Here is a 230,686-nt window from a genome sequence, read left to right as displayed (position 1 = left end):
TGTAGGATTAATCTGTGACCATACTGAATTAAGCGCGTAATTCAATATCATGAGACATGTAAGCGTTTAAAGATGTAGCACTTTGGATATTAATAACAGTTCCACCCATAAGATTGCTTCCGCTTTTGGTATAAGTATGAAGCTATCCCAAATGCTATTAAAAATATGATCCCTGCTACAAAATCAAATCCAAATTCTGCCTTGTCTAAGCTGAATTTTACAAATGGTATAGGAATAGCAAGATTAAGTATAATTTCTACTCCCTCATATATTACTGATATTATTGAGTTAGTCATTACCTCAATATTATCTCCATAGGTGGTGGAATTCAGGGATTTTATTGCATATAGAAGTACACAAAGCACTCCACGTATCCAGATAAAATTTAGAAAAAAGTATTTTGTGTCTGAGCACAATCTTTTTTCATAATCAAACATAGTTGTATTCTTAGAATTATACTCCATATGTATTTTTTGTATGAAGCTCTTTTAGATATTTTATCTCCCAAGCTCCTTAATCCTTTTTGGCCGCTGGATGAGGTAGTAAAGAAATGCTCCTATAATGTAGGTAAAAACAATAACTATTACCCATATCAGCCGTGTATTCCCTTCATCGGTTTCTTTTTTTAGGCAGTCGGCCAGAGTCCAGACCCAGAGGGCCAGAGAGACCAGGTACATGAGTCCGAAGCCGAGGAAGACAATGACTAAATTGAGGGGGATATTCTCGAACATTTTTCGGCGTCCTTTATTTGAATAAATATTTTATTTTTTTTATATTTTCGTTTTTTCCTCATGTTCCGCTTTAGTTCCCATGTGTTGAGGGATAGATTGTCATCCCACTTTTGTGCAGGATGGCTCCACCGGTATCTTCTATCGTGACATCCAGTTCGTATTCGGAACCCTTCTCTCTCGGAAATTCGAGCACGATTGGGTCTGATGCCGTAACTCCTTCGTAAAGCTTTTTATCTGCACTTTCCTGAGTGTTCCCGTCCTGCTTGAATTCGTAAGTCATGTAACAGTCAAGGGTTGCATTCGGGTCTCTCGGGATATAGCTGAATACGAAGTGGTTTTCATAGTTTTCGGATTCGCTTACGAATGCATCGAGGGGTTCGTCTCCCCAAACAGTTACTTCCTGCTCAGCATACCCGCCGTCATGGTAAGAATTAAAAGAGACATAATTAATACCTACCAGGATTATTCCTGCGGAGATTATTATTAGAAAGAGAGCTATGAGCACTTTTGTAAGGTTATTCATATTAAGCCTCTGTGTTTCTTTGTGTTTCTATTTGCAATTCTTTGTGTTAAAAACATAAAAGTTTGCCTAAAATTACGAACTATTTTGAACTTATTGCAGGTTCAAAGTCTTCTTCCCGTGTTAAGTCCTGAGGCTTTTTTCAAAGATCCGCAACCTGAAGGTGAGCAAAAACACGAAATAAATGATCAGGGCTGCGATCAAAAAGGAAGTTCCTGCGAGCATTTCGTATAAAAGCCCTCCCAGGATTAGCCCTGTTATGCTGGCAAGGCTTCCGAAACTGCTTGCAAAACCCTGTACGGTTCCCTGGTACTGTCTTCCTGCAAGTTTTGAAATCATGGAGAGGAAGGAGGGCCACATGAGCCCGTCTCCCAGGGCAAAAAACCCGGCTGCAAGATAGGTCAGGAAGAGGTTTCCGGGAATCAGCAGCATAAAGTTCGTGCCCAGCATCAGGCTTCCGAAGATTATGAGGGTGGCGTCGGAATACCTTTTCGAAGCCCTGGAAAGCACAGGTCCCTGCACAAACACAAGCAGAGCGCTGAGGACCGTAAAGTATATTCCCATTTCCGCAATGTCCCAGTCCAGGACTGTAATTGCGTGCAGGGGAAATGCTGTGTAGAAGAGGTTGAACCCGAGAAAGATCAGGAAGTAAAGCCCCATCATGTAGGGGATGTGAGGAAGCCTGAGGACTTCCCTGAATCCCGGTTTTTTAATTTTCCGGGCGGTGCCGCATTCCTTTATCTGATATCCGAAGGCCTTTCTTACGCTTTTTGTTCTCTCGCTCTTCGGTTCCCCCGGGCCGGCAAGGGAACATTCCCTGGATTCCGGGACGTAGAAGACTATCAGCAGGGTCCCGATAATGGAAATGATTACGGCTCCAAGCACCGGCATTATTTCCCCATACATTGTAACGCTCAAAAGCCCTGCAAGGGCGGGCCCTACGATGAAGCCCAGATTGCTGGAAATGGACATTTTCCCGAAGTTCCGGTTCCGGTCCTTTTCTTCGGTTACGTCTGCAAGGTAGGCATTGGCAACAGAGACGTTTCCCCCGGTAAGCCCGTCAAAAGCCCTGGCAAGAAAAAGCACTGCAAGGGGCAGGGTTAAGACAAAAGCCCCCAGAATCTCCGAATCCACTTCCAGAAGAGTGGTAAGCGGCAAAAAGAGGGCGGCGAGGAAGATTATCCAGGACAGCAGGGTTCCCACCTGGCTCAAAAGCAGGACTTTTTTCCTCCCGTAGATGTCGGACCACCTGCCAAGGATCGGAGCCCCGATCAGCTGGAAGGCAGGGTACATTGAGCTGACAAGTCCGTAAATGAAGGCGTTTCCCCCGAGCCTTTCAACGAGGAATACAAGGAAGGGCAAAACGATGCTGAACCCCAGTGTCCCTATGAAGTTGACCGTCAGGAGAGGGAGTAGGGATACTTTTTCCCCGGTAGGGGTTTTCGGAATGCCTTCAGGGTCCTTCTCTATGTTTTCCTCTAAAGTGTTCTCCAAGACCTTTTCCTGCGTGTCCTCAGGAATCTTCCCCTTTTCCCCCTTCATCAGCTAATATTTCTCGTTTTCCCCAGATAACAGTTTACCTGAAAGGCAATTTGCCCGGAAGGTAATTCACTCCTTGATCCTCAGGACACTTCGTTGGATCATTTTTTTCATCAGATCCGGGGAGTCTCTTTCAGGTTAAATTTTTAGATTTTCCGAATCCCCCTCTTCAGTTATCTGGCTATACTTTTTGATTATCCGAATCCCCTTCTCCAGTCATTGGGGTGCATTTTTTAGTCATCTGAATACCCTTCTTCAGTCACTGGGATACACTTTTTGATCATTTGAATGCCCTCTTTCAGTCACTGGGATATACTTTTTAGTTATTCAAATGTCCTTTTTGGAAAAGGCCGGTCGCAGGTGACCGGTGAGAGTGCCGGTACCTGAAAAGCAAGTCAAAAAAGGGTTTCAAGGGTTAATTGAAGGATAGATTACGGATTTTTTGTCTGTATCAAAAAAGAAAAATTTGCCTGCTATAAGGGGCAGGCGAGTTTTATTTGAAGTTTGGTTTGACGTTTGATTTGAACTTTGTTTTTAGGATTGGAGTCTGTCTTCAGATCCTGCAGACTTCGCTCTTCCTGAGCCAGTCGAGGTCGGACTGGTAGAGCAGCCGCAGGTCCTTGAGTCCCAGTTTCAGCATGGCTACCCTGCTGACCCCGAGCCCCCAGGCAAGGACGGGTTCCTTGATCCCGAAGGGTTCTGTGACTTCTTTCCTGAAGACACCGGCGCCTCCGAGTTCCACCCAGCCGAGGCCGTCCACGTAGACTTCGGGTTCGACACTGGGTTCGGTGTAGGGGAAGTAGCCGGGGCGGAAGCGGACTTCTTCGAAGCCCATCCTGTGGTAGAATTCGGCAAGCAGGCCCAGGAGGTCGGCAAAGGACATGTCTTTGTCCATGACCACGCCTTCGAGCTGTTCGAACTCGGGGGTATGGGTTGGGTCGATGGTCTCCCTGCGGTAGGCCCGGTCAATGCAGAAGGCTTTCACGGGAGGTTCGGGGTTGTCTGCCAGGTACTTGATGGTGACTGCGGTCGTGTGGGTCCTGAGCACGTTCTTTTTTGGAAGTTCCCTGTCCCATTTTCCCTTCCAGCCGCAGGAGTCGATGTCCCCTCCGCATTCGTGCATTTCCCCTACCTTGTCGGCATATTCGGAAGGGAGTGGGGTCTTGCTGCCCAGGTGGAAGGTGTCCTGCATGTCCCGGGCGGGGTGGTCCTGAGGCTGGAAGAGGGCATCGAAGTTCCAGAAGGAGCTCTGGATTACATCTCCCTTGATCTCGGTAAAGCCCATTTCCAGGAAGATCTGCCGCATCTGCTCGATAAGGCGGCGGTAGGGGTGGACCTTGGCCCCGTAGAGGGGTTTTGGTTTTATGTCAAGCCTGTAAGGTCTGAATTTCTTGCCTTTCCAGGCCCCGCTCTTGAGTAAGTCGGATGTGATCTGGGCGATTTCCTCTTCCAGGACAAGGCCTTCTGCCGCAAGGGCAGTGCCGGCATCCGTGATTGCAACGGTCCGGAACTTTTCTTCGTGCTTTGTGACGATTTTCCTCTTGAGAAGGTCCTTTACTACCTTTGCGTCGGCTGAAAGTTCCTCAAGGGTCTTTGCTTCGCCTCCGAAGGCGGCAAGGATGGCTTCGTCCTTTCCGGCAGGGGCTTTCCCTGAAGGGACCATTACGCCTTCTTCGATCTTTGCCCAGCCTTTCCTAACAAGCCAGCCTGTTGCGATTCCCACCATTTTCGGGGAAAAGCGGCTCTTTAACTCGTCAAGGGGGGTCGGGCTTTTGAGGGAGTCGACTATCTGGCGTTCCGGAAGCCCGGTTTCGACGTAAGTCTCTCCTTCCCCGGTAAGGGCATAGCGCTCGAGCACTTTTTCGGAAACGGATGCAAGTCCCTTTTCCTCGAGCAGGAAGGCCGCCTGCATTGCTGCATCTACCTGCAGCCCTGATTTTTCTTCCAGTTCCCCGGGAGCAGCGGACCCGAGTTCCTGGAGGGCGAGTAAGACCTTCTTCTCGTTGATTGTGAGATTGTCCTGGGCACTCATGTTTTGATCACATCCTGATATAATCTTGAATAAATCCTGAGTAAATCTTTAGTTTAAATCTTTATAGTCAAGGACCCGAATTCCTTCACAAATCTCAAGTGAAAGTTTAACCACAGAAAGCACGGAAAACACGGAATAAAGGAAATAGGGGCACAATTCTTCCGTGTTTTCTGTGTCTTCCGTGGTTATAAAGTAAGTGTAAATATTTACGTCCGGGACCATAGTTTAAATCCTTAGTTTAAATCCTGATATGTATAGTATAATCCAGTAGTTTTATTTTTTGTACATTATCCCGTACTCATCGAGCTGTTCCCGGGCAAGTTCCCGCTTTTCCTGGTGCTCTTTGAGGAAGTCGTGCATGAGTTCGGAAGCCAGCTGTTTACAAGAGCCGCACATCCGCTCCCCTGAGAGGCATTCTTCCCTGATCTCCAGCAGCTCTTTGTCGTCTTCGAGCAGGTGGAAGAGCATCAGTTCGAAGACCGAGCACTCGTCGGGTTTCCCGCCCAGTTTCTTCTGCTCTTCAAGGGTTACGCAGCCGCCGGTTTTTGCCCGCTTGACTTTCTTTGCCCCATCCTTCGGGGCGTCCGTGAGGGCGATGTGACTCTCCGGGATGCTGCTCGACATCTTCCCGCCCTGCAGCCCGCTCATGAAACGGTGGTAGGTGGAAGCTGGGGGTATAAAGGCATAGCCTCCGAATTCCAGGGCTACGTTCCGAACGATTTCCTCAAGCCCTGCCCGGTTGGAAAATTCGAGCACATCAACGTGCGCTTCATAGAGTTTAACCTTTCCAGGGATGCGTTTCTTTAGCTCTTTCAGAGCTTCTTTTGAAGCGGCTTTTCCCCGGACGCTCAGGTACGGCCTGCCGGTCTTACTGTCTTCCCGCTCCTCAATCCTGAACATGTTCATCTTGCCTGCCAGGCCCCTGGTTAGCCTGAGGTGGGGGTCCTGGTCCGGGCCCACGGGTACGACCACGGGTTTAGGGCCTCCAAACTCTTCGAGCTCGGGCTGGAGGATGTCTGCAGCCTGGGTTGCCACGCTGAGCATGTGGGAGAGGTTTGTTTCCCCTGAAAAACCGTAGATAGCGCTCAGTTCCGAAAAATTGACCTTTGAGCCGAGTTCGAATGCCAGGTCCTTGACACTTTCGCACCCGGACTGGAAGTAGATAAGGCCGTCAGGCTTGAATCCGAGGGCGATCAGGCTCAGGATATATTCTTCGACCCCTATATCCCTGCACTTCTGCCAGGAAAAACCGCGCACGGAATACGCTTCCCTGTCCGCGATCCCGACAAAGGCATCTGCGCCCTGTTCCTGGTGCCAGACTATCTGGTCCATGACCATCTTGTGTCCCAGGTGGACCTTGCCCGAGGGCATAAAGCCGTCCATGACCGAAAATGGGGCACCTGTCCGCATAGCCTGTGCAATCTGTTCGTAGTCGCGGTGCCCGAAGATGACTTTTCTCCGCATATACATGTGCGGGGAAGGGATTTCCGGAAGCACGGTCTCGAAGGGGGAAATCCCGAATTCTTCGAATAACTTGGAATAGTCAGTAATGTCGTTTGAACTCCAGGGGTCAAGTTTCGTATCCATAAAGTCCCTCAGTGGATGCTGGTTTCCTGAATCAGTTGCCTCAGGGCAGCCAGCTTTTTCTTGCTGAATCTTAATTAGTTTATTTCTTCTGAATTTCAATTAGGATGTAAATTCATGTTTCAATTGAAACGCTCTTTAAAAATACCTGCTCATATGTAAATGTTTATCTCCGGATAACCTGGCACCGGAATACACATTGGAAACGAAGCTCCTGCCTCAAGGAAGGAAAATCCATATGAAACCGGTAAATTCTGATAAATTCGGATGAAACCGGTAAATTCTGATAAATTCGGATGAAACCGGTAAATTCTGATAAATTCGGATGAAACCGGTAAATTCTGATAAATTCGGATGAACCCGGTAAAGTCGGAGGGCATCGGGAGCACAAAGACTCTTTTAAAAAAAGGATGGTCGGGCAGTCCCCGAAAACGTTTAACGCCTGTAAACTTTTTCAAACTCATAAGGAAGCTTTGCTCCGGCAGGGATCCTGTCAACAAATTCCAGGAATTCCGGGTCGTGCATGGGGCTTAAGTTCTTTTGCCTCTGGAAATAAGGGTAGCTCCTGATCCTCTGCCAGATGTCTTTCAAAGGTTCTTCTTTGACGTTTCCGAACTTAAATGGAGGGTACGGACTCGGCTTTACATCTCCGTCTGCAGTGACATGCATCCAGCGCCTGCCTGCCATGGCACCCAGCATTTGCCCCTCAAAGTAGGTGTTTGCAAACATCCGGGGACCTTTCGGGCTGGCATTGATCCGCTCGTACATCTCAAGGATGGCTCTCCTGTTCTCGTCGGAAACAAGGGGTTTTTCTCCTGCATTTTCTCCGGCTTTTGGCATGGCTTCCCAGACCGAGAATTCCTGCACCCCGAGTTCCGATGCAAGGGCATAGAGGGCCGGAAGCTCCTGCATGTTTGAGGGAGAAGCGTGCGTTGTCATGGCGACCATGAGTTCGGTGTCAAGAGCCGTTTTGATGGCCGATACTGCCCTTTCGTACGCCCCACTGGCTTTCCTGGTAGCGTCGTGTTTTGCCGGGTCCGTGGAGTAGACCCCAACCATCAGGGCATGGAGTCCGGCATCTTTCAGGTGGCGGGCGGTTTCTTTTGAAAAGTCTGTTCCCCAGGTGGAACTATTCACGATTGCGCGTTTTTTGTCCACGTACTCGATAAGCTCGAAGACCTCCTCCCTGAGCAGGGGGTCGTTTTCCGTAAACGTGATGATGAACGTGCCAAGGTCAAGGGCTTCGTCGATCACTCTTTTGAGGGTTCCGATATCCAGTTCGTCCTCATTAGTTCCCGGGGAATACCTTGCACTGTTCTGGCGGGTCAGCTCGATGGAAACGGTTTCCGGGATGTATTTCCCGATAGCGATCTGCATCTCGGCATAGAGCAGCCTTTTGAACGCAGGGCCAGGAATCGGGGGCAGCCAGGCTGAGGCGATTACGTGGTCTTCCCTGACAAGAGCGGGCTTTTCCTCTCGCAGGCGGGAGTTGATTTTCTTGAGGATAGGGGAACATGCGGCTTTCAGGGTCCCGCTGGCAGTAAGTTCCAGGAAATCTCCTCTGAGAGGGTTCTTTGCATGTTGAAGGTTGACCCGGAGCCCGGGGACCGAGAGGATTTCAATGGATTTTCCATTGGCAGGAATTTCCACTCCACTAATTTCCTCTGTGTTGTTTTTCTCAGGAGTCATTTTTAATCACAAATCCTGATCTGGCAGGCCTGGTGTTTTTCTCCTACCGGATATTTTGTGTAGAATCTGAAATTTGTGTAGAATCTGAAATCAATCTCGTTAAAATCAATCTCGTTAAAATCAATCTCGTTAAAATCAATCTCTTTTAAAAATAAAATTAAGATGCTTAAGTCTAATCCCCGGATTTAAAAACCAGCCGGATTTCAAGAATCTAAAAAGAAGTTTTTGCGAGAACTTTCCGTAGTCCGGTTGCCCGGAAATCTCTTTCCCGAAAGTTCCCGTAAAGAAATGCTAAACCTCAAGCCCTCTCGGAGAAGGCGAGGTTTCCGCTGATTTTCTTGATCTTTACCTTGACCACATCGCCTTTTGAGGCACCGGGTACGAAAATTGTGTACCTGTCCACCTTTGCGATCCCGTCGCCTTTGGAACCCACTGCATCGATCCTGAATTCGTAGACTCCCCCTTCCTCGATTGCTTCCCTTACTTCGGTCTGGGTAATCTTTCTCTTTTTGACAGGCCTGTGGGCACCGCATGCGGAACACTTCAGGATGAGTACCCGGTCCACCCGGACGAGCTGGGTGTCAGGACGTCCGCATTCCGAGCACATGACGTACTCGTCCACGTAAGCCTGGATGTTATCCGCAAGCTGGGTCCTTGTGAACCTGCCCTGGAAGACTGCACGGGAGCCTTCGATCTTTCCTGCGGTTCCCAGTTCCCTTGTAAGGTATTTCATAAGGTGGTCAGGGTCCCGGTTCAGGATATCGGCAATGTTTCCAAAGTTGTCCAGGATCGTGGCTTTACCTTCGGAAAAGGTTCTAGGTTCGGGGATTACGAATCGAGCGTCGGTGGTCTCGATATCCGGTAACTTGGCAATCGCACGGTCCAGGAGCTCTTCGTAATCATACATGTTTATACTTCCTTATCTGTTTGCAGTTTTCAACTGCTCCTTCGGTCATTTGAAATTCCATTTTCGGGTGCTTTATAACCTGAAATCCACTTACTGGATCAGTTCGGCGCCCTTGTCGACGACGATCCTGACAGGAGTCGGAAGTTTCTGGCCTGCATGCCAGAGTGCGTCTTTTGCGGCCTCGAAGTTTTCCTTCTCCACAGCCACGGTGAAGATCTTCTGCATGGAACTTACCCTTGCTGCGGTCCCGACGTTCTTCCCGTATGCTCCACGCATTCCACTGGACACACGGTCAGCACCAGCGCCTGTTGCCTGCTTGTTTTCCCTGAGTACTTCGTGGGGGTAAACCCGGAGCTTCATGTAGTAACCCAGCCTTCCGACTGCTGAGACCAGGTGCCTGTTTGCAGTGATACGGGCTGCTTCAAGAGCAGTGTGCCTGATCTGGCATTTCTCTTCTGAGACCAGGGAAATCCTTACCGGGAAATCGGTGTTTGACTTGTTTCCCATGTCGTAGTGAATAACCTGACTTCCGGGGACACCGCCCATGTACTTTCTTCTGGTAAAGGAGCGCTGCTTTACGTTCCTGTACATACTTGCTGGCTTTCTTACCATTAGCTTAAATCTCCTGAAAGATGATGATTTTGATTGTAATTGATTCTAATTTTAATTGATTTTGATTGTAATTTTTTGCAACGGAATAGTTTGCAATTGCTACAATTAGGATTATTTGTATAATGCCTGCAAAGAACCGTCCGGCGTAGAGTGCGCACATATGGGATGCGCATACAGGCATGGAGAGATGTGCATATAGAGATACTTGCCTGTATTTACATTTATCTGTAACCGGTTCTCCGCCCGGTCATGTCAGAAAGTTTCCTTTTCGCCCTTTGTTTTCCCGGGCCCTACGGGGGTTCCGGACCTGACATTTGCCCCTGAATTTTTATATATTCCGGGCTTAGGTGACTTACTCCCTAGTACTTAGGGGTTTATAAGTTTTATTGATGTTTCCGGGTATTTCTTAAAAAATCCTGCAAGTAACCCGAAACAGCCCGAGAGCATCATGCTCCCGAAAGGTGCTGCAAAATGCAGCTTTTCCAGAATCTCAGGCCGGATTTCTTTTTCGGGAAGTTTTTCGAGCATTCCCCGCTTCGGCCCCGTAACCACGACCGAACGGACGCTGGAAAAGCCCGTGGCTTCCTTTATGTACGCTCCGTGCCCCCCATCTTCAAAGACCTCGTCAAAACCAAGGCTCCCATCGGCAAGCCTGATTATGTAATCCTGCAATTTTTCAGGGTTCATGCGGGAACTGTGGTGTTCGAAGAGGGCAGTAATCCTGTTCTCAAGCACGAGGGCTCCGAGAGTGTGTCCGTTTCCGATGTTCACCACAATTGAGGGCTGCCTGGCTACAGGGTCCGTGAGTGCCCCAAAAATCGCTGCAGGCCCGGTGTCCATGAATACAGCCTTAATTTCCGGGGCACCCTCTGCTCTCAGGGTTGTTTTCAAGAGGGAGTCAGCCTGGGCTTTCATGCGGGTGAAGGCCGGTGGGATTTCCTCTGCCATGTACACGAAGCACTCAAGTTCCCCTCCCTTCTCGATGAATTCCCTGAACAGTTCAAAGCGGTACACCCTGTTACTTTTATCAGGGGCGTTCCCGTGGTCCTGCACTGCCACTGCGAGTTTTTCCGGAACCGTAACCCCAAAGCCTGACAGGGCTTTCGAGACCGCTTCAGGGTCAAAATCCCGCATGACGATTTCTACAGCACTCCCGGAGGCGGTGAGTTCTTTTGCCTCCTCTTCGGAAACTATCCGGACCCCGAAAGCTTTCACTTTCTCAAGGTTGTCGTGGATCGTCAGGGCAGCCCTCTCTGTTGCATATACCAGAAAACCTGCCTGCAGGTGAGCCTTTACAGCCCTTCCCGAAGGCCCTCCGCCCATGATGGTCCCGGTAAATACTATGTCCTTTCCGGTTTGCGTTGCTTCCATAACTTTTTCCGCAATGACCTGTGTCGGGGAGGGCATGACCATGAGCAGGCTGTTTTCCATCTCTTTTTCGGAATCGAAAAGCAGGATGTCCTGCGTTCCCGTTCCTATGTCCGCTGCAAGTATACGCATACCTGAGCAATGGGGCTGATAAATTATTAAAGTATAGGGCGCATAAGCGGGATAAACCGGAAAATGGGACGATTTGCTGCACTGTAAAGAATCTGGATTAAAAAATTTGAATTGAAAATTCGGATTAATGGATTTACTAGAAACAGTTTGAATATGGAGGCTTGGATTCGAATGAAAGGATCAACACCCGAAATTCACAAAAGAGATACAGGAAAGTCTTATTCTTTCGCAATAATCACGATTTCGACTTCAAGAGCTGAAAAATTCGGAAACGTTGGGTCTCCTGAAGAGGCTGAGGACCTCTCCGGGAAGGCAATGTATGACCTCCTCAGTGCGAGTGGCCATGCCGTGGCTTTCTACAGGCTTGTCCCCGATGAGGAACACGCGATCTCAGGAGCCGTAAACTCCGCCCTTTCCAGCCCTGTAGACATCGTGATCACCAGCGGGGGTACGGGCCTGACCTCAGGAGACGTGACAATCGAATCCATCTCACCTCTTTTCGAAAAGGATATCCCTGGTTTCGGGGAACTTTTCAGGTACAAAAGTCTCGAAGAGATCGGGACTGCAGTTATCCTTACCCGGGCCTCTGCAGGGGTTATCCGGGGAAAAGCGGTATTCTGCCTCCCGGGTTCTCCCAATGCCGTGAAACTGGCTCTCTCAGGGATCATTGTCCCGGAAGCCGGACATATTGTCAGGCATGTGGGAGAATAATTCTTCCGCCCTTTCTTTCTCCTCCTTTTCTTCTTCCTTTTCTTCTTCCTTTTCTTCTTCCTTTTCTTCTTCCTTTTCTTCTTCCTTTTCTTCTTCCTTTTCTTCTTCCTTTTTCCCTTCTTTCTTTTTTTCGTGTCAGCAGCTTACAAAAATATGGTCCGCTATTTCCCTGTCCACGGCGTACCGGGTCTGGTCTACTTCAAAGAGGAAAGAGGGCGTGCGCCGGAGCAGGGTTACGGGCATTCCGGGCAGGACTCCCATTGCCATCAGTTTTTGCAAAATTCCCGGGTTTTTCGTTTCCAGGTGGGAGATTTTGCCTCTTTTTGCAGGTTCCATTGAGGAGAGAGGGGTGTTTCCGGTTTTCATCCTGAAACTTTCCACGGGGGAAATAAGTGCACTTTTAGTTTTCATTTGAACAGGCTCCTTATGAGTTTTATTACCTTTGTTTCTTTGACAAGCTCATACCCGCAGCTGGGGCAGCACTGCTTGTTGCAGCTGTGAAGTTTCCCGCAGCCGGTACATTTCGTTTCTCTGGCTTTTGAAAACTTGTAACCGCAGAGGGGGCAGTTCACAGGACCACCCCCAGGGCACCTAGCATGTTGCTTACAATAAAGCCGACAAGGAAAGCCGAAGGGAAGATGAAGCCCGAGATTGCAAGGGCGGTTTTCAGCCCCCTTTCTTTTACGGTCATCATGAACTGGGCAATGCAGGGCATGAAGAGGGTCAGGGTGACTGCCGCCACCACAAGCTGCACGCCTGTTAGTAATCCCGAATCATGCATCCCGTAGAGCCCGGCTGCCCCGAAATCCCGCCTGAAAAAGCCGAAAAGGAAGACCGTTGCTGCGTCAGCGGGCAGGCCGATCCATTGTGTGGGATATTCCATGGCTTTCAGGGCAAGTTCAAAGAGCCCTGTAAGCCTGCCGATCCAGATCAGGACGCTTGCCAGGACAAACAGGGGCAGGACTTCCAGGAAGTACCAGTGCATCCTGGAGTAGGTCTTCACGGCTATGCTAGATAGCCTGGGCCTCCTGAGAGGGGGGAGCTCGAGGATGAAAGTGGGATTTCTGCCAGGCAGGACTTTTGCAGCTAGGTAACCTATGAAGAGAAACTCCAGAATGATCACGCCTGCCCAGATCAGCAGTCCTTTTGGGTTTCCGGAGAGGATTGAGAGGATGATCCCGAGCTGGGCCGAGCAGGGGATTGCCAGGGCGAGCAGGACGGTTGAAATTAGTTTCTCCCTTCTGGTTTCCAGGGTCCGCGTGACCATCGTGGCCATGGTGGAACAGCCAAAGCCCAGGACCATTGGGATCACCGCCCTTCCACTGAGCCCTATTTTCTTGAACATGCCGTCCACGAGGAGGGCCAGCCGCGGGAGGTATCCCGTGTCTTCAATAATTGAAAACACAAGGAAAAAAGCCCCCACGATCGGAAGGATGAGGGCAATAGCATAGGTCACTGCCTGGGTAATGATTCCGTATTCCCCCACAAAGAGGTCCTGCAGCAGCGGGTAGGGCACAAGTGCGGTGAACTGGGCGCTTACCCAGGGGTTTATGTGGGCACCAAATACCGTATTTTCCAGGAAGTCAACCACGGTTCCGGCCGCAAAGACCCCGACGAAACGGTAGAACCCGAAGTACAGGATCAGGAAAAGTACCGGGATGCCCAGGACCGGGTGGGTGAGTATGCTGTCAATGTTCTCGGCAAGAGCGATTTTTTTTGCCCCGACCTTTGCTTTCCTTGCCGCAACTTCGGACTTTTCTTTCCTTCTGCCCGGGCCTTCTGTCTCCTCTGAATCTGTATAAGGCATAACCTGTTCCACGATCTCGTTTACGTAGGCCTGGCGCTTCAGGGTGATCAGGTATGCAAGGGGGGAATCTGCCTGCTTTGAGGCTTCTCCTGCTATGGACCTGAGTCCGCAAGAACTCCTGTTTTCACATCCGCAGCTGCCATTTTCCTCTTTTTCGCTCACTTTTTCAAGGGCTGTAAGGTCTTCCTGGAGCAGCAGGAGGGCGAAGGCTCGTTTTGAGATCCCGGGATCCCCTTCCTCTTCCAGTCTTTTTTCAATTTCCTCAAGGTATGGGTCAATGTTTTTTCCGTACTCTATTTTCGGCACGTTTTCGGAAGATTTGAAATCCGCAATTTCGGTTTTAAGCTCCTCAATGCCTCTCCCTTCACTGGAGACCGTGCCGATCACGGGGACTCCGAGTATCCGGCTGAGTTTTGTCCTGTCAATTTCAATCCCCCTATCTTCTGCCTCATCCATCATGTTCAGGACCAGGATCAGGGGGAGCCCGGCTTCGAGAAGCTGCACTGTCAAGGGAAGCATGCGCCTTAGGTTTCGGGCGTCCACCACATGGAGGCATACATAGGGTTTTTCCCCTAAGAGCATCCGCTGCGAGACTCGCTCTTCTTCGCTTATGGGATGCAGGGAATACATTCCAGGGGTATCGATAATTTCATACTCCCCGTTTCCTATCCCCCCCTTCCCCCGGGTGATTTCCACGGATGTGCCAGGGTAGTTGGAGACCACGGCGTAACTTTCGGAAAGGGAGTTGAAGAGGCTACTTTTTCCCACGTTCGGGTTTCCGACCAGGACGATTTTCGGGAGTGCGTTTCCCGGTTCACATCCTGCGTTCCGGCAGCAGCAATCTTTTTTAGGACATATCAATGGTAGTTTCATGATTCTCCTTCATTATTTAGGTCAGCCTAACTTTTGTTCCTATTCGGATTTAGGGCAACCTAATATTTAAGATTGGCGCTGTTAATAATATCTATTAAAAACTTGAAAAAACAGTCTCAATTGCAGGGAACATGGCTCTCAGGATAGTTCCATTAATATGTCTAAAAAAGAATCATCCGGCTACTCTACATCTCTCAGATTTTCTTACATGTTTTCTTACAGGGTTTTGACCTCGCTTGCAATTTCCATATAATATCTGAAGAGTTCCTCTCCCCATTTTATGGCACCGGGTTCAAAGCTTATTATGTACTGGCGGTCGAATCTTCCGCTTTCGTTGAACAGTCCCAGGATCATTATTTTGTCCGATACTGCAATTAATGCGGGGCTTTCGATCTCATTTTTGTCATATTTAAAAACTCTGGCGTGTCCCGTTTTCAGAAATTCTTCCACCTCTTTTTTGAAATCCTCTGCAAATCTTGAGTGCACGGATTCGTTCAGGACAACGGAGAGTTCAATCCCTTTTTCGGTGAGGTCCTTGAAAAAAGAAGGAAGTTGGGGGTGGAAATAGGAAAGGAACATGTAGAGGCTGTTTGAGTTTGAAACTTGCTTCACGAATTCGGGGTTCAGTTCAAAAGCATGACTCAGGTCGGGTTCGATCAGGGAGTAGTTCCCTATCTCATTAATTCTTCTCAAGAGATGAGCCGGGATTGGGGCGAGCTTTCTATCTGTCCAGAATTCTTCATTCTTTTCGAACACATTAAGAGTATTCAGGAGAGGCTGCATCTTTTCGACGATAATCTCACCCACATTTGTAAGGTGGTAAATCCCCTCTTCCTGAATTACCAGGTTCTGCTCCTTCAATTTCTTTATCTGGGGGAGCAGGGATGTCCTGGGTACATCCGGAAGCTCTTTCAGGATTTCATCAATATTTCTGGGTCCCTCTTTCAAGAGTAGCAGAAATGCTTTTCTTTTCTCGGAAAATAAGATCAGATCAAGTAGACCGGGGTTCATTTCAGGTCGCCAGCAGGGTTTTCGAGCTTATTTTAAGTTTTTAGTGGATTTAAAATAGGCGTTTGCATGCCGGGGTTCCTGCATGCACTATCTATTTTACAGATATTTAATGTATATCATAAAGATTTCGAAATCTTTTGAAACAAGTTTCTCTTGAGGTGGCCTGGGCAATGTTCCGGAAACGTATGTAAACTGGCATATATATGATGTAGATGCGATGTATAGTCACGAGCGTAATTAATGCTACAAAAAACGATTTGTAATAAAGCAATTTATGTCGCATCAAATGAAGGCGTGACTATATATTGGCCAGTGTTAGGTAACATTAGGCAAATCTCCTGAAAATGTATGTAAGCTGCCATATGTGCCGCGTACAATGTGCCAGGATGTCAGTCATCTGAAAAAATGTCGGCTATCCAAGTTTTGAGTGGGACGATGGGTGGGATGTGAGTGGGATGTGAATGGGATGACTTAAGCCCGTTTTTTATCTCTTTTTGTTTTTTATTTCTTTTCACATCTTTTTATATTGACTCAAGTTTGTCGGATATTTTTGCGTAATATGAAAAAAGGTCTTTTCCCCACTGCAGGGCTTCAGGTTTGGAATTTATTATATACTGGCGGTCAAATCTGCTGTTCCTGTCAAATAACCCGAGAAACATTACTTTGTCCGAAGCAGCTATTGCCGCAGGGGTCTCAATTTCTTCGTCATTAAAAAGGAAGATACTTGTGTTTTCTTTTTCCAGTATTTGTGCGGTTTCGTCCCGGAAATCTTTTTCAAGTCTTTCAAGGATCGGTTTGTTTATGATAAGGGAAAGTTCAATGTCCTTTTTTGCAAGGTTCAGGAAAAATTCTGGAATCTGAGGATGGAAGAATGAAAAAAACATAACAGCTCGGTTTGAATTTGAGATATTCTCTACAAATTCCGGGATTAGTTCGAAGGCATGCCCCAGATCGGGTTCAATCAGTCGATAGTCTCCAATTTCTTCTATTCTATTTAAAAAGGGATAAGGGATGGTATCAAGTCTTCTTCTCATCCAGAATTCCGTATCTTTTTCGAATACTCTGACGGTATTCAGGAGAGGGTGGATCTTTTCAACAATTATTTTTCCCTGCAGGGAAAGGGAGTATTTGTTTTCTTCCTGTACTATCAGGTTCTGTTCTTTCAGTTTTTTTATCTGGGGGAGCAATGATGTCCGTCTGACCTCTATTTTTTCAAGAGCTTCGTCGACGCTTTTTGGGCCTTCTTTCAACAGGAGAAGAAATTCCGTTCTTTTGTCTGACAGGAAAATGAGATCAAGAAGCCAGGATTTCATATTTTCTCCTCCTCCTCCAGAGTATCATATACTGATTCAGTACAAACTATACACAAACAATATACACAAACACTATACACAAACACTATACACTAAGTCTACACTAATATATAATCTTGAATATGTTTGATAAATGTTTCTAATATGTTCTACTGTAAAACTGTTCTCCATTATCCGAAACCTCTGAATGAGTTCCTGTTCAAATGATCCGGGGTTCAATAAACCATCGGGTTTATCGGGAAAACGTTGATATAGAGGCTGAGATGAGAACAGAGAAAATCTCTGAGTTGAGGGCAGAATGAACTCAGAGTAACAGTAATTCTTTTCATCATTAATAACTGAGAGGAAGGGCAATGGAGAAAGACAAGCTATACAAACTGAAATCAGAGGCCAGCAAACTTTCCCCGATTATCAATATCGGAAAGAACGGAGTGACCGACTCTGTAGTCGAGGAACTGAAGAAACACATAAAGGCTAACAGACTTGTGAAAGTAAAAGTGCTCAAAAGTGCGGAATCCGAAAAAGACCTTAAAGACATAGCTGAAGAACTGGCGGAGCGCAGCCATTCCACGCTGATTGAGGTGCGCGGCAGGACTGTTGTGCTTTACAGGTAACTATCCCGAAAATGAGTTCGGGGCAGTGCAGGCGGCAGCAAGTTAATGGCCGTAAGCCCGAAAGTATGAAATCTGGCGATATGATGAGGTTTTGTAGACCCTGATGGTTTTGTAGGCCCTGATGGTTTTGTAGTCCCTTATTCAGGGTTTTGTATTTTCCGGGTAGACCCTTCTTATGTTGTTTGTGCGGAGAGCCCCGTTCATACGCCTAAAAAATAATTTTCATCTTTAAAAAAAAGAATAAGGTTTTTGTGTAGAATTAACACTTATAGGTTAGGACCCTCAAATCCGGGTTGTCTTTGATGCAACATTATTATATAATTTATTCAATGTTGTGTAAGTGTTTGTGCTGCAAGAGCGGTTTAAATTGTATAAATTATCTGGCACATTAAACCCGGTTAAGTTCACAATATTTAAGATAGGTGCCCAAACTTTAAGTTGGGTGCAGCAACAATGCATACTGTGATTAACGTACACTGTGATTAACGTACACTGTGATTAACGTACACTGTGATTAACGTACACTGTGATTAACGTACACTGTGATTAATGTACACTGTGACACCATATAATTGTGATAACACAAGTTTGATTGACACACAATCGATTAATATAACCGGATAAAGCACATTAAAACGCGTCAAATCCTTTTAAACGGTTGGGCGGGGGTTTTTCTGCTTTCCTTTTATTTTCAGCTGTTCCGGGGCAGAGTGCACCCCCACGCATCCGGAGTGAGTATTATGCTTGAAGACGAGTATCAACTTGACTTTTTCAAAAATAATGGGTTCGTTCGGAAACAGTGTTCCAAATGTGGGGCATTCTTCTGGACGCGCGACCTTGACCGCGAGACATGCGGAGATGCGCCCTGCGATCCTTATTCCTTTATCGGAACCCCGGCTTTTTCCAGGGAATTCAATGTCGCAGAGATGCGCGAGTATTACCTCTCCTTCTTCGAATCCCAGGAGCACACCCGGGTTGAACGCTATCCGGTGGTTGCTCGCTGGAGAGACGATATCTACCTGACCATTGCATCCATTGCCGATTTCCAGCCCTTCGTCACTTCAGGGCAGGTCCCTCCTCCTGCAAATCCCCTCACGATTTCCCAGCCCTGTATCCGCTTAAACGACCTGGACTCGGTGGGCAGGAGCGGGCGCCACCTTACAACCTTTGAAATGATGGCGCACCATGCCTTCAACCGCACGGGTAATGAGATTTACTGGAAGGACAGGACTCTGGAACTCTGTGACGAGCTCCTGAGCTCTCTCAAGGTCGACCCCTTTGCCGTTACCTATAAGGAAGAACCCTGGGCAGGCGGAGGAAACGCCGGGCCCTGTGTGGAAGTAATCGTGCACGGGCTCGAGCTTGCAACCCTGGTGTTCATGAACCTGAAGGTCGATAAGAATGGGGACATCCCGATAAAGGGCGAGAACTACTCCAAGATGGACAACTACATCGTGGACACCGGATACGGGCTTGAGCGTTTTGTTTGGGCGTCCAAAGGTTCTCCGACCATCTATGATGCAATTTTCCCCGAAATCGTAACCGAACTCATGGGTCTTGCAGGAATCGAACACGAACTCAACGATCCGGAATATGCAAACATTCTTGCCCAGAACGCAAGGCTTGCAGGCCTCATGGATGTGAGCGAAAAGTCAAACCTGATGGCACTCAGGAAACAGGTGGCTTCAAACATCGGGATGACCGTGGACAAGCTTGCGACCATCATGGAGCCCGTGGAGAAGGTCTACTCGATCGCGGACCATACCCGCTGCCTGACCTTCATGCTCGGGGACGGAGTCATCCCCTCGAACGTCAAGGGTGGATACCTTGCCCGCCTGGTCCTCAGAAGGACGCTGCGCATGATGAAGGACCTGGACGTCAGGACCCCGCTGTCCGAAATTGTGGACATGCACATCAAGAACATGCCCGAGTACCCCGAGTTCAGGGATAACTTCCCGGTCATCCAGGACATCCTTGAGTCAGAAGAAGAAAAGTTCAACAGTACCATGGAAAGGGGCCGCAGGATCATCCAGAAATCTGCAGGCCATTTCAAGAAGAGCGGAGAAAAGATCCCCCTGTCCCAGTTAACCGAACTCTATGATTCCCATGGGATACCCCCTGAGATGGCAAAGGAAGTCGCATCCGATCTTGGGGTGGGCGTGGAGTTCCCGGACAACTTCTATTCCATTATCGGTGAGCTTCACAACAAGGCGGAAGAAAAGGTAGTGGAAGAAAATCCCTTTGCTGAGCGGCTCAAGCACCTCCCGATGACCAAGCGCCTCTTCTACGACGAGCCTACCCGTATGGAGTTCGAGGCTGTTGTTCTGGATGTTTTTGACAACCATCTCGTGCTGGACAGCACTTTCTTCTATGCGGAAGGTGGAGGACAGCCTTATGATACCGGAACCATCACAGATGGAGATACCGTGTACAAAGTGGTGGACGTTCAGGTCTTCAACGGCGTCATTGTCCATACCGTGGAAAAGCCCGACGAAGGAATTGATATCGGCAAAGGCGACATGATAGTGGGTGAAGTGGACGAAGAGCGGAGGATGACCCTTGCAAGGCACCACACCGCAACCCACATTGTGAACGATGCTGCAAGGAAAGTCCTCGGGAACCACATCTGGCAGGCAGGAGCCCAGAAGTTCGAAGACCATTCCAGGCTTGACCTTTCCCACTACAAGCACATCTCTCCCGAAGAACTGAGGGAGATCGAACTCCTGGCCAACCGGACGGTCATGGAAAATAAGCGTGTGGTCACCGAGTGGATGGCCAGGACAGACGCTGAACAGGAATACGGCTTCGGGCTCTACCAGGGTGGCGTTCCCCCAGGAGAGAAGATCAGGGTCGTAAAAGTGGGGGACGACGTGGAAGCTTGCGCCGGGACCCACTGCCTCACTACGGGTGTTATCGGACCCATCAAGATCCTGAAGACCGAGCGCATCCAGGACGGGGTCGAGAGACTTGAATTCGCAGCAGGAACAGCAGCTGTCCGGGCCATGCAGAAGATGGAGTCCCTCCTGGTCGATTCCGCAAAGACCCTGAGCATCCCGCCAGACCACCTCCCTGCCAGTGTTGATCGCTTCTTCGGGGAATGGAAGTCCCTCCAGAAAGAAAACGAGCGGCTCAAGGAAGAACTTGCCCGTGCCCGGGTCTACCAGATGCTCGGAACTGCGAGCGAGGTTGCAGGGCTCAGGGTAGTTGCAAAAGCAATCCCGGGCGCCGATTCCAAAGAGCTCCAGAAAATCGCAACCGAGTTCCTGAAAAACGAAGACGTTGTCACCATCCTTGTAAGCGACGCCTCAGGTGTGAAAATCGTCGCATCCGCCGGCAAGAAAGCTGTCGAATGCGGAGTCAGCGCAGGCACCCTGGTTCGTGAGATGTCAAAAGTTGTCGGTGGCGGCGGCGGTGGAAAGCCGGACCTTGCCATGGGCGGCGGGACTGACCCGACCAGGATCGAAGATGCCCTTGTCCGCGGGCTTGAGCTCGTAAAAGAAGCCTGTGGTGAATAAGCCTTATAAATGAATCGAATGAATAAGTCTAATAAGGCTTGATTAGCAGAGTAAAATAGTAAAGAAAAGATGGATGCCGGGTTTTATAATTCCCGGTTTTTTCTATCTTTTTCGTTTTTCCCTTTCTGATTTTTGGCTTTTTAAGTCCTGAGCTGCTTTTTTCAGTCCTTAAAGAGCACTTCGCAGAGGATTGCAATGCCATCTTTTACAAAGAGGTGGATGGTCTTTTTCCCTTCAAGCCCTTTTTCGACCTCATTTCGGACTTCCCAGTAGTCTTCGGGCTTTACCCCTACCCTCAGGACCACTGACCCGACATTCCGGTCTTTCAGGAACTTATTGATTTCCAGGGGTTCAAAGGGGCAGGTCTTCAGTACAAGGTAGTGGTTTTTTATCATGGACTGTTTGACGAAGGCATCTGCTGTCAGTAAAATCCTTTTTTTGTCTACCTTGAAGATATCAAAACTTCCTGAAAATGGTCCCGAGAGTTCGATCATGGAGTCCACAAGTTCGGGGAGCAGTCCGGCGGCTGTTACGGAAGGTTCCGGCTCGTAAGCGTAGAGTTTCATCCGGTCGCTTTCCCGCAGCTTCGAAAGTGGGCATTCTTTTGGCACGAGCCCTTCGCCTGCCGGCAGGGCTACTGCCAGCCTGTCGAACTGCTTTAACCCTCCGAAGTAGAGGGTCAGGCGGTTGAGCTGGCCGTCCAGGGAGATATATTCTTTTTCGCAGTCAAAGGGAATCTTTTCAGGCGGCATCTGGGGCGGAGCTTCGAAGGCAAAGTTTTTAGTCTTCTCCCCGTAAGCTTCAAGCACGTTCGGAATCCCCGGCTCGATGCTTGAGACTTTTCTCTCCTCTTCTTCTGGAGGACGGAAGGGGTCCGAAAACACGATATCGACTTTCGGGATCTGTGCGACGACTTCCGGGTCCAGGGCGTCTCCGCAGATGAACTTCACGTTGTCGAGCCCGTACATCTCGCAGTTCTGTTTTGCGTACTCGATTTTCTCCGGGTCGATTTCCACCGCATACACAAACTCGCACTGCTGTGCAAAAAACACAGTCTGCCCTCCGATCCCGCAGCTGATGTCAGCCAGGGTCCTGCATTTCAGGCGCTGCGCCCTGTACCGAGCAATCGGTTCCGGGGTCGCGAAGCGCAGACTTTCCTTGTCCCCGTGCAGGGGCTTTTCAAACTGCTTTTTCCGTGCCACGTCAATCACGGGATACTAGGAGGTTTCTGGGATTTAAAGGCAACTGAAAACTGAGGAGAGGAAATATCTAAAATTTGATAAAAGGTGCTCTCTGCCTGTAAATCGGGCTGCATTTGTAGATGATTTGGGGGGCAGCTATTTTTTTGTTCAGCCAGCTATTGACCGGAACAACCGGAATGCCGTTCCAAACGGAGCTTTCTCCGAGCGGAGCGAGGCTCGATCCCGGAATAAAATGAAAAAAGACAGATTCAAAAAAATGTACCCGTTTCAATCCTCGTTTTTCCTCAATAAAAGTCTTTTATGCCTTAAATCTGAAAATCAGCTCAAATTATTTCCACTGCCTGCAGGGTCATAAGCTCTTTTCCCACAATCTCCCGCAATTTCGGGATAAGGGGCCTGAGTTTTTCCTCTTCGTCAACTGTTTCAATAACAAGCGGGATCTCGTTACTCAGCGCTAGCACTTTCAATGAGCGGATCTTCCCGTCCGTTCCATACCCTTCGATTCCCCGGAGCAGGGTTGCGCCCTTTATGCCGGAGTCGCGCAAAAACTCAAGGACCGTTTTATGGACGGATTTTCCGTGGTAGGTTGAGCTGTCTTTCAGGTAGATTCGGAGAATTGCGGATTTCATAATTAATGCCTCTCAAGTGGTGACTCCTGCATGAAAATTAACTAATTTTCATTAAGTGTTGGAAATTCTCTGATATAACCTGATCGAAATCCGAACAGAACCTGGATCAAGAAAAATAAAATGAAAAATAAGAACCAAGAAAAAGAAAAAAGGCCGGAAGAATCTTCCGCCTGGGTTTGAGTAATATAAAAATATTGAAGGGTTTGAAATCACCCTTCTCTCACGAGCCTTGCTATGTCGTCCCCGACGTCGGAGGTGCCGTTGCTGCCGCCCATGTCGTAGGTCCTGACCTTAGCGTTCAGGATGTTTTGCTGGATTGCGCCTACGATGCTGTCTGCGGCTTCTTTTTCTCCGAGCTGTTCGATGAGCATGGCGCCCGCCCAGATGGTGGCAATCGGGTTGACCTTGTTCATACCCTTGTACTTGGGGGCTGAGCCGTGGATGGGCTCGAACATGCTTGTGCCCTGGGGGTTGATGTTTCCGCCGGGGGCAAGACCGAGGCCGCCCTGGATCATTGCTCCGAGGTCGGTTATGATGTCTCCGAACATGTTTGGGGTTACGACCACGTCGAACCATTCGGGGTTTTTCACAAACCACATGGTGATTGCGTCCACGAAGTTGAAGTCCGTGGTAATATCGGGGTGTTTCGAGGCAACTGCTTCGAATTCCTCGCGCCAGAAGCCGTAGATATCGGAAAGGACGTTTGCCTTGTCAACGGAAGAGACGTGTTTCCTGCTCTTTTCTGCGAGGTCAAAGGCGTATTCCATGACCCTCTGGGTGCCTTCCTTTGAGATCAGGCCTATCTGGTACCCGATTTCCTCGCTGTCGGTCTCGATATCCAGCCCGAATTTTGCGGAGTAGAGAGTCCTTTTCACTTCAAGGAGGTCCTTGCTCTCGCCTTTTTTGGCTCTTCCGCCGATGCCGATGTAGAAGTCCTCGGTGTTTTCCCTGACCACAGTGAAGTCGATATCTTTTGCGGTCTTGTCCTTGAGCGGGGTCCAGACTCCTTCAAGGAGTTTCACCGGGCGCAGGTTGATGTACTGGTCGAAGTAAAAGCGCGCAGTTAATAAGATCCCCTTTTCAAGAACTCCCGGGGCAATCCTCGGGTCTCCGATGGATCCCAGGTAAATGGCAGGATAGCCGGATAATTCCTTTAAGGTGTCTTCCGAAATTAGTTCTCCTGTCTCCAGGTAGTGATCTGCCCCATGGGGGTAGTCGATCCATTCTACATCAAAGCCGAATTTTTCGCCTGCGACATCAACAACTTTCTTGCCTTCGGCGATGATTTCTGGGCCTATCCCGTCTCCGGAAAGGACCGGAATCTTATACTGCGTCATGTTTGTACTCCTTTCGAATTTGCTGGCAAATTTGCCTTATTGTTAAGAGATGTTGGCCGTGAACAGGTCTTTTGAACAGGTTTTTTCTGATAGTTTTTGTCCCTACCGTTTTTTCCTGAACAATTTTTCCTGGACAGCTCCTCTCTAATTAGCGTTTTGAGACCAGGTCCCGGGAATATTCAACAAGCCCTCCTTTGTCCACTATTTTGCGGACAAAATCCGGGAGGGGCGTTGCCTGGTAGGTCTCACCTTTCGTTTTGTTTTCAATGACCCCTGTTGCAAGGTCCACTTCCAGTTCGTCCCCGTCGTCAATCCTGTCCGTATCCGGGCATTCAAGGACCGGGATCCCGATGTTTATCGAGTTCCTGAAAAAGATCCGGGCAAAGGACTTTGCGATCACACAGGACACCTTTGAGCCCCGCAGGGCAAGGGGCGCGTGTTCACGGGAGGACCCGCAGCCGAAGTTGCTTCCTCCGACTACGATGTCGTTTTCATGCACGTTTTTTGCAAACTCGGGGCGGACACCTTCAAAGGTGTACTTCGCGAGTTCCTCGGGGGTATTGAAGATCAAGTAGCGACCCGGAATTATTGCGTCCGTGTCCACGTCATCTCCGAATTTCCAGGCTCTTCCTTTCATGGCATCACCGATTTGGTTTCTGAAATTAAAAGCTGCAATTCACCGGGCCATAGGCCGCTCTGATGAATATGATTGTAGTTTCATGTCATCTGCACTCTGTCATCTGCACAGTTTTTTATTATATTGGGAGTTATGTGTTTACAGCTCGTGATCCAGTTCCATACTTATGGATAGCATGGTAATGATATCTAATATTTAAATTATTTTATGGCGGAGTATAAAAGTGGTTTACAATATGCCCCCATTTTTTCCGTAATATGCATTAAAATAAGCGTTTATTGATCTCCTTATCGCTCTTATGTTCTCATATTGTTGTTTCTTCTCTTTTTTCTGCCTTCACTCCGGGCATCAGGGCGCTTGGCTCTCCCCCTCCGTGCCAGCTCCGCCGGGGGCGCATCCGGACCAGGTGTACGGATTCGGAATGGTCGTCCACGATCAGGGCAGCTCCCCTCTCACTTCCCATTTTCTTTATATGTCCCCTGATACCCTCCTGCATGTAGAGGGGGCGTGCGGCTTCCAGGGCAATGATGTCGTCACTTGCAGTGAGGCGGTGGCAGATCAAAAGGTCGCTTTGTGATATCACATCCGTATGCAGGCCTGAAGGCCTCTGGGTGGCGAGGATCAGGGACAACCCCGGCTGCCTCCCCTGCCTCAGACACCTGTTGATCAGTACTTCCGAAGCAAGGGTTTCAGTTCCCGCGGGCAGGAAGATATGGGCTTCGTCTATGAAGAGCCAGACCATGGGAAACTCCTCTCCTTCTACTTCACCTTCTACTTCACCTTCTGCTTCACCTTCTACTTCACCTTCTGCTTCACCTTCTACTTCAATTTCTTCTCTTTTTCCTTCTGCCCCTTCTTTGCCTCCCTCTCTTCCTGCCTTCTCTTTCTCTTTTCCGGTTTTTTCTTCCTCCCTTCCTCCTCCCATGAGCCTCTTTTCATATGCCCGCCTGGCCTCAAGCCTTTTTGCATAGAGCCTGCCTGCAAGAATGGAAACCACGGCTGCACAGACATTCTCATTTTCAAGGGTGCTTACGTCAAGGACAGAGGTCTTTCCACCGCTTACGAGTTCCGACAGCCGGGTCCCTTCCTTTTCGAATACTCCCCAGGAATCAACGGCTCTGAAATAGTTTTCTGCGGCTCCCTTGGAGACAGAATCCGAACGCTCGTCCCGGAGTACTTCTGTAATTATGTCTTTGAAAGAGTACGCTTCATTCTTCTCTTTAAGAGATTCTATTGCTCTTACAACCAGCACTCCCAGGGACGAAACCTCATCTACGTTAAATAACCTGCACCACTGGCCTCCTGAAAGTCCGGAGATCGAGATTGAAAATGGCGTGACCTTTATGCCCCGTTTCTCGTATTCTTCCGCTTTTCCTGCAGGTACGAAGACCTCTGCCTCAATTCCGGAAGGCTCAAGGTTCCATTGTTTGAGTTTCCCGGCTTCAAACGTGTTCTGGTTTCTTATTGTCCAGAAAATTCCCATGGTATCAATAACCAGGGATGCCAGGTTTTTTGCAAGGGCGGGAGGTAGAAGGGCGAGTTCTTCCAGTATGCAGCCCATAGTATAGGACTTCCCGTATCCTCTTTTCCCGCAGATCAGGACTGCATGGGGTCTCAGGGCATCAAGGAATACGGGTGCTCCTTTGGAGCGGTCAAGAGCCAGGTAGTTCCCGAGGAACAGCAGTCCCTCCCCCCTGTTATCCTCATTTCCAAGTACGCGGTATTTTCCGAAACCTGTTTTTACAAATGAAGACCCGATAATTTTTCCCTCCTTTCGTCATTCATTAATATTACCATAATCCTCACTGCCTAAAATAATTTTTCTAATTACCTAAATTATGCAATAAGATGTTTTATTTTTCCTGAAAGGACCTTATAGGCTTTACCACTAAATTTTATTTATGGGTCTACTCTTCAGGTATTCTTTCATCCCTCCTCCGGGAATAGAAACGTTTATTTAGTTGTGAAAAACTATACGGTAATGTATAGTATAGCACACTGGTCTACTGCATGTCTATTTTCTTGTGGAGCCTTCTGGTTTTTCCAAAACTCCTTTAAAAAACATAAACTCCATACCAGTTTGGCTCCTTGAAGAATTTCAAAATTTACCCCCCGGTGAACACAATTGGATACTTCCCAGAAATCCTCATTATTAGATTTGCTTTTAAGGTCCGATAAAAGAAAGGGTATAATGCTCTTTCTGAAGGATGGCTCTAAAAGTATCGATGAAATTACCAAATTGCTTGATTCTCCTTCGGCTTCGGTCCTTCCGCAGATCAAAAAATTGAAGGATAACAGGCTGGTTCTGCAGGACGGAAAGTACTACAGCCTTTCCAAAATAGGAGTCATTGTTACTGAAAAAATGAGCCCTCTGGTGGGAATCCTTGAAGTTTTTGAAGATAATCCCGACTACTGGATCAATCAGGAACTGAGCGGGATTCCTCCATTCCTGCTCCCGAGGCTCGGAGAACTGAGTCCCTACAAAGTGATTGAACCCGAACTGCACAGGATATTCGAGCCTCCTGAGGAGTTTTTAGATTCCCTCATGAAGTCCAGGGATGTCATGCGTTTTACCTCTTATTTCCAGCCCTCCTTTGCCGAAATTCACGCGGAACTCCTGATGAAAAAAACTAATATCTCCATCATAGTTACCGAAAATTTCTTCGAAAGGGTTGTAAATGATTACCCTGAAGAACTTGAAAATTTCCTGTTCCCGGAAAATTCCAGACTCTTTGTCTACAAAGGGAGCTCCTCCCTGGCCTCGGTTACGGTAACCGAGAGGTTTATGGCAATTACCCTGACCGATAAAAAAGGCAGACCTGACCAGAGATTCCTTATAAGTTCCGAGAAAAACGCAATTGAATGGGGGAAGGAACTTTGTACGTATTACAGGGACCTGTCTGAAGAAATCCAGAAAGAAGACGCTGCCCGTTTCCTCTCCGGTAGTGAGAAATAACAGGCTGGAAAAAGGAAATTAACAGGCTGGAAAAGGAAAATTAGAGGTTAAAATAACCTCTGAATTTTCAGGCTAAAATCTTGGTAAATACGGTTGGTGTTTTTAAGGTTCGGAGTTTTTAAGGTTCGGAGTTTTGTCCTCAGGAAATTATTTTATCAAGTTTTCCTGCTTCTGCTGCCAGTTTTATTTCCCGGGCGATCCTTCTTCCCGTGGACATGTCTTCCTCGATCAGGTCCGAGTACGGGGAGCCGGTAACATAAAGGTTTGTCCCTGCTACAATCCTGGCCGAGATTTCGAATACCTTGATTTCCAGTTCGTCGGTGAAGACGGTTTCAAGGCAGAAGGCGCCGATCATCCCGCCGAAGAGGCCCAGGGACTCTTCCACTACTCTTTCCCCAAGGGAAAAGATAAGGGGCAGGAGTGATTCCCTTGCTACGAGGGGGACGTTTCCGGTGACAACGTAGGTTGGCCTGATGCCTGATTCGACAAGTTCCCGGGGGGAGCCGAGCCTGAAAATTTCGTCAGCGTTGGATTCCACTCTCCGGTCCATGCTAAGGAGTTCAAGGCTTCCCTCGCTCAAAGTGTATCCCTCGTCCCGGATGGGGGAGTAGAAGTAGTGCAGGTAGTAACGGGTTCCGGTTATGAATTCCTGGATGGTATATTTCTGGGTACGGTCCACGAGTTCCTCAAACTCTTCATAGGTCTTTGCAATGAAAAACCCTTTGCCTCCCTTTGCTCCGTGGTACTTAACCATCACAGGCCCGTTGATTTCTCTTGGGTCATCGATTTTTCCGGGCATGTGAATGCCAGCTCCGAGCAGCCATTCCCTTTCCATGTCCCGGTCCGACTCCCATTCAAGGACAGCCCTGTTTCCAAAGGTTGGGACTGCCATTTCCGCAAAACTCTCAGTACCGAGATAGGCGACAAAGGAACCGTGAGGGATTATAATGACATTTTTTTCCCGGAGTTCTTCTACTTTGTTCATTATGTCTTCATAACTATCTACAATAAGGTACTCATCAGGTTTTGCCTTCGGGAAAGCCTCATAGAATTTTGGGGGCTTGCCCACGCAGATCCCGAGGGTTCTGAAGCCTTCCTTCCTTGCTCCATCAAAGATCTGAAGGCTCGAGTGAGAACAGACGGTTGCAATTGTAATGTTTTCCATATCGTAGTTTTTAAGAAATTCGAGAACCTGCTGTTTTGTGATCATGATCATTACCACGGAAAATTTAGATTAGAATATATGATGTTATATTTAAGTTTAAGGTCTGGATTCTATATATAAATATAGTAATAAATGTATAATAAAAAGTAATAACTAAAATTTATCAATTAAGTGCTTGCAAAGTAGACTTGCAGGATATGATAGAAAACACCTTTCATAAAATATCTTTCATAAAATACCTTGCACAAAACACCTGGGCGTAAAGCCCTACAAAACTACTATGCCCTACACAAAATCCCTTACAAAAATCACCTCTCAAAAAACATAACCTCTCACAAAGTATAACAATATCAATCTTTTAATTTAGGACGTAAACATGAAAGAGCTGGAAGATAGAAACGGGTTTCCGGAAGTTGAAGGGCACCTTAATGGACCAGGGTTCCCGGATGGCGAGGAGATTCGGGAAAGCGGAGACAGGGTGATGGTGCTCCCCGTAAACGAAGATTCAAGAAAGATTACCCAAACCCTCTCCAACGAAACATCGCTGAAGGTCCTTGAACTGCTCGGAAAAAAGAGCCTGTCTGCGACCGATATTGCGGAGGAGCTGAAAATTCCTCTGACTACGGTGAAGTATAACCTTGACTCCCTTGTGGACTCCGACCTCATCAAGGTCAAGCAGATCAAATGGAGCCGAAAGGGTCGTCAGGTTAAGATCTACGAGGCGATGGAAAAACTTATTATCCTGGTCCCTTCCAGAAATCCTGTTGATAAAATTTCCATCATAAACCTGCTGCAGCAGTACATAGGAGTAATTGCAGCGGCGTTTTTTGCGGCCGCAGGAATCGAATACCTCTCAGCGTACCTCAAAGCAAGAAAGGTCTTCCAGGCCACCGCTCCTCTAAGGTTGGGGGTAATGGAAGACGGCAATGCCCCTGTTCCGGCAGCCGTGATAGCTAACGATACTTCCGGAGGAGATGTCGGGGAAGCCGGAGAACCCGGGTTAATGGATGTGGGAATCGAATCCTTTTCTGAAGAAGAGGCAGCTCCACAGAATGAAGCTCAGAGTGAGGCGCCGGATGTAGCTCCGAAGGAAGCAAACGAAGCTTTTACAGGCGAATCCCCGGAAGAAGAACCCGTTGATGAAGAGGTCATGGAAGAGTCTCTGAAAGAAGAGTTTGCTTCCGAAGACGCCCCGGTTGATGACGCCTCTGAAGACGTAATGGATGACGCCCCTGTTGAAGATGTGGCTACTGAAGAAACGATGGAAGCGGAGTACGTCGAAGAAGCTCCTGTAGAAGAACCCGTTGATGAAGGGGTCATGGAAGACGCTTCCGTCGAAGAAGCCGCTGAAGGTATGGACGTTCCCGACACGGACAGCATGGACGGGATAGAGGGGCTGGATGGAATGGGTGGTATGGACGATCTGCCTCCTGTTCCCCCTGAAGGAATTACCCATCTCGGGGGTATCCACGGGCTTTACGATACGCTTTCTTTGCATCCGGGGGTCTGGTTCCTTCTTGGCTGCCTCTTCGTTGTGTGCTTGATGATCGTACGAGAAGTCTATTATAAGAAAAAGACCAAGTAATCAATGATTGGTATGAGAGTTGCTTTAAAACTTGCATACATAGGCACCGAGTTCCACGGCTCCCAGATCCAACCCAATGTTGACACCGTGGAAGGGGAGATCTTCAAAGCTCTCCGGAATCTCCAAATCATCGAAGGTCCCAAATCTGCCAATTACACATGTGCGGGCAGGACCGACGCAGGAGTCCATGCTCTTGAACAGGTCGTTGCTTTTGATACCGATAAGCCTAACCTTGCAATCCCAAGAGTCATCAATTCCGAACTTCCCCCCTCTGTCTGGACCTGGGCTCATGCGGAAGTTTCCCCCTCCTTTGACGCCAGGCGGGATGCAGTTTCCAGGCGCTACCGCTACGTGATGAGTGGGGAAGAATACGACATCTCAAAGATGAGGGAGGCTTCAAAGCTCCTTCTGGGGACCCACGATTTTGCGAACTTTTCCAAAGCTGACGGGGACAAGAGTACGGTCCGTACCATGGAGCGTATTGAAGTGCGGGTTGACGGGGAGCTTACAAAAATCGATGTAACCGGTAATGCCTTTCTCTGGAACATGGTCCGGAAAATCGTAACCGCCCTTACCATGATTGGAAACGGGGTCAGGGATGAGGACTGGCTGCTCCAGATGCTCAATCCCGAAATCTACGAAGAAGGAATCGAACCTGCTCCTGCACACGGGTTGACCCTCATGGAAATCAAATATCCTTTCCACCTAGAGTGGGCAGAGGACAGCTACTCCATCCGTAGGGCAAACGAACAGAACTACAAGAATATCCTCAGGCACAGGGTAATGGCTGAAGTGATCGAGGAACTTATTTTCAAGGAATAAATTCCTTATTTCCAGGAAATAAATTTCTGATTTCAGGAAATAAATTCCTGATTTCAGGAATAAGGGTTGCTTATAGAGGACAGCTTACATCCCTATCTTTCTTATTCCCTTTACCCACGTTCTCTGCCTTAAGTCAAACTTTTTTCTATTATTAATCTTTTTGAAAAATCGTAATTGTCCGGGTGAGGCTTCGGTGCACTCTCTGGGCATGGATTTCAAGCACCCTGAGGCCTGCCTTTTCCCCGTATTCGAACGCTGCCTTGTCCGAGACCACAATGGCGATTCCTCCGGGCTTCAGGACACGGTAAATTTCCGAAAGGGCGCCGGCATAAAGTACTTCCAGGGACTCTGCAAGGATGGCTGCCGAACGTCCGTAGGGAGGGTCGGTGACGACTGCGTTCACGGATTCGGCTTTCAGGGGGATCCTGCATGCGTCTCCTTCCATCAGGGCATAATCCGTTTCGAAGGCTTCCAGGTTCATCCTTGCTCCCTGGACGAGTTTTTCCTGGGCGTCGATTCCAATTACCCTGGATCCCAGGAGTCCGGCTTCCACAAGGATGCCTGCGGTGCCGCAGAAGGGGTCAAGGAAGAGCTCTCCGGGAAGTGTCCGGGAAAGGTTTACAAGGGCGCGGGCGACCCTGGGCATAAGGACACCGGGGTGAAAAAAGGGCTTGTTCTGGGGGTTCCTGGCTTCGTAAGCGCTTCTGTTCACGGACGATATAAGTGCTCCGAACACGGTTTTCTCGCTCAGGATAAGCCGGAATTCGATATCCGGGTTGTTGAGGTTTGCCCGGAATCCTTTCCGGTAAATACAACCTCCGATCTTCTTTTCCAGGGGTTCGCCAGGGAAGTCCACATGGTGTTTAATCCTCTTTGCCCGGACTACGAAGTTTTGTCCTTCCCGGATAAAAGCGGCTGGTTTGAAGGCTTCGGCAAGTTCCAGGATTGCTTCCGGCCTGCTTTCTGAAATCCCTATCACTTTCAGTATGTGGTGGGTCATTGCAAGCCTTTCCGTCATCTTACTCTTGAGAGTCTTTTCAAGCTCTGTTTCTTCGCCAGTTATGTCCACAACAAGGCACTGGTCCATCAGAGAATGTACTCTGTATTCCAGCCCTTCGATTTCAAGGCAGGCAAGGACTTCGGCAGCGGGCAGTTTTTCGTGTTCACCTGAGAGTTCGAAAGCGTATAACATGGATTAACCGGGGTTAGGTTGATGAATATAGTTAGGAATAGGATTGAAACGGGTACGTTCTGAACGTAAAAGTCATTCGGAATCGGTTAAGCTGGATACTGTTGAATTGCTGGACGTAGTATGGAATAATGCTGGCAGATTAGGAAAATATTTGCCGAAAGAATACGGCGGGTTCAAAAGGATACTTTCGATTTAAAACATTTTCTCCAGGGCTTCCCTGCCTGTCATGCCGGGTTCTACCCCAAGTTCCCTTGCTTTTGGCGTTGCTTCGACAACTTTTGCTTTCAGCATGTCCTCGAAACTCTGTACACCCTTTACCTTTGCTGCGGTATCTCCAAGGGCTTCTGCGGCATTGATGTCAAGGTACCCGCACATCAGGAATCCCTTCTCTGCGCTGAGGACCAGCAGGGGATATTTCTGCATTTTAAAACAGAGGCCAAGGGCACATCCTTTTTCAAGCTTAACCTGTTCTATGAGCATGTTTTCCAGAATACGTTTCAAGCCTGATTAAACTTTTGGGCTCAGGCAAAGTCGCCCGAGAAAGTTTTCAAAAAATCCTGCAGCTGCCCGGGTTTCTTCAGGTTTCGGTTCTTCAATTGAGAGGGTTTCATTTTCCATCACTTCGCCCCCGGTTAAAACCTCCGGCAGGGCTGCCGTCTCATAACTTTTGTTTTCCGAAAACCAGAGGGTAATTTCCCCCTCGGGGCCAAAGCTGCCTTTCAGGATCTGGCGGCTGTCTTCAAATTCCTCGTTTTTATCTTCCAGGCCTTCTGTCCTGTTTACATCATATCCGGGAGGCAGGAATATGGTCACTTCCGAGCCAGGGGTACCAAGAAACCAGATGCTGGTTTGAGTATTGGTCTTGTTGCCTATCTCATTGCTTGTTTCAGTACCTATCTCGTTGCCTGTTTCAGTACCCATTTCATTGCCTATTTCGTTGCCGCTCTCAGTGCTGGCTTCCCTTTCTTCCTCTTTCTTTACTTCTTCCTCTACTCCTTCTTCAAAGCTATAGGTGACCCTGGCGGTGTTTGTGATGGTTGCACTCTTGAATGCCGTGCCCAGGGCTTCGTCAGAGAGCCAGAACTCCACGTCCCGGACTTTTACCGTCTCTGAAGAACCTTTGAGCTTAACATCGGGCTTCTTTTCAATGGATTTTTCCAGCCTGTCCCGGAGCTCAAGCTCCATGTTTCTGATTTCCCATGCGTTTACGAAGCTGTCGTTGTTACCGGTTTCCCTGTCTATAAGTTCCCTGAAGAAAATAGCCTCCCTGTCCGTGATGCATTCCTCATAGTCCCAGCTCATCCCGCCGTTTTCCAGGGTGATTTTATTGCTGGATACGAAAGAGGCAGTGCAGGGGCCTGAAAGAAGGGTTACGGAGAGGACAGCTGCTATAAAGAAGGTTGAAAGGAGGTGCTGTAATTTCAAGGTGCTCAACTCTTTTCTTTTGTTTATTTTTTCAACCTTTACCTTTTATTTAATTTCCTTCCAAGTCCTTTCAGTTTATTTTGTTGTGACCTCACAGCCGTCCGAGCTTACGATTAGCGTGTGTTCGGCCTGGGCTACCATTCCTCCTCCGCTTTCCAGAAGGACGGGGTAGCCGTGGAGGATTCTTGCTTTTTCTAGCTGGATGAGTACAAATTCCAGCTTGTCGGATTCAAGCCAGCGTTTTGCAAAGGGTAGGGTCCTGTACTCTTCAACCTGTTTCAGGACTTTTCGAACTGCAGGCATACGGACCGGTTTTTTCTGGATAAGGCTGTAAATCTCGGTATAGGAACCGTCGTGGACTGCGCCTGCCCCGTCTGTTGCGAAAGGCTCGATAGCAAGCACGTCTCCTTCTTTAAGGACTGTGCCTCCTTCAACGTGTTTGTTCGGGACGGATGGATCAGCGTGCGCTTCATACTGAGAAAGCCCGTGTCCCGTAAGGTTGAGGATGGGGCTCAGGTCATAGCTCCTGATGGCGTTCTCGATTGCGGCCCCGATTTCTCCTGTGTTGACTCCCGGCCTGACAGTATCGATGGCTGCCTGGAGCCCGGTTTCTGCGGCTTTCACGATGTCCGGGTTCCCTGAGAGGTCCACCGTAATTGCAGAGTCTGCAATGTACCCGTCTACATGGACTCCGAGGTCCAGCTTTACCATATCTTTCCCGAAGACGTCCGTGTCCCCCACTTTCGGGGTTGCGTGGGCCGCCTCTTCGTTTCTTGAGATGTTGCAGGGAAAAGCCGGTTTTCCTCCAAGTTCAATGGTTTTGTTTTCTACAAACTCCGCAACTTCAAGCAGGCTGCCTCCTACCTTTATCATATCTGCGGCTTCGGCCCGAACCTTGCTAAGGATTCTTCCCGCTTCCCTGTATTTTTCAAGGATATCTTCCCTGTTTTGCACGTTATCGGTCATGCTAACTCCATACCAAATAGATTGAATAATAATTGATAAGACTGAAATCGTTTAACTCATTAATGTTGAATTTGGTCAACTCATAATGTTGAATTTGGTCAACTCATAATGTTGAATTTGGTCAGCTAAAATTTGGTCAAATTGAATATTACAAAATTGAGTCCTACTTAATAAATATATAATGGCTATAATTATGCCTTATATAGATAATTAGCAGGGTTATAATACAAAGTTCTTTTCTAATTTTGTCAGGTTCTCACAACCATTTTTGGTCACAAGTACCATGTCTTCGAGCCGGATTCCTCCGATTCCCGGATAGTACAGCCCGGGTTCGACGGTGATTACATTTCCCTCTTCAAGCACGGCACTGTTTTCTCCTACTCCAGGCAGTTCGTGGATATCGAGCCCGACTCCGTGCCCTGTGGAATGGGTGAAGCCTACCTTTGCCCCGCTTCTGTAGGTGTCGTAGCCCCGTTCTTCCAGCACGTCACAGACTGCATTGTGGACATCAGCCGCCGACACTCCGGCTTTTACCATTCCCAGCCCTTTCTCCTGGGCTGCAAGCACGGCTTCATATATGGCTTTCAGCTCTTCCGAAGCTTCTCCCCTGAGCACGGTGCGCGTCATGTCTGCAAAATAACGTTTTTTCTTGCTTCTGGGAAAAATGTCCAGGATGATTGGGGCATTTGCCCTGAGTGGTCCGGCGGTGGTCCCATGGGGGTTTGAAGTGTCTTCTCCGCAGGAGACGATGGTCTCTTCCGCCTCGCAGCCAAAGTCCAGCAGGGCGTGGTCTATCGCAGAGAGCACTTTCTCTCCTGTAAGCTCCTTTCCCTCGTGGTAGAGGATTCCGTCTTTCTCCTGTGCACCCCTGATGAGTTCTATGGCAGCCTCCATTGCCTTCTCTCCGGCTCTCTGGGCATACTTTACGGCTTCCACTTCATCGGGCCTTTTCTGGCTTCTCATCTTCCTGAAGGGGCTCTTTACCGGGACTATGGAGAAGCCTGCTTCGGCAAGGAAGTTCGAGTAAAAAACAGGGAAATCATAGGGTACTGCGATTTTTTTTGCTCCTGCTTCCGAGATAAGTTCGGAAAGGCAGGCAGCATAAGCCAGGGCTCCATCTTTTTTCTCCTTGATTTTTTCCATGTATCCGAAGTCCTGCAAAGTCCGGATTTCGGGGATCCTTGACTCAAGTTCGGCTCTCCCGCGTTCCATCTCCGAAATAAAAAGGATCTCTTTTCCCTCTCCGGTCTGCAGGTACCCGAAAGCGTCCGATGCCAGGAAACGGGTTGCGTAGTAGATGTCTGCGGAATGGATGTCTCCCGTCATAAGGTATGCGTCTGCTCCGGAATTTTCAAGGATATCTTTAATGCTGAATTCTGGTTCTGACATGGCAGGTAATTCTGGCGTTTGTGGATAAAGTTGTTATTGTCAGGTCCGGAATTTCGGTTCGTAAAATCCTAGCTCGTAATAAAGAGAATAAAGTTCTTCTAGCATGGAAAAATAGCGGGTAAGGGAGGCTTCCATCTCTTCCGAAAACCTGAGAATGCACACGTATTTTCTTCTTTCCCGTTCTCTTACCCATACCTTACCTTCAGATCGGGCATATCCCCTGTCGCTTAGAAGTTCCGCAGCGCAGCCAAGCAGCATGCGAATACATGTGGTCAATTGTTTGCGAGTTTTTTCTTTCTTAAATTCCAGGTAGTCGGAAGCTATGCCTGGGTGGAAGAGTTCGTTTCTGTGTATCCAGTATTCATCGCAGTTGAGGGATTCTTCGACAATCGAGGGTATGCGGGCTATTTGTTCTACAGGGTCGGGTTCTTGTTCTCCGCTTATTTCCTGCTTCGGTTTTTCTTCCCGGTGCTTTTTTTCTCCTAGGTTTTCTTTTTTATACTCAATTTCATTTTTGGAAACTTCAGTCCTCTCTACTTCCCTCCGTATCCATTCGGAGGTGAAATTTCTGGCGGCTTCGATAAAGGTTCGGGTTTCCAGTTCTATTTTTTCTCTGGTTTGCTTTATCTGCCGGGTCAGGTTGTTGATTCTTTCCCTGCTCTCATCCGGAGTCCCGGAGCCTGCCTCCATTTTTTTCTGTCCTCCTTCCGGTCTTCTGCCTGTTACTTTCACGTCTCTCAAAATTACATCTTTTTGTATTACATCGTTTTTGAGGAAAAAAGTCATGTCTTCAAAAGTTCGTAGGTGGGGTTTGTGGGTAGGATTATGGATTGGGGGCCGGATTGAGGCCCGGATCGGGACCTGGCTTGAGACTTGAATTGAGGTTCTGGATGATTAAAGTACAAGACATATCTCTTCTTGGCTAAAAATAGCGAGTTTAATTTAAAACAGTACGTCTCATTTAAAATAGTACGTCTCATTTAAAATGGAAAACAGTAAGCATCAGTTGCTTTTTATTTTAAAAGTATCGGTTGCGAAAAAAAATGAGCGCCCGGACCGGGATTCGAACCCGAGTCGGAGCCTCGACAGGGCTCCATGATAGGCCTCTACACTATCCGGACACTCCGATTATTCTAGTCATTTTTGCCCGCGTTGCGAGCAATCCATAAATGTCATTCCGGTATATAAAGATTCCCGTTAACGGTTTTCTTTTATAGGGGATGTTATGGATTTTAGTCCCGCCTCCCAGACTCGAACCGGGGACATCGCGGTGCCTGCGCGGAAATGTGCGATTTCACTCGCATTGGCCGAACTACAGCCGCGCACTCTACCACTGAGTTAAGGCGGGACGATGGATGCGTATCCAGTGCTGCAAAGCACTGCACTGCCTTAATGCACCATCTCCATATATGACAATGGTATTTATGGTTTTCGCTACGGGGGGTTTTCAGGAGCTTCTCTTTATAACATTTTTTATATATATCATACATACTTTTCTATATTACAGAGACTATAAGATGATTAATACAGAATTTTACCCAGTACGCAAGGGGGTACATGGAAAATGGTGGCCCAGATATTTACAGAATCTAACAATAATGACACAGTTACTGTCCGCTTCGGAGAAACCTTTTTGATCAAACTTCGGGATGAGCCTGCAGAACATCTTTACAGCAAGGAGAATGAACATTCTGCTCATACCGTTTGGGAAATGCAGGCAGGCAGGGGCCTCAAACTGCTCACGGACCAGTTTATCCCGGATATCCCTGATACGACGACGGTGCCCGGAGTTCATGAGTGGGAATACGAGGCCGTAGAAACAGGGTCCTGGAAAGTCGAGGGGAAGTATACTATTTATCGCTTCGGGGGCGAAAAAAAGTACAGGTTAAATGTAGAAGTTGTCTGAATGCTCCGGAAAAGTCCCGTAACCTCATGATCCCTGTTAAAAAAAGGCTGGTTGTTAAGGATTTTATGTAAAGCCAGAGCTATGATTTAACCCGGGATAAAATCAGGTCGAAAGTAACGCAAACTAATAAAAAATTAGTAAAGAACCCGAAGGTTCTCTCATTCTTTTTCTATTTTTCTCAGAAAGTATCCAGTTCTCCTTTTACAACCATATCGGTGATTTTTGTCACGTTTGAAAGCCAGTCGTCCATGACAGCTTCGGCTTCGGCTTTAACCTTGGAGAAGGAACTGCCGTCTTCGGGGATGATCTGGGCACTTGCTACCAGGGGCTGGTCTATGGGCTTTCCGATCTGGGAGAGCAGCCTGATGTAAATGTCATGCACCTCCGGGACCTCTTTTACAATGTCCTTTGCCATCTGGGTTGAGAGGAGGTTGTAGATCTTTCCTATGTGGTTGATCGGGTTCTTCCCGCTGGTGGCTTCCATGCTCATAGGCCTGTTCGGGGTGATCAGCCCATTGCAGCGGTTTCCGCGACCTACCGAGCCGTCGTCTCCCATCTCAGCCGAGGTCCCGGTGACGGTAAGGAAAACACTTCCCGTTTTCAGGTCGTCGGCGGTGTTGATCTGGACTTCTACGTTTCTTTCCGTATAGCGGCTGGAGACGTCTTCCAAATAGGTCTTCATTTCTTCTTTTATGTTTATATAGTGGTCCAGGTCGTCTACGTGCCTTCCTACCATGCCGCAGCAGGTGGTAAGGGTGATATCGTCTCCGTCCCTGAGACCCATGACCTTGATATCTTCCCCAATACCGGGGATTTTGGGTTTCAGGTCGGTAATGAGCTGCCTTTCGGCGTTGTAGACGATGTTCTCAAGTTCTGAAAACGGAGCATGCCCTACCCCGAAGGAAGTGTCGTTTGCAACCGGAACTCTGTCTCGGCGGAAAACATCCCTGAGGTCCGAAGACCCTGTCCCTAGTTTGCAGTCCAGAATTACATCCTTTTCCTGGTCAAGGTTAACGACTGTGTTTCTCAGGTAATCCCGGGCAGCTTTGAGAGCCACGGATTCCGTGGCAAGTTCGACGCCTTCAAACTCTTTTGTGGCCCTGCCAACAAGGAGAATGTAGATGGGCTGCAGAATTTCTCCTCCGCCAAATTTGGGGTGGGATCTTCCTGCTACGATCTGGGTTTCATCAGTATTGTGGTGGAGCACAACCCCGCACTTTTCTATGTACTCCTTGCATAAGGCGCGGCTGACGGCTTCCGCCAGCCCGTCCGAGATGCTGTCTGGGTGCCCTATCCCTTTGCGTTCTACAAGCTCTATCTGTTGTTTTTCTACAGGGGTTTGTATGAGCTGTTCTACTCTGATATTTCGGGCCATTTGAATCCTCTTTTTTGGAATAATTACTGTATCGTCAGTAGTTGGATCGTTATCGGTTTCATGATGTTATCAGCGCCTGGTGGTTCCAGCGCCGATTATATATTTTAAAATACTATAGTATAACTTTGATAATATTATATTTATGAATCATGTGTCTGTTTCTATTAAATTACTCCCGCTATATAATTGTTACCGTATCTTCATTACCGGGGGTAATATCTCTTTTTGAAAACAGGTTCAATAACCATCTTTTAAAAAATAAAATTTCTGTGTGGGATATAGTGTGGGCTATACCATCTTCCTACCCCTTCTTTCTTCTCTCCTCTTTTCTCTTTTTATTTACCCCTTCCTTCCTCTATCTTTTTGCCTCCTTCTTTTCTCTTTTTCCTCTCCTCCTTTCTCTTTTTCTTCTCTTTCTCTCTTCCTTCCTCTCACTTTTGGGGCCAGCTTATTTTCAGGAAACTCCACCGTGAAATCTATATTATAAAAGAATGTTTTGGATAAACGTTTTATACGGATGAGCATAACCTGTGTAACAATTCCCAGTAGAGTACATCCGAGTACTACCAGAGGACATAGCAGATGATTCGCATTGCAATACCCAATAAGGGTCGCCTTCACGATCCCACCATCTCGATTTTCAGTGATGCGGGGCTTCCCATCAGTGGGGGAGCTAGCCGGAAACTTTTCGCAAAAACCATAGATCCCGAAATCAGCATTCTTTTCGCAAGGGCCGCAGATATCCCCGAGTACGTACAGGACGGGGCCGCAGACGTCGGAATCACAGGCATGGACCTGATTACGGAATGCGGGGCTGACGTCGAGGCCCTGCTTGACCTTAAATTCGGAAGGGCAACCCTGGTCCTGGCCGTGCCCGAAGATTCGGAGGTCGAAAAACCCGAAGACCTGGAGGGCAAAAAAGTCGCAACCGAGTTCCCGGGCATTACGGCCCAGTATTTTGAAAAGCTCGGTATAAACGTCGAGGTCATAAAGGTCAGCGGAGCCTGTGAAATGACTCCTCATGTCGGGATTGCCGATGCCATCGTGGACATCTCAAGTTCCGGGACCACCCTCATGATCAACCGCTTGAAGGTAATTGACAAGGCCTTTTCTTCCTCCGTCTACCTGATTGCAAACAAGGAGAGCCTCAGGACAAAGGAAAAGATTCTGGACATCAAGACCGCACTTGAAAGCGTTCTCAACGCAAAGGAAAAGCGCTACCTTATGATGAACGTTCCCGAAAATTCCCTTGAAGCCGTAAAACAGGTCCTTCCCGGGATGTCGGGCCCCACGGTCATGAAGGTTGAATCCAGCAAGTCTCAGGAAGAGCCAATCCTTGCCGTACATGCCGTTGTGGACGCGGACCTTATCTTCACCATCGTAAACAAGTTGAAAAAGGTCGGAGCAAGGGACGTCCTTGTGGTGCCCATTGAAAGGATCATGCCCTGAAAGGCCTGGAGTTTTCAGGCTTAAATTCCCAATTTATCTTGCAATTTATCTTGAAATTTATCTTGAAGAGGTGGAATGCCGTGACTTTTGAAGTAATCCCCGCCGTGGACATGAAAGGCGGAAAATGTGTGCAGCTGGTGCAGGGAGTCCCGGGAAGCGAGATCGTATCCCTGGACGACCCCCTGGCAGTTGCCCTGGAATGGGTCGGGCAGGGGGCAAAGACCCTGCACCTTGTGGACCTGGACGGGGCGATTGAAGGGGAGCGCAAGAATGCCTCTATTATAGAAAAGATCGTAGATGCCTGTCGGGAAAATGGGGTCCGCATCCAGGTCGGTGGAGGGATCCGGAGTTTTGACGACGCGGCAGCCCTTCTCAAACTCGGGGTTTACAGGGTTATCCTCGGAACCGCAGCTATCCGGGACCCCGGACTTGTGAAACAGCTTTCCGATGCTTTCGGGGTTGAACACATAAACGTTGCCCTGGACGCAAAGAACGGAAAAATCTCGATCAAAGGCTGGACCGAGGAATCCGAACATACTCCCGTGGACATGGGCAGGAAGTTCGAAGACCTGGGAGCAGGCAGCCTGCTTTTCACGAACATCGATTCCGAAGGCCTGATGCAGGGCGTAAATCCCCTTCCCACAAAGGAACTTGTAGATTCCGTCAGCATCCCCGTGATCGCTTCCGGTGGGGTCAGTTCCCTTGCCGACCTGAAGGTCCTGAAGCAGACCGGGGCCGCAGGGGTTGTTGTCGGAAGTGCCCTTTACACCGGCAGGTTTACCCTTGAAGAAGCAATCGAGGCGGCAAAGGACTGATCAGTTGCTTGATTTCTTGATTTCTTGATTTCTTGATTTCTTGATTTCTTGATCTCCAATGAAATGCCGCAACTCTGATACCGCAACTTCCCCGGGCGCCCGGGGCAAAGTATTTAAGAAATTTAAAAGAGAATGAGTGCTATATGAGGACTGCCAGAATTTCCCGCAAAACAAAGGAAACCGATATCCAGCTTGAGCTCGACCTGGATGGGTCGGGGCTTGCTGAGGTTAGTACGGGTATCGGGTTTTTTGACCACATGCTGACTTCCTTTGCAAGACACTCGGGCATCGACCTTAAACTGCACGCCGAAGGCGACCTCCATGTGGACGAGCACCACCTGGTAGAGGATACGGCTATAGTCCTCGGTAAGGCTCTTTCCGATGCCCTGGGGGACATGGCCGGGATTGCCCGCTTCGGGGAAGCCAGGATCCCAATGGACGAAGCCCTTGCAGAAGTCGCCCTGGACGTAGGGGGGCGCAGCTACCTTGTCCTGAAAGCCGAATTTGAAAGCCCTAAGGTTGGACGGTTAGGCACCCAGCTGGTAAAGCATTTCTTCGAGACCCTGGCTTCCAATGCAAAAATCACCGTACATGCCAGCGTCTACGGAGAAAACGACCACCACAAAATCGAAGCTCTCTTCAAAGCCTTTGCCTATGCCCTTAAAAGGGCCGTAAAAATCGAAGGTGAGAGCATAAAGAGCACGAAAGGCGTGCTCTGAGCCTAGTTGCGCCAGCAGAGTTGCGCCAGCAGAGTTGCGCCAGCAGAGTTGCGGCTCTGCAGTGCGCTGTCCTTTTCGGTCGCTTCGCTCCCTCAAGAGGACTTTTTTCCATTTGATTCTGTTTTTGTTAGATTAACAATCCAGCTTAAACCTTTACCCGCCATTCTCCGGCAAAAACCAGCATGGATTCTTTTCTGAGTTGGCCTACAAGCCCCATATTTGCTTTTTTTGCAGCCTCAACTCCCGAATCAAAGGGCATCGCTTTTGTAACTACAAGGGGGATGCCTGCCCTTATAGCTTTCATTAACATATACGCAGGCTGCCTGCCCGTGGAAAGAAGGTACATCTCCGTGAGTGGAAGCTTGTTCAGGAGGGCATGCCCTATCGCTTTGTCAACGGCGTTGTGCCTCCCAACATCCACGACCTGAAAAATTAGTTTTCCGTTCCGGTCTACGAGGGCTGCAAGGTGCGTCCCCCTGGTGACTTTGTAGGTTTCGGACGTAAGGTATTCCATCCCTGCAAAGATTGCTTTTGTTCCGAAAACCGCTTGCGAACTAACAACCGGGTCTTTCTTACTTTCCGGCTGCCTTATTTCGGGGTTGAAAGTCTTTATTTCTACCCTGTTTCCCTCAACCGTGATTTCGGCTGTATCCTCGAAAGTAAGGATCCCTTCGGAGATCATGTGTCCTGCCGCAAGCTCCTTGAAATGGGCGGGTGAGGTGAGAAGAGTTGTAAAATGCTTCCCGTTTAAAAAAAGTTTCACAGGGCATTCCCTTGCGAGCAATACCTCTGTATTTTCTGCCCTGCCGTCAGGATAGATTCTCTTTGCAGGGTAAGGAGTGGTGTATTTTTCAGGCATATGGATCTTTTTTCCTGTATCCTCTGTATATGGGCGTAAAAATGCGTCCATATGCCTTTTTCTTTTCCGTCAGTTCAGGCGTATTGCGAGGTAATCGATATGGAGAGTTCCTTGATTCTTACTTGCAGTCTTGACTGTAAGTATAAAATTTAAGTCTGAAAGAGAGTTGGATGATGGAGGTATGGAAAAAGTTTCCTCGTATAAACTCCAGTTTTCTCTTGGTATTATTGTTTTTGAATTCCCTCCAGTGAATCCCATCTCCAACGTTGGCAGCTCACTGTCACTCTTTTCATATCGATAGATCATTCTTACGGTTGCTGAAGTCGGAGCAGATTCAAAGGAGGTATTGTTGTGGAACCCGAAGTTCAAATCTAGGTCTTGATTTTTATATTGCAGATTATGAATGAAGTCATTGGTGGGGTTATATGGGTTCAGTTCTTCACCTGGGGAGTTTCCTGAAGACAATACAACGGTAGAGTCATAGTCCTGAAGAAGTAGTGTATCTATAGTTATGGGATTTCCTTTATAATTGCCTGAAGCTTTTTCAAAGAAGTACCATTCACCAATATATCCTCCTGGTGTAGTTCCTCCAGTCAGGACTCCTCCTGCAAGTTCCGCACAGAGTTCGGTTTTGTTGAAGTAGATGTTGTAGGGATTGCTTGCAGGGAGGAATGAGAGGCGCACGTAGTCATCTGTGGAGTCGATAGTGTAATCAATGCCATATTCAAGTTCTTTTTTTGTCGTACTGTTTAGGTAAGTGGTCCAAGAATCCGTATTGTTTAGGTAAGTAGTCCAGGCATCAGTATACTGGGTGTAAATGGTCAGATTGAAAGAGTCTATGGACTCGTTCGCTTCAGTAGTGTACACGTCACTGTTGAGGTAAGCGCAGGATCTATTTCCGGTAAGACGCAGTGCAGTGAAGGTGTTAGCGGATATGGATGCAGGTTCTCCACTAAGGTTGATGGCATTGATGGTAACTGTGTAATTACTCATATCTTCTTTTATATTGAACAGGGGCATGCGCTTCATCTGGGAATTCTCGCCCTGGGCAAGGATGAGGGCTCCGTTCTCGTACCTGAAAACCTGGTTGGGGTATTGCCTGTTTTCTGAATAATAGGTTATGCCCCCACACTCGACTGTGTAAGGGGCATGATTGCCAAAAGTTATATCCATTCTACATTCTTCGGTGTTTACTGTGAGCTTACCGTTAGATTTTGAGGGTTCGAATACAGGGATCTCTCCTCCTCCCATGCCGAAAGGAACCGTTGCTGAAAGCCCATATGGATAATTGATATCCGAATCCATGAACCGGGTGAATATATCTCCCCTGGTCTTTACTTCCTCCATATCGCTCCATGCATCATAACTATATTCTCTTTCCGCGTCAATTTTCCATTCCGGGACGTAGTTTAGTTTGACTACGGAGATTATAGTGAATGCAAGCCCCAAAAGCAGCACAGCTGCAATTGCGGTAAAGGCTGCGGATTCGGATTTGAATAGGCTTTTCTGAGCCACTTCTTTTCTTTTTGCTTTCTGGTTCATGATCTCAGCTTAGATTCCTATTCCCGTTTCTGCCCTTACTCTTGTCTTGCTCACATAGAGCCTGTTCAGGCTCTTTCCACTCGACACTGAGGGGAAGGTTAAACTCACGTTGTTTCCGTTTTTGGTAAGTGTAGCATCGTCATCTTTTATCCTTGCATCTTCCATTGTTTCCTTGAGGTACAGGTACCAGGCATCAGGATAGTCAGTATTAATCGTTAAAGTGAAGGCGCTTACGTTGTCGTGATCATCGCTGTCATAAAGGGGTACAAACTTCTCGCCAGTGAGGCGGAGAGAGCATCCCGTGTTCGAGGATATAACGTCGGCGGGGGTATATACACTCTTAGTAATCTCCGCGGCGTGTATGGAAACATCGTAGTCATTTGCATGTACTTTGGAGAAGCGAATCGAAGGGTAGAGCATCATAGAAGACTGTTCCCCCTGGGAAAGGATCAGCGCTCCTCCTTCATAAATAAAGTTCTGGTCCACATAGTACCTGTTTTGTGAAGCGTAACTTACAGTGCCATAGTGGATTACTGTGCTGTTAGGATTCGTTTCGTTCGAGACTGTAGTTATCTTCATTGTACGTTCTAGATTGTTTGCGACCGAAAGAGTCCCGCTGGACTTTATGGTCCCGATAAGCGGGACATCTCCTCCCCCCATATGGAAAGGTACGTTCATAGTAATAGTATTCGAGGAATCAGGGTCTGATGCCATGACTATGGTCATTAAGTCTATTTTTGATTTGAGTTCTGTCATGTCCCCCCAGACATCATTCATGTGGGAATATTCCGCATCGTTCTTCCATTCCGGGACGTAACCAAGCCTTACCACCGAAAGTACCATAACAATGATCGCAAGCAGCAAAACCGCCCCCACAACGGTTGATGATGCAGATTCCGATCGGAGGAAAAAGGGCTTGCTTACCTGTGAACTTTTTGGATTATTTTCTTTCATATGTCTTCAAACTCCCTGATTCGGATGCCCTTCTTCATGAATCAATACTCCAGGTGGATCCCTATAAAATCAATCCAGCCCTCTTTCTCAGCTTGATCATCCGCATTCGGTGTGGTTGATATCTTTACTTCGATATTTTCCAGGTCCGTGGCATTTTTGATATACTGAGTTATGTCGAATTCTTTTTCTACAAACTCACTGGTGATGGAGTCGTTTTCCTTTTTGGGAAGCTCCTCCACGAATTCCGGAGCATTATTGATTTCCAGTTCCAGTTTCGCACTCTGGTCGTGTATTCTATAAACGATTTTCAGGATAACTCTGGAAAATGATATGTCGTCCGAAATGCCCAGCTCTTCCAAACTGCCAAAAGTAAAACTTTCATATATAGTTACATTTTTTGGAAAATCATTGTCTGTAAAGTGTCCATCGCCGATTTGGTGAACCACTTCCGGATCCCACCAATCGTCCTCGTAACTATCATATACACTTCCATACGGATAAGGGGTTATCCAATCGGGCAGGTCTCCGAAATCTCTCCAGAGTACTGTCTTCTGAATCACCTGGCTGGACGCAGTGTGGACGAAATAGAGATCGATGGCATCTGCATCTGCAAGATTAACTTTGCTGCTGGTGTCGATTACAATGCAATCCCTGAGCGCAAAGACATCGTCAGAGGAGTTTGTACCATTGGGATCATAGACTTCGAAACCAGGGTCAGACATATCGAATTCTACTTGCTGCCCGTCAACATCGAGCATTATCTTGATGTATTTAAGGTCGATTTCCTCTCCCCCACTGTGGAATATCTGCACGGTGCCTTCTGATCTGTCGATGTTTTCCTGCAGGTTAGTGTGCGGCGTATTAGGAGGGTTCATTTCTCCTCCCTCTGAAAATACGGCAAGCGATATTGCAGAAAAGGCGAGTACCACTATCGCTATCATGAGCACTGCCCCTATTATCTCCGAAACTGCCAGGCAGTCCTGAGTCAGCTTCCTGTGCTTTTTGTTCCCCTCCACTAAACAATCACCCTCTGAAAAATTATTCCCCGACTTTTTACATTGTTTTTTATAGAATATTAATTTGACTGTTAAATGGTCTCTTTTAATAACAAGGAATTTTTAATGCATTTTCCTTAAAATTTATTCCCTCATAATTATTATTTAATGGAGCGTCTGTAGCAATGAATTAAGATACACACTTATATTATTATTTATAGGTTATTATCTTTGCTATTAAATAATCTATTAAAAATAGTATGGAATTTTTAATAATCCTCTTCCTCTCCTTAGAGTATTGCCTTATGGACTACCTGGCTGGACTTTGTGTACACGAAGTAGAGGCTGGCATTATTTGAGATGTTCACATTGCTGCTGCTGGTGTTGATTTCTATGTAATCACCTAGCGTGAAGACGTCATCAGAGAAAAGATTGTTGCCCTGGGGGTCAGAAACTTTGACATTAGGGTCAGACATATTAAATTCTGCTTGCCGCCCGTCAGCGTCGTTGATTGTTATCTTGATGTACTTGATATCGATTGCTTCTCCCCCACTGTGGAATATCTCAATTATATCGCCCCCGTAATCTACGTTCTCCTGCAGATCGGTACGCGGCGTATGCGGGGGGTTTATGGCTCCCCCGTCTGAGAATACGGCAAGCGATATTGAAGAAAAGGCAAGTACAACTATTGCAACCATCAAGACCTGCCCTATCAATTCCGAAACTGCCCGACAGTCCTCAGTCAGTTTCCTGCGGTTTTTTTTCCCCTCCACTGAACAGTCACCTTCTATAAATTTGTCCTTCCACTTCTTATAATGTTGTTAATCAAATATTAATCTGACCGTAAAAGAAATTTCGGGAGATTTATTTATTTCAATATGTCTTACAAAAAATATATCTATGTTGAATGCTAAATAACGTTTGGGAGTTTGCAGCAAAAGTATATATATAAATGACAAACAACATAAAGTGCAGTTACTTAAAAATATAATTGTGCAGTATTTAAATTCGCTTGTTAATGCGAATTCCGGCTTGGGGCCTGTTGCAAAATAGCCGATTTAATTTATCATTCGTTGTAACTTCGATTGAGGGTCAAGATCATAAAAATCAACACTTTCAATCGAAGATTTACTTCGGTTAGCTTGCGACGACTCCTTACTGTCTGAAATGCATTAACGGCAGGAGGGATATATATGGACTTAAAGAACATTTTCAAGAAAGACGACGCAGTGTCCCCGGTTATCGGTGTCGTTTTGATGGTGGCAATCACCGTCATCCTCGCCGCCGCAATCGGTTCATCCGTTTTCGGCCAGGGACCTTCAGAATCCGCACCGCAGGCGAACATTGATATAATCATGATTAACGAGAGTGCTGTAAAGCTTGAGCACCTTGGTGGAGACACCATTATCATGAATGACTCTGCTGTGACAAGGGTCATGTTTGCAACGGATACAGACTCTTACGCAATTGATGTAGAAACTCAGGTTGAAGCTGCTGAGGCGTATTTCGACGTTGGAGACACGCTAACTATAGAACTTATTGATAATTCTTCTGGAACTCCGGATACACTTGAGATGGATAGCGGACAGTTTGCTACCGTCAAGATTGTGGACGAAAAGACCAAGCAGCTTGTCGCTGACAAGGAACTGAGGTTCTAAGCACAATATCAAGCACCTTTACAGGTGCTTTTTATCTTTCTTTTTTGTTGATTTGTTTTCTTTATTTTGAGTTTCTCCTCTTTTCCGGTTCATACGCCTGTGTGTTCATTAAGTGGCTGGTATTTTTTTAGGGTTTTTGGGGACTTTGGTGCTTTTTTCACTTATGGCGGCATGCAAGGGCCGGGCGCGTCGGAGGCACGTGAGAATTCGGTATGAACCCTGCCTCCAAGGTATTTCAGTATAACCGCGACCAATTGATGAGGGGCAACCTGACCCTATGGTTTGGGTAATTTGCAGGCATTCCAAAATCAGCGTTGTCTCCTGAATAACCTTCCCCGGTAAGTTGGAGGAGTGGTACCCAAAAGCTTCTGCTATATTATACAAAATATAGAAAAGTAAGATGAATAAAATATTTTTCATGGTTTAATGGCTTAATAAATAAAATATTTTCACCATCAAACCGTGCTTGAGTCGATTTTAATTAGATCAAAGAAATAATTCTCATTAAATTTATTCACTTCTTCTAATTAATATTTTTATTAATGTTTTCGTTTTATTGAAGCCCGGTTTCTATTTTTATCACGGCTTCATCGATGTCGACTGCCAGAAGCTTGCCCACCGGGTGGAGGGAAAAAGTCACCGTGTAGGTACTGTTGCTGAGTGTGTAGTCCGCGCTTTGAAGGGCGATCTCACTGGCTGAATTTTCAAAGAACTCCTCCCAGGCCTCTTTGTTTTCCGTATATATTGTGAGGTTTACCGAGGTGATCCTGTTGGTTGAGTTTGTATCGTCGGCTTCGTTGTGCATATTGTAGAAGTCTTCGGAAGTCAGCCTGATGTCTTCAACGGTATTGCTGGACAGGACTCCGCGTTCTCCTTCCAGGGTTACTGCCCTTACTGTGATGTTGACGAAACCATTTTCTTTTTCGAGCACAATTCCCGGGGTAAGTTTCATCGTGGATCTGTCTTCCTGGGCGACGATAAGAGCCCCGTTTTCATAACAGTACGTCTCTTCCACGTAATGGAGGTTTGCAGGGCGGTATGAAACTGTGCCTGTGTAAAAAAGTCGAGTACCGGTACTGTATGGTTCGGATTGGTTTTTGTTTATGAGTACCGTGAGGCCGGAGATGTCGTTATTGACAGCAAGGGTTCCTCCTGTTGTAGTGCTTCTTATGAAGGGGACCTCGCTTCCTCCTACCTGGATAGGACTACTCATGACGATCCTGGCATCGTTGTTGATTACGAGTCCTGCAGTCAGGATGTCTACGTTTGACTTGAACCTGGACATGTCCTGCCAGACATCGGACATGTGGGCGTACTCAGCGTCTTCTTTCCAGACAGGCATGTAGTTTATCTGGACTGTCGTCATAAAGGCAACCAGGACGCCGATAAGCAGGGCTGCGGCAACGGCAGTGGACACCCCGGATTCGGACCTGTAAATGGCGGAGATTGGTTTAAAGCCCCTATTTTTCATGTTTCTTCCTTCCGGCTTCATTTTACTGTTTTAACTTACCTTTAATGCGATATAATCAACGTTCAGGGTTTTTCCGGCACTTTCCGGGGTTGATTCGGCTACCAGCTGGACCGTTAAATTCTCTAAGTCATAAGTATTGTTTATGTAGGTCGAGAGATCGATGGTCTTAGGGGCAAATGAGGTTTGTTCCTCGAGAGTTTCTTCATGCCAGGTTCCGCTGAGGGGATATGCATCCCATATTCTAAGTTTTATATTTTTAAACGAGTTGTCCTTTGTCCTGTATACGATTTTTAAATCCACATCCGTAACGTTGCCTCCTCGATCGATTCCCCAGATGGTTGAGGGTGCGGTAAAATTAAATTCTTCATGTCTGTAGTTGTTTAAATTCTGAGGGGGATAATAGGTAGTGTAAAGGTTGTCGCTTTCTTCATACACATGATAGGGCGTTGCAATACCTCCAGTAGAGGTATCTTCTACCTCGCCCTGAGGAGGAACCCAATCGGAACTTCCAGTTTCTTCCAAAGAAACTGTTAAGTATTGGATTGTCTGCCTGGTGGAAGTATCAATCAGGAATACCCTGATTTCGTTATCATTCGTAATGTTTACTCCCCATTCGTTGTACGTATCAATAGCTATAGTATCCCCCAGTTGCCAGCTGCTACTGTTCCCCAGATTTGTATAAATCTCGGATGACGGGTAAACATACCTTTCTCCGTTGATGTTTGCTACGATCTCAATGGCTTCGGTTTCGAGAAACTCTCCCCCGCTGTGTTTCAGGTAGATCATATTGCTATCTGTATCCATCCATTCTTTTACCTGGGTGTGGGGGATGTCAGTAGCTCCGTCATATGTGGATATGAATATGGCAATAAAACTGACAAGAAGGACTGCTATACTCGTCAGGAGGACTTCTCCCATAACTTCCGAAACGGCACAGCGGTTTTTTAGGAGTTTTTTTACATCAAACAAACCGATTCCTCTCTTAAATATTTTTAATCCCCAGTATCTCTTTTTCCTTTTCCCGAAAAGGGAGATCAAAACCTTCCTTTTTCATAATTCTTTATAAGTTTCACTCTACCCACAACCCCAAATAATCGATATTTATTTCTTTGTTTTCGGAATTTGCATGTGTTGCAGATTCAAGCCTGATCTTGAAATTTGCGAGGTCTTCGGTGGTGTTTACGTATTCTGTGAGGTTTATGTGTGCGGTATAAAAGTGATTTTTCTCTGGAAGAGTTTGTTCGTGAGATATCCAGATATCAGGGTCATCCAGATCATAAAATTTAAATATTATTTTCAGGAGGGAGTTGTCGTTTGTCCTATAGACTATCTTGAGAGTTACATTTGAGAGGCTGTCTCCAGGCCTATACCCGTACATGCAGGGATTGACCCCAAAATCAAATTCTTCATATATGCTCGAGTTTACATATTCATAAGGGGGCTCATATACAGTCCAATCTGAGTCATTTTCCCTCTGGACATCTGCGAGAGTCGCTGATCCCCCTGAAGTATCGGTTACCCCTCCCATTGGGGTAATCCATCCTATTTCATATGGAGTCTTTCGATAATCTGTCGTAAACTTCACTCTCTGGATTAACTCTTTCGTGGGGGTGTCAATGATATAGAAGTCTATTTGATCGTAGTCCTTGAGATTGAGGCCCCATTCGCTGCTCGCATTGATAACCAGAACTTCTCCAAGTTCCCAGTGGCTTTTGTTTCCAAGGTCCTCGCATATTTCGGAGGATGTATGGACATACCTTTTCCCATTGATATTGGCCACTATTTCCAGTTCGTCGGTCCTTATCGCTTCCCCGGAGCAGTGCTTGATGTAGATGGTCTCAGTCGAGGTGTCCATCCACTCCTGCAGGCTGGCATGGGGGAAGTCGTCCGGGCCTCCCCGGGAAAATACGAACGCTCCCTCGACGCTGAGCATGATGACTACAATGCCTATGAGGAGCGCCACCCCCATTGTTTCCGATACTGCCCGGTCATTTTTCATGATACTTTTTCCTTCAGGCACCTGATCTCCCCTTTTCACTGCCTCAGACAAAGAATGTGAACAGCAGATACGTGGCTATCATCATGCTGACGCTGTACTTCAGGCCCATGTATGCCGAGCCGTGCCCCATCTTCCCTGCAACAAGTCCCGAAGTGAATCCCTGGACCAGGGCCGAGTGGAACATGAGCATCGTGTACTCTTCGATATTGAAGAAGCTGTTTCCAACCCCTCCGTACCCGCCTCCGTTGGCCGAATTTTTAAACGAGGCGCTTTCGGGGAAGAAGTACACGCTCAGGATGTAGACGATGAATAGGAAGACAAAGAAAGCCACGTAGATGGTGAAAATGTAGATCACCATTTCCGATGAGCGTTCTTTCTTCAGTCTTTCCTCGCTCTTGACCTGTTCCGAAGTGATGTAAAGTACGTTTTTCAGGTCGCTTGTGGACTCATTCGCCTTTATCAGGGTATGGAGAATCCGCGTTGATACGGCGGTCCTGATACTATTTTCAAGTTTCATCAGGGCTCTTGAAGTGGAAGTTCCCCAGGAGATGTCTTCCTTCAGTTTTTTAAGCTCTTTGCTCAGGATCCCCATTTTGGAGTTTGCCATGATTTTCAGGGAATTGGAAAGCAGGATCCCCGAGTCGTTCATGCTGGAAAGGCTCCTCAGGAAATCGGGCATCCTCTCGTCAATCTTCCGTATCCTCCAGGCCCTGATTTCGTAAAAAATAATGAAGGGAATCAGGGCGACGGAAAGGAAAATGACGATGTAATCATCAAGCCCGGTGAACAGTTCAATGCTGTTGCTGCTGATGTGGGCAAAGTTGGGGTTCCAGTGGAAGCCTAAATCCATATTCGGAATTGTACTCGGGAGGCGGGCAAGATAGAATAACCCCAGAGGGATTCCGAAAAGGAAAGTGTATCTTGGCTCGTCCCGGATAGACCTGTAAGGGTTGAATATGATTTCCCTTATATTGAAGAGCTGTCTGTATAGGCGGAACTTTTTCTTTCGCTCTACCTCTTCCTCTTCACTCAGGCCGGAGTCGATCTCGGGAATGTCGGAAAGGTTCAGGGAAAAGCCGGAAACCTTGGCTTTTTCAGGGTTCAGCCCAAGTTCTCCTATGGTGTCCAGGAGCACAAGGAAAAGCATGCTCGACAGGGGGATTATCACGTAAATGAGCATGTAGAGGATCTGAGCTGAAGCCGGCCGGAAGAATTGAAGCACGACAAGGGTTGTCATTATGAAAAGGGGGCCTGCTACCAGCACTGTCACATAAACTTCAGCCAGGACGTCAAGCCTCTTTAACAGGTTCCGGTTTGCCAGTTCAGCCATATCCTGGTATTGTTCGGCCTTGTTTTTGATGTATTCCGTCACGCTCCCGCTGCTTGAAACAAGGATCAACCCTTCTACAAAATCCTTGAAGCGTTCTGAAGGGGTCCGTTCCTTGGCATCTTTAAGGGCGGTTATGAAATCTTTGCCCAGGTAGTCCATGTCCCTCACGATATAGGATATTTCCTCGGCACTTGCCCCGAATATATGGGTATAGGAGCTCAAAGACCTGAATACGTCAAAGAGAGACATGCCCCCTTTTGTCAGGGCATAAATATAGGTTACTGCCGGGAGCATGGATTTTTCGATACAGGCATTGCGGATATCCGCCTGAAGATAGGGGTAGATGTATGCAAGGCCGAAGATGAACAGGAACCCTAGCAAAAAGAAAACGATGGCGCTTAAAAATGCTAGGAGGTACAGGTGGTCACCCGCAAAGCCAACTCGCACGGAGTCCGCAAAGAGACTGAGGCGTGCCCCGGGGTCTGCAAATGTCTTAAGACCCAGCCATAGCCCGAAAAACCCTCCGATGAAACCTGAGAGCAGTGAATAAAATAAAGTCGAAGCCAGGTACTGGTCCACGGGCGTGGAAATGTGCGATTGGCGTATCTTTACCCTGAGCACTTTGAAGCTCTCTTTATTTTTATAAAGATAATCCCCGAAAGCCCGGTACGCTAGCTCGTCCACAGGTGTAAAAGTCATATGCTCCCCCCTTCAACTCACCATAGTTTCGATCATATCCTTCAGGTTGTCATTTTCTATGTATTCCATGACCATCTTCGGATAGCTCTGATATGCCTGCACCACCAGGGACACCTGGATGTAATCCCTCATGTCCTTCTCGTACATGTAGGTCAGGATTTTCATCCTGTTTTCGATTTCCTGCCGCAGTCGGCTGGTATCCCAGCCCCGCACATGCATGATGTCCTGAAGGAGGTAAGAGTCCCCTACCTTGGCAAAGCAATCCCCTGAAGGTTCCCAGTTGAAAAGTTCGTTTATGCTCAGGTCTTCGGTTTCCGGGTCCACGTTAAGGACTTCCACGAGGCTCCGGCTCCTCCTCACTCTTTCCTCTTCTATGTATACCTGCTCCTGGATACAGAGCACGTCCAGGGACTGCAGCATAAGGTGGGGCACGTTGATTGGTTCGTGGGTAAGCCTGTTTATGACGGTCTGGACGTCTCCTGCGTGCATGGTCGAACTGGTCGCGTGTCCCGTAGACATCGCCTGGAATAAAGTAAGGGCTTCATTGCCTCTCACTTCACCCACTATGATATAATCCGGGCGCTGCCTGAGGGAAGCCCTCAAAAGGTCGTACATGGAAACTTCGCCGGTACTGTCGGAGGTGAAGCTTTCTCTTGAGATTCCGGAAATCCAGTTGTTGTGGTAGAGTAAAAGTTCCCTGGTGTCTTCGATGGAAACGATCTTTGCGGTGGAAGGCATGAAAAGGGAGGTCGCGTTAAGCATTGAAGTCTTCCCTGAAGCAGTTCCGCCTGCAAAAAGAATGTTATAGCCGTTTTCAATAACAAGCCAGAGATAGATTAGCATTTCCAGGTCACATGTCTTGAAATTGAGCAGGTCGATAGGAGTGATAGGGTCTTTCCTGAACTTACGGATGGTAAAGGTACTCCCTCGGGGTGTGATCTCCCTGCCGAGCATTGCCTGGAGCCTTGACCCGTCAAGGATTGTCGCGTCCACGATAGGCTGGCTCACGGAGATGTGCTTGTTATTCAGCTGGCACATCTTGATTACCAGAGAATCAAGCTCTTCTTCTTCAAAGGAAATGTTGCTTTCGATGTTAAAATACCTGTTGTGGTAAATGTAAACGGGAACCCCCACCCCGTCACATGAGATGTCTTCAATATAAGGGTCATAAAGAAGAGGATTGATTTTTTCGTAACCAAGCAGGTTCCTTCGAAGGTAATACATAATCCTGTAAAGGGTTGATGTTGAAAGTTCGGCCCTGTAGCGTTCAAGCAGGTAAAGAGTTCTGTCAATCAGGAGCGTTTCTTTTTCGAATCTGGAAGTGGTGGGGTTCAGGACCAGGATGTCTTGGAAGTCTTCATAGATCCGTTCTAGCAGTTCTTTTTCGAACTTTGTCAGGGCAGGTTCAACCAGCTTGTAATACCTGGTTCTCTTATCTTCAAGAATTGATATAAACGCATAAGGCTCCTGAATCCAGTACCTTTCTACTTCCTTTAATCCCTCGGGCACTTCAAACGAAATGAGTGGGCCATCTATTTCAGGTTTGTAATCCGGAAGGGTACGCAGAGGTTTTTCAAAAAGGCTTTTTGCCTTTTCCATTATTTCCGCAATAAATTCATTATTTTCAATCAACTCGGAAATAAAGCCATATTTTCCTGATATTTTTTTACCGCTTCCCTTATTTGCGGCTTCGGTTGCTCCCCCCAAATCTGGAATGTTCTCTTCCAGTTCCTGGGTAGTTCCCCCTAAATCCGGTGTTGTTTCCTCCAATCCCTGGATAGTCTCCCCTAACTCCAGCGTTGTTTCCTCTAATCCCTGGGTAGTCTCCCCTAACTCCAGCGTTGTTTCCTCTAATCCCTGAGTAGTTCCCCCTAATTCCAATGTTATTTCTTCTGACTCCTGAGCAGTTTCCTCTAACTCCTGAGTTGTTTCCTCTAACTCCTGAGTTGTTTCCTCTAACTCCTGAGTTGTTTCCTCTAACTCCTGAGCAGTCTCCCCTAACTCCTGAGTTGTTTCCTCTAACTCCTGAGCAGTTTCCCCTGGCTCCGGAGTTGTCTCCCCTAGCTCCAGAGTTGTTTCTTCCAGCTCCTGAGTTGTTTCCCCTAGCTCTGGAGTTGTTTCCTCCAAATCTTGAGCTATTTCTTGCGAATCTCGAGGCATCTCCATCAAATTATATAGAGATTAACATCTTATAAAAACTTTCTATCACTCTGTCCGATTTTATCTCATTTTTATCCTTTTTTTCTTTGTTAATATCTATATATTTTTATCCTTCTCGCCACCTATTGCGCATGTTGTCGATTAAATATTTCTGTTACCAATTTAATGTTTATTCTTTTTCTGAATTAATATTGAAATAGATAATATCTGGACATATATCTTCATAAATATTTAATACCAAAACTGCTTCATAACCGGCTGCGGAACCTAAAATAAATCAAAAAAGTTTGAAACATCCGGGTTCCGGGCTTTATTTTACCCTGATCCCGGACGAGGTCAGCTCAAACTGGACGTTTTCAAGGGAGAGCTCTGTGGCGCGCATCTTTGTTACCGAAAGGTAGCGTGAAAATTTTCCACTTATGCCATCTTCCCTGAGTTTCAGTTCGATTTTCCCGAATACCAGGTAGTCTGCAAAACCCTTAAGCTGCTGATGGGCACGGTCGTCTATGAGGAAAAGGGATGTGCACCCGTGTTCTGCTAGGATTCTGTAGATAGGGTCGAACTTTTTGAAAGGGTCTCCTCCAACACAGCCCTGCGTACTTGTGAATGCCCCAAGGCTGTCCTGAACAACAACTTCAACATCTTTTGAGAGGGTTTTTATTTGTGATATCCTGTCTTTTTCCCTGATTTCAAGCCCTTTTCCCAGACGCGAAGAAGAAATTGTTTCCCGGATGCGGTTCTCAAAAACATTTTCTACCACAAGTGTCCCTGAATCTATAAAGGGTTCAAGGTCCATTCCCAGGTCTTTTGACTGCAGGACCAGGTCTTCCAGAAGTCCTCTGGTCAGGATCAAAAGTCCTTTCTTTCCGGCGCTGCAGTTACTGTACAAAAAATGTATCCCGATGATTGTTTTTCCGGAACCTGTGGGTCCTGTGATAAGGATTCCTTTTCCTTCAGGGTACCCGCCTCCCAGAAGAGGGTCTAACCCTCTGATTCCGCTTGTTATTCGCTCCATGTTTCGTGCTCCGAAGCTTGATTTTTTATAAAATCTTTTATATTGCCTTATCAGGGGACCCCTGAACTTTTAGCCCCGGGGTAGTTGACTTTTTGCTCCAATGTGTATGGAACTTCTATACAAATTTCCTATATTAACTATAGCCTGTATCCCGGAGTAGCAGGGATTCAGTCCACGGTTGAAAGGGACTCAGCCAACTAGGGCTTTGAGTTCGTTGACCGCGTTTACCAGGATGTCTACTTCTTCTTCGGTATTGTACAGTGCAAAGGATGCCCTTACCGTACTATCCACTTCCAGAAAGCGGACGCTGGGGATTGCGCAGTGATGGCCGCTTCGGACGCAGATTTTCCTGCTCTGGTCCAGGATCAGGGCAACGTCATGGGCGTGCAGCCCACGGACGTTGAAGGGCACGACCCCAGCCCTATTTTCGGGGCCGTAAACCTCCACATGTTCAAGTTCGGAAAGCCTCTTTGCCGTCTCCCGCGCAAGCGTAATTTCCTGCTTTTCTATTTCGGGAACTCCGATTTCCTTTACATATTCAACTGCCCTTCCAAGCCCGATTACGCCGGGGATGTTTGGGGTTCCGGCTTCAAAACAGGCCGGGGAAGGTTCCAGGACAAAAGAGAGCCCGCTTACTTCCGAGACAGCCCCACCTCCAACGGAGGCACTTTCGAGCTCATCCGGCTCCTTTATATACAGGACCCCCGTGCCCTGGGGACCGAGGAGGCCCTTATGGCCTGCGGTCGCAAAAAAGTCGCAGCCAAGCGCGGAGAGATCAACTGGCATGTGTCCTGCGGACTGGGCGCCGTCAATCAGGATCTTTATGCCATGCCGGTGGGCAATTTTCGTAATCCTTTCCACGTCCTGGACGGAGCCAAAGACGTTTGAGACCTGGGTTACCGCAATAAGCTTCGTCCTGTCGGTGATGGCAGCTTCTATGACAGCCGGATCGATCCTGCCTTCCCTGTCAGGGTGCACGACCGTTATGTTTACCCCGAACTTTTGCAGGCGCAGCCAGGGCAGAAGGTTGGAATGGTGCTCTATCAGGGTTGTGATGATGTGGTCTCCTGCTTCCCAGGGGTAACTGTTTGCCACGAGGTTGATCCCTTCAGTGGTGTTTTTTGTAAAAACGGTCTTTGAGGGTTCGCTGTTCAGGAAGCGGGCTACCGTTTCCCTCGCGTCTTCATAGTGGTTTGTGGTCTCGCGGGCCAGGCGGTGGGCTCCCCTCCCGTGGTTGCCTGCGTATCTATAGAAGAATTCGTTCATGGCTTCAACCGCAGGTACCGGGGTCTGCGTGGTCGCCGTGCTATCGAGGTACACGACTTCTTTTAAAACAGGGAAATCTTTGCGAACCGCATATACATCGTACATGCTTTTTTCTAGGTAAGATTAAATAAAAAAAGTTTGTGCAGGTTTATTTTCCCTGCATCCCGCCTATCATAAAGCGGTAAAGGTCTAATTCATCTGTGTCCAGGCTGTCAGTACAGCCTTTTACAACAGTATGGTAACTGCTGTTCATACAATTTTCTTTTCTATATTCTTTGCGTTTTCTATATTCCGGATTTAATTCACTCATTAAATCCCTCCTGTCTCTTCAATGTTACACGCCAGGCTCGAAGGGTCAAAATTCCATTTGTTTCTGAAAAGAATATTTTACTCATTCCTGAAACGAAAACCCCACACGAACATGGCAAACTTCATTTCTGTTTCCCACAGTGCAGTATTACTTGGTCATAATAATATATAATAATTCCGGAAAAATTTTGAATGACCAGCCCAGAAAGGTTTCTGGAACTTATTTTTTCGTCTCCAGGTTTGCCATAAGCCCGGAGAGGTTAGCCGGAATCGCTCCGATTGCCGTGCAGGTTTCAAGGGAGAGCCCCTTACAGGTTATGTCCAGGTGGTACTTCCCTCTCCCGAAAAGCTCTTTTGGAAGCCCTTTTCTCCCGAGCCCCACAAGGAAAAGAAATGACCTGTTCCGGAGCGCTTCTTCGGCAATCTGCACAGGCATGATCTGTTTTTTCGGGTCGGGTTTCGAAGTGGTTATAACGATTTCCCCGAACTGGGCCTGGAACCCTTTCTTTGGCAGGTCGAAGACCGAGAGGTGGTTGGTCTCGTAAAGGGTCTTAAGGTAACTTCCTGACTCCCCGATTGTGGTCTTGTCCATAACGAAAGCTACCAGCTCTTCGGCTGTCATTTTGAAAGGAAAGTCAAAAAGGGCCAGGTGAAAGCCAAAAGCATGGCAGATGGGTGCGGCTCTTGCGATTGCACGGTAGTGAGCGTCAAGGACCTTGATCTTGTCATAAGTATTTACGATTCCGAGGGTGAGCATAAGATGCCTCATTGGGCTTTTTCGTAAAATAATGTTTCGTTAAAAGCCGCCGCCATTTCTCAATTATTCATTTCTCAATTATTTATTTACGAATTATTATTGCTCGGGTTTACCTGCAGCCCCTTACTCCCGGTTTTTTCGGTATTTCAGGGCGTGCTGGGTGCAGCTCTCGAAATGTTCGCAGCTTTCGCAGTCTTCCCATAGCCGGAGTTTTTCGGAATCCGGAATTCTCACAAAACCGATTTTTTCAAAAAAGGCCGGAGCAGTAGTCCTTACGTAGAGTTCGGTATCCTTTCCCACTGATGTTGAAATAAGGTGGTTCACAAGCCTGCTGCCTATTCCCTTCCCCCGGAAGTTAGGGTGGATCGCAATGGAATGGATTTCAAGAAACCCTTTTTCGGAAAAACCGCTTCGGATAAGGGCAGCACAGCCCAGAACTTTCCCTTCCCCCTCCGCAAGCACGAAATCTTCTGCTTTAAGTTCTTCCATATCCAGAAAATAAGTTGATAGAAGCCTCTGAATTGTCGGGAGGTCGGATATCTCGGCTTTTCGTATATATATTGATGTCATCTCCTATCAATTGGACTTTCAAATCCCACTTAAAGGCGTAGACATATGCTTATAATATATGAATAGTTCTTGTGTCCAATTTAAGGCCTTTTCGTCCTGACTAATTAGTTCCCGATCATCCCACACACCTTCTTCGGTGGCAAATCCGATTAATATCAGGTCATCAGTGATAAAGAGTGCTGGAGGTTTTGTTTTTTCATCAAGAATTCTTATTTCTAGATTTGGAGAGTTGATAAGTTTTGTTAAATCTTCTCGAAATTCCTTTTTTATTCTTTTAACGACTTTCGGTGTGGCAAGCAATATGGTTTTGGTTCCATTTTTCGTTATGTTCAGTGTTTCTCTTATGACGTTGGGGTGAAAGTAGGGTAACAACATAAAATAGTGGTTGGTTTTTACCAGATGAGGATAAAATGGTGGTGGTATTTCTAAGACATTATTAATATTGTATTCGTACAAATAATTATTTTTCAAATCACCAATTTTTTCATACATTTGTGGAGGCAATGAATATAACGTACGTTTCTCCCAATAATCCTTATCCTTTTCCAGTAGTATGTTAATATCGACAATCTTCAGCATTTTGTCAATTAATAATTCCCCAATATTTGATAATTGAAATACTCCATCATTTTCGATTATGATTTTTTGTTTTTCCAATTGCTTTATCTGAGGTACAATTAAACGTGAAGATACATTAAATGTGGATTTAATCTCATCAATATCTTTTGGACCATCTTTTAAAAGGTGAATAAGTTTTCGTCTTTTTTCTGACAACCATATGGTATTGAGTAGATCATTTTTCATTATACATTTGTTGGGATGGGCATTTATTAAATACCTAACGTATAATTGAAACAACTCTGCGAAAAAAATTGAAATTTTAGCTTGATTTTTGGATATAAAATATGTAAGCTATGACTGAATTAGGATTTTTTCACTATTAACAAAAGCATGTGATCCCTGACAAAGCATGTGACCCCTGACAAAAACATGTGACACATGATATTGCTATTCTATTCATGTCAAAGGAATACAGCGATTGAAATAGAAGTATAATTTTTCCTATATATTAGTTGATACATATTCTTAACTGTAGTAGGGTTAACACCGATTGATATCGAATTTTTTAAGTATGGTATCTATTCGGGTTTTTACTAACAAAGGCTTCTCGTTGTTTTGTGCGTGTATTCATATCAAAAACCAACATGGCCTTGGATTAAAAATCGTCTTACCCACGGAGAATGGTGAAGAGCCAAAACCCAGGGTTTAGAGACATGACAAAAGAAGAAGGTGTTGATTGTCATCATGCTGAACAACGCATAGATGACGAAGGAGTGTAAAAAATGAGCTACTCTAACCATAAAGAGAAAATGCTTGCTGCACTAAATTTTGAGCCAGTGGAGAGTGTTCCTATCTGTGGACCATTCCAAGGGTACTGGGCCCTCGAATACTCTAACGTGTCCGTTCAGAAGTCTTTCGACAATCCTGCTCTCGCTGCAGAGGCTCAGCTTAAAGTGTTGGAAAAGTGCGATTTTGATGCTTTAGAGGTGTTATGGGACTGGCAAACTCCCTTACCGGCACTTGGATGTGAGGTAAACATAACTGATGTGGGTGGACCAAGCACCAGGACACACGTCGTTTCCGATGCCTCTTCACTTGAGGCTCTTGAGATCCCGGATCCTAGTCAGGATAAGAGGCTAAAAAGTGGTATTGAGACTGCAGCCAAATTGATTGATGTTATCGGAGAGGAGCGGTACACTTACTACGACCTAATGGCTCCATTTACTTTGGCCGGGGAGCTGCGTGGCGTTGAGGTAATGATGCTTGATCTGTACACAGATCCTGACTTTGTCAAAGAACTCCTCTCTTTTTCGACTGAGACTTTAAAAGTATATAATAAGTACCTGATGGACTCACTCGATGTTGATGGGGTGTTTATGTGTGACCCTACCGCGTCAGGTAATCTCATATCAAAAGCAACGTTTGAAACTTATTCCCAGCCGTATATGACAGACCTTTCGGGTACTCTCAAAGCGGCTGGAAGAGATGTGATGATACACATTTGCGGGGATGTGTCAGATCGAGTCGGGAGTATAGTTGAAATCCCTCATGATGTTTTATCCGTCGATTTACCAGTTGGCCTAGCTGCAGCCCGAAAAGTGATGGGTGAAAAAGTTACACTTTTAGGTAATCTCGATGTGGCAAACACACTTTTCAATGGAACTCCTGATGATGTACGTGCTCAAATAAGAACCTGTATCGAGTCAACAGGTGGTGTGGGACACATTCTTGCAGGAGGTTGTGACATTGCACCTGGAACACCGATGGAGAACGTCGAGATATGGAAAGATAATACTAATGTCTAAAATTCGTGAACAAAATCAACTAAAAAAAAGGGTGAAACAAGAATGGCCGCAAGAGATGAAATCCTGAACAGCCTGGCAGAAGCCGTAGTTAAAGGTGATGCTAGTAAATGTGTGGAGCTTGCAAACAAAGCTCTGGAGAACAACGTCGATGCTTATGATGCAGTCATCAATGGCTGTGCTAATGGGATGAGCATTGTCAGCGACAAATACGAAAAGAGAGAAATGTTTGTCCCGGAAATCCTGCTCGCCGCAAGGGCGATGCAAGGGGCCGTGGAAATCTTCAAGCCGCACATTAAAGCCGATGAAATCAAGGAATCGGGGAGAGTAGCCATCGGAGTTGTCCTTGGAGACATCCATGACATCGGCAAAAACCTCGTAAAACTCTTACTTGAAACCGCGGGTTTGACTGTTTTCGATCTGGGAAAAGACGTCCTTCCCGAAGATTTCCAGGATAAAATCAAAGAGGAACACGTCGACCTTGTAGCCCTTTCAGCCCTCATGACAACAAGCATGATGGAAATGAAAGAAGACGTCAAGCTTTTCAAAGAAGAATTCCCCGGTATCAAGATTATGGTCGGAGGAGCCCCTGTCTCCCAGGAGTTCTGTGACAACATCGGAGCAGATGGGTATGCTGACAATGCTTCCGAGGCCATAAGGGTAGCTCAGAGACTGCTTTCCGAGTAAGGTAGGAAGGCTAGCAATGAACGATAAAGAACGCTTTCTTGCATCATTGAAACTGGAAGAAGTCGACAGGGTCTCGGCAGCCTGCCCCCTGCAGACCGCAACCGTTGAAATGATGGAAGAGTCCGGGGCTGCCTGGCCCGAAGCCCACCGCGACCCGGAAAAGATGGCAACTCTGGCCCTTGCGGCAAACAGGCTTGCCGGGATCGAAAGTGCAAGAGTGCCTTTCGACCTCTGTGTGGAAGCCGAAACCGTGGGTTCCCAGGTCAGCGAAGGGAGGCTTGACTCCCAGCCCTCCATCCGGAGGGCGGCTTTCCGGAAAATAGAAGCCTTTGAGGATGCCGTATGCCCGGAACCGCTTGCGGACGGCAGGATGGCAACTGTTGTGGAAGCCGTCAGGATCCTTGCGGAAACGGATGAGACCGTGCCCGTAATTGCAGGAATCGTCGGTCCTTTCACCCTCGCCGGACAGGTCAGGGGTGTCGAAACCCTCCTCATGGACTTCTTCGACAATCCGGATTTCGTCAAGTCCCTTCTGAAGTATTCCACGGAGGTCCTGAAAACCTACGGTAAAGCCCTTGTTGAAAACGGAGCAGATGCCGTGGTCATCATCGACCCTTCCGCGGGGAGCGAACTCCTGGGAACAGCGCACTACAGGGAAATGGCTTTTCCCTACTGCAAGGAGCTTGTGGAAAGCCTGGGTGTCCCGAGCATCCTCCACATCTGTGGAGACTCGAAACCCATCCTGGAGATGATGGCGGAAACCGGAGTAAGCGGGATCAGCCTGGATCACCTGGTGGACGTGGGTGAAGCCAGGGAAGTCCTGGGAGGCAAAACAGCAATCATCGGGAACATAAACCCTGCGGACACCCTCTTCCTGGGCACCCCCGAAACTGTGAAAGAAGAGTCCCTGGAATGCATCCGGAAAGGGGCAAACGTCCTGGCTCCCGGCTGCGGGATCCCGACCCGAGCAAGCCTGGAAAACATAAAAGCAATGGTAGAAGCAGCCAGGGAAAGCGCAAATCAGTAAAAACGATAAAAAGGAAAATTTCCGGAGTATGAGTCCGTTAAGTGCATAGCGGCAGAAAAGGGGCAAAAACTCCGGGGAAAACCCAATTGTGTGTGGCAAACCCTATTCGACGGAGGAGCAAAGGTAGTATTCCTGGTTGTGGGACTTCCCCTCAACTGACAGGTTCAAGACCTGGGTTAAGGCAGTAGCCACTTGTTCCTCCGAAACCCCCCGAACCGGTTTACAATCATTGAGTGTAAAAATATACTCTAAAAAAACGAGTACATACCTAACATTTAAAAAAAATAACGAGATATTCGTGGGCTTCTGGTCTTCTGGTCTTCAGAAACTCGTCCTCACGACCCAAAAATGGAGTATTGTTAAAAAAGGATGTGATCAAGTATGGTTGAAAAAAAAGAAGGCGTTGATTGGCAGCATGCCGAACAATGTTCTAAAGTGATTTGTGAGGCCAGCAACCTTGAGAGATCAATTGATTGGAAACAGGGTCTTGCAATTGCTTTGGGTGTTCCTCTTGCGATATTGCCCTCAATAGGTTATTTATCAAGTTATTTGTGGTCCGCTGCGATACTCGTATGGGGTCTGTCAGTACTTCAGGGCTTTGCGCAAAACACTGCATTTGGAGAACTGGCTACAGCTTTTCCAAATGCATCCGGATTGCCGGGTTTTGCACAAAACATTTTCAAAACACGAAACCATAAAGGAAGGTATGACAAGGGTAAATTTATTGGTGGGTTTAGTGCTTGGAGTTATTGGTTTGGATGGGCTCCAGCAATGTCCATATTCGCCCTGGTGGCTTCTAGTTATCTTTATAGTTTGTTTCCCTCAATTTCAAATACTTTTAGTGAAATGCAAGTTGCATATATTACTTGTATAACAATATTCTCTCTGCTTATGGTTATTAATCTTAGGGGACTTTCCAGCGGAGCAACACTCGGGTATATACTTGCAGTTTTGTCTCTTGGGCCTCTTATTATTATAACACTTTCACCATTTGCAACAGGTGATTTCAACATAACAAATATCACTTCTGAATGGTTTCCAACGGATTGGGCATGGGACCTTCATCACATATTGATCTTATTCGGCTTGTTTGCGATGGCTGAATGGAGTGCATGTGCATGGGAAACAGCTGCGATCTATGGTCCTGAGTACAAGAACCCCGGTAGCGATGTACCAAAAGCACTTTTCGCCTGCGGTGGAGTCTGTCTTCTGTCATTTGTACTAATCCAGGCATCAGTAACTGGAACCATTGGTGTAAGTCAGACGATTGCAGAATCATTTACTCCACTGTTGCCCGTTGCTCAGATGACATTTGGAGCTACAGGAGCAGTAGTTGCAATATTCATGCTCATTACAGCAATGATTTTGTTGATACAGACTATTTACCTTGGTTCTTCAAGATCACTGCATTCAATGGCGATCGAAGGGAACTTTCCTCGTGTATTTAGCAAAGTAAATGGTAACGGAGCTCCATATGTTGCCATGGCGTTCATTGCTGTGATAAATCTTGGATTTGTATCTCTTGGAACACCTGTAGCGATTCTTGCTGCATCAGCAATTGGATATATTGCTGCACAGGGTATCAGCCTCTTTGCTTATGTGAAAGCAAAGAACGACCCAGAGCTTGCAAGACTTGAAAGACCATTCAAAGCACCAACTGGCTGGAAGCATGTTGCATTGATATTCGGTTTGATAAATATACCGTTCTTCATTATAGGTATCATCTATTTGAACAGTATTGAAATCGGATGGGCATCGACTCTTGTTGGTTTTGGAGTGCTGGCAGTTTATGTACCAATTTGGTTCTATTCACAGGGCCAGTCTGGTAGCTCAGAGGAAAATATAGCCGTTGATTCAAATATACCCATTGATTCTTGAACAAGAGGTAAGAATCAAAAATAGACTGGGCCCCTATTTGTATTGTATTAGGGGCCTTTTTTTAAATGAAATTATCCCAAAAGCATGAACAAATAAATGCGAGAATAAAAGCAATAACGAATTAAGAAACGAATTCAAAAAAAATACATCACGCTGATGACAATGCCTTAATCCCTCGCTCGATGGGCATTGTTATCATATATCCCCCATGAAGTGGGTCATACCTGCAACGCCTTCCCCCGGAAGTACACGTTTGCCTTTTTAATGTGTCCTCCCGGGGAGAGGACAATTTATATCCACAAAATCCACAAAAATACCTTCAGAAGGTTGGATCAACCCGGTTTCACCATTTTACCGGGGAAATGCCAGCCCTAAATTCGAAAAAAAATACATCACGCTGATGACAATGCCTTAACCCCTCTCTCGATAGACATTGTTATCATATCTCCCCCAAGAAGTGAGTCATACCTGCAACGCCTTGCCCCGGGAAGTACACATTTGCCATTTTAATGTGTCTTCCCGTGGAGAGGACAGTTTATATCCACAAAATCCACAAAAATACCTCCAGAAGGTTGGTTCAACCCGGTTTCGCCATTTTACCGGGGAAACACCGGCCCGAAAAACGATCTAAAAAACACCGGGGCCCAAAGCATATAACCTCCAGGCTTCACATGGGACACCCGGAACCTGGAAGATTCAGGAAAAATGCCTTCCCTAAACCGGTTTGCCATTTACCGGGGAATGGGAACTGCATCAAAAATTCTGAAAACCTTTTTGTACCGGCGTTGCTCTTTCGCTTCAATTCTCCAGGTGGTCAGGGCACTGCAGGAACAAAAAAATTGGATACAAAAAATTGTGATTATGGGAGCAATTATTATATTACATCAAGTTTTGGGATGAGCTTATTGAAAAAATTACTATGAATTAGGTAAAACAAGATTGCCAAAAACTAACTTAAATAGTGCTTATATGTTCGGAACATTTTTCATAATAAGAGAATAGTTCCGTTGCCCACTCTAAAGCATATATATCAGAACCTAAAAGTTCCTGATAATCATATTTACCTTTTTGATTGAAAAAAATTACTAAAGCTTTAAAATCTGTAATTACAATCTGGGGAATCACTTTGTTTTCATTAAATACGAAAAGATTCAAATTTTTTGATCCCAATAACAGCTTTAACTTATCTTGAAATTCGTTGAGCATTTTATCATAAATATACTTTGTTAAAATAAGGGTTATGTGAATCCCACGTTTTGAATACTCTGTTAAAATATCAATTGATTCGGGATAAAATAAAACTAAACAAAGTTTTATTTCTTCTGAGAAGGCAATCTCTTTCTCCGACTCATTGATAACTTCTTTTAAAGGTTCAAACATATGGTCTGGGTGAGGAACAACCACGCTACAACCTTTCATTTTACCAATGTTTCCAGCTAAATATTCAGGAATTGGACTTAAATCACGACTGATCCAATACTCAGGATTCTTGCCAAATGTTTCTGCAAGTTCAACCAAAGGAAGTGTATTTTCACAGATAACCCTACCTACTTTTGATAAGCTATATTTTTTGTCATGACAAATTATAAGTTCTTCTTCCATTAGTTTTTTTATCGGCTCTTTCAGTAAAACCCATTCAACTTTAAGTAGTCGTTTAAGGTCCTCTGAAGTTTTATCCTCATAAAATAAAGATTCGACAATTTCACGTCTTTTTTTAGAAAGGAGTAAAGAATCAATTAGAGTCATTTTTTCATTATCTGCTTGGCATCTCATATATCCCTTATATATATACAATAACTCTGTTATTTTAACATTTTTATATTATCCAAAAAAAGTTTTAATGAATAATGAAACTCTCCATTGTAAAAGAGGAAAAACTTACCCATCTTGTTTATTCTTTGAGAAACTGCATTTTTCTTGATTTGGATCATAGAAACAATATCCATTTACTGTGAACCTTTCTTATCCTTCTTTTTCCTCTTTCTTTACCTCCCCTCGTCCTTCTCCCTCTCCTTCTTTAGCTTTTTTTCGGAGAAAAGGTTCATCCATGCTCCCGCTTCGGAAGCCTTCAAGGTCGAGGGTCACGTAGTCGAAACCGGTATCCTTCAGGTTTTCAGAAATCTGCACACTATGGTGCAGGATTTCAGGGAAATCTTCCGGCGGGACTTCAATCCGTGCCATATTGGAGTGCATGCGAACCCGAAACTGAGTGAAGCCCAGGGAGAAGAGATATTCTTCGGCTTCCTCAATTTTCAGGAGAGCTTCTGCCGTTATAGGCTGGCCGTAAGGAAAGCGGGTTGCAAGGCAGGCCATGGAAGGTCTGTGGGCTGCCGAAAGGGAATAGATTGAGGCGATTTCCCTTATTTCATCTTTTGTAATATTGAATTCCACGAAAGGTGTAAATACTTTATCTCCTGCTTCCCGGATTGCCCTGTAGCCAGGGCGGTTTTCTCCCTTGATTTCCGAAGCATTTGTCCCCTCAAGCACGACTTTGTATCCGCTTTCTTCCCCAAGTTCTACCAGGGTTTCCAGCAGGTATTTTTTACAGAAATAGCACCTGTTGATTGAATTTGCGGTAAAATAAGGAGTGTTCAGGTGGGAAAAGGGAAGTACCCTGTGAGGAATCCCTATTTCACAGGCTGTTTCGACGGCAGTTTCGAGCTGCCTCTTTGGAAAGAGCGGAGAGTCAAGGGTCACGGCAAGAGCCCTGTTCCCCAGCACTTCATGTGCAAGGGCTGCAAGAACTGTACTGTCCACACCCCCGGAAAAGGCAATAATTGCGCTTTCTCTGGCTTTGATTGCCTTCTTTATCTTTTCGATCTTCTCAATGACCATTGGTTACACCATTAGTTCACGGATTTTGACTAATAAGATATATGTATTTGCCACCCTTAAGAAATGTATTCTCGATTATAGACAGAAATACCAACAAAATAATTAGCCGACACAAAAAGGGTTTGCCGGCAGATCACCTGGAGATGGAGACCTTACATGGCATTATTCGGAACAAACGGTGTACGTGGTACCGCCAATGAATACATAACCCCTGAAATGGCAGTCAATGTGGCGCGGAGCCTGGGGACTTATATGGGCTCGAAGGGTACGGTTGCTATAGGGAGTGATACCCGGATTTCGGGCCAGATGCTCAAGTCCGCCGCAATCGCCGGGGCTCTTTCTACGGGTCTTAGCGTCATTGACGTGGGAATGGCTCCTACCCCTTCCATCCAGTACTATGTCCGTGATTTTGCCGATGCCGGGATCGTGATTACGGCTTCCCATAACCCGCGGGAGGATAACGGGATCAAACTGATTGCCGGAGACGGTTCGGAATTCCCACGGGATGGGGAAAGGGATATTGAGAAAATCTACTTTTCAGGGGAATATTCCACCGTTTCCTGGGAAAAGACGGGGAACTTCAAAACTGATCCGGGGGTGAATGAATATTACCTCCGGAACGTCATCCGCTCCGTGGACGCCGAAGCTATCCGGAAGCGCAGGTTCAGGGTTGTAGTGGACACGGGCTGCGGGGCAGGTGCCCTTACTCTCCCCTTCCTGCTCAAAGAACTTGGCTGTGAAGTGCTGACCCTGGGCGCCCAGGTTGACGGGACTTTTCCTTGGAGGAACCCCGAGCCCACCCCTGACGCCCTGACAGAGCTTTCCGCACTTGTGAAGAAGACCGGGGCAGATTTTGGGGCAGCTCATGACGGGGACGCTGACCGTATAGTCTTCATGGATGAAAACGGGGATTTTGTCAACGAGGAAGTCTTGCTTTCAATGATGGCGAAGTACGTACTCGAACAGAAAAAGGGGCCTATTGTTACCCCTGTTAGCTCTTCCCAGCGCATGGCCGATGTTGCGGCGGAAGCAGGGGTCGAACTACACTGGACTGCAGTAGGATCCATCAACGTTGCCCGCAAGATGATGGAAGTAAATGCGGTTTTCGGGGGAGAGGGCAATGGTGGGCTAATTTTCCCTGAGCACCAGTACTGCCGGGACGGGGCCATGGCCTGTGCAAAACTCCTTGAAATTATGGTAGGGGGGAAGAAGCTGTCCGAACTTACGAAGACCGTGCCGGAATACTTCAATGCAAAGACGAAAGTACCAGTTGGGGACCTTCAAGCTACCCTGGAAAAGGTGAAAACCGAAGTTGCAGGCAGCGGGGTCAAAATGGATACCATCGACGGAGTCAAGCTCTATTATGAAGACGGTTGGGTCCTGATCCGGCCTTCGGGCACCGAACCTATTTTCCGAATCTTTGCGGAAGCAAAGACCGAAGCAAGGGCTGAAGAACTGATGAACCTGGGTCTGGAGCTTGTGCAAAAGGCTGAAGAAAGCTGAATTTTTCTCCTCTTCTCTTTCTCTCCCTTCTTTTCTTTCTTCCACCTCTCAATCCTTTATCTCAGCAGGTGGAAAGGCCCCCTCCTCGACTTTGAAGGAAACAGGGATGGGTAGTTCACTTGGAGCGTATGAGGCTTAACTTTTTTATCAAAGAATAAAATGTGTAAAGTATGAACATCCCTGCTGCGGCAAACCAGGCAAATTTGGCATAATTGACGCCTGCAATCCAGAGCAAGAGGGTGATTACCATGATGGCTAAAAGAGCTATTCTAATGGCTAATTCCATTTCGTATCCCCCTACTTTTGTATGGGCTCAAAACCTTATGAGGGTTCCGATAACCTCTTCCTCGTTTTCATTTTTCTCGGATATTTTTTGACTTTCTATTTCTTTCTGCAGGAAATCAGATGATTGTGGGTCATGTTTAATCTTGGATTCTCTTCTTTGTATCATTTAGTATGTATTATTTTCATATAAATAACAATAAATTATAAATACATTGAACACTTTATTACTTATTGGGACTAGGTGTCCATACAGATCAAGTATGCCGGTATGAGCGCCTCCTAAATTAAAAATGAATCAGAAAGCTCAACAGGTCATATGGTCGAAAGGACATACCTGAAAATACAAGATCAGAGGACAGACCTAATTAGCGAATAGACATCATTAGCGAACAGATGCCTATTAAAACGCCATTAAAAACTACAGGATCAAAGACGAACTTTGGTCATAAAGGAAATAGCTGGTAAAAACGGTAAGTTAAAGTCGGAAAATAAACCTGGAACGAAATAAGACCTGAAAAAGAAGCATTTACTCAAACACATAGCCTAAAAAGAATAGGGATTAGACCGCAAAGCCGGCTTTTAAATGAGCACCTGCCGGCACTCACTCTAATCTCTTCTCAATCTTATCTATTCAACTTTCCCTATATTGTTTCTCCTGCTTTACTTCCCTTCCTTTCCCCTCAAATCCCCTTTCCCTAATCTTCCTTTAACTCCTCTTCCATCTTTGCATCTTCTTCCTTGAGGAAGATGTGTTTTACAGTCCAGTTTACCACATATTTTTATTTTTTTGATCTAAATTCCGATAATTATGGTTTTTCTCTCAGTGTTTCTCCCAGTACCCGGTTAATTTTCCATGGAGGGCAAGTTTCCCGAGCTCGCGCCGGACTTTGTCGCTGATTTCGGTGGGGGTAACGGATGCGTACGGGGTTCCGGGCAGAGGGGTAAGGTAATGGGCCCGGACAGTGCCTCCTTTTTTGCAGATCCAGCGGACAAGGTCCAGGCTTTTTTCCTGGTCTTCCTCGGTTTCGGTGGGAAAGCCGAAGATAAAGTCTACTGCAGGGACTATTTCGTGTTCCAGGCAGCATTCTACGGCACTGATGCTGTCTTCTACGGTATGCCCTCTTCGGATTTCTTTTAAGATACGCTCGCTTCCCGACTGGGCTCCCAGGCTCAGGCTCTGGTTTGCGCAGTATTCGCGGACAAGTTCCACGGACATGTCGTTCACAAATTCTGGGCGCACCTCGGAAGGAAAAGTCCCGAAATAAATCTTTTTCCCGGGCATTTCGTGCAGGGTCGAAAGCAGTTTCTCAACCTTATCCAGCCTGGGGTGGATCCCGTCACTCCCGTAAGCAAAGGCATTGGAAGCTATGAATCTGAGGTCATCGTAGTGCCTGGCATTCCGGACTATAGTGTCAATGCTCCGGTGCCTGACTTCCCTCCCGAAAAGCCTCGGAGTCTGGCAGTATTTGCAGCCCCAGGGGCAGCCCCGGCTGATCTCGATCGGGGCTCGGAGTTTCTTCGGGTTAAAGCAGGGGTAATTGTCCAGGTTTACGTGGGGCCTTTCCGGGGTTTTGACGATTTTCCCGGTTCCGGGGTCTTTGTATGCTATTCCCCGGACCTTTTCCTGGTCTCCTTTTTCCCGTAGGGCCTTTACCAGTTCGGGAAGGGTCTCTTCTCCTTCCCCGAGCACAACATAGTCAAAATATTCCAGGGTTTCTTCGGGAGCCCCAGAGGGGTGAGGGCCTCCTGCAATGAAGATGGAGTTTGTACCTGCATTTTTTACTTCTTTGAATACATTTGCTGCCTGACGTGTGGTAAAACTGTAGATCATGATCCCTTTTCGGGGCATGTCAGTAAAACCTGCTCCCGGCAGCAGGGGGGAGAGAACTGCAAAGCTGTATGAATTTTTCTTGCTATAGCGGAAATTCACGTCCATTACTTTCACCTTTTTTACAGGGCTTTCAAAGGAAAGGGTGGGCATCATAGGGAAGTTTTAGAAAAACAAGTAAATTCAAGGCTGTCAAGCAAATCGGTTGAGAGTTTTATATCCTGAACAAACCTGTGAAGAACGAATACTCATAGCACGGTAAAAAGTGCTATGGGACTTTTTCTACGCTAATGGAAATTATCTGATTACCCTTGAAATTAGATGAGGGATATGGTCAATAGGTAAATTGCTCATCTTGTGTCGTCATCACCTTTTTCTTTTGTACCAAATAATTTCCGAGATTTGTGGAAAATACTGCAATCATGCAACAAAAGATAGCAATGGAATAACCCAACGGCATATCATTCATCGCGCAAATAAGCATATTTACAGCTGAGATCAGTACTGCTACCGATGATATGACGCAAGCGATTCCAACAAGTTCGGCACTTTTTTTCATCCTGCCTCATCCTTTTACAAAATATAATATTTACTCGTCCTGTCCATATTTCAAATTCACAGGGGAATATAAATTTTTCCTGCGTAACAGTATACCATAACACTTTACTTGCGTAAAGTGAAATATCATGAATTTTTCAGCCACTTATGGGCTGTTCGCGCTTCACACACTCCCAAACAAAGTATTGTATAGGCAGCTTAATTATGGTGCATAGAACTTCAGCCCATAAATTTGAACGGAACCAGGGTAAAGCAGAGCATCCCCATAATAAAGGTTATGACCCCTATCAGGATACGTTTTTTGTCAAGTTCCACTTTGTCGTGGAGGGGAGATGGATGTCCTGCGGCTGCAAAGAGCGAAAGGAATAGCGCCCAGAAGATCCAGATTAACCCGTCCTCCTTCAGCCAGTAACTTACATAAAGCCCTGTGCTTAGAAGAACAAAGGGCATGGCTGTTGAGACGTAGGCTGCCTTTTTCCCGAGCATCGCCCTGAGCACGTGCCCGCCGTCGAGTTGCCCTGCAGGGAGCAGGTTCATGAGGGTTACGAACATCCCCACCCAGCCTGCAAAGGCCACAGGGTGCAGGCTATCTCCGCTTACGCCCAGAAGCTTCTGGATGATTATGAAAAGCGGGGGCAGGCCCAGGTCAATCATAAGGACGTTTGGCAGTGGGTCTACCCTGGGGACCTCCATGGAGAGTCCTATGACAGTAACCGCGATGGAGACCAGAAGCCCCACTATGGGTCCTGCTATCCCCACATCAAAGAGGGCTTTCCGGCTGGGGATGGGACCCCTGTACTTAATGACCGCACCCATCGTGCCGATGAAAGTGGGAAATGGGATGAAATAAGGAAGAGAGGTTTTCATCCCATGGTACTTGGCTGCCGCATAGTGTGCCATCTCATGGGAGCCGAGCACAGCCATTATGGCAAGGGTGAAGGGAAGGCCTCGGATAAATTCCAGGGGTTCGTTTCCAAGGTCTACCCCGAACATTACGGCTCCTGAAATCATGGTGGTAAAAATCGTCGCAACAAGGAGGGCAAGGTTCACCCAGGGTTTTTTCCGGGCAGTCTTTTCAGGGGCGATAACCAGGACATGTTCTCCAAGTTCGTATTTCAGGGAAAACTCAAGCTTCCGCTGCTGGAGGGGGGTCCAGAGTTCCTGTGTAATGTGTTCAGCGTCGGTTTTCGGGGTCCCGTAGAAATAGAGGGCTTCTCCTGAATTCTGGATCTCGTATACTTCAAAGACCCTGATAATGAAAGGGTATATGCGTGAAACTATTTCTTCGGCGTCGAAATTTTGCTTGTGCTTCCGGCGGTTTTTATCTGCCTGGTTCATTGTGAGTCTCTTATATGTAAGTTTGAAGCTTTTTTCCGGTTTGCTGGTTTCAAGCTTGAATATAATGCTTCATTTGACTTTAATTTTCAGTTTGAAATTTTTATTCAAGGGTTTCCACGTACCCGCCGCTTCCGTCCACGCGGACCACGTCCCCATCTTTTAAGACTTCGTAGGGGTTCTTTTCCAGCATGTCCACAAGAGGGATTTCCGAAATTATTGCGCCCACGGCTACAATGGGTTCGGTTTCGAGGTTGATGATCGCAACAGGGGCAGCCCCGTTTTTCTTTAGCTGGTACATAACGTAAGAACCCACGGTTGAACCTTTCCCGTGGGGAAAGACAAGGACTTTTCCCCTGATGGATTTTCCTGCAAGGGCGTGGCCTTCTTCAACAATAATCCCTGTCTGAGGGTCCACACTGCCCAGGAAAGATATCGGGTCCCTTGAAAGCAGCACTTCTCCTTCCGCAGAGCCCCGGGCAATCGTCCGGCCTTTCAGTTTAATGGGAACCACCTTCCTTTTTCTCTTTTTTAGGCCTTTCATTTTCCCATTTTTCCTCTTCCATTTCCCATTTTTCCTCTTCCATTTCCTTTTTGTCTTTTTTCTCCTTTCCTCCAAGAGCTTCTTCTATGCAGGCTTCCATACTCCCGTAAACCGCTTCAGCCCCGCACATCCCAGGCACGTAAGCAAAGGCTTTCCCTGAGTTTACCATGACGCAGGAATACCTGTTGGTTGCGGGGGAGACCACCATGCATGTGTCGCAGACCACTTTTGCCCCGCTCTTTTCAATGGTTTCCATGTATTCGGGGAAGCGGTTTGCAAGTTCCCTGGAAGTAAAGACCCAGATCTCTTTCGAAACGGTTTTTCCTTTCAAAAGTCCAGCTGCTTCTTCGAGTTCTGCCGCCGAGCAGTGAGGGCAGCCGATTGTGATAAGTTCTGGTTCTTTCCCGGCACCGCAGCGGCTCTCGTAAACTTCGTCAAGCTGACTTTTTTCGATTATGATTTTTTCCTCCGGGGGTTCGAAGTCCTGCCTGCAGGCATCGGGGGTAACTCCTTCCACGTGGTAAAGAGCAACTGCCCCCGACGCTGCCATTGCCGCTCCGAGGGCTTTTAGTTCGTCGGTTTTCGGGGTATTTTGCAGGTGCAGGAGGGGAACCCTGCTCCCTACGAGTTTTCCGGCCACATAGCCCAGTGCCCCGTAATCGGACCTATTCAGGGAACAGTCCACTGTAATCGAAACTGTCGGAACCCTGTTCTCATCCAGGTGGAACCCGTAGTTTGCGGTCTTTCCGAGGAGGGCCGCCGAAAGGGCTGAGGGTCCCCCTTCCCGGTTAGTCTGCGCCCCGAGCACGGAGTTTGCATATGAAACAGCCGAAGATTCGCTCCAGGCCAGGTGGTCGCCGTAGCTTACCGAGAAGCCTTCGAGGGTATAGGGGGTGCAGGTGCACTCACAGCTGACCCCGAGTTTTTCGTAAGCCTTAACGATTGCCTTTTGCTTTTCCGCAAAGTCGGGGGAGATGTCGAGTCTGTCCCACCTCTCAAGGTCCATTCCGGCAGGGTTCAGGATCGAGGGAACTTTCACTTTTCCTTCAAGGTCCGATATCCATTCCAGCCCGGCATCCCCTATTGTCTTGTAGGAAACTCCGGCTATCTGGGCGCTCTTGATGGGAATCAGTCTGTCCGCGCCGTAGATATCTCCCAGGGCTGTCAGGATTTCCAGGGCTTTTCGGAGGGTTTCCCCGGCTTCTCCGTTAAGGATCCGTTCTTCTTCTTTCGTAAGGTGCATGGGAATTCACTTATCTGTTATCTGTAATCTGAGTCTTTTTTTAAAGGTTGGATTGAAGATTATTCTCCGGGGATCACTGCCCTTTCGAAATTCTCTTTTTCAATCAGGACCTTCGTGGCATCGATCCCTACTTTGGTTGTCGTCCCGTCCGGGGCTCCCCGCGGGTCCAGGGAACTGCCGCGGACGTTGGTGATGGTCAGTATGTCAATGTCCCCTTTGACCCGCGTGGCTATTGCGAATTCCACATCGTTCGGGTCAAAGATGTTGATGTCCTCGTCTACCACGACGACGTGCTTGAGGCTGGTGTGGGCGGCAAAGGCAGCCATGATGGCATTTTTCCCGTCGCCTTCGGTCTGCTTTTCGATTTGCACCACGGCATGGAGGTAGCAGCAGCCTCCTTCGGTAAGCACCACGTTTTTGACAGTGGTTACTTCTCCTACTGCCCTGTAAATCCGGGGTTCGTAGGGCACACCCATCATAAGAAGGTGTTCCGGCCCTGCGGGGAGGATCCCGTGGTAGACGGGGTCTTTCCTGTGGATGACTCGAGTGATGCGGATTACCGGCTCCTTCCGGACAAGGTCGTAGGTCCCGGTGATGTCCACGAAGGGGCCTTCGTCTACCCTTTCCACAGGGTCGATGTAGCCTTCGAGTACGATTTCGGAGTGAGGGGCCTTTACCCCGTTTTCGCATTCAAATAGTTCTACGGCCTCTCCTTTCAGAGCCGAGGCGTACTCAAACTCCTTTCCAACGGGCACCCTTGTGGATGTAGCGTAAATGATTGCAGGGTCACAGCCAAGCACGATTGCAACAGGCAGGGGTTCACCTTTTTCCATGGCTTTCTTATGCAGGAGATAGGTATGCCTTGGTGGGACAAGACGGGCTGCTAGTTTGTCTTTTCCTGCCAGCATGAGCCGGTGGATAGAAGCGTTTATGCTGCCTTCATATTCGGAAACAACTATTCCTGCTGTGATGTAAGGGGCACCGTCTTTTTCAAAATGGGTGAGAATGGGAAGTTTTGTCAGGTCCACTTCCTCTTCCACAACTTCAAGGGTAGGGGAGTCGGATACGAGTTTTACCTCTCCTTCGGGGGACACTTCCGAAAGTTTCCGGATGATCTCTTCTTTAGGAACCCCCAGCATGGAAGCCAGTTCTTCTCTTGATCCCAGGAGGTTCATAATGACTTTCGAGCCTGAAATGTCGTGGAAAAGAATGGGGGCTTTTGTTTGCTTTGCAATTCTCGAAGCTTCAAATTCGGGAGAAACGGGATGTTGAATTTCTACCAGTTTTCCTCTCGTTTTCAACTGGTCGATGAAATCTCTAAAAATCATGGGTATCTGGCTATCAAAAAGCTGTTAGATGATAAAAAGATTATCCGGCTTTTACATTTTTTGGGCATATAGAATATGTGGGAGCCAGATAGATAGATACCTTTCAGCTACGTATAGGACACGAGCTGGATCTGATGGTTGTGGAACTTGAAAAGGAGCCGGGTAGATAGATACCTTTCAGCTACGTATGGAACCGGGGCTAGGTAGATCGGGAAAAGTTAGGTTTACTGGAAAGCAGAAAAAGGCATTTTTAAATTAAGATCCGAAACAAGGGCACAGTCAGATCAGAAAAAAGGTGTAAATAAGCATGAGCAGGGATTTTTTTCTCCCTGCGCCACGGAATTTATCTGTGATTTTTGTTTGTGATTTGCTTCAAAGCTCGTCCAGCATGAAGGCACGGGGCCTGATAATTCTCTTCTTGGAATACTGGTCAAAGCAGTGAGCGATCCAGCCTGAAACCCTACCGATGGCAAAAATCGAGGTTGCAAGGTGCGGGGGGATTTCCAGGTACTTGTATATAACTCCCGAATAGAAGTCAACGTTCGGGTAGATGGGTTTTCCTTTCTTTTCTACGAGTTCGCGAAGGACCGTTTTTTCAAGCTCTTCTGCAGTCTCGTACCATATCATGTCCCCATTTGTTTCTGCCAGTTGCTTTGCAAGTTCCTTGAAAAGTATACCCCTGGGGTCATAAGTTTTGTAGACCCTATGCCCGAAGCCCATTATTTTTTCTTTATTTTCAATCTTCTTGAGGACGAATTCCTCTGCGTTTTCAGGGCTGGAAACTTCCTCAAGCATGTCCATGACTTTCAGCCTGGCCCCTCCGTGCAGTGGGCCCTTGAGAGTGCAGAGCCCGGAAACAATTGCAGAGTAAAGGTCCGAGCAGGTGGATGCCGTGATTCTTGAAGAAAATGTGGAAGCGTTAAGCTCGTGCTCTGCACTGAGGATAAAGTCCTTTTCCATAACTTCAGCTTCCAGCTCCGTAGGCTGACTACCCCTGAGCATGTAAAGGAAATTTGCTCCGTGGGAAAGGGCCGGGTCCGGAGATATCGGGTCTTTCCCGTTTGATATCCTGTGATATGCTGCAACTATGGTCGGGATCCCGGATATTAAACGTATGGCTTTTTTCGTATTCCCCTCCAGGGACTCGTCTTCCAGATCCGGATCAAATTGCGACATATAAGAAACTATTGTCCGCAGTGCTTCCATCGAATCGATATTGAGGTTGCACATACGGATTATGTCAATTACTCCCCCTTCTATTTCCCGCTCTCCCCTCAGGCGGGCTGAAAAATCGGCAAGCTCCTCTTCATTGGGGAGTTCGCCCTGGATAAGCAGATAGGAAACGGCATCGTAGGGTAGACCAACTAACTTGTTGATGTCTATTTCCCTGTATTTCAGAATGCCCTCCAACCCGTCTATGAAACATATGCTCTTACTCATTTTATACCTCACAGTTTGCCTAGAGTATTCCAAAAAATTTTACAACTGGGGAATCCTCTGCTTATACGCAAAAAGCGTATGGGGAAAGGACCTCTTTCATCAAGGCCCAAAAATTAGGATAATAATGCACTTCTATTATTGACGAATAAGTATATTAAATTTGTTGAATACTGCACTCAACTATATAACTAAAATCTTTGTGTTGGCCCTCTTTCTTTTGGTTGTCCGGGTTTTTGCTTCCTAAATGAAAGGGGATTTACCCTGAGATCTTTCATGAGACTTTCGGTTTTTTGGTCTACGTTTTTAATGAAAAGTGTTAATTCTGCAAAATTACTCTATATTAATACAAATAATGTGTATGTTTATCTCAAATGGACTATAAATTGATGCACGTTGATTACATATTTTCACTACATGCCCTTAAATTCACAAATATTGATTTATAAATTGATAAAAGTGGATAATCCGAGGATTTCCACTTCTGCGTTTACTTTTTGATCACCATATCTCTCAGGAACTTATGCAAAATCCCTCCGTTCCTGTAATATTCCAGCTCCACGATCGAATCCAGCCTCACAATTACCTTAAAGTCGGTTTCTCCTCCTCTCTCGTCCCTGACTCTTACGGTAAGTTCCCCTCTGGGCTCCATGTTTCCTATTCCCAGGATATCGTATGTCTCCCTGCCCGTGAGCCCGAAGCTGTCAGCGTTCTCGCCTTCTTTGAACTGAAGGGGAAGAACTCCCATGCCCACCAGGTTGCTCCGGTGGATGCGCTCGTAAGACTCCGCAAGCACGGCTTTTACCCCCAGGAGGAAAGTGCCTTTGGCGGCCCAGTCCCGCGAACTGCCTGTCCCGTATTCCCTGCCCGCGATTACAATAAGGGGGATCCTGTTCTCCGCATACAGCATTGCAGCATCGTATATCGCCATCTCCTCGGGCAGTTCCGGCGGGACAGTCTCTTCGTGGAGGTGATAGTCAGTCCAGCCTCCTTCCCGGTCCACCAGCCTGTTCCTGAGCCGTATGTTCCCGAAAGTCCCGCGCATCATCACCTCGTGGTTGCCCCTGCGGGAGCCGTAGGAATTGAAATCCGCAGGGTCGACCCCCCAGGAAAGCAGGTACTTGCCCGCAGGCCCTTCTTCCGGAATTGCACCTGCAGGGGAAATGTGGTCCGTGGTGATGCTGTCCCCGAAAAGGCCCAGGACCCTTGCGTCCCTGATGTCCCCGGGTACCTGTGGGGTTAGGGGGAAGTCCACAAAATAAGGCGGTTCCTGGATGTAGGTGGATTTCTCGTTCCAGACGTAAAGGGTGCCTTCGGGGACTTCCAGTTCTTTCCAGAGTTCGGTGCCCTCCATGACTCCCGAATACTCTTTTTCGAACATTGACGGTTTAATCGTATGCTTTATGACCTCTCTTATCTCCTCTTCTCCGGGCCAGATGTCCTTGAGGTAAACAGGTTGTCCGTTTGGGTCATACGCCAGGGGTTCGGTTTCCAGGTCGATGTTCACAGTTCCAGCTATTGCATAGGCAAGCACAAGGGGTGGGGAAGCCAGGTAATTGGCTTTGATAAGGGGATTGATCCTGCCTTCAAAGTTCCTGTTCCCGCTGAGGACTGCCGCTACGGTCAGGTCCTTTTCTTCAACTTCCTTTGCAATGTATTCGGGCAGAGGGCCGCTGTTTCCTATGCAGGTCGTGCAGCCGTAGCCCACCTGGTGGAAACCGAGGGCTTCCAGGTAAGGCAGGAGCCCGGCTGCTCCCAGGTATTCCGTGACTACCCTGGACCCGGGGGAGAGGCTTGTTTTGACATAGGGTTTTACGTTCAGGCCCCTCTCCACAGCTTTTTTTGCAAGCAGTCCGGCTCCTATGAGGACCGAGGGGTTCGAGGTGTTAGTGCAGGAAGTAATAGCTGCAATAACCACGGAGCCGTGAGTGACTTTGAGTTCCTTCTTTGCATACCTCTCATAATCTGCCCTGTCGTGCCTGACTTTCTCTCCCTCCAGCCGGTCCCCGCCTTCCCCGCTCCAGCGCTGGTACGCAGAGTCCCGGGAAAGCTCAATCCCGGCTTCTTTCTTCCGGGCAAAAGCCTTCCGCATGGTCTCGTGGAAATTATCGGGCATCTCGCCGAGGAAGATCCTGTCCTGCGGTCTTTTCGGACCTGCAATGCAGGGCTTGACCGTGCTCATGTCCAGTTCCAGGTTGCTGCTGAAGACGGGTTCGGGTTTGTGGATCGAGTAGAGAAGGTCCTGGGCTTCAAGGTATTTTTGCACAAGGTCTAGCTGTTCTTCGCTTCTGCCGGTCCTCCGGAGGTAGTCCAGGGTTTCGGCATCCGGGGGGAAGATCCCCAGGGTTGCCCCGTATTCGGGGGCCATGTTGGAAAGCGTTGCTCTGTCCGGAAGACTGAGGGAGCTCAGGCCGGGCCCGTAAAATTCCACGAATTTGCCCACAACCCCGTGTTCCCTGAGCATCCTGGTAATGGTCAGGACAAGGTCGGTTGCCGTGACCCCCGGTTCCAGTTTTCCGTAGAGCTTGAAACCCACCACTTCCGGGACTTGCATGTAATAGGGCTGCCCGAGCATCACGGCTTCGGCTTCTATGCCTCCCACACCCCATCCAAGTACCCCTATCCCGTTGATCATGGTGGTGTGGGAATCGGTCCCAACCAGGGTGTCCGGGAATGCGAAAAGTTCCCCCTCCTTTTCTTTCAGGTGCACCAGGGGGGCCAGGTACTCGAGGTTCACCTGATGGATGATCCCTCTTCCCGGGGGAACCACCCTGAAGTTATCAAAGGCTTCCTGGGCCCAGCGCAGGACCGAATACCGTTCCCTGTTGCGCTCAAACTCCTTTTCTTCGTTTTCTTTCAGGGAGTATGCCGTCCCGTAGTAATCCACCTGCACGGAGTGGTCAATGACAAGGTCTGCAGGGATAACCGGGTTTATCTCCCCCGGATTGCCTCCCAGGCGCTGCGTGGCCGAGCGGAGTGCTGCAAGGTCCACCACGGCAGGGACGCCTGTAAAATCCTGCAAGACAACCCTGGAAGGGATGAAAGGGATATCTCTTCTAGGGATGTTTTCTGGGTCCCAGCGGGCCAGGGCTTCCACGTCTTCTATTGTTATGACGTGCCTGTCAGTGTCCGCATGCCGTAGCAGGGACTCCAGCAAAATCCTGATTGAATAGGGGAGCAGGGAAATCTCTTCGAAATCCTGTTCTTCCAGTTTGTTCAGGCGGTAAATCGTCGCTTCTCCGGAAGCAGTTTCAATACTGTCTCGTACACCAAAGGGATCTGGACCTTCTCTCATTTCTTTTCCTCCAGCAAAAGTGTAAACTTGAAGTAAAATGAACTTAAAAAATGTTAACTTTTGTGTTTATTTTCTTGCTAAGTGCAGCCTGGCGAGTTCAGGCTTTGAGGGTTTTTGCAGGTTTAACATATTTTGCCCGCGGACGAATAACCCTGTTGTCGGAGTACTGTTCCATGCAGTGGGCAATCCAGCCAGATATCCTGCCTGCAGCAAAGACCGCGGTTGCAAGCCGGGGAGGGATTTCAAGGTATTTGTACACAACTCCTGAATAGAAATCCACGTTCGGGTAGAGCGGTTTTCCTCTCTTTCCCATAAACTCCGCGAAGAGTGTGTTTTCTATGTTTTCTGCGGTCCTGTACCACTGAGTTTCGCCTTTTGATTCCGCAAGCTGTTTTGCCAGTACTTTAAATATTATGGTCCGCGGGTCCTGGGTCATGTAGACTCTGTGCCCGAAGCCCATTATTTTCTCTTTATTTGCAATCTTCTCCAGCACGTATGCTTCTGCAGCTTCAGGAGCCGGGATTTCGTCAAGCATGTTCATGACCTCCATCCTTGCTCCTCCGTGCAGGGGGCCTTTCAGGGTGCAGACCCCGGTGATTATGGCCGAGTACAGGTCAGAGCAGGTGGAAGCCGTGATTCTTGAAGCAAAACTGGATGCGTTGAGTTCGTGCTCCGCACTGAGGATGAAATCCTTTTCCATGGCTTCAGTCTCGATCTCTGTCGGCTTGCTCCCGCGCAGCATGTAGAGGAAATTTGCCCCATGGGAAAGTGTCGGGTCTGGAGAAACCGGGTCTTCCCCCTTTAATATCCTGCTGAAAGCCGCAACAATCGTGGGGAATTTTGCTATCAGGTTTGTGGCTTTTCGCAGGTTCGCTTCCTCGGAATTGTCGTTGAGGTCCGGGTCGCAGTGGGACATGTAGGAAATGGTTGTACGCAGGGCATCCATGGCTTCTATATTGAAGTTGCAGGCCCGGACGACGTTCTGGACGTATTCTCCTAGTTCCCTTTTTTCATTCAGCGTGGCAGAATAAACGGCAAGTTCATTATCATCCGGCAATTTGCCCCGGATGAGCAGATAGGATACGGCATCATATGGTAGGTAAACCAGATCGTTGATATCGAATCCCCTATACCTCAAAACACCTTCATGCCCGTCTATGGAACTGACACCCGTTTCAAGGACGACTACGTTTTCAAGTCCACTCTTCACTTCCTCCACTCAGAAACCCCCGCTAATGATGTTATGGAAAATGATAGTATAACAATTATATAATGCCGAGTATAATAATATTGGGTTATAATATCAGTATTAATGATACTGGTTCTGGACTATCCGGGTTTCTTCGTATTGTGTAATTTGGACCTGCGTGAAGCAGGCAGGATAAAGCAGTCCGCTGAAAAAAAAGGTGGCTTAAAATAAATCGTCGTTTCAGTGCTTTGAAGGTTTTTTCTGTCTCATTGATTTGAATATGGATAGAAAGAAATTTTAAATTTCGAGTCATAGTTCTAAAATAACACTTGATAGTAGGATAGACATAATGGAATTATCACTGGAATTGCCTCGTGACCAGAATAGCTGAAATCAAACCGTTCTGTATATGCTTAAAACAATATAATGAGTGTGGATCTCTTGCTCAAAAACAAAGGGGATATACTTGACAGGCTTTCGCATGCCGGGTACAGAGTCAAAAGAAAATATAAAAAAAGAAATACCTCCTCAAGCGATGCTTTTATAGGAAATATTCAGGTCATTGACGCCGATTTTGTTGAGGTGAAAAAAGAGCTTCCTGATGAGCTGCTCCTGGGAACCGGAAAAGGTAAGCGCGAATCTGCTGGTGGTGAATCTGCCGATAGTAAGTCTGCTGATGGTGAGTCTGTGGAAAACCTGGTTGAATACCTGAAAGCCTGCTCAAACGAAGAACTCTCCGATGTCTTTGAAGAACTTCTCCGAATAATGGAACGCAAAGGTGCAGGAAGCGAGTGCCCGAAGGGTGCAGGGACAGGGCCGCGCGGAGACAAAAAGGAAAGGATGGGGGAAATCTCAAAAAACGTTTTTGAAAATTTGTCCCGGATAGCCTCAAGGGAAGGTTCCCGGATAAAAAAAGTTTCGAAGAGTGCAACTTCAAAAGCTTCCAGACTGGCATATGAGAATAAGGATTCCGTAAAGGAAGTTTCCGAGAAGATTTACTGCAGGTTGAGATATTCCAGCCCCGAGGAACGCAAAATGATCCTGATGTTCCTGCTGCAGGTTATAGTCCTCAAAAAGCCGGCTCTTGGTAAAAATCCTGCCTTCCTGCTCCTGCTGCAGAGCCTGAGTAACTCTATCCTGAGCAGGGAAGAGGTTGAGAAACTTGTAAAAGGCATAAGCAAGTTATTAAAGCGCAGGGCTTGACCCGGCTTCATTGACAGTAACTCCCCATTCATCTATCATAATTTCATTTTTGGAAATCGCACTGATACTAGCGTTTTCACCTGTAAACCGGTGCTCCGATTGCTTTTACAAACCTGGCCGGGCTTTCCCACACCCCCCAGTTTTCAGTATTCCGGATGATGTATGTGTGGTCCGAGACCTGTTCAAGCCCGCCTTCGTTGTTGTTTCCGATGATTAGGGAAAAGATGCGGGCATTTCGTTCTTTTTTTATTTCGTTCCATTCCCGGATCAGGGGCTGTTCCGAAAGTTCGGAGTAGCCGTCGGTTAGGAAGAGGAGGTCTGCTCCCCTGAAGGTGTTTTCCTCTTTCATGACTTTCAGGCCGGACCTGAGTGCGGTATTGAAGTCCGTGCCGCCTCCGAAGGTATGGCGGAGGAAGTCCAGGAACTCTGCTCCCATTCTCTTTTTGTTTGTCATTTCGATTTCGAAGCTCTGCCACTTTGAAGCAAAGAGGATTACCTTTACGTCCCTGCCTTCTTTGAGCATCCTCCTGGTCACTGCAAGGACGACGGTTTTGGCTAGGATCTCGGGACTTCCGCGCATAGAGGCTGAAGTGTCTACCAGGGCAACGACAGGTCCCCTCCTCTTTTTCCCTGCAGCGTCGGAGTTCCAGTTTTTCCCCCTTAGCTGGTAGGTCAGGAGTTTTCCCTCGAACATATCAGCATAGAACTTGCGCTTCAGGAGGGGGTTTTTGAGTTTTACGGCTTCTACAGGGAGCATGGTCTGGATTTCGTTTGAAAAGGTGACCGCATGAACCTCACTTTTGCTGTGGGGAGAGAGGATAAGTTTTTTTGATCCGTATTCGAGCTCGATCCTTCCCACCTGCTCCAGGATTTTCCTGAGGTCGGAACTCTTTCTAAGGAGGGAGGCGTATTTTTCGAGGTTTCCGAAATATTCCCTGTGGAGGGCTTGCAGGGAGTCGCTCCACATCCTGCCTGGAAAGAGCATGGAAAGCATCTCCAGAATTTCCAGGTGGTCTTCAAGGGTTGAAATAAACTCCTCAAGCGGGACAGCTATCCTTTCTTCAACAACGATGTCCAATGCCTGCCCCGTTTTTTCATTTTCCATGAACTTTCGGGTCATGGATTCCAGATTTTCGCTCCCCGGGCTTTCCCTGTATTTCGGGTTTTGCCGAATGTTCCGTTCGTCCCAGGTGGAGCAGGTTTCTTCGATCAGGGCTTTCAGGACTTTCAGGGCTTTTTCCAGGTTTTTTTGAAGACTTTTTGTAATTTCTTCCTCGATTTCCTCATAGTCCCCTATAAGGGTGAAAATCCCCTCAAGGAGGGTTTTCAGGACAAGAAGTCCGGCCATATGATTACTGCCTGCAAGGGCTTTGAGGTCTTCCCATGCCTGGAAGTTTCTCATGCTCAGAAGAAGGGGGTAAAACACCCCGAACTTTTCCATAAAGCGTTTTTCGTCCTTTATTTCGTACTCTTTCCCTGAAAAAATCTCGTAAACAAGGACCTCTGCAATGTCTTCCCTGAGGGGACGGGGGACCTGTCTCGGTGTTGAAAGGAATCCTCTCAGTTCGGTGTTCAGGACTTTTGCGGGGTTGAAGTCCCGTTCAAATTTGAAGGAGGATTCCGATTTGAAAAAGGATTCCGAGCTGGAAAGCTTTGAGTAAATTCTCCCTCTGTTTCCTGTTTCCTGCATGGCTTTCACTTCTTCCCGGACTTTCCTGACAGGCAAGGTTCAGGCTGCTTCTCCCACAGTTTCCAGTTCGATGTCAAAGACCTTCGGCTTTTCCAGGACTGCCCTGATTTCTTTCAGGTGGTTTGCGATTTCATAGATGTCCGTATTCTTGGAGCGGTATTTCATCAGGATTTCCCTGCTGTCCTGGGCTGAGACCCAGATGTTCTCTTCCAGGGTTTCTTCCAGAGCCCGCTCCTCTGCCTGTACCTGCCGCCTGAAATAATCAAGCCTTTCTTCCAGGTTCTCGTACTCTTTCTCATACAGTTTCTTTTCCCCGTAGTCCAGGCTGAGTTTGAACTCAAATGCATATTTCCTGCGCAGGAGCTCCACTACCGAGTCGAAGTTCAGGGAACTGTTAAGGTTGTTATAATCAAGCCCCACCCCGTATGTATGGTTCGGGAATTCGAGATAGTGATTTAGGAAGTCAAGGGTACTGGAAAATGTGAGGCTCTTCTGGCTTTTCATCCCGGTAAATCTGGAATGCCTTGCGGTGCTGGCTGCTTTTTTCTCCTCTTCGTAACACTTGGTGCAGGACACGAGGTCCGGAAGTTCCTGTTTCAGGCAGCCGTAAATGGCGCTTTTCAGGTCGAGCACGTCCTGCTTCAGTTTCCCGGTATCCGTGCCTCCCGAGACCACCTTGTCCAGGATCAGTTTCCTTATCGTTTCTTTTTGTTCGGGCAGGTCCCAGAGCATGTGCTGGAGCAGGACTACAGTCATCCTGCTGACACTCTGGTGTCCGTTCGCGGCAGAGGCGACCCTGAGAACGTTTACGATATTCTTCCAGCGCCTGTCCGAGATGAAGATGTTAGAGTTTTTCAGTTCTCGCCTGAGCCCTTTGATTATCGTCCTGACCTCGGGATCAACGGGCAGGTGCCTGGATTTTTTCCGGATTTCCTTTATGTCCCCTACTGCCAGTTTTGTCGAGGGGGAGAAGTCTTCCGTGTTTTCAAAAATCAGGTCTTCCAGGTTTTCATCATGCTGGATGTAGTCAACACTGTACCTGAAGAGGAAACGGTCGTAAAGAGCCTCGAGACTTTCGTCCTCTTCGGGTAGTTCGTTGGATGCTCCAAATACTGAAAAGAGTGGTACGTCCAGGACCACCTTGCCGTTGTGGTACTTGCGTTCATTAAGGATAGTGAGCAGACTGTTCAAAATGGAGCTGTTTGCCTTGAAAATCTCATCCAGAAGTGCAATGTGGACTGTGGGGAGGTAGCCATCGACATTCCGGCTGAACTCGTCCCTTTCGAGCGCCTTCAGGGAAAGGGGACCGAAAACTTCTTCAGGAGTGGAAAAACGAGTCAGAAGGTAGTGGAAGAAATTTCCTCCCACAATCGTCTCGCAAATTTTGTTGGCAAGCAGGGTCTTTGCAGTCCCTGGCGGCCCCAGGAGTAATACGTGCTCCCCCGAAAGCAGAGCCAGCAGGGATCCATTTATTTCGGCATCCCGTTCCTTGAAATACGTTGAGAATTCCTGTTTAATGTCAAGGATTGTGTTTTTCAAATCAGAAACCTTCATAATACTTTGTTTTGAATATCCCGTTTTTGGCTTTAGGGAAAGGTGTTGAAGTTGGGGATTTTTGAAGTCCCCTGTCAAAACTGATTTTGATATTAAGATTGGATTTAATATTGAACTCAAAGTTGATATTGAAATTAAGCCGACGTTGAAACACCCACAGGTTACGTAAGCACGAAAGTAACCAACCTGGATATCTGATATTGAAACTGATCTGATATTGAATCCAATCCGATGCTTGAATGTGAAGTTAGCATTGGTTTTTATGTGATACTCATGTTATCGGTACGGCTTGAGCCTGAAATTGGTTTTGATGCTTGAGTATGAAACTGGTTTAATGCTTAAGCATGAACCTGGAAAGGGCTTGAAGTTGGATTCTACCTTTTTTATGAGCCTGACCTTAATTAATTTTTCCAAAAAAATGTTTAGATTTTTCATATCTTCGACAGTTCCGGTTCTTTTGCAGTCCCTATGTAATATTTTTTAACTTCCTCTTTATTTTTATTGACCTCCCAATATTTCACTTTCAATATTCCCTCACCACTTTTCAATTGCTTCCTCTCAATGTTCCAATTGCTTCCTCTCAATGTTCCAATCTCAATGCTCCCTTCCATACTTCCTTTTCTGCCGAAGAATCTATGAGGAAAGCTATCAATGATTATGTGAAAAAGGTCCTGAACCGGGATGAATTTCATATCTCGTAAAAGGCAGGTAAAAATCAATCTTAAAGGTGGCTTTACATGGATGATTTTGAACGTGAAAAATACAGCCGGCAGATTCTCCTTTTCGGGGAAGAGGGTCAGGAAAAGCTGAAAAATGCAAAGGTGTTCATTGCCGGGGTAGGCGGGCTCGGATCTCCGGTTTCCACATATCTGGCAATTTCAGGGATTGGTAAAATAATAATTGCGGACTTTGACTGCGTGGAAGCAAGTAACCTGAACAGGCAGTTCCTTCATCATGAGAAGGACATCGGCAGGGAGAAGGTAGAATCCGCAAAGGAAAAGCTCCTGGCTATGAACCCTGGAGTCGAAATAGAGGTCATAAGAGAAAAGCTAACCGAAGAAAACGCAGATTCAACGGTTCCTGGTTGCGACCTTATCATAGATGCCCTTGATAACTTTGAGGCAAGGCATATTCTGAACAGGCTTGCGGTTAAAAGAAAGATCCCTCTCATCCATGGAGCAATTTCCGGGTATACGGGGCAGGCGACGACAATAATCCCTGGAAAAACCCCCTGCCTTTACTGCATTTTCCCCGGGGTTTCCGGAAAGGAGATCTTCCCTGCGGTCGGGACAACTCCCGGAATAATAGGTTCGATTCAGGCGAATGAAGCTATTAAGTATATAACCGGCCAGGGCAAGCTCCTCGAAGGGCGTCTTTTGATGTGGGACGGTCTCTTCTGTTCTTTAACCGAGATCAAGCTTGCAAAAAGGAATAATTGTCCGGTCTGCGGGGGACTGATGGGCGAAATTCCGGAAAGTGATATTGGGTGAAGATACTATCGTAAGGCAAATAATCGATATTGGATTATTAAGTGATATTTGATTCTAAACTGGTTTGGTGAAGGACTAATACTGGATAATGAACTGATCTCAAGTAAATAAATGATGTTGGGGAGGTCTTCTAAATTCTTTTTTTGGCATGTTAACTAATTTTATATATTGTGGTCGATATATCTCCTAGGGGGTATGTTGGATGAAGCCGAATGCTTGGAAAGTTGGGCAGAAAAGTGATTCCCAAAGAGACAATCCCGGTTTGAATGTTCAGGATTATTATGGCATCGTTCCGGCAAGTTCCTCTGTTTCCTGTTCTTTTCCCCCGGGAGTTCCCTACCTTGACCTCAGTATTTTCCGGGAGTCAGGGGTAAAATCTCTCATAAAAAAACGCAGTAAAGATATGTACCGGTTGCTGCAGGATGTCCGTTTTGATGGAAAGTACTACCGGGTAAAATGTGTAAAATCCGCCGGATGGGTGTGTTGCTGGGACCTGGCAGTTAGGGTCGAGTTTTTCGGAAAAATGCAGGGGGTTACCATTTATCCGAAGCGCAAAGTGCTCAAAGCCGAAAAAAGGATTGTGTACAAATCCCTTATCCTGGTGAATCCTTACGAACTCTGGGAAGAAGAACTGGTCAGCAAGTTCTGGAATATCCAGGAACGGCTTGAGTACCTTATCGCCAGAATCCTCTTTCACGAATGCATTCACGTCATGATTGCTCTCGGGAAAATCCTGCCGGCAGGTTTTGGGGAAACGGACATTTTTCTTGAATTCAGGAAGGTACTGGAAACCGCAAACTCGGAAAAACTGGGGGTAGAACGCCGGGAAGTCCAGTTCCGTCTCTGGAACCTCGCCGTGTTTGGCTCTTCGGACGAGGATAATGGGGAAGAACTGTTCATGCGTGTCCTGGAAATTTATGAATTTCTTCTCAATGAAAAATACAGCACCCAGAAAACCGGTAAAGCGTTTGGCTGCCCTCTGGGCAATAAAAAAGTAGCCAGAAAATATTCCTGGATGGCAGCTGTGAAGGCAGGAGGCAGTCGTCAGGTTGAAAAAAATGTCTGGGAAACTGAGTCCCGAAGACTTCGCAGGGCTCTGATTACGTTGTTTGATGCGATTGATAGGGAATCTAGGTCTGAACGGAAAAAGCTCCCGGAAATAAAGCCGCAGAAAAACAAAGATTGAAAAAAATTGAAAACTATAGAGGTTGACAGGAAGAATAACTGAAATTAAAATGAGCATGTCTGATACGAATAAAATAAGAATGAAAGAAGCCGGAAGGCTTCAAACAAAAAGCAAATACAAGCCCCGTGCGAGATTCGAACTCGCGACCTAGTGATTACAAGTCACTCGCTCTACCGGGCTGAGCCAACGAGGCACGATGAAAGCGCTTGCAGACTTATCTAAATACAATACTCACAGATAAATCTTATGGCAGATTTTCGCTGCTCTGTCCCCAGTATTTTCTACTCTTAGCTTTTCCTTATTTTCTGTTTTTTTGTTTTCCCAGCTTCTTTTCCTTTTCCTGCCTTTTTTCTTTTCCTTTTCCTGCCTTTTTTCTTTTATTTTTTCCCTGTTTCTTTTAAGGTTTCTATCTCATAGGGTTGGGTGCGGCGCATAAAACTTATGGCACTCTTCCGCTATACTTTGCCTAAGATGTGGAAGGAAATCGCAAAATACGGACGCAAGTTGGTGGAACACGGGCTTGTAGAGTCCCATTTCGGGAACATCAGTGTCAGGGCGGGAGACCGGATGATTATTACCAGGAGTGGATCTGCCCTTGATGAGATTACGGAAGACAGTGTTGTAGAGGTTGGGATCGAGGAGACCTCTTCCCTGGACCTGATAGCGTCCTCGGAGACGGTGGTGCACCGGGAGATTTATCGGAGGACTCCTGCCCTTGCAATTATTCACGCCCACTGCCCTTATGCGGTGGTGGAGTCCCTGCTGGCGGGAGCAGGCGGGGCAATAGAGCCTGTAGACAGCGAGGGACAGTACTTTCTGGGAGAAATCCCTGTGGTTAAGGGAGGTATCGGAAGCAGGGAGCTTGCGGAAAACACGGCGGAAGCGCTTTCAAAGCACAGGGGTCTTGTGGTCTACAGTCATGGGACTTTTGCTGTGGGAAGAGTCCTCAGTGAGGCTTACGTCGTGACCACGCAGCTTGAGCATTCGTGTAAGGTGAAGTATCTCTATGAACTTGCAGTGGATAAGCCCGGGAATTGCAGGTCCAGGGGATAAAAAAAGTACACTTATCTGTACTTATTTACACTCGTCTACGTCGTCTACGTCGTCGATATCTCGTGCCTCCCTCGCCTATACTTTTCTGTACAATGTTTGCTTGTGTTGTTTATATAAAGTGTACATTCTTCTGGATGTAAACGTAAGTATAAATATAACAAGATAGGTAAAGACAGAAACATCACATGTCAAAACTATCCAGATCGGCATACGAAATAGGAAAGTTGCGTATTTTTTCCTGTGGCAGCTTTCCATCACGGATATTAAAAAATAAAAAAGATTTCTGAGTACCATGACGTTCGATGCACTGAGACCCTTCGCCTCAAAAGTTATTGAACCGCTGGCAGACCTTTTCATCCGGAAGGGTATCTCTCCTGATGTGGTTTCCATAGCTTCCCTTATCTGTGCCTTTATTGCGGGGCTCTGCTTTTACTACTCCCCGGCAGCCCGGGGTCTCGTCCTTCTGGCGGGTATCTTCGTTGTGCTGAATTCTGTCCTGGACGCCCTGGACGGGGCGGTTGCTCGGAAGTCAAATAAGGCCACTGCCAGGGGAGATTTCCTGGATCATGTTATCGACCGCTATTCGGATGTCTTTATTATCTGCAGCATCTTTTTTGCAGGTTACGTACCCTGGCAGATCGGGGTTGCGGCAATCGTGGGTGTGCTGCTGACAAGCTACCTGGGGACCCAGGCTCAGGCCCTTTCTCTTGGAAGGTACTACGGAGGGATCATGGGCAGGGCTGACCGTCTGGTGGTTATCATACTCTCTGCCTTTGTAAATTTTGCCTACCCGGCTACCATCGCTGGCTTTTCTATCCTGGGCTGGGCCGTTACCCTGATTGCATTGACCAGTCACATCACGGCTTTTCAGAGGATACATTACATCTGGAACAGGCTGTAAACTAAGGTCTCTTTTCAGTTCTTCCGGAAACTTTTCCGGGAATGGATATTTCCACCCTGAGTAAAAACAGGCTCATGAGGCGGATAAACTTAATGTAACACAAAACCCAATACAGGACTATGCCGCCTCAACCTGAGCAGTACGAATACCTTGAACATACGGCAGATGCGAAATTCAGGGCGTATGGAAAAACCCTGGAAGAAGTCTTTGAAAATGCCGCTCTTGCCATGTTCAACGTGATGATTGACACTAAAAAGGTTCTTGTAGAGACCTCGCTGGAAGTTTCCCTCAAATCCCCGGGCCTGGATACCCTGCTTATTGACTGGCTTTCCGAACTTCTTTTTCTCTTTGAAGTGGAGGAAACCATCTTCGGAGAATTCAGGGTAGAGGAGATCAGGGAAGAGGAAGGCGAATACTCTCTGAAAGCCCGGGCATTGGGGGATAAATGGAACCTTGAAATCCATCCCTTCGAAACCGAGATCAAGGCGGTTACCTACAACCAGCTCGAACTTGAAAAGACGCCTGGGGGTTGGGTGGCTCAGGTGGTTGTGGACCTTTAACTGGCGGCTTTTTAAGGTTCCAGAGGCTTGATAATACCTTCTCCGGTTCATGGATGAATGAAGCCCCTGATAATCCTGGATTGTCCACTTTTCTACCCACTTTTTTGTCCACTTTTTTGTTCACTTTTTTGTTCACTTTTTTGTTCACTTTTTTGTTCACTTTTTTGTTCAGGTTTCTTTCATACAGCACCATATTCATATTTTCCTTATGTAAATCATTATCATTACGTCTTAGAATCATTGTATTAAGGAACAAACCATTGACCTGAGAATTATTGTACGGAAAATGCCCTTATGAATGACTGTACTACAAAATCATTGTCTCATGGAATTTTGAATTTCAGGTTAAAATCATTGTCTCATGGATTATTGGACTATGGAACCTAAGCTCCTAGGCCCCTTTGAGAAATCTGTCCTGGGAGCTGGTTGCAGGCAGTCCGGGTGTGGGTAGAAGAATTCCAGAGACGCAAGTCCGGGGAAGCATAATTATAAAAGCCAGAGGAGAGGTGGATTATAAATATGAAAGCAAATGAGGAGACAGGATCGGAATATGGAGGATTGGAGAGCGCGGGTTCGCAAAGTGAAGGGACAGAAAGTGCAGGCCCGGAAAGTATGCTTACGAGTGTGAGGGGCATGGTCCGGAAGCTTTCCGAAAACAGCTGGGAAATCCCTGTCGGGCACACTCCCGGAATGCAAGTCCCGGGGCGCCTTTTTGTGTCCGAAAAACTGCTTGCAAGCATCGATCCGGGCACAATTGACCAGATTGCAAATGTGTCAACTCTTCCTGGAATTCAGAAATATTCTATGGCTATGCCGGATGCTCACCTGGGATACGGCTTTGCCATCGGCGGGGTCGCGGCCTTTGATAGTGAAGAGGGGATTATCAGTCCCGGTGGAGTGGGCTTTGACATTAACTGCGGAGTCCGTTTGATAAAGACGAACCTGCAAAAGGAGGAGGTGGTCCCTCATATTAAGGAGCTTACGGACGGCCTTTTCAGAAACGTCCCCTCCGGAGTCGGGTCAAAAAGCCGGATCAGGGCTTCTGATAAAGAGCTGGATGATGCTTTCCTGCATGGGGCAAAGTGGGCTGTGGAATCAGGGTACGGTGTGGAAGCCGACACCGAGCACTGTGAAGGGAACGGGTTCCTTGAAGGGGCAGATCCCGTATATGTTAGCGATAAAGCCCGGAAGCGAGGGAAACCCCAGTTCGGTACTCTGGGAAGTGGGAACCATTTCCTGGAAGTTCAGTATGTGGACGAGATTTATGATCAGGGGGTGGCTTCGGCTTTCGGGCTTGAGGAAGGGCAGGTCACTGTCATGGTTCACTGCGGGTCCAGAGGTGCCGGGCACCAGATTTGCACGGACCACCTTCAGACCTTGTCCCAGGCTGTGAAGAAGTACGGCATACAGATCCCTGATAAGCAGCTTGCCTGCGCCCCTGCGCAGTCAAAGGAAGCTCAGTCCTACTTCAAGGCAATGCTCTGTGCCGCAAATTATGCCTGGGCGAACCGGCAGGTTATCACTCACTGGACAAGGGAAACTTTTGAACAGGTTTTTGGCAGGGACTCCGATGAGCTTGGGATGGACCTTCTCTACGATGTTGCCCATAACGTGGCAAAACTCGAGGAGCATCTTATCGAAGGCAGGAAAAAGGAAGTGTATGTGCACAGGAAAGGAGCTACCCGGGCCTTTCCTCCTGGTCATCCGGAGGTCCCTGCAGCGTTTAGGGATGTCGGGCAGCCTGTTTTGATCCCTGGTAGTATGGGGACTGCTTCCTACATTCTCTGCGGTACGAAAGAGGCTATGGATATCTCTTTTGGAAGCGCTTGTCACGGGGCTGGCAGGGTCATGAGCCGGGCGCACGCCAAGAAGGAATTCAGGGGAGAGAGCATAAAGGAGAAACTTGAAGCCATGGGGATTACGGTAAGGGCCACACACCCGTCCGTTATTGCAGAAGAAGCCCCCGACGTTTACAAGTCGAGTAGTGAGGTGGTAAATGTAGTGCATGAACTCGGGATTGCCCGGAAGGTTGCACGTGTTCTGCCTCTCGGGGTGGCAAAAGGCTAATCCCTCTCCTATGCAGTAATCCTTTGGACTGATCTGGTCTTAAAGGTGGTTTTTTTAAATATAGGTTTTTGGGGGGGGACTTCCTGCTTCGGGCGAAGTTTCCCTTTTTTGGGATCGTTTTTTGGGTTTAAGATAATTTTCTGGATTTTTTTGGGTTTAAGATAATTTTTGGGAGTCATAACCATTGATAGGTCCGGATTCTTCGTTGAACCTGAACACTATCATGCTGGCATAAGATGCAGGTTCAAAAGGAATGCCTTTTTCTTTGAATATGTTGGAGAAATATTCCACAAGGTTGGAGATTACCTTTTCATTTTTAAAGTCGTGGAAGATCGTCACGGATTCCTTCCCGGGTTCCAGGTAGAGTTCTATGTTCTTGACAAGCTGGGTTGCCAGGTACATTCTTTTGAATGCAATAAGCAGGTCGGGTAGGGTCATTTCGTTTAAGGACTGTTTGCACAGGCGTTCCAGGATTTTAGTGGGGTTCGGAGCATCCCCTGCGGCAAAGGTTTCAAACTGGTTCCTGTGCAGGGTCACGAGGTTATATCTTTCCACGTTGTAGGTGTACATGAGCTGTGTCCAGAACTCGGTATTGTCGTCGAGCTCTTTGCACACGATATCAAGGTACCCGAAGTGCTTCCTGATCCCGGGCATGGTTTCACTCGGGGAAACAGATAGGTTCTTTTTGAAAGAGATCTGGGTAGAATTAGCTCTCCGGAAAATGTGTTCTACATCGAGTTGCACCCATTTTGCCAGGAAATGGGCCACAAGCTGGGCAAAAAATTCCCGGTTGTTTACCGTGGAGTTTGAAAAAATGACAAGGGCGGAATCAGGGTTATTGATGTTTTCACATTTGATTGAAGTCCTGATGGGCCATTGGTAGCTCCGGGCAGCCCGGTTGAGATACCCTTCAAGTTCTTTCATATTCTGAACTTCAAAAGGATTTATCAGTTCATTTACCAGTTCTTCTTCCGTAAGCCTGCCTTTGGTGTACCTAAAGAGCCATTCGAGCATTGTCTTGTTTATAACAATATTTTCTCCACTCTGGATTGTGTCGTTTATCTCTTCTCTCGACGGAGCTTCTTTCAAAAATTTGATTGCCTCGTCAATGCTGTTATGATATATAAGCGCAGTATCGGCAACCGCAATTGTATCCCTTATTGCAGCACTCAGGTTCCCGTCATTGGCGTCCAGAAGTGGCTGTAATTTTTTAAGATATTTGTCATCAAGGGATATATTTTTTCGAATCAGCATTTTACCACCCAACACAATAATGCAGCTTTTGGTTCTCTATAAATCAATATGTAGTGTTTTGATACCTTATGTTGCGGTCCACAACTAATGTCCTGAACGAATCAGCGTTAGCTTTTAATTAATTCGATCCGGACACTGGATTTAAAGAACCAATTGTTCCAAAATATATTTACAAAATACTAAAAATCTTTTGCTTTTTCCCTCTAATATTGATGAAGTATTATTGAATATTAAATCTTTCTATTTAGTGCTATTTTTTGAGAACTTTTATCAAAAGGCATTATTGATAAAATTGGTCCTAATGTAGCCTGCGTTTTTACTGCAAAGGCCAAATCTCCTTCTCTTCCTTCCATTTTGTAGTAAGCTGGAATATTAATTCTTGTGACTTCTGTACTATCAAAATCTTCGAAGATATTATTAGTGACACTTGAAAAAATATTTGATATCAAATTCACAATTTACTATTTATGTGTGTTATGATAGTCTATCTCTTGTGAATAAATGCAAAATTGGGATGTGAATTGGGGTTCGCATTCCAGTTGAATGAAGTGGACGTGGGGTCTGAATGAATGGGGTTGTAAGGAGTGTGAACATACGTTTGCATACCTTTGCAGAAGTGGGGTATAGGTTTCTTCCCTTCTCTAAGTGTGCCTCAATTCTTTGTTGTTCGTAAAGTTCCTCGGACAATGGAGCTTGGCCCTCTACGTAAACAGCGGGTTTGGGAGTGGATTCGCACAATTCCTGGCCGGATGCTGGCGATTTTCCGGTCAGCACTCGGTCAGGTTACACATTACCTTAAATTGTCCCTGCTCTGCTGTTTTCAAATACGTCTCTATACTCTCCGGGAAAAGCGGGTTTCAAAAATTGATCGTTCTTCTTCTTCTTCTTCTTCTTCTTCTTCTTCTTTTTTGAATTTTCATAATTTTTTGAATTTTAATTTTTATAAAACATTTATACTTTTATTATCCTTCTCTTATCAACCAATTTCTAATGCTTTCTATATGTTCGTCTCAAACTTTGTGAATAAAGAGGGATATTGACATACAGAAACTGGAAATTCACAAATGATAACATAAAGATGTTCACGCCAGAATTCCACACAAAATGTATCGTAAGAATTCCACACAAAATGTATCGTAAGAATTCCACACAAAATGTATCGTAAGAATTCTACACAACATAGTAACAGAATTATAAAATAAACTTAAAAAGACTTATATTCGGCAGGTCGACATAATAATTTAGACATATTTCATGATGCCGTTTTTGAATTAATAATCTCTAACTGAAATCATTTGATAACGTTTACATATCTTGGAATCTCGGTCCATATATAACTAAGAGTATGTGTATGGAATCTACAGACATTGGATGTAATTTCTGAAATAAGGCGAAAAACGGCATCGTGAAAAATTATTCAGAATATGCAAGCCACCTGCCGAAAGCAAGAAAAGAGGTAAAAACAGAAGAAAAAGCAAAGGGAACATGTCCTCTTTGCTTTCCGGATGTTTTCATCCGTTTTTAAGATCATTTTTTTGAATTTATGTTAGCTGGTTGACCGGGTGGTTCTCCACAGCGATCTCGACGTCGAGTTCTTTTGCGGTTTCTCCGAGCATGATGTCGACCATTGCGACAGCCGGGAAGACCTTTTCGACATTCTCGATCGGACCGTAGAGGAGGTAGTCAGAACCTGCGATCTGGGCTACCAGGTTGGTCCCGATGTCAGAGGGCATGTAGATTGACTTCGGGTCAGGCTGAGTCTTCTTGAACTTCCTGAGCCAGTCCCATGCGGATGCCATGTTGTGGTATCCACCGCCTACAGGCAGGCCGAGCTTACCCTTGATGGTCGGGACTGAGCGGATTGTTGCGCCTGAGCCTGCACCGAGAGGCATTGCTGCTACGTCGATCAGGGGGGACGTGATCCCACATTCCTTGGCTATCTGGAGCATACCCTTGTCCTGTCCGGAACCACCGACTTCAAGGATGTCGAGTTTACCTTTGACGGTCGGGTCGGTTGCGTTGAAGGCCAGCACGATGGCAGCTTCCACATCGCTCTCCGTGAGAACGTCAATTTCGTCCTGTTCGATACTGGCGTTGATGGAGTTGTGGATTGCCCTGTCAGCTACACCGATTTCGGTACAGTACTGGGCAGCGGCTGCACGAACTTCTCCTGCTGAAGAGTCGATCAGGAAGGGGGTCTTGTCATCGATTCCGATGAACCAATCGATGTACTTCCTGATAGATTCAGGGGTTTCTCCCACAATCTGGTTCACGTAGGGGTTTCCTGTAGCGTCACTCAGTTCTACCTGGGTGTTCCACAGGGTTTCTGCTGCTGCTACGTCGAATAGTCCCTTGTCCTCGTCGGTCACAATCTTGTGCCTTGCGTAGAACATGGTACTGACTAACACGGTCGGGTACTCACCCGGCTGCCCGCCGAACTTGACTCCGCCAATTTCGAATACTTCCTGTTTCTTGTCAAACTTGAACATTTTGATCCCTCACTTATAAGAACATTGATGATACCGAGACATAGATCAGGAAGAGAAGCAGTCCGATCACTGCACCGTAAAGGATTCCAATGTCTCTTCCTACTTTCTTTCCTATTCTCTGCGCAACTTCACTGTTGACGAACTCGACTTTTTCATCGATCAGGTCAAGCCTCTTCAATACTTCACTAAACTCATCTGGATCTACAAATGCGGCTGGTGCTTTTCCATCCATATTATTCACCTCTTTAAAGACCCCAGATGATTAATGGGAGTATGATTACCATCACCAGTGAAAAGAGGAATCCAAGTGCGAAGCCGATAAGTCCGGTAGACATGACCCCGGAGTCCAGCTTCTGGTTCCTCGCAATCAACTGCGCTCTGTACCGGATGCTCTCAACAGTAGCATCGATTGCACCCATCTGGGGGTTAAGCACCATTGGGACGCCTTGTCCTTCTTCTGCCATTTTCATTACCTCCCGAGAAGTAATAACCCAAGCAGGGATATGGTCACAGTCAGTCCGATCATGGCACCTTCAACCTTGCCTGCGTGAATCCCTGAGTGGAACTTGTTCAGGTTTCCGATGTCAAGCATCCGGGCTTCAATACCCTTCAACCGGCTGCGGATTGTTGCGATTTCTCCCGAGACCGGTCTAACGACACCAACATCTTCTTCGCCTTCGCCTTCCTCGCTGATCTCAACGACCAGGGGTTCGGCATCGAAGGCTCCTGGGTCCTTTGAAACGAGTTCCTTTACTTTGGCAGTGATGACACCCATATCTTCGGTGTTCAGCAGTTCGACGGTCTCGACCTGTGCCTGGAAACGTTCAACTGCTTCAGGATTCAGGTTTTCGACATACGGAATGGCTCCGATTGCGCCTACGATCCTGTTTTCCTTCACACCGTTTTCGTGAAGGCTGAGCGCTGCCTGTCCTGTAATGTGCCCTTTAACTTCTGCTCCTGTTACGACCAGGTATCTGATGTTAGGGTTTGAAATTACGTGGGCAACGACCTTTTCTATACCAAGGTTCTCGGTTTTACAGGATCCTGTAATTGCTGCTCCGGCATCGAGTACCGGCTTGCCTGGAAGGTGTGATGCGCAGGTGATTACTGCAACACAGCCTTGCACGTCGCCGACTTCGTATTCACCTTTCAGGATTGGCCATCCCGGGGCTGGATCTCTTTTATCTACCATTTTAGATCACCCCTCCCATCAGGCTGTATATATATATGATCAATGCCAGCAGTCCGCTAAAAGCCAGGCCCACGATAAGTCCATAGAAGGAGTTCCCGTAGATTCCGGCCAGGTAAGAGGTGTTCTCACGTCCGGGCCAGGTGTTCAGGAGCGGCATGCTGGGTGATAGGGAGTTCACAAGGTCCCCTGAAATTGCTTCCAGTTTGTCCAGCCTCTCTAAAACCGGCTCCATGGAATACATAAGTGAGTCTGACCTTTCTTCTGCCACAAGGGCGGTGTCGGGGTCCAGAACCAGGTGTACTTCGGGGGCTATACGAATCATGCTCATTGTAGTTCCTCCTCACTGGGCAGAAGGCCGGTTCCAATCACTGCGTATGCGTCTCTCTTGACGAATCCGTAGTACTTGTTGAATGCCAGGTACCAGATAATGAGCCCCACAAGAATTGTGACAAAGGCAGGTCCAAGACCTTCGTTGATTGAGGATGCGAGACCTGCAATGATCATTGCGAGGGCTCCCTTCTCAACACCAACTATAAGGGTACGGTCCTGCTTTTCGTCGGGTCCGAGGTTTGCGTTGAAGGGGTGAAGGATTCCCATACCGCCGATGATGAAGATCATTGCGATAAATCCGGTTGAGACTACAGTATCAAGTACTGCTCCGTATTCGAAGGTTCCGGCAATGACGGTGCTAAGCCCGATGATTGCCAGGGTTCCTGCACCTGCAATTTCAACCATTGCCCGTTCCATAATCGGGATTCCCATTCCTATTACCTTGTTAGCAAGCACACCGATTATAGCACCGATGACTGCTGCTGAGATAAAGGATACGATTGGGCCTGCAATGCCGCCTATCGAAAGTCCGAAGAGGGCAGTGACAATACCCATGCCAAGGGAGATCATACCGATGGACGGAACCCCTGTACCAAGCCCGTAGCTTGCAACACGGCGGACCGCGTCAGCTCCCCAGACGATGGCACAGATTGCCGCGATGCCTCCAAAGAAGGAGAATGTTGCGGGCAGGAAGTGCGCCAGGTAAATTCCTATGAGTCCGCCTGCGGCACCGATTCCTATAATTGTGTTTGGAGGTAAGCCGCCTTTAGCTTCTCCTCCGTCTCCACCTGCAGACATTTTAGAGACCTCCAAGCTGTGAAATTGCGATTACTGCCACTAGTGCGCAGAAAATCGTTGCGACAAAGGATGAAATTACCGCTTTCGGCCACTTCTTCCACTTCGGGTCATGGAATCCTTCGATGGTACCTCCAATGTTGTATGAGGGGATCACAGCATTCACGAAGAAGATACCTACTGCGAAAATTGCCACAAGTCCGATCATGTTTGCATCGACTTCGGCGACTCCCATGCCGACCTTCAGAAGGGCGTAGTAGACGAGGGATCCACCAAAGCCACCAAGAGCTCCACCGATAACTCCACTAACAAAAGAGACTGTTGGGAGTCCGTGTCCTTCAGTTCCCTGGGACACATAAAGGTCCTGGCGGTCATGGGTTATGGGGTCTACTTTGACCTTTGCGGAAGAAGGCACACAGCCTACACCGTATACATAAACCCAGGTTCCCACTATCATGGTAACTGAGATCATGATCATGGCACCAACTGTGCCAGAGGCGAGAATCAGGGGAAGGTTGTCGACTACTTGCATCATGTACCCGGCACTGATAAGCCCGGTAAGTCCTGCCCCGGCTGCCAACTGCACTGTACCGGTTCCAATACCGGTTGCCTGGGCCATAGCTGCAGGCGCACCGCCCACAGGCACAAAGTGGACACTCCAGGAAATCAGCACACCGCCGATAACGACCAGGAACATCCATAAGAAGTTTGCTGCGAGGTCAATCATGCTGCTGCCTCCTCTTCAGACTTGTCTTCCTTGTAAGGTCCGTAGTTGTTGCGGGCAGCAACTTCAATTTTCCTGTTCCAGATAATTAAGATAAAGACAATGATAATCCCTGCAACAGCAGAGAGCCATCCCTGTGCGATGCTTACTGCGGGATCAAAAACAGTTGTTACCCAGCTGCCCAGGAAAACGGTCATACCAAAAGCGATACCTGTTACAGGTCCACCGAATTTTGCACAGAACCATGAGTTGTCGTACCCGTTTCTGAGCCCGGATTCTGCAAACCTTACAATGTTACCGGAGTTCGAAGCGTTCAGACCTGAACCGAATTCGAACTGCTGGAATTCACGCTCTGCGCCGTAGTGGACGTCACCGGTGGACGACCCTATTGCACCTATCGTGATTCCCCAGATAAAGGCTAGCAGGGGCAGAGGGAAGGGGTGTCCGAGGACAACGTTCATCATGTACGAAATGATCAGGACACAGAACGTCGTTATGAACGCATATGCCATGATTACAGGGGTGTGGCTCCGGATCATGTCCAGGTATACCGGCTGCTTGAAACGGCTCTGACTGGCAGCCCTGCCCATTGTAGAGGTCATGGCGTAAGTGCCGTGGACACATGCTGCAATGAGGGCACCGATAACCAGTGCAAAGAGCGGAGACAGATTGAATTCACCCATTAATACTGCCGCGCCGGTTGCACCAATTGCACACATTAGTGCGTTTGATGGTGGTTCACCAGAAACAGCTTTGTTATAAATTCGATGCGGAAACATCATTTGGGGAGCTAACTGGACCTGCGAGTTCGGGTTACTCTGGGACCCTACATCGGATTCGAGGTCTTCTGAGGCACCTGCAATGGTTGCAGCTACGCCCATAAGTGCCAGTACTCCCATGCCTATGAGTGGTTCCATTCATTTTCCTCCTTTACTTTTATTAACATGTTAATAAGTTGGATTCAAAAAAACGCTGTACTTTTTTTTGGAATCGTTGGCCATATCATTGCAAAGAAAAATGATGATGACTAGCGTTATTTTTGGGATTAGAGAGAATCATTCATAAACCTTTCGAAATATGTAGGCATTTAAAATATTATTATAGGATTATATAATATACAATCATTTTTATATGATGTATGTAGCAGGAAAAGTGCACTAAATGCTAAATATATATAAAAAAACATATTATACTCCTTTCAATATCATATAAAGATTGCGATATTGATATGGGCCAATCCATTTTTTTAATCCAAGTTATATAATTCTCATTTTTATTTAAAACAGTTTCTTCCGAGCTTTTATTTTTTATATATTCATTCCTTATAATTATTTTCAACTTTATATTTTTTCTTAGACTTTTATGCTTACTGTGCGTCCAGATCAAATGTATTTACCACATGCCATACTATCCAATATATGTTGCATTGTTGATATATATTTCTCAAGATTTCCCCTGTAAATATATATACTTTTTTTTAAATATATCTATAAATTATTTTAATCTGTTTACGGGGTAACACTTTATTATATATAAATACGTTGCCAGTGGTAAATTTTTGCAAGTAGACCTTTTTGTATGTTTTTCTTGTGGTTATTTTATGTTTTTTCTGTGACTTTTCCATGGGACTGCCCTGTTGCCCGGGTGGAATCGCGCGGCATTTTGTAATCTTTTTATGTTTAGTTGGAACCCCTCCGGAGTCTTCACTCTCAAATGTCCGGGTCAGGGCCGGGCAAAAATATTATTATATTTTATTTTCCTTCTTTTTCTGTGATTCTCGGAGCCTCATCCTTTGCAGCTACCCCTGCTGAACTAAAGGGAAATGTGAATTCAATAGAACTGTATATCCCTAAGCTCGGGGTTTATTCCGGCAGGAAGCTGGAAAATGAAAAGTTGAACCTGATACTTGACGAGCTATCAGTATACGAATTTGCAAGCACCATTCATGCTCCTTATTTTGCGCCGGACCCTAACTATCCCGGGTCCCTCCAGGTAGATACTGCCTGCATGGGAAAACGGGAGTTTTCCCTCATGGATGGGTCCATAGCCCTTGCAAACCGGATCGGGGCCGGGGTTGTTGTACTGCATCCGGGGAGGATCGGACAGGACCGGGAAAAGGCTTTTTCTTCAATGGTTGAAAACCTCAAGGTGCTCGCTTCCACTGCCGAGGACCAGGGGGTCATGCTGGGGCTGGAAAATAAGGAAGGTACTGACCCTTACAACCTCTGTTGCAAAGCCGAAGAACTTGCACGTGCGGTTGAGGCCGTAAATTCCGGGTCCCTGAAAGCGACGTTCGATATAGGGCACGCAAACCTTACCTGTGGGGGGGACCCTGAAAAACTCCTGAGTTTTGTGGAAACCCTGAAAGAACATATCGTCCACCTCCACGTACATGATAATGGGGGCCAGTGGACGGAAACGTATGATGGGGATGAGCACATGGCTCCCGGAAACGGCTGTGTAGACTTCTCCGTGCTGAACCTGCTTTCCGGGTATAAAGGTGTCTACAACTTTGAAGTTTTTTCAATGGAAGACGTCCTTCAGGGAAAAAAGACTCTGGAAAATATCCTGAAGCTCTGAATTGCCTTTCCGGAATAAGATAGGGATCCCGATTTTAACAGATATATACTATTATAAAATAAGTTAAGAGAAAATAAGTTAAGAGAAAATAAGTTAAGAGAAAATAAGTTAAGAGAAAATAAGTTAAAAGAAAATAAGTTAAGAGAAAATAAGTTAAGAGAAAATAAGTTAAGAGAAAATAAGTTAAGAGAAAATAAGTTAAGAGAAAATAAGTTAAGAGAAAATAAGTTAAGAGAAAATACAAGTTGTGAATAAAATAGGTTAAGAGCCGATTGCGGCTCTTTTTTCAGGTGCCTTAATAGAAGTCCAGGGAGACTCCTTTCTGGCCCATAACGTTTTTCAATTCTTCATAAGCCGTAAACAGCTCTTTTTTCTGCCTGCCCACGGTCTCAAGTCTGGGCTCGGCTTTGAGCCAGATGTCCCTGTCGCCGCTGCCCCTTGTTACTGTAACACAGGAGAGCATATCCCCGTGGGTCAGCCTGTATACCGAGTCCTGTCCTGTAGGAGTGACCCAGGCTGGAGATACGGATTTCAGCTTTTCAACGAGTTCGTGCCAGCTGAGGGTGTCAGAGACCCGGAGGTTCAACTGAAGATGGGAGCGTTCACCTGTGACTTTTTCTTCGACGTTCCCGAGGAAGGAGCTGTATACAGGATCCATTTCATTGATTTCCCTGGCTTCGTAGCGAGCAAGGGACTGGGCTTCCTCCTCGAAGAAGGGGGCGAGGTTGACTCTGCTTGAGGGTTTTGTCATCAAAGAAACTCCGAAGAAAGCGACAGCGCTCAATGACATGCCCAGAATGACTCCGTGGCTCATAAGGGCCGGGTGGATGCCTTCAAGATAGGTGGCTGCCATGGGTGGGGCTTCCATTGTGTAGTCAAGGAGTACAAGCCCTATTTGAGACACTCCTCCGACTACCATGGATACTAGAGCGCCTTGCCTTGTTGCTCTCTTCCAGTAAAGCCCTCCCATGAGGGGGAAGAAGTAAGAAGCGCTGGCAATGAAGGTTGCGATGTGAATTGCTTCGATGATGCCCTGTATGTAGAAAGTGCCCGCACACGCCCCAAGCACGATTATGAGCACGCTAATACGGTTTACGACCAGCATCTCCTTCATGGTGGCATCCGGTTTTATGTACCTCTGGTAGATGTCCCGGGAAAGGTTGGAGCCGCCGGAGGTTGCGAAAGTGTCGGCATTGGACATGGCAGCAGCGGTAAGTCCGATCGCGCTGAGGGTGATCAGGAGGGGAGATGCGGCAAATCGTTCGTTAATGAAGGTTAGAAGGGCAGGTTCGGCAAGTGCCATGCCTGCAGGAAAGCCCATAGCTGCGATTTCGGGGTATATGGCATTGAGTGCGATTGCAATCACCGCACAGGACCCGAAGACCACCAGGATCATGAAAGCTCCCAGGATCATTCCCGTACGTGCAGATTTTTCATCCCTTGCAGCCCAGACCTTTTGCCAGGGGTCCTGCTCGGAAATCCATCCCGGAATGATGGCCAGGATATAAATAAGGACCAGCGGCAGCCCGATTGAGAAGGGATTCCACCAGCCGTCAGGCACGTTTCCGAGAAGTTCGGAGTTGCTTATTGCAGTGGTCCCCAGGCCTCCGTCGGCCACCGTACCCACGGCGGCAAAAGCCATTGCTATGGTAAAGATCGCAAGGATAGTAAACTGGATTACATCTGTCCAGACAACGGCCGAAAGTCCTCCCAGGGTGACATAAATCGAAACAACAACAGCGATTAAAGCCACGGCATATATTTTGTCAAGCCCGTAGAATATCTGCAGGACCATAGCAAGTCCCTGGACATCAGCTACGGCAAAAAGGATCATAACAACTGCAATGACCAGGGCGATAGGCATCCTGATCGAACTTCCATAACGCTGTTCTAGGAGTTCGGGCTGGGTGATTGCGGGGAGATTTTTTATCTTACCCACAAGCAATGCAATTAGCAGGAGAGCAATGATGTTCGGGGCCACAAAACCCCAGATCGAGCCCATCCCCAGCAGCATGTAAAAACCAATGACTGCAAGAATCCCACCTGCGGTGATCCAGGATGCAGCTGCTGAAAACCCGACTCCTGTGGGCCCTATTCGGCGCCCAGCGAGCCAAAAGTCAGTAACGGATTTCTGTTTTTTATTGAAGTACCAGCCAATGCTCACAAGTCCTGCTAAATAGACCGTGAGCAGCGCCAAGAAGATCTGATAACTGTCCATAATGACACCTTCAAAATAAAAACCTAATGTATGTGGTTATTGTGTATAGTTGTGTGTATAGTTGCTATGTGCTTGTGTGCTTATATGAAAGTCCACAAATGTACACTTTTTAATAGTCTGTGATATATACACTTTAATATTATCTTTATGTAACTTTCTATGTAAGTGAACTTTTACTTATATCATCTTATTTATTTATTCCTTTTTGTCTCCCGTTCCCATTTTTTTGTTTATTTTTCAAGCAAATTTGCGTTTTTCTTCTTTTTTCGTTCGTTTTTATCCGACCTTTTCGTTTTCCTTCTGTCTGTCATAAGTTTCCGGTAGCATTTGGGGTATTCTGCAGGAGGTTCCGTTATATCTGCGCAAAAAGTTTATTAACCGTTGTATTCATGATGACATATCAATGTCATCCAGAAGAGATATCTACAAATTACTGGTAATTTTTACAGTCCTTTCTGTTACTTTTTTTGGACTTGGCTGTGTTGATTCCTCCTCCGACGAAGCCGGTGGGGCAGAGGTAAACGGTACAGGCGCAGGTCCTGCTGAAGAATCCTCCATCCTTAAAGTTTTCCATGCCGGAAGCCTGGGAGTGCCTTTCGAGGAACTTGAACAGGAGTTTGAAGCACAAAATCCGGGCGTGGATGTCCAGAGGGAAGCTGCAGGTAGCGCAAAATGTGTCCGAAAAATCACCGAACTCGGGAAAAACGCCGATATCCTGGCATCAGCTGACTACAACCTGATCCCTACGATGATGATGCCCGAGTATGCAGACTGGTATGCAGCCTTTGCCAAGAACCAGATCGTTATCGCTTACACGAATGATAGTAAGTATAGTGATGAGATAAATGCTGACAACTGGTATGAAATTCTCAGGAGACCGGATGTACGCTACGGTTTTTCCAACCCTAACGATGACCCCTGCGGGTACAGGACCCAGATGGTAACCCAGCTTGCGGAACTCCAATATGAGGATGACCAGATCTATGATGACCTTATCATTGATTTGACAGGAATGACCGTTACTGAGGAAAACGGTATTTATACCGTACATGTCCCCGAATCCGAAGCAATCGATCCAGATACCTCTAAGATCATGCTCCGGAGCATGGAAGTGGAACTTTCTTCAGCCCTGGAAATGGGGGAGATTGATTACTTCTACATCTACCGGAGTGTTGCTGTCCAGCACGGTTTCAACTTTGTTGAACTTCCTGAAGAAATCGACCTTAGTTCTATTGAATACGCGGACAACTACGGCAAAGTGCAGGTTGAAAGGGCTAGCGGGGAAATCGCCACTGGTGCCCCTATAGTATACGGAGTCACAATTCCGACGAATGCCGAGAACCCTGAGCTTGCAACTGAATTCGTTGAACTTCTGCTCGAAGAGACCGGACAGCAGATCTTTATCGAGAATGGTCAGCCTCCGATCGTGCCCGCAGTTGCCGGCGGAAAAGAAGCCATGCCTCCTGCTCTCCAGGCACTCGTAGAATAAAGACGAATTGTTGTGTGAATGTATATTTGCGTCTGCATGTTTGTGTACGCACTTTGTGTATGAACGTTTACATACGCATGTTTGTGTGAATGCATATAATAATGCAATTCATTGAAAAACGGGGAAACCCATAACAAGCAAAACGACAGTAAAAAGGATGAATATGAAACCCGTAGCCAGGAAGTCTAAAAAACTCGAGCCTTTGATTTCCGTTTTTTCCTTTTTACTGCTTGTTCTTTTCCTTTTTATTTCCGTTACCCTTGCAAACATGATCATTGGCCAGTTACTGAACGATTTTCCTGGCCTGGTCAGAACTGCAAAAAACAGTTCGGTTATGAGCTCAATTTTTCTCTCTCTTTATGCAGGTTTTCTTGCTACTCTTATAGCCCTCTTTCTCGGGGCTCCCACGGGCTACATCCTGGCAAGGTTTGATTTCCCGGGAAAACGCCTTGTTGAGAGTATCATCGATGTTCCTGTTGTAGTCCCGCATACGGTTGCCGGGATTGCGCTCCTGACGGTTTTCGGATCCCGCGGGCTTATAGGCGGCCCGCTCGAACCTTATGTCCAGTTTAGGGATGCTCTTCCAGGCATAGTGGTTGCAATGCTTTTCGTGTCCGTGCCCTACCTTGCCAATTCCGCAAGGGAAGGCTTCAAAAGTGTTAACCCAAGGCTTGAAAAAGCGGCCCGTTCTCTGGGTGCTCCTCTCTGGAAAGCCTTTTTCCTTGTAACTCTTCCCCTCTCGGCCAGGCACCTTCTTGTGGGAGCTATCATGACCTGGGCCAGGGCTATCAGTGAGTTCGGGGCTGTTGTAATCATCGCCTACTATCCGATGATAGGACCAACCCTGATCTACGAGCGCTACATATCATATGGGCTTTCGGCATCAAGGCCAATTGCAGTTCTCCTGATCCTTATAACCCTCACAATCTTTATAGTAATCAGAATACTTTCTGCAGGCTGGAGCATATATGATAGAGATTAAAGCCCTTTCCCGAAAATGGAAAACTTTTGCCCTGGATTCTCTGGACCTAACTATCCGGGACGGAGAGTATTTCGTAATCCTCGGGCCCACAGGTTCCGGAAAAACCTTACTCCTTGAACTTATAGCAGGTTTCCACCGCCCGGATTCTGGAAAAATCCTGATCAATGGAAAGGACGTTACGGACTTATCTCCGGAAAAACGCAACCTGGCTTTTGTGTACCAGGACTATTCCCTTTTTCCCCACATGACCGTTAAAAAGAACATCGAATTCGGGCTGAAGATGAAAAAACTCAAAGCTCCCGAAAAGTTAATGGAAATTTCGGAATACCTTAATATTTCCCACCTGCTGGAAAGGCATCCTCTAAACCTTTCTGGTGGGGAACAGCAGCGGGTGTCCCTTGCCCGGGCTCTCGTTACAGATCCTGAAATCCTCATGCTGGACGAGCCCTTGAGTGCCCTTGATCCGAGGACACAGGATAGTGCCCGGGAGATGCTTTTGAATGTGCACCGGAAGGGTAAGCTGACCGTGCTCCACATTACCCACGACCAGACCGAAGCCCGGATCATGGCAGATAAGGTTGCGGTGGTTATGGACGGAAAGCTTGTACAGGTGGGTACGCCGGAAGAAGTCTTTGAAAAACCTGCAAACGACGTGATCGCTGATTTCGTAGGTTTCGAGAATGTCCTGAAAGGCAGGGTACTTTCCTGTGAAGAGGGCCTCCTCCGGATCGAAGCCGAAGGAACGGTGCTTGAAGCTGCCGGGGAGGTGGAGGTCGGGAACATGGTACATGTCGGCCTGAGGCCGGAAAACATAGTTTTAAGTAAGACCTTCACACAATCCAGCATCAGGAACTCACTGAAAGGCATGGTGATAGAGGTTCAGAGCCTGGGCGCACTTGTGCGGGTGCGGATGGATTGCGGGCTCCTCCTGAACGCACTGGTAACCCGGCAGTCTGCCGAAGAAATGGAGCTAGCTCCCGGGGTGCCTGTTTATGCCCAGTTCAAAGCTTCTTCTATCCATGTGCTCCGATGAGGTGGAAATTTATGAAAGCGAAAACAAAGCTCTGGTTTACAGAAGACGGAAAGCCCGTAATGGGGGCCGGGAAAGCCAGTTTGCTCAAAGCTATTGACGAGGAAAGGTCTCTCCGGAAAGCCTGCGAGAAACTGGGGATCTCCTATAAACATGCCTGGCTCATGTTGAAAAAAATGAACGAAAGGCTCGGAGATCCCGCAGTAGTCACGGTGCGGGGGGGGAAAAACCAGGGGACCTTCCTTACGGAAGTGGGTCGAAAAATGTTGGCCGAATATGAAACCAGTAGGCAACTTATCAAAGAGGCTGTGGGAGACGAAACCGCCTGGGAAAACGTTGGCTTTAAAATCTCAGCCCGGAACAGGCTTCCAGGAAAGGTCCTTGAAGTCGAGAAAGGCGGTCTGGTCTCGAAGATTACGATTGAAATTGAACCTTCAATCCTTACCTCAGTTGTCACCGAAGAGGCCGTGGAGCAACTCGACATAAAGCCCGGAGACCGGATATATGCTGTTATTAAGTCCACGGAAGTAATGGTTGCAAAGAGGCCGGAGCCTGAGTGTTCTGAAGAAAATAAACCTGAAGATAAGAAATTGAAAGTTAATAAATCGAAAGAAAAGAAGCCTGAAAAAAAGAATTAAGAAAATAATCCTTTTTTAATACCCGGTAAATAAACCGTTTTACCTTTCTTCTTCCCTCACATCTATCTTATTTTCGTTAATCTGTTCATTCAATCAGATCGATCAATCGTTTTACCCCATTAGATAAATCAATCAGGTCCGGATGAAGCAGAAGAAGATGTGTTACAAAAAAGTGTAACCATTCCTGGTTGAGTTTAATCCTCAAGCGGTATGGTTACGTCGGGTTTTTTAGATCTGGCTTTTTGAGCCTTTTCCTTTTGAGCCTTTTCCTTTTGAGCCTTTTCCGTTCCAGGTCTTACCTTTCATCAGGTCTTACCTTTATTCCTGCTGTTTCTTCCTGTATAGGACGAAACAGGCTGCAAGGGCTATGAAACCTATTCCTGCACCAATCTGGTATCCAGGGAGGCTTTTTTCTGCGGACAGGACTTCCGTGTTGATCTTGACACTGTCCGAGATCTGGTCATGTCCGTCGGTGTCTTCGTAAAGGATCTCGCTATTAAGGGAGTAAGGCTTGGGGTTTGCGTCTTCGTCCACGTCCATGTCAAAGACGGCAACTGAGCTTTCTCCCGGGTTCAGGGTTCCCAGGTAGGCCTGGTCGTCCGTGGTACTGAAAGGGTCACCTGCGCTGACTCTTACGGTGGCATCCTTTGCAGGTTCTTCTCCTGTATTTTTATAGGTGACGTAGAGCATACCGCCTTCGTCGGGGTAGAGGTTCCCTTCCACTTCCGTTACTTCAAAGTAGGGCTCTTTTTTGACCTTTACTTCCAGGGTCTGGGTCTGGGTAGTGTTTTCGTACCAGATCCCAACCTCGTGGTTTGTTACCAGGCCCGTAGTTGTGTCAATATCATCTCCACCTACCTGCACATTATTCTGGTATTTGTACGAAAGATCGAGTGTTAATGGATACGTTCCGGCAGGTGCATTCTTACTGATTTCGATGGTGAATTTTGTGGGGCTTGAGCTGTCCTTTCCCTGTTTGAGAGTTCCTGCTTCCTGGGACCCGGATTTTACCTTGATGTTCGGGTCGTCGGACGTAAGGGTAGCAAGGATTCCAATCGCAGTCACGGTCTGGGCTTCATACTGCATCTCAGTTTTCTGGAGTACAGTTTCTTTTCCATCATCAGCTTCATCTTCGGACTTGAAGCCGGAAATTGCACCCTTGTTCATCATCTCGATGCTAAGGGTCACTGTGTCCCCTCTGGAAAACTCGTTGTCCCCGAGAAGGGTGGCGCTGAGGTCCGGACCTCCGTAGACGGTGTAGTAATTGTTACTGATGTCAAAATTTTCTGGTATGGCTGCCTGTGCTGGCAGGGCTGCAAGGCCCAGGATCAGAAGGGTAGTGACTGCAGCAAAAATTCCTTTTTTATTCATTATCATCACCTGATGAATTCTCATTATTTTGATTCCTTTTCCGGTGCATGTTTATGATCTGGTATAGAGCGATAAGGATTATCAGTACGATTGCTATGCCCGTTATGCTGATTTTTTTCTCGGACGCTTCCAGGGGCACATTTACTTTCAGGTTTTCTGAAAAGGAGGTTTCTCCTTCTTCGTCAATGTACTTTATTTCACTGTCAATCCCGTATTTTTTCACAACTGCATCCTGGTCTGCTGAAATTTTAAACAGGGCGGTCTTGCTTTCTCCGGGCCCGATGTCCCCGAGTCTGATTATGGACTTCCCCGTGCTCAGGGGGCTCATGACTATGATACGGGCCATAGCATCTTCTGCTGTGATTTCCCTGGTGTTTGTGTAGGTTACCTCAACGACTTGTGTTTCTCCCTGTTTAAGGTTCCCGGAAACTTCCGTCACCTCAAATTTCGGTTCGCTCTCAATAGAGATTGGTAAGCTGATGACTGTGTTTTTTGTTTTATATTCTCGTGTGAATTCCGTATTGGTCAGGCCAAGGTTAATTACTTCAGGAGTTGCTGTCCTTACATTTACCTGGTACTCGTAGCTCACGGGCAGGAGGAGTTCGTAGTTTCCTGCAGGCGTGTCTCCATCGATTTTTATCGTGAACCGGAGGGTTTGTGTGTGCCCGGTTTCAATCTCTTCCACATCCTGGACACTGGTTACGGGGTCGACTTCTATATACTCCGTTTCCGAGACAAGGGTGGCTTTGAGGTCTTTTGTGGTTGTGCATTCCTCTTCTTCTTCCAGTTCTGCAAGTGCCAGCAGTTCCTCAGTGGAGTTGTCTCCTCCCTGGTCTGCATTCAGCCTTTTGAAACCTTCTATATATCCCTTGTTCACTATTTTTACCTGAAGGCCTGCAATCTCTCCCCTCTTGAATTCGGGGTCTCCGACAATAGATGCCTGTATGATCGGTTCCCCGTAGCTCCGGTAGTAGTCCACGGTGTACCCGTGCTCCGGAATAATGAAGTTCACTTCATCATCATCATTATTCCCGTTTGCAAGGGTCGGAGCTGCGGTTATTGAGATAACTGCAAAGAGTACTGCGATTATAGCGAATGTTTTTATTATCTTCTGTGTAGCTTGATTTCCGGGCTCTTTCATTAGATATCAGCCCCTTGAACTTGTTTGTTGGGTTGGTTTTGTATTGCTTGTGCGCCTCTTCTTTTATCTCGCCAGGTGTCCAGGACGACAATCAGGGGCGGGAATACTACAAATGTAGCAACCAGGGCAAGCAGGACATCGATGACCGTCACGATCCCGAAGTCACTTATCATGCCAAACGGGGAGGCGATAAGGGCTGAGAACCCGAATACCGTTGTAGCTCCGGAGGCAACAATTGCAGTTCCTATTTTTGTGCTTGCCTTATGGATAGCTTCCATTGGGCTTGCACCTGCCTCTTTTTCTTCAAAGTAGCGCTCCATCATGAGAATTGCGTACTCAGACCCGACCCCCAGGATCAGGGCTCCGAGGGTTGCGGTCATGGGGTTGTAGTCAAGGTTCAGGTAGTCCATAACCCCGCCGGACCAGCCGATCACGATAAACATGGGAATGACCGGAGTCAGGGCTTTTAGCCAGTCTCTGTAGACTATGAAAAGCCCGGCAAGGACCAGGATAAGCCCGAGGAAAGTCATCTGCACCCTGCCGCTTGTAAGCGCGGTTATGACCTCTATGAAGACCACGTTGTTTCCCGTAATCGTGATAGATGTGCCGGGGGGCGCCTGCATCCACTGGATATCCTCTCTTACGATGTTGGTCAGCTCTTTGATCCCTGTTACTTTTATGTCAGAAACGGCGTTTCCGATGTTAAAGTTCAGGAGAAGCATGTTTTTCCCGTGCATGTAGCGGGTTTTCTGGTAGTCCGGGATTTCTTCGTAGATTGCCTCTATTTCCTGGGAACTTTCCGGTATTGTACCGCCGTTTTGCTCTTTTATGAGGGGTACGATGCTTGATGCACTGTATATATGTCCTCTTCCGCTCACCTCATGTTCGCTGAACTCATCGATCCACTTCAGGATCTCGGGGTCGGCAGTATCTTTTACCTTTATGATGATGTTCAGCTGGTCGTCCCCGCCCATTATATCGCTCATGTGTTCCAGGTCTACAAGGGCGGGCATGTCCTGGGGGACAAAGGTTGTGACGTCAGTCTGGATGCCCACGGACTGGTCGGCATAAATGCCTCCGAGACAGAGAAGTGCTGCAATCCCGAGCACTATCACGTCGTATTTTATTGTAAAGTCGGTAAGCTTCGTCAGGAAGTGTTCAATTTTCTGGGTTTTCGCGTGCCCATCCGGGGTTTCCCCGGCTTTTGCCCGGCCAGGTTTTATTTTATTCTTCATTTTCCCGAACAGGTTCTTTTCCGAGACCCCGTCAAAGAGGGATACCGTGATGACGCCCACAAATATGGCCGCAAGATAACACATGATTATCCCTATCATGAGGAGTTTTCCAAAATCCCTTATCATGGGGACTGAAGAGGTGAACAGGGATGCAAAACCGAGAGCTGTCATCCCGAGGGCGACAAGGACAGCAGGGCCTGTATTTTTTATGGTGGCCACAATTGCGTGGGGTTTGTTGCTGTTTTCCTGCAGTTCTTCTTCTATCCTGTTATGGAACTGGATCGCATAATCGATGCCAAGCCCTATCAACACCGGGAAAGCGGCCATGGAAACCATGGAGAGGGGAATTCCAAGGTATCCCATAGCTCCAAAAGTGAATATTATTCCAATCAGGACAATAGGTAAGGGCAGGAGTCTCCAGCGGACGTGCCGGAAAACAAGGTTTAGAACAATGAGCATAAAAAAAGCGGAAAGCCCGAGAAGAGGTCCCATACTTGAATTCATTTCATCGTTCATTGAGATCTGGAATGCAGGGTCACCTGTTACTATGATGCCGTATGAGGGGGGAAAATCCGAAAATGTGATTGCTTCTTCGGTTGCGTACAGGATCTCCTTCTGTTTTGCTTCCGTGGTTGAACCCGCCATTACCACCGAGATGAACATGTGCGTATCGTCAGGGGTTAGCGCCTCAAAAGTGTCCGGGTTGCTTTCGATTATGGCCTCAATTTCTTCATCTGTGTCCGGGACCACGTATCTGCCGGTCATCTGGTAATTTATGCCTTTGATAATCGATGCAGGGCTCATGGTCTCTATAACGCCTTCTGTGGACTGGAGCTGGTGTTCGAGTCGGTCCACGGCCTTCATGAGTTCCGACGTTTTTACGTCATTTCCCTCCACCATTACTACAATAGACTCTGTCTGGAAAATGTTCAGGAAAAGGTGGTCGAAATCCTGATACATTCGTGAGTCTTTCCCGACAAAAGTTTCGGTGCCTGATGCCATTTCTATTTTCTGTGCGCCCTGCATTGCTATGATTACGAAAAGGAAAAAGACCAGGAGTATGGTCAGGCGGTTATTCTGGATAAAAATTCCTAGTTTTTCAAAAATGTTCTTAATGGCGAATTCCCCTCATTTCGATTGTCTCGAACATAAACAGATTTTGAAGCCGGGTCTCGCTTTTTGAGGCTCAGGGGCCAGTAATGTAAACCCTGGTTTTTAAACCTAAATCTGTAATTATTTGTATTTGATAGTTTTATTTTCTATTCATTTATATAATTACTTGATACTGTTCTCTTACATTGAGGGTATATTGAAAGAAAAGATTTAAATCTATTGTTACTTTAGGGGTAACAAATGTATCCTGCGATAAATCCGGGGCTTGTCAGCAATCTTGAGAAGCTGGGACTTACCGAAAATGAGGGTAAGGCCTATGCCGGGCTGGTAAGTTTAAAAGAAGCCACCGCAAGGGAAGTCCATGAACTGACAGGAGTGCCCAGGGCTAAGGTTTATGACATCCTCAAAACACTGTCCAGAAAAGGTTTTGTGGAAGTTCGGCAGGGTTCTCCGGTTTATTTCAGGGCGGTCGATCCGAAACATGTAATTGGCAGGATCAAGAACGAGTTTTTCACCTGTGCCATCGAGGCTCTGGACCAGCTTAACGAGTTGAGTTACGAAATTCCAAGGTCTTCTCCTGTTTGGTGCATCCAGAGCGAATGGGGTATCCGGAAAAGGGTTCGTGAGATTCTCTATAATGTCAGGGAGGAACTGATAGTTTTCTCTACCAACCCGGAATTTTTGGGCGAGTTTGAATCAGACCTGAAAAAGCTGGAAAAAAACTGCCGGCTAATTCTCATTGTTGATGATCTTAATAAGTTCAGAGGGATGCCCTTCGACTTCACGGAGACCGGTAAAGATTTTGGGGACTTTGTCCGGAACATGTTCATTGATGGAGTCCAGTACACTGAAGACTGCTTCATGATTGCGGATGGAAAGGAGTCCATAGCCGTCCATTCGGCCGGAAACAATAGGGAGGCGGTGGTAATCAGGCTGCCCGTGGTCTGCCACCTTCAAAAGTTGATTTATAACTGGCTTGTTGAAGGCGGTTTTATAATAGATACTCATCAATAAGCGCTGCAGGGATGGTGTATATGATTACTGCATATGATTACTGAATATAATTACTGCAGGAAATTTATTTCATTCTAAAATCTTCTAAATATCCGGTTATGTCTTCTCAGTTTATCCATTTTTGTTTGAATTTATACTAATAATTCTGATCTGTCGTTTATCTATCCCTAATTTATATATTGGATTCTGATCTTAATTAAATTCCATTTTTATGAATCCTGGCAGTTCGCAGGATTTTTATCAAACGTTTCTATTACCAAAAGATCCTCGGAGGTTTAATTACATGAAAAGCGCAACAATTGGAGGTGTGAAGATAAGCTGGCTCGGGCATTCAGGCTTTTTGCTGGAAGGGGAAGGCAAAAGGATTTACATCGATCCATTTGAGCTTGCGGAAGAACCCGAGTTTGACGAAAAGGCTGACATTCTCCTGATTACCCATGAACACTTCGACCACTGCAGCCCTGATGATATCCGGAAGGTCAGGAGGTCCGATTCCACGACCCTAATCCCTGAAGCCTGTTCCCTGAACTTTAAAGGGGATGCCCGGAGGATTGCCGAAGGGGATGTCCTGGCTGAGGGGCTTGAGATCAAGGGGACAAGGATCGAAGTCGTACCTGCTTACAATCCTGACAAACCTTACCACCCGCGGGGACTTGGGGTAGGGTACATTGTCGAACTTGAAGGGCTGCGCATCTATCATGCTGGGGACTGTGACTTTTTCCCGGAGATGGAGGATCTCAGGGCTGATGTTGTACTGTTGCCCATAGGAGGGACCTATACCATGGATGAAGAGGAAGCTGCCAGGGCAGTTGAGGTTATCTCCCCGAAAGTTGCAATCCCCATGCACTACGGAAAGATTGAAGGGACGGATGGGAACCCTGAAAAGTTTAAAGCTCTTGTTAAAGAAAAGAATCCCGACGTCGAAGTAATTATTTTTGATCCTTGAGTTCTCCTTTTTCCTGCAACAGGTTACAGGACCTTAAAGGGAGGCTCAGGTTAAAAGAGAAGGGTTATAAGATAAATTGCAGAATCTATCCCACCATGTCGCGAATTCCCAGGAAAAAACAGAAAAATATGCTCCGAATCGTTGCAACCCAGCGCATGTGGAGGCTCTTTGAGCTTGCGGAAAAGGAGTTCAAGGAACATCCCGAACGAAGCGAGCGCTACGTTCAGCTTATCCGGAACATCTCAATGCGAAACCGGATGAGGGTTCCGCGGGAAATAAAACGCCGTATCTGCAAACACTGCTATGCTTTCCTGGTTCCCGGAGTAAACGCTCGCTACCGGCTGAAAGGCGGGTATACTGTAGTCTCCTGCGAGCGCTGTGGAAAGGAAATGCGGTATCCCTATAAAGGGTTGAAACCTTCCCGGAAAAAAGGCAATAGCAGTAAGGACAGGGAGAATGCGTGACCTGAGGGGAAGGCGCTGGGAAAGGTTATGTTAACCCTGCTGAAAGCACAGTCAAAATTCTCTGCACCACTAAAGTCCCAAGAATTATCACAACTGCAATTGAGAGGTAGATGGCAACGTTTCGGTATACGACGTCTTTTTCGGACCCTACTTTTATTCCCAGGGCTCCGCCGCAACCCTTACAGGGCGTAGAGCAACATCCGCATCCTAGTTGAATTTCATGGTTGGGGTTGGAGGGTGTTTTTCTGGACGAAGAGTGCTGGTTTGAACTGGATGTTGGATTTATTACAGGCAATATTTTTTTATTGGTTTCGGACATAAGTGTTTTTTTCACTCCTAACTGATATAAACATTGTTTTTCCTTCCTGAAACTTTGTAAAATCATTTCAGGCCTGACCGTTTTTTGAAAGATAATAAGTTTGGAACGGCGGAAAACCCTGGACCTCTAAACTTTTGAGCTTTATTTGGTTCGAGTCTTTTTTATGCCTGCCGAGATTTGTTTTGCAATTACGGATTTAGGGCCCTTGTTGTCTACGAGCACCCTGCCGCTCACTTCCCACCAGGCCTTAGGATAAGCTTTTTCAGGTTCAACTTCAGGGTTAAGGCCCAGTTCAAGGGCTGCTTTTTTTATTTCATTGAGCTGAGGCTCTTTTACCGAACTTTTCCGGGAGATGATTCTTCCGTTGCTTCTGGACCTGGTCTGGTCTATATATACAGGCCAGATTACAAGTTTTCCCTTGTCTTTCATCATCATACGCTATCTATTTTCTAGATTGTTTTCATGAAATTTAAAACTGCCCCGGAAAGGCCCTGAGAGCAGGCGGACCTGCTGTCCTGGAAAGTGTGAATTCAAATGAGCCTTTCGAATCCTGTGCATGGAATTAATTCATCCAGTTCTTCAAGCTCCTGTGCATGGGATACATTCAACCGGTTCTTCGGGAAGCCCACAACCTTCAGTTATTTATATTTTTCAGACAATCTCTGATCCGGTGTTTTAAATGATTCCAGGATTTGCAATTGATGAAAAAGTCAGGGCGTATGTCCGGAAAAGCGGGCAGGACTTCAGGCTCTCGACTTCACCCGAGGGGCCGGTGTTGATGCCGCTTGGATCTGTCTCTGCGAAGCCTTCTGACCTGAAAATTCTTCTCGGGGGCAACGTCCTGTATGTCTCAAAGCTTCAGGCCAAATATATTAAAAAGATAGACTGGCCAATGGTGGAACGATATCTGAATTCCGGTGGAGATGCCGGGGTCTGAGTTTTCCGGGTTTTTCCGTAATCTTTTCTGCTTCGGAGGGTTCGGAGAGGCGGTTTGGCTGTTCATTTCAGGCTGCTCATTCAGGCCGGGTATCCGTTTTGTTTATTAAGATGGGGACGCATAGGATAAAAGCTGACATTTACCCCGGCCCTGCAAAGTCCTCTTTTTCGGGGGAACAGGAGATTGCCGCAGGTTGAAAATATACACACTCTAAACTGAATGGGAGAAGTTGTCCGTGAAAATGAGAACTAAGGCTTTGTTTGCGCTCCTGGCCCTTCTGGTGGTCTTCGTATCGGGCTGTATCGAAGAAACGGAAGAAATTGTCCTTGATGAGCCGGGGAACGCTTCTTCCTATGAATTTGAAGTTTTTGTGGATGAAGGCGGGACCGGAATTCCAGCAAATACCACCACGTATTATCCCCTTGGAAACACTACGGAAGTCCGGGTCGTCAATATGGTCATAGATGCCAGCAAGCTGGAGATGTTCCCCACCGAATCCTTTGGCGGAAGTTCCGAGGAAGTTCCCATCGAAAACCTCGTCCTGCTTGTAGAGCCTTCGAATACAACGGAGGCAGACCTGGACACCTTCCAGGAACTTTCTGAAAGGAGTGAGCTTTCGGACCTCAATTATACCCTGACCAGGGAAAACCGCCGCAATATGAAAGTCATAAACCTGGATTTTGAGGAAAATGTAACGGGTTTTATTGCTTACACCCTTAAAATGCCGGGTGCCCAGAATCTCGCTATCATGAGGCCTGATTCGGAGTTCATCCGTGTGGTAATCCCGGAAGGTTATGCCACGGGCAACCGTGTTTTCGGGATACCCAGGCCAGAGCCTTATGCCGCGGAAGAGGATGAGCTAGGCAGGCAGACCTTTCTCTGGATTGCCTCGGAAATGGATGAAAGGGAGCAGACTATCCAGGTGAAGTATTACCGTGAGTCTTCTCCTCTGTACTTCTTTGCGGCAATCGTTGCCCTTCTTTTCGGGGTTGTGATGGTTTTCGTGCACTACTCAAGAAGCAAGAAGGAACTCCTGAAGGTCAGGGAAATTTTTGAACTTGAAAAGGAATACGAGGAAAAAGAAAAGCGTAAAAGAAAATAAGCTCCTTTCGGAAAATAACCTTCTTTCCTCATAATTTTATCGGTTCCTAATTATTTTTTGATCAACCCTCATCTATTTATCCTGATATGTCTATAAATTCTTGTAATGAAAGCCTTTATACAAGTTCGGTTTAAATCCTTCTTTTCATCAAAATCTGCATCAGATGCTGCCGTTCAGGTAATAGGCTCCCTAATTCTTTTGATGATTTTGTTCATACTTGTGGGGTTAGCTGCGTCCAGTTTCTTCGACAGCTCTCGGGGGGGCGCAAATTTCCAGTCACCTGTGGCTAAAATCAATATTGAATCCTGTGAGGGGGGACTTTACGGGGTTGGTCCGACGGATGAAAGGGTCACGCTTGGAGAAAACCAGATAATTCTTGAGCATAAGGGGGGAGACTCACTACCTCTTAAAGCCACTTCTATTCGAATTAGTGGGTATGGAAATTCCTACCGTGGCGTTGTTGGAACTGAGGGGAGTGGCAGAGTAGAAGGGGACACCACTGTCCACTACTACGACCTGAGTTCGGAAGGTAAGAATCCTGACTACATGGCCCGAAATGGTGCCGCTCTTGAAGATGGGTTCTGGGATGTAGGGGAAAGATTAATTCTCTGTGGGCAGGACAGTGCGGAAGGTGATTCGTATTCCAGTGTCAAAGTAAGTGTTGGGGGAGGGAAGAACACCTCGGACAACTACGGCTTCAAGGCAGGGTCTGAAATTAGCTTAAAGGTCATTGACAGCGAAGGGCGGAACGTTATTGCGGACAGGACGGCGGCTGTGGAATTTGTAAAAGACTGAGCCAGAGGGGGGTGAAGAACTTTTCCTTTTAAATTCCTGCAGGGTACCGGATGGTCTCGAATTTCTCTATTTTTCTCTTTTCCCTGCAAATTTTCTATCGATAATTTTATAATTGATCTGCTTATATTATTCTCAAAGTTTAATGGAGATTCTGTCTCTACCGATATGTTTAATAAAACATATCGGGGTACATCAATTTGATGTTCGGGGTTCTTCTGACCTACTGGGAGCTTTATGACAAATCCTGCAGGTAGAATGCCTTGTCTCCGTTCCTTTGGTGCTGTGAATAAAAGTTCACTACGTTTATTTCGAAAAATGATCTATGTGGCATAGCATATTTTTTTGTGTTATGTCAGAATTAACATATTGGTTATTTGTAAAATAATTCCCTGTTTCAGACTTTCCTTTGCCTGCGGCAGGTTTGTGTGATTGTTCAATCGAACCGGGCATCCTCATGGACTCCTGATATGTTGGAATTAACATAATGAATCTGGCATAATGGGTGTGACATGCCGGGAGGCCCACTAAAGAATACATCGGATTTGAATTCCGGATTTAGATCCTGTGAGGCGTTCCATGGAAACGATTATAGAACAAATAAAGGACCCTGAACTGCTTTCCCAGATCGAGAGGCTCGTTCCCTTTCACGGCTACCTGACTTCCGGGGCTTTCATCGGCCTCCAGATGCTCAATATTGCAAGGAAAGTGCTCGATGTCAGGGACGAGGAGCGTATATACGTGACCTGTGAAACCCGAAACTGCGTACCTGACCCCTTCCAGATCCTGGGCGGGGCAACCAGCGGGAATAACGGGCTGAAGATCAAAGACCTGGGGAAAATGGCAGTAACCGTGAACAAGCGAGTTCCTGATGGTGTAGATGCTGCAAAGGGGGTCCGCATTATTCTCGACCCTGAAAAGACAGAGGCGTATCCGAAACTCCACGCCTGGTACCTGAATACCCACAAACTCCCCCATACCGAGGTCCTGCCAGACTTGCTGGCAGCCGGGGAAAAGGTGTACACCTGGAACTTCGTGGATGTCAAAGTCCCGGTTAAGGGTAAAAAACGGATACAGCGCTGTGAAAACTGCGGCGAGATGTTCATTCGGTATAATGATGAGCTGCTGTGCGGCGAATGCACAGAATAACGGTTTAGAGGTAAATAAAATGCAAGATGACAGAAGATTGTCGGTCTTTTCTGAAAAAAAAGACAAGCAACTGGTCTACCTGCCTGAGAAATGCATAGGCTGCGGGACCTGTGTGCAGGCTTGCCCGAAAGGGAGCCTTGCAATCGGGGCCGTGGGTGCCGTTGCAAGAGGTCTGCTTGATACGGATTTCCTTGAAATGAAAGGCGAAGACTGCATTGTCTGCGGGATCTGTGCCAGGGTCTGCCCCACAGGTGCTCTGGAACTGAGGCAGGAAGGAAAGTCCCTGAAAGATGCTTCTCACCTTTCAGGAGCCCTGAAACCCACTTCCGTGAACGAAGATTGTGTCCACTGCGGGCTCTGTGCTGAAGTCTGCCCGCAAGACTGCATTACGGTTACAAAAGAACTTGCAGAGGACGGAAGCCTGAAGCTTGTCGGAAAGACCAGCATTGATACGGAAAGCTGCGTGCACTGCGGCTGGTGTGCGGCGGTCTGTCCTGCGGACGCTATTTCCGTGGAAAAACCCTTTGAAGGGCGCTGGGAATGGGACGAGAACACCTGCCAGACCTGCCACACCTGCGTGGAAGTCTGCCCTGCAAATGCCCTTCTCAATAAAGACTGGGCTGCCGGGGAAAGGGTTGAAAAGATTACTCACCGGCCGGATGCCTGCATTTACTGTGGGGCTTGTGCGGTGTCCTGTCCTGTGGACGCCATTGACGTCCGCAAGACGGCTATCCTGCCGGAAATGGAGAAGAAAGGAGCCCTTGAGAAAAAGCTGGTTGAGGCTCCGGTCCCGGAAGCCCTGCTCCGCACCCGCCTGGAAACCGATGATGCAAGCTGCCTGGGCTGTGGAAACTGCGTGATTGTCTGTCCCGTAAATGCCTTAGGGGACAGGGAACTTGCCGCAGGGCACCTGAATAACCTGGACGAGAAAGCTATCCTCGAGGTGAAAGACGGAAAGGTAGGAGTCGTGGACCAGGAACTCTGCGGAGGAGACGGCACATGTGCCCTTATCTGTCCCGTGGACGCGATCAGGCTTGTGAAAAGGGAGGTGGAATAAAATGGCAGGAACCATTGCCATCAAGAACGGGTATGTCTTTGACCCCCTGAACGAGATCAACGGGGACGTCATGGACATCTTTATCAGGGACGGAAAAGTCGTAAGGGAACTTTCCGCTGCTGAAATGCAGGACGCAAAAGTAATCGATGCCACAGGCATGACGGTCATGGCGGGCGGGGTTGACTCTCACTCTCACGTAGCAGGGGCAAAGGTCAATGCCGGAAGGCAGATGCGTCCTGAGGACCACTACAAAACCAACCTTATGAAGACCGATCTTACACATTCGGGTTCAGGCTACACCGTTCCTTCGGTCTACAAGCAGGGTTACGATTACGCAGCAATGGGTTACACCACGGTCTTTGAAGCCGCTGTCCCTCCGCTTGAAGCCAGGCATACCCATGAGGAAATGCGTGCCACTCCCATGCTTGACATGGGCGGCTACCTTGTGCTCGGAAACAACTGGTTTTTGATGCGCTACCTGAGGGATGGTGAATTCGACAGGGCTGCAGCCTATGTTGCCTGGATGATGAAAACTCACAAGACCTACGGGATCAAGTGCGTCAACCCTGCGGGAGTAGAAAACTGGGGCTGGGGAGACAACGTAAACAACCTGGACCAGGCAAACATCCATTTCGAAATGACTCCCAGGGAAATGATCAAGGGTCTGGCTGAGGTTAACGAAATGCTGGGAATGCCCATGCCCCTGCACCTTCACGCCAACAACCTCGGGCATCCGGGCTGCTACGAGATCACAAAAGATTCCCTGAAAATCCCGGACGGGATAAAGGCTAAACAGAAAATGGACGTGGAATGGGCCGAGACAAAAATGGACCCTTCCCGGGACCGCTCTGTCTACCTCACCCACCTGATGTTCAACAGTTTTGCGGGCACAAGTTGGGGGGACTGTGAATCCGGCGTGAAAGACGTTGCGGATTACATTAACAATAAGGACCACGTGGTTATCGACAGTGGATGCACACCTTTCGGGGAAGCCACGGTCATGACCGGAGACGGCCCTGCAATCCACGACCTCTACACCCTCACAGGCAACAAATGGTCGAACGCCGACATAGAGCTCGAATGCGGGTCAGGGGTCCTGCCTTTCACCTACCTCAAGGCCAACCCGGTGCACAGTTTGCAGTGGGCGATGGGGCTTGAAACTCTTCTCCTTATAAAAGACCCCTGGAAGACCATCATGACCACGGACAGCCCGAACGGCGGGCCGTTTACGAAGTATCCCGTAGTCATGGCCTGGCTCATGTCCGAGGCTTCCAGGAAGCAGACCTTTTCGGAATGCCACAAATGGGCCAACGACAGGAGCGAGCTTGGCGGCGTGGACCGGGAACTTTCCCTCTACGACATTGCAATCCTGACCAGGGCCAACACTGCCCGGACCATAGGTATGGCGCACAGGAAAGGGTCTCTAGGCCTCGGGGCTGACGGGGACGTTACGGTCTACAACCTCAACCCGCAGAAGCTTGATTCAAACAACTACGAGGAACTCATCCGGGCCTTTGCACGGGCCGAATACACAATCAAGGCGGGAGAAATCGTTGCAAAGAACGGGGAAATCGTATCCGTGCCCGAAAAGCGGACTTATTATTCCGAGGTGCACGTGGAAGACGAAAAGGAAAAAGAGATGCTTGTTGATGTGAAGGAGTGGTTCAGGTACTACACTCTAGGCTTTGCCAACTACCCGACTCCTGAAAAGTACCTTGCAAACCCGACTCCGATACAGATAAACAAAGAGAGGTGAGGCAATGGCAGAAGTAGTGCTTATACTGAAAAAGGAAATTGACATCAAACTTGAGGCAGAGGCCATCACCCCTGACGCTTTTGCCGGCAAGAGCGCCGAAGAAATCGGAAAGCTGGAAATCTGGCAGGGGCCAAAGACCTATCCCCTTGCCGAGTTTTTCGATGTGGAAAGAAATGAAGGGGATTTTGCCGGTGAAACTGCCGAAGATACCCTTATCCGCATAAAAGGGGACATGCTCCGGGTCAAAAAGATCGGGGAAGGCATGACCGCAGGCAGGATCGAGATCGAAGGTTCCGCAGGCATGCATGTGGGTACCGGAATGAAAGGAGGCGAAATCCTGGTCTCGGGAGACGCGGATTCCTGGGCAGGCATGGAAATGGAAGGCGGGCTTTTGCATATCAAAGGCAACGCCGGAGACCACGTCGGCTGCGCTTATCGCGGTTCCTGGCACGGGATGAAAGGCGGGCACATCGTCATAGAAGGCTCGGCGCGGCACCAGCTCGGAGGCGGCATGGACGGCGGGGAAATCTTCGTGGAAGGAAATGTGGAAGGGTTCTGTGGGATTCGCCAGACAGGCGGGCTTATTGCTGTCCGCGGCGGTGCTCTTCGCACTGTTGGAGTTGAAATGAGTGGTGGGACCCTGCTCATCGGAGGCCGGATCGAGCGCTTTTCCCCTGGCTTCGAATACGTCGGGTCGGAAACAGGCCCCTCTTTCGGAGACTTCGAGTACGCGGGCGAGTTTAAGAAATTTACAGGGGACTTTGCGATCAGCAAGCGGGCAAAAGGCGTGCTCTACGTGGCTGCGGACGCAAACCCGGGGCTCTGAGGTGAGAGGAATGGAAGTATTACTCATTACCGGAAGTACGATTGAGGAAGGCAAACTTGCCAAGGGCGGGGATAAGCTGACTGCCGAATACCAGGTGGAATGTGCGGTCTGCTGGATTTCCCCTGAAGATTTTGAAGTGCTCGGCTCTCCTGAAAAGGTGAAGGTCACAAGCAGGAACGGCAAACACACCGTTGCAGTCAACACGAAATGCACCGATGCGGTCCGGGAAGGGCATGTGTTTATGCCAAGAGCCATCTGGTCCAATGTGGTCATTGACCCAGATACCCTTTCCACGGGTTCCCCCCTCTACAAGGGCGCCCCGGTAAACATCGAGCCCACGGAAGACGAGGTCCTGAGCGCCGAAGACGTTGTTTTGAAAGTTTATGTCGGAGGGCTGTGAATATGGTTTCCAAAAACATAGTATGTCCTGTCTGCGGAGCAGCCTGCGATGATATCCAGGTCGAGCTCGGGGACGGGACGATTGAAGTAAAGAACGCATGCAAGATGGGAAGTGCCAAGTTTAAGGAAGTTGTAAGTTCCCACAGGCTCAGAGAACCTCTCATTAAAGGGGAAGGGGACAGCAAACCCCAAGCCGCAGCCTGGGACGCTGCCCTTGAAAAGGCTGCTGACATCCTGGTTTCCGCAAAGCGCCCCCTGCTCTTCCTTGGAAGCGAGACCTCCTGTGAAGCTCACGAAGTAGGGCTCCATATCGGGGAATACCTGGGGGCAGTTGTCGACTCCAATGCCACGATCTGCCACGGCCCGACAGCCATGGGAATCCAGGAAGCCGGAAAAGTCGGAGCAACCGAAGGGCAGAAGAAAAACAGGGCTGACCTTGTGGTATACTGGGGGACCAACCCGCTTGAGTCCATGCCGCGGCAGATGTCCAGGTACGGGGTTTTCCCGCGGGGCTACTGGACAAAGCGCGGGCGTTTTGACCGGACGGTCATCACCATCGACCCGAGAAAGACTCCCACCGCAGAAGCTTCCGACCTGCACGTCCAGCTCAAGCCCAATTCCGATTACGAACTGGCAAGCGCCCTTCTGACACTCCTGCACGGGAAAGAGCCCCACCCCTCGGTAGAAGAAATCACCGGGGTCTCCATCTCCACCATGAAAGAAATGCTCGAGATGATGAAGAACTGCAAGTTCGGGGCTATTTCCGTAGGCCTTGGCCTGTCCTCTTCCATAGGCAAGCACAGGAACGCCGAAATTGCCATGAACCTGGTCAAGGAGCTGAACAATTACTCAAAGTTCACCCTGGGAGCTCTCCGGGGTCACTGCAACGTCGCAGGCTTCAACCAGGTCGCCTCCTACCTCTACGGCTACCCCTTCGGGCTTGACTTCATGAGAGGCCACCCCCGCTACAACCCCGGAGAATTCACAACCGTAGACCTCCTGAGGGAAAAGGACGTCGACGCTGCCCTGGTTATGTGTGCCGACCTTGTCTGCCACATCCCCGCCGACTGCGCCGCCTACCTTGCCGAAATCCCCATGGTCTGCCTGGACATCGCTCCCTGCCCAACCACAGTCGCATCCGACGTAGTACTCCCCGGAGTCATCGACGCCATGGAATGCGACGGAACCTTCTACAGGCTGGACGACGTTGCCGTGCACTTCGAACCCTTCACAACTTCCCCCTTCGAGTACACGCAGAGCAACGAAGACACCCTGAAGCAGCTCTTTGCCAAGATCAAGGAAAGGGTGTAAGAGAGCTTTTGTTTCCCACGGGTTCATTTGAGAATGCTGGGAAATAAAGTGGTTGAATGATGAAATGAGGGTGATAAAAGCCCTCAACTTCTTTTTTTTGGATTTTCAGTTTCCAGCAGTTTGATTTTCTAGTTTTTAGTTTTCCTGCGATTTGCTTTTCTGTTTTTTCAATTTCCTGTGCCACTATGTAATCTTTCTGGCTTTTCACTTCCCAGTGCAGCAGTTGTCTTTATAGAGATCGAACCCCGGGAACTCACCGGTTGCGTAAGCAACCGGCCTTTCCCATATAATATTATAAAAGACTAATAATAAACAGAGTATTAATGGTATACTGGAATAATCGATTCTAATATGAAAAGCAGTCCTTGATATTACAGATGAGGAACCAATCTTCGAAGACATGTTTTCTGGTTTTTACAGGATTTACTTTTCAGTTTCTTTCTGGAAAAGCCTACCAACTGCCCGGCTTTGAGAACGCGGATCTCTAAATTTATTCCCCCGATTTCTATAATTGTAAGATAATTATCATTAATTTCGCACAAAATAGTTTAATATAAGCTAAAATAAACGTGAAGTTTTTCACTTTTTTTTCTATATTAGCTTATGATTATTAGTGGGGGCATTTCCTCATATATACTTTTTCTGGCCAAACTATCAAAAAATCGAAGATCTGAAAATAATTGCAGACTTGAGATGAGTGTGAAAAACAGTCAGTTTGATGGTTTGGTCAGAATATTTATAAGGAGGCGATTGAAAGTAATTTGTGGAGTTCAAATGTACTTTCCACGATCAATGAGGTATGATTTTGATGTTTAAAATAAACAGTATTGGCAAATGTCTACTGCTCATGATCTTTGTTTTAATTTTATCATCTGGTTCTGCAAGTGCCGCTGATGATGAATTGAACGATTCCGAATATAATGAAATCTCCGATTCTATTACGGAATTTGCAAATGATCCCTCGTTCATAGCCTACAGGGGAACCGTGCCGGAAACAATTGATCGGGAATGGAAAAATTCAATTTCAGATTGCTGGCTAAATCTTAACCGTATAGGGCCGTCATATTCCGAATTTGACAGCTCTATAACAAACATTGCTGTCAGTCATGTACTAATAATTGAATTGGGTTCTGAATATCAAGGAGAAGTAGATGACTCCAAAATTGACGAGATCTATCAGAAAATTGAGGATTACTGCGAAGAGCAGGAAGGAATAAGCGAAATCCCTGTTGTCTTTTTGTGGGATCAGGATGAGGAGGACCCATTACCGGACTATGGGCAAGAGATGTTTGAAAAGGCCGAGAGGAGTTCCGGGTTCGTAGCTGCTAGAGGAACAATGCCTGTACTTACAGATGCCAGTGAAAAAAGGGAGTGGACAGATTCACTTGTTCAGTGTAGTCGGACACTTTGTAATCCTTCTCATCCTGATGCAGGAATTGGCGCGTATTTTGTTGAATTTGATGGCCCTGTGAGCAGTTTTGGGACCTCAATTAATGGATATTTAGAAGTAGGTTTTCAGGGATACAGTTCAGAAAAAGTAAATGAATCTCTAATTGATGAAATATATCAAGTAATTGATGAACAATGTGAGCAGGAAGGTATAAGTGACGTACCTGTCGTTTTTATATGGCAAGGAGAGATTGTACTGGATGAAGAAGAGTGTGAGGCGCCGGTACTGGATGAAGTTGATGATGCTGATTTGTCAGATGAGAAAGAAGAAGCTGCGGATGATGAAACAACCAATCAAACGCCTGGCTTTACTTCAATAATGGTCATTTTAGGGCTTTTGATTCTGGTGAAGGTAAAGCGGAAGTAATTTATTTCCAGGGAGAAGCTTTCCAGTTACTGCTTCTACCTTCCAGCCTATGTTCAAAAGTACGGCTATTCTGTATTTTTTTCAATTTCTTTTTCAATTTACGTATGGAAAAGCCGGTCGTCTTCGACGACCGGTGAGAGCGTGGGGATCAGAAATCTATACGATTTAACTTTTCCGGGGACTGAAATCCTGAATCAATAAGCGGCTTATCTGTTACTTTTCCTGAACATTAGCGGACTTTTTACTGCTTTTTCCTGAAAGCCACCTTCTTTCCACAGCACCTGTGCAGCTTCTTGGTTCCCCCTGCCTCGCTAAGCACGGTAAGCATATTCTTCGAATCCGTGATTTTTGTCCCCATTACTGCCGTAACCCCGCGTTCAAAGAAAGGCTTCGGGTACAGGGGTGCACTCGGTCCAAGCAGTATAACTTCTCTTGCTTCCCCGGAGGCTGCAAATTTCAGAAGCTCGTCCAGTGTGCCGTTGGCAAGGGTGCTGGCGCTGAGGATGATTACGTTGGAGGCGGGAAGGACTTCATCTGCCTTTTCCGAGGGCAGGGTTTTTACTTTAGGGGATTCTATTTCCCGCTTTTCAAGGACGGTCAGGCTCCCGGCTTTTTTCGAAATACTCGGGACCATGGGGGCGAAATACCCCACCATTGCAACCCTGTCTCCGGGGTTGATTAGGTCAAGGACGTCAAGTTCCGTGTCAGGTCCGAAAGCAGGGAAGTTTTCGGGTTTCTGGTCCAGGAGCATGTGGGAAAGGGCGTTTGCGGCTGCGATTCCTACGGCTGCTTCAAGGTGGTTTTTTGAGAGGGCAAGTTCAAGCAGGGTGTCTGCAGGGCTTCCTTTCAGCCTGCCTGCAAAACCCAGGGCAGGGCAGCCGGAAAAATCAAAAATTGGGGTGCAGGCCACGCCTCCGTAGCCGTCCGAGAGCATGACTCCGGTGTAGGCAAGACCTATGCGGACGTCTTCGGCTTTAATTTCTTTAAGGGCAGGCCCGAAGTTCTGCCTGAGTTCGTTTACAAGGGCAGGTACGGCTCCGTTTTCATATTTTTTTTCGTTGCCTGTCATGAGGTCACCTTCATCTGTTGGCTTTTCCTTTTACTTTAGTTCCCTATTCTCTCGATCTTCGTAGTAAAGTCAAGGGGCTGTGCATAATACGGAGCACTCGAAACTATGATGTCCACGAAAGGTGCGTATTCGGGAATCTTATCTGCCTTTATGCCTCCAACGGCAAGTTCGAGTTTTGGGTTGAGTTTCTTGAGTTCGGGGCCCAGCTCCCTGAGCTCTTCGGGGGAAAGGTGGTCAAGGAGCATGATGTCGGACATTTCGGCGAATTTGAAGGCTTCTTCCCGGGACCTGGGTTCGATTTCTATCTTTTTCAGGGCGCGGCGTTTTCTCAGTTCTCCTGCCACTTCCAGGTGGTTCTGGCTGAGCTGGATAGAATCGCTCAGGGAGTTCCTGTGGACGTCTCCTCCTCCTGCCCTTATGGCTTTTGTCTCGAACCTGCGGGCTCCGGGGTGGGTTTTCCTGCTTGCTGCGATTATTACATCCGGGTTTTCTTTTCTGGCTGCGTTTACAAAAGTTGAGGTTTTGCCTGCTATGGCACACATGACGGTGAGGAAGGTCTGGGAAACTCTCCAGAATTTGAAAAGGGTCCTGAGATCTCCTTCGGCTTCGAATATGCTGTCCTGGGGCTCGAACTTCTCCCCGTCCCTGAGGTATTTCAGGACCTTCAGGCCCTTTTTTTCGTAATATTCGGCCAGGTCTTCTGCACAGGCGCAGATTCCGGCTTCCCTGGTCCGGATTTTGAGAGTTCCTTTTCCTTCAAGCTTTAGCAGTTCTGCGCTTTCGTCCTGATAGGGGCAGTCTTCAAAAAAGTACAGTTCAAAAAGATCGATCATGGTCTGGCTCCTTGCTCCTTTATTCTTGACATTTTATTTTTACTTCTTAATTCCTTTTAGCTTGTTCCTAAATTTCCTGTTAGAGCATTCTTGAATTCCGATTAGCGTATTATTCTGGCATTTGCGGCTTTGAATACGGCATAAATTTCCTTTCCGATCTCGAGGTCCAGCAGTTCGCATGATGTGGGTGTCACCACGGCTTTTAACTCTGAAATCCCTGTTTCGGAATTCCACTGCCCCGAATTTCCTGAACTAGAATTCCCTGATCCGGAATTTCCTATTTCCATTTCGACCAGGACAAGGTGTTCCTTTTTGGAAATTCCAGTAACTATGCCTTTTACCGTGTTGCGGGCAGAACTTTCCACGGCTCCCTTTGCAAGGATTATTTCCTCCGGGCGGATGGAGATGCTTACTTCCTCTCCGGGCTCGGCGGGGTCCGCAGAATAGATCTCAAAGCTCTGATTCTGGGCCTGTTCCCGGCTTTGGTTCAAGTTCCTGTCCTTACTCTCGTCCTTTTCCGGGTTACTGTCTCTCTTCCGGTCCAGAATTTCAAGCACCGTGAGTTTTCCTTCGAGAGCCCTTACCTTTCCCTTCAGCACGTTGGTGCCCAGGAAATCCGCGACAAAGTCCGGAGACGGCTGCCTGAATACGGATTCGGGGTCTCCTTCCTGCATCACTTCCCCCTGCCTTATGATGATCACCCTGTTTGCGAGGCTCCAGATGTCGTCAAAGTCATGGGTCACCTGGAGCACGGTGGTGCGGTATTCGCGGATGGCTTTTTTCAGGACTTCCCTCATATTTTCCCTGTTTCTCATATCAAGGGCACTGAAGGGCTCGTCAAGGAGGAGGAGTTTCGGGCGGACGACCAGGCTTCTTGCAAGGGCTGCTCTTTGTTTTTCCCCTCCGCTGAGGGTGGTGGGTTTCCTGTGGAGAAGGCCGTCAATTCCCAGGATTCCAGCTATCTGCCGGACTTCGCTTTCTATCTGCTTTTTGTCCCTGAGCTTTTTCCGGAGAGCGTATGCGATATTTTCGAAAACGTCCATGTGGGGAAAGAGCATGTGGTCCTGGTAGACAATGCTGATCTGCCTTTTGTCGGGAGGAAGTGCCGTAATATCCCTGCCTTCCAGGAATATGCTGCCTTTCTTCGGGGCATAAAAGCCTATAACGGTTTCGAGCAGGAGAGATTTTCCGCTGCCCGAAGGGCCTGTAAGCGCTACATAGTCTCCTTTTTCGGCATTAAGGCCCATTCCGGTCAGTTCGAAACCACCCAAGTCAAGGTGAAGGTCCCGGACTTCAAGAAAACTCACAGGCTTCCTCCTTCGAAGCGTTCGAAACTCAGGATTGCCAGGAAAGCGATCAACATCAGCAGGACCCCGCTTGTGATTGCCATTTCCAGGTTCCCGTAGGAGATGTTCAGGTAAAGGGTGACAGGCAGGACTTCGGTGTGCATGTACGAGCCTCCCGCAAGGATAAGTACGGCCCCGAAAGCTCCTATGCAGCGGGCAAAGGTGATCACTGCCGAGGCAAAAAGCCCGCTCCGGGCCATCGGGAGGGTTACGTTCCTGAAGGTTTCGAATTCCCCGTACCCGAAACTCCTGGAAACCTGCTCGTACCTGGGGTTTATGTCCTCGAAAGTGGAGTAGATGACCCTGACTGCATAGGGAAAAGCTATGAAAAACTGGGCAACCACTATCCCGAGTTTGCTGAAAGGCACCCTTATTCCCAGGGTCTCAAGGAACGGTCCCAGAAAGCCCTGTCCGAAGAGAAGGAGAAGGGCAAGCCCGAGCACCAGTTCCGGAAATGCCATGGGAAGCCCGAGTATTGTTTTTACCAGGCTTTTTCCCGGGAAGGAGAAACGGGAAAGAGCATAGGCTGTCGGGATTGAACAGCACATAACCGTAACTGTGGAAACTGAGGCTGTTAGTACCGAAAGCTCCATGGAATAAAGCATCTCTTCCGACATTAGGGCCGAGAGGAGTTCAGAAGGCTTCAGGACGAGAAGCAGGGTCCCCACGGCCAGGAAAAGCAAAAAGGTGAAGAAAAAGGAGATGCCGATGGTGGCATTCCTGAACCAGGAATTCCTTAAGCAGGTTTTTCTTACGGACTGCATGGCTCAAAGCCCCATTTTTCCCAGGTCTCTTCAGCTTTTTCTCCTGCTATATAATTGTTAAAAGCCTCTGCAAGTTCGGGTTCTTTCGTATAAACGGAAACCGCCGTGGGGATGGTCTTTATGGTATTCTGGTCTTCAGGGATCGGGACAAGTTCAAGCTTGCCGTTTGCTTCTCCCCAGCTTCCCATATCCTCCCAGATTAAGGTTGCATCGACTTCCCCGGTAACGATATAGATCAGGAGCTGGTTTACCGTTGTGGTCCGGACAATCGTGTTCTTTTCCACTTCCGGGAGAATGCCTGCCTGTGAACATATTTTCTTCGCAACCTTCCCTATGGCCGGCCCGCTCGGGTCTCCGAGAGCCAGTTCTACCCCCGGGTTTGCAAAGTCTTCAAGTTTCCCGATGTTTCCGGGGTTCCCGTAAGGAACTGCAATCACAGGGACGTGCAGAGTGACATTTTGGACGCTTTCGTTCAGGACATAATTCTTGCCCATTGCCTGTTCCGTATAATAGTAGGCCCCGGGGATGAAAACGTCGCATTCCTGTGCAGCCAGGATCCCGAAGATCTCGGCACTTCCGCCGTACCGGACCTGGATGTCGGCTCCTGTTTCGTTTTCAAAGTTCCGGACCAGTTCGTTCATGGGCTTGATAAGTCCGGCCCCCGAGCAGACAGTCAGGCTTTTTCCTTCGAACTGTATATCCGGGTTTTCAGCACCTGAACCTTCCGCACCTGCTGCTTTCTTCTCGCTGCAGCCTGATACCGATGCAACTAGAACCAGGACCAGAATTAAAACAAACGTACAAACTTTTTTCATCCGGGAACCTCATATCAGTGTATATATTTTTTGTTTAGAGACCTTCATTGAACGGATTTTTAGTATAGAGTTGAACTGATATGTTCCATCATACATAACGCTTAATAAAGGTTTTCATTAAATTACGAGGTCCTAAATTCTTTCATTCAATTTTTATAAAAATTTGTGGCGACTCTGTTTTTATTCGAATGAAAGAAACGGTACATGAAAAAAGAGTTTGCCTTTAAGGCCGTTTTCCATAACGAAAACGGTTTGAAGAGGATTTAAGTCGGTTTGGAGAGAGTTGAATTATAGCCAATAACCCAGATTCTTTCATAAATCTCAGGTGAGAATTCAACCACAGAAAGCACGGAAAACACGGAATAAAGAAAATAGGGAAACAATCCTTCCGTGCTTTCCGGGTCTTCCGTGGTTTAAAGTAAGTGTAAGTATTTCAGGACTATAGTTTGCCGGTTGCAGGGCAACAGCTCTTTATCCCCTTCAATATTTTTGAGTTTTTCAGAGTTTAATGCCCCGGATTCCAATTTATGATTGAATGCCCGGGAACCCGATACTTCAGAGTTCAAGCAGTCTCTGCCTGTACTTTTCGAGCTCTTCGGCTCCTTTTTCTCTGGAAATTCTGCTGACCTCGTAGACGATATGAGACGGAAGTGCCTGTATCCCCATGTACTCAAAGACGCAGTGGGTGACGGATTCCAGGTGTTTGTTCAGGTCCCCGTGTTCTCCCCCTTCCGAATACCATTCCTGTGAAGCCCCGGTTGTGGTGACAATCATTGCGGATTTTCCCTTCAGGAGCCCGGTTTCGTAAGCACTGTTCGTAATCGGATTGAAGCCAAACCCTGGAGCCAGGACCCGGTCAATCCAGCCCTTCATGATTGCAGGCATGGACGTAAAGTAGATAGGGAACTGGAAGATCAGGATGTCTGCCCATTTTACTTTCTCCATCTCGGCCAGGATGTCGGGCGAAAAAGCCCCGTTCTTAACGGCATTTATTGCTTCCAGGAAAGGCTTGAATACATCCGGTTTTTTCCGTTTCGTGAAGTCTCCCTCGGTAAGCACGGGATTGAAGTTCATTGCGTAAAGGTCTGAAAGCTCAACTTCATGGCCCTTTTCCTTTAGAGCGGCAAGGGCGGTGTCTTTCAGGGAAGCATTAAAGGAAGTTGGTTCCTGTTGTGCATAAATGTAAAGAATTTTCATTATATCCCCCAATACAAATTCCCCTGAGGGTATAAAAGAGCATTGCAGGGAAAACATTGCAGAAAAAATTATTGCAGGGGAGGGTATTGCAGGAATGATTATTGCAGGAAAACCCATTGCAGGGTTAGTTTCTTAAATTTTTATCCATGGCAGGTTTTTTTCGATTAGACCTCGGGTCCCGGGGCTCTCACCGGGCGCCGAAGGCGGCCGGCTTTTCCCAAAAATAATAATTGAAGCATGAAATTCAAGTCAGTCAACCGTGTTTTTCTCTCTTTTTATCTTTTTTCCCATTTTTTATCAGGGGCTGGACTTGAATTGAACTTGAATCGAAGTAAAAACAGGGCTTTTGCGTATATTCTTTGTTTTTTCTCTGTATTTTTAAGGAAATGCCGGTCGTGCAAGCACGATCGGGGTGGGAACCCGGATTATGTGGGGAAACAAATCAAAAAACAGGGTAGGGAAGTCTGAAATACCTTCAAAACTTCCGGGTTCGGCTTAAATTCTATTTATAATGCATTCCTTTAATTTTCATGCGTTTATTTTCTTCAACAGCCATGCCATGTTCTGTCCCAGATTTTCCATGGTATTGATGCCTTCTTCATCTTTCTCAACATCCCCTTCTCCAAATCCGATTCCCATGTTCCAGTAGCTGGACCCAGGGATTATCATCTGGGAGATGGTGAAGAAATGGTTGATGGAGTCAAAGGCATGGATCGAGCCTGCCCTTCTTACGGCAACGACAGCTGCCCCTCCCTTCCGCTTGAAAAGGTTGTCATTTGCTATTGCGACCATTCCCGCACGGTCGATCAGGGCTTTAATTTCAGGGGTCAGGTCTGCAAAATAGGTTGGGGTGGCCAGGATTATGCCGTCGGCTTCAGCCATTTTTGCGATGCAGTCGTTGACGATGTCTTTGTCAATGACACATTTTTTATCCTTATTTTCGAAGCATTTCATGCACGCTATGCAGCCGTGAATGCTTTTTCCTCCAAGCTGCACCATTTCGGTTTCAATGCCTTCCTTTTCAAGTTCTGAAAATATGTGTCCTATAAGCTTTGCTGTGTTCCCTTCTTTTCGCGGGCTTCCGTTGAATGCTACGACTTTCATTTTTTTACTCCTCCATTTCCTTCATTCTGATTTCCTTTTCAATCTCCCCTTCCCTGGTTACTTTTCATTTCCTTTCAGGCTTTTTCCTATTTTCCAGGCTTCCCCTGCATAGTCCCCAACCTTCCAGTAACTGTTGTCGGGTATGGTCAGGAGCAGAGGCTCAATCTTCTTGATATCGGGCTTCCCCTGGGTCAGGTATTGCTCTTCGGAGTACGCGGTAGTAATTTCCCCTACAAAAAAGTAGTTTGTTGGAAACTCCAGGGTTTCTACGAGTTTGCATTCGAGATTCAGGGTGCACTCCCTTATCATGGGTGCGGTTTCGAGTTCCCCGTAGAATACTTCAAACAGGCCGGACTTGTCGACCTTCTCCCCTGAGACAAGCCCGCAGTAATCTGTTTCTCTTATCATTTCGGCTTCAGGGAAGTTGACACTGAAGCTTTTGTTTTCTTTGATGCCTTCGGCCGTGTAATGGGATTTGTGAACTCCGACTCCGAGCATGGGTGGGTTTGCATTGACCCGGGTGATCCAGCCCAGGGCCATGAAATTGGCTTTCCCTTCAACATTTGCCCCCAACAGGGTTACGGGCATCGGATAGACAAATACATTGTTATTGATCTTGATTTTCTCTGCTATTGTTTATCCCCCCTGTCTATTTTATGGACCCATGTCTTATATCAAATTTGACTATGCCTGTGGGTTTTTTTTTGTGAATTAAAAAATAAAATCACAGCTTTTTCTCGTACGCATTAACTTCTGCTTCCTTTTCAAGATATTTTGAAATCAATGGAACTATTTTCTTAAAATGCACGGAGTTAAAGTGTTCTTCCAGGCTTTTTTCGTCCTCCCACTCCTCTATCATGGTCAGGAGTCCTGGTTCTTCTAATTCCTGATACAGCCCGTATTCTATGCAGCCTTCTTCTTTCAACGATTTTTCAACAAGGGTTTTGCACAGGTCCGTGAATTCTTCAATTTTCTCAGGTTTGACCCGGTTTTTTGCAACTACTTTTACTGTCAATAAAATCACCGGTTTTTTAATAACACTCAGTTTTTACAGCTTCACTCTTTTTTCCGGCCGTACCTGTTGTGGAATACTTTTTCTTCCCTGTACCGGTCCTGAGGTCCGGGCTGTTGGGCAGGATAACCAATGGGCACCAGGCCCAGGGGGATCACATGCTCCGGAAGTTCGAACGCTTTTCTGAAACCCTCAACCCTGTCTTCCATGGGATAGATCCCGGTCCAGACCGCGCCGAGGCCAAAGGCATGAGCTGCAAGCAGGAGGTTCTGGGTAGCTGCCGAGCAGTCCTGCACCCAGAAGCCGGGTGCTTTTTCCCTGGTCGTATCTCCGCAGACCAGGATTGCAAGGGAGGCTCCCGTGCACATGCTTGCATAGGGGCTGAATGTCGGGATCTCATCGAGCAGTTTGCGGTCGTCGATTACGATAAAGACCCAGGTCTGGGCGTTGACTGCCGAGGGTGCGCACATGGCAGCCCGGATCAGTTCTTTAATAAGTTCCCGGGGAACGGGTCGGTCAGTGTATTTTCGTATGCTTCTTCGGGTGTGGATTGCTTCGAGTGTGTCCATATCTATGTTTCCCCCCTTTTAGAATAAGAATTGAATGAATCGAGTTGAATGGAATCAGGAAGTACTCCGGTGGGAGACTTCCTGACAGCATTTTACGTTATTTGAATAGGTTCAGGCCTGTGTTCTTCGCCTTTTCCATAAGTTCGGCATTGCCTTTGACGTCTCCGGGGGCTGCACATCCGGCTGCTATGAGGGTGTCCTTTACTTCCATGCCCATGAAGCGGGAGATTTCTCCTCCGAATTCCTCGAAGACTCTGGTGTAGGCTGTGGGGTCTGGCTCACCCTGGGCGCCTATAAGCACTGCTTTCTTTCCGGCCGGGACCCGTGAGGAAAAGTCAGGGTTTACCAGGGAGTAACAGCGGTCCAGGAAGAGTCGCATCTGGCCTGTAAACTGGGCAAAGTAAATCGGGGACCCGAAAACAATACCGTCTGCTGCTTTGATCTCCTCGAAGACTTCTGCAAGGTCGTCTTCAAGCTTGCATTTGTCATGGGCTTTGCAGTAGTTGCAGCCCTGGCAGCCTCTGTAGTCCATTTCGTTGAGGATGAAGGACTTTGTTTCGGCTCCGGCTTCGGAGGCTCCTTCAAGTACCTGTTGGACCAGGGTGTTCGTGTTTCCGTTCTTCCTCGGGCTTCCTACGATTCCTATGACTTTCATTGTAATTCTCTCCCGTTACTAATATTTATATTATTTTTATGTAGTATCCTTATTCTGATGTCTATATGATTGACTCTTATAGCTGCGTTTATGATTGCTTTTATGGTTAGTGTTGAGTAATCTATGCTTGTTGTTATCTAATTTGTAACAACTATACTTATATCTCATACATAGAGCTGGGGTAGTTACTAACAAAAAGGATACAATAGGAGCTTATATTCAGTTTTTCCCTAAGGATGTCTTAAATTAAATTTGATTCTATAATTGGGACAGTACTTGCTCATTGAACTGAAAAATGGTATCATTAAACCGTTAAATGTCTAAAATTTAAATTTTAGCCATGACGTCTAATGTATTTGATTTTATACATCGGGCGATCAAGTCCGATGTAATAAATTTACGGTCTAAATTTAAAATCACAATGCCCATTATCCAAATGTAGAAATGGTTTGAATTTTAAGACTGCCTCTTAGAAACTCCGGTTTTACTGACCGGGTTTAAGTTTTTTGCAGAGATAGTGGGGAATAGTTCAGCAATGATTGCTGATGCCGCTCATGGGTAAATCAGTTAGTGCTAAACCTATTAAAATGCAAAGAACTTGGATATATTATCCCGCTTAACCTTCAGATTATGCTCATTATCTGTGCAATATAAATTTTTGCTGCGGATATCCAAATTCTTCACATAGCTCATCTTCAACAAATCCAAGTTTTTTATATAAAGTGCGTGGAGCAATACCTTTTTCATCGCCCTCTCTAAATGTTATAACAACAACATCTCTCTCTTTATCCAAGTTATTTAGCATCAATTTAATTAATTTAGAAGCTATTCCCCTACGTCGATAATCAGGATGAACTGCCATACAGCAAAGCATATTACACTTTATCGAAAATACCAATATACCTACAACACGCTCACCATCTTTTGCACATATCGCACTTTTTCTCTTTATATTTTTGACAAGTATATTCTCCTTATAACCTTGTATAAGTTCTTCTGTTTCTAATCCCGGGAAATTCCAACTAACAAGCTTAACTAATTCCATCCATGAATTCAAATCATTCATTTCAGCAAATCCAATCCAAATCTCACTCATCTTAAAATCCTCGCATAATATAAATTTGCATTAAACTGCTGGCGCAGTGGTTCAAAAGCTTGTAGTTTCAGTACTTCTTTTTTCTCTTTTTCAATTCTATCAGTTCCCTTCAAAGCGGATATTAATGACAAGTTTTCACCCACTGAAATATTATTAAAGTTCAGAAAAGTAAAAATAATAGAGTTTAATGAAACCGAAATCATAACTGAAGTTCCTAAAAAAGTAAGAGACTTAGATAAAGGTTCCTAAAAAAGTAAGAGACTTAGATAAAGTTCTCCAATTCAACCTATTCCCTACAAAAAAATCGGAGTTAAGGTTTAGTATATCCTGATCATTCAAAAAAACTTTTATTCCGGTATTGAACCCTTCTACAGGTTGGAATTGAATGCCCGGAAAAGCTAGGTGCTCCTGACAAAAAAAGTTGATGAACCGGTAATGAACTGGGAAAAAACAGCGATGAAGCGGGGATGAACCGGTGATCAACAGATGATTAACAGGCGATGAACGAGTTAATCCCGGTAAGTCCGGTTTACAGGGCCAGTTAACCTTAGCCTGGTCAATTAACTGCTGTTTGTTCATTAATTGCTGTCCTGTCCCGGGCTTCGGCAAGGAGTCTGAACTCCCGGATTACCATTACCAGGGTTACTGCAAAGGCCAGGAGGTCAGCAAGTGGAAAGGCTGCCCAGATCCCTGGAAGGTCCAGATACCTCGGGAGCAGCAGTACCAGGGGGATAAGGAAAAGCACCTGCCTGCACATGGAAAGGAAAAGGGAAGGTCTTGCTTTTCCAAGAGCCTGGTAAAGGGCTCCTCCTACTACCTGGAACCCCACAAGGGGGGTTGCAAGCACAATGATTCTTACAGCACTTTTTCCTTCCGCTATCAGCTGGAGGTCTCCGCTGAAAATCCCGAAAAGCTGTTCCGGAAACAGGTAGAGTATCAGGAAACCTGCAAATGACATGCATGTGGTGATAAGGATGGCAAGTTTTACCGATTCCCTCACCCTCTCAAAGTTCCTTGCCCCGTAGTTGAAACCGACTATAGGCTGCAGGCCCTGGATGATCCCGAACATGGGCATGAAGGTGAACATCAGGAGCCGGTTTACAATCCCGAAGACGGCAATCGCTATGTCCCCTCCGTAGAGGGCAAGGAGGTTGTTCAGGATTATGACCATGAAACTGCTTGAAACGTTCCTGGCAAAGGGGGACATCCCGATAGCCAGGACTTCTTCGGTGATTTTCCGGTCCGGTCTGAATTCTCTGAGGCGGAACTTGAGTGTGCTTTTTCCGCTCAGGAAGTAGCGGGCAATGTACAGCACTCCGATCCCCTGTGCAAGCACGGTCGCAATGGCTGCTCCCCGGATCCCCATCCCGAAGGTGAAAATGAAGATCGGGTCAAGCACGATATTGAGCCCGCCTGAGATCATCATGGCGTTCATGGCAACTTTTGCGTTCCCTTCGGAGCGGACCACGCTGTTTGTAACCATTGCAAGGGAGAAGAGGACTGTGCCGTAAAGGATTATTTCCAGGTATTCGAGGGAATAAGGGAGAATTGTGTCAGTGGCTCCGAAAATTTTCAGGATCGGCACTATATATATGAGTCCGAGAACGGTTATCAGGAAACTGGACATCAGGGAAAGGAATATCAAGTTTGAAAAGGTCCTGCTGGCTTTTTCCGGCTCCCTCTCTCCAAGGCGGCGGGAGATTAGGGATGCCCCTCCTATCCCTATGGCAAGGCTCACAGCCATTCCGATCATCTGGATGGGAAAGGCAACGGCAATTCCTCCTATGGCCTGGACACTTTCTATCCCATAGGCCCTGCCAACAAACACCGTGTCCACAAGGTTATAAAATGCCTGCACCATCATCCCGATGGTTGCAGGTACCGAGAGTTTGAGAAGGAGTTTGCCTATATTTTCGTTTGCCAGCATCTGGCTCCTTTCGTCCACCTGTAAATTCCTCTGAGTTTTTCACTTCTTATGGTTTTTATTGTTCTTAAATAGGAGCTGAAAGCTAACACAATAGTTAATCCGCATATAATTTTGTCGGCCTTATGATGTCTGTATGATTGGCGCTGCGCAATCTACACCTGGTGCTATCCTTTTCCTTTCCACTTTCCCTATCTCTTTTCCTTTTGTCCTGTTTTTCCGGAGTACTTTCACTCAGGGGATGCACAAGCTATTTAACCTGCTTTCAGGTACATAAAACGATAAACGTTACGCAAAAACTTTGATTCAATCTTTAAAAAGGCGGGGCAGGCAGAGAATGTTACGGACCTGCCGGGTCCCGGGGAACTCCTCATGATGCAGAAGAACGGATACATGCGGTATTTTACAAAACAGAGCTGCTACCCTAACCAGGCAGAAGCCATGGACAAAATCCATGCCGCCCTCCTGGAGCAAAAAATCGTGCTCTTTGAAGGGGCCTGCGGCACGGGAAAGACCCTTAGTGCCCTGGCTCCGGCGCTGCATGTGGGAAGGAAGCTCAACAAAATCGTGATCATAGTTACCAATGTCCACCAGCAGATGGTCCAGTTCATCAATGAGGCAAGGGAGATCAACCGGGACAACAGCATCAAGACCATCGTCTTCAAAGGAAAGACGGCGATGTGCCCCGAGAAGCTCGATTATGAGGAGTGCAAGCTTAAAGGGGAAAACACCTATGACCTCCTGGAATTCGAAAGGGAAGTTACCTCAAAAGAAAAGGAACTCAAGGACGCTTTTGAGAAGTACAAAAAGACAAAAGACCCTTCCCTCTATGCTCTCAGAAACGAGCTTGAAAAGGAACTTGAGGAAGCCCGGAATAAGTCCCGGGGCCTCCGGAACAATTCCTGTCAGAAGCTCTACGAGGTCCTGAGGTTTGAGGGAAGCGAGTTTTCGTCCTGGCTCTTTTCGGATGTCCGGAGCCCGGAAGATGTCATGGAGTATGCGGCAGACCGGGACATGTGCGGGTACGAGCTCCTCAAAAAGGAACTGAAAAATGCCGAACTCCTGATATGTAACTTCCACCACGTCCTGAACCCTGATATTTTCATGACCCTCCTGAAATGGCTCGAGAAGGACTCTGAAGATGTCATCCTGATTTTTGACGAGGCGCACAATGTCGAAGCTTCGGCCCGTTCCCATTCTTCTATCACACTCGCGGAACTTTCTATCGAAAAAGCCCTCTCGGAAGTAGGGGAAGTCCCGGAACCTGACAACTCATCAGGGTTCGGAGGAGCAGGAACAGGAGCTGGAGGATTCGGAGGCGGAAACGGTATCCCGCTAGATGGGGACTATGCGAACCGGATACACGCAAAAAGGCTTTTTTCCTGTCTATTGCAGGCCGTGAAGGATACCTACGACTCGAAACTGAAGTTCGGGGAGCGAAACAGGCTGGGAAAACACTGGCAGGACATCCAGATCAGCGACCCTTACGAGCGCTTTGACGTGCTGAAAGCTCGTTTCTTGCGCGAAGCGAAAAAGGAAGGCTTTACGGACGAAGAAAGCGTGCTTACCCGGCTCCGGGATATTGGGGAGTTCGGGGGCCGGCTGGAGGAAATCTATGCCGAGAACTATAAAAATGGGCTTCTTGCCGTCCCGAAACGTTCCCAGATTCGCTATGTTGCGGACTTCCTTTCTTCCTACCTTGTGCTTTCCGACAGGCAGAACTACTACCCCATCCTGAATGTGCGTAAGGACTGGAAGAGCGACAGGGTCTACGGGCGGATCGAGCTTTTTACCTGTATCCCCAAAAATGTGACCCAGCCCCTGCTGGACTCTATTTTCGCAGGCGTGCTAATGTCGGCTACCCTGAGGCCTTTTGAGATGGTCAGGGCCACTCTGGGCATTTCCAGGGAGGTGGAGGAAATAACCTACGGGACAACCTTCCCTCAGGAAAGAAGGTTGAGCCTGGCAGTCTCGGTCCCCCCTCTCTTTGCAAAGAACCGGGACATGCCGGAAACCCTGGACAGCATAAAAGAGGCTCTGCTTGCGGCTGTTTCCGCATCTCCGGGGAACGTTGTAATCTATTTCCAGAGTTACTCCGAAGCTCTGCGCTATTCCAAACTGCTTGAACCGGAACTTTCGGTCTCCCTTTTCCTGGACGAAGTAGGAGTCTCGGCCCAGCAGGTCAGGCAAGACTTTTTCAGAGCCGGGGAAAGGGGCGAGAAATCCGTACTCATCACATACCTCTGGGGCACTCTGAGTGAAGGCGTGGATTTCAGGGATAACAGGGGAAGGACCGTGATCGTGGTCGGAGTCGGCTACCCTGCGCTGAATGACAGGATCAAGGCGGTTGAATCTGCCTATGACACGGTCTTTGGCTGTGGGGAAGGCTGGGAATTTGCGGTCCAGGTGCCCACTATCCGGAAGGTGAGACAGGCTATGGGTAGGGTCGTTCGCTCCCCCCGGGATTTCGGGGTCAGGATTTTGCTTGACGCCAGGTACCAGGGGTCTTTGCAGAAAAAACTGGGTAAATTTACAGTCTTCAAGTACTTCCCGCCGGAAGAAAGCCGGGAATTTCTTGATGTTGCCCCTGCTGAAGTTGGCCCTGTCCTTGAAGATTTTTTCTCAAACATCAAAACTGGCGATGCCGAAAAAAAGGAGGCTAGGTCCTCAACTCCGGGCAGTTTTATCCCGGGCAGCCTGGCGGAAAAATTGTAATGTCCGGGTTCGGGGTTGCAGCTTAAAATATCCCCGCCCTGCTTTCGATATGGTCCAGACCTGTTTATTGGAAAATACAGGGGGATCTTTTTTGATGAAATGTATTAGAGAATCTTTTTTGGTGAAAGGTCTCTCGGGATTTTTTTGGTAAAGGATCTCTCAGGTAACCTTTTTTTGATGAAATATCTCCTGGGCAATCTTTTTTCTATAGAAGGTTTTTAGGGCACTTCTTCATCGATGGAAGGTTTATTAGGGTTTGAGAACCAAAGATATAATCCGAAACATAAGTAAAAGCTTTTCATAAGCATACCATTTCTGGAGGGAATAAACCATGGGAGTAGAAGAAACCATTAAAGAAGTAGCAGGGGAACTTGAACGTATGGCAAGCACTAAAACTGTTGTAGGAGATCCTATTACTGCAGCAGACAAGACCATCATTCCTATTTCGAAAATTTCGATGGGGTTCGGAGCCGGAGGCGGGGAAGGTAAAAGGGAAAAAGAATCCGGGTACGGAGGAGGCGGTGGGGCAGGTGCAAAAATCGAGCCTATAGCCTTTATTGTGGTCTCAAAGGAGGATACCCGGATATTCAGGGTTTCGGAGAAGAGTGATGTTGGGAAATTTCTTGAAGCCGTCCCTGAAATCGTTCCCGAAATCATGGAAAAACTTAAAGCTGTCCGGCACAAAGGTAAAAAAGGCGAGAAAGAGGGGGCTGGAGAAAGCCCGGAAAAAGAGGAGTCGGAAGGGATTATGGTAAGTGGGGAAGAAGAGGAATAATGCTGCTGATAAACTCCTCTGAAGCCCGGTTTTGTTGAAAAATAAGTTCCGGGTTCGGGACTGAACCGAAAAGGATTTTGAAACCGGGAAGGTAGCCCGGAGTTTCCGTTGTTTATCGAAGCTATTGAATATGCTGGCTGTATACGCTATTTCCATATTACTTCTTTTAGTTTTACTCGTGCTTATCACGCCGATAGAGTTTACTATGGATGCGGAAGCCCGGCGCAGGGAAAAAGAAAGTTTACTCAAGGGCAGTTTTGCCGTAAGGTGGCTTTTCCTCTCACGTAAGATTTCTATTGAGAGGCCGGAAAAAAAGGAATCTGACGATAGGTCAGAAAAGGGCAAAAAATGTGAACTCAAGGATGAAACAGAAATTGAAATACGGAAGGAAATAGAGAGGGAAAAAGAGAAAGAAATTGAAAAAAGGAAAATTAAAGGAATTGAAAAGGAAAAAGAAGAAAAAATTTGGGCCGAAAAAGGTGGGGTGGCAGAGAAGAAAGTAGAGGGGATTGAAAAAGAAAAAGGGAAAGGAAAAGAAAAAAAAGAAATAAAAGAAAAAATTGAAAAGGAAATAGAGGAGACTAAAGAATCTAAAAAGTTTTGGAAAAAGGAATACTCTTATATTTTAAGGGCATTCCGTTGCCTTAGTGAACCTTTGTTCCGGCTTTTTTTCGATACATTGAATGCCTTGAAGATCAAACATCTTGATGCTGATTTTACCTTCGGCCTGCCCGACCCTGCAGACACGGGGATGCTCTGCGGCGTTGCTCACTCCCTTGTAGGGGGGCTTCATGGGAGGTGCAGGCAGTGCAACGTTTATATCAATCCTGTATTCATGGATCCGGTCCTGGATTTCCGGGGGAATACAAAAATCAGTATAAAAATATATTCCATTATTTTCTCATTTTTTAAATTTATATTAAACCGGAAAACTTTATGTTTTACATATTCGATTATTAAAGAATGGCTTCAGGGTAAACTGAAAGCTCATTCCCAGGCTTTATAATTATGAATGTGTAAACGAGGATACAGATGGATAAGATTAGAATAGTGTCTCCATCCAGGCTTCATTTAACCCTTATTGACCTCAATGCGGAGATTGGTAGGGTTGATGGAGGGGTGGGGATTACCCTCGATTCTCCCGTTCTCAAGCTTTCCGCAGAAAAAGCGGATTCCGTTGAGGTGCTCGGGAATTCCGGTCTTACGGGAAAAATCCGAAGTTCAGCCCTTGCCCTGCTCCCCGAGGGAGAAGGTATACGCATCCGGGTCGAAGCAGATTATCCTGACCATGTAGGGTTTGGTTCGGGTACCCAGGCAGCGCTTTCCGCGGGAAAGGCCGTAAACGAACTTTACGGTCTTGGAAAATCCGTAACTGAAATTGCCATTGCCGCAAACCGGGGGACCACCTCGGGGATCGGTGTCGCAGCTTTTGAAAGGGGCGGCTTCCTGCTGGACGGCGGGCACAGGTTCGGGGATAAGAAAACCTTCTCACACGATGTGAAGGGGGTGCCCCCGGGTCTTTTGCTCTCCAGGTACGAGTTTCCTGACTGGCCGATTGTTGTTGCAGTCCCCGACGGCCAGGGGGTCCATGACGATAAGGAGATCAATGTCTTCAATACGACTTGCCCGATCCCGCTTTCCGAGGTAAGGGAGGTTTCTCACGTGATCCTTATGCAGATGCTGCCCGCCCTCCTTGAAGGGGATCCCGAGAGTTTCGGGGCTGCGGTCAATCACGTCCAGACCGTGGGCTTCAAAAAGCGAGAGGTTGACCTCCAGCCGATCGCGCAGGATACTATGGCTTTCATGCGGGAGAACGGCTGTTACGGGGCAGGCATGAGTTCCTTCGGGCCTCTTGTCTACGGCCTGGTTGACAACTCCAGGGAAGCGGCTCAGGTCAGGAACGAGGTCCAGAGGATGCTCGATGAGTCGGTAGGTGGAACTGCACTTTTGACGAAAGCCAGGAATAAAGGTGCGGATATCATCTAAAGATGCGGACATCTCTTGTTGAGTCAGTTCCTGGCAACTTGCTCTGCTTCTGAAAGCTCCTGCCGGACTAAGCCGAAAAGGTTTGCCTGTTCTATCTTTTTCAGAAGCGATCGAAGGGGTTAGCCCTAAGCTTTATGAATATGTAACGAGGATACAGATGGATATGATTAGAATAGTGTCTCCATCCAGACTTCATCTGACCCTTATTGACCTGAATGCGGAGATTGGCAGGGTTGATGGAGGGGTGGGAATCACACTTGAATCCCCGGGCATGGAACTTTCCGCAGTTGAAGCTGAGACTGTGGAGGTCCTTGGTGATTCCGTTCTCGCAGGGAGGGTGCGAAAAGCGGCGAAGTCCTTACTTCCCGAGGACCGGGGGATCAGGATCAATATCGAAAGGGACATCCCTGATCATGTAGGGCTGGGTTCCGGGACCCAGGCCGCAATTTCGGCTGCCGCAGCTGTAAATGAAGTTTATGGGCTTGGTAAATCTGTCAGGGAACTTGCGGTTGCCGTAGGGAGAGGGGGAACTTCCGGTATAGGGGTTGCTGCCTTTGAAAATGGGGGATTTCTCCTGGACGGAGGGCACAAATTCAAGGACAAGGGTGCTTTTTCCCCTTCAGCCGCCAGCCATGTGCCCCCGGGGCCTGTACTTTTCAGGGAGGATTTCCCGGACTGGCCTATCATCCTTGCAATAGCGGACACCAAAGGGGCCCATGATGCGGAAGAGGTTGATATTTTCAAAAAGGTCTGCCCCATTCCCCTGGCTGAAGTCCAGGAAGTTGCTCATGTGATTCTCATGCAGATGCTTCCCGCGCTCGTGGAAGAAGACCTGGAAAGCTTTGGAGCTGCGGTCAATCACCTCCAGACTGTCGGCTTCAAAAAGCGGGAGGTCGAAATCCAGCCCCGGCCGGTGCTCGATGTCGTACAGTTCATGCGGGATAACGGAGCAAGCGGCTCCGGAGTCAGCTCCTTCGGGCCTGTGGTCTACGGGATTGCAGGGAGCATGAGTGAAGGTGAAAAGCTCCGAAAGGAAGTCCAGCAGATGCTTGACGAGTCCATCGGGGGAGAAGCTCTGCTCACGAAAGCGAGGAACAGGGGTGCGGAGATCTCCGGAGGGCTTTTTTGAAACTTGAGGCCTGGTTCGGGACGCTTGATCTGGGCGAGGACGGGAAAGTCCTTGCATCAGATCCTTTTTCAAAAAATGTCAGGGAGCTTGCGCTTCGTTCCCTTTCCCTGAGGGAAGCGGGAAAAGGTATTCCTCCTGCAGGTTTTGACCTCCGCTCCGCTGCTCTTGCCTGTGGGTTTGTCGGATCTCCGGAAGAGTATGATTCCCTCTTACACGAAGTAACCCTGGATGCTGCAAAGCTGCAGATCTCGGGGGCTTTAACGCCTGACCAGCGCATAATCCTTGCAGTGGAAGCCCTGGATGATGTAAATGAGACTGTAAACGTCCTTTCGGAAAGGCTTTCCGAGTGGTACGGGGGTTATTTCCCGGAAAGCGGTTTGAGTGGGGAAACCCTGGCCCGGTTTGTCGCAAAATACGGTTCCAGGAAAAATGTTGCCCCTGAAGATCCTCTTTACGCAAAAGCCGCGGATTCCATGGGTGCGGAACTCGAAGCCTTTGATGAGGAACTTCTCAAAGGATTTGCCACAAGCGTCTGCAGCCTCTACGACCGGCGGAAGCAGATCGAGGCATATATAGAATCCAGTATGGAAAACACAGCTCCAAACCTTAGCCTGCTTGCAGGTCCCATGCTTGGGGCAAGGCTTATCAGCATCGCAGGCAGCCTGGAAAAACTTGCCGCTTTTCCCTCCAGTACGATCCAGGTAATAGGGGCTAACAAAGCCCTTTTTAAGCACCTCAGGTCCAGGGCTCCCTCCCCGAAACACGGGATAATTTTCAGCCACCCCCTGATCAATACCTCTCCCTGGTGGCAGCGGGGGAAAATCGCAAGAGCCGTTGCTGCAAAGCTTTCCCTGGCTGCGAGAACGGACCTTTACTCCGGGGAAAAAGTCCCCTCCCTTGCAGAAAAACTGGACGCAAAGGTGCAGCAGATCCGGCTTCTGAATCCCGAACCTCCCCGGAAAAAGCCGGAAAGCGGGTTAAAGCCAAAAGGAAAAAAGAAAAGGAGGCAGTAAATGCCCGAAGTAAAGACTCTTTCCGAAGGAATTTTTGAAATTACGAAGGGCAAAAAGTATCTCGCCACGAAAAACCTGGTCCCGGGTATGACTGTCTACGGGGAAAGACTACTCTCTATCGAAGGCTCGGAGTACAGGACCTGGGACCCGCGCCGGAGCAAGCTTGGGGCAATGGTACTCAAAAAGTTCAGAATTCCTCTCAGGCAGGATTCAAAAGTCCTCTATCTTGGGGCTGCTTCCGGCACAACGGTTAGCCATGTCTCGGATATTGTACCCGGAGGGGCAGTTTATGCCGTTGAGTTTTCCCCCCGGAGCATGCGGGACCTGATAAGCCTTGTAGCCCGCCGTAGTAACCTGCACCCGATCCTTGCAGACGCTGGAAAACCCAATATCTATGCCCACCTGGTCGAACCGGTGGACGTGGTCTTCCAGGACGTTGCCCAGCCTAACCAGGCCGAAATCGCTGCGAGGAATGCAGCCCGCTATTTGAAAAGTGACGGGTATCTCCTGTTAGCCATCAAAGCCCGGAGCATTGACACTGCGGCAAACCCGAAACAGGTTTTCAGGGACGAAATCAAAAAACTGGAGCAGGCATTCGAACCAAAGTTTGAAATCCTTACTGCCAGGGACCTGAAACCCTATCATGAAGACCATCTCGGCGTCCTGGCAAAGCTCAAAAAATCGGACTGAAAAGTCGAAGGAATTGGGCTAAAGACCATTTTAATTCGGCTAATAGTCATCTGAATTATAGTCCCGAACGTAAATATTTACACTTACATTATAACCACAGAAGACACAGAAAGCACGGAAAGATTGTTCCCCAATTTCCTTTATTCCGTGTTTTCCGTGCTTTCTGTGGTTAAACTTTCACTTGAGATTGGTGAAGGAATTTGAGTCCTTGACTATAGTTGAAAGCCGTGGAAATTTGGATAATGAATTTGGATAAAGAGTTGCAGGAATCAGCCTGAAAAGCCAAAGGAAAAAGGTTAAGAACTACAGAAAAGCTTTGGAAAAGGTTCCTGAATACCCTTCTCATCTCCTGATGTTCACAAACAGTCTCTTTTTCGTGACCGGAATAAGTTTTTTCCACTCCACGACTGCGTCTTCTTCAAAAGTATATTCATCCACTGTTTTGTCCGAGAATTTCCCGTCAACTTCATAAATGTAAAAGCCTTCCTCTCCGTCCGTGGAAACTACTTTTATCCTGTTTCCCATCTGTGTGACCTCCACGGCGGCAACACTTTTCAGGGCTTCAAGGAGGGTTGTGCCTTCTTCAACTTCTACGTCCCGGTTTTCTGCAAAGTGGTCCAGAAATGAATATACGTTGCTGATTTTGATTGCTATCATATGGAGGTTCCCTAACTTTTTTCTCTCAACCAGTTCGGCTTCCTCCAGGATCTTTATGTGTTTGGCAGCTACGGGTACGGAGATCCCCAGTTCCCTGGCAATACCTGAGATGTGAGTGTCCTCTCCGCTCAGGAGTTCAAGAATGGAGAGGCGGGTATCGCTTGATATTGCTTTGAATAGTTTCTCTCCCCCTCCGTTTATTCCTGAATTCTTCATAACATTTACTACCATAATGTGTTCCTATACAAACTCCATTACTTATAATTATTGCTATTCATAAATACAAGTAATATATTATATGCCCTCTTTTAGCTACTTTTTTCTAATTGCATTTACTCAAATTTACTTGAATTTTATTTTCTCCATTCCACAATCCCAAATCAAATCTCAAATGTTAACAGAGTTAATTAGGGCATAATTAATATTAACAATCCGTCAATATTTCTTATTCCCTCTTCCGATTATTTTTTTAATCGCTGATTATAATAATCCTTTACTATTTTCTGATGTTATTTTTTTAATTTTTTAGTTCTTAAGTTCAGGTCCATAGTTCTTCCTAAACTTCTCCTTCTCTAAAAAACGATCTCAGCTTCGGGCTTGTTAGCCTTCTGGGTAATAATCGTTACCCAAAAACCAGTTTTTATTTAACTCAATTCTAAATGCACAGAGAGATACTATGGACTCTGCTGTATTGACTGTTATTGGGATTTTAATAGGTATCCTCATCTTCGGGCTTAAAACTGGATTAGGTTGTGGCTTTTCAAACCTAAAAACGCGAGAAATCCTCGCAGTCGGAAGCAGTTATTTCTTTTTGGCCCTGCTCTTTGGAAGTATTGTGGATAACATAAGCATGGATAGTTTTGAAAAAATTTCATCGATGGGCATGGGGATTCACGTGATCGTTTCCCTGTTTCTCATTGGAGCCGGGATTTACACCCAGAAAAAGTGGAACTCGGGAAAGGATGTTTCAAGGCATACCTTCCTCGCCATCTCAATGCCCTGCCCTGTCTGCCTGACGGCTCTTGCGGTATCCTGCTTGCTGCTGGCTTCCACCCTTGACATAGGCGGGTTGAAGATCGGACTTCTTGTAGGAACTGCTTTTTTCATCTCGGTTGTAGGCTCTTCCCTCATTTTCAGGAAAATGGGCAAGACTCCCGAGACCCTGGGAACCGTTATGATGCTCCTCGGAATCTATTACCTTCTGGGGGCTTTGCTGATCCCTGCCTACATGAAAACTAAACAGATGCACCTGGCTACCCTGGACGGAGGCAGTTCAGGAGTGGTTCCCCTATTGATACTGGGACTCATCATTCTGGGAGGGTTTTTCCTCGGGCATGTGAGGTCTGAACAATGAGTGCAGGCCCCATCTTCGAGATAATGTATACCTTCTCCTCGGCTCTGCTCTATCCGGTAATCTTGATCCTTCTGTTTCTGGTGCTTTTTTCCCTGATCCTTATCGGGGAATTTCTCTCCGAGTACGCAAAGCGGCACAGGGACAGGGACAATCTGGAAGTTCAGTGCAAGGGTTTAAGGGAATCCTGCCTGAATTCAAACTTTTCGGAGGCTGCCAGAGTTCTGGGAAACATAAAGCAGAACTACATGGTAAGTGCTTTTTCGAGAGAAGCTTCGAAGTACCTGAACGACATGAACTTCCCGGCGATCGAAAGGCTTTCCGAGGACTATGAAATCAAAATGGCCAAGCGCCTTGAGCAAACAAAGATCGTTGCAACGATTTCCCCCATGCTCGGGCTTATGGGGACCCTTATCCCTCTCGGCCCCGCTCTGATAGGGCTTTCAAGCGGAGACATTGCCACGCTTGCAAACAACCTCATGATCGCCTTTGCCACTACGGTTGTGGGGCTCTTTGCCGGAATCATCGGCTACGTCCTGACCCAGATCAGGAGGCGCTGGTACTGGGAAGATATGTCAGATATCGATTACATCCTTGACACAATCGAAGAAAAAACAGGAGATTAAGGATGAAAAGATCAAAATCGAGACGCTACCACCGTACAGGTCTCCTCGCTGACCCTGATGACCAGAACCCCCTTACCGGGGTTGCCAACCTTTTCGACGTGGCTATGGTCTTCTCGGTTGCCCTGCTGGTCGCCCTGGTGATGTCCTACCAGCTCCCTGAACTCCTGAACCCCAACGAAGATATCACTATTGTGAAAAATCCGGGGCAGCAGGATATGAAGATCATTATCAAGGAAGAGGGGAAACCCATAGAAGTCCTGAACATGACCGACAACATCGGGGGAGGGACAGGAGAAGCTCTCGGTACGGCTTATAAACTGGCTGACGGCAGGGTAATTTACGTGCCTGAAAGTGAGGAAGAGGCCGGAGGCAACGAGACCTCTCCCTCAGATTAATTTTTTTTTCTAAATTCAATGCAAGTAAATTTGTCTTAAAACAAGTTTCTTTGATTATTCACATTGAATAAAAATTTGTATCTATAAACCCCTGCCGGAACTTCTCTTTATTTTATGGGGTTAGTGAGAGGTTCCGGCATTTTCGAGGAAAGCAAATGCTCAAAAGAACGGATTTTTTGGTAAAACCATTTTTATTTTTGTTGATTCTTCTGGTGCTTTCAGCACCCGTATTGGCAGATGAAAACAAAATTAATATTACGTATGTAGCATGGCAGCCGGGTGAGGCTCTGGAGCTGGCGAGCCAGACAAATCCGTATAGCGGATTTATTGAATACACTTACATTCCGGCATTTAAGGATACATATTATGCAAGTGATGAATTGCTGGCAGCTGTCGATAGTGGATTTTTGGAAACTCAGGATGTCATATTCTTTGACAGGGTTGGCGATACGGTCTTTAACGGGATAAATGAAAGCCTGGAATCTGCCCATGGTAATGGGACCTCATTGCTTAGCATAAACTCAGACAGTGCACCTTTTTATTTCGATTATTCCTCAAATGGCTCCACTGCTGATCCGATATGCAACTATTACAACAACATGAGCACAGTGGGGTTAGGACTCAAAAACGCAGAAAACTTGCTGATTTACCTGGCAAAAGAGTACGGGAATCATACCGAGATAACCGGTGATTGGGACAATACGATTGTAAACTACAACGAATTCCTGTTTGTCCTGGGGACGGAATTCAATGAAGAGGCTCTGAATAATGCGGTTCTGGACGGCAATATCTCGGAAGAACTCAACATAACGGTTTTCACAAAGGATACTCCTGTACCGGAAGGCTTTGATTTCTCCAACTATTCTATGATTTTCATAGATTCCCAGAGTGAAAATGCGGTAAATAACTCGACAGATAGCATAAATCTTGCCAGGACACACGGTTCAATGGTCATAGGGTACAACCTTTCCTCCAATATCACTCTGCCAAACGTTGACCTGTATTCGGACGAATACAAGGATATCGAAAGATACTGGATACAGGGCGGCGAGACAAACATGAAAAACATGCTCAAATTAATGGGGCAGAAGTTTGCACAAATCTGGCAGGATGAACTGATCGATGAACCTGAAATAGTTCTGCCAAAGGTGAATGTGACTTACATCCTTAATTCCGATGTTGAGATTTCTTTCATGAAGGAGGTCCTTGATGAAAGAAAAGTGATCACAGACAGGTTCAATGTCAGAGTCATGACCGGCACAGAGGCCATAAACAACGACATTGACGTATCAAACGATGATGTAATAATACTTTACATGGTGGGAGCTAACGAACTTCCTGAACTGAAGGACAAACTTCTTGAAGCACAGTACAACGGTGCACAGATAGGGATGTTCGGAATGCTGGCAGATGTGTACGGGATAGCAACGTTCGACATGGAAGTACCGCCATATGATGTGTTGAAAGATTACCGCACAAACAGCGGGTATACGAATATGGAGAACTGGATCCGTTGCACTGGCGCAATGCTGGAGGATGTCTACATAGAATATGCTCCTGCACAGGCCCCTGACGTTTCGAAGAATGGTATATACCATCCGGATGCCTTCCCCAGGATCTTTGGGAACAGTACGGAGTATCTTGAATGGTATGCCGAAAACGGATATAATTCCTCTGCTCCAACAATAGGTATTATCAGTAACGATTTTGGTCAGACGACAATTTCATTCACGGCTGAGGATGCACTCATCAGAGAACTTGAATCAAAGGGGTGCAATGTAATCCTCACAACAGATGATGTTTGTGATGGAAATCTGGACTATTTCACCAGAGACGGAGAAGTACTTGTCGATTCGATCGTTTCAGTGAAAGGTTTCTATCTCAACTATAACGACCATGAAAAAGCAGTAGAATACCTGCAGAAAACATACAACGTTCCCGTCTTAAAAGCTGTAACCGATTATTACCAATATCCCGAAAAGTACCTTGAAAATGTAAATGGGCTCAGTTCCACTTCCATTCCTTCCCAGGTCACACAACCGGAAATAGATGGACTAACCGATTACATATGGATAGCAGGAAGGACTCAAAACGATGAAGGAACGTATTACTATGAACCTCTCACGTACCAGGTCGAATGGATATGCGACAGGGCAATTGCATGGGCAGAACTTGGAGAAATGGATAATGCTGCCAAGAAAATCACCATCATTTACTATAACCATGAAGGTGGTAAGAACAACATCGGCGCCAGCTACCTTGATATCAGTTCAAGCTTCACTCTCCTGTTAGAGGACATGCAGGCAGCCGGATATGACCTTGGAAACAACAGCATTCCAAACGGCAGCAAGTTCATTGACCTTTTCATAACAAGCAGAAACGTAGGGACGTGGGCGCCCGGAGAACTTGAGAAAGTCGTAGAGTCAGGCTATGTAACTCTGCTCCCTTCAGAGGAATACCTTGAATGGTACAACACGCTGCCTGAAAGTGTCCGCTCAGAAGTTGAGGAAACATGGGGAGAAGCCCCTGGCGATGTCATGACCTATGAAAATGAAAGCGGAAAGTACTTTGTAATACCTACGATACAGCTTGGCAACATCAATTTCATACCCCAGCCAACAAGATCAAAACTTTCCGATGAGTCGCTCACATACCATAACTCATCAATACCTCCGACACACCAGTATCTTGCAGCGTATTTCTGGATCAACAGCATATACGATGCTGATGCCATTATCCATTTCGGTACCCATGGTACACAGGAATGGTTACCAGGCAATGAAGTCGGATTGTGGAGATATGACTATCCATCCATCATGGTGGCTGAAACACCGGTTGTATACCCCTATATCATGGATAACGTAGGTGAAGGAACACAGGCAAAGCGCCGCGGTAACGCAGTCATAATCGACCACCTGACACCTCCCATCGTTGAGGCTGGCCTCTATGGTGACCTTGCAACATTGCATGAGAAAATCCACAATTATGAGGATGCAAAGGGTGACAACGAAACCGGAATGATGGTGCTGTACCGCAACAGTACGATACAACTGTATGATAATCTGACCCTTGGAGAGGATCTCGGGGTTTCAACTGATGAATTGTCTGCCATGACAGATAATGAATTTGAGAGCTTCCTGGACAGTGTGCTGCACGATTACCTGCACGAACTGCAATCGGAACTCATGCCTTACGGCCTCCATATCTTCGGTGTTGCACCGGAAGATGAGAAACTTGTCTGCATGGTCAAATCCATGCTGGGTGATGATTTCACAGACCATATCTATGATGCATTGCCTAAAGTCAACGGAACCGAGGAAGACTGGCAAAATGAAGCCGATTCTGATGCCGTGTTGCTTTTGAATTCCACGTTGCTGCAAGGAACCAGTGTGACAGGTGCCCAGCTTGAGGTACTTAACTTTACCAATGAAAACATAACAGCAGACCTTGAACTGGGAATCGTGTATGCCAATAACCTGGCTCTGACAACCCGAGAGATAAACCAGACACTGCGGGCTCTCAATGCAGAATACATTGAACCGGGAACCGGTAACGATCCTATCCGCAATCCAGAAGCATTGCCCACTGGAAAGAACTTCTACAGCTTTGACCAGAGGACTATCCCGGACGAAGAAACGGAAGCCATGGGGCGTGCAGTTATCAACACATGGCTTGATTCATATTATGCGGAAAATGGTACCTATCCTAACAAAGTAGCCTTTGTTCTCTGGTCTGTTGAAACCATGCGCCATGAAGGACTTATGGAAGCGCAGATATACGAGCTTCTGGGTGTGGAAATTAAAAGGACCAGTGGGAGGATAACAGGATTTGAAGTTATCCCTCAGGAAAATATGACCCATCCTAGAATTGATGTGTTACTGGTACCCTCAGGACTCTATCGTGATACCTTCCCATACCAGCTTGAACTAATGGACACTGCGGTACGCACGGTTGCAGACCTCAATGAGACGAATGAGACAAATTACGTCAGGATGAATTCGCTCATAATAGAAAGTGCAATGCTGGAAAGTGGGTACAATGAAAGTGTTGCACATTATATCTCAAGGTCCAGAATCTTCAGTGAAGCTCCAGGAACCTATGGTACCGGAGTGGTGGAAGCTGTGGAGGCAAGTGACACATGGGACAACACCTCCGAGATTGCTGACCTGTTCATTTCCAGGATGTCAAATGTTTATGGAGCGGATGTGTGGGGAGATAATTATGAGGATGTATTCAAGCTCAACCTGATGGGAGTAGATGCAGCTATTCACAGTGATACATCTAACCTCTATGGCCTCATGGACAACGATGATTACTACCAGTATCTCGGCGGACTCGGGCTTGCCGTAAAAACGCTGAGTGGTGAAGCTCCTTCGATGTTTGTTGCCGACTTTACAAGTGTTGCCAATCCTGAGATTATCACCCTTGGAGAAGCTTTCAGTAAGGAGCTGGCAGCCAGATACCTCAATCCGAACTGGCTTAACGGAATGATGGAGTTTGATTATGCCGGTGCCAGGGAAATGATGAAGGCTGTAGAGTACATGTGGGGCTGGGAGGCAACTACCCCTGACCTGGTAACGGATTCGGACTGGGAAAAAATGTATGAGACACTGATACTGGACTCACAGAATGTTGGTGTGGATGAATTCCTTAAGGAAAATGCATATCAGTACCAATCCGTAACAGCGAGGATGATCGAAACTATAAGGAAAGAATCCTGGGATGCTTCGGATGAAGTGCTGCAGAACCTGGTCAAAGAGTATGTCGAATCTGTGGCCGAAAACGGTGTCACATGCTGCCACCATACCTGCGGCAATGCCCTGCTTAATGAGTATATACAGGGTGTAATGTCAGTCCCGGGAGTTGTCGACCCGGATACCGCAAAAGAATATGAGAGACTGATGCAGGAGGCAACACAAAGGGAGCTTCCGCAGTCCAGTGAAGGTAGCAGCCACAGCAGCAACGGGCACCAGACAAGTGTTGCCGAAAAACTCAACCAGACCTCTACAAACACCGAAGAAACTGCCAGCAACCAGACTGTTCAGGACTCGGATGTCGGGTATGGTGTTGATTCTCCCGAACCTGCTCCTGAAGTCCGACAAGCTGCAGATTCCGATTACGTCGAAGGCTATGAGATGACAAGGGAAACTGCCGAAAAAGAGTCAGGAGGCATGTCTTTCTCAGGTGCTGACATTGTGGGCACTTTGTTCGTACTTGCAGCAGTTGGAGGAATCTATCTCGGATTCAGGAAAAGGAAGTTTTGAATATGGATGTCTGAAAAGCGGCGCGATATTATGCGCCGTACTTTTTTTCTTTTTTTCTGGCTATTATTCTTTTTCCCCCTCTTTAATTACCATTTTTTTTGGCTCTGTAGAAATCCTCTGAAATAAAGAATCTCCATTAATTTGAACTGAATGGATTGGTATGCTTCTTCTTATTTGTTTTAAGCCTCTTGAAGCTGATTTAGATCGGTTCTCTTCAGAGCTATTTTTTTAATATCTCCCTCTCTTTTATGTGCCGGCTTATAGAAGGCTGCCAACTTCCATTAATGAAAAACGGTTTCAATAGGCATGTTGTTACCACAATGGGTAACATCCGTTATCCAAAAACCAGCTTTTATTTAATAAAGTTCTAAATTCTCAGAGAGATAATATGGACTCTGCTGTATTGACTGTTATTGGATTTTTAATAGGGATCCTCCTCTTTGGGCTTAAAACTGGATTCGGTTGCGGCTTTTCAAACCTAAAAACGCGGGAACTCCTCGCAGTCGGAGGCAGCTATTCCTTTTTGGCCCTGATTTTCGGAAAGGTTGTAGACCACATAAGCATGGATCGTTTTGAAAAAATTTCTTCCATGGGCATGGGAATTCATGTCTTAGTATCTTTGCTTCTCATCGGAGCCGGGATTTACACTCAGAAAGAATGGAACTCCGGAAGGGATATTTCAAGGCATAACTTCCTCACCATCTCAATGCCCTGCCCTGTCTGCCTGGCGGTTCTTGCTGTGCCTGCTTGCTGCTGGCTTTAAATTTGTCTTAAATCAATCTGCCTTTCATATCTAAAATTATACAAAAATTAATATGGAAAACCCTGTCGGAACTTCTCTTTGTTTTATGGGTTGTGAAAGCTTCCGGCATTTTCGAGGAAAACAAATGCTCAAACGAAAGGATTTTTTGATAAAATTAATATTAGGTCTATTGATTTTGCTGGCTTTTTCAATGCCAGCGGTATCGGCATCAGAGAACCAGATAAATGTAACATATGTGGGCTTATCTGAGCCAGCAGAGATACTTCAGTCAGCAAGCTTTAGCAATGTATACTCTGATCAGATCAATTTTACCTATATTCTCGCATATGGGGGAGATGATCTTCAAAATGCTTCTGAAAGCGGTTTTTTCTCAACCCAGGATGTAATTTTCTGTGATATGTTATGGGCTCCAGTTTTTAATGAGACCAACAGTAGTTTTTTCTCTGCATATGAAAACGGAGCTTCCTTACTGTCCATAAGATCTACTGACACACCTGATTACTTTGTTTATGCATCAGATGATTCTGTTGATGCTAAAATAGGCAGCTACTTCAACAATATGGATTCAGAAACTTTTGAAGGTACAAAGAATGCCGAAAACTTACTGATCCACCTTTCCAGAGAATATGGGGGGCACCCTGAAATAACAGACAGCTGGCCGATGATCAACATCACATACATTGGCTGGTCTGAAAATCCTTCAATTGCAGCTGCAAGTATGACATGTCCTTATTCAGAATTCATTGATTATACTTATCTGAACGTAAACGATGATGTTTCAGACGGTTCAAATGACGTTTTTCTTTCCCATCAAGATGTTATTTTCTGTGACATGCTGCTCTATAGTGAAGATCTAAATAACACTTTCTCGATGGCAGATCAGAACGGCTCTTCGCTAATTGATATACGCTCTTCAGGAACTCCAGAATTCTTTGACTATATTTCTGATGGCGATGATGAAGACCGCATCTGTACATATTACAACGGTATGAGTGTCAATACTTTTTCAGGTATCAAGAGCTCTGAGAACCTTTTGATGTATCTTTCAAGAGAATATGGTAACCATCCTGAAATCACAGATGAATGGCCAAAAATCAACTTTACCTATGTTTACTATGACCAGCAGACATCCCCGACTCCTGCTATTGAACTTGCAAGCATGACAAACCCTTACGCAGAGTTCATCAATTATAGCTTCATACTCTCTTATGGGTCAGGTGGTCCCAGTGAAGAACTGTTGCAAGCTTCAGATAGTGGTTTCCTTTCACAGCAGGATGTCATCTTTTGTGACATGATAGGGTATGATGATAACTTTACCAATGCATTCCTCCCTGCTCATGAGAACGGCTCTTCATTGCTTGACATAAATTCAGGCCTTACTCCTGATTTCTTCGATTATGTTTCAAATGGTACTGAAAATGATACTATTTACCTCTACTATAGCAACATGGGTACGGATTCATATGGCCAGCTAAACGCTGAGAATTTTTTGACATACATCGCCAAAGAATATGGCAATAAACCTGACCTTACATCTGGATGGTGTCTTTCAGACCAGGGCGAAGTTATTCCTTCTGAATTTATCTATCACCCTGATGCTGAAAATAAATACTTTGAAAACCTTTCTACATATCTGGATTGGTATGAAAATTCCTCTTCAGATCATCACGTGTATGACCCATCCAAACCAACAATTGGAATGTGGTTCCATAGGCCGGATTACATGGAAGGTAATGCAGCTATTGTCGATTCTTTGATAAAGGATATTGAAGACAAGGGCTGCAATGTAATTGTAGGGGCGGATACCTTCTATGACATTAAAGGATACTATTGTGGTGAAAATGAAACTCCACTTGTTCAATCTATAATATCCCTAAAAAGCTTCAGCCTCGATACTGGTATAGGTATTGATCCTCGTATCTATGAAGGTTATGGATTTGATTCATTGACGCATCTTGATGTGCCAGTACTTAGGGGAATAGTGGTAGAAGTAAATTCTAAGCCCGATCCTGCAGATGCAAACAGAGGAATCCCAAATGATCAAGTAGTCCGCAAGACCATGATGCCAAATATTGATGGTATATTCGAGTATATTGTGATCGGCCAGAAAGTTGAATCAGATGTCGGGACACAGTACGTTCCTATGGAGGGCCAGATCGATTGGATCACAAACAGAGCCATCAAGTGGGCAAATCTCAAACTGGAGAAAAACAGCGATAAGAAAGTTGCAGTAATTTACTACAATTATCCTTCAGGCAAGGATAACATCGGTGCCAGCTACCTTGACACGATAACAAGTATGAGGCTCTTGCTTGAAGAAATGGATGATGCAAACTATACGGTCTCCAGCATTCCTGAAAACAATTCAGCGCTTCTGGAAATGCTGCAGTCCCAGGGTATAAATGCAGGTTCGTGGGCTCCGGATGTTCTTGACGGAATGGTCGAGAACAGGGAAGAGTGGGGCTTGCAGCTCATCCCGATGGAACAGTATCGCACATGGTTTGAGGAGGAAGTGCCTCAGGACCTTCAGGATCAGGTTATCGAGGAATGGGGTGTTCCGTGGGATGAAGATCTGCCAGAGAACAAGTCCTTGATGATATGGGAAAACGAAAGTGGAAAATATCTGGTGATCCCTGCTGTCCAGTTTGATAACGTATGGCTCATGCCTCAGCCTGCACGCGGATTCTTACAGAACGATGATACCCTTTATCACAGTGCTATTGTCCCGCCACCTCACCAGTACATATGTTTCTATCTTTGGTTAAATAAGGAATGGAATCCGGATGCAATTATTCACTTAGGTACTCATGGAACCCATGAATGGCTTCCTGGACAAACCTACGGGATGAACCGTACTGCGGAATGGGCTCCCATCTTGCTACAGGACCTTCCGAATATATATCCCTACATCGTCGCCAATGTGGGAGAGGGGTTAACGGCTGAATACCGTGGAAATGCTCTGATCATTGACCACCTTACCCCAACTCTTGAAAGATCTGGCAGTTACGGTGAAATCGCAAATCTTTCCCAGCTCATGCAGACTTATTACGGACCTGAAATGAGTGAGCAGACCAAGCAGGCTTACCAGATAGATATCATTGATGAAATGGTCGGTCTGAACCTGGATCTCGATCTTGGTATTAATGTCACAGAGTTGTATTCATACAACACAACTCAGTTCGGTGATTTCATCAAGAATGTACTCCATGAATATGTCGAAGAAGTAGAAGGTGAAAACATGCCCTACGGAATGCATATCCTCGGTCAGGTTCCTTCGACCAATATGTCAGATCCGACACGTGATGAGCTTTCTGCCATGGTATGGGCTATGCTTGGAAACAAATTTGATGAGAATGTAACCCTGGCTTTCTATCCGGAAGATGAATATCCGTTAGGTATTCCTTCCAATGATACAAAGGTAATGCAACTTGTCTGGGAAGTTGTAACCAATGAAACCAGTGTCAATGACTCCCAGCTCATGGTGTACGGTGAAATCAACGAATCTGTTACTGCAGATCTGGAACGCGGTCTAATCTACCGTGACCGTCTCCTTGCCTCCACAATTGAGATGGACCGTGTGATTGGTGCCTTATCTGGAGAATTTATCCCTGCAGGTCCAGGTACAGACCCTGTCATGAACCCGGCAGCAGTGCCTACCGGAAGGAATTTCTATGGAGTTGATCCGGATCTCTATCCATCCGAAGCAACATGGAGGATGGGGAAATATCTTGCTGAACAACTGCTTCAGGACTATTACGAAAAATATGGTGAATATCCGAGAAAGGTCTCCTTCTCGCGCTTCGGGGTGGAATTCATCAGAGATCATGGAACTCTTGAGGCTGAAATCCTTTATCTGCTTGGTGTAGAGCCGGGATGGAATGGCAACAAGAAGATTGATCACGAGCAATTTAAGTTGATACCCGAAGAAGAACTGGGTCCAAGCTATGGTGAGTATCCCGGAAGGCCCAGAATTGATATTGTCTATGTAACTGCAGGAATGAGGGATGCTTTCCCGAGCAAGATCAAAATGATCGATTATGCGGTCCAGATGGCAAGTGAGGCTCCTTCAGGAAATTACACAAATTATGTGAATGAAAGCAGTTCAGCAATATATGATGAATTGTATACCCAGTTTATTGCTCAGGGGATGAGTGAAGAAGAGGCTTCAAGCCTTGCAGGGCAGCTTTCAACCATGCGATGCTTTGCCGTAATGGACGGCACCTATGAAATAGGAACAGGTAACGCAATTGATTCAAGTGACTCCTGGGATGATGAAAGTGCAATTGCCGAACTGTATCTTGAAAAAATGGGATACGTTTACGGACAATCTCTCTGGGGCTTCAAGAGTTCGGAACTATTGATCGGAAATCTTAGAAATGTGGATGCATCTGTTCATTCAGATTCTTCTAATCTCTACGATACGCTGGATAATGACGATTTCTTCCAGTACTTCGGTGCGTTGAATCTTGCAACGAGGTATGTATCAGGAGAGACTCCCGAAATGTATGTTTCAGATACCCGCGATCCCGATGCCGCCAGGATGGTGGGAATGCAGGAGTATCTAATGAAAAACCTGCGTTCCAGATACTGGAACCCCAAATGGGTAGAGGGCATGCAAGAATCCGGTTATGCTGGTGGAAGAATGTTCTCAGAATTCGTGGATAATCTCTGGGGATGGGAAGTGTCCGATCCTGAGCTTGTTGATGACAGTGTCTGGCAGCAGACCTATGAAATCTACACAAGTGAAGAAATGAAAGAGTGGTTCAATGAAAATAATAAATATGCATACCAATCAATTACCGGCAGAATGATTGAAGCTATAAGGAAAGGGTACTGGACACCATCGGAAGATGTAATTCAACAACTTGCCCAGGATTACTCCGAATCCGTTGAAGAATATGGGGCAGCATGTTGCCACCATACCTGCGGGAACCCCCTGCTGAACGAATTTGTTTCCGGCAGTCTCTCTGTCCCGACCCAAAATCCAGAAAACTCCCATAAATCCGGAAGCGGGAATAAGGGTAGCTCTACCCCCACAATCAGGAGTTCCGAAGGAAGCAACCAGACCTTAACCAGTGATGCGGTTGCAGGTTATGGGACCGATACCCTCGAAACCCCGACAAGCCCCAATTCTCAGGATGCGGATTCCAGCTACGTTGAGGGCTATGAGATGACAAAAGAGTCCGTTGAGGAATCTGGAGAAGGAAGTATGTCCTTTTCAGGGGCAGATGCCTTCGGTATCCTCTTTGTGCTTACAGCAGTGGGAGGTATCTATCTCGGATTCAGGAAGAAGAAGCTTTAAACAGATAGAAATGCGGCGCAAGAATAATGAGCCTTTTCTGGTAGAAAGTGCTTCCAGGCACTTTCATTTATTCGTGCTTATATTCTTACGTGCGCTTCTTCTTCTTTTTTTGGGCTCATAATATGACTATCTCATAAAACTCATTCTCATTATTGATTTATTTGAAATTAGTGTGTGATTTATGTTTTTTATCAGTTAAATATGCCTTAAATCGGTCTTTTTATCCAAATGGCTAATAATCGTTAGCCAAAAACTATTTTTTATATATTTTATACCCTTACAGCTCATGAGTATCGAATGGGTCTGTGGGGTCGCTATTGATTAGTTACTGGTGGTTCTGGATCTGGATTTAATGCCGGAATGAGAGCTTCCAGCTTCATTTTTACAACCTGGCTATCCGGATTTCTTTGTAGCACACCAGTACAATCTAATTCGGTTCTAAAAAGAAAATGAAATTGTGGTTCCGACATTCTGGCAATTTTTCTCCAGGGGTGATCCGGAATTTCACAAGAAGTTGTGGGGGATATTGTGTAGAGTCTAAAATTCAGGTTATTGTTTTTAAGCGCAGTGCTTCTTTTGTTGCTTGCGCCAACGGTATCGGCAGATGAAAACCACGTTGATATAACAGTAATAAGCTATGGTACTCAGGCTGCTTTTGAAGAGGGCTGGAATACCAGTCCATATAAAGATAAGCTGAACCTGACATATTACGAATCCGGAACCACGGACTTTTCGGAGGTCGATTTAGGGAACCCGGACATCATATTCACCTACATGCTCTGGGATTCGGTTTTTGATGAGGTCGGAGATGACCTTGAAAGGGCAAAGTCGAACGGTGCCGTGCTAATCGACATCACCTCCTTCCCCGGGGCTTCTTTTAATATGTCCGATTATGACTATGCCTACCCTGGGGATGAAAACGGAAGTATGGTCGAGAAGTACTTTTACAACATCGGGGTAGAGGAGGAATTCCTCAAGGAAAACTCCAGAAATTTCCTTGCCTACCTTGCCCAGAATTTCTCAAGCAAAACGGAGTTGACAGCGGATTGGGAATATGAGGACCCTATAATCCTGCCTGCCGGGCTTTACCATCCGGATTCTCCGGTCGATAAGTACTGGTTCGACAACAACTCCGAATACCTTGAATGGTACGGCAACAGCTCAAACGGGGAGCACAGGGTCTATGACCCGGACCGTCCCACAATCGGGATATGGTTCCATAAGAGCGATTACAAAGACGGGAATACCGAGGTTGTGGATGCCCTTATCAGGGACCTTGAAAGCAAGGACTGCAACGTAATCGCAGGTTTTGATACGTTTAACAATGTCACCGAATTTTATTGTGACGAAAGCGGTGAACCCCTCATTCAGTGTGCGATTTCTCTAAAGAGCTTCGCACTTAATTACGAAAACTATACCCGCGGAATCGAGGAACTGGAGGACCTGGACGTGGCGGTACTGAAAGGCATCGTGGCTTCGGAATCCGATGACCCCGCCGACGCTAACAGGGGGATTCCCACCGAAGAGGTCGCCCGAAAGACTATGGCTCCGGACAGGGACGGGATTTTCGAGTACATCGTGGTCGGGAAGAATATACAGGTTTCCTGGAACGAGTACGTATATGAGGCAATCCCTGCCCAGGTAGACTGGATTGCAAACCGCTCGATAAACTGGGCAGAACTGAAACTCAAGGATAACACTGAGAAAAACGTTGCAATCATCTATTACAACTACCCGCCTGGAAAAGACAACGTCGGGGCAAGTTACCTTGACACTATCTCGAGTATGGTTTCCATACTTCAAAAGATGAATGAAAGTGAACGGAATTATAATATCGAGGACGCCCCGAAAAATTCAACGGAACTGCTGGACAGGATCCAGGACCGGGGCAGGAATGTCGGTTCCTGGGCTCCCGGGGAACTTGAGGCAATGGTCCAGAACGGAATTGAAAACGGGGACATGGTGCTCCTGCCAATGGAGACTTACAGGGAGTGGTTTGAGGCTGAAATTCCCGAAGACCTCCGGGAAGCTACCATTGCAGAGTGGGGTGCGCCCTGGGAAGAAGACGTGCCTTCGGACAAGAGTCACATGATCTGGGAAAACGAAAGCGGGAAATATATCGTGATCCCGGCTGTCCGCTGTGGGAACGTCTGGCTCATGCCCCAGCCTGCCAGGGGTTTCATGCAGAATGAAAATGCCATGTACCACAGCAGCATCCTCCCGCCCCCGCACCAGTACATTGCTTTCTATCTCTGGCTGAATAAGAACGAGGAATGGAAGCCTGATGCCCTGATCCACCTCGGGACCCACGGGACCCATGAATGGCTCCCTGGTTCGGCGTACGGGATGAACCGCACAGCGGAATGGTCTCCCCTCCTGCTTCAGGATATTCCGAACATCTATCCCTATATCGTGGCAAACGTGGGAGAAGGCCTGACTGCGGAATACCGTGGAAACGCCCTGATAATCGACCACCTGACCCCGACCCTTGAAAAGGGCGGACTGCACGGGGAAATGGCAGGGCTTGCCGGAAACATCCAGTCCTACTACGACCCTGCTATGAGCGGGACCGATGTGCAGGAAAAATACCGGAAGCTCATAATCGATGAGATGCTTGAACTCAAGCTCGATGTAGACCTTGACGTAAACGAAAGCATGGTCGAAGAGCTCAGGACCAATGAAACCTTCTTCAACGATTTCGTGAAAAACGTCCTCCACGAGTATCTCGAAGAAATTTCCGAGGAAAATATTCCCTACGGCATGCATGTGTTCGGGGAGGTGCCTCCCGAAAAGAGCCTGGAGCAAAAGGAGGGTGAACTGGTATCCATTATCCGGGCAATCATGGGTGCATCCTTTGAAGGGAATGTGACCGCTACTTTCTATACCAATGCAAGAGGGTATCCCGCAGGTATTCCTGAGGGGGATACGGATGTGGACCGGATGATAAGGGAAGTTCTAATCAACGGGACGGAGCCCGCAACGGCTCAGGACATTGTATACGGTTCCAGCAACTCATCCGTAACCAGTGACCTGGAGTTCGGCTTAAGCTACAAAGACAGAGTTGTCGAACCTGTACTGGAAGACCTGCCTCCGGTTATCAGGACTATGCTCGGGCCTTCATTTGAAGGGAATGTGACTGCTGCTTTCTATTCCAACTCAACTCTCTACCCTGCAGGCATTCCTGAAAATGATACGAAAGTAGATGCCCTTGTAAGGGATGTCATATACAACGGTACAAAGTACCGGGACGCCCAGGACGCGCTCTACGGCTTCAACAACAGCTCGGTAAACATCGACCTGAAACAGGGGCTTGAATACAAAGCCGACATCCTGGACCTGCACAGGGACGAGATGAGCCTGATGGTAAGGGCAATGATGGGAAACAGCTTTGAAAAAGCTGTGGAAGCTGCCTTCTATTCCGATACAACGGAATACCCGCTCGGGATTCCCTCGGATGACACAAGGGTGGACCGGCTTGTCTGGGAAGTGGTTAGCAGCAACAGTAACATCACCCCCGAAGCAGCCCAGGACCTGGTCTACGGAAGTAACGAGAGTTCGGTGAGCTCCGCCCTTGAGATAGGGGTTGAATACAGGGACAGGCTCAGGCAGTGTTCCCAGGAAATGGACCATTTGCTCTCAGCCCTTGAAGGCGGCTACATCCCTCCGAGGTCAGGCAGGGACCCGATTCAGAATCCTGATTCGGTCCCCACAGGGTGCAACTTCTACGGGGTGGACTCGAGGCTTTACCCCTCGGAAGCTGCCTGGGAACTGGGAGTTGCCATGGCAAATTCCCTGCTTGAGGACTACTACGGAAAATACGGGGAATACCCGCAAAAAGTTTCGTTCTCAAGGTTCGGTGTGGAGTTCATAAGAGACCACGGGACCCTTGAAGCCGAAGTGCTTTACCTGCTCGGGATAAAGCCTATCTGGGACGATGAAACCAGGCAGCTAAAAGTAGACGATGAAGGAAATTTTGTGTTTGCGGTCATGAACGAGTCCGAAATGTATGCGCTCCTGCCTGAAGACTCACTCCTGCGCAATGAATCCCTGATCGGCAGGCCGAGGATCGACATTGTCTATACGACCGCCGGGATGAGGGACGCTTTCCCTGACAAGATAAAAATGATCGATGAGGCTGTCAGGCTTGCAGCCAACCAATCCACAGTCCCGGATACCAACTATACGAACTATGTGAATGAGAACAGCCAGCAGATCTTTGCTGCCCTTGTCGCTGCAGGGTATGACAGTGATACCGCAAAGCAATTGTCCGAAATGCGCTGTTTTGCGGTTAAAGACGGGACTTATGAGATCGGGGTTGCCAATGCCATCGGTGCAAGTGGGACCTGGGAAAACGAGGAAACAATTGCCGAGCTTTACCTCGACAAGATGGGTTATGCCTACGGGACCGATATCTGGGGTGAAAAGTGTTCCGAACTCCTGGCAGAAAACCTGAAAGCAGCGGATGCGTCTGTCCACTCGGATTCCTCGAACCTCTACGACACTCTTGACAACGACGACTTCTTCCAGTATTTCGGAGGTATGAACCTTGTGAGCAGGTACCTTTCAGGGGAAACCCCGGAGATGTACGTCTCCGATACCCGGAGCCAGGACGCGGAAAACTGCGGGATGACTCCGATGGACGAGTACCTGAAAAAGAACCTTCGGTCCAGGTACCTCAACGACCAGTGGATCAAAGGCATGATGGAATCCGGATACTCCGGAGGCAAGCTTATGGCAGAGTTCGTAAACAACCTCTGGGGCTGGGAAGTCTGTGACCCGGACCTTGTGGATGACAGCGACTGGGAACTCGTCTATGAAACGTACATCAACGACCCTGACATGCAGGAATGGTTCAAGGAAAACAACCCTTACGCCATGCAGTCAATAGAAGCCAGGATGCTGGAAACCATGCGTAAAGGCTACTGGGAGAACACCGAGATAAGAGACCAGCTTGTTTCCGAGTACGTAAAGTCAGTTGTAGAGGACGGTGTCACCTGCTGCCACCACACCTGCGGAAATCCCCTGCTTGATGAGTACGTGAAAGGCATGATGTCTGTTGCGGGAGTCAGCCAGGAGCTTCAGGACGCATACAATAATAAGATCACCGAAGCAACCGATTTCCCGGAGACTACTCCTATTACCTCACCCAGTACGAGTAGCAGCAGTGGTAACAGGGGCAGTTCTACCCCTGTGGTAAAGAGTGCGAACCAGACAACCGTTCAGGAAACTGATGCCGGATATGGGACCCAAACCCCCGATGCTCCGGAAAGCTCTTCATCTGCTGAATCAGATCCTTATGTGGAAGGCTACGAGATGCAGAAAGATGCAGCAGATGGTTCCGAGGGAGGAAGTCCGATGTCTTTCTCAGGTTCTGACGTTGTGGGTACTTTGTTCGTACTTGCAGCAGTGGGAGGTATCTATCTCGGATTCAGGAAGAGAAAGCTTTGAGACTTCGATAGACTGGGGGCATTATTTATTTCAGTGCCCTCAAATCCTTTTTTTGTTTTTTACTTCTCTTGATTTCTTTTCTCTTGATCTCTTTTTTTACTTCTATTGTTTTCTTTTCTTCATCTCCTCTTTTTTATGGTACAGTGTTTATTGGTTTTTATTTGACGAATTTTTCTATTCGATTGGGCTATTTTTTCCAGCCTTTTTAGCTTCTTGTTACCTTTCAGGGTAACGATCGTTACCCAAAAAATAGGGATTATATGTCAAATAAACTCAACTTGAGTTGTTCCGTAAGTGGAGACTATTGAACGGAAAAGGTGGGATCAACTGTCATAAAAAAACGATGTCATATTCATGGTTGGCGCATCAATATATTTTCAATCTATTGTGGCTGGCATTTGCTCATCTTTTTGAAAGTAAACTTGTGTTCAATTTCTATAATCACGCCCCTCCGGAAATGTATTTTCCCGGTATGTTTCCGTCTCCGGGGATTTCATTCAAAATATGTTTTGGCTTGCAATTCCCGTCCCTTTGCAATCCTTAACCCGGTGTTCAGCCCCTTATCAGGGCTTACATAATTTTATTTTTTATGAGGAGATACAATGGAAAGAATTCGGACTGATAAATTAAAAAACCCTGTAAAATACGCTAAAATTTTTGGATTGATACTTTTACTGCTCTTTATGCTGGTCTCTGCTTGCCCTGCAGCTGGAAGTGAAGGAGTTAAGTATGAACTAGTGGCGAATACTACCAGTGACGAGAATGGATATTATTCTTTTGAATATATTCCAAACGGTGAATATGAATTACTTGCCGCTACTTACGCTCAATATAAGAGTACGGATACCTGGTTATGGTACAGTGGCTCTGGAAATCTTGCAGTTTTAAATGGTACTGATCTCTCTAATCAAAATATCACTATAAGTTCCGATGACCTCGTTCCTCATGATAAAGTTCTGGGCTTTCTTGACCGCTCAATTGTTAGTGGGTATGCCAAACCTAAAATGGGCTCTGCCAAACCGTATGTTGATGTTGTGCTGATAAGTTCTGATGAAGAGTTCGTAGCTAATACTACCAGTGACGAGAATGGATACTACTCTTTTGAAGATATCCCAAACGGTGAATATGAATTACTTGCCGCTACTTACACTCAATATAAGAGTACGGATACCTGGTTATGGTACAGTGGCTCTGAAAGTCTCGCAGTTTCAAATGGTACTGATCTCTCTAATCAAAATATCACTATAAGTTCCGATGACCTCGTTCCACATGGTAAAGTTCTGGGCTTTCTTGACCGCTCAATTGTTAGTGGGTATGCCAAACCTAAAATGGGTTCTGCCAAACCGTATGTTGATGTTGTGTTGATAAGTTCTGATGAAGAGTTTGTAGCTAATACTACCAGTGACGAGAATGGATACTACTCTTTTGAAGATATCCCAAACGGTGAATATGAATTACTTGCCGCTACTTACGCTCAATATAAGAGTACGGATACCTGGTTATGGTACAGTGGCTCTGGAAATCTTGCAGTTTCAATTGGTACTGATCTCTCTAATCAAAATATCACTATAAGTTCCGATGACCTCGTTCCTCATGATAAAGTTCTGGGCTTTCTTGACCGCTCAATTGTTAGTGGGTATGCCAAACCTAAAATGGGCTCTGCCAAACCTTATGTTGATGTCGTGCTCTTAAAAGAAAAGTATACGAACCTATCAAACAGCCCTCACCTAAACGTTTCAATCATCACCGGATACAGGTATGACTACCAGCTTGAGACTGCGGTAAACAGGCTCAATAGCAACAGTGACCTGAACCTTACAGTGAGCTATTTTACGCCGAATAACCTGGAAAACCATACTGAGGTCGATTTCGGTAGTATGGATATCATTTACATCAACATGTTTACCCAGGATGCGGAACTGCTTCGGGACGATATTGATGAGGCAATTGCAAACGGAGCTGTGGTCATTGGTCAGACTACTACCCTTTCTGATAATCCTGAACCGATCCCTTCAAAATTTGATGACGAAGCCGAGCTGAAGGCTTTTCTCCAGAGCTATTGGTCAAACATACCTGCAGATGACCAAAACCTGGACTACATGATTTTTTACCTCGCAAGCGAGTACTATGGCAGGAATGACCTCGAGATAGAGGCTCCGATAGGTCCTCCTAAAAGAGCTATCTATCACCCTGACTTCGTTAACGGTTCAGACCTTTATTTTGCCGAAAGCTATGAGGAATACCTGGACTGGTATGCAAACCGGGAGGACGGAGGGTACCGTTATAATGCAGGTGCTCCCACCGTAGGCATGGCTTTCTATGCTTCTTACTACCCTAACAGGGTGGAACCTTTCGAAACCCTTATTCGGGAATTTGAATCCAGGGGTGTCAACGTTATCACTTTCTATGGTGATTCTTCCAACCTGTGTGATCCTTTCATCAGGAACGAGACCGAGACGTACGTGGACGCTCTCATCTCCTTTACGTACCGCGGAAACTACTTCGATACCGAAGGGCTGGACATCCCCCTTATCAACGGAGTCCTGAACGGGTACCTGAATTCTACGGAATGGAACGAAAGCAGCAGCCCTCTCCCGGCTGACAGCATGATGAGGATCTACAGGCCGGAGTGGTATGGGTTTATTGACCCGATCATGATTTCCACCTCCGAGATTCACCCTGAAACCGAGGAGGAAATCTACGTTCCGATCCAGGGGCAGGTTGACTGGCTCGTAAACCGCACCCTTGCCCAGGTTGAGCTTTCCCCTGAAAGGACCCCTGAAGCCGAAAAGAAGGTTGCAATCATCTATTACAACCACGGCTGCGGAAAGGACGGGATCGGGGCTTCCTACCTTGACGTTGCGCCCAGTATCAGCAAGCTCCTTGAAGGAATGGCTGATGCGGGTTATGCCGTGGATTCCGGCAGTATCCCGAACGGAAGCGAACTTACGGACCTTATCCTGGTGCAGGGCACGAATATCGGGACCTGGGCTCCGGGAGAACTTGACCGGATGGTTGAGAACGGGGACGTTGCCCTGATACCCAATTCTACTTACAGTGAATGGTTCGAAGCCCTGCCGGAAGCACGGCAACAGGAGGTCATTTCCCGGTGGGGCAGGGCTCCCGGGGATATCATGGTCTGGGAATCAGGGGGCGAAAAGTACCTGGTAATCCCGAAGATCGAAGTCGGAGATGGGGTTATCCTTGCTCCCCAGCCTACCAGGGGCTGGCTGCAGGATAACGATGCCCTCTACCATTCCAAGGACCTGCCTCCACACCACCAGTACATTGCCTTCTATCTCTGGCTCCAGAAAGAATACGGGGCAGATGCCATGGTGAATATGGGCAGGCACGGGACCGTGGAATGGCTTCCCGGCAAACAGTTCTGTCTTTCCAGTGAAGACTGGCCTGCCCTGATGAACGGGGACATCCCGGTTATCTATCCCTATGTCATGGACGGGCTCGGGGAAGGCGTCCAGGCCAAACGCAGAGGCAATGCCGTTGTCATCGACCACCTCATCCCTCCTGTCCTTGAAGCCGGGCTTTACGGGGAATACGCGGAGCTTGACGGAGCCATCCTCGACTATACGAATGCCGTGGACATGGGCATGGACGAAGAACTCGTGGTGATGCATAAGGCCGAGATCCTGAACCTTACAGAGGAACTCGGGCTTGACAGCCAGTTGAACATGAGCCTTGCCGAAGATAAACTGACTTTTGAGGATATTTTCCTGGACGAGCTTGGCGACCTGCTGGAAGAACTCAAGAGTACTTCCATGCCCTACGGCCTGCATGTGCTCGGAACCTCTCCCGAAGGAGCCGAACTCGCGGGCATGGTAAACTCGATGCTCGGAGAACCTTTCGAAGAACATGTAGAGTTTTGCTTTGACCCGGCTCTTTCCGGCTGCAACAATTCCGATGAAGCCGAATTTGCCCTTCTCGAATCTGTCCTGCTCTACGGCAATAGTTCCGCAGAAGCCCAGGCCAATGTGCTCGGCTGCAGCGAGAACGCAACCCTGACCGCAGACCTTGCCACGGCTGAAGAGTACGCTGTCCTGCTTGCAGAGGGTAAGAACGAAATCAACCAGGTCTTAAAAGCCCTGGACGGCAGGTTCATCGAACCTAATGCCGGGGGAGACCCTGTAAGGGACTCGGATACCCTGCCTTCGGGCCGGAACTTCTACTCCTTTGACCCCGAGGAACTCCCCTCCGAAGAAGCCTGGATAATCGGGACTGAGATGGCTGATGAGATGCTCAGGCAGTACCGGGAAAGCCACAACGGTAGCTATCCGGAAAAGGTCGCCTATGTCCTCTGGGCCGGGGAAACCACCCGTAACGAGGGTGTCATGGAGTCCCAGATCCTTTACCTCCTCGGGGTAAAGCCGAACTTCGAGGACGAGGACGATGACTTTGACAGCTACGATGACTTGGTCTTTATCCCGGACGAAGAACTCGGAAGGCCGCGCATCGATGTTATGGTTCAGATCTCCGGATTGTACAGAGACACTTACCCGAACAACATCCGCCTGATCGATTATGCTGTGAGAACGGTTTGCGACGAGTCCGAGTATCCCGGAACAGCAGAAAACCCCAACTACGTCCTTGAAAACACGAAATCTCTTGCTGCCGTACTGAATGAGACCCTACAAAATGATTCACTTTCCTGGCAGGTTGCAACCCTCAGGATTTTCGGGCCTGCGGACGGGGCATACGGCACAGGCATGAGTAACGCGGTTTCCGCGAGCAATACCTGGAACAATACCGAGGAACTTGCCGAACTTTACATCAGCAAGATGAGCAATGCCTACGGCGAATACATCTGGGGTGAAAGCCTTGCGGAGTTTACGGGCTGCGACGAGCTTGAAAACGAAGCCTTCTTTGAGGAAAACCTCAAGGACGTCGAGGTCACCCTGCACAGCAGGAGTTCGAATACTTACGGGGCTCTTGACACCGACGAGTTCTTCCAGTATCTGGGCGGCCTGAACCTTGCCGTGAAATATGCTTCCGGCGGGGAATACCCCGAATCTTTCATCTTCAACCTCCGGAACCCCGGGTGTGAAGCGGTAGAGACCCTAAGTTCCTTCCTTGAAAAAGAGCTGTATGCCAGGTACTTCAACCCCTCCTGGATCGAGGGGATGCAGCAAAACGGGTATGCAGGAGCCACCGAGATGTCAGACTTCCTTGAAAACCTCTGGGGCTGGGAAGCCCTGAACCCCGACCTTATCAGTGATGATGTCTGGAACCAGGTCTACCAGACCTATGTAGGAGATCCGGAACTCAGCGACTGGCTCAAGGATAACAATCCGTATGCCTATCAGTCCATAACTGGGCGCATGCTTGAGACTGCTCTCAAGGGTAACTGGGAAGCATCAGACGACGTCCTGAAAAGCCTTGCTTCGGAATACGCAGAATCCGTTGTAAATGACGGTGTCACCTGCTGCCACCATACTTGCGGAAACCCGCTCCTTAACGAATACGTAAATGGGCTGGTTTCCGTGCCCGGTTTCAGTGACGCGATCGAAGATGCAACAAAGCAGTCTCTTCAGGATGAAGATGAACACCACAGCAGCAGCGGGCACCAAACAAGCCTTGCAGAAAAACTCAACCCGCCGGAAGAAACTACCTCTTCGGGCGGAAACCAGACTATGGCAGCTGCGGACGCCGGGTATGGAGTCGATTCTCCCGAACCTGCACCCGAAGCCCCGAAATCTACTGCTGACCCGTATGTTGAAGGGTATGAGATGACAAGGGAGTCTGCTGAAAATGAAGATGAAGGAGGCATGTCCTTCTCGGGTGCCGACATTGTAGGAACCCTCTTTGTGCTGGTCGCAGCCGGTGGAATCTACCTGGGAATGCGGAAGAAGAAACTGTAATTCCGGGTGCATATAAGTTCAGTGGAATCCGGAAAGCGGCGTATTAGCAGTTTTATGCGCCGCTTACTCTCCTTTTTTATGGAGGGCCAAATACTACTCTTGAGATCTTGAGAGTTATGAGGGGTACCGGATAACACACCTTCAAAATATATTATTCTTAGTTATATTTACTTAAAAACCCTAAATTTAGAAATATAATGGATAAAAGGAGCCCGTGCCTCCGCTTCCACACACAGGTACGGGCTGCATACCATAGGTGTTTCGATATGCATAGAAATAGACGTGTCTATTCTCGAAAAAGCTTTTGTATAAAACTCTTAACCGCGGTGTTGATGTTGGCTTTGTTGACATCGGCAGCCGCAGCATCGGACAACACGATCAGCTTTGTGCTGGGGACGGACTATAATATGCAGGCACTTGAAGATGTGCTTGCAGGCGACGATATTGGAGTAAACGTGAGCGTTTATAACGCCACCGAGGCAAATGCCACGGACTTCAGTTCGGAAAAAGTGCTCTTTCTTGCTTCCCTTGACGAAGGGAACCTCACAAACATTAACAATACGCTGAACCAGAGTGCCCATGTCGTTTCTTACGGCCTTCCCGAAGCTTTTGACCTCGGGAACTCAAGCGACTCGAATATGACGGAGCTCTGGGAAGCTGGAGGGTACCACAACGTAAAAACACTCATACGTTACATGAATGACACCTTCTATGGAGGCGGTGTTCAGACCCCGGAAAAGCTTGAAGTTGCTTTTGTCTTTTCCAGGGAAAGTTCCATTCTTACAATGGATAAAGTAGCTCTGGACCCGGAGATTTCCGCCAGAATGAATATAAGCACGTACTTCGGGCGTTCCAATGAAGACCTGAGCTTCGATCTTAACGATAAGGACATTGTGTTAATGAGGGACCTGGATGCCCAGGTAATTGAAACGATATCTCCCACTGTCAATGCGGCAAAAGCCAACGGGGCTTATGTTATCAGTGTCGGAAACCTGATCCAGTCTTATGATTTGCACAATGTTAACCTCTCGGACCCCGATTACGCCGATATTAATGAGTATTTCATGTATGATTCGGAAGAAAACTTCAAGAGGCTCGCTACTTTCCTGGGTGTGAAGTTCGCAGACCGTTACGATGTTATCGGAGGACCTGTTTCACGTCCTTTATACGGAATTTATCACCCTGATGCTCCGGAAATCTATTCTTCATCCAGTGATTACCTTGACTGGTACATCACGGAAGGCTATGACCCTGCAAAGCCCACCGTAGGAATTATTTATTCTTCTTTCAAGTATGTCACTACGAGGGACGCTCCCCTCATTGAAGCTCTCGTGAACTCTTTTGAGGCTCAGGATTGCAACGCTGTTGTAGTTACTTATTCCTACAAGGACCCGGGCTCCAGGGACTACCTCATGCTCAACGGGGGCTGCCTCGTTGACAGTGTGATCGTGGTCTCGAGAGGTTCGCGCTTTAATTACGCAGACTCGGAGCAGGGTGTAGAGGACCTCAAGACCTGGAACGTAACGCCCCTGAACGGGATCAGGCTCTTTTACAGTATAAGTGCCGAGGAATGGGAAAACTCTCCCCACGGGGTCGGGCCTGAACAGACATACCAGCTTGCAGCTGCGGAAATGGACGGAATCATCGAGCCCGTCGTAATCGGCTGCAAAGACCCTGAGATAGGGGATTCCGCCTACTATCCCATCGATTACCAGATGGAGTGGCTCGTAAACAGGACAATTTCCTGGATGGAACTCCACCGCAAAGCCAACTCCGAAAAGAAAATCGTAATCCCCTATTACGCTGCCGAAGCCGGGAAAGCCGCAGTCGGGGCTGACATTGACTATTACTTGGACGCTCAGGCAAGCCTTGCAAACCTGCTCCCTGCAATGAGGGAAAGAGGCTACGACCTTGGAAACGGCAGCCTTCCCGATAGGGACGAACTTGCCGAAATCATGATGGATAGAGGGCACAATGTAGGGGTCTGGGCTCCGGGTGTACTTGATTCCATGGTTGAAAACGGCTCTGTCATCCTTATCCCTGAAGCCAGGTATCTTGAATGGTTCGAAGCCCTTCCCGAAGAGAAGCAGGCAGAGATGGAAGATATCTGGGGGCCTGCGCCCGGTGAGATAATGGTCTGGGAAAACGAGACCGGAAGATATCTTGTGATCCCGAATATCGAGTATGGGAACGTGCTGCTGACTCCCGACCCGATGTGGGGCTGGGACCAGGACGAGTCCGTAACCTACCATGACGGTTCCATTCCCCCAACCCACCACTGTCTGGCTTTCTACAAATACATGGGAGAAGAGTACGGTGCTGATGCCCTTTTCACGATTTTCACAAGCATCGAGATGATGCCAGGAAAAGAATCCGGGCTTTCCGCAAAGGACTGGGGGGCAATTCTTCTCCAGGACATGCCCATGGTTCATGTGCTTCCCATGGATGCCGAAGGAATCTTTGACCGGCGGCGGGCAAATATGCTGATTGTGGACTTCCTGACCCCAACCATCGTGCCTTCCGGGCTTTACGGGAACCTTTCGCTCCTCCAGCAGGATATCAGCATGTTCCACCAGGCGGCTGACCCTGCGGTCAAAGCCGGGTACAGGGAAATTATCCTGAACAGGACCCTGGAACTTGACCTGGACACGGATCTTGGAGTTAATCTGGAAAGCATTTCCGGAAATGAAATCGAGACAGATTCCTTTATAGAAGAACTGGATGACTACCTCAGTGAACTGAAGACCACTTTCATGCCCTTTGGTTCTCACACCCTGGGCGAGCCCCCCACCGGGGAAAGCCTGGTTGCAATGGTCGAGGCGATGCTCGGGGAGGATTTCAAAGCCCATGTGCAAGCCGTAAATTCCTCCGAAGGCTTGACAACGGCTCTCCTTAACGAGACAGTGCTCAACGGAAAGACGGCAGAAGAAGCCCAGGCCCTTGTGCTCGGCACGGTATCGGAAAACGTCAGTTCCGACCTTAACCTTTCTATCGAGTATACGGAAAATCTCAACGCCTGCACCATTGAGATCCCGCGGATTCTGGATGCTCTTGAAGGCAAGTACATCCCACCAGGGCCTGCGGGAGATCCTGTCCGGACCCCGGAAGCCCTTCCAACGGGAAGGAACCTGTGCACTTTTGACGACCGTTTGATCCCTACCGTGGCTGCATGGAATGTTGGGGTCAAGCTTGGGGATGAACTTCTTGCAAAACGCCTTGCTGAGAATGGGACTTATCCAGAAAAAGCCGCTTTCCTGCTCTGGTCTATCGAAACCACGAGGAACCATGGGACAATGGAATCCGAGATATTCTACCTCCTTGGGGTGGAACCTGATAGGGATAGCAAGGGAAGGGTAAAGGACGTAAAATTGATCAATTCAAGCGAACTCGGAAGACCCAGGATCGATGTTGTGGTCACGACTTCCGGGTCCTACAGGGACATGTACGCAAGCCGGCTCCTCTTGATCGATAAAGCGGTCAAACTAGCGGCAAACGCCAGCGATGATGAAATTTACCCGAACTACGTGAAGCAAAACACCGTGGCGATTAAGGCAGATCTGCTTGCTGCCGGATACGACCCTGAAACTGCCGAAGCACTTTCGGTTTCCCGTATTTTCTGCCCGCCGCCAGGTTCCTACACCCCGGGAATCGAGCACGCCATCTCAGGTGCGGACTGGGATAACAGGGATGAGGTTGCAGACCTCTATATCAACCGTATGGGGTATGTCTACGGTGAAGACATCTGGGGAGAACAGTACTCGGACGTATTCCGCCAGAACCTTGCAGACGTGGAAGTGGGAGTCTTTAGCCGGACGTCCAATGTCTACGGGACCCTGGAGCACCCCATGGTGGCAGCCTATTTCGGAGGGCTTTCAATGGCTGTTGAGAGGGTGAGTGGGGGTAGCCCTGACATGTACATCAATAACCTGCGCGAACCCGGGCAGGAAGGTGTGGAGAGCCTTCAGCATTTCCTGAGCAAGGACCTACGTTCCCGTTACATGAATCCCACCTGGATCGAAGGCATGATGCAGGACGGGTACGACGGGACCCGCTATATGAATGCCTTTATTGAGAACATGCGGGTCTGGGACGTTGCAACTCCGGACCTGATCACCGAGGATATGTGGAAAGAGGTCTATGAGACCTATTTCCAGGATCAGTATGATACGGGGGTTGCCGAACACCTGAAATCCACGAACCCCTACGCTTACCAGTCCATGGCGCTCAACCTTATAGAGTCCGCACGCAGAGGTGACTGGAATCCTTCTGAGGAGGTCCTTGAAGACCTTGCGCGGGAATATGCGGAGTCCGTGGTTGAAGAAGGAGCTTCCTGTTGCCACCATACCTGCGGGAACCCAATTCTCAACCAGTACGTTGCAGGGCTGGTCTCGGTGCCCGGCTTCAGTAAAGCGATTGAGGAAGTCACGAAGCAGCCCCTTGAGGAAATGAAACCCGATCATGACAGTGGCGGACACCAAACAAGCCTTGCCGAAAAACTTGGTGAAATTGAAGAAACCCGGCTGGAAGAGCCGGCGTCTTCGGGAAGCAGCAACCAGACCATCGTGGATGAAGATTCGGGATATGGCATTGATTCTCCGGAACCCGTGCCCAGAGCCCTTGAATCCACTCCTGATCCTGACTACGTCGAAGGGTATGAGATGACGAAGGAGTCTGCTGAAAGTGAGGCTGAAGGAGGTATGTCCTTCTCGGGTGCCGACATTGTAGGAACTCTCTTCGTAATGATCGCAGCAGGCGGAATTTACCTGGGAATGCGGAAGAAAAAGATGTAATAGATATGTAATAGATATGTAATAGAGACGTAAAGCTGTAATAGAAAAAAGCAGCTGAATAATTGCAAAATGTAATTAAAATTTGAAACGTAAAATTTGAAAAAAGGGATTTTTCCCTTTCTTCTTTTTTTAGCTTCTTTTTTTCAGTCCGATCCTTCTTCAATCTTTTTTATGTATGGCTTTATGTCCAGGACCGGGGTCCCGTTGATTGCGTCCAGGCCTTTTACGTGGAGCACGTTGCCTTCGACTTTCATGAGTTCGACGCGCGTGAGCCCTATTCCGTTAGGGCGGTGCGGGGTTCTGCAGGCAAAGACGCCTGAGATATTCCCGTCGTAGCGGCGGCGCTGAACAAGTTTGTAGTCTTTTGATTTGCTGAAGTGGAAGAGGATGTAGAGTTTTTCGAAGTCCTCTATCCGTTGGAGTCCATCTACCAGTTCTTCTTTCAGGATAATTTTCGAAACCGTCTGGTAGACTTTTTCATTGAAGACCGGTTCTAGATAATCGTTTTCAACGTAGCCTATGGGTTCCATTTCGATGGTTTCCGGGGGTTTTTCGTTCATTTCTTTGCCCTGCTTCATTTTCCTGCCCGGTCTCATTCTCCTGCTTCGGAACAGGAGATACAAACTATTTTCCCGTTTTTGACCCTGCCCAGGGGTTCCATGAAACCTTCTCCGCATTCGCTGCAGATGACTGTGGGGTAAACCCTGGCTTTCTGGGGGGGTTCGATTTTCACTTCTTTAATCCAGAAGATTTCTTCCTCGGGCCTTTCCAGGATACTCTGGCTTTTGGCTTCATGTGCTGCCCTGAACTCCTTTACTTCCTCGGGGCTTGCAGTCCCTGCCCTGAGTTTTGCAAAGAGAGCAGTGTGCCGATCGTCCTGGGGCAGAGCATCGGGTTTCAGGGAAATCCTCAGGGCTTTTTCGTCCCCCCTCTTGAAGAAGGTGTATACGTGCTTTCCGTTCTCCTTAAAGACAAGGTTCCCTTTCCCGCAGGTGCAGCCGTTGACAACCTGGATGGCGTCCACGGCACAGGACCTATTTTCCACAACTGCGACCAGTTCTTCGTCTTCGCTCCGGTCTTTGAAGCGCTCGGCAGCAAGCGTTGCTATCCTGTATCCGATTGCAATCCCTGGGCAAACGTGTCCGTGAAATTGTACAGCTGTTTCGAAGTCCAAGTTTTTAGCTCCTTTTCTAAATTGAATTCCTGATTTTTAATTCATAATTTTTGAATTCCAATTTTTGAATTCCAATTGTTAAATTCCAATTGTTAAATTCCTGATTTTTGAATTTTGAGTGATATGATGAATTTTTATGAAACTGTTCTCCGTATTTGTGGGTTATTATTTATAAACTTTGTATTTCAATCATATTACAAAAGATTGATCTCGTATTAATTTCCTCCCTTCTTACCTTTTGTGCAAACTAGCAGGTGACGGTTGTTCCTGTTTTCCCCTACTGAGATTTCTTTGGCTGGAAACCTTTTAGGGTGCTGGAATTTTTGTTGCCATACCCGGGCCGGTACACGTAACTTTTTAAAACAGGTCTTCTTTTGAAAATATATTGCTCACTTGAGGTTTCACTCATAAGCTTTATTTATGATTAGTTACTTTATAAAAATTGGACAATTTTAGCTGTATGTCCTGGGAGATTTTGACATAACAGCCGGGTCAGGGGTGTAACTCTTTCCAGATTATCTACTTTATGACACTGGACTTATTATTATTTGTAAAATAGATGCCCTGTTTAAATAAAAATATTCATTTCAAAACCAGTAGCAAAATCAAAATAAAAAAGAAGTCAATATATATTTCCGATAATTGCCAGATTAGTTAGATAGGGACCTTTTGTTCCCGTCCGCCGGTCCCTATCAATGATCCAACCCCATGAGATTGAGAGGAAACCCTTTAAAACTCTCAATCTGCATTGTTTCCTACGACTTTTGAATATATAACATAAACGACATAAAATATTTATCAATATTCAAATATTGGGTTTCCTTAAATTTTTGGACATATATTAAAATATTCGTAGCCATTAAATATTTTGTTGTTATTAAATATTTTATCGCCATCGTAATTTTTAAAGTCCCTTTAAGGTCCTCTATTTTTGTAGATTTTTTCTTTGTTTCCCCGTTTTTCTTCGTTTTTCCTGAAAAGAGTTTGTAAATACGTTTATTTTTTAAATAAAAACTTCTCTATTTAGTTCCTTTCTTTTCTTTTGCTGGGCGTCAAGGAGTCTGAACATCAGTAATGTTGTATATTTTCTTAAAAAAGTTCACAAATTTCTTAACCTGTTCGACATTTCAAAAAGATTATATAGTTTTAAGGTGGATATGGTTTGCAGGTACTTTCAAAAACTTTTGTGTAATGAATTCTTTTATTTTATAATAATTGGGAGCCTTTTGCCACCTCTGATCTGGCTCCCAACTGTGTGATTCAACCCCAGCGGCGTAAGAGAAAACCCCTTAACTCTTCAACCGCTAACTCTCTTTCTATGTTATGGGTGTATATAACCTAAACGATTTTAAAATTTTATCGGCATTAAATTATTTAGCGACCTTTAAATAAGTTCTCCCGACACTGATTCTCGATCATCTACTTGCATGTTTCGCGGTGTTTAAACAATTTTGTCTTCAAATACCCATGCAATTTTTTTCCATTCATCAGCTGTCCTGTTAAATCGTTTTGTTTAATCTTTTTTCTCCTTACTTTCAGATTTATCACATCTTTGCATAATGAATGGACTGAAATGTCTTATATTTCTTCAATTATATAACTCAGATTTGTTAAAATTCGCTCCTACTACCGGGCACATATGGTATAAAATAATTATGTATAGTGCGGGTGGCATGAAATATATTTATAAATGGAGCGTAAAATTCCTGGGTCTTTGGTCCAGGGGTAGTTCACAATAACGCTGTTCACGCCCGGATGAATACGTAAAATATTTATCAAGATACCTCTAATTACGCAGAGTAATGAAGAAAAAGCTTCTCGAACTGATTTTTCTCTCTGAGAAAAGAAAAAATCTTCTTCTTTTTTTGAAAGAGGGACCGAAAACCATTGAAGATATCAGGTCCGCTCTAGATGTCAGTTCAGTGGCAATTCTCCCTCAAATTAAAAAGTTAAGGGAAAGAAACCTGGTTCTCAAGGACGGCGATATCTACAGGCTGTCTCCTCTCGGGCGGTCCATAGCCGGAAGAATGAAGGATATGGTAGGTGTCCTGAGGGTTTTCGGGAACAACTACAATTACTGGTCAAGACATGCAATCGAATGCATACCTCTCCATCTCCTAAAAAGGATTGATGAGCTGGGAGAGTGCACATTCTCAGAACCTCCCGACAGAACTCATCTTTTTGAGCCTCATAGGGAGTTTGTGGAAAACATTTCCCGATCAAGCTGCTTATGGGGAACAGCTTCCATTTTTCATCCTCTCTATCCGATCCTTTTCCTCAATTTCGCAAAAAGCGGGATGAAGGTTTCAATCCTTGTAACGGACTCTGTCTTTGATAGAATCAGGGAGGAGTACCGGGCTGAGTTAAGTGCATTTATTGATATGGAAACCTCACACTTTTACGTCTGCAGGGAAAATCTGGAACTTTCCCATGTAGTGACTGACCGCTTCTTCTCCCTATCCCTTCCTTTCCACGACGGGACTTTTGACCACAAGGAAGATGTCCTGTGTTTCGGACCTTCCGCCCTCAACTGGGGAAAAGAGCTTTTTGCTTACTACCGGGACAGGTCTGAAGAAATAACTGAGATCTGACCTGTTCAACTTCCAATTAATTCTTTCCTGTTTTTTTGTTTTTTTTGGACTACCTGGTCTGATCTGATTTGATCTTATTAAATCTGGTCTGCTCTATTTCTGCTCTTCTCTATTTACCGGAATGCCCGGAAGATAGCTATAAATTGGAATCCTTACTATCCTATCCTATGAAAGAAGTTGAGGATACCGCGGAAAAGATCCGGACAATGGAGATCCGGGGTGCAGGCAGAATTGCAAAAGCTGCAGCCGGAGCAATCAGGGACTATGCAGCAGAGATTGATGTCGTTTCTATGGAAGAGTTCGATACCCGAATCCGGGACGTTTCGGACCTCCTCATCAGTACCAGGCCGACGGCGGTCTCCCTCCCGAATGCTGTAAAGCTCGCCTCAAAGTACTCTTCCGGAAATGTGGAAGAGGCAAGGCAGGAAATCATCGAGAATGCAAACCGTTTTATCGACCGGGCTGACCGGGCTCTTGAACTGATCGGAAAAATAGGAGCCAGGAGGATTCAGGATGGGGATGTTATCATGACCCACTGCAACTCTCACGCCGCTCTTTCCATCATCACAACGGCTTTTGAAGAAGGAAAATATATCAGGGTCCTTGCCTCCGAAAGCCGCCCCCGGCGCCAGGGCCTCCTGACCATACGGCACCTGAACGATTTCGGAATCCCAACATCTCTTATAGTGGACTCGGCGGTGCGCTACCACATGAAGGAAGTTGATAAAGTTGTTGTGGGAGCCGATGCCATCGCAGCCAACGGGGCTCTCGTAAACAAGATCGGGACCTCCCAGCTTGCCCTTGCAGCCCATGAAGCCAGGAAGAGTTTCATGGTAGCAGCCGAGACCTACAAGTTCAGCCCAAGCACCATCGTCGGAAACCCCATTGAAATCGAGGAAAGGGCTGCAGAAGAGGTAATAGATCCGGCAGTCCTGGCTGAGCTTCCTCACGTGCAGGTAAAAAACCCGGCTTTTGACTTTACCCCTTCCGAATACATTGATATGATCGTAACCGATGTTGGGATTATTCCCCCTGCTATGGCTTATACGGTCATAAAAGAACATCTGGGCTGGGAACTCGGTGAGATTTGAGGGGTAAAATTCTTTTTTAACTTCTTTTTTTCTTTCTTATTGCCTTTAATTATCTTTAATCAACCCGTCCGTGATCTGGAGTACTCTTGAACACTCCTTTGCAACCTCGGGATCGTGGGTAACCACAAGAATTGTCTGCCCCTTTTCGCTCAACTCCTTGAATATACGGACAATGGAATCCCGGGTTTTACTGTCCACCTCCCCGGTTGGCTCGTCTGCAAGAATAAGGGCAGGCCTGTTCGCAAGTGCCCTGGCGATCGAGACTCGCTGCTGCTCTCCTCCGGACAGCTCAGTGGGTTTATGCTTTTGTCGGTCTCCCAGACCCAGGTCTTCCAGCAGGGCTTTTGCTCTTTCTCTCCTATCTTTTTTTGGTACTCTGGAAAAGCGCATTGCAAGTTCCACGTTTTCAAGAGCTGAAAGTGTAGGGATCAGGTTGTAGTGCTGGAAAATAAAACCGATTTTCTCTCTTCTCACGCGGGGAAGCAGTTTTTCAGGCACAGATGTCAGGTCTGTTCCGTCAAGGATGATCTTTCCGTCTGTGGCTTCTTCAAGTGTGCCGATCAGAGCAAGAAGGGTTGATTTCCCTGAACCCGAAGGCCCCATGATGGCAAGAAACTCTCCTTTCCGTACGGTTATACAGGCACAGCGAAGGGCATGGACAGGGATCTTGCCCCGGATATAGGTCTTGGAGAGGTTTTCAACCTTCATGATAACTTTCTGTCCGTCGTTATGTCCGTCATTTCCGGATTTTTCTGCCGACATCAGGCCCTCCATTTTTTCTTCAGGCATGCTTTAAAGCCTCCATGGGGCTCATTTTTGAAGCCCTGTATGCTGGATAAAGCCCTGAAAGAGCGCCAATAAGCAGAGCAAAAACCATGGCAATTATAAGAAGCCTCGGAGTTATCAGGAAAAGGACGATCCTTGTCGTTTCAAGCCAGGCATTCATGATATAGACAGCCCCGACACCCACCAGGATTCCAAGAATCCCGCCCAATAAGCCCATGAATGAAGCTTCTCCGAGGGTCAGGAGCAGGATGTCCCGTGTTTCTGCACCTATGGCTTTTAAAATCCCGAATTCCCTTGTCCTTTCTGCAACAGACATGAGCATCGTATTCATCACGCACAGCCCGCCTATGATTGCTGCAAGGAGCCCTGAGCTGATCGTTATTACGCTGAAAATCATGAAGGATTGCTTTGCCTGCACCTCAAGTTCTCCCGGAGAAAGGGTGCTTGTGCCTTTTACGCTTAACTCGATGCGTTTTGAGAGCATCTCGGCATCCACCCTCTCGTCAGGCACGGCAAAGATGTAGGATACAGAATCGCCCACGTTATAAAGGTCCTGGGCAGTCTCAAGGGGAATGATCACGGCATTATCAAAGATCGAGCCGGTATAATCAAGGATTCCGACAACGGTAAAATATTTGTCATGGATTTCAAATTTGCTTCCTTCCTGAAGTCCGTATTCTCTTTTGATGTTGTTTCCAACGACCACACTATAGGAATCTCCCGGATTAAGGAAGCGGCCTGCTTTCAGCTCCACCGGGTTAAGGGCAACGCTGGACTTTTCAGGGGGGACGCCGAGGATTTGCTTTCCGGTCATGCCCATCTTGTCTTCATCAAAGGTGGTCATCAAAAGCCCGTAGGCATCTTTTACCCCGGCTACGCGAAGCACATCGCTTACCTTATCGTCCGTGAGCCCGCCTCCGAAGACCCCGCTTTCGGCAAAAACCCGGATCTTGTCACTGGTTACACTCATGGAACGCTCAAAAGTCTGGTGGAAGTTCTCGGACATGGCGCCCATAACTATGACTGCAAAAATCCCGAGGGCTATCCCGCAGATGGTAAGGGCGCTTCGGACTTTCCTGTTCGTTATGTTTCGTATGATCAGGTCAAACATGGTGGTCCCGCATAAGTATGCATTTTAAGCTGTCAGTTTAACTTATGTCTTGAACTTATTGAGATGCCGATCACACTTCTTTTTTCCCTCTCCTTTTTCTTCCCGAAAAAACCGCAAAGCACAGGAAAATACCAAGCGCTGCCTGAATCCCGAAGGCTGGAGATTCTTCAGAAGGGTTTATTTCGGCTACGGGCTCAAAAACCCTCAGGGCTGTTTCATGGCTGTCCATGACTTCGCCTTCCAGGTTTAACACATAGATCTTTACATTATAGTCGCCCCTGGACGCTCCCTGCCAGATAATCCCTACGGTATCTTCCTGTCCCGCGGTCAGGATATCTGCAGTTTCTTCAAAGACCTTCACATCCCCTGCTTCAGGAGTCAGCACGACCCTGATAATCCCATCAAAAGGCACCTGGGATTTTCCGACTATTGTAACGCTTGCCCCGTATTCGTCCACGTCGATGTCCGCATCAAGAATTTCTACTTTTTCTTCTGCCCTGAAGTCCGATGTATAAGCCGTAGTAATGTCAGGGGAATGGGAATGCACTTTCAGGAGAGCCGTGTAATCTCTGTCTTTTTCGAGAAGGAAAGGCCAGGTCATTGCTTTATAGTATGCGTCTGTTACAGGGACATTTTCCAGGCTTTCGGAGTATATGATGTCCGTGCCGGAAAGGAGTTTCAGGTCCAGGTCCACCACGCTGGGTTCAGGCATCTGGACGAATCCGAGATTTGCGGAGCTCATAAGGGTTATCAGAACGGAAGCTTTTTCGGAGTCTGCAGAGAAATCCACAATTTTGAGGGTTGAAAGATACTGGTTTCGGTAAGAAAATGAAAGTTTCCGGGATTCAAGAGTTTTGCTTCCGTCCTTTACAAAAAGCTGTGCTGTATAGGAGTCTCTATCTTTTCCAAAGTCCTCTTCAAGCCCCCAGAAAAGGACTTTTGTGATCTCCTGCCCCTTATCTACGGAGCCCGGATGGAAGGTTTCCGATTTCAGAAATTCTTTTCCTGAGCTCAGGGTAAAAACAAGGGAAACGTTCTCAAGGGGCTGTTCAAACCTGACCGTTGCATCGCTCAGGTCATGGTCTGAGAAAAAATCAACAATAAGGGCGTTTTCTTCTCCACCAGCTGTCCCGCTCGTTGCCCCCGAAACAGGACCTGCCTGGACACAGAAGAAAATCAGAAGTGCAATTAAAGAAAATAAACGGAAGGTAAAATGTCTCTTTTTTAAACAGTTTTTTTTTTCTGGCAGAATCAAGCCCGGTTCCTCCTTTCTCCAAAAACTGCCGGGAACCAGAGTCGGGAACCTATCTGGCTCTCTGCAATATGAATATATGTAGGAACCTCTATGTTTAAGTTTTGATGTATTTGAATCTGGTTTTTGATATACTGGAGTTCGATTTAATTCTCCTGAGGAAGACTCAAAAGATCTGGCTTCAACCTTTTATTTCCTTGCTGTGATCCAGGTCCCGCAAGAAAGCGCGGATTTCTCCTCTGTTTTTTCGTCAAGGACTTTTTCAAGCAGGGCAGGGTCCCTCCCGTCCATTACCAGGGCGTCGAGTTTGCACCTTTCGATGATTTTTGCAGCTACAGGGTCTACCGGGGACTTTGAGCCCGCTTTCATCTCGATGGACATCACGATGTTGATGAGTTCTTCCGGAGAGATTATGTCGTATTTTACGGCATCAGGGTCACTGTTAGGGTCTGCGGAGTAGACACCGTCGATAGAGGTTGCGATTGTCAGCAGGTCCGCCCGCAGGAATTCTGCCAGGATTGCCGAGACTGCGTCCGTGGTCTGTCCGGGGGTGATTCCTCCCATGACAACGATTTTCCCGGATGTCAGGGCTTTTGCGGCTTCCAGGTAGCTTGCCGGGATTTCGGGGTGGGCAGCTGTTCCGAGGGCCGAGATAAGAAGCCTTGCGTTCAGGCGGGTGATGTCAATGCCTATAAAGTCGCAGGTAACTTCGTCTGCCCCCACTGCGCGGGCAGTTCCTATGTAGTTCCGAGCAGCTTCCCCGCCTCCGGTTACCACTAGCAGTTTATGTTTTTCCGAAAGCTTTCTGAGAGCTTCGGAGTATTTTAAAAATCGATCCGGGTTAAGGTCTTTCGCAAGAATTGAACCGCCTAGGGATAGAACTATGAGCATGATAATCTTTACTCATTAACTGTATTTCGCTTTTAAACTTATCGATGCCCGGGGTTTTGGACTCCCTACCCTAATTTCCTAGCTTTCCTTTTTTCTTTATTCTCCTTCTTTCCTTACTGTCCTTCTTTCGTCGTTTTCCTTCTTTCCTCACTCTTCTCTTTACTTTATTCTCCTGTTTTCCCTTTTTTCAGTTTTCCTCACTTCCTTTGTTCTCGGTTGTCCTTTTTTCTTCACTCTCTTGATTTCCTCGCTCTCCTGATTTTCCTCATTCTCTCGTTTTTTCTTAAATTGATTTTCAATGTCTAAAAATGTGCTTTTCTGTTCTTTTCAGTACTTGCCCTGAGTTTTCCCGTGAACCCTTTCCTGTATTCAATCTAAACCTTTTCCTTTAATTTTCTTATATTTTTGTTTTTTCTTGGGCCTTGATACAACGCATCCTTATACCTTTTTCAGGCATTTTTCTTAAGTTCACGGCGACAACAAAAATTCAAGTTTACTTGTTTTTAATTATTTTTATCTTGACTTTTTTAATAATATTCAGCGTTTAACAGCGTTAATGAATAACTATTTACATGAGGAATTTTACACATTTTATGAATTATATATGTTTGGATTTTATAAAATAGGAGGTAACTTTTCTTGAATAACGAAGTCTACGCTGCTTCCATGGCGGCGATCTCAAGCATCCAGAACATAACCAATGACAGGATTGAAGCCCTTACAAAAGGGCACGGCATGACTAACATCGGGGCAATGTGTGCCGCAAACGCTATTGCAACCGAACTCTTCCGGGGCGCCAACATCCAGCTTACCGATGAGGACAGCGGCAGCCTTCAAATTGACCAGGTCCTTGAAAAGGGAATCGAAGCCGCAAAGGAAGCGGGGGCAAGCCCTGCAAATGCAGCCCTTTTTGCCGCAAGTATCTGCTACTTTGCAGGTTCCAATGCCCAGGCCGGGGTTCCTGCAGGGAACCGGAAGATCGGGGCTCTTGCCCGCATGATCGCAGGCGCGGATAGGACCGGGGTCATTTCAGTCCCTACTCCCAAGTCCAACAACAAGGTATCGGGCTTTGCAGCGGTCCAGGCAATCTACAAAGCCATGGAAGAAGGTAAACTTACGCGGATCGACGGGCGCAAACTTCCCCTTGGCGTTGCCGGAGGTCCTCTCTACGGTCACAATACCCTTGGAGAAGACATCGGCTTCCCCGAAGTTGCCATGAACGCGGCAAAAGTCGGAACCGAAGCTATGATGAAGGCATACTGGGGAGCAGGAGTTTCCGCAAGCCCTATCATTTCTGCAATCATTGGAACAGCCGCATCCCTGGAAATCGTTCACCCTGACGCTTTTGTTGGGGCTGAGTACGGCGGTTTCTTCGATGTAAACAGTGCTTACCTTGCAGGAAAAGCTGCATGTGAAGTCGCAGGAATCCCTGAAAAGCTCCACATGAGGGGGACAGGCGAAGAGTACGACTCAGCCAGGCTTGTAGGAGACCTCGGAGTCATTATAAAGGACATCGGTGCCCCAACCGTTGTAGGTATGATGTCTTTCGGGGAAATGCTCTGTGCTTTCCAGGAATCAGTCCAGATAGGAGCCGGTTTCTCCGGGGGCCCGATTATGCCACCTCTCGGACACATGACCGCAGACTGTATCATCGCCCTCAGGGCTCTGATCAAGTGCGAAACTGACGTCGAGAAGGCTGCGGATATCATTGCCGAAGTCAAAAAGAATGAGTGGCTTGACCCCGAAATCGCAGCTGTTGCCCTTAACACCATCTCCAGGAAGACCGAGCAGGTCAGGAGAGGTCTGGTTACCCGTACAATGATCCTCGGGACTGACGGTGTGCGCTCGGCTGCAATCTTCCGGAGGGCACAGAAGACCTATGATGCCCTTAAAGCCGGGAAGACCGTAGAAGATGTTGTCCGGGAAATTGATGTTGAGAGGAAGACAACCGTTGAGACCAGGGCAGCTGCCATGCTCGGAGCCATGACCGGGCACGAACTCAAGATCGAAATCAAAAAACTGGTAGGCGGAGCCCGCAGGGACCATCCGTTCACTAATTCCTACTACGGCTTTGACACCGATGCCGATGTGGACGTAACCGTAGACGGCAAGAAGTTCGAGCTTAAGGGGCTTGGGCAGACCGTGATCCCTGACGCCATTTTCAATGACAAGCAGGATATCCTGGAAGTAATCCCCCTGGCAGCTATTCCTGTCAGTGAACTGCAGCTCTCGGGCCACTCTATTATCAATATCACAGTGCCTGCAGCCGTAGCCGCAGCAATGAAGGTTTTAGAGCCAAAAGAAGCTGCAAAGCTTGCTGAAAAGGGTGGGAAAGCCGGTACTGCTGCAATCCCCGGAGCCCGGGAAAAAGCTTTCGACGTTGCAAAACTTGCAGTCCGGATAATGGACTCCATGTAAAATCTTTGAACATATCGCCAATCCGGAAAGGTTTAAATAGTCGAAAAAACCTGCCGCTGGAAAAGATTTAACAACTGAGAAATACTTAACAGTTTTATAAACTCTTTCCAGCTAAGGCTGGCTTAACAGCCAGATCAGGTTGCGGTCAGAGGCAATATGTCCATATAGGGGCGGCTCAGTCTGCCCTATCTGGTCTCTGCCCTTTTTCCTTTTCGCCTTCCCTCTTCCGGAGGCTGCCTGGAGGTCACGCTTTGCTCTTAATGACCAACGTTGACAATATTACATGTGACCAGGTGCCCTACCTGATCGAGGAACTGATGAAGCTTGGGGCTAAAAATGTGCATGTAGTGCCGGCTTTCACGAAGAAAGGCCGGAGCGAATATATTTTTCTGATCGACAGTGAGGAAGGGAACCTTGAGGTCCTTGCCGAGTTCATGGCTCTGGAAACCGGTACTCTCGGGGTCAGGATTTTGAAGACCGAACATTATCCTTTTGACTACGAAATGAGGTCGCTCTGCCTTTCTTTCAGGGATGAAAATGACCTGCCTCTTTGGGAAGGGGAAATTGATGTAAAAATAGTTCTAGGAAAAGAAAAAAAGCCTCTTTCTGCCCGGGTTGAGTACGAAGAGCTAAAGGAACTGACAAATCGGGTAAGAGAAGCCGGCCTGAAGCTTTCTATGTATGAAATTAAGGAATTGATTGAAGAAAGGGCTCTGAAAGGCATAAAGGACTTTACTGTTAATTTCGAGGATGATAACCTGGGACTGGAAAATACGCCTTTGTCCCCAGTTTCGAAAAAACTGTGCTGTACGGATAAGACGAAAACTTGCTTCGGGAATTGAAGCTCGGTTTTTATCTTTTTTCGGGGTAAGGGTGTCTTTCACGAAAGCGTTTCCATTCAAGAAAAAAAATCATTTCTTATTCTGGAATATTTTTGTCATGAAAGGTATTATCAGAAAATGCCTGTTATCTTATAACGTCCACATCTTGGAAGGTGGTCCCTCTGGATCTAACAAAAGTTTTAAAAGATATCAAAAACGGAACAATCGAGCTTGAAACTGCGGAAGAGCAGATTCGGTCCATGGGTTTTGTGAGTTACTCGAGCATTGCGAAGGTGGATACCCACAGGAAAAGTCGGACCGGGATAATGGAAGCAATCCTTGCCGACTGCAAGGAACCCGAAGACGTCGTGGAGATTGCAAAGGTCCTGGTCGCCGAGAGCGGAAGAGCCCTGATAACAAGGGTCTCGGAAAAGCACGTTGAAGCTCTCATGAAAGCATTCCCTCCTGAAAAGCTTGAGTTGAACCGGCGGGCTCGCACCGTAGTCGTTCATGATGGAACTCCTTCGCCGGTCACCGGTGGAGTTGTGGGGGTCATTTCCGCAGGTACGGCGGATATCCCTGCGGCTGAGGAGGCCAGGGTAGTGGCTTCCGAGATGGGATGTGAGACCGTTGCTGTGTATGACGTGGGAGTCGCAGGTATTCACAGGCTGATCCCTGAACTCCAGAGGCTCAAAGCCAGGAACCCCGGAGCTATCGTTGTTGCCGCGGGAAGGGAAGGGACTCTTCCCACTGTGGTCTCGGGGCTGGTCGATGTGCCGGTGATAGGGCTGCCCGTTTCCACGGGATACGGGGCAGGAGGAGGAGGGGAAGCAGCCCTTCTCTCAATGCTTCAGTCCTGCTCCATCATCTCGGTAGTGAACATCGATGCTGGCTTTGTAGCCGGAGCCTTTGCGGCTCGTATAGCGAATTTGATCGCAGCTGCTGCAGGAACCGGTGTTATGCAGGGAAATAAAGGGCATGGGAATAAAGAGAAGGGTAATAAAGAGCAGGAATAAGTGAATCGAAGACCTGCAGGCAGGAATTTCATGAAAGCGTTGATTTTCAATCCTTTTTCAGGGGCTGCCGGGGACATGATCCTTGGCTGTACCCTTGACCTCGGGGCAGACCGGCAGTACGTCCGGGAATTGATAGAGGCTTCCGTAGACGTGTCCGTGGACATCCGGGAAGTTAAGAAAAAGGGCATAAAAGCCCTGGATGTTCGGATAGGAGTGCCGGAAAAGGAAAAAGTCCGGAAATACCCCGAACTGATAGACATAATCAAGTCCGCAAAACTGCCTTCCCTTGTGGAAGTAAGTGCTCTTGACATCTTTGCGAAGATGGCGGAAGCTGAAGCTGCTGTCCACGGGTATTCCGACCTCGCGGACCTGCACTTCCACGAGGTGGGCCAAAGTGACGCACTTGCTGATGTCATTGGCTCTTCGGCTGCGATCCATGCCCTTGGCTGTGACGCCGTTTACTGCACTCCTATCAATGTCGGCAGCGGAACGGTTGAATCCGCCCACGGGACTCTTCCGGTACCGGCCCCCGCAACCCTCGAGATTCTCAGGAACGGGAAGCTCTTTTTCAGGGGGGGCAACGTGAAAAAAGAACTGCTCACTCCAACCGGGGCCGCTGTCCTTTCCCATTTTGCAAAATCCGTTGAAGCTTTCCCCCAGGGGAGGGTAACAGCGGTAGGATACGGAGCAGGAGATGCCGACCTTCCGGGGCCGAACGTGCTCCAGGGCATACTATCCGAACCTGACTCCTGCCTGATCCAGGATACGATCGAGGTCCTGGAGACAAATGCGGACGACGTGAGCGGAGAAGTGCTCGGCAACCTCTTCGAGGAACTGCTTGTCATGGGGGCCAGGGACGTTGTGATTATCCCCGCTACCATGAAAAAAGGCCGGCCCGCCCATGTTATAAAGGTCATATGCAAACCCGAAGACAGCTCGAAACTTGCCCGGAAAATCATAACTGAAACAGGTTCCCTGGGTATCAGGGTGATTCCTACCAGGCACCGGCTGATCGCCGCCCGGAAGATCGAAACGGTCAGGATCGATGTTGACGGAAAGGTGTTTGAAGTGGCTGTCAAGGTAGCCAGGGACTCCGAAGGAGTTTTGCTCAACATCTCCGCGGAGTTTGAGGACTGCAAACAGGTCGCAAGAAAGTCGGTGACTCCGGTAAAAGAGGTCATGCGGAGAGCTGAAGAGGCCGCATGGAAACTTTTTTCCTGAATTTTGATTCAGGCTGATACTGAGAGGACCCTACTGAATCAATGAATCAGGCTGAATCAATGAATCAGGTCGAATATTCAATCCAAATTCTCAACAAAGTGGGCTATGATCCTTTTGGAAAGCCCTATTTTTGAAGGAAGAGGTGGTAGTTTTTCTACAGGGAACCAGTGGGCGTCTTCGATTTCCTCATGGTTCACAACGACTTCTCCTCCTGCATACTTTGCCGTGAAGCCCAGCATCAGGGTGTGAGGGAAAGGCCAAGGTTGGCTTCCGAAATAATTCAGGTCCTTTATGCTGACCCCGACTTCTTCCCTCACCTCCCTTTCCGCGGCTTCTTCCACGGTTTCTCCGGGTTCTACAAAACCAGCTACCAGGCAGTAAGTCCCGGGAGGAAATCGGGGGGACCTGGCAAGCAGCAATTCTTTGTCCCTGGAGATAAGTACAAGTACTGCAGGTGTGACCCTGGGGTAATACCGGGTTCCACAGTCAGGGCATTGCCTGGCCCGGTCTTTTTTTCTCAGGGTCGTACGAGTTCCGCAGAAGCTGCAAAACTGGTTCGTCCGGTCCCATTCCATTACCTGGACGGCCATTCCCGCGACTCCCAGAAGGTCGGCTTTCAGCTTTCCATAGAGCCGGGGGAGTTCCAGAAATTCCATGTTTTCAGGCGCTTCGACTCCCTCTTCCAGTTCGAGGGAGTAACAGGGCCTGTTGTCAAAGGTCCCAAGGTACTGCTATCTACAAATGGGCAGACCTGATTTCTCGAGATCTGTCTGGCATGGAATTTCCATAATCCTTCCTACCCATTTCCATACAAGCAGTCTGCGCTGACTGAAGGCAAAGCACATTGGGTCTTTGTCGGAGGATTCCGGAGGTTTGAGCCCAAATGTAAACCTCCGGTCCGACAGGTGGAATTCCCTTTGCATAGCTCTCGCTCGATGCTTTTCTGGTCCGGGAAAGTTTTTCCTTAAACAAAATTAAAAACTAATTCAGACTTAATATTTAATTCAGACATGGTGTCTAATTCACACTTCAAATCGAAGTTACACTTTCTACCAATACTTATTTTGGTTTGCATCCTTTAAGTCCCTTTTTATATTGACGGGCAATTATATCTCACATTTCTATAAATCTCATTTCTGATTTCTGTAATCTTGCCCTGAATATGGTAAAATAAGATCAAATGGTAGATGGGGGGGCCTGATATGGTTAAAATTGATAAAATAAGACTTTGATACCTTTAAATTCTGTTGAAATAAAAATAGGTTGGGATGAAGCTCTCTGCTCAGAGCTTTCCCATGGAGTGCAGAAGTTCCGCATTCAGGACACTTGCCCCTGCGGCTCCGCGGATTGTGTTGTGTCCCATTGCTATGTAGCGGATGCCTTCTCTGATCCGGCCTACGGAAACGCTCATGCCGTCGCCCATGTTGCGGTCCAGGCGCGGCTGGGGCCGATCGACTTCGTCCCGCACGATAAGGGCTTTTGCGGGTTCCGAGGGGAGGTCTCCCAGTTTCGGGTCGAAGCTCAGGAAGGCTTCCCTTACTTCCTCGGGGCTGGGTTTTGCTTCCATGCCTGCCCAGATGGCTTCCGTGTGCCCGTCAATTACCGGGACCCTGTGGCAGGAAGCGCTTACTTTTATGTCTGCAGGTAAGATTTCCGCACCGTTGAATTTTCCAAGGAGCTTCAGGGGTTCGGTCTCCATTTTATTTTCTTCATTTCCGATGTATGGGACCACGTTGTCGTAGATTGCCATTGCCGGGATCCCGGCAAACCCGGCTCCAGAGATTGCCTGCATTGTGGCGACCTGGATTGACTCGAGCCCGAACTGCATCAGGGGTTTCAGGCTCACTGTCATGACGATGGTGGAGCAGTTGGGGTTTGTGATGATATACCCGTCCCATCCCCTGTTGTCCTGCTGGACTTCAAGGAGCCCCAGGTGTTCGGGGTTTACCTCGGGGATTACAAGGGGGATGTCTGTTTCCATCCTGTAGGCTGAGGCGTTACTTGCAACTGCAAAGCCGGCTTTTGCAAAGTCCGGTTCGACAGTGAGGGCAAGGTCTGCAGGGAGAGCCGAAAATACCACGTCGGCGTCCACGGCTTTTGGATCCACAGGGACCACTTCGATGTCGGCCACGTTTTCCGGCATCGGGGTGTCAAGCCTCCAGTTTGCTGCGTTTTTATACGTTTTTCCGGCGCTTCTCTCGGATGCTGCAAGGGCTGTGATCTCAAACCAGGGATGGTTTGCCAGTGCTTCTATGAACCGCTGCCCTACAGCACCGGTGGCGCCTAAAATACCCGCTTTAACTGCTGCCATCTAAAAAAATACCTCCGTAGAGAAAGAAATAATTCGATAAAAATGAAAAAGAAAAATGGAATAAAAAATTATTCCAAGCTGATTGTTTTATTCTTCTACCTTGATTGCGTCGTTCGGGCATGCCTCTTCGCATGCACCACATTCTACACATTCGTCCTGGTCGACGACTGCGATTCCCTTGTCATCGTCGAGGGTGATTGCTTCTGAGGGACATTCATCGACACAGGTTCCGCATCCGGAACATTCTTCCTCGTTAACTATTGCTGGCATATTTATTCACACTCCGTTTGTTTATCATTCGATATGTATTCTGGAAATTAGACAGGGGCGTTTTTGAAACTTCCATAGAATATCGAAAACTTTAAGCATTACGCCATTATTCTGAAAAACATAAAAACTTATCGCTTTTTAGTAAAAAGCACCCTCACCTGTTCAGTCGTTGAACCGTGTCGCATGCTTTCTAAATTTATATTTCCTTATGTATGGAATGGAATGAATAGAAATGAACGTATGGATTTAAAAGGAATGATTCACGGACTGAAAACCGGCATATACTGAAAACCGGCATAAATTCATGAGGATACTTATAAGTAAGGAATACAAAAACGAATGAATCCAAAAAGGAATGAAATTTTTCCTTTTTGAGAGCGTCGGAAAAGTCCACACTTGCCAAAAATTTGGCACATTTAATCATTTATGATGAACTTCAAAAACCCTCATGACCCATATTTTTTGATTTTGATTTTCAGGCCCGTTTTTTAGTATTCAGGCTTTAATTAGGATTCCGGCATCAACCCTCTGGCCCTTAAATCCTTAATCCTGACTCATGTACTGTAATTCCTTGGGGGTCCGTCAGGTGATATTTTCCCCCTTCGTCCTTAAGGATCCCTTCCTTGAGCAAGAGATCCATGTGGTATTTATACATGAAGTCACTAAGGCCTGATTTCTCCTTTAATTCCTCTTTTTTTATTCCGGAAAAACCTACAATCCTCACGAGTTTTCTCCTCTCTGAACTCAGGGCGACCTTTCCCATCATTACATGGTCTTTTTTAATAGCTTCAGCTTCGCTTGGCCCTTTCTCGGAATTTATGTAGACATCAAGTTCGTCTTCTTCTTTTTCTTGCATATCAGTGCTCCATGTATTTTTTAAATACAGAGTTTTAATCATTCATACAATTTCTATTTTTTCATTCACAAATACCTCCATTTTTTACCTTTTTTTCTCAAGCAGAGATAATCTCTCCCAAAAACCCGTCCCTTCGGCAAAGTTTTTTGGGATGAACAGTTTGCCTTCCTCCTGAGGTCCCTGTTTTAGGGGGATAGGAGCACTGAGCGCTCCTGTTTTAAGGGTGGTTGGGCAAGGTGCAAAGAGGAGGGAAAACTTTTTGTCGCGAGGAAGTTAAGAAAAGAAAATCAACTCAATGCTCATTTGTTCATGTCCACTCTTGTTCCGTGTCCGTGTTCATGCCCTTTCCGGCTTCATGAGCATGTTCATGTCCACTCTTGTTCCGTGTTCGTGTTCATGCCCTTTCCGGCTTCATGAGCATGTTCATGTCCACTCTTGTTCCGTGTTCGTGTTCATGCCCTTTCTGCTCCATTTTTTCGAATGGAACCCCTGCTTCCCTGAGTTTGCTCTCTATGGAACTTTCCACGATTTCCGTAAGTTCTTCTTTAGGGACTTTCGTGATAGCGGAAAGCAACCTCAATTCGGATTTCTCACTCTTCCTGTCAAGGATTTCTACCTGGGGGGTCTCTTTCGAGGAGGTTACGCTGCCTTTGACCACGGATTCGGGGAGTTTGATGGAAAGCTTCACATGCCCTATGAACCCGGGGTTAATTTCACTTACACGGTCCCGGATACTTAGCAGGCTCTCTTCTGCAAGTGCAATGCCTTTTTCCGGTTCAAGGGAGGATACCAGGGCATAGCGGGTTGAAAATGCCGAAACTTCCGAGACTTCAATGGAGTTTTGTTTCTCTGAAGGGGCTTTTTCAAGTCCCGGAACTGCAAGGTGGTTTAGCAGGCTTTCGAACTGTTCATCTCCCGTTTTTGCAGAGAATTTGAGGACCATGGCTTCGCTGTTCAGTTTTGAAAGCATCTTTTCCGTGGCAAGGACCCGCTCTCCGGGGGCTGTGTCCAGCTTATTTATGCCCAGGATCTCGGCTTCCCTTATCTGGGTTTCAATGAACCTGGGGATTTCACTGACTTCGGTCCCGAAACGGCAGGGGTCTACCAGGGTCACCACAGGGGAAAAGGATAGTTCGGAAAGCCCCATATTCTTGATTTCTTCCCTGATCTGTCCCGGGAAGGCTATCCCGGTGGGCTCGATGATAACCACATCAGGCTTGAATTCTTCTTCCAGGGTCTGGAGAGTGTACTGCATGCTGATTTTAAGTGTGCAGCAGATGCAGCCGCTTGTCAGTTCTTCGGTCGTGATCCCGGTTCCCGATAAGGTATCCCCATCAAGCCCGATTTCTCCGATCTCGTTTACTATGATGGCAATTCGCTTTCCTGAATCGTTCAGTCGCCTGCTGAGTTTCAGTATGGTGGTGGTTTTCCCGCTTCCCAGAAAACCTCCTATGATCATTACTTTCATTGTTTTTCCTTCCTTTCGTTGTTTTTTGTAAAATGGAATGTGTAAACAGGATTTTGTAATTCAATTTAGTGTAAATGGGTTAATTCGGAGATTTTATATGAAATGTTAACGACGTGTACTATTACTAAATGAATATATTTTCCAATATATAAAATATACAGATTCTTCTTCATGACACCTATTTCTTCTGACCTAATATTCCCTATCTGGTCATTTTTTAGTTTCCAGGAACGGATTAAGAAGAACATGGGGGTACATTTTGATAGTCAACAGCTTAGGCGTAACCGGCATGTGGAAGGTTCTAACTCTCTTCATGTCATGTACAGGCCACCAGAGCCTCTGCATGAGACACTTCTCCACCCGTATACATCAACCCCACCACCTTGATTTGACAGGTTTGAGTGGGTACGGATTGCCGAAGAGGACCTTTTCGCAGGAGACTTCGAGGTTTCAGGCCCTTAAAAAAAGTGAAGTTATTCAAAAAAAGTTTAAAGTTTTGGAAGCACGTTCAGCCCCAGTTCGGTCAGTTTGTAAACCTCTTTTTCATCCTGAAAAATAAAATCTGCGTTTATAAGGACCTCGGTATGGAATTTTAAAGTGGCTTCATCGAGGCCGGTTTCGTTCAGGAGTTCTTCTTTTGTCTTCCCGAGGAAACATATCCCGCGGACGATGTCCCTGCGTACTGGATTGGAGGCCGCATTGTATGTCCTTTCACACTTCTCCTGCAGCAGTTCTTCTTCCGTTTTTTCCTGTGAGTCGAGAAACAGGTCAATTTCGTCTTTTTCTTCCATAGTTCGGGCCACCCTGTAACAATAAAGTTATCATATCTTTGATGATTGGAATGGTTAATTTTATAATTATTTTGAGGCCATTTTATACGTATTTTGTTTTTTCAGGCTTCTTGCATCCTGATATCCCTTTTTCAGGCTTGTTCCCAGGCTGAAGGGCTTTTCATTCCGGAAAGTTTGTTTGAAAAATGATTCTTTGCTTATTCCGCGGAAAGTTCATCGATGATTGCGGAGTATTCTTCTGCAACGCTTCGGATTTTTTGTTCCTTCTCCTCAAACTCTGCAGTTTCCCCTTTAGATATTGATTCAATATATTCACCAAGGTAGCTTTTGAACTTAGTTACTTCCCCGTGGAGAGCTTTGTTGAAATACTTGCTTTTGTCTTTCATTAACTGTTCTATTCCTTCTATGTCCCCCCGGATAAAATCTTCAAGTTTTTCATAATTGAGTTTTCCGGCCTCTTCGGAAATCTCCATGTGGAATGTTGGGTTAGTGATGGCAACTTTCAAAAGTATCATAAAATTTTCCCTGTCTTCAAGATCCACTTTGATTGCATTATACCAGCTGACTATTGTTTCTGCAATTTTTTCTGCCTCAAATTTCTCATCAGTTTCCATGCACAGGTATTCTGGGAGAGGTGATAGATATAACTTATTATTTCTCTGCAGTAATAAATAAGAATTCATAATTTCTTCAATAAGAAATCATAATTTCTTCAATAAGAAATCATAATTTCTTCAATAAGAAATCATAATTTCTGCAGATCTTATGATAAGATTAGGCTCCGTTATAAAATCATTATTCAGTTATTATAGAAAATATTCTGGTTTAGTTCTGAAAAAAAGAAAAGTTTGCATTCCCATCCAAGAAAACCTGGAAGCTTCGAACGGCGTTTAATGAGTCTTTTTATTCTGGGAAGAGATACAAAGGTATTGGACTCTTTGTGCTGCGCGTCTTTTGCTTTTTGTCTTGTATGTTCACTTATCCCTGTGTGTTTTTGTCCCTAATGTCCCTATTTTTGTCCCTTGTGGAGTAATATTTAGTTAGCGGGGTTGTGAGGGATGAGAACGCAAGATGTACTATGTATACATCCTATATATTACTTTTGTAATTATATGTAACACATAATGTTATTTTTATCCTCTTTAGTTATTCCATTCCTATATTTTTAATGCAATATTCTAATATTATTGCATCTTTCTAACGTTGTCTTATTATCTTAATGATAAGACTATTATAATAATACCTAACTATCATTGATGTCCATACCCATATTTATGACTCTCCTTGATACTGTTTTTTTCAGTATGAACTTCCTAAATGTGGGCGCTCTTTTTTTTCCTGGAACGTTATGTGAATCCTCACCTGTTTTCATACGGGTGTATCGGAATCTGGCAATAATTTTTAAAAGAATAAGGATGAATATTCAAAGCTAAAAATAAAAAAATAAGAGTTGTCACGAATACCTCTACCTTCAGAGACTGTCCGACAATTCAATTTCAGGATACAACAGGAGATGGCTTCCCAACAGTTACTATTATATAATTGACAAAAATTATATACTTCCTTGCATAGAAATGGAAAACTGAGAAAGTACGGATTAATCTGTGAAAGTACGAATTACAAGCACTTTGAGGATCATTTGCATGCAAAATAAGCTCATGACTGCAGAACTAAAAGCTTTCCTGATCTCTATTGGTTCCGTTTCCATAGATCCTTCCCTTGTTCCCTTTGCTCTCGGGTCCACAGCCGGTCCGGGTGCCGGGACAAGTTCGGTTTTCTTCAGGTCAGGGAAACGGAGAGTCCGGCTCAGTATCAATAAGGATTCTCCCCTTTCCATTGAAAATGTAGGGGAAGACGGGACTTTTTCCCTTTTTATGGAAGGGGAAGAACTGGTTCGGGGAACCCTTGAGCCTGCCCTTGCCCACTGCCCGGAACAGGCGTTTATTACCCTTTGCGAGCGTTGTATTTTCGACTGCAAATACTGTCCCGTGCCCAAACTCCAGGGCCATGTCAAGAGTAATAAGGAAGTCCTGGATATTGTGGACGATGTTTTCAGGACAGGAAACCTGAAGGCTATTTCCCTTACTTCGGGGGTTGAAAATTCTGTGCAGGGGGAAGTGGACCGCGTCCTCAAATTGCTTCCTGCTCTCAAAAAGTATAATGTGCCGATCGGAGTTTCGGTCTACCCCACCGAAGGGTGCTCCAAGCAATTTTACGAGGCAGGGGTATCCGAGGTCAAGTATAATGTGGAAACAATGGATCCGGGTATTTTCAAACAGGTTTGCGGAGACCTCTCCCTTGCCTACATCCTGAAAAAACTCGAAGAGGCTGTGGGGATTTTCGGGAAAAACCGGGTTTTCAGCAACTTTATTATCGGACTAGGGGAGAGTGATTCAGCTGTCAGGGACGGGGTTGAAACCCTCGCAAAACTGGGAGTAATCCCAATCCTTCGCCCTATAAATCCCCATCCCCTCAGGGCAGGGGCCTGTTTTGCAGAGCGGCCTTCCCGGGAACGCCTCTTGAAACTTGCAAAAATGGAAAAAGCCATACTCGTAAAATACGGGTTGAACTCGGGACTTGCAAAAACCATGTGTCTAAGGTGTACGGGCTGCGACCTCGTACCTTTTGTAGACCTCTGAATGTCTGGTTGCCTTACCTGGTTTACCTGCCTGGTTTACCTGCCTGGTTTACCTACTTGGTTTGCCTACCTGGTTTACCTGCCTGGTTTGCCTACCTGGTTTACCTACCTGGTTTACCTACCTGGTTTACCTACCTGGTTTACCCAGTCTAGTTGCGCCAGCCGAGTTGCGGCTCGGCATCAGAAAAATCTTTGATTTTTCTTTTAGTTGCGATGAAATCGCAACAGTGTGCGGTCCTTTTCGGTCGCTCCGCTCCCTCAAGAGGACTTTTTTCTTTTTAAGGTCCCATTCTTAAAAGAAAATTGAGGTTCGCCTGCATGAGCTTCAATTTTGGGAACTTCTTTTCTGGTCGTGGCTTTCTTTAGAAGGCCTTTTGATGGTTCTTTTTTTTGATTGCCTGCTTATAGTGCTGTTTTTTGCCGGGATTGCCTGGGCCACATTATTGAAAATTCCGGGGAATACCATCCCCCTTATTTCTACTGGAAATTTTTTATGGTTTAATTATTTCTATGCTAGTACTTTTTCGATTTCTATTTGTTTTATTCTCTTATCTATATTCTTCATGCCTTGTCTTTGGTATTTTTGTTTTTTGATGGCTTGGGCTTCTCTTCCTGTTTTGTTTTTGTATTCGGGATTTTCGGGTTAGTGGGGGGTTGCTTTACATTGTCCTGAATTCTTCCAGGTAGGGGGTTCAGTTTAATCTTTTTGCATTTTTGCGTTTATATATATAAGCTCCTTACTTCTACTGGAGATTATGTGTCTGGAGCTATTTGACTTGAGGCGTATATACCCGAATTCCTTTTAGTAGTCAATGTTGTTGTAATGTCTGAGCTTGCGGGTTTGGCAAATGTTTTACCTGTTTAGGGGTCTACACCCCCCAGTTTCCATTGGAGTTTTTTAGTCTGATGAATCTACGTGACTTTACGGATCACAATCCTGGGAATACAAAAATCAAAAATTAGTTTAAAAATCGAGTTCTTGGAGGGTATAAGGGAAACTTGTGCTCCAAAGGTTTGAATGCAGTACGTTTTTATAATTCTGAAACTTAACCAAATTTCTGATCAAGGCTCATAAGTTGTTTTTCTTATCATATTTACAGAACACAGTTTCTTAAAAACCGCAACCCCTCAATTTCCACTGGAATAATCATGATAAATCCGATTTTAGATCCGCCTGACTCCTCAGATTCGTTTGATTCTTCAGATACTTATGTTTCCCTTTTTCCCAGGGGGCTCCTACGGCCCCCCGTTCCCCTTATTTGCTTCAGGCTTTTTTATCTGCTTCAATAACTTCTTCCGCGCTCATCCCACCATGGACGAGTTTTGCGATTCTCCTGATGAGGCTTGTGGGGTCTTCTGCCTGGAAAACGTTTCTCCCTATAGCAACTCCCCGTCCTCCGGCCTCCAGGGAGCCTTCGATCATTTCAAAGAGTTCTCTGTCGGAGTTGACTTTAGGGCCTCCCGCAATGATCACTGGCACAGGGCAGCCCTTTACGACTTCCCTGAAAGTTTCCGGATCTCCGGTGTAGTTAGTCTTGACGATGTCTGCTCCGAGTTCGGCTCCTATCCTTGCGGCATGTTTTACGACATCAACATCATATTCCGAGCGGACTTTCTTTCCTCTCGGGTACATCATTGCCAGTAGGGGCATTCCCCATTCGTCGCATTTCCTTGCAACTTGCCCGAGTCCCTGGAGCATCTCAAACTCATCTTCCGCCCCGATATTGATATGTACCGAGACTGCGTCAGCTCCTACCTTGATCGCCTCTTCCACGGTCGTTACCAGCACTTTGTGGTTCGGGTCCATTGCAAGGGAGGTCGAGGCTGAAAGGTGGATGATAAGTCCTACATCATGCCCGTATCCTCTGTGCCCGTATTTGGGAAGGCCCATGTGCCCGAGCACGGCATTTGCCCCCCCTTCAGCTACCTTGTTGACCGTTTCCTGAAGGTTTTCGATCCCTTTGATGGGGCCTGCCCCTACTCCGTGATCCATGGGGATGACAATGGCGTTTCCTGTGTTCCGGTCGAAAATGCGTTCCATCCTTACGGATTTACCGATTGTGCTCATGGAATGTCCTATAGTTTTTCGCTAATATATATTTTATCAGTGTATTTTTTGTAGTGTTCGGCTTGCTTTATAGATAATGGGTATTCGGAGCAGGGTTTTGAAACCGGGACTTTTCTACAATCATTGTTTTGTGTTTTCGTTCTGGTAAATTCCGGAATACCCTTCTTCCACTTCGCTGTCCAGGGTATAGAAAAGCAGTTGCATGATACGGGCGTCTTTCTTCAGCCTGAACCCTGCAAGGTTGTAGACTACCAGCATTGACTCGCTTCGGCCCCGGTACCCAGCGTCCCAGACCGCGGTTTCAAGGGTGGCTCCGCAGCGGATCAGGGTGGACCTTGGCTTTGCGATTGCGGCAAGATTTCTGGGGATGTTTACGATTTCATTAAAAAGGACTTTATATATCCCTTCGGGCAGATGGACCCAGCCCTCCGTATCAAATTCCAGGGGACTGCCTCCGGGAAGTTCTCTTTCGGAGTTGTCAAAGTCCACAGCTCCTGCCCCTTCGATTGTTCTCACTTCCTTAAGGGTCATTTCAAGCCCGTTTGGCTGGAGCTGGGTTTCGGGATCGACGGTGTTTTCAAGCAGAGGTGGGTTTGCCTGCATCAGTTTTCTCAGTTCGTTGCTGGATAGGAGTGACATAGGGATTCGAATTGCGATGATTGCTTATTATAATTTCGATTTTTGGGGCTATATCCTTTTATTGAGTTTTGCTTTTCCGGCCCGCTTCTTCGTTTTTAAGCCCCATTTTCTTTTTTATTGCAACAAGTGGCAGTGTTTTTTTATTTTTTATAAGTGGTAATGAAAAAGCTTTACTGTCATTGGGTAAATAAATATGGCCTGTTAAGTTCCAATCATTATTGCTTCATGTTGAGTAAATAAATTCAATCTGTTAAGTTCCAATCATTATTGCTTTAAATTAAGTAAATAAATTCAGTCTTTTAAGTTCCAATCATTATTGCTTTTTCAGTTCTGAATTGAAGAGAGGCTGCTAAAAATGAGGGTTAGATCGATCGCATGCAGAATCATATCTGTGCTCCTCCTGGGAGTTTTCATAACGGGTTGTGCCCTGGCTGAAACGGATGACAAGTGGAGTTATTCACAGGAGATAGTTGTAACGGAAAATGCCGGAAAAGACCTGACCAGTTATCAGGTGCCTGTCCGCCTGGATTCTTCAAATTTCGATTTCTCGAAGGCAAATGCCGACGGGTCGGATCTTCGCTTCCTGCTTGGAAGTACCGGGCTTGACTACTGGGTCGAAACCTGGGATCCGAAAGGCGGGGAAGCCACAGTCTGGGTCAAGGTTCCATTCCTGCCTGCAAATGGGAACCGGAAGATCCTGATGAAGTATGGATATCCCGAAGCAAGGGCCGAGAGCAACGGGGCGGATACGTTCCTATTTTTTGACGATTTTTCGGGGTCCAGCCTCCGAAGCATTGACTGGAAATACGAAAATTCCGGAGGCGGATTTGTTGATGTCCAGGGTGGGAGCTGTAAACTCGTTGCTCCGAAAGTTCACGTAAGTGACTTCGTCCTGATCTATTCCAGAGACAGTTTTGATATCAACACGGCATTCGTGGCAAAGCGGATGAAGGTGACCACAGGGGACGATGAAAGAGGGCCTGTCCTGCGGCAGGGTTTTATTGACCAGATCGACAACGCAAGAAACGAGATCAAGCATGAGACCGAACTTGCCAACGAGACCCGGGTGCGCTGGGAACTGACTGCCCGGAAAGAGCGGTTCCGTTCTTTTGACCTGACCAACGTCCGGGCCTTGGAAGGGGACTGGTATATCTCGGAGATTGCCTGGTACGAGGAAGATGATGATAACCGCAGCGTTGCCTGGTTTAAGGACGGCGTCCGGGATACCAGAATGGATTATACTTCCTCCGAGTTTGTCACAAACCTCCCTATGCACATCTATCTTTATGCGGCTTCTTACCCGGATGCTTCGGAAACCACCGGGTATATGGCTGTGGACTATGTTTTTATCCGCAAGTTTGTCGGGCCGGAAGAACCTTCCGTGCAGGTTACCCCGGCTCCTGCCGAAGAGGCAGCTCCTGTTGAAGAGGTCTCCGAACCTGAGGCTGTGGAAGTTCCTGTTGAAGAGGTGGAAGTTCCTATTGAAGATGTTTCGGAGCCTGAAAACGTAAGTGAAGAAACTGAAGAAGAGATCGAAGAAGCAGAGGTAGAAGCTGTTCCTGTAGTTTCCTTCCCGGAATACAGTGTGGGAATCTCCGGAATCCGGCTGTCTTCTCCCTATTCCCCCCACTTCCCTGCTCTCGTAAGGGATCTTGAAAGTTCCGGAATCGACACGATTTTCCTCAGTGTTGACTCCACAGACGTCTGGCAGTACGAGCGTTTCGTTAAATCTGCTCACGAAGAAGGGTTTGAGGTGCATGCGGTGCTTCTGGAAGATACGGGATGTACCGGAGCCTGGGACCTGAACACTTCCAGCGAGGCGATAGATGAGGTCCTTGACTACAACAGTAAATCCCTTGCCGCTTTTGACGGGATCAACATCTATATGGAACCGTCCTCTGCCCCGACTTCCAATGAGGGCTGCCTGGATTACGCAAGCATTATTGAGGCTACCCGTGAGGGTGCCGGAGCGAATCTAACTCTCTCCGCAAGCCTCCCGCCCCTCTATAACGCTTCCACTATTGAGGATATTGCGCCCATGGTTGATTTCTTTGTGGTCCGGGCTTATGGCAGAGGTGACGGAGACCTGAATGAAGCTTCTCTCATAGTGGATGCCGTTGCCCTGCAGATGGGTGAAATCAGGGGCGCAGGTTCAAAGGGAATTATAGAAATCAGGGCTGAAGACGGGTTCGAAGATAAGATGGCCGTACAGGAAAGTTTTGCATCCCTGGCGGAATATTATTCCGGAGACCCTGCTTTCCTTGGAGTTACAATCTCCAGCTATGAAACCTATAAGGACCTCCCGAAAGTAGCAGAGGAACCCGATGAGAAACCTGGAACCGGGGTGCCTGGCTTCGGGATAGTTTCCGGGCTTCTTGCAGGTCTGGGAGCCCTCGCTCTCCTGAAAAAGAGCAGGATGTGAAAAACAGAGCTTGAAGCAGGAAACATGTTGAAGCAGGAAACATGTTGAAGCAGGAATTGAATCTCAATTCCTTTTAAACTTTTTTCCTTCTTTTCTTTTCCTTTTTCTTTTTTATCCAGTTTTTCTTTTTCTAATCAACTTCTTTTCTGTTTTTCTTTTTCTCTTTAACATGAAAGTAATGTGACGTAAAAGTACTTTCGTTTGTTTGAGTCTTTTATTCGAAAGATTTCATGTACGTTTTTTATGTTTTTTATCCGAACTCTTTTTATATCTTTTTCACTTCCCCCGTTCTCTTTTTGCCTTCTTCCTTTTTTCCCTCTTTTACTGGAGCTTTTGTGTTTTGTTTATATAGTTTTCTGGCATCTTTTTTTTCCATACGTATTATATAATTATTTTTTATATACAATTTATTAAAACGAAATCTATATAATCGCCTTTATACAATTTTTAAGATGGAATTCTTGGGAATATATTTTGGTGGGAATTCTATCGCAGAAGCGATTTAAAGGGGGTATATCCATAAAAGCAACTAATATTCTTTATTCGTCGTTAGCTCTACTTTTAGCACTGATGCTTTCAGGTAGTGCCGTAGCGCAGCTTGAGGAACCAATCATTCCTAATTTTGAAGCAGAACCTATTTCAGGAAATGCACCGCTAAATGTTACTTTCACGGATGAAACTGATTATGGACCCGATTTTGACCCGGATGTTATGGATGTTTCATTTTTATGGGATTTCGGGGATAACCAGACCGAAGAGGGAGAAGAGTTTGCCGAAGTTTCTCATGTATATGAGGACGAAGGTCTCTATACTGTGGCCCTCAACGTGACCATTACCGAGAATGGGACGGAAATAGCTAATGGGTCAGTTCTCAAGGACGAGTATATCGAAGTCCTTGCCGCGCCCGTAGATGATGGCTATCCGGTTGTCAATTTCACTGCCGAGCCACTTTCGGGAAATGCATCGTTAAATGTTACTTTCACGGACCTTTCGGATTTCGGGCCTGATTTTGACTCTGAAACCATGAATATTTCATATCTATGGGATTTCGGGGATAATAATACTGAAGAGGGGGAAGATTTTGCCGACGTTTCTCATACCTATGAGGACGAAGGTCTCTATACCGTGGCCCTCAACGTGACCGTTGCCGAGAATGGGACGGAAGTGGCTAACGGGTCTGCTACAAAGGAAGATTATATTGAAGTCCTTGCCGCGCTCGTAGATGATGACTATCCTGTTGTCAATTTCACTGCTGACCCGCTTTCTGGAGATGCACCGTTAAACGTTAATTTCACAGACCTTTCGGATTTCGGGCCTGATTTTGATCCTGAAACCGCGAATGTAACACGCTTCTGGGAGTTCGGGGACGGAAACAATTTCACTTCAACAGAGACCACAGGGGCATATACTTACGAGGATCCCGGGATATATAACGTGACCCTGACCCTCTTCTATGCGGAAGATAACGAAACCCTGAACATGTCTCTCACAAAAGAGGCTTACATTGAGGTCTTTGAAGGGGAACCTTCCCCGGTAGAAGGGTACCCGAAGCTTGATTTCGCCGGCGAACCCAGGGCTGGCGTTGCACCCCTGAGTGTCAATTTCACTCCCATTGTGGACCTTGGTCCTGACTTTGATCCGGTGAACATGACCGTTGAAGGGCTCTGGGAGTTTGGAGACGGCTCCAATTCAACGGAGATGAACGTAACTCATGTCTACGAAACGCCAGGGATTTATGACGTAACGGCAACCATCAACATTATCGAGGACGGCAACACGACAGCTACAGAGTCCATTACAAAGGAACAGTACATAAAGGTCTTTGATTCGGATGCCAAGGGCATTATGCTCTCCCCTGGCTGGAACTTCATCTCGGTGCCTTACGTTCTCAATAATTCAAGTGTTGATTTCCTGTTTGCTGATGTGGAATATGAGAGCATAATCTATTACGATGCAGCGTCTGAAATCTGGCTGGACGTGGAAGAACTGGAGCCTTTGAAGGGGTATATGGTCTATGCGCTTGATTTCGGGATGATCCCTCTTGACAAACTTGCAAGGGTCGAAGACCCGATTCCCGGTGTTCCCGGTGCCAGCATCCCGATCTACGAAGGCTGGAACGCCATCGGGTTTACGGATTCCACCGAGTCCCTATCTGCCGAATTTACCCTGGAGATTATTAATGATTCCTACTTTGAGGTAGTTGGGCCATTGAACCAGGCAACTCTCACATACGCTTACATCGGAAGAAACGGCTACGAAGGTGAAATCGGAGCTTCCGATGACAAATATGTGGGTACGGACATCTTCTTGATGGAACCTTACGAGGGCTACTGGATCCTTGCAACTGAGAACACTACCCTGTATGCAGTGGGATGGTAACCCGAGATGTGCATGAAAAAGCAAGTGCCGTAGGAAAGTAAAATAAGAACGTGAAATAAGCAAGTGTGGTAAACAAGTTCGATATGAATGTGAAATAAGAAATCGACAGAAACGCTGAGATAAACTCGATCCTTGAGATAGGTATAGGGTGCCTGTTCTGTCAGGGGGAGGTTGACCCTTTACCTTTTATTTTTGGGGTGTATGATGCCTGTATCAGGAATCGTATCAGGAATTAGAAGGTCGAATGCCTTTACGCTTTAACATAGCGTTTCAACATTCTCTAAGGTTTTATTTGATAATTAATATATTTAAAAATATTAGATATATATAATGTCTATCTAATACCTAAACTGCAGGTCCTTTGCATCTTCGCTGCTTTACCGGTAAGTAATTGTTTACGATTTCCGGTTTCCTGGATTTGTCGGCAGGACCAAAAACGAGGTCTTTTTCATGCGAAAGGGAGCTTGAACATAGTAGTGGGCCTTTTAAATGGGAATGCGAACTGCAGACTTGCGGCCACAGCCGGAGCGAAGCAGGATGTCTGTGAATATGTCTGTGAATATGTCTGTGAATATGTCTGTGAATATGTCTGTGAATATGTCTGTGAATGAATGTTGCTGTTCCATGGTAATTTATGATACTAACAGGAGTTGGGGGGAATTTATGTTAATCAAATATCGAAAGTTCGGAATACTTTCCGTAAGCCTGATGATGCTGCTAGCATGTGCGGTGGTTGGGCTGGCTGCAGATCCCGAGGGGCCTGAGGAAACCGAGAGTCTGCCGGAACTGCCGCTTATCCTGAAAGGTGAACTGAATGTAAATGGGGAACCTGTTGTGGCTGGTTCTGAGATCCAGGCTTATTATGATGGTAAATTGATTGCAAAGAGTACTGTTGAAAACGAAGGGGAATATGTTCTCAATCTGAACCTCGCCACTGATGATTATGAGAATGTCGGGGAAGTGGAGTTCTACATTGATGGAAACGCAGCCGATCTGGATATCCCGGAAAGCGAGGCAGCTGCTATCGCAAAAAAAGATTCCCCTGGCTCGATAGTTGAATTGGATGTCCAGGGTTCGGTTTCTCAACCTTCTGAATCTTCCGATGATTCCGACGGTTCCGATGATGGAGATAATCAAGGTGCTGCAGTTGTGAAATCCGCTAAGGATGTTTCCGAATCCTCGGTCGAAGATCCAGATGAGCCTGAATCTGAAGAAAATGTTGATAATGGACTGGAAGCGGAAGATGGAGACGTCATTGAAGCTGAGGCAAAGGCAAGTTCTGAAAGTTCCGATGCACAGACTACACCCATCTGGGGAGCTCTTGCCCCTGTAGCATTACTCGGGGCTGTCCTGATCATCAGAAAAATGAGGGCTAAATAATCCGCTCAGTTTTTAAAGCTTCGACGCGGTTTTCCATATTTCCTTTTTTCTTTATTTCTTTTCTCTTTTTCTTCAAAAAGGTATCAGTGGCTTAACCACTGCCCAACTGTTTTATTATTTTTATGCTGGGTGATTACTTATACTTTTTTCACCATTTGTTTATGTAGCAATTGTTACATTATTTGTACTGTTTGCTTACTGAAGGGGGGTTTAACATTAAGGTTATCGGATTGGTAGGTAGTCCTAACGTTGACGGAAATACTGCAAGGCTTGTGAACGAAATTCTTGCCGGAGCCGCAGAATATGGTGCAGAGACAAAGATGTACAACCTGGCAGCTCTGGACATAAAAGGCTGTGATTCTTGCTGCAGGTGCCAGGAGAGCGGTAAATGTGCAATTGAAGACGACATGCAAATTCTTTACGAGGAAATCCGCACTTCTGATGCGGTGGTCCTGGGTTCTCCTGTCTATATGTGGCAGATGAGCGGCCAGACCAAAATCTTTGTTGACCGCCTGATGGCCTTTCTAAGGCCGGACTTTTCAAGCCGGATTGAAGGGAAAAAGCTTATTCTTGCCTTTACCCAGGGCAACTCCAACAGGGATGCTTTCTGTTCTTACTTTGAATATACAGCAGGGCTTCTCTATTTCCTCGGATTTGATGTCCTGGATACGGTCGTTGCGGCAGGCACTGACAGATCCAAAATTTCAAACAGGCCAGAAGTGCTGAAAAGGGCAAGAGAGGGTGGGAGAAAACTGGTTCCTTCCCTGACAGTGGCTTTTGCGGCAGCCAACCTCGGTGCCCAGAACGCCTGAGTGTAAAGTAATTTGTTTTCCAAAAACGATTTTTCCTTCCTCTTTTTCCTTTTCCTTTTCTATTTTCTTTCTTATTAGCTTTTTTTGTCGTCCCTTTTTCTTTCCAGAGAAATTTCCCTGTTTTCTGGGGAATATTTTATTACTGTCTGCTTCATTTCTTTAATGCAGTTTTCAATCCGGTTTATAAATCGGTTCATATATCAGGAGAATAATACGGATGAAAGTCTTAGGATTAGTCGGAAGCCCTCGCGAAGGGGCTAATACGGAAAAGCTTGTAAATGCAATTCTGGAAGGTGCTGTGGAAAACGGTGCCGAGACAAAAACCTATAACCTCTCCAAACTTGACATCAACCCTTGCAAGGGCTGCATGACCTGCAAAATCGAGGGAAAGTGCGTAATTGACGACGATATGCAGGAACTCTATGATGAAGTCCAGGCGGCTGATGCAATTGTGCTCGGGTCCCCTCTCTACATGTGGGAAATCACCGCCCAGACCAAACTTTTCGTGGACCGCCTCGTCGCCTTCATCAAACCGGACTTCTCAACTCGCCTTAACATGCCAAAGAAGTTCGTCCTTGCCTACACCCAGGGAAACCCTGATGCGACCACCTTCAAACCGTACTTCGATTACATGGAAGGCCTTTTCTCCTTCATGCAGTTCGACGTCCAGGGCAGCATCGTTGCAGCCGGGACCCGCGAAAAAGATGATATCCTCGCACAGGAAGCCGTCCTTGCCAGAGCAAAGGAAATGGGCAAGAACCTGTAAACCCGTAAAGCAACCCATTTAGCCGTAATATTTAAGAAATATAATTCTATCTTTATGGTAGCCGTGGGAATTCCGTCTCCCACTATTTTTTTTTCAAATTTTTTTCTTGCTTTTTTTCACCCCTTTCCATTCTTTTTTAGTTTCGAGGGTTCTGGCAATTTTTCCGGCTACTTTTCCTGAGAAGAACACTTAACTAGCTTCCTGCTCATAATTCTTCAAAATAAAAAGTTGAATTTCCAGGATAGACTGCTATATTCCAGGGAAGGATAGTCAGATGAAAGTACTCGGATTGATGGGAAGTCCGCGTGGTAATGGAAACACCGCCACCCTCGTGAATGCTGTTCTTGAAGGTGCCGCCGAAAACGGGGCAGAGACAAAAGTCTACCACCTTGCTAAAATGGACCTGAAAGCCTGCAGTGGCTGCATGTCCTGCAGGGCTGATGGAAAATGCGTTATTGACGACGATATGCAGGAACTCTACGAGGAAGTCTGTTCCTCCGATGCCCTGGTTATAGGTTCTCCTATCTATATGTGGGAAATCACAACCCAGACAAAAGCATTTGTCGACCGCTTGATAGCTCTGACCTGCTGGCAGCCCTGTGCAAAGCCCGAATTTGCCCCGCTTATAAAACTAAATACAAAACTCGTCCTCGCCTACACCTACGGGAACCCTAACCCGAACAACTTCAACCAGTACTTCAAGTACATGGAAGGGCTCTTCAGTTACCTGGGTTTCGATGTTCAGGAAAGCATCTGGGCTTCCGGAACAATAGACCTCGATGATATCCTCCATCAGCCTGATGTGCTCGAAAATGCAAAAGAAATCGGGAAAAAACTCTAACTTTTTTCTTCTTTTCAGATTTTTTTTCTTTCAGATTTTTTTCCTTTTTTCAGATTTTAAACTCGCAGGTCATACGTCACTGAACTCTTCAGGATACTCCACAACCCCGCTTATCCCTTCAAGCGCCCCTTCCTTCAATTCCAACGCCATGAAAGCTTCCTCAGGTGCCCCGAAAGGATCTTTGATTCCCCATTTGCTAGCCGGCTCAAACCCGAAACTCGAATAATACTCCGGATGCCCGAGGACAATTACTGAACCGTACCCAAGCTTTTTGCAGGTTTCCAGCCCTTCTTTTATGAGCCTGCTTCCGATGCCCTGCTTCTGGAACTCTGGTCTGACAGATACCGGGGCAAGGGAAATAGTTTCGTATTCCTTGTATTCCTCGTATTCTTCGTTTCCTGCCCCGGATTTGACGACAACCGGTAAAAAGAGTATGTGACCCACGATTTTACCGTCAATTTCGGCTACAAGGGAAAGTTCGGGGACGAACTTCGGGTTTTGCCTGAGCTTTTCTACAAGCTTTCCTTCAGCAGGCTGCCAGAAAGCGAGGTCGTTAACTTCGCTTATGCCGGGGTAGTCGGAGGGAGTTTCGGGGCGGATATTAAGGGGGATTTTGGATTCCTCACACATCATAACTATTCTTTTTTTCGACTTACTTAGGTGTGGATTCAGTATCTTTTTTGGTCCCTTATTGTGATGATTTCTCCTGTTTACTCTTCCTTCAAAATTCCTTCTCCTCCTCAACAGTCCACCTGTACTGGCATTCCTTGCACTGGAAAGCATGCTTCCGGATTTCAACCCTTTCGGATGCGTTGTATTCCACGCTTCCAGTTGTGTTTTTCCGGTCGCCTTCGGAGTGAACGTATCCAATGTTTTCTTCTGGACTGCCGAAGGACGAGGTTAGAAACTCACGGCTTTCTATTCCCAGGTACTTTTTCGTAAAAAGCCTCCCGCAGGCCGGGCACCTGTGCCGGCGGAGGAAAATGGTAAGGGAAAGGGAGATCATGAAAAGGGTGGAAAGGATTGCTGTGGCTTCCAAACCCTTATCGAGCCTGCTGACCATAATTGGGCTGAGAACCATGAGCATGAAAGTAACGGCTGAGATCAGGCCTGTGTAAAAAAGAGGGTCTTTGTGGCGAGGAAGGGGTGCTTTATAGCTCATCCGTAATTATCTTACAGCTAATTGTATATTTTTTTAGTGTATCAGGATGTTTTTGGGGTTTCTGGGATTTTTCGGTCCTATTTCTCTCCGGGTATAAGCACTTTCGTAGAACGGGCACCTGTTCCGGATATTTTGTATGAAAATATCAAGGATATCATAAAGAGAGCAGAAAGGATCTGTGCGGCTTTTATCCCTGCGAAAAAACAGATAAGCATCAGTAAAAACAAAATTATTGACACAGCTGACGAATAAAAAAGCGGATCCTTTTGTATATGGTCAACTTCCGCGCTATTATTCATAGCTTCCCTTTTAGAGATTGAATTATTTAAACTTGCCTATATGTATTCATGTTTTCCAAGTTATTTTTATAAAAACATATTTTTTCGACGAAATCCTTCTTTTTTTATGTACTGTGATGTTGATGTCTTTTCCGGCTGGATTTTACGTCGTGGCTTTCAATGTCTGATGAGGAACTGTTATCTGGAAAATATGGTCTGGAAACTGTTGTCTGGAAATTATTAGTCAGGAATTATGGTTCAGTTTTTCCAGGTGGACAATTTCGAGACAATTTTAATATATATGCGATGTATACTATGGAAGTCAATTATGGAAATCTGAGGAAAGCAATCGACTTCGTTAAAAGAGTTGACTTTGTTTTAACTCATGCTTTATTATATTACTCTACTTTATTATATTACCCCAATTTATTGTGTCATCCCACTTTGTTATTTAGCTTGCTTATGCTGTCCCAACCTAATTGTAAAGATACTAAAAACGGAGTTCTGATTCAATGATCCCTCTTTCCCGTGCCGGAAAAATTGCCCTCCGCAGCATTTCTCATTCCAAAATGCGCTCGGCCCTTACAGTGCTTGGAATCGTTATTGGCGTTGCAGCAGTGATTGCAAACGTATCTCTTGGAGGAAGCTTTAACCAGTATTTTACGGACGAGGTCTCTACTATCGGGTCCAACTTCATTTATATCGAGGGTATGGAACCGAACCTGTTTTATGAAAATGAGAGGCAGATTATTGAAAACACGCCCGGGATCGAGGAAGTTTCGGTGCTCAAGCAGCAGTCGGGGGTGATCGGTTTCATGTCTCAGGCAAAAAACGTTCCGGTTTATGGGGTCTCGGAGGAATATGATGAGGTTGCAGGCACACACCTCAGGACAGGGAATTTTCTCTCCGACAACGACATGTACGTGGCAATCGTGGGCTACGACGTGGCGCACGAAAAATTTGACCGGGACATCAGGGTCAGGAATTCCATTGACATTACTTTCAGGGTAGGGGAAGGGAAGACAATCACTAAAACTTTCAAGGTAAAGGGAATTATCGAGAACCCGGACAGTGCGCTTGTCCAGGGTTTCAACGACAACGATGCGGTAATAATCCCCGTTGACGCAATGAACGAAATGCTGGGAGAAACGGACTACGGTGGGATCTTTGCCATGGCCGAGGACCTTGCAACCATTGAAGAGACCTCGGACGAGGTGGACGAGCGCCTGGCCCGGAACTTCGGGATTTCGGAAAGGGATATTGAGGATAAGGACTCACGCCCCTACTTCATCATCGACCAGGCAGAAATCCTGGAGCAGACCGACATGATGTCAAAATCCCTCAGTTCTTTCCTGACAGCTGTTGCCCTGATCTCTCTTCTGGTCGGCTCCATAGGGATAATGAACATCATGCTCGTAAGCGTGACCGAGCGGACCCGGGAAATCGGAATCCTCATGTCCCTGGGCTTTACTGGCTTTGACATCCTGTCCCTCTTCATGGTTGAGTCGATCCTCCTGGGTGTTTTCGGAGGCATCATAGGAGCTGCGGTGGGCATCGTGGGTGCATACAGTGTTGAAACCCTCCTGAACCTGCCAGTAGTTTTCCCCTTCAGCCTGATAATAGCTGGTTTCCTCGTGGCTGTAGTCGTAGGTTTTGTCTCAGGGGTTTATCCCGCAAGAAAAGCCGCAAAGATGAAACCCGTAGACTCTCTGCGCTATGAGTGAAATCCAGCCAGATCCTGATCTTCCGATCTTTAGTCTCGCTGAACTCTAATCCACCCTGCCTCTAATTCACCCTGAACTCTAATTCATTCTGCCTCTAATTCATTCTGCCTCTAATTCATTTTGCCTCTAATTCATTTTGCCTCTAATTCATTTTGCCTCTAATTCATTTTGCCTCTAATTCATTTTGCCTCTAATTCACTCTGCCTCTAATCCAGATGCACTTTAATTTATCCAATCTTTAATTCGCTGAACTTTTGTTCAGGCGAACTCTAATTTAAGCAGGCCCTGATCCCGGCAAATATCGACGGGTTTATTCCCTATCATCTATTTTTTCGATTTTGCCGCTGCCTGAAACCTGAGTGTTGAATTTTTCCGGCTCTCCCCAGTAATACACACTCCCGCTACCGGCGATCTCAACATCCATCTCCCTGTCCGTGTAAACCTTTGCATCTCCCGACCCGTATATCCTGACTCTGGTCACTTCAGTCCTGAGCCCGAGGGCATCCACGTCTCCCGACCCGTCGATTTCGATTTCATGTGTGGCGGCATCGCCTTCTAGGAGGAAGTCTCCTGAACCGGAAACCTGGCTCTTCAGGGAACTTGCGTTTACTTCCATTTCTATATCTCCCGAACCTATGATTGCAAGTTCCAGGTTTTCGGAATCTATCGGCGTAGTTCCTGTTATATCCCCCGAACCACTGAGGGAAAGGCTTCTGACTTCTTCCATCCCTGCATAGACCTTAATGGGCTTCAGGGGACGGATGCACTTTTTTGCCCTGATTACCAGGACCCCGTTTTCAACGCTGGTCTCCAGGAGGGGGAGGAGGTTGTCTTCGGCTTCGATCACAAGGCTGCTTCCACCGTCCTGCTTTACGAAAATGTCTCCTGATACCTGGGAATCCACGCTGTGATAAGGTTCAACGTTTCGGTTTTCCTCTTCCACGTTTCCTGATCCCGGTTCGCATTCATAAGCCGCACACCCGCTTCCAGCTATCACTGCGGCAAGTATCAGGATCAGAATTCCCGGTAGCAGGAAAGAAATTCCTGAAGGTTTTTTTCCGCTCTTCTTGATTGTTATCTCTTCCCTCCTTACATTTCCCTTCTTTTCGAGCCCTTCTTTTCCTTTCTTCTCAAACATCTTTTTCAGCCCCATTTCGTTTCCACTCACAGTTCTGTCTCCTTTCAGTGGTCCCCTTCAGTGGCTCCTTTTAATGATCCCTTTTAATGGTCTCTTTCATTGCCCTGAGTCCCCGGAAATTTGAACCGGGGAGTGCGATAGAAGGGAAATAGCCATAGCACTGTTTACTTTGAATTTTTTATCTATAACTTATTTGACTTTTGAACCTTAAATAGCAGGGTGCGAAGGGACACAAAACCTCTGAATTTTCAACTGAAAATGAGTCCGTATAAAACCAGCCCTAGAAGAGACATGCCAAAGCCTACCTGAGCCAGGATTTTCCCCCGCTCGATAGCCTCCCGGTTTGCTTTCAAATTTCCGTAACAAATCTGTCCCAGACCTGCCCCCGCAGGAAAGATTAAAGGCCAGACGTAAGCCCAGCTTTCCCAGTTTCCTGTTCTGAACTGGTAGAGCAGGATCAAGCCCAGTATGGTGGGTATTCCGCTCATAGCGGCAATGACTTCCCCCATCCCCCCTTCCATTTCCAGAGCCGAGGCAAAGAGGAACATCCCGGTTGCAACGAGGTAGAAGGGAAGGGCAAGGTTCCCCAGATTGATTCGCATACGAATGATAAGTATGAACCCTGCCGCAATAAACAGCATAATCATGAGGGCTATTATCATGCTGTGGTCTTTTCTTTCCTTCTGATTTTTTTCCATGGATCCCCGGGTTGAAGTTGCTGGTTCTGGAACTATTATTTATGATATAAATTATATATTGTTGTTTATAATTTTATAGTCTGCCAATTTTTTTATTCTCAGGAAGGGGAGGCAATTTGCCATACCCGAAGGGATAATAACAATTCCCGGGATAATCAGGTATAAGGAAAGCCGTGTACAAAAGATGCCGAATATAATGAAAGCTGGATATAATGAAAGCTGGATATAATGAAAGCTGGATATAATGAAAGCTGGATATGATGAAAGCTGGATATAATGAAAGCTGGATATGAAGAGGAATGGGAGGAACATCCTCTATATATGATGCTGAATATAATTATAAGTTGGATATAACTAAGCTGAACATAAGGAATTCATATAATGTATGCTGAATATTATTTGAAATAACAAGACCTGGGGGTCATTGAGTGTTACAGGAAACAACCGAGAAATCGGATGATGAGTGGAAGAAAGTTCTCACTCCCGAGCAGTATCATGTCCTGAGGAAAAAGGGTACTGAAAGGCCCTTCAAAGGAAAACTGTACTATAACAAGAATAAAGGGGTTTACACCTGTTCCGCCTGCGGGCAGGAGCTTTTTTCCTCTGATTCCAAGTTCGAGTCCGGGACTGGTTGGCCAAGTTTCCTGGACGTGATTTCCAGCGACCGGGTCCGGCTTCTGGAAGATAATAGCTATTTCATGCACAGGGTCGAGGTTGTCTGTTCCCGCTGCGGAGGGCATCTGGGGCATGTCTTTGACGACGGGCCGAAACCTACAGGGAAACGCTACTGTATAAATTCCGTGTCCCTGGATTTTAAAGGGGCAGAAGAAGAAAAAGAAGAAGAAAAGGCTGAAAGCTGAAGGTGAAATGGAAGCTGAGGGGAGTGCCTGCAAGCGAGAGCTTGAAGTGCAAAACCTTTATAGGGGGCGTGAGTTAATCTGGAAATCGAAAAAACCCAGGTGGAACTGGCTGGTTTTCTCGTATTTTTTATCCTTTACCTGGTTATTTTCAACCTGCTTTTCCGCTTTAGAGGGGGTGATTCTCCTATCTTTGTGCCCGGAACCCTGCTTTTTTCTCTTCTGGGTTACTGGCTGGGTGGCTACCTGTACGACAGGTACCTGAAATGACTTTTTATGGGAGTTCCCTGAAGCTTTTTGGATCCGGAGGGCTCGAAACCTGGGCCTCTCTCTTATCTATATAGTTATTCTCTTCGATTGGTATTTTCGCAACCTTTATTATAGATTACGACAATTTCCGGGACAGATGTTCAAAGCAATCATTTTTGATGTTGACGGCGTCCTTGTGGATTCCATGCAGTTCCACGCCGATGCCTGGATCGCAGCCTTCCGGGATGTGGGCATTACCATTAAACGGGAGGACATTTACGAGATCGAGGGCTCGAACGGGTGGGGGATTGTCAGGTCCATCTTCAAAAAGGAGGGGAAAATTCCCGAACCCCATCACCTGGAAGAAATCCCCCTGAAAAAGAGGACTATTCTTGATTTCGAGCGGATAAAGCCCTTTGAAGGCATTGTTGACGTGCTGCAGGACCTGAAAAAGAACTTCACTCTTGCCCTGGTCTCAGGTTCCGACCGCAAGATCGTTGAAAAGATGATCGAGCACTTTTTCCCCGGTATATTCGAGGTTACAGTTGCCGGGATTGATGTCGAGAACGGAAAACCCGCCCCGGACCCTTACCTGAAAGCAGTGGAGATGCTGGGGTTCGAAAAGGAAGAGTGCATCGTTATCGAAAATGCCCCCATGGGAGTGGAGGCAGCAAAAGCAGCAGGGCTTTACTGCGTGGCTGTTCCGAGTACGCTGGGACCTGAAAAGCTGCAGCACTCTGACCTGGTGCTCGAGAATCACCCCGCTCTTTTGAGATACCTGAAAAATCTAACTCCTTCTTAAATTATCTCTCCTTGCTTTGTGGAGGCCTGGATGATAGCTTTTTCAGGGTTCTTTTACCCTCACTTCTCTTTCGAGAAGTTCCCTGACGGCTGCCGGACCATCCAGCGTTTCGGCAAGTTCCCTTGCTCGCCGGGTCTTTCTGGCATATTGTTCTTCTTCCAGCAGTTCCCGGATGCAGGCAAGGATGGCCTCAGGGCGGGTCAGGTAACTCAGACGCTTCCCAAATCCCATTTCTTCAATCATGCTGGCGTTATTTTCCTGTTCATTGTGTTTTTCGTCCGGAAAAGATAGGATGGGGAGCCCGAAAGCCAGGCTCTCAAGGAGGGTTCCATGCCCTCCGGCAGTGATTACAAGGTCCGAACCCTTAAAGTAGGGGAAGGGGTTTTCCGTGAAGCCCGTGAACTCGACATTCTCCGGGATTTCCGGGAACTGTCCAGGGTCGATCCCCGGGCCCGTTATGAAGGTATAGTTGATGCCCGGATCCAGTTTTGCGGCTTCGAGCACGCTTCTGAAAATTGCTGCCCTGTAGCCAAAGGCGCCGATGGTTGAGAGGACGTTTGGGTGGGGAAGCGTTTTTGCCTCGACTTCCCCGCATTTCCACCTGATCAGGGGTCCGCTGAAAAAGATCGTGTCATTGATGTCCCCTGGGAGCACAAAGTTCCGCCGGTTGACCGAGTAGGGGAGCGGGTAGTCCGGGACTACGATCCCGTCCACGCTTCTGAAGATCCGGGTATAAAAGCCTTTGACAAGCTTTCCGGCCAGCCCTACAAAGGGTCCTTTATTCCGGAAAAACTCTGCCATATTGAACTGGTGCCCGACAAAGTAAACAGGGATTTTCCTGTATTTTGCTGCAAGGATTCCCAGGTAATACCCGTCGGAAAGTACGACGTCCGGCTCGATTTCTTTCAGCAATTTCAAAATTTTCAGTATGTCCCCCGGGCTGGAATTTTGGAGGGTTTTTGCAATGGACTTTCTCATGCTCAGGGAGCCTGCTTTTCCCACAAGAGTCAGTTCCGGGGGGATTTCGCATGCTATGTATCCTGTTTTTTCGACCAGGTCCTTTGAGTAGCCGTACGCCCCGAAGTACACGTTATGCCCTGCGGTCAGGAACTCTTTTCCAAGGGCAAGGCAGCGGCTTGTGTGTCCCAGCCCTTCTCCGCACATTAAAAGCAAAATTTTCATTCGGTGTAGCTCCTTCTCCTCTCCAATCCATGGCTTCTCTCTACTTTAATTCTTTCTTACTGCTTCGTTGTTTAAAAATATCTATTTTGGGGGGGAGGTTTCGATTAAAACCCGTGGAATTCATAGGTGGCATTATCCGGAGAAGTGAAATTTGGCAAAATTGGGTGGGGTTGGAATATGAAAGTGAAGGCTAAATTTGAGTAACAGTAGGGGTGAAATCGGAAATGGAATTGAAGATTAAATCGGAGTAAAATCAGAATCGGAATCGAAGTAAAAATGAGCTGAAACTGGAATCGAAATCGAAGTAAAAATGAGCTGAAGCTGGAATCGAAATCGAAGTAAAAATTAGAGGTGGGTGAGATTGGGATGAAATCGGAATCGAAAAAAAGAAAAAAAGAGAACTGGGGGCTTAGAAGCCGTAGTTCTCCGGAAGGAATACCTTGACTTCGTTCTGGTACTTGGTAAGGCAGTCGTCCATGAACTTGTCCATGTCGTCAGGGAGGGCATCGAGGGCTGCTTTTGCGTCCTTGAGTGCGCCTGCTTCGAACCTGGAGATTGCGAGCTTGCCTGCGATCCCTTCTTCGACAATGTTGCAGCACTCGATTGCTGCGTTCTTTGCCCTGAGGTAAATGTTGTCGCCGTCCTTGACGATTGCTTCTCCGACCTTGTATGCGTTGTCGTATGCAAGCACATAGCCCTGGGGGTCTCTGTACCTGTCAGAGAGCATGAACATGTCCCTGAGGACCTTTTCGTTTCCTGTCTCGAGTGCGGTGTTCATGAGGGCACAGTCGTATGCAAGGGATTCTCCCCAGCACTGGACACTTGTACCGCCGAATTCACCGTGGTACTCAACGGATTCGTTGGACCAGACGTCACAGCACTGCATGATGAGGTTACCCATAACATCGGAGTGAGCGCAGGTGGAGGTCTTACCTTCCTGAGCCATCGGCATGCCGGTGATGGACTTGATGATGACGTTTTCGTAGCCACAGTCCTTGCCGGGGCCAAGTGCGCCGTTTTCGTATGCAGCGAGGGACCTGGGTGCGGAGATTGCCCTTGCGATGATTGCGAGGGTGTGGGCGAGGTTCTTGTCGAGCAGTCCACCTGCAATGAACATTGCGGTGTTTGCCTGGGCACAGTCTGTGTCCCCTGCTGCAATGGTGCCGGTTTTCTTTGCAACTGCTGCGATGTCGGACCAGATCATGTCCATGTCAAGGGTGCCGAGACAGCCGATACCGTAAAGCATACCTGCGATATCGTTCCTGAGGATTGCGTGGTCGAATACTTCCTTACCACCCATGCTTTCCACGGAAAGCAGGTCAGCGCCGTTTTCTGCGCACTTCTCGAAAGCTTCCATGAACACGGAGTACTTGTCTCCTCTGAGCTGGAGGAAGTCCCTGTTTTCACGGATGTCACCGATGGTGTGGCGCAGTGCGCACTTGATGCCGTATTCATCATGGTACTCTTCCATGATGGTCTTCTGGGCGTGTGCAACTTCTGCTCCCCATTCGGGGTTGTTGGACATCTGCTGGACATGTTCGGTTTCGAGGATAACTGCGGGGAAACCTACCTGGACCATTCTCTGCATGATGTCGGTGGTGATCCTCTCGTATTCCTTTACGAGTTTTTCCTTGGATGCACCGGCTTCAGGTCTGGGGGCGTAGTTAACTTCAGGAATTGTGTAGCCAGCACCGATCTCGAGGCCGAGACCTGTTTTTACTGGGTGCTTGGTTTTTCCGAAGCTCATCTCATCTGCGCTTGCGTATGCCATTGAAGTGTATCTGTTTGCTGCCATCTATCTCGCCTCGATTAGTGCTTGTGGAATACTTCTCTTAATGCTGCAATGTTGGAACCTGCAATGATTGCATCAGCGATCTTGGGTGCGTCTGCGGCTTCTTCTCCGTAAACACCGAGTTCATACTGTGCAACGAAATCCTGGTTCACTGCACCGCCGCCACATGCGAATGGGACATTGAGGCCTTTCTCGACCAGCTTGTCGTTGACTTCCTTGAAGGCATACATGGTGGTGGTCATGAGTGCGGTTCCGGTGACCATGATAGGCTTGTTCTCTTCGACTGCTGCGACGACTTCGTCAACCGGGCAGTCCCTTCCGAGGTCAACAACGTCGAAACCGTTTGCCCTGAGGAGAGCGGTTACGATGTTCTTGCCGATGTCGTGGACGTCACCTTCTGCTACGTGGCAGACAACGGTTCCCTTGGTTTCAGGGGCAGTCTCGGAGTTTTCCTTGCAGAATTCGATACCATCGAGCATTGCGTCGGCAGACATCATAACGTTGGGGAGGAAGATGACACCGTCGTCGTAGAGCTTGGTGACAACAGCCATTCCGACCATAAGTGCATCGTCAATAAGGGTAATTGCTTCCTTGCCTGCATCGATTGCTGCCTTGAGTCCCTCTACGACGTCGTCTTCTTCACCCTCGAAGATGGCTTTTGCGATTGGGTAGATGAGTTCGTCTTTCGGATAAAGTTCTTCTGCGGCTTCTTCAGGAGTCATTTCCTTTTCCAGAGCCACATTGTATCTGGTTAAGACTTTGTTTAAGCTTTCTTCTGTAAAGTCCAGCATATTTTTAACCTCCATTCTAATTTCAGCAAAAAAAGGTCCCGTTATCGCAGCCGTAAATGGGGTGTGCGGATCCCATCGGGCACCGGGTATTTCCGTTAAGCTGTAGAGGCATCTGTGCCTTTCTGTGGCATGCGTTCCTGGAAAGCCCACAGAGATTTCTGTTAAAAACAGGTGTATTTTAGGACTTTCTGCTTTACATACCTGTGAAAGACCTTTCTTCCACTTTATGCTCTGGATTTTTTCCTTTTTTTGAACATTCCATGCCCATATCAGGACATGTAACGCACAGCATAACGTGGCATCATCAAATATACCATAAACGACGGGAATTTTTTCCGGGTTTTGACGGGGATACATGGGTTAGAAAATTTTGAACCTGGTATGTGGCTTCCGGGGGTATTGTATTCGGGGGACATTGCTCCGGATCACCATACTCAAAAATTCGGGAGTGCCTTCTCAAATCTCTCTGGAAAGACCTTTGCATTGTATGGTGATGCGCAACTCTGCAAATATCTTTTTGTATATCGGCGTGTGCAGATGTAAGTCTGAGGGGGTGCGCAGATATGGTGCAGATTGGAGTGTGCAGATTGGAATGTATATATCTAAGTCTGTAGAGCTGTGAAGACGGATAATATATGGGTGAAATCATTGAAACTGTGTACCAATGCGGTGGCATCTGTGTCGGTAGTTTCAGTACCATGTGATAATTATTCTGGAATGATCAACCTTAGTCTAACTTGGTTAATATCGGTTGCACTTGGTAAAACCTGGTGAAAATGTTTGATTTCGTTGGGCAGCGATAAATGGGTGCATATATGATAAAAAATAAATAGGGAGAAAATACATATAAAGGCGTGGTGAGAACGGGTCTGAAATGATTTCATACTAATACTAAAGGGGTTCTGTGCCTGTTTCGGGGGATAAGTCTGCTCTGTGATCTTTTTTGGGAAAAAATATTTAGAACAGCTACCTTAAATATTTTAAAGGCTCGGTTTTAATTAACCCGTTTGCTGAAATAAACCCGATTGAAAATTTTGATCTCCCTGTTTAGATTTCCTCCTATACATTATATATTAATTGCCTCTGTTTACGTTGTTCTAATTATCTTTCCATGGCTTTTGATGCTGTTTTTCTCTTGTATCTTCCGGGTTTTCATCTCTCTTTATTTTTTTATTTTTGCTGATAGTTTGCTTCTTAAATTATTCATCCATATTTTTTTATATAAATGAGATGTGGATAATTCCTGTTTGTGATTAATTCCTACACTCCCTGCTTTTAGTCATGCATTAGAGGGAGGCATCCGAATTTTCTGTTTGCCTTCGGGAGGACCCTAAATCCCGCTTAGTAAGGCACGCAGATGATGAAGCTTATTATTATCCTGAAAACACCCAACCCTAAAACAAAGTGAAATCAAAGTGGTTTTTATGCAACCTGAGTTATTAGATGTCGTATTTCGTTCCAGAAAAAGAAGTGACCTGCTTTTGCTCCTGGGAGAGGAAGCCAGAACAATCGAAGAAATAAAAACCATTCTTGACGTTTCCCCCACGGCCATCCTGCCTCAGATCAAAAGGCTTACAGACAGCAGCCTTGTGGTTCAGAGGGAAGGGTATTATGAATTGACTGGCCTGGGAGAAGAGGTCGTCAAGAAGGTCCGACCTCTTGTCGATGTCCTGACCCTGCTCGAGCGAAACGACTACTGGCTGGAGCACGACCTTAGCGGAATTCCCCAATATCTGCAGGACCGGCTCGGAGACCTCAAAGATTTCCGCCTGATCGAACCCGCCCCTTGCCAGATTTTTGAACCCCGAACGGAAATCGTAAATTTCATTTCGGCTTCAAGTCATTTGATGGTTTTCTCTTCTTTTTTCAGGCCCGAGTTCCTGCCTATTTATTCCAAGCTCGGCAGGAAGGGTGCAAAAGTTTCCCTGATCTTAACTGAAGCGGTACTTGAAAAAACCCTGCACAATTATGAACGGAAGCTTAAGAAATTTACAGATATGCCCAATACCGAACTTTTCGTCTGTAATGATGGGGTTAAGCTTGCCGAACTTATTGTATCTGACCAGGGAACTCTGGTCTCCCTCTTTGCTAGCAACGGTAGGTTCCACCACGATCATGCTTTCTGTTCAGATTCCCAGGCTCTCGACTGGGCAAAGGAACTTTTTGAGTTCTATAAATCCCGTTCCAGGTTAATCGAGGACTCAAGGGGGATGGAACGTTTTTCCTGTACTTCCGGAACCGACTTCCTGTCCGAATCTCCCCTTTTCAGTTTGCAGTAACAGGTACGAAAGTTTCAAAAAATGGCTCAGGAGACAGTTTTATCTCTCTCTCTCCTGACTCCCGGTTTTTTAAAATACACGATGCTATTTCCGGAGGTTGATTTGAATGACCATGGACCTGCAGTTGATTGATACGATTTTCTTTTCGGAAAAAAGAAAGAACCTTCTCATGTTCCTGATGGAGGGGCCTAAAACTATCGATGAGATCAAGACGGAACTCGATGTCAGTTCCAGCCCTATCATGGCCCAGATCCGGGTCCTGTTAAAGGACGGGCTTCTGGTGCAGAAAGAGAACCTTTACGAACTTTCGGTAAAAGGAAAGTTAATTGCCCCCAGGATGCAGCCTCTGCTTTCCACTTTCCGGGTCTTTGATGAGAACCATGAGTACTGGGCAAGCCAGGACCTGTACACCCTTCCGCAGTACCTCCGGGAAAGGCTCGGAGAGCTGGGTTCATGCCGGGAAATCGTGCCTGATAAGACTCATATCTTCGATTATCCTCCTGAGATTATGAACAACCTGTACAGGGCAAAAACAATCATGGAAATTTCTTCCTTTTTCCGCCCCGGCTATCCGGGGCTTTATCTGGATCTTGTCAGGAAAGGCGTCGAAGTTTCAATTGTCCTTGACCAGCCCATATTTGAAAAACTGGCTTCGGAACACAGGGCTGATATGGAAGCTTTCATAAGCATGGAAAATGCAAGCCTCTATGTCTGCGAGCATAAAATCGAACTTGCTTCCAGTCTTGTAACGGACCGGTTCACTTCCATCTCCCTGGTTTCCAAAGACGGGAGGTACTATAACCACGAAATGGTAAGCTTTGAAGAAAGCGCCTTTGCCTGGGGGCAGGAACTTTTCGGTTACTACAGGGATATGTCGAAACAGATTACCGAGCTCTGATTATAACGAGCTCTAATTATTGGGGTAACTATTATGGTTACTTTAATGCCCTTTCATTATGGAAATAACCTTTATTGTTACTTCACTACCTATCAATTACGGAAATAACCTTTATGGTTACTTCACTACTTATTAATTATGGAAATAACCTTTATGGTTACTTTAATGCCCTTTTATTATGGAAATAACCTTTATGGTTACGTCAATGCCTATCAATTATGGTAATGCCCTTTTTAATTATTCAACTACTTTTTTTGTTTCTCCGGATGCCCATTATAGTCATCAGAATGCCCATTTTATGCATTCCGGCGCCCTTTCTATGATCGGCTCTTAATTCTAAATATCGCTGTGTTTAAATCCAATTTTCACATGTCCTTCTTTGGGAAAGGTCGCCTGTTTCTCAGTCAGTGAGAGCTCAGGTGTCTGAAAAATGGATCAAAAAAGGTTTTCAACGCTTCTGCACTACCATAAGCCCGTAAAGGATAGTTTCTGCAATCGGGGGATTTTCAGGGGTCCCTTTTGCAATCCTCTCTTCCGGGTAGCCGAGGTTTTCGCAGGTGTAGAGTTCTGCGGAAAGGCCCATTTCCAGAAGGACCCTGGCAACTTCTTCGGAGCCGAATTTCGAGTCGGGAAGCAAAAAGACATTCCTCCCGTTTTTCAGTTCCCGGATCAGTTCGGCTTTTGCGGGCTCAAAGTCCCTGCCGTGGGCGGTAATCGCTGTGAGGTTTGTAAGGTTCACTCTTGTGCGGGCACAGGCTACCTGCATTGATGAGATCCCCGGGACCACGGTATCTTTTTCCCCGGCAAACTTCCCGAGGCCGGAAAACATGGGGTCTCCCGTTGACAGGACCACGGCGTCGTCGGGCAGGAGGTGGAGGGACTTGTAGTCCTTGATCGTGTTTGTCTTGCAGGTGATGTATTTCTGTGCAAGTTCAAGAGCCCGTTTTGCGCCGTAAACGATCGATGCATTCTGAATAGCCTCGATCCCTTCTTCCGTGAGCATGCCGGGCCCGACCCCGACTCCTATCACTATCATGCTTTTTTACCTCTGTCCGCTTTTGTATTTTAATTCTCACTCAATTCTCACTCAATTCTCACTCAATTCTCACTCTTGCTGTCCATCAGGACCGAGCCGTCCCTTTCTATGACAACGATCCTTGCCCCGTTTCCTTTTTCGATTGCCATCCGGAAGGCTTCTTTCAGGCGCTCGTGTTCCGGAGCTTTTTTAAGCATCTCCACGACTGTGGCATAATCGCTTCCTTCGAGCATTTTAGGGTTGCCCCATTTCAGGACCAGACCCGGAAGGCCGCAGATCACGATGTCTCCCGAGGCGGACTCGAGCCCTTCGGAGATCCGGCTCCCGACCATAACCACGGTATATTCAGGGAAAAGCATGTGGGAATAGCGCATCCCTATGCGCCCGGTGGTCAGGACCACTTTCTCGGTACCGCGGATCAGGTCCCCTTTCATCTCGCCAAGGTGGTCATTCCAGGGCTCAACAAAGCCGGTGCTTCCGAGGACTGAAATCCCTCCTTCGACTCCTATCCTGCTGTTCAGGGTTTCTTTACCTATCCTTTCTCCCTCGGGAATCGAAATAGTGACTTCCGCTCCCCGCAGGCCCAGTTCTTCCACGGCTTCCTGCACCGCGGCTTTGATCTGTCCCATGGGGTTCGGGTTGATTGCAGGCTGGCCCTTTGGGACCTGTAACCCGTCCCTCTTTACGACCCCTATGCCCTTTCCCCCAAGGATGCGGATCCCGTCAGCTTCCCTGGCTTCGCCCACGAACTCAAGGCCGCGGGTGATGTCGGATTCGTGGTCATTCCGGATCTTTTTCACAACGGCACGCCCTGGACCCGATTCGCTTACTTCAAGGTATGCCCTGAGCCCTGCGGGGGTCGGGACGGAAACGCGGTCAACTGTTTTTTTAAGGGAGAGCACCGCGGCTTTTGCTGCGGCAGCGGCAGTGGTCCCGGTGGTGTACCCGCGTTTCAGAACAGACCCGTCGCTCAGGACGACGATCATTCCGGATGCCACTTTTTCTTC

At 47.1% G+C, this 230,686-nt stretch carries 191 protein-coding genes, 3 tRNA genes and 1 pseudogene (1 of these 195 cut by a window edge); 77 read left to right on the top strand and 118 right to left on the bottom strand.

The annotated features are described in order from the left end of the window. Positions 1 to 89 precede the first annotated feature (89 nt). The 10 genes from MSMTP_RS16970 to MSMTP_RS16925 form a co-directional block, all read right to left on the bottom strand. Complete coding sequence (locus MSMTP_RS16970; protein ID WP_048181942.1) at positions 90 to 437, bottom strand: hypothetical protein; 348 nt, start codon at positions 435 to 437, stop codon at positions 90 to 92. Positions 438 to 497: 60 nt separating this feature from the next. Then, positions 498 to 731: a PLD nuclease N-terminal domain-containing protein gene (locus tag MSMTP_RS16965; protein WP_048181939.1), complete on the bottom strand. Its 234-nt coding sequence runs from the start codon at positions 729 to 731 to the stop codon at positions 498 to 500. A 70-nt stretch (positions 732 to 801) separates the two neighbouring features. Then, entirely contained in the window at positions 802 to 1,254 is a 453-nt protein-coding gene (locus tag MSMTP_RS16960; protein ID WP_048181936.1) for a hypothetical protein, read from the bottom strand. 120 nt (positions 1,255 to 1,374) lie between these two features. After that, entirely contained in the window at positions 1,375 to 2,793 is a 1,419-nt protein-coding gene (locus tag MSMTP_RS16955) for an MFS transporter (RefSeq protein WP_082090673.1), read from the bottom strand. A gap of 550 nt (positions 2,794 to 3,343) precedes the next feature. Further along, positions 3,344 to 4,822, bottom strand: coding sequence for a phenylalanine--tRNA ligase subunit alpha (locus MSMTP_RS16950; RefSeq protein WP_048181933.1), 1,479 nt, complete (start codon positions 4,820 to 4,822; stop codon positions 3,344 to 3,346). A gap of 273 nt (positions 4,823 to 5,095) precedes the next feature. After that, a complete protein-coding gene (locus MSMTP_RS16945; RefSeq protein ID WP_197076109.1) occupies positions 5,096 to 6,409 on the bottom strand; it encodes a tryptophan--tRNA ligase in 1,314 nt (437 codons plus the stop codon). A 432-nt stretch (positions 6,410 to 6,841) separates the two neighbouring features. Continuing rightward, positions 6,842 to 8,095 (bottom strand): radical SAM protein, encoded by a 1,254-nt coding sequence (locus MSMTP_RS16940; RefSeq protein WP_048181930.1) that lies wholly within the window; start codon positions 8,093 to 8,095, stop codon positions 6,842 to 6,844. 298 nt (positions 8,096 to 8,393) lie between these two features. Beyond that, the gene (locus MSMTP_RS16935; RefSeq protein WP_048181927.1) at positions 8,394 to 9,002 is read right to left on the bottom strand and encodes a translation initiation factor IF-2 subunit beta; all 609 of its coding nucleotides are present in this window, start codon (positions 9,000 to 9,002) and stop codon (positions 8,394 to 8,396) included. A 90-nt stretch (positions 9,003 to 9,092) separates the two neighbouring features. Further along, entirely contained in the window at positions 9,093 to 9,614 is a 522-nt protein-coding gene (locus MSMTP_RS16930) for a 50S ribosomal protein L16 (RefSeq protein ID WP_048181924.1), read from the bottom strand. A 366-nt stretch (positions 9,615 to 9,980) separates the two neighbouring features. Then, on the bottom strand, positions 9,981 to 11,114 hold the full coding sequence (locus MSMTP_RS16925) for a DUF1786 domain-containing protein (protein ID WP_048181921.1): 1,134 nt from the start codon (positions 11,112 to 11,114) through the stop codon (positions 9,981 to 9,983). Positions 11,115 to 11,285: 171 nt separating this feature from the next. Between MSMTP_RS16925 and MSMTP_RS16920 the strand changes: the two genes are divergently transcribed. Beyond that, positions 11,286 to 11,825, top strand: a complete 540-nt coding sequence (locus MSMTP_RS16920) for a molybdenum cofactor biosynthesis protein B (RefSeq protein WP_048181917.1) — start codon at positions 11,286 to 11,288, stop codon at positions 11,823 to 11,825. A 135-nt stretch (positions 11,826 to 11,960) separates the two neighbouring features. Here MSMTP_RS16920 and MSMTP_RS16915 read toward each other — a convergent pair whose 3' ends face one another. The 5 genes from MSMTP_RS16915 to MSMTP_RS16900 all read right to left on the bottom strand — a co-directional run bounded on the left by MSMTP_RS16915 (position 11,961) and on the right by MSMTP_RS16900 (position 16,829). Continuing rightward, positions 11,961 to 12,236 (bottom strand): FeoA family protein, encoded by a 276-nt coding sequence (locus MSMTP_RS16915; protein WP_052718447.1) that lies wholly within the window; start codon positions 12,234 to 12,236, stop codon positions 11,961 to 11,963. Beyond that, on the bottom strand, positions 12,233 to 12,397 hold the full coding sequence (locus MSMTP_RS19785) for a hypothetical protein (RefSeq protein WP_197076108.1): 165 nt from the start codon (positions 12,395 to 12,397) through the stop codon (positions 12,233 to 12,235). The genes MSMTP_RS16915 and MSMTP_RS19785 overlap by 4 nt, the downstream gene beginning before the upstream one ends. Next, positions 12,394 to 14,505, bottom strand: coding sequence for a ferrous iron transport protein B (gene feoB / locus MSMTP_RS16910; RefSeq protein ID WP_052718446.1), 2,112 nt, complete (start codon positions 14,503 to 14,505; stop codon positions 12,394 to 12,396). Before feoB ends, MSMTP_RS19785 begins: the two co-directional genes overlap by 4 nt. Positions 14,506 to 14,721: 216 nt before the next feature. After that, a complete protein-coding gene (locus tag MSMTP_RS16905; RefSeq protein WP_048181914.1) occupies positions 14,722 to 15,516 on the bottom strand; it encodes a winged helix-turn-helix domain-containing protein in 795 nt (264 codons plus the stop codon). A 521-nt stretch (positions 15,517 to 16,037) separates the two neighbouring features. Beyond that, positions 16,038 to 16,829: a winged helix-turn-helix domain-containing protein gene (locus MSMTP_RS16900; RefSeq protein WP_048181911.1), complete on the bottom strand. Its 792-nt coding sequence runs from the start codon at positions 16,827 to 16,829 to the stop codon at positions 16,038 to 16,040. A gap of 353 nt (positions 16,830 to 17,182) precedes the next feature. Between MSMTP_RS16900 and MSMTP_RS16895 the strand changes: the two genes are divergently transcribed. Both MSMTP_RS16895 and alaS read left to right on the top strand, forming a co-directional pair. Continuing rightward, the gene (locus MSMTP_RS16895) at positions 17,183 to 17,443 is read left to right on the top strand and encodes a YhbY family RNA-binding protein (RefSeq protein ID WP_048181908.1); all 261 of its coding nucleotides are present in this window, start codon (positions 17,183 to 17,185) and stop codon (positions 17,441 to 17,443) included. A gap of 740 nt (positions 17,444 to 18,183) precedes the next feature. After that, a complete protein-coding gene (alaS, locus tag MSMTP_RS16890) occupies positions 18,184 to 20,958 on the top strand; it encodes an alanine--tRNA ligase (protein ID WP_048181906.1) in 2,775 nt (924 codons plus the stop codon). A gap of 161 nt (positions 20,959 to 21,119) precedes the next feature. Here alaS and MSMTP_RS16885 read toward each other — a convergent pair whose 3' ends face one another. The 5 genes from MSMTP_RS16885 to MSMTP_RS20105 form a co-directional block, all read right to left on the bottom strand. Beyond that, on the bottom strand, positions 21,120 to 22,160 hold the full coding sequence (locus MSMTP_RS16885) for a methyltransferase domain-containing protein (RefSeq protein WP_048183932.1): 1,041 nt from the start codon (positions 22,158 to 22,160) through the stop codon (positions 21,120 to 21,122). A gap of 323 nt (positions 22,161 to 22,483) precedes the next feature. Further along, positions 22,484 to 22,789, bottom strand: a complete 306-nt coding sequence (locus MSMTP_RS16875; RefSeq protein WP_048181901.1) for a DUF190 domain-containing protein — start codon at positions 22,787 to 22,789, stop codon at positions 22,484 to 22,486. Between the two features lie 209 nt (positions 22,790 to 22,998). Beyond that, positions 22,999 to 24,126 (bottom strand): isocitrate/isopropylmalate dehydrogenase family protein, encoded by a 1,128-nt coding sequence (locus MSMTP_RS16870; protein WP_048181898.1) that lies wholly within the window; start codon positions 24,124 to 24,126, stop codon positions 22,999 to 23,001. A gap of 148 nt (positions 24,127 to 24,274) precedes the next feature. After that, on the bottom strand, positions 24,275 to 24,763 hold the full coding sequence (locus tag MSMTP_RS16865; protein ID WP_048181896.1) for a 3-isopropylmalate dehydratase small subunit: 489 nt from the start codon (positions 24,761 to 24,763) through the stop codon (positions 24,275 to 24,277). Positions 24,764 to 25,067: 304 nt separating this feature from the next. Further along, a complete protein-coding gene (locus tag MSMTP_RS20105) occupies positions 25,068 to 26,525 on the bottom strand; it encodes a helicase HerA domain-containing protein (protein ID WP_048181893.1) in 1,458 nt (485 codons plus the stop codon). 429 nt (positions 26,526 to 26,954) lie between these two features. Here MSMTP_RS20105 and MSMTP_RS16855 point away from each other — a divergent pair, with 429 nt between their 5' ends. Further along, a complete protein-coding gene (locus MSMTP_RS16855; protein WP_048181890.1) occupies positions 26,955 to 27,719 on the top strand; it encodes a winged helix-turn-helix domain-containing protein in 765 nt (254 codons plus the stop codon). Between the two features lie 139 nt (positions 27,720 to 27,858). Here MSMTP_RS16855 and MSMTP_RS16850 read toward each other — a convergent pair whose 3' ends face one another. Further along, positions 27,859 to 28,929: a formate--phosphoribosylaminoimidazolecarboxamide ligase gene (locus MSMTP_RS16850; RefSeq protein ID WP_048181888.1), complete on the bottom strand. Its 1,071-nt coding sequence runs from the start codon at positions 28,927 to 28,929 to the stop codon at positions 27,859 to 27,861. Between the two features lie 331 nt (positions 28,930 to 29,260). On the opposite strand from MSMTP_RS16850, the gene MSMTP_RS20095 reads away from it, so the two are divergent. Together MSMTP_RS20095 and truA are read left to right on the top strand one after the other, a co-directional pair. After that, on the top strand, positions 29,261 to 30,469 hold the full coding sequence (locus MSMTP_RS20095) for a transcriptional regulator (RefSeq protein WP_048181885.1): 1,209 nt from the start codon (positions 29,261 to 29,263) through the stop codon (positions 30,467 to 30,469). 12 nt (positions 30,470 to 30,481) lie between these two features. Further along, the gene (gene truA / locus MSMTP_RS16840; protein ID WP_048181881.1) at positions 30,482 to 31,291 is read left to right on the top strand and encodes a tRNA pseudouridine(38-40) synthase TruA; all 810 of its coding nucleotides are present in this window, start codon (positions 30,482 to 30,484) and stop codon (positions 31,289 to 31,291) included. 151 nt (positions 31,292 to 31,442) lie between these two features. On the opposite strand, the gene MSMTP_RS16835 is transcribed toward truA, so the two are convergent. The 8 genes from MSMTP_RS16835 to MSMTP_RS16795 form a co-directional block, all read right to left on the bottom strand. Further along, positions 31,443 to 32,483, bottom strand: a complete 1,041-nt coding sequence (locus MSMTP_RS16835; protein ID WP_048181878.1) for a TRM11 family methyltransferase — start codon at positions 32,481 to 32,483, stop codon at positions 31,443 to 31,445. A gap of 192 nt (positions 32,484 to 32,675) precedes the next feature. Beyond that, positions 32,676 to 32,963, bottom strand: a complete 288-nt coding sequence (locus MSMTP_RS16830; RefSeq protein WP_048181876.1) for a YunC family protein — start codon at positions 32,961 to 32,963, stop codon at positions 32,676 to 32,678. A gap of 27 nt (positions 32,964 to 32,990) precedes the next feature. Beyond that, positions 32,991 to 33,908, bottom strand: a complete 918-nt coding sequence (locus MSMTP_RS18180; RefSeq protein WP_052718444.1) for a hypothetical protein — start codon at positions 33,906 to 33,908, stop codon at positions 32,991 to 32,993. A 75-nt stretch (positions 33,909 to 33,983) separates the two neighbouring features. Next, positions 33,984 to 34,874 carry a type II methionyl aminopeptidase gene (gene map, locus MSMTP_RS16815; RefSeq protein WP_048181873.1) on the bottom strand — a complete coding sequence of 297 codons (891 nt, stop codon included), beginning with the start codon at positions 34,872 to 34,874 and terminating at the stop codon, positions 33,984 to 33,986. 219 nt (positions 34,875 to 35,093) lie between these two features. Further along, a complete protein-coding gene (locus tag MSMTP_RS16810) occupies positions 35,094 to 36,263 on the bottom strand; it encodes a Xaa-Pro peptidase family protein (protein WP_048181869.1) in 1,170 nt (389 codons plus the stop codon). 39 nt (positions 36,264 to 36,302) lie between these two features. After that, entirely contained in the window at positions 36,303 to 36,995 is a 693-nt protein-coding gene (locus MSMTP_RS16805) for a hypothetical protein (RefSeq protein ID WP_231583006.1), read from the bottom strand. Between the two features lie 316 nt (positions 36,996 to 37,311). After that, a tRNA-Asp gene (locus MSMTP_RS16800) sits at positions 37,312 to 37,384 on the bottom strand. Between the two features lie 115 nt (positions 37,385 to 37,499). Beyond that, positions 37,500 to 37,611, bottom strand: a tRNA-Tyr gene (locus MSMTP_RS16795). Positions 37,612 to 37,827: 216 nt separating this feature from the next. Between MSMTP_RS16795 and MSMTP_RS16790 the strand changes: the two genes are divergently transcribed. Continuing rightward, on the top strand, positions 37,828 to 38,169 hold the full coding sequence (locus MSMTP_RS16790; RefSeq protein ID WP_048181866.1) for a protease inhibitor I42 family protein: 342 nt from the start codon (positions 37,828 to 37,830) through the stop codon (positions 38,167 to 38,169). A gap of 178 nt (positions 38,170 to 38,347) precedes the next feature. Here MSMTP_RS16790 and MSMTP_RS16785 read toward each other — a convergent pair whose 3' ends face one another. Together MSMTP_RS16785 and MSMTP_RS16780 are read right to left on the bottom strand one after the other, a co-directional pair. After that, positions 38,348 to 39,544: a methionine adenosyltransferase gene (locus MSMTP_RS16785; RefSeq protein WP_048181864.1), complete on the bottom strand. Its 1,197-nt coding sequence runs from the start codon at positions 39,542 to 39,544 to the stop codon at positions 38,348 to 38,350. Positions 39,545 to 39,883: 339 nt separating this feature from the next. Further along, positions 39,884 to 40,069 (bottom strand): hypothetical protein, encoded by a 186-nt coding sequence (locus MSMTP_RS16780; protein ID WP_048181861.1) that lies wholly within the window; start codon positions 40,067 to 40,069, stop codon positions 39,884 to 39,886. Between the two features lie 57 nt (positions 40,070 to 40,126). Here MSMTP_RS16780 and hisG point away from each other — a divergent pair, with 57 nt between their 5' ends. The 3 genes from hisG to hisB all read left to right on the top strand — a co-directional run bounded on the left by hisG (position 40,127) and on the right by hisB (position 42,527). Continuing rightward, positions 40,127 to 40,993 carry an ATP phosphoribosyltransferase gene (gene hisG, locus MSMTP_RS16775; RefSeq protein WP_048181858.1) on the top strand — a complete coding sequence of 289 codons (867 nt, stop codon included), beginning with the start codon at positions 40,127 to 40,129 and terminating at the stop codon, positions 40,991 to 40,993. Positions 40,994 to 41,073: 80 nt separating this feature from the next. Beyond that, on the top strand, positions 41,074 to 41,808 hold the full coding sequence (gene hisA / locus MSMTP_RS16770) for a 1-(5-phosphoribosyl)-5-[(5-phosphoribosylamino)methylideneamino]imidazole-4-carboxamide isomerase (protein WP_048181854.1): 735 nt from the start codon (positions 41,074 to 41,076) through the stop codon (positions 41,806 to 41,808). A gap of 143 nt (positions 41,809 to 41,951) precedes the next feature. Then, the gene (gene hisB, locus MSMTP_RS16765; RefSeq protein WP_048181851.1) at positions 41,952 to 42,527 is read left to right on the top strand and encodes an imidazoleglycerol-phosphate dehydratase HisB; all 576 of its coding nucleotides are present in this window, start codon (positions 41,952 to 41,954) and stop codon (positions 42,525 to 42,527) included. Between the two features lie 145 nt (positions 42,528 to 42,672). Here hisB and fdhD read toward each other — a convergent pair whose 3' ends face one another. The 5 genes from fdhD to MSMTP_RS16740 all read right to left on the bottom strand — a co-directional run bounded on the left by fdhD (position 42,673) and on the right by MSMTP_RS16740 (position 47,650). Then, on the bottom strand, positions 42,673 to 43,386 hold the full coding sequence (gene fdhD / locus MSMTP_RS16760; protein WP_048181848.1) for a formate dehydrogenase accessory sulfurtransferase FdhD: 714 nt from the start codon (positions 43,384 to 43,386) through the stop codon (positions 42,673 to 42,675). Positions 43,387 to 43,455: 69 nt separating this feature from the next. Then, on the bottom strand, positions 43,456 to 44,928 hold the full coding sequence (locus MSMTP_RS16755; RefSeq protein ID WP_156153882.1) for a hypothetical protein: 1,473 nt from the start codon (positions 44,926 to 44,928) through the stop codon (positions 43,456 to 43,458). A 9-nt stretch (positions 44,929 to 44,937) separates the two neighbouring features. After that, complete coding sequence (locus MSMTP_RS16750; RefSeq protein WP_048181845.1) at positions 44,938 to 45,882, bottom strand: hypothetical protein; 945 nt, start codon at positions 45,880 to 45,882, stop codon at positions 44,938 to 44,940. Between the two features lie 41 nt (positions 45,883 to 45,923). Then, entirely contained in the window at positions 45,924 to 46,898 is a 975-nt protein-coding gene (locus MSMTP_RS16745; protein WP_048181842.1) for a type IV pilin N-terminal domain-containing protein, read from the bottom strand. Positions 46,899 to 47,167: 269 nt separating this feature from the next. Further along, positions 47,168 to 47,650 carry a type IV pilin N-terminal domain-containing protein gene (locus MSMTP_RS16740; protein ID WP_052718442.1) on the bottom strand — a complete coding sequence of 161 codons (483 nt, stop codon included), beginning with the start codon at positions 47,648 to 47,650 and terminating at the stop codon, positions 47,168 to 47,170. A 420-nt stretch (positions 47,651 to 48,070) separates the two neighbouring features. On the opposite strand from MSMTP_RS16740, the gene MSMTP_RS16735 reads away from it, so the two are divergent. After that, the gene (locus tag MSMTP_RS16735; RefSeq protein ID WP_048181839.1) at positions 48,071 to 48,535 is read left to right on the top strand and encodes a type IV pilin; all 465 of its coding nucleotides are present in this window, start codon (positions 48,071 to 48,073) and stop codon (positions 48,533 to 48,535) included. A gap of 553 nt (positions 48,536 to 49,088) precedes the next feature. On the opposite strand, the gene MSMTP_RS16730 is transcribed toward MSMTP_RS16735, so the two are convergent. The 11 genes from MSMTP_RS16730 to MSMTP_RS16685 all read right to left on the bottom strand — a co-directional run bounded on the left by MSMTP_RS16730 (position 49,089) and on the right by MSMTP_RS16685 (position 60,915). Beyond that, the gene (locus tag MSMTP_RS16730; RefSeq protein ID WP_048183912.1) at positions 49,089 to 50,006 is read right to left on the bottom strand and encodes a hypothetical protein; all 918 of its coding nucleotides are present in this window, start codon (positions 50,004 to 50,006) and stop codon (positions 49,089 to 49,091) included. Between the two features lie 30 nt (positions 50,007 to 50,036). Beyond that, a complete protein-coding gene (locus MSMTP_RS18725) occupies positions 50,037 to 50,975 on the bottom strand; it encodes a type IV pilin N-terminal domain-containing protein (RefSeq protein WP_231582837.1) in 939 nt (312 codons plus the stop codon). 100 nt (positions 50,976 to 51,075) lie between these two features. After that, on the bottom strand, positions 51,076 to 52,044 hold the full coding sequence (locus MSMTP_RS18175) for a type IV pilin N-terminal domain-containing protein (RefSeq protein ID WP_156153881.1): 969 nt from the start codon (positions 52,042 to 52,044) through the stop codon (positions 51,076 to 51,078). Between the two features lie 4 nt (positions 52,045 to 52,048). Then, positions 52,049 to 54,034, bottom strand: a complete 1,986-nt coding sequence (locus MSMTP_RS16715) for a type II secretion system F family protein (RefSeq protein ID WP_048181837.1) — start codon at positions 54,032 to 54,034, stop codon at positions 52,049 to 52,051. Positions 54,035 to 54,046: 12 nt separating this feature from the next. Next, positions 54,047 to 56,161 (bottom strand): type II/IV secretion system ATPase subunit, encoded by a 2,115-nt coding sequence (locus MSMTP_RS16710; protein ID WP_231582836.1) that lies wholly within the window; start codon positions 56,159 to 56,161, stop codon positions 54,047 to 54,049. A gap of 343 nt (positions 56,162 to 56,504) precedes the next feature. Continuing rightward, a complete protein-coding gene (locus MSMTP_RS16705) occupies positions 56,505 to 57,209 on the bottom strand; it encodes an RAD55 family ATPase (RefSeq protein WP_048181834.1) in 705 nt (234 codons plus the stop codon). Positions 57,210 to 57,398: 189 nt separating this feature from the next. Then, complete coding sequence (locus tag MSMTP_RS16700) at positions 57,399 to 58,580, bottom strand: cysteine desulfurase (RefSeq protein WP_048181833.1); 1,182 nt, start codon at positions 58,578 to 58,580, stop codon at positions 57,399 to 57,401. A gap of 43 nt (positions 58,581 to 58,623) precedes the next feature. Continuing rightward, on the bottom strand, positions 58,624 to 58,785 hold the full coding sequence (locus MSMTP_RS19525) for a hypothetical protein (RefSeq protein WP_156153880.1): 162 nt from the start codon (positions 58,783 to 58,785) through the stop codon (positions 58,624 to 58,626). Between the two features lie 219 nt (positions 58,786 to 59,004). After that, a complete protein-coding gene (locus tag MSMTP_RS16695; RefSeq protein ID WP_048181830.1) occupies positions 59,005 to 59,541 on the bottom strand; it encodes a DUF531 domain-containing protein in 537 nt (178 codons plus the stop codon). 123 nt (positions 59,542 to 59,664) lie between these two features. Beyond that, complete coding sequence (locus MSMTP_RS16690) at positions 59,665 to 60,111, bottom strand: GNAT family N-acetyltransferase (protein WP_048181827.1); 447 nt, start codon at positions 60,109 to 60,111, stop codon at positions 59,665 to 59,667. Positions 60,112 to 60,129: 18 nt separating this feature from the next. Further along, entirely contained in the window at positions 60,130 to 60,915 is a 786-nt protein-coding gene (locus MSMTP_RS16685; protein WP_048181824.1) for a winged helix-turn-helix domain-containing protein, read from the bottom strand. A gap of 539 nt (positions 60,916 to 61,454) precedes the next feature. Here MSMTP_RS16685 and MSMTP_RS16680 point away from each other — a divergent pair. The 4 genes from MSMTP_RS16680 to MSMTP_RS16665 all read left to right on the top strand — a co-directional run bounded on the left by MSMTP_RS16680 (position 61,455) and on the right by MSMTP_RS16665 (position 66,066). Beyond that, positions 61,455 to 62,477 carry a uroporphyrinogen decarboxylase family protein gene (locus tag MSMTP_RS16680; protein ID WP_048181822.1) on the top strand — a complete coding sequence of 341 codons (1,023 nt, stop codon included), beginning with the start codon at positions 61,455 to 61,457 and terminating at the stop codon, positions 62,475 to 62,477. Positions 62,478 to 62,519: 42 nt separating this feature from the next. Further along, entirely contained in the window at positions 62,520 to 63,161 is a 642-nt protein-coding gene (locus tag MSMTP_RS16675; protein WP_048181820.1) for a corrinoid protein, read from the top strand. A gap of 16 nt (positions 63,162 to 63,177) precedes the next feature. Beyond that, complete coding sequence (locus MSMTP_RS16670; protein ID WP_048181817.1) at positions 63,178 to 64,188, top strand: MtaA/CmuA family methyltransferase; 1,011 nt, start codon at positions 63,178 to 63,180, stop codon at positions 64,186 to 64,188. A gap of 381 nt (positions 64,189 to 64,569) precedes the next feature. Then, a complete protein-coding gene (locus MSMTP_RS16665) occupies positions 64,570 to 66,066 on the top strand; it encodes an APC family permease (RefSeq protein WP_048181815.1) in 1,497 nt (498 codons plus the stop codon). A 954-nt stretch (positions 66,067 to 67,020) separates the two neighbouring features. On the opposite strand, the gene MSMTP_RS16655 is transcribed toward MSMTP_RS16665, so the two are convergent. Together MSMTP_RS16655 and larE are read right to left on the bottom strand one after the other, a co-directional pair. Then, positions 67,021 to 67,839, bottom strand: a complete 819-nt coding sequence (locus MSMTP_RS16655; RefSeq protein ID WP_048181811.1) for a winged helix-turn-helix domain-containing protein — start codon at positions 67,837 to 67,839, stop codon at positions 67,021 to 67,023. Positions 67,840 to 68,028: 189 nt separating this feature from the next. Continuing rightward, entirely contained in the window at positions 68,029 to 68,901 is an 873-nt protein-coding gene (gene larE, locus MSMTP_RS16650) for an ATP-dependent sacrificial sulfur transferase LarE (RefSeq protein WP_048181810.1), read from the bottom strand. A gap of 156 nt (positions 68,902 to 69,057) precedes the next feature. Between larE and glmM the strand changes: the two genes are divergently transcribed. Further along, positions 69,058 to 70,404: a phosphoglucosamine mutase gene (gene glmM / locus MSMTP_RS16645; RefSeq protein WP_048181809.1), complete on the top strand. Its 1,347-nt coding sequence runs from the start codon at positions 69,058 to 69,060 to the stop codon at positions 70,402 to 70,404. Between the two features lie 115 nt (positions 70,405 to 70,519). Here glmM and MSMTP_RS19520 read toward each other — a convergent pair whose 3' ends face one another. The 10 genes from MSMTP_RS19520 to MSMTP_RS16600 form a co-directional block, all read right to left on the bottom strand. Next, complete coding sequence (locus MSMTP_RS19520; protein WP_156153879.1) at positions 70,520 to 70,690, bottom strand: hypothetical protein; 171 nt, start codon at positions 70,688 to 70,690, stop codon at positions 70,520 to 70,522. 819 nt (positions 70,691 to 71,509) lie between these two features. Further along, positions 71,510 to 72,625 (bottom strand): TIGR04013 family B12-binding domain/radical SAM domain-containing protein, encoded by a 1,116-nt coding sequence (locus MSMTP_RS16640; RefSeq protein WP_048183898.1) that lies wholly within the window; start codon positions 72,623 to 72,625, stop codon positions 71,510 to 71,512. A gap of 226 nt (positions 72,626 to 72,851) precedes the next feature. Further along, positions 72,852 to 73,076, bottom strand: coding sequence for a hypothetical protein (locus tag MSMTP_RS16635; RefSeq protein WP_048181806.1), 225 nt, complete (start codon positions 73,074 to 73,076; stop codon positions 72,852 to 72,854). A gap of 218 nt (positions 73,077 to 73,294) precedes the next feature. Continuing rightward, the gene (locus tag MSMTP_RS16630) at positions 73,295 to 74,413 is read right to left on the bottom strand and encodes a site-2 protease family protein (protein WP_048181805.1); all 1,119 of its coding nucleotides are present in this window, start codon (positions 74,411 to 74,413) and stop codon (positions 73,295 to 73,297) included. Positions 74,414 to 74,513: 100 nt separating this feature from the next. Then, positions 74,514 to 74,924 carry a DUF126 domain-containing protein gene (locus MSMTP_RS16625; RefSeq protein ID WP_048183895.1) on the bottom strand — a complete coding sequence of 137 codons (411 nt, stop codon included), beginning with the start codon at positions 74,922 to 74,924 and terminating at the stop codon, positions 74,514 to 74,516. Next, on the bottom strand, positions 74,911 to 76,197 hold the full coding sequence (locus MSMTP_RS16620; protein WP_082090671.1) for an aconitase X: 1,287 nt from the start codon (positions 76,195 to 76,197) through the stop codon (positions 74,911 to 74,913). Before MSMTP_RS16620 ends, MSMTP_RS16625 begins: the two co-directional genes overlap by 14 nt. Before the next feature lie 59 nt (positions 76,198 to 76,256). Beyond that, positions 76,257 to 77,525 (bottom strand): UbiD family decarboxylase, encoded by a 1,269-nt coding sequence (locus tag MSMTP_RS16615; protein WP_048181802.1) that lies wholly within the window; start codon positions 77,523 to 77,525, stop codon positions 76,257 to 76,259. Positions 77,526 to 77,897: 372 nt separating this feature from the next. After that, complete coding sequence (locus MSMTP_RS16610) at positions 77,898 to 78,965, bottom strand: citrate/2-methylcitrate synthase (RefSeq protein WP_048181801.1); 1,068 nt, start codon at positions 78,963 to 78,965, stop codon at positions 77,898 to 77,900. A 487-nt stretch (positions 78,966 to 79,452) separates the two neighbouring features. Beyond that, positions 79,453 to 82,257, bottom strand: coding sequence for an aconitate hydratase AcnA (gene acnA, locus MSMTP_RS16605; RefSeq protein ID WP_048181799.1), 2,805 nt, complete (start codon positions 82,255 to 82,257; stop codon positions 79,453 to 79,455). Positions 82,258 to 82,354: 97 nt separating this feature from the next. Beyond that, the gene (locus tag MSMTP_RS16600; protein WP_048181797.1) at positions 82,355 to 83,476 is read right to left on the bottom strand and encodes a citrate/2-methylcitrate synthase; all 1,122 of its coding nucleotides are present in this window, start codon (positions 83,474 to 83,476) and stop codon (positions 82,355 to 82,357) included. A 411-nt stretch (positions 83,477 to 83,887) separates the two neighbouring features. On the opposite strand from MSMTP_RS16600, the gene MSMTP_RS16595 reads away from it, so the two are divergent. After that, positions 83,888 to 84,649 (top strand): hypothetical protein, encoded by a 762-nt coding sequence (locus tag MSMTP_RS16595; protein ID WP_156153878.1) that lies wholly within the window; start codon positions 83,888 to 83,890, stop codon positions 84,647 to 84,649. A gap of 76 nt (positions 84,650 to 84,725) precedes the next feature. Here MSMTP_RS16595 and MSMTP_RS16590 read toward each other — a convergent pair whose 3' ends face one another. From MSMTP_RS16590 to MSMTP_RS16580, 3 genes are all read right to left on the bottom strand, one after another. Further along, entirely contained in the window at positions 84,726 to 86,375 is a 1,650-nt protein-coding gene (locus MSMTP_RS16590; protein ID WP_231582835.1) for a VWA domain-containing protein, read from the bottom strand. Positions 86,376 to 86,378: 3 nt separating this feature from the next. Next, positions 86,379 to 87,878 carry an AAA family ATPase gene (locus MSMTP_RS16585; protein WP_369799609.1) on the bottom strand — a complete coding sequence of 500 codons (1,500 nt, stop codon included), beginning with the start codon at positions 87,876 to 87,878 and terminating at the stop codon, positions 86,379 to 86,381. Positions 87,879 to 88,324: 446 nt separating this feature from the next. Further along, on the bottom strand, positions 88,325 to 88,585 hold the full coding sequence (locus MSMTP_RS16580) for a hypothetical protein (RefSeq protein ID WP_048181784.1): 261 nt from the start codon (positions 88,583 to 88,585) through the stop codon (positions 88,325 to 88,327). A 45-nt stretch (positions 88,586 to 88,630) separates the two neighbouring features. On the opposite strand from MSMTP_RS16580, the gene MSMTP_RS16575 reads away from it, so the two are divergent. Together MSMTP_RS16575 and MSMTP_RS16570 are read left to right on the top strand one after the other, a co-directional pair. Next, complete coding sequence (locus MSMTP_RS16575; protein ID WP_048181782.1) at positions 88,631 to 89,383, top strand: HesA/MoeB/ThiF family protein; 753 nt, start codon at positions 88,631 to 88,633, stop codon at positions 89,381 to 89,383. A 202-nt stretch (positions 89,384 to 89,585) separates the two neighbouring features. After that, positions 89,586 to 90,569 carry a hypothetical protein gene (locus MSMTP_RS16570; RefSeq protein WP_048181779.1) on the top strand — a complete coding sequence of 328 codons (984 nt, stop codon included), beginning with the start codon at positions 89,586 to 89,588 and terminating at the stop codon, positions 90,567 to 90,569. Between the two features lie 119 nt (positions 90,570 to 90,688). On the opposite strand, the gene MSMTP_RS16565 is transcribed toward MSMTP_RS16570, so the two are convergent. Then, positions 90,689 to 90,762: transfer RNA gene (locus MSMTP_RS16565), tRNA-Thr, on the bottom strand. 230 nt (positions 90,763 to 90,992) lie between these two features. Here MSMTP_RS16565 and MSMTP_RS16560 point away from each other — a divergent pair. The 4 genes from MSMTP_RS16560 (at position 90,993) to MSMTP_RS16545 (ending at position 95,150) form a co-directional block, all read left to right on the top strand. After that, entirely contained in the window at positions 90,993 to 91,622 is a 630-nt protein-coding gene (locus MSMTP_RS16560) for an aldolase (RefSeq protein ID WP_369799608.1), read from the top strand. A 292-nt stretch (positions 91,623 to 91,914) separates the two neighbouring features. Continuing rightward, positions 91,915 to 92,523 (top strand): CDP-alcohol phosphatidyltransferase family protein, encoded by a 609-nt coding sequence (locus MSMTP_RS16555; RefSeq protein WP_048181774.1) that lies wholly within the window; start codon positions 91,915 to 91,917, stop codon positions 92,521 to 92,523. A 119-nt stretch (positions 92,524 to 92,642) separates the two neighbouring features. Next, positions 92,643 to 93,083, top strand: coding sequence for an archease (locus MSMTP_RS16550; RefSeq protein WP_048181771.1), 441 nt, complete (start codon positions 92,643 to 92,645; stop codon positions 93,081 to 93,083). Positions 93,084 to 93,695: 612 nt separating this feature from the next. Continuing rightward, entirely contained in the window at positions 93,696 to 95,150 is a 1,455-nt protein-coding gene (locus tag MSMTP_RS16545; protein ID WP_156153928.1) for an RtcB family protein, read from the top strand. Between the two features lie 156 nt (positions 95,151 to 95,306). Here the strand turns inward: MSMTP_RS16545 and MSMTP_RS16540 are convergent, their stop codons facing one another. From MSMTP_RS16540 to mtrE, 10 genes are all read right to left on the bottom strand, one after another. Continuing rightward, a complete protein-coding gene (locus tag MSMTP_RS16540; protein ID WP_048181765.1) occupies positions 95,307 to 96,404 on the bottom strand; it encodes a hypothetical protein in 1,098 nt (365 codons plus the stop codon). 230 nt (positions 96,405 to 96,634) lie between these two features. Further along, the gene (locus MSMTP_RS20260) at positions 96,635 to 96,757 is read right to left on the bottom strand and encodes a hypothetical protein (RefSeq protein WP_255350989.1); all 123 of its coding nucleotides are present in this window, start codon (positions 96,755 to 96,757) and stop codon (positions 96,635 to 96,637) included. 1,188 nt (positions 96,758 to 97,945) lie between these two features. Beyond that, positions 97,946 to 98,893, bottom strand: coding sequence for a tetrahydromethanopterin S-methyltransferase subunit H (gene mtrH, locus MSMTP_RS16535; RefSeq protein WP_048181762.1), 948 nt, complete (start codon positions 98,891 to 98,893; stop codon positions 97,946 to 97,948). Between the two features lie 13 nt (positions 98,894 to 98,906). After that, positions 98,907 to 99,125, bottom strand: a complete 219-nt coding sequence (gene mtrG / locus MSMTP_RS16530) for a tetrahydromethanopterin S-methyltransferase subunit MtrG (protein ID WP_048181757.1) — start codon at positions 99,123 to 99,125, stop codon at positions 98,907 to 98,909. A 13-nt stretch (positions 99,126 to 99,138) separates the two neighbouring features. Continuing rightward, entirely contained in the window at positions 99,139 to 99,363 is a 225-nt protein-coding gene (locus MSMTP_RS16525; RefSeq protein ID WP_048181752.1) for a tetrahydromethanopterin S-methyltransferase subunit F, read from the bottom strand. Continuing rightward, a complete protein-coding gene (gene mtrA, locus MSMTP_RS16520) occupies positions 99,363 to 100,085 on the bottom strand; it encodes a tetrahydromethanopterin S-methyltransferase subunit A (protein WP_048181750.1) in 723 nt (240 codons plus the stop codon). The genes MSMTP_RS16525 and mtrA overlap by 1 nt, the downstream gene beginning before the upstream one ends. 1 nt (position 100,086) lies before the next feature. Next, the gene (locus tag MSMTP_RS16515; RefSeq protein ID WP_048181746.1) at positions 100,087 to 100,413 is read right to left on the bottom strand and encodes a tetrahydromethanopterin S-methyltransferase subunit B; all 327 of its coding nucleotides are present in this window, start codon (positions 100,411 to 100,413) and stop codon (positions 100,087 to 100,089) included. After that, entirely contained in the window at positions 100,410 to 101,213 is an 804-nt protein-coding gene (gene mtrC, locus MSMTP_RS16510) for a tetrahydromethanopterin S-methyltransferase subunit MtrC (protein ID WP_048181742.1), read from the bottom strand. Before mtrC ends, MSMTP_RS16515 begins: the two co-directional genes overlap by 4 nt. A 1-nt stretch (position 101,214) precedes the next feature. Then, entirely contained in the window at positions 101,215 to 101,937 is a 723-nt protein-coding gene (gene mtrD / locus MSMTP_RS16505; protein WP_048181739.1) for a tetrahydromethanopterin S-methyltransferase subunit D, read from the bottom strand. Next, positions 101,934 to 102,851, bottom strand: coding sequence for a tetrahydromethanopterin S-methyltransferase subunit E (gene mtrE, locus MSMTP_RS16500; RefSeq protein WP_048181735.1), 918 nt, complete (start codon positions 102,849 to 102,851; stop codon positions 101,934 to 101,936). Before mtrE ends, mtrD begins: the two co-directional genes overlap by 4 nt. A gap of 907 nt (positions 102,852 to 103,758) precedes the next feature. On the opposite strand from mtrE, the gene MSMTP_RS16495 reads away from it, so the two are divergent. After that, positions 103,759 to 104,514 carry a sugar phosphate isomerase/epimerase family protein gene (locus MSMTP_RS16495; RefSeq protein ID WP_369799607.1) on the top strand — a complete coding sequence of 252 codons (756 nt, stop codon included), beginning with the start codon at positions 103,759 to 103,761 and terminating at the stop codon, positions 104,512 to 104,514. A 295-nt stretch (positions 104,515 to 104,809) separates the two neighbouring features. On the opposite strand, the gene MSMTP_RS16490 is transcribed toward MSMTP_RS16495, so the two are convergent. Continuing rightward, positions 104,810 to 106,732, bottom strand: a complete 1,923-nt coding sequence (locus MSMTP_RS16490; protein WP_048181731.1) for a sodium:solute symporter — start codon at positions 106,730 to 106,732, stop codon at positions 104,810 to 104,812. 403 nt (positions 106,733 to 107,135) lie between these two features. Between MSMTP_RS16490 and wtpA the strand changes: the two genes are divergently transcribed. From wtpA to MSMTP_RS16470, 4 genes are all read left to right on the top strand, one after another. Continuing rightward, a complete protein-coding gene (wtpA, locus tag MSMTP_RS16485) occupies positions 107,136 to 108,221 on the top strand; it encodes a tungstate ABC transporter substrate-binding protein WtpA (protein ID WP_048181728.1) in 1,086 nt (361 codons plus the stop codon). 163 nt (positions 108,222 to 108,384) lie between these two features. Further along, positions 108,385 to 109,203: an ABC transporter permease gene (locus MSMTP_RS16480; protein ID WP_048183882.1), complete on the top strand. Its 819-nt coding sequence runs from the start codon at positions 108,385 to 108,387 to the stop codon at positions 109,201 to 109,203. Then, positions 109,190 to 110,236, top strand: a complete 1,047-nt coding sequence (locus MSMTP_RS16475; protein WP_048181724.1) for an ATP-binding cassette domain-containing protein — start codon at positions 109,190 to 109,192, stop codon at positions 110,234 to 110,236. The genes MSMTP_RS16480 and MSMTP_RS16475 overlap by 14 nt, the downstream gene beginning before the upstream one ends. 11 nt (positions 110,237 to 110,247) lie before the next feature. After that, positions 110,248 to 110,871: a TOBE domain-containing protein gene (locus tag MSMTP_RS16470; protein WP_082090668.1), complete on the top strand. Its 624-nt coding sequence runs from the start codon at positions 110,248 to 110,250 to the stop codon at positions 110,869 to 110,871. Positions 110,872 to 111,189: 318 nt separating this feature from the next. Here MSMTP_RS16470 and MSMTP_RS16465 read toward each other — a convergent pair whose 3' ends face one another. From MSMTP_RS16465 to MSMTP_RS16455, 3 genes are read right to left on the bottom strand one after another with little or no spacing between them, the layout of a single operon-like run. Continuing rightward, positions 111,190 to 112,242 (bottom strand): COG1361 S-layer family protein, encoded by a 1,053-nt coding sequence (locus MSMTP_RS16465; RefSeq protein WP_048181720.1) that lies wholly within the window; start codon positions 112,240 to 112,242, stop codon positions 111,190 to 111,192. Further along, positions 112,235 to 113,383 carry a COG1361 S-layer family protein gene (locus MSMTP_RS16460; protein WP_048181718.1) on the bottom strand — a complete coding sequence of 383 codons (1,149 nt, stop codon included), beginning with the start codon at positions 113,381 to 113,383 and terminating at the stop codon, positions 112,235 to 112,237. The genes MSMTP_RS16465 and MSMTP_RS16460 overlap by 8 nt, the downstream gene beginning before the upstream one ends. Continuing rightward, positions 113,383 to 115,644: an RND family transporter gene (locus tag MSMTP_RS16455; RefSeq protein ID WP_231582834.1), complete on the bottom strand. Its 2,262-nt coding sequence runs from the start codon at positions 115,642 to 115,644 to the stop codon at positions 113,383 to 113,385. The genes MSMTP_RS16460 and MSMTP_RS16455 overlap by 1 nt, the downstream gene beginning before the upstream one ends. A gap of 327 nt (positions 115,645 to 115,971) precedes the next feature. Here MSMTP_RS16455 and MSMTP_RS16450 point away from each other — a divergent pair, with 327 nt between their 5' ends. From MSMTP_RS16450 to MSMTP_RS16440, 3 genes are all read left to right on the top strand, one after another. Continuing rightward, on the top strand, positions 115,972 to 116,745 hold the full coding sequence (locus MSMTP_RS16450; RefSeq protein WP_048181713.1) for a TrmB family transcriptional regulator: 774 nt from the start codon (positions 115,972 to 115,974) through the stop codon (positions 116,743 to 116,745). A 283-nt stretch (positions 116,746 to 117,028) separates the two neighbouring features. After that, positions 117,029 to 117,691, top strand: a complete 663-nt coding sequence (locus tag MSMTP_RS16445) for an MBL fold metallo-hydrolase (protein ID WP_048181709.1) — start codon at positions 117,029 to 117,031, stop codon at positions 117,689 to 117,691. A 95-nt stretch (positions 117,692 to 117,786) separates the two neighbouring features. After that, the gene (locus MSMTP_RS16440; RefSeq protein WP_048183876.1) at positions 117,787 to 118,155 is read left to right on the top strand and encodes a ribonuclease P protein component 4; all 369 of its coding nucleotides are present in this window, start codon (positions 117,787 to 117,789) and stop codon (positions 118,153 to 118,155) included. Positions 118,156 to 118,180: 25 nt separating this feature from the next. Here MSMTP_RS16440 and MSMTP_RS19515 read toward each other — a convergent pair whose 3' ends face one another. Together MSMTP_RS19515 and MSMTP_RS16435 are read right to left on the bottom strand one after the other, a co-directional pair. After that, the gene (locus tag MSMTP_RS19515) at positions 118,181 to 118,474 is read right to left on the bottom strand and encodes a hypothetical protein (RefSeq protein WP_197076107.1); all 294 of its coding nucleotides are present in this window, start codon (positions 118,472 to 118,474) and stop codon (positions 118,181 to 118,183) included. Positions 118,475 to 118,615: 141 nt separating this feature from the next. Continuing rightward, positions 118,616 to 118,903 (bottom strand): signal recognition particle protein Srp19, encoded by a 288-nt coding sequence (locus MSMTP_RS16435; protein WP_048183873.1) that lies wholly within the window; start codon positions 118,901 to 118,903, stop codon positions 118,616 to 118,618. 250 nt (positions 118,904 to 119,153) lie between these two features. Between MSMTP_RS16435 and MSMTP_RS16430 the strand changes: the two genes are divergently transcribed. The 9 genes from MSMTP_RS16430 (at position 119,154) to MSMTP_RS16390 (ending at position 127,803) form a co-directional block, all read left to right on the top strand. Next, on the top strand, positions 119,154 to 119,411 hold the full coding sequence (locus MSMTP_RS16430) for a hypothetical protein (protein WP_048181706.1): 258 nt from the start codon (positions 119,154 to 119,156) through the stop codon (positions 119,409 to 119,411). 241 nt (positions 119,412 to 119,652) lie between these two features. Further along, complete coding sequence (locus MSMTP_RS16425; protein WP_231583005.1) at positions 119,653 to 120,513, top strand: DUF5803 family protein; 861 nt, start codon at positions 119,653 to 119,655, stop codon at positions 120,511 to 120,513. A 105-nt stretch (positions 120,514 to 120,618) separates the two neighbouring features. Next, the gene (locus MSMTP_RS16420; protein ID WP_048181705.1) at positions 120,619 to 121,308 is read left to right on the top strand and encodes a type IV pilin; all 690 of its coding nucleotides are present in this window, start codon (positions 120,619 to 120,621) and stop codon (positions 121,306 to 121,308) included. A 576-nt stretch (positions 121,309 to 121,884) separates the two neighbouring features. Then, positions 121,885 to 122,454: an FmdE family protein gene (locus MSMTP_RS16415; protein ID WP_048181702.1), complete on the top strand. Its 570-nt coding sequence runs from the start codon at positions 121,885 to 121,887 to the stop codon at positions 122,452 to 122,454. 19 nt (positions 122,455 to 122,473) lie between these two features. Beyond that, complete coding sequence (locus tag MSMTP_RS16410) at positions 122,474 to 123,511, top strand: 4Fe-4S binding protein (RefSeq protein ID WP_048181699.1); 1,038 nt, start codon at positions 122,474 to 122,476, stop codon at positions 123,509 to 123,511. Between the two features lies 1 nt (position 123,512). Beyond that, entirely contained in the window at positions 123,513 to 125,267 is a 1,755-nt protein-coding gene (locus MSMTP_RS16405) for a formylmethanofuran dehydrogenase subunit A (protein WP_048181697.1), read from the top strand. A gap of 4 nt (positions 125,268 to 125,271) precedes the next feature. Next, on the top strand, positions 125,272 to 126,093 hold the full coding sequence (locus tag MSMTP_RS16400) for a formylmethanofuran dehydrogenase subunit C (protein ID WP_048181694.1): 822 nt from the start codon (positions 125,272 to 125,274) through the stop codon (positions 126,091 to 126,093). 10 nt (positions 126,094 to 126,103) lie between these two features. Continuing rightward, positions 126,104 to 126,493, top strand: coding sequence for a molybdopterin dinucleotide binding domain-containing protein (locus MSMTP_RS16395; protein WP_048183868.1), 390 nt, complete (start codon positions 126,104 to 126,106; stop codon positions 126,491 to 126,493). Positions 126,494 to 126,495: 2 nt separating this feature from the next. Further along, positions 126,496 to 127,803 carry a formylmethanofuran dehydrogenase subunit B gene (locus MSMTP_RS16390; RefSeq protein ID WP_048181692.1) on the top strand — a complete coding sequence of 436 codons (1,308 nt, stop codon included), beginning with the start codon at positions 126,496 to 126,498 and terminating at the stop codon, positions 127,801 to 127,803. On the opposite strand, the gene MSMTP_RS16385 is transcribed toward MSMTP_RS16390, so the two are convergent. Next, the gene (locus tag MSMTP_RS16385) at positions 127,787 to 128,011 is read right to left on the bottom strand and encodes a hypothetical protein (protein WP_048181689.1); all 225 of its coding nucleotides are present in this window, start codon (positions 128,009 to 128,011) and stop codon (positions 127,787 to 127,789) included. The genes MSMTP_RS16390 and MSMTP_RS16385 overlap by 17 nt on opposite strands. A 600-nt stretch (positions 128,012 to 128,611) precedes the next feature. On the opposite strand from MSMTP_RS16385, the gene MSMTP_RS16380 reads away from it, so the two are divergent. Next, positions 128,612 to 129,619 carry a hypothetical protein gene (locus MSMTP_RS16380; RefSeq protein WP_048183865.1) on the top strand — a complete coding sequence of 336 codons (1,008 nt, stop codon included), beginning with the start codon at positions 128,612 to 128,614 and terminating at the stop codon, positions 129,617 to 129,619. Between the two features lie 241 nt (positions 129,620 to 129,860). On the opposite strand, the gene MSMTP_RS16375 is transcribed toward MSMTP_RS16380, so the two are convergent. The 13 genes from MSMTP_RS16375 to MSMTP_RS16305 form a co-directional block, all read right to left on the bottom strand. Next, positions 129,861 to 130,688: a Rossmann-like domain-containing protein gene (locus tag MSMTP_RS16375; RefSeq protein WP_048181686.1), complete on the bottom strand. Its 828-nt coding sequence runs from the start codon at positions 130,686 to 130,688 to the stop codon at positions 129,861 to 129,863. A 35-nt stretch (positions 130,689 to 130,723) separates the two neighbouring features. Then, positions 130,724 to 131,521 carry a nicotinate-nucleotide pyrophosphorylase gene (locus tag MSMTP_RS16370; protein ID WP_048181683.1) on the bottom strand — a complete coding sequence of 266 codons (798 nt, stop codon included), beginning with the start codon at positions 131,519 to 131,521 and terminating at the stop codon, positions 130,724 to 130,726. 101 nt (positions 131,522 to 131,622) lie between these two features. Next, a complete protein-coding gene (locus tag MSMTP_RS16365) occupies positions 131,623 to 132,828 on the bottom strand; it encodes an ATP-binding cassette domain-containing protein (RefSeq protein WP_048181680.1) in 1,206 nt (401 codons plus the stop codon). Beyond that, positions 132,825 to 133,631, bottom strand: coding sequence for an ABC transporter permease (locus MSMTP_RS16360; RefSeq protein WP_048181677.1), 807 nt, complete (start codon positions 133,629 to 133,631; stop codon positions 132,825 to 132,827). Before MSMTP_RS16360 ends, MSMTP_RS16365 begins: the two co-directional genes overlap by 4 nt. Then, the gene (locus tag MSMTP_RS16355) at positions 133,619 to 134,446 is read right to left on the bottom strand and encodes a molybdate ABC transporter substrate-binding protein (RefSeq protein ID WP_048181675.1); all 828 of its coding nucleotides are present in this window, start codon (positions 134,444 to 134,446) and stop codon (positions 133,619 to 133,621) included. Before MSMTP_RS16355 ends, MSMTP_RS16360 begins: the two co-directional genes overlap by 13 nt. A 555-nt stretch (positions 134,447 to 135,001) precedes the next feature. Further along, a complete protein-coding gene (locus MSMTP_RS16350; protein ID WP_048183862.1) occupies positions 135,002 to 135,643 on the bottom strand; it encodes an NAD(P)H-dependent oxidoreductase in 642 nt (213 codons plus the stop codon). Between the two features lie 528 nt (positions 135,644 to 136,171). Next, positions 136,172 to 136,747, bottom strand: coding sequence for a flavodoxin family protein (locus MSMTP_RS16345; RefSeq protein ID WP_048181672.1), 576 nt, complete (start codon positions 136,745 to 136,747; stop codon positions 136,172 to 136,174). Between the two features lie 57 nt (positions 136,748 to 136,804). Continuing rightward, complete coding sequence (locus MSMTP_RS16340) at positions 136,805 to 137,335, bottom strand: flavin reductase family protein (protein WP_048181669.1); 531 nt, start codon at positions 137,333 to 137,335, stop codon at positions 136,805 to 136,807. Between the two features lie 136 nt (positions 137,336 to 137,471). Beyond that, complete coding sequence (locus MSMTP_RS16335; RefSeq protein WP_231582831.1) at positions 137,472 to 137,771, bottom strand: putative quinol monooxygenase; 300 nt, start codon at positions 137,769 to 137,771, stop codon at positions 137,472 to 137,474. 32 nt (positions 137,772 to 137,803) lie between these two features. Beyond that, complete coding sequence (locus MSMTP_RS16330) at positions 137,804 to 138,328, bottom strand: nitroreductase family protein (RefSeq protein ID WP_048181662.1); 525 nt, start codon at positions 138,326 to 138,328, stop codon at positions 137,804 to 137,806. Positions 138,329 to 138,425: 97 nt separating this feature from the next. Then, positions 138,426 to 138,983, bottom strand: a complete 558-nt coding sequence (locus MSMTP_RS16325; RefSeq protein ID WP_048181660.1) for a flavodoxin family protein — start codon at positions 138,981 to 138,983, stop codon at positions 138,426 to 138,428. A gap of 637 nt (positions 138,984 to 139,620) precedes the next feature. After that, positions 139,621 to 140,079: a GNAT family N-acetyltransferase gene (locus MSMTP_RS16320; RefSeq protein WP_048181657.1), complete on the bottom strand. Its 459-nt coding sequence runs from the start codon at positions 140,077 to 140,079 to the stop codon at positions 139,621 to 139,623. A gap of 556 nt (positions 140,080 to 140,635) precedes the next feature. Beyond that, a complete protein-coding gene (locus tag MSMTP_RS16305) occupies positions 140,636 to 142,024 on the bottom strand; it encodes an MATE family efflux transporter (RefSeq protein WP_048181649.1) in 1,389 nt (462 codons plus the stop codon). A gap of 351 nt (positions 142,025 to 142,375) precedes the next feature. On the opposite strand from MSMTP_RS16305, the gene MSMTP_RS16300 reads away from it, so the two are divergent. The 7 genes from MSMTP_RS16300 (at position 142,376) to MSMTP_RS16270 (ending at position 150,311) form a co-directional block, all read left to right on the top strand. Further along, positions 142,376 to 144,718 carry an ATP-dependent DNA helicase gene (locus MSMTP_RS16300; RefSeq protein ID WP_048181646.1) on the top strand — a complete coding sequence of 781 codons (2,343 nt, stop codon included), beginning with the start codon at positions 142,376 to 142,378 and terminating at the stop codon, positions 144,716 to 144,718. A 331-nt stretch (positions 144,719 to 145,049) separates the two neighbouring features. After that, positions 145,050 to 145,493 (top strand): GerW family sporulation protein, encoded by a 444-nt coding sequence (locus MSMTP_RS16295; RefSeq protein ID WP_048181643.1) that lies wholly within the window; start codon positions 145,050 to 145,052, stop codon positions 145,491 to 145,493. A 205-nt stretch (positions 145,494 to 145,698) separates the two neighbouring features. Further along, a complete protein-coding gene (locus tag MSMTP_RS16290) occupies positions 145,699 to 146,499 on the top strand; it encodes a DUF2953 domain-containing protein (RefSeq protein WP_052718439.1) in 801 nt (266 codons plus the stop codon). A gap of 26 nt (positions 146,500 to 146,525) precedes the next feature. Then, positions 146,526 to 147,479, top strand: a complete 954-nt coding sequence (locus tag MSMTP_RS16285) for a beta-ribofuranosylaminobenzene 5'-phosphate synthase (protein ID WP_048181638.1) — start codon at positions 146,526 to 146,528, stop codon at positions 147,477 to 147,479. A 163-nt stretch (positions 147,480 to 147,642) separates the two neighbouring features. After that, positions 147,643 to 148,608, top strand: coding sequence for a beta-ribofuranosylaminobenzene 5'-phosphate synthase (locus MSMTP_RS16280; protein WP_048183860.1), 966 nt, complete (start codon positions 147,643 to 147,645; stop codon positions 148,606 to 148,608). Beyond that, positions 148,605 to 149,621, top strand: a complete 1,017-nt coding sequence (locus MSMTP_RS16275) for an NOP5/NOP56 family protein (RefSeq protein WP_048181635.1) — start codon at positions 148,605 to 148,607, stop codon at positions 149,619 to 149,621. Before MSMTP_RS16280 ends, MSMTP_RS16275 begins: the two co-directional genes overlap by 4 nt. Next, positions 149,622 to 150,311 carry a fibrillarin-like rRNA/tRNA 2'-O-methyltransferase gene (locus MSMTP_RS16270; protein ID WP_048181632.1) on the top strand — a complete coding sequence of 230 codons (690 nt, stop codon included), beginning with the start codon at positions 149,622 to 149,624 and terminating at the stop codon, positions 150,309 to 150,311. It abuts the gene before it with no gap. Positions 150,312 to 150,653: 342 nt separating this feature from the next. Here the strand turns inward: MSMTP_RS16270 and MSMTP_RS16265 are convergent, their stop codons facing one another. After that, complete coding sequence (locus MSMTP_RS16265) at positions 150,654 to 151,199, bottom strand: ArsR family transcriptional regulator (protein ID WP_048181629.1); 546 nt, start codon at positions 151,197 to 151,199, stop codon at positions 150,654 to 150,656. A 445-nt stretch (positions 151,200 to 151,644) separates the two neighbouring features. Between MSMTP_RS16265 and MSMTP_RS16260 the strand changes: the two genes are divergently transcribed. From MSMTP_RS16260 to MSMTP_RS16220, 9 genes are all read left to right on the top strand, one after another. Further along, on the top strand, positions 151,645 to 152,322 hold the full coding sequence (locus MSMTP_RS16260) for a DUF2162 domain-containing protein (RefSeq protein WP_048181626.1): 678 nt from the start codon (positions 151,645 to 151,647) through the stop codon (positions 152,320 to 152,322). Further along, a complete protein-coding gene (locus MSMTP_RS16255; RefSeq protein WP_048181623.1) occupies positions 152,319 to 152,945 on the top strand; it encodes a MotA/TolQ/ExbB proton channel family protein in 627 nt (208 codons plus the stop codon). Before MSMTP_RS16260 ends, MSMTP_RS16255 begins: the two co-directional genes overlap by 4 nt. Positions 152,946 to 152,947: 2 nt before the next feature. Beyond that, the gene (locus tag MSMTP_RS16250) at positions 152,948 to 153,340 is read left to right on the top strand and encodes a DUF2149 domain-containing protein (protein WP_048181620.1); all 393 of its coding nucleotides are present in this window, start codon (positions 152,948 to 152,950) and stop codon (positions 153,338 to 153,340) included. 230 nt (positions 153,341 to 153,570) lie between these two features. Beyond that, on the top strand, positions 153,571 to 158,604 hold the full coding sequence (locus MSMTP_RS16245; RefSeq protein ID WP_369799606.1) for a cobaltochelatase subunit CobN: 5,034 nt from the start codon (positions 153,571 to 153,573) through the stop codon (positions 158,602 to 158,604). Positions 158,605 to 158,992: 388 nt separating this feature from the next. Continuing rightward, on the top strand, positions 158,993 to 159,367 hold the full coding sequence (locus MSMTP_RS16240) for a DUF2162 family putative transporter (protein ID WP_231582830.1): 375 nt from the start codon (positions 158,993 to 158,995) through the stop codon (positions 159,365 to 159,367). A gap of 124 nt (positions 159,368 to 159,491) precedes the next feature. After that, positions 159,492 to 164,669, top strand: coding sequence for a cobaltochelatase subunit CobN (locus tag MSMTP_RS16235; RefSeq protein WP_048181612.1), 5,178 nt, complete (start codon positions 159,492 to 159,494; stop codon positions 164,667 to 164,669). Between the two features lie 579 nt (positions 164,670 to 165,248). Beyond that, entirely contained in the window at positions 165,249 to 170,117 is a 4,869-nt protein-coding gene (locus tag MSMTP_RS16230; protein ID WP_052718438.1) for a cobaltochelatase subunit CobN, read from the top strand. A 602-nt stretch (positions 170,118 to 170,719) separates the two neighbouring features. Continuing rightward, on the top strand, positions 170,720 to 175,990 hold the full coding sequence (cobN, locus tag MSMTP_RS16225; protein WP_231582829.1) for a cobaltochelatase subunit CobN: 5,271 nt from the start codon (positions 170,720 to 170,722) through the stop codon (positions 175,988 to 175,990). Between the two features lie 332 nt (positions 175,991 to 176,322). After that, positions 176,323 to 180,780: a cobaltochelatase subunit CobN gene (locus MSMTP_RS16220; RefSeq protein ID WP_231582828.1), complete on the top strand. Its 4,458-nt coding sequence runs from the start codon at positions 176,323 to 176,325 to the stop codon at positions 180,778 to 180,780. A gap of 143 nt (positions 180,781 to 180,923) precedes the next feature. On the opposite strand, the gene tsaA is transcribed toward MSMTP_RS16220, so the two are convergent. Next, a complete protein-coding gene (gene tsaA, locus MSMTP_RS16215; RefSeq protein WP_082090773.1) occupies positions 180,924 to 181,340 on the bottom strand; it encodes a tRNA (N6-threonylcarbamoyladenosine(37)-N6)-methyltransferase TrmO in 417 nt (138 codons plus the stop codon). A gap of 32 nt (positions 181,341 to 181,372) precedes the next feature. Next, positions 181,373 to 181,954, bottom strand: coding sequence for an FmdE family protein (locus MSMTP_RS16210; protein ID WP_048181601.1), 582 nt, complete (start codon positions 181,952 to 181,954; stop codon positions 181,373 to 181,375). 1,802 nt (positions 181,955 to 183,756) lie between these two features. On the opposite strand from MSMTP_RS16210, the gene MSMTP_RS16205 reads away from it, so the two are divergent. Further along, entirely contained in the window at positions 183,757 to 184,545 is a 789-nt protein-coding gene (locus MSMTP_RS16205) for a winged helix-turn-helix domain-containing protein (protein ID WP_048181598.1), read from the top strand. A gap of 167 nt (positions 184,546 to 184,712) precedes the next feature. Further along, positions 184,713 to 185,636: a ribose 1,5-bisphosphate isomerase gene (locus MSMTP_RS16200; RefSeq protein WP_048181596.1), complete on the top strand. Its 924-nt coding sequence runs from the start codon at positions 184,713 to 184,715 to the stop codon at positions 185,634 to 185,636. Between the two features lie 45 nt (positions 185,637 to 185,681). On the opposite strand, the gene MSMTP_RS16195 is transcribed toward MSMTP_RS16200, so the two are convergent. The 4 genes from MSMTP_RS16195 to pyrH form a co-directional block, all read right to left on the bottom strand. Next, on the bottom strand, positions 185,682 to 186,398 hold the full coding sequence (locus MSMTP_RS16195; protein ID WP_048183854.1) for an ABC transporter ATP-binding protein: 717 nt from the start codon (positions 186,396 to 186,398) through the stop codon (positions 185,682 to 185,684). A 19-nt stretch (positions 186,399 to 186,417) separates the two neighbouring features. Further along, positions 186,418 to 187,533: an ABC transporter permease gene (locus MSMTP_RS16190; RefSeq protein ID WP_048181593.1), complete on the bottom strand. Its 1,116-nt coding sequence runs from the start codon at positions 187,531 to 187,533 to the stop codon at positions 186,418 to 186,420. 70 nt (positions 187,534 to 187,603) lie between these two features. Beyond that, positions 187,604 to 188,788, bottom strand: a complete 1,185-nt coding sequence (locus MSMTP_RS16185) for a hypothetical protein (protein ID WP_048181590.1) — start codon at positions 188,786 to 188,788, stop codon at positions 187,604 to 187,606. Between the two features lie 186 nt (positions 188,789 to 188,974). Continuing rightward, the gene (pyrH, locus tag MSMTP_RS16180) at positions 188,975 to 189,676 is read right to left on the bottom strand and encodes a UMP kinase (RefSeq protein WP_048181587.1); all 702 of its coding nucleotides are present in this window, start codon (positions 189,674 to 189,676) and stop codon (positions 188,975 to 188,977) included. 639 nt (positions 189,677 to 190,315) lie between these two features. Here pyrH and MSMTP_RS16175 point away from each other — a divergent pair. From MSMTP_RS16175 to larC (MSMTP_RS16160), 4 genes are all read left to right on the top strand, one after another. Continuing rightward, positions 190,316 to 192,094, top strand: a complete 1,779-nt coding sequence (locus MSMTP_RS16175; protein WP_052718437.1) for a hypothetical protein — start codon at positions 190,316 to 190,318, stop codon at positions 192,092 to 192,094. 251 nt (positions 192,095 to 192,345) lie between these two features. Next, positions 192,346 to 192,936 carry a nickel insertion protein gene (larC, locus tag MSMTP_RS16170; protein ID WP_048181584.1) on the top strand — a complete coding sequence of 197 codons (591 nt, stop codon included), beginning with the start codon at positions 192,346 to 192,348 and terminating at the stop codon, positions 192,934 to 192,936. Positions 192,937 to 193,097: 161 nt separating this feature from the next. Then, a complete protein-coding gene (larB, locus tag MSMTP_RS16165; protein WP_048183848.1) occupies positions 193,098 to 193,931 on the top strand; it encodes a nickel pincer cofactor biosynthesis protein LarB in 834 nt (277 codons plus the stop codon). Positions 193,932 to 193,961: 30 nt separating this feature from the next. After that, the gene (gene larC / locus MSMTP_RS16160; protein WP_048181579.1) at positions 193,962 to 195,152 is read left to right on the top strand and encodes a nickel pincer cofactor biosynthesis protein LarC; all 1,191 of its coding nucleotides are present in this window, start codon (positions 193,962 to 193,964) and stop codon (positions 195,150 to 195,152) included. 77 nt (positions 195,153 to 195,229) lie between these two features. On the opposite strand, the pseudogene nudC reads toward larC (MSMTP_RS16160), so the two are convergent. The 7 genes and pseudogenes from nudC to MSMTP_RS16125 all read right to left on the bottom strand — a co-directional run. Continuing rightward, positions 195,230 to 195,868: pseudogene (gene nudC, locus MSMTP_RS16155) on the bottom strand (NAD(+) diphosphatase); the annotation flags it as partial. Positions 195,869 to 196,434: 566 nt separating this feature from the next. Beyond that, a complete protein-coding gene (asd, locus tag MSMTP_RS16150) occupies positions 196,435 to 197,463 on the bottom strand; it encodes an aspartate-semialdehyde dehydrogenase (protein WP_048181576.1) in 1,029 nt (342 codons plus the stop codon). Positions 197,464 to 197,550: 87 nt separating this feature from the next. Next, positions 197,551 to 197,733, bottom strand: a complete 183-nt coding sequence (locus MSMTP_RS16145) for a 4Fe-4S binding protein (RefSeq protein WP_048181573.1) — start codon at positions 197,731 to 197,733, stop codon at positions 197,551 to 197,553. 535 nt (positions 197,734 to 198,268) lie between these two features. After that, positions 198,269 to 198,589 carry a hypothetical protein gene (locus MSMTP_RS16140; RefSeq protein WP_048181571.1) on the bottom strand — a complete coding sequence of 107 codons (321 nt, stop codon included), beginning with the start codon at positions 198,587 to 198,589 and terminating at the stop codon, positions 198,269 to 198,271. Positions 198,590 to 198,983: 394 nt separating this feature from the next. Continuing rightward, on the bottom strand, positions 198,984 to 200,057 hold the full coding sequence (locus tag MSMTP_RS16135; protein ID WP_048181568.1) for a GTP-binding protein: 1,074 nt from the start codon (positions 200,055 to 200,057) through the stop codon (positions 198,984 to 198,986). A 488-nt stretch (positions 200,058 to 200,545) separates the two neighbouring features. Next, positions 200,546 to 200,848 (bottom strand): hypothetical protein, encoded by a 303-nt coding sequence (locus MSMTP_RS16130; protein WP_048181566.1) that lies wholly within the window; start codon positions 200,846 to 200,848, stop codon positions 200,546 to 200,548. Positions 200,849 to 201,045: 197 nt separating this feature from the next. After that, positions 201,046 to 201,462: a hypothetical protein gene (locus MSMTP_RS16125; protein ID WP_048181560.1), complete on the bottom strand. Its 417-nt coding sequence runs from the start codon at positions 201,460 to 201,462 to the stop codon at positions 201,046 to 201,048. A 1,029-nt stretch (positions 201,463 to 202,491) separates the two neighbouring features. On the opposite strand from MSMTP_RS16125, the gene MSMTP_RS16120 reads away from it, so the two are divergent. After that, positions 202,492 to 203,487, top strand: coding sequence for a radical SAM protein (locus MSMTP_RS16120; protein WP_048181557.1), 996 nt, complete (start codon positions 202,492 to 202,494; stop codon positions 203,485 to 203,487). A 1,263-nt stretch (positions 203,488 to 204,750) separates the two neighbouring features. On the opposite strand, the gene MSMTP_RS16115 is transcribed toward MSMTP_RS16120, so the two are convergent. Both MSMTP_RS16115 and MSMTP_RS16110 read right to left on the bottom strand, forming a co-directional pair. Beyond that, complete coding sequence (locus MSMTP_RS16115) at positions 204,751 to 205,554, bottom strand: 2-amino-3,7-dideoxy-D-threo-hept-6-ulosonate synthase (RefSeq protein WP_048181555.1); 804 nt, start codon at positions 205,552 to 205,554, stop codon at positions 204,751 to 204,753. Between the two features lie 120 nt (positions 205,555 to 205,674). Continuing rightward, positions 205,675 to 206,193 (bottom strand): deoxyuridine 5'-triphosphate nucleotidohydrolase, encoded by a 519-nt coding sequence (locus MSMTP_RS16110; protein WP_048181551.1) that lies wholly within the window; start codon positions 206,191 to 206,193, stop codon positions 205,675 to 205,677. Between the two features lie 355 nt (positions 206,194 to 206,548). On the opposite strand from MSMTP_RS16110, the gene MSMTP_RS16105 reads away from it, so the two are divergent. The 7 genes from MSMTP_RS16105 to MSMTP_RS16080 all read left to right on the top strand — a co-directional run bounded on the left by MSMTP_RS16105 (position 206,549) and on the right by MSMTP_RS16080 (position 214,793). Then, a complete protein-coding gene (locus tag MSMTP_RS16105) occupies positions 206,549 to 208,615 on the top strand; it encodes a DUF2341 domain-containing protein (RefSeq protein WP_048181548.1) in 2,067 nt (688 codons plus the stop codon). A 570-nt stretch (positions 208,616 to 209,185) separates the two neighbouring features. Beyond that, entirely contained in the window at positions 209,186 to 210,994 is a 1,809-nt protein-coding gene (locus MSMTP_RS16100) for a PKD domain-containing protein (protein WP_048181544.1), read from the top strand. Positions 210,995 to 211,458: 464 nt separating this feature from the next. Continuing rightward, positions 211,459 to 211,605 carry a hypothetical protein gene (locus MSMTP_RS19510; protein ID WP_156153875.1) on the top strand — a complete coding sequence of 49 codons (147 nt, stop codon included), beginning with the start codon at positions 211,459 to 211,461 and terminating at the stop codon, positions 211,603 to 211,605. A 52-nt stretch (positions 211,606 to 211,657) separates the two neighbouring features. Then, on the top strand, positions 211,658 to 212,374 hold the full coding sequence (locus MSMTP_RS16095; RefSeq protein ID WP_048181542.1) for a hypothetical protein: 717 nt from the start codon (positions 211,658 to 211,660) through the stop codon (positions 212,372 to 212,374). Between the two features lie 170 nt (positions 212,375 to 212,544). After that, positions 212,545 to 213,186, top strand: coding sequence for a flavodoxin family protein (locus MSMTP_RS16090; RefSeq protein WP_369799605.1), 642 nt, complete (start codon positions 212,545 to 212,547; stop codon positions 213,184 to 213,186). Positions 213,187 to 213,403: 217 nt separating this feature from the next. Beyond that, a complete protein-coding gene (locus MSMTP_RS16085) occupies positions 213,404 to 213,952 on the top strand; it encodes a flavodoxin family protein (protein WP_048181539.1) in 549 nt (182 codons plus the stop codon). A gap of 274 nt (positions 213,953 to 214,226) precedes the next feature. Next, positions 214,227 to 214,793, top strand: a complete 567-nt coding sequence (locus tag MSMTP_RS16080; protein WP_048181535.1) for a flavodoxin family protein — start codon at positions 214,227 to 214,229, stop codon at positions 214,791 to 214,793. Positions 214,794 to 214,862: 69 nt separating this feature from the next. Here the strand turns inward: MSMTP_RS16080 and MSMTP_RS16075 are convergent, their stop codons facing one another. Both MSMTP_RS16075 and MSMTP_RS16070 read right to left on the bottom strand, forming a co-directional pair. Continuing rightward, the gene (locus MSMTP_RS16075) at positions 214,863 to 215,426 is read right to left on the bottom strand and encodes a GNAT family N-acetyltransferase (RefSeq protein WP_197076106.1); all 564 of its coding nucleotides are present in this window, start codon (positions 215,424 to 215,426) and stop codon (positions 214,863 to 214,865) included. 88 nt (positions 215,427 to 215,514) lie between these two features. Further along, a complete protein-coding gene (locus MSMTP_RS16070; RefSeq protein WP_048181531.1) occupies positions 215,515 to 215,955 on the bottom strand; it encodes a hypothetical protein in 441 nt (146 codons plus the stop codon). Positions 215,956 to 216,745: 790 nt separating this feature from the next. On the opposite strand from MSMTP_RS16070, the gene MSMTP_RS16060 reads away from it, so the two are divergent. Further along, positions 216,746 to 217,957: an ABC transporter permease gene (locus MSMTP_RS16060; protein ID WP_048181526.1), complete on the top strand. Its 1,212-nt coding sequence runs from the start codon at positions 216,746 to 216,748 to the stop codon at positions 217,955 to 217,957. 310 nt (positions 217,958 to 218,267) lie between these two features. On the opposite strand, the gene MSMTP_RS18170 is transcribed toward MSMTP_RS16060, so the two are convergent. Continuing rightward, the gene (locus tag MSMTP_RS18170) at positions 218,268 to 219,125 is read right to left on the bottom strand and encodes a head GIN domain-containing protein (protein ID WP_052718435.1); all 858 of its coding nucleotides are present in this window, start codon (positions 219,123 to 219,125) and stop codon (positions 218,268 to 218,270) included. A 218-nt stretch (positions 219,126 to 219,343) separates the two neighbouring features. After that, the gene (locus MSMTP_RS16050) at positions 219,344 to 219,793 is read right to left on the bottom strand and encodes a hypothetical protein (protein WP_048181523.1); all 450 of its coding nucleotides are present in this window, start codon (positions 219,791 to 219,793) and stop codon (positions 219,344 to 219,346) included. A 428-nt stretch (positions 219,794 to 220,221) separates the two neighbouring features. Between MSMTP_RS16050 and msrB the strand changes: the two genes are divergently transcribed. From msrB to MSMTP_RS16035, 3 genes are all read left to right on the top strand, one after another. Further along, positions 220,222 to 220,653 carry a peptide-methionine (R)-S-oxide reductase MsrB gene (msrB, locus tag MSMTP_RS16045; protein WP_048181521.1) on the top strand — a complete coding sequence of 144 codons (432 nt, stop codon included), beginning with the start codon at positions 220,222 to 220,224 and terminating at the stop codon, positions 220,651 to 220,653. A gap of 99 nt (positions 220,654 to 220,752) precedes the next feature. Continuing rightward, positions 220,753 to 220,920, top strand: a complete 168-nt coding sequence (locus MSMTP_RS16040; protein WP_231582826.1) for a hypothetical protein — start codon at positions 220,753 to 220,755, stop codon at positions 220,918 to 220,920. A 136-nt stretch (positions 220,921 to 221,056) separates the two neighbouring features. Beyond that, positions 221,057 to 221,701: an HAD family phosphatase gene (locus tag MSMTP_RS16035; protein WP_048181516.1), complete on the top strand. Its 645-nt coding sequence runs from the start codon at positions 221,057 to 221,059 to the stop codon at positions 221,699 to 221,701. Positions 221,702 to 221,743: 42 nt separating this feature from the next. Here MSMTP_RS16035 and MSMTP_RS16030 read toward each other — a convergent pair whose 3' ends face one another. The 3 genes from MSMTP_RS16030 to mtaC all read right to left on the bottom strand — a co-directional run bounded on the left by MSMTP_RS16030 (position 221,744) and on the right by mtaC (position 225,466). Then, a complete protein-coding gene (locus MSMTP_RS16030) occupies positions 221,744 to 222,883 on the bottom strand; it encodes a UDP-N-acetylglucosamine--N-acetylmuramyl-(pentapeptide) pyrophosphoryl-undecaprenol N-acetylglucosamine transferase (RefSeq protein WP_048181513.1) in 1,140 nt (379 codons plus the stop codon). A gap of 409 nt (positions 222,884 to 223,292) precedes the next feature. After that, entirely contained in the window at positions 223,293 to 224,678 is a 1,386-nt protein-coding gene (gene mtaB, locus MSMTP_RS16025; RefSeq protein ID WP_048181510.1) for a methanol--corrinoid protein co-methyltransferase MtaB, read from the bottom strand. Between the two features lie 14 nt (positions 224,679 to 224,692). Then, positions 224,693 to 225,466: a methanol--corrinoid protein MtaC gene (mtaC, locus tag MSMTP_RS16020; protein WP_048181508.1), complete on the bottom strand. Its 774-nt coding sequence runs from the start codon at positions 225,464 to 225,466 to the stop codon at positions 224,693 to 224,695. Positions 225,467 to 226,890: 1,424 nt separating this feature from the next. On the opposite strand from mtaC, the gene MSMTP_RS16015 reads away from it, so the two are divergent. Together MSMTP_RS16015 and MSMTP_RS16010 are read left to right on the top strand one after the other, a co-directional pair. Further along, positions 226,891 to 227,745: a winged helix-turn-helix domain-containing protein gene (locus tag MSMTP_RS16015; RefSeq protein WP_197076105.1), complete on the top strand. Its 855-nt coding sequence runs from the start codon at positions 226,891 to 226,893 to the stop codon at positions 227,743 to 227,745. A 106-nt stretch (positions 227,746 to 227,851) separates the two neighbouring features. Then, positions 227,852 to 228,643, top strand: a complete 792-nt coding sequence (locus MSMTP_RS16010) for a winged helix-turn-helix domain-containing protein (RefSeq protein WP_048181505.1) — start codon at positions 227,852 to 227,854, stop codon at positions 228,641 to 228,643. A gap of 448 nt (positions 228,644 to 229,091) precedes the next feature. Here the strand turns inward: MSMTP_RS16010 and MSMTP_RS16005 are convergent, their stop codons facing one another. Both MSMTP_RS16005 and MSMTP_RS16000 read right to left on the bottom strand, forming a co-directional pair. After that, positions 229,092 to 229,679, bottom strand: coding sequence for a cobalt-precorrin-7 (C(5))-methyltransferase (locus tag MSMTP_RS16005; protein WP_048181502.1), 588 nt, complete (start codon positions 229,677 to 229,679; stop codon positions 229,092 to 229,094). Between the two features lie 62 nt (positions 229,680 to 229,741). After that, positions 229,742 to 230,686: the 3' portion of a cobalt-precorrin-5B (C(1))-methyltransferase gene (locus MSMTP_RS16000; protein ID WP_048181500.1), read on the bottom strand. 75 nt of this gene lie beyond the right edge of the window; 945 of the gene's 1,020 nt are visible here — the last part of the coding sequence; its start codon lies beyond the right edge, outside the window; it ends in the stop codon at positions 229,742 to 229,744.

The sequence above is a fragment of the Methanosarcina sp. MTP4 genome, assembly GCF_000970045.1.
Lineage (GTDB): Archaea > Halobacteriota > Methanosarcinia > Methanosarcinales > Methanosarcinaceae > MTP4.
Note: the sequence above shows the minus strand (reverse complement) of the source record. Positions and strands in the feature narration are given on the sequence as shown.

Bases quoted from the DNA above. Each gene is read 5' to 3' on its own strand.
- MSMTP_RS16285 (WP_048181638.1), top strand. From the start codon at position 146,526: ATGGATAAGATTAGAATAGTGTCTCCATCCAGGCTTCATTTAACCCTT.
- MSMTP_RS16970 (WP_048181942.1), bottom strand. From the start codon at position 437: ATGTTTGATTATGAAAAAAGATTGTGCTCAGACACAAAATACTTTTTT.
- MSMTP_RS16515 (WP_048181746.1), bottom strand. From the start codon at position 100,413: ATGAGCATGATTCGTATAGCCCCCGAAGTACACCTGGTTCTGGACCCC.
- mtrC (WP_048181742.1), bottom strand. From the start codon at position 101,213: ATGTCTGCAGGTGGAGACGGAGGAGAAGCTAAAGGCGGCTTACCTCCA.
- MSMTP_RS16340 (WP_048181669.1), bottom strand. From the start codon at position 137,335: ATGCCCGTAACCCTGTTGGGGGCAAATGTTGAAGGGAAAGCCAATTTC.
- MSMTP_RS16930 (WP_048181924.1), bottom strand. From the start codon at position 9,614: ATGGTAAGAAAGCCAGCAAGTATGTACAGGAACGTAAAGCAGCGCTCC.
- MSMTP_RS16555 (WP_048181774.1), top strand. From the start codon at position 91,915: ATGACGTTCGATGCACTGAGACCCTTCGCCTCAAAAGTTATTGAACCG.
- MSMTP_RS16105 (WP_048181548.1), top strand. From the start codon at position 206,549: ATGAGGGTTAGATCGATCGCATGCAGAATCATATCTGTGCTCCTCCTG.
- mtrH (WP_048181762.1), bottom strand. From the start codon at position 98,893: ATGTTCAAGTTTGACAAGAAACAGGAAGTATTCGAAATTGGCGGAGTC.
- MSMTP_RS16330 (WP_048181662.1), bottom strand. From the start codon at position 138,328: ATGGACACACTCGAAGCAATCCACACCCGAAGAAGCATACGAAAATAC.
- truA (WP_048181881.1), top strand. From the start codon at position 30,482: ATGAGAGTTGCTTTAAAACTTGCATACATAGGCACCGAGTTCCACGGC.
- MSMTP_RS16610 (WP_048181801.1), bottom strand. From the start codon at position 78,965: ATGAGTAAGAGCATATGTTTCATAGACGGGTTGGAGGGCATTCTGAAA.
- MSMTP_RS16095 (WP_048181542.1), top strand. From the start codon at position 211,658: ATGTTAATCAAATATCGAAAGTTCGGAATACTTTCCGTAAGCCTGATG.
- MSMTP_RS16850 (WP_048181888.1), bottom strand. From the start codon at position 28,929: ATGATCACAAAACAGCAGGTTCTCGAATTTCTTAAAAACTACGATATG.
- MSMTP_RS16050 (WP_048181523.1), bottom strand. From the start codon at position 219,793: ATGGAAAAAAATCAGAAGGAAAGAAAAGACCACAGCATGATAATAGCC.
- mtaC (WP_048181508.1), bottom strand. From the start codon at position 225,466: ATGCTGGACTTTACAGAAGAAAGCTTAAACAAAGTCTTAACCAGATAC.
- MSMTP_RS16900 (WP_048181911.1), bottom strand. From the start codon at position 16,829: ATGAAATCCTGGCTTCTTGATCTCATTTTCCTGTCAGACAAAAGAACG.
- MSMTP_RS16265 (WP_048181629.1), bottom strand. From the start codon at position 151,199: ATGGTAGTAAATGTTATGAAGAATTCAGGAATAAACGGAGGGGGAGAG.
- MSMTP_RS16405 (WP_048181697.1), top strand. From the start codon at position 123,513: ATGGCAGGAACCATTGCCATCAAGAACGGGTATGTCTTTGACCCCCTG.
- mtrA (WP_048181750.1), bottom strand. From the start codon at position 100,085: ATGGTAGATAAAAGAGATCCAGCCCCGGGATGGCCAATCCTGAAAGGT.
- larC (WP_048181579.1), top strand. From the start codon at position 193,962: ATGAAAGCGTTGATTTTCAATCCTTTTTCAGGGGCTGCCGGGGACATG.
- MSMTP_RS16955 (WP_082090673.1), bottom strand. From the start codon at position 2,793: ATGAAGGGGGAAAAGGGGAAGATTCCTGAGGACACGCAGGAAAAGGTC.
- MSMTP_RS16030 (WP_048181513.1), bottom strand. From the start codon at position 222,883: ATGAAAATTTTGCTTTTAATGTGCGGAGAAGGGCTGGGACACACAAGC.
- MSMTP_RS16400 (WP_048181694.1), top strand. From the start codon at position 125,272: ATGGCAGAAGTAGTGCTTATACTGAAAAAGGAAATTGACATCAAACTT.
- MSMTP_RS16580 (WP_048181784.1), bottom strand. From the start codon at position 88,585: ATGAAATTCATCCCGGTTCAGGACCTTTTTCACATAATCATTGATAGC.
- MSMTP_RS16140 (WP_048181571.1), bottom strand. From the start codon at position 198,589: ATGCAAGAAAAAGAAGAAGACGAACTTGATGTCTACATAAATTCCGAG.
- MSMTP_RS16835 (WP_048181878.1), bottom strand. From the start codon at position 32,483: ATGTTATACGCTTTCGAACTCTCAGGTGAACACGAAAAACTGCCCGCT.
- MSMTP_RS16870 (WP_048181898.1), bottom strand. From the start codon at position 24,126: ATGACGCAGTATAAGATTCCGGTCCTTTCCGGAGACGGGATAGGCCCA.
- MSMTP_RS16785 (WP_048181864.1), bottom strand. From the start codon at position 39,544: ATGGCCCGAAATATCAGAGTAGAACAGCTCATACAAACCCCTGTAGAA.
- MSMTP_RS16655 (WP_048181811.1), bottom strand. From the start codon at position 67,839: ATGAGATGCCAAGCAGATAATGAAAAAATGACTCTAATTGATTCTTTA.
- MSMTP_RS16100 (WP_048181544.1), top strand. From the start codon at position 209,186: ATGCTTTCAGGTAGTGCCGTAGCGCAGCTTGAGGAACCAATCATTCCT.
- MSMTP_RS16780 (WP_048181861.1), bottom strand. From the start codon at position 40,069: ATGCTCATCCGTATAAAACGTTTATCCAAAACATTCTTTTATAATATA.
- MSMTP_RS16220 (WP_231582828.1), top strand. From the start codon at position 176,323: ATGTTGGCTTTGTTGACATCGGCAGCCGCAGCATCGGACAACACGATC.
- MSMTP_RS16680 (WP_048181822.1), top strand. From the start codon at position 61,455: ATGAGCTACTCTAACCATAAAGAGAAAATGCTTGCTGCACTAAATTTT.
- MSMTP_RS16915 (WP_052718447.1), bottom strand. From the start codon at position 12,236: ATGAAAACTAAAAGTGCACTTATTTCCCCCGTGGAAAGTTTCAGGATG.
- MSMTP_RS16080 (WP_048181535.1), top strand. From the start codon at position 214,227: ATGAAAGTACTCGGATTGATGGGAAGTCCGCGTGGTAATGGAAACACC.
- MSMTP_RS16035 (WP_048181516.1), top strand. From the start codon at position 221,057: ATGTTCAAAGCAATCATTTTTGATGTTGACGGCGTCCTTGTGGATTCC.
- MSMTP_RS16450 (WP_048181713.1), top strand. From the start codon at position 115,972: ATGTATCCTGCGATAAATCCGGGGCTTGTCAGCAATCTTGAGAAGCTG.
- MSMTP_RS16415 (WP_048181702.1), top strand. From the start codon at position 121,885: ATGGAAACGATTATAGAACAAATAAAGGACCCTGAACTGCTTTCCCAG.
- MSMTP_RS16905 (WP_048181914.1), bottom strand. From the start codon at position 15,516: ATGAACCCCGGTCTACTTGATCTGATCTTATTTTCCGAGAAAAGAAAA.
- MSMTP_RS16545 (WP_156153928.1), top strand. From the start codon at position 93,696: ATGCTTACGAGTGTGAGGGGCATGGTCCGGAAGCTTTCCGAAAACAGC.
- MSMTP_RS16705 (WP_048181834.1), bottom strand. From the start codon at position 57,209: ATGGAGCGAATAACAAGCGGAATCAGAGGGTTAGACCCTCTTCTGGGA.
- MSMTP_RS16390 (WP_048181692.1), top strand. From the start codon at position 126,496: ATGGTTTCCAAAAACATAGTATGTCCTGTCTGCGGAGCAGCCTGCGAT.
- MSMTP_RS16465 (WP_048181720.1), bottom strand. From the start codon at position 112,242: ATGAATAAAAAAGGAATTTTTGCTGCAGTCACTACCCTTCTGATCCTG.
- MSMTP_RS16070 (WP_048181531.1), bottom strand. From the start codon at position 215,955: ATGAGCTATAAAGCACCCCTTCCTCGCCACAAAGACCCTCTTTTTTAC.
- feoB (WP_052718446.1), bottom strand. From the start codon at position 14,505: ATGAAACTACCATTGATATGTCCTAAAAAAGATTGCTGCTGCCGGAAC.
- MSMTP_RS16425 (WP_231583005.1), top strand. From the start codon at position 119,653: ATGAGAACTAAGGCTTTGTTTGCGCTCCTGGCCCTTCTGGTGGTCTTC.
- pyrH (WP_048181587.1), bottom strand. From the start codon at position 189,676: ATGCTCATAGTTCTATCCCTAGGCGGTTCAATTCTTGCGAAAGACCTT.
- MSMTP_RS16280 (WP_048183860.1), top strand. From the start codon at position 147,643: ATGATTAGAATAGTGTCTCCATCCAGACTTCATCTGACCCTTATTGAC.
- MSMTP_RS16490 (WP_048181731.1), bottom strand. From the start codon at position 106,732: ATGGACAGTTATCAGATCTTCTTGGCGCTGCTCACGGTCTATTTAGCA.
- MSMTP_RS16190 (WP_048181593.1), bottom strand. From the start codon at position 187,533: ATGTTTGACCTGATCATACGAAACATAACGAACAGGAAAGTCCGAAGC.
- MSMTP_RS16370 (WP_048181683.1), bottom strand. From the start codon at position 131,521: ATGATCGATCTTTTTGAACTGTACTTTTTTGAAGACTGCCCCTATCAG.
- cobN (WP_231582829.1), top strand. From the start codon at position 170,720: ATGGAAAGAATTCGGACTGATAAATTAAAAAACCCTGTAAAATACGCT.
- map (WP_048181873.1), bottom strand. From the start codon at position 34,874: ATGACCGATAACGTGCAAAACAGGGAAGATATCCTTGAAAAATACAGG.
- MSMTP_RS16130 (WP_048181566.1), bottom strand. From the start codon at position 200,848: ATGGAAGAAAAAGACGAAATTGACCTGTTTCTCGACTCACAGGAAAAA.
- MSMTP_RS16435 (WP_048183873.1), bottom strand. From the start codon at position 118,903: ATGAAAGACAAGGGAAAACTTGTAATCTGGCCTGTATATATAGACCAG.
- MSMTP_RS20095 (WP_048181885.1), top strand. From the start codon at position 29,261: ATGAAAGAGCTGGAAGATAGAAACGGGTTTCCGGAAGTTGAAGGGCAC.
- MSMTP_RS16270 (WP_048181632.1), top strand. From the start codon at position 149,622: ATGCCCGAAGTAAAGACTCTTTCCGAAGGAATTTTTGAAATTACGAAG.
- MSMTP_RS16755 (WP_156153882.1), bottom strand. From the start codon at position 44,928: ATGAACCAGAAAGCAAAAAGAAAAGAAGTGGCTCAGAAAAGCCTATTC.
- alaS (WP_048181906.1), top strand. From the start codon at position 18,184: ATGCTTGAAGACGAGTATCAACTTGACTTTTTCAAAAATAATGGGTTC.
- MSMTP_RS16260 (WP_048181626.1), top strand. From the start codon at position 151,645: ATGGACTCTGCTGTATTGACTGTTATTGGGATTTTAATAGGTATCCTC.
- MSMTP_RS16830 (WP_048181876.1), bottom strand. From the start codon at position 32,963: ATGCTCATAGAACAGGTTAAGCTTGAAAAAGGATGTGCCCTTGGCCTC.
- asd (WP_048181576.1), bottom strand. From the start codon at position 197,463: ATGGCAGCAGTTAAAGCGGGTATTTTAGGCGCCACCGGTGCTGTAGGG.
- glmM (WP_048181809.1), top strand. From the start codon at position 69,058: ATGGCATTATTCGGAACAAACGGTGTACGTGGTACCGCCAATGAATAC.
- MSMTP_RS16570 (WP_048181779.1), top strand. From the start codon at position 89,586: ATGAAGCCGAATGCTTGGAAAGTTGGGCAGAAAAGTGATTCCCAAAGA.
- MSMTP_RS16925 (WP_048181921.1), bottom strand. From the start codon at position 11,114: ATGCGTATACTTGCAGCGGACATAGGAACGGGAACGCAGGACATCCTG.
- mtrE (WP_048181735.1), bottom strand. From the start codon at position 102,851: ATGGAACCACTCATAGGCATGGGAGTACTGGCACTTATGGGCGTAGCT.
- MSMTP_RS16685 (WP_048181824.1), bottom strand. From the start codon at position 60,915: ATGAAAAATGATCTACTCAATACCATATGGTTGTCAGAAAAAAGACGA.
- MSMTP_RS16445 (WP_048181709.1), top strand. From the start codon at position 117,029: ATGAAAAGCGCAACAATTGGAGGTGTGAAGATAAGCTGGCTCGGGCAT.
- MSMTP_RS16005 (WP_048181502.1), bottom strand. From the start codon at position 229,679: ATGATAGTGATAGGAGTCGGGGTCGGGCCCGGCATGCTCACGGAAGAA.
- MSMTP_RS16410 (WP_048181699.1), top strand. From the start codon at position 122,474: ATGCAAGATGACAGAAGATTGTCGGTCTTTTCTGAAAAAAAAGACAAG.
- MSMTP_RS16350 (WP_048183862.1), bottom strand. From the start codon at position 135,643: ATGAAAATTCTTTACATTTATGCACAACAGGAACCAACTTCCTTTAAT.
- MSMTP_RS16325 (WP_048181660.1), bottom strand. From the start codon at position 138,983: ATGAAAGTCATAGGAATCGTAGGAAGCCCGAGGAAGAACGGAAACACG.
- MSMTP_RS16475 (WP_048181724.1), top strand. From the start codon at position 109,190: ATGATAGAGATTAAAGCCCTTTCCCGAAAATGGAAAACTTTTGCCCTG.
- MSMTP_RS16675 (WP_048181820.1), top strand. From the start codon at position 62,520: ATGGCCGCAAGAGATGAAATCCTGAACAGCCTGGCAGAAGCCGTAGTT.
- MSMTP_RS16735 (WP_048181839.1), top strand. From the start codon at position 48,071: ATGGACTTAAAGAACATTTTCAAGAAAGACGACGCAGTGTCCCCGGTT.
- MSMTP_RS16895 (WP_048181908.1), top strand. From the start codon at position 17,183: ATGGAGAAAGACAAGCTATACAAACTGAAATCAGAGGCCAGCAAACTT.
- MSMTP_RS16960 (WP_048181936.1), bottom strand. From the start codon at position 1,254: ATGAATAACCTTACAAAAGTGCTCATAGCTCTCTTTCTAATAATAATC.
- MSMTP_RS16115 (WP_048181555.1), bottom strand. From the start codon at position 205,554: ATGAGCACAATCGGTAAATCCGTAAGGATGGAACGCATTTTCGACCGG.
- MSMTP_RS16345 (WP_048181672.1), bottom strand. From the start codon at position 136,747: ATGAAAGTCGTAGCATTCAACGGAAGCCCGCGAAAAGAAGGGAACACA.
- MSMTP_RS16200 (WP_048181596.1), top strand. From the start codon at position 184,713: ATGAAAGAAGTTGAGGATACCGCGGAAAAGATCCGGACAATGGAGATC.
- MSMTP_RS19525 (WP_156153880.1), bottom strand. From the start codon at position 58,785: ATGAGTGAATTAAATCCGGAATATAGAAAACGCAAAGAATATAGAAAA.
- wtpA (WP_048181728.1), top strand. From the start codon at position 107,136: ATGTCATCCAGAAGAGATATCTACAAATTACTGGTAATTTTTACAGTC.
- MSMTP_RS20260 (WP_255350989.1), bottom strand. From the start codon at position 96,757: ATGGAAGGAAGAGAAGGAGATTTGGCCTTTGCAGTAAAAACGCAGGCT.
- MSMTP_RS16790 (WP_048181866.1), top strand. From the start codon at position 37,828: ATGGTGGCCCAGATATTTACAGAATCTAACAATAATGACACAGTTACT.
- MSMTP_RS16195 (WP_048183854.1), bottom strand. From the start codon at position 186,398: ATGTCGGCAGAAAAATCCGGAAATGACGGACATAACGACGGACAGAAA.
- MSMTP_RS16550 (WP_048181771.1), top strand. From the start codon at position 92,643: ATGCCGCCTCAACCTGAGCAGTACGAATACCTTGAACATACGGCAGAT.
- MSMTP_RS16875 (WP_048181901.1), bottom strand. From the start codon at position 22,789: ATGAAATCCGCAATTCTCCGAATCTACCTGAAAGACAGCTCAACCTAC.
- larE (WP_048181810.1), bottom strand. From the start codon at position 68,901: ATGGTCATTGAGAAGATCGAAAAGATAAAGAAGGCAATCAAAGCCAGA.
- MSMTP_RS16110 (WP_048181551.1), bottom strand. From the start codon at position 206,193: ATGTCACTCCTATCCAGCAACGAACTGAGAAAACTGATGCAGGCAAAC.
- MSMTP_RS16855 (WP_048181890.1), top strand. From the start codon at position 26,955: ATGCTCTTTCTGAAGGATGGCTCTAAAAGTATCGATGAAATTACCAAA.
- MSMTP_RS16965 (WP_048181939.1), bottom strand. From the start codon at position 731: ATGTTCGAGAATATCCCCCTCAATTTAGTCATTGTCTTCCTCGGCTTC.
- MSMTP_RS16920 (WP_048181917.1), top strand. From the start codon at position 11,286: ATGAAAGGATCAACACCCGAAATTCACAAAAGAGATACAGGAAAGTCT.
- MSMTP_RS16250 (WP_048181620.1), top strand. From the start codon at position 152,948: ATGAAAAGATCAAAATCGAGACGCTACCACCGTACAGGTCTCCTCGCT.
- MSMTP_RS16750 (WP_048181845.1), bottom strand. From the start codon at position 45,882: ATGAAAGAAAATAATCCAAAAAGTTCACAGGTAAGCAAGCCCTTTTTC.
- MSMTP_RS16865 (WP_048181896.1), bottom strand. From the start codon at position 24,763: ATGAAAGGAAGAGCCTGGAAATTCGGAGATGACGTGGACACGGACGCA.
- MSMTP_RS16360 (WP_048181677.1), bottom strand. From the start codon at position 133,631: ATGCAGTCCGTAAGAAAAACCTGCTTAAGGAATTCCTGGTTCAGGAAT.
- MSMTP_RS16010 (WP_048181505.1), top strand. From the start codon at position 227,852: ATGACCATGGACCTGCAGTTGATTGATACGATTTTCTTTTCGGAAAAA.
- MSMTP_RS16575 (WP_048181782.1), top strand. From the start codon at position 88,631: ATGGATGATTTTGAACGTGAAAAATACAGCCGGCAGATTCTCCTTTTC.
- acnA (WP_048181799.1), bottom strand. From the start codon at position 82,257: ATGAGAGAAGGTCCAGATCCCTTTGGTGTACGAGACAGTATTGAAACT.
- mtrD (WP_048181739.1), bottom strand. From the start codon at position 101,937: ATGATTGACCTCGCAGCAAACTTCTTATGGATGTTCCTGGTCGTTATC.
- hisG (WP_048181858.1), top strand. From the start codon at position 40,127: ATGATTCGCATTGCAATACCCAATAAGGGTCGCCTTCACGATCCCACC.
- MSMTP_RS16440 (WP_048183876.1), top strand. From the start codon at position 117,787: ATGTCGCGAATTCCCAGGAAAAAACAGAAAAATATGCTCCGAATCGTT.
- MSMTP_RS16295 (WP_048181643.1), top strand. From the start codon at position 145,050: ATGGGAGTAGAAGAAACCATTAAAGAAGTAGCAGGGGAACTTGAACGT.
- MSMTP_RS19520 (WP_156153879.1), bottom strand. From the start codon at position 70,690: ATGGAATTAGCCATTAGAATAGCTCTTTTAGCCATCATGGTAATCACC.
- MSMTP_RS16300 (WP_048181646.1), top strand. From the start codon at position 142,376: ATGATGCAGAAGAACGGATACATGCGGTATTTTACAAAACAGAGCTGC.
- MSMTP_RS16145 (WP_048181573.1), bottom strand. From the start codon at position 197,733: ATGCCAGCAATAGTTAACGAGGAAGAATGTTCCGGATGCGGAACCTGT.
- MSMTP_RS16945 (WP_197076109.1), bottom strand. From the start codon at position 6,409: ATGGATACGAAACTTGACCCCTGGAGTTCAAACGACATTACTGACTAT.
- MSMTP_RS16290 (WP_052718439.1), top strand. From the start codon at position 145,699: ATGGATGCGGAAGCCCGGCGCAGGGAAAAAGAAAGTTTACTCAAGGGC.
- MSMTP_RS19515 (WP_197076107.1), bottom strand. From the start codon at position 118,474: ATGTCCGAAACCAATAAAAAAATATTGCCTGTAATAAATCCAACATCC.
- MSMTP_RS16700 (WP_048181833.1), bottom strand. From the start codon at position 58,580: ATGTACGATGTATATGCGGTTCGCAAAGATTTCCCTGTTTTAAAAGAA.
- MSMTP_RS16395 (WP_048183868.1), top strand. From the start codon at position 126,104: ATGGAAGTATTACTCATTACCGGAAGTACGATTGAGGAAGGCAAACTT.
- MSMTP_RS16950 (WP_048181933.1), bottom strand. From the start codon at position 4,822: ATGAGTGCCCAGGACAATCTCACAATCAACGAGAAGAAGGTCTTACTC.
- MSMTP_RS16810 (WP_048181869.1), bottom strand. From the start codon at position 36,263: ATGTCAGAACCAGAATTCAGCATTAAAGATATCCTTGAAAATTCCGGA.
- MSMTP_RS16015 (WP_197076105.1), top strand. From the start codon at position 226,891: ATGCAACCTGAGTTATTAGATGTCGTATTTCGTTCCAGAAAAAGAAGT.
- MSMTP_RS16075 (WP_197076106.1), bottom strand. From the start codon at position 215,426: ATGATGTGTGAGGAATCCAAAATCCCCCTTAATATCCGCCCCGAAACT.
- MSMTP_RS16455 (WP_231582834.1), bottom strand. From the start codon at position 115,644: ATGCAGGGCGCACAGAAAATAGAAATGGCATCAGGCACCGAAACTTTT.
- MSMTP_RS16420 (WP_048181705.1), top strand. From the start codon at position 120,619: ATGAAAGCCTTTATACAAGTTCGGTTTAAATCCTTCTTTTCATCAAAA.
- MSMTP_RS16690 (WP_048181827.1), bottom strand. From the start codon at position 60,111: ATGACATCAATATATATACGAAAAGCCGAGATATCCGACCTCCCGACA.
- MSMTP_RS16715 (WP_048181837.1), bottom strand. From the start codon at position 54,034: ATGACTTTTACACCTGTGGACGAGCTAGCGTACCGGGCTTTCGGGGAT.
- mtrG (WP_048181757.1), bottom strand. From the start codon at position 99,125: ATGGATGGAAAAGCACCAGCCGCATTTGTAGATCCAGATGAGTTTAGT.
- MSMTP_RS16375 (WP_048181686.1), bottom strand. From the start codon at position 130,688: ATGACAGGCAACGAAAAAAAATATGAAAACGGAGCCGTACCTGCCCTT.
- MSMTP_RS16940 (WP_048181930.1), bottom strand. From the start codon at position 8,095: ATGACTCCTGAGAAAAACAACACAGAGGAAATTAGTGGAGTGGAAATT.
- tsaA (WP_082090773.1), bottom strand. From the start codon at position 181,340: ATGAACGAAAAACCCCCGGAAACCATCGAAATGGAACCCATAGGCTAC.
- mtaB (WP_048181510.1), bottom strand. From the start codon at position 224,678: ATGGCAGCAAACAGATACACTTCAATGGCATACGCAAGCGCAGATGAG.
- MSMTP_RS16380 (WP_048183865.1), top strand. From the start codon at position 128,612: ATGTTTAAAATAAACAGTATTGGCAAATGTCTACTGCTCATGATCTTT.
- hisB (WP_048181851.1), top strand. From the start codon at position 41,952: ATGAGGACTGCCAGAATTTCCCGCAAAACAAAGGAAACCGATATCCAG.
- fdhD (WP_048181848.1), bottom strand. From the start codon at position 43,386: ATGCCTGAAAAATACACCACTCCTTACCCTGCAAAGAGAATCTATCCT.
- MSMTP_RS16470 (WP_082090668.1), top strand. From the start codon at position 110,248: ATGAAAGCGAAAACAAAGCTCTGGTTTACAGAAGACGGAAAGCCCGTA.
- MSMTP_RS16240 (WP_231582830.1), top strand. From the start codon at position 158,993: ATGGACTCTGCTGTATTGACTGTTATTGGATTTTTAATAGGGATCCTC.
- MSMTP_RS16480 (WP_048183882.1), top strand. From the start codon at position 108,385: ATGAAACCCGTAGCCAGGAAGTCTAAAAAACTCGAGCCTTTGATTTCC.
- MSMTP_RS16060 (WP_048181526.1), top strand. From the start codon at position 216,746: ATGATCCCTCTTTCCCGTGCCGGAAAAATTGCCCTCCGCAGCATTTCT.
- MSMTP_RS16620 (WP_082090671.1), bottom strand. From the start codon at position 76,197: ATGCACCTTACGAAAGAAGAAGAACGGATCCTTAACGGAGAAGCCGGG.
- MSMTP_RS16205 (WP_048181598.1), top strand. From the start codon at position 183,757: ATGAAGAAAAAGCTTCTCGAACTGATTTTTCTCTCTGAGAAAAGAAAA.
- MSMTP_RS16120 (WP_048181557.1), top strand. From the start codon at position 202,492: ATGCAAAATAAGCTCATGACTGCAGAACTAAAAGCTTTCCTGATCTCT.
- MSMTP_RS16085 (WP_048181539.1), top strand. From the start codon at position 213,404: ATGAAAGTCTTAGGATTAGTCGGAAGCCCTCGCGAAGGGGCTAATACG.
- MSMTP_RS16355 (WP_048181675.1), bottom strand. From the start codon at position 134,446: ATGAAAAAAGTTTGTACGTTTGTTTTAATTCTGGTCCTGGTTCTAGTT.
- MSMTP_RS16635 (WP_048181806.1), bottom strand. From the start codon at position 73,076: ATGAAAAAAAGTGCCGAACTTGTTGGAATCGCTTGCGTCATATCATCG.
- MSMTP_RS16540 (WP_048181765.1), bottom strand. From the start codon at position 96,404: ATGCTGATTCGAAAAAATATATCCCTTGATGACAAATATCTTAAAAAA.
- MSMTP_RS16125 (WP_048181560.1), bottom strand. From the start codon at position 201,462: ATGGAAACTGATGAGAAATTTGAGGCAGAAAAAATTGCAGAAACAATA.
- MSMTP_RS16460 (WP_048181718.1), bottom strand. From the start codon at position 113,383: ATGAAAGAGCCCGGAAATCAAGCTACACAGAAGATAATAAAAACATTC.
- MSMTP_RS16430 (WP_048181706.1), top strand. From the start codon at position 119,154: ATGATTCCAGGATTTGCAATTGATGAAAAAGTCAGGGCGTATGTCCGG.
- MSMTP_RS16935 (WP_048181927.1), bottom strand. From the start codon at position 9,002: ATGTATGATTACGAAGAGCTCCTGGACCGTGCGATTGCCAAGTTACCG.
- MSMTP_RS16320 (WP_048181657.1), bottom strand. From the start codon at position 140,079: ATGAGTGAGATTTGGATTGGATTTGCTGAAATGAATGATTTGAATTCA.
- MSMTP_RS16640 (WP_048183898.1), bottom strand. From the start codon at position 72,625: ATGGACGTGAATTTCCGCTATAGCAAGAAAAATTCATACAGCTTTGCA.
- MSMTP_RS16235 (WP_048181612.1), top strand. From the start codon at position 159,492: ATGCTCAAACGAAAGGATTTTTTGATAAAATTAATATTAGGTCTATTG.
- MSMTP_RS16665 (WP_048181815.1), top strand. From the start codon at position 64,570: ATGGTTGAAAAAAAAGAAGGCGTTGATTGGCAGCATGCCGAACAATGT.
- MSMTP_RS16630 (WP_048181805.1), bottom strand. From the start codon at position 74,413: ATGAACCAGGCAGATAAAAACCGCCGGAAGCACAAGCAAAATTTCGAC.
- MSMTP_RS16135 (WP_048181568.1), bottom strand. From the start codon at position 200,057: ATGAAAGTAATGATCATAGGAGGTTTTCTGGGAAGCGGGAAAACCACC.
- MSMTP_RS16615 (WP_048181802.1), bottom strand. From the start codon at position 77,525: ATGATTTTTAGAGATTTCATCGACCAGTTGAAAACGAGAGGAAAACTG.
- MSMTP_RS16670 (WP_048181817.1), top strand. From the start codon at position 63,178: ATGAACGATAAAGAACGCTTTCTTGCATCATTGAAACTGGAAGAAGTC.
- MSMTP_RS16730 (WP_048183912.1), bottom strand. From the start codon at position 50,006: ATGAAAAATAGGGGCTTTAAACCAATCTCCGCCATTTACAGGTCCGAA.
- MSMTP_RS16255 (WP_048181623.1), top strand. From the start codon at position 152,319: ATGAGTGCAGGCCCCATCTTCGAGATAATGTATACCTTCTCCTCGGCT.
- MSMTP_RS16525 (WP_048181752.1), bottom strand. From the start codon at position 99,363: ATGAAAATGGCAGAAGAAGGACAAGGCGTCCCAATGGTGCTTAACCCC.
- MSMTP_RS16695 (WP_048181830.1), bottom strand. From the start codon at position 59,541: ATGCTCACCCTCGGAATCGTAAATACTTATGACAAGATCAAGGTCCTT.